Genomic DNA, 227,650 nt, shown 5'->3' with positions numbered 1-227,650 from the left:
GCCGGAAGGCCATGCCATCTCGCTGGAATTGATGGTGCCCAGCGGCATGGTGCGCATGGTGGTGTCGACCCAGAGCGAAGCGATGTTCGGTTTCGGCCTGCGCCGTGCCGAGCCGGCCGCGATCGCGCTGCCCGTGATCGGGCCGACCGCGGAGCCGGCAAGCGCACCTTCGGAATCGCTACCGTCGACGACGGACGACGCCGCGAAGCCCGCTTGAGAACTTTCGCCGGCCTGCTGGCCGGGGTTCAGTGCATCGACGCGCCGCGCCGCCGCCCCGCATGGCCGTTGCGCTGCAGCGGCTGCGGACGGCCGAGCAGATAGCCCTGGCCGAACTGACAGCCCTGTTCCACGAGGATGTCGCGCTGGCGATCGGTTTCGATGCCTTCCGCGATCGTGTCGATGCCGAGCGTGATCGCCATCGCCAGGATCGCGCGCACCAGCGCCAGGCTTTCGGTGCGCGCGTCGCCATCGAGGCCGCTGACGAAGCTGCGGTCGATCTTGAGCCCCTGGATCGGGAAGCGGTGCAGATACGACAGCGCCGAGAATCCGGTGCCGAAATCGTCGAGCAGCGCGGCGACCCCTTGGCTGCGCAGATCGCGCAGCACCCGCAGCGCGCGCGGCGCGTCCTCGATCAGCGCGACCTCGGTGATTTCGATCCGCAGCCGGCGCGGGTCCTGATCGGCTTCGTCGAGCATGCGCAGCAGGCGGTCGGCGAAGTTGTCGGACAGGAAATGCCGCGGTGAGACGTTGATGGAGACGTAGCGCTCCGGATATTCGCTCATCGAGGAGACGACGTGCGCGTACATCAGCCAGTCGACCTGTTCGATCAGCGAGCTGTCCTCGCCGACGCCGATGAACTCCGCCGGCATCAGCAGCCCGCGACGCTCGTGGTTCCAGCGGACCAGCGCCTCGTAACCGACCTGTTCGCCGTCCTGCAGGCGCATGATCGGCTGGAAATGCGGTTCGAAGGCGTCGTGCATGATCGCGCGGCGCAGGTCGGCCTCCAGGTCGAGCAGGCGCATCGCGTCGGCGCGCATTTCCTCATCGAACAGTTCGCTGCGATTGCGGCCGCGGCGCTTGGCGCGATACATCGCGGCGTCGGCGTCGCGCAGCAATTCCTCGTTCTTGCGGTAGCGCGGATGCCACAGCGCGATGCCGATGCTGGCCGAGGGAAACACTTCGCGGCCTTCGATCCACATCGACTGGCCCAGGGCGCGCAGGATCGCGGCGGCGTAGGTCTGGGCCTGTTCGGGGCCTTCGATGTCTTCGGCGAGCACCGCGAATTCGTCGCCGCCGAGGCGCGCGACCAGATCGTCGCGGCCGATCACCTGCGAGATGCGGCGGCTGGATTCGACCAGCATTTCGTCGCCGGCGACGTGGCCGACGCTGTCGTTGATGAGCTTGAACCGGTCGATGTCGAGGAACATCACCGCGAACGGTTTGCCGCCCGCGCTGGAACTGCGGGCGATGGCGTCGTCGAGCCGTTCCTGCAGCTGCGCGCGGTTGGGCAGTCCGGTCAGACTGTCGTGGCGCGCCTGATGGCGCAGCCGCTGTTCGGCGCGCACGCGCTCGGCGATCTGTTCGCGCAGTTCGCGGTTGGCGTCGGCCAGTTCCTGGGTGCGGGTCTGCACCCGCGTTTCCAGTTCGGCGTGCGCCGCGACCAGCCGGTCCTGCGCGCGCTTGCGCGCCAGCGCGGCGTCGATGTGATGGGCGACGAAGGTCAGCAGTTCCTGGTCGCGCTCGGTGAAGCCGATGCCGTGGGTATAGCTCTGCACGCCGATCACGCCGATCACCGCGTCGTCGCGGGTCAGCGGCACGCCCAGCCAGCAGTGCGCCAGCGGACCGAAACTGCGCACCCGTCCCTCGGCTTCCAGCGCCTGGATGCCGGCGCGATCGGAGAGCAGGGCGCGGCCGGTGTCGATCACGTACTCGGTCAAGCCCTTGGCGCGCGGCCGGTCGCGGATCTGGCGGGTGTCGATTTCGTCGGACACGTACGGGAATTCGATGAATCGACCGTCGGCCGAGACCAGCGCGATGTAGAAATTGCGCGCGTACAACAGCTCGCCGATGATCGAATGCAGGTCAGCATAGAAGCGTTCGAGACTGTCGGCGCTGACCGACAGCTCGGTGATCCGGAACAGCGCCTGCTGCAGTTTTTCCGCGCGCTGGCGTTCGACGACTTCGGCCTGCAGTTCGCTGTTCGCCAGTTGCAGCGCCTGCGTGCGCTCCTTCACGCGGCGCTCCAGCTCGACCCGCGCGGTCTTGCGGTCCAGCGCGGTGAGGATGTGCTGGGCGACGTATTCCAGCAGCGCGCGGTCCTCGATGTCGTAACGCTGTGCGCGTTCGTAGTCCTGCACCACGATCGCGCCGCAGACCTGGGCGTCGCGCAGCAGCGGCACGCCCAGCCAGTCCTCGCTCATCGGCCCGCCGGCGTATTCGTCGTCGGGAATGTGCAGCGTGTCGATGATCTCGCGCGGCGAACCGATCAACGGGCGGCCGTGGCGCAGCAGCGCCGCGGTCATGCTGTGCATGTTGTGGTCGATCGCGAATTCGGTGCCCGGATCCGGGTCGAAGGTGTCGCGGCTGTCGGCGAAATACAGGTAGCGGATGGTTTCGCGCTTGTCGTCGTAGTGGACGATGTAGAAATTCTCGGCCGGCATCAGCCCGCCGACGACCTGGTGGATCCGCGCCAGCATCTCGCGCATTTCCAGGCCCGAGCCGGCGAGGTCGGAGATCTCGTAAAGCGCGTGCTGCAGCCGTTTGGACTGTTCCAGCGTTTCGATTCTGGCGTCGGCTTCGGCCAGCCGCAGGGTGGCGCCGATCAGATCGCGGGCCATGGCCAGCCAGGCCTGACGGGCCCAATCGGCCGGTGGCGGCGAGGCGAACGACAGACCGAGCGAGGTGCGGTTGCCGTCTTCGCCCTCATGGCGGTCGAGGATCAGGTCGCCGGAGGGGCGGCTGTCGGCAGGCGTGCCGTCGTCAGGCATGCTCTCGGCAGGCATGTCGAGATGCGCGACGACCGCCAGCCGCAGCGATTCGTCGCCGTGGGCGGTTCGCACGCTGCCGAGACCGAGACGGGCGTGACGCCAGGCGATGGCGACCTGGGTGCCGTCGGGCAGCGTTCTGGACAGCGAGTCGATCGCTGTCCTGACCGCGGCCTCCGCAACCAGAGCCCCCCCGGCTCCGTCTTGAGTCCCGGCGTTCACGTCGTGGCTGCCGAGCATCATGACCCCAGCATATACCCGAACAATCGGTCATGACAGATGACGCGGAAAGTCGCGGCGATCGGCCGTTTCGCCGATTGACGATGTCAATGGCGGGGCGCGGGCCCTACTCGGCGGGCAGCAGATCGACCCAGACCGCATGGTGGTCGGACGCGGTCCCGAGCGCAGCGTCTGCGCTGTCGGGCGTGGGCCAGAACACGCCGGATGCGGCCACGCGCAGTCCGGTGGACGGCAGCACGTAGTCCAGCCGCAGGTTGCCGACCTGCGGACCGAAGTCGCCGGTGTCTTCGGCCGGGTCGCCGAGGTGCGCGGCGTTCGCGCCGCCCGCGGTGCGCGCCGCCGCGGCGCTGCCGTCACCGCGTGGCGCAGGATGCTGCAGCACGCGTGGGTGCGCGATCAGCGCGCGGATCGCATCGTGGCGGCCATCGCCGTCGACCGGATCGTTGTTGAGGTCGCCGGCGATGACGAAACGTGCTTCGGCAGGCAAACCGCCGCAGCGGCCGGCGTCGTCGCACAGCCAGGCGCGATCGGCCGGATCGTTGTCGAGGTATTCGCGCCACAGTCGCAGTTCGTCGGCGTTGCGCGCGCCGTTGCGGTCTTCGGGCCCGTCGAACACCGGCGGCGTCGGATGCGACACCAGAAAGTGCAGCGTGCCCTGCGGTGTCCGCACCGGCACGTCCCAGTGCGACTTCGACGACAACCGCAACGCCTGCCAGACCGGATCGGAATAGAACATCCGCCGCGCGCGCGGATCCACCGGCGCCGATGCGTCCGGCATCGCACTCCATCTCAAGAGCCTGAAGCTGCGCACGGCCGAGACGTCGATCGGATGGCGCGACAACACCAGCATGCCGTACTGGCCGGGGTGCAGGCCGAAGCCCCAGGCGTCGTTGCCGCGATCGCGGCCGCTGCCGCCGACGGTGCCGTTGCCGTCGAGATCCAGACCGCTGGGCACGCCGGTGTTCACCGGGGCGAAATACCGGTACGGATAGCGCAGCGCGTCGCCACCGCCGGCCTGCGGCACCGCGAGATAGTCGCGCTGGAACAGATCGGCCGCACGGCCGTCGGCGTCGTAATCGAATTCGTTGAGCAGCACCAGGTCCGGGCGCACGCGTTGCAGCACCGCGGCGATCTTCCGCGCGCCGGGATCGCCTGCTTCGAGTCGGCGAATCAGGCCGCCGTCGTTGTCGTCGTACAGCGAGGTGTTGTAGGTCGCCACGCGCAATGGCGCGGCCTCGGCGGGTGCACCGTGCAACCGCACGCGCAGGCAGCCCGCGCTCGAGGCGGCGAGTGCGCCGGCGCACAGCCACCCGGCGATGCGGAAAGTGAAGCGTGCGGTCATGGTCCGGTCTCTCCGGGACGTTCGGTCTGCGGCATCCGCGACCAGCCGTGTCCGTCGTAGGATTCGAGCGGCCGGTAGCGGCGTTTGTAGGCCATCTTGCGATGGCCGTCGATCCAGTATCCGAGATACAGATGACGTTTGCGGTCGCGCTGCGCCCAGGCGATCTGCTGCAGGATCGCGAACGTGCCGAGACCGCGGTCCGCGGCGTCGGGGTCGTAGAAGGTGTAGACCGCCGACAACGCGTCGTCGACCACGTCGGTCACCGCCACCGCCAGCAGGGTGCCGGTGGCGTGCGGCTGGCGCGTGCGGATTTCCAGAAAGCGGCCCTGGCCCCAGGCGCTGACCAGGAACTGATCGAACTCGGCGGTGCCGTGACCGTCCATGCCGCCGCCCGGATGACGCGCGGCGAGATAGCGCTGATACAGCGCGAAATGTTCTTCGGTGCGTTCGGCCGGGCACACCCGCGTTTCCAGATCGGCATTGCGGGCGAGGCAGCGGCGCTGGCTGCGGTCGGGGTGGAATTCCGCGACCGGAATCCGCACCGCGACGCAGGCCTGGCAGCTGCGGCAGTGCGGCCGATAGATCAGATTGCCCGAGCGGCGGAAACCCCAGCCCAGCGCGGTCGGATAGAGCGTCGCCAGGCGCGGATCGCCGGGATCGAACACGAGATCGCGTGCGCTGCGCTCCGGCCAGTAGCCGCAGGCATGCTCGGGCGTGTGGAACAGCCGGATCGGATCGTCGTCGGCCGGCGGATCGCGCATGACGTCGCTCATCCGCGCAGCGCCGCGAGCGCGGGCCAGTACAGCGTCGCCGCGATCAGCCCCGCGAGCCCGCCGGCGACCAGATCGCGCGGCCGGTGGCGCGACAGATGCAGGCGCGACCACGCCACCGCGACGGCGAAGATGAGGCCCACAGCGATCGCGATGCCGCCCAACGGCCACAGCAGACCTGCGGCGTAGATCGCGAACGCGAGATGCAGCGAGAGTTTGCAGACGCGCGCAGCGAGGATCGCGATCGCGACGATGCCCGCGGCGAGCAGCAGGGCGAGCGCGAGATCCGGTTGCGGCAGGCCGCGCCACGCCAACAGTGTCGCGACGAGCAGCATCGCCAGCAGCGTGCGGTTGAGACTGCGGCGTTCGTCGTGGCCGCTGGCGTCGACGTGCGCCCAGCGCCCGCGACGCACCTGCCACCACGACCAGCCGAGCACCAGCGCGGCGAAGACCGCGAAGCCCGTCGCCATCGACGACAGCGATTGCGGATCGCGCGCGCGGATCGCGGCCGGCAGCAGCAATGCCGCCGGCAGCACCAGCAGCGGGTGGCCGAGGATCGAAACGACGCGGGCGATGCGTTGCGGCATGCGCCAAGCATAACCGCTGCGGTCGCAGCGTCTGCGCCGCGAGACCCCCGATGCGGTATCGATCAGCGCATGCCGATCACGGCCGGCCGATCACAGCCGGCCGGACACGATCAGCCCCGCGATCAGGCCGCCGAAACCGAAGACGGCGCCGAGGATCGCGCCGACCCGGCACTGGATGCGCTCGCGCCGTCGACGCGCGGCCGCACGCACGGGATCGCGCTGCGCTTCCAGCGCACGGCGACGCGCCATCGCCCGCGGCTGCACCACCATGGATTGGTAGAAGATCGTGCCCATGAACGCGAGGCCGGCGATCAGCGGCCAGAGCCAGCCGCCGTCGAATCGCACGATCAACAGCATCGCGATCACGAAGCCCACGGTGGTCAGCGCATTGATCCCCGCACTGCGGGTGAGCGCGCGCCGCTCTTCGTCGTCGATCGCGTCCTTGAGTTGCCGGCGCAGGCCGAGCCAGATGCCGGCGAATCCGCCGAGCACGCCGATCGCGAGGCTGCCGGCCGAGCCTGCCACGATCTTGCCCAGCGTTTTCGCGCCCACTGCGGCACCGACGGTCAGGATGCCCTTGGCCGCCGCGGGCGGGCTGGCGATGGTCAGCGCGGAGGCGACGATGCTGGTGAAGGCCGCGCCGGGCGCGCTGTCCGCCGCGAATTCGCCGAAGCGCGCCAGCAGATCCTCGCGCAGGCTCTGGCGCGCGCGCGACAGCCGCTTGCGCACCGCGGCGTCTGACAAGCCCAGCAACAGCGCCACCTGCCGCGAACTCTGGCCTTCGCGATAGAACAGCAGCAGCGCTTCGCGACTCTCTTCCGGCAGCGCGGAAATCAGTTCGACTGCGGCGCGTTCGCGCTCGTCCTGCTCGTGCTGCTGCATCGGCGTGGGCGACGGATCGGCGGCGAGCTCGATCGCGATCTCGGCGCCTTCGCCGTCGAGCGGGCGATGGCGGCCTGCGCGCAGATGGTCGCGGGCGAGGTTGCGCGCGATCTGGCGCAGCCACGGCAGGAAGCTGGTCGGATTCTGCAGCCGCCGGAGGTGTTGCCACGCGGTGAGGAACGCCTCCTGGGCGATGTCCTCGCTCGCGCTCACGTCGCGGGTGATCGCCAGCGCTACCGCGGTGACGGTGTTCTGACAGGCCGCGACGATCCGGCCGAACGCGGCGCGGTCGCCGTCGCGTGCGGCCGGCAGCTCGACGGCGATCAGCGCATCCACGGCGGACACCGCGTTCATCCGAAGATCCGCGTCAGCAATATCCGCGTGGTCGCGGCGACGCCGTGCGGCCCGTAATGGAAGCTGGCGTAGAAGACCGCCATCGCGAAGACGTAGAGCACGCCCGAGTAGAACATCGCGACCGGGCCGTAGCTGTAGTCGTAGGCGCGATAACGACCTTTGGCGCCTGCCGGATCGCGCGCGCGGTCGCGGTCGATCATCGGCAGCAGTTCGCGTCGGATCGCGAGCAGCGTGTACAGCGAAGCGAATTCGGTGAACAGGGTCGCGCCCATCGTCGCCCAGAAGCTCGGCACCAGGAAGGCCACGAGGAAGGTCGCCAGCATCAGCGGCAGGGTCACGATCATGTAGACCCAGTAACGCCGCAGCAGCGCTTCGCGCTCTTCCAGCGTTTCGGCGTAGATCAGCACATGTTTGCGGGTGAGGTGCGCGGCGATCGCGCCGCCGACCAGCGAGCCGCCGATCACGCCACCCATGCCGACCACCGCGGCCAGCCCCTTGCCGGCCATGCTGCCGCCCACCGTGCCCGCGCCGACGGCGCCGGCCCCCATGGCGGTCGCGGCGGCGGCCGCCGCGGGTTTGGTGGCGATGCCCAGACCGGTGATGACCGCGGCGGTGAAGGCCGCCGACGGCGCCGAACTGCGCGCGAATTCGCCGAAGCGCTTGATCAGGTCGTCCCGCACCAGCTGTCGCGCGCGGGAGAGCCGCTTGCGCACCGCGGCATCGGTGATGCCCAGCAGCGCGGCGACCTGTTGCGAACTCTGGCCTTCGCGATAGAACAGCAGCAGGGTTTCGCGACTGTCTTCGGGCAGCGAGGCGATCAGCTCGGCGGCGGTGGCTTCGTGCTCGTCGGCCAGCAGTTTCTGCATCGGTTGCGGGCCGGGATCGGCGGCCATCGCCAGCGCGAGTTCGGCGTTGGGCCCGTCCAGCGGCTGGTCGCGGTATTTGCGCAGATGGTCGCGGGCGAGATTGCGGGCGATCTGACGCAGCCAGGGCAGGAAGCTGTCGGGGCTGTGCAGGCGTTCCAGATGCTGCCAGGCGTTGAGGAAAGCTTCCTGGGCGATGTCCTCGCTGGCGCTCACGTCGCGGGTGATCGCCAGCGCCACCGCGGTCACGGTGTTCTGGCAGGCGGCCACGATCCGGCCGTAGGCGGCGTGGTCGCCATCGCGGGCGGCGGGCAACTCCTGCAGGATCAGGGCGTCGACGGAGAGGACGGTGGCGTTCATGCGCGGCGGGCGACTCGGGGCGGACATGATGCCAAGACGCGCGGCGGCCGCGGATGTGACTGGCGCGGATCGACCGGCAGGGCCGTGAGCGGGCGTGTCAACCGTGGCCGTCCGCGGGCGTTGATGTTGGCATGCGGGCCGCCGGCCCGGCCCAACCCACCCATGAGGAGAATCCCATGACGGTATCCAGAAAGCCCATCGCACTGCTCGCGCTCGGTCTGGCCATCGCCGCCGCCACCCCGCTTCTGTTCGCCCAGACCCCGCCGTCCGGCGGCGGCCAGCCCGGCGCCCGACACGCCAAGGTCGACGCCAACGACGACGGCGCGATCGACCGCAGCGAAGCCGCCAAGGCGCCGCGTCTGGCCGAGAATTTCGACAGGCTCGACGCCAACAAGGACGGCAAGCTCAGCGCTGCCGAGCGTCCGCAGCGCGGTGCCCGCCAGGGCGGGCGCGGCGGTCCGGGCGGCCCGGGTGGCGCCATGGCCAAGCTGGACACCAACGGCGACGGCGCCATCGATCGCGGCGAAGCCGCCAATGCGCCGCGCATGGCCGAGAATTTCGACAGGCTCGATGCGAACAAGGACGGCAGGATCGGCGCCGACGAACGTCCGCAGCACGGTGGCCGTCAGGGCGGCATGCATGGTGGCAAGGGCCGCGGCGGCGAGCGCATGGCCCAGCTCGACAAGAACGGCGACGGCCGCTTCAGCCGCGACGAACTCGCCGGCCACGAACGCGCGCTGCAGAACTTCACCGCGATCGACGCCAACAAGGACGGTTTCCTGACCCGCGACGAGATGAAGGCCCATCACCAGGCCGCGCGCGCCGAGCGCAAGCCGAAGCCGTAAGGCGGCACTGCCGCTCGCGGATGTTCCGAAGCACGAAGGCCGCCCTTGGGGCGGCCTTCGTCGTGTCTGCATCTCGTTTCCGCAGGTCGTGTACGTCTCGCGATCGCGTCACATCACCACGCGCTTCACCTTCCACAGCACATCGTCGCGCTGCACTTCCAGGATGCGCGCCTGCGTCCTGCGGCGGCCATCGTCGCCGGTATCGGCGATCTCGACCCGCACCGTGCCCACGCCCGAGCCGTCGGTGCGGTATTCGCTCACCGCGACCGTCGCCGCGTCCGCCGCGCAGGAGGCCGCCGGGCGGATGCGCTCGCGATCCGCCGCCGGCATCTGCGCGAGCAGGGTGTCCGTCGGATCCGCGCCGTCGACAGAGACGCACAGCGTCGCCGCGCTCTGCGCGCGCAGTTCGGCGGCGATCAGCATCGCCGCGAGCGCGCTGGGCGTCGCCACCACGTAGGTCGCGTCGGCGACGACCGAAGTGTCCGGCGCGGCGCTTTGCGTGCTGGTGTCGGCGGGTGCGCTGGCGACCGCAATGGCGGGTGCGGTCGTCGATGCGACCGGCGCGGGTTTGCGCCAGGCCAGCAGGCCCATGCCCAGCGCGAACGCGATGCCGACCAGCAGCGCGGCCCGGATCCGGAACGCGCGCCGTTTCGCGGCATCGGCGGCACCGCCGTTGCCCAGCCGGTCTTCCTCGGGCGTCGGCAGATAGCTGGTCGGCGAGCGTCCGGAGTCCAGCAGGCCGATCGCGCGCAGCAGTTCGCGCGCCTTGGGCTGATCTTCCGATTTCACCACCCACACCGCCGGCTGCGGGCCTTCGTTGGCGGTGTCGCGATAGCTGAAATTGCCGCGGCGATTGCCGCGATACGAGCGGCCGTTGGTGATCCGCGCATCGACGCCGTGCTCCTTCAGCAGTTCGGCGACGCGCTCGACGTTTTCCAGCCGCGGGCTGGTGAAGACCTGGCGCATGTTTCAGCCCTCCGCGGCTTTGGCGGCATCGAGCACGCGGATCATGCCTTCCTGCGAGGTGCTCGCGACCAGATGTCCTGCGCGGTCGAAGATCTGGCCGCGCGCCAGCCCGCGCGCGCCCTGCGCGCTGGGGCTGTCGATCGAATACAGCAGCCAGTCGTCGGCGCGGAACGGTCGATGGAACCACATCGTGTGATCCAGCGAGGCCATCTGCACGTTCGGCTGGTAATAGCTGATGCCGTGCGGAAAGGTCGTGGTGCCCAGCAGATGGAAATCCGAGGCGTAGGCGAGCAGGGCGCGATGCAGCTCCGGCGCGTCGCCGACGCGTTCGCCGAGCTTGAACCACACCTGCTGGAACGGCGGGCGTTTCGGCGGATTCAGTTCGTCGCGCGGATAGATCGGGCGGAATTCGAACGGCCCCATCCGGTTCAGCCAGCGCTGCACCTTGCTGGGCAACTGCGCGAGTTTTTCAGGCGAGAGCTTCGGCGTCGGCTCGACGTCTTCGGGCATCGGCACGTTCGGCATCGGCAACTGGTGCTCGGCGCCGTCCTCGTGGATCTGGAACGAACACGCGCAGACGAAGATCGGCTGCCCGTGCTGGATCGCGGTCACCCGGCGCACCGAGAAACTGCCGCCGTCGCGGGTGCGGTCCACGTCGTAGACGATCGGATGTTCGATATCGCCGGCGCGCAGGAAATACGCGTGCAGCGAATGCGCGGTGCGCGGTCCCTTGGCCGGGTCGATGTCCAGCGTCGCCTGCGCGGCCGACAGCGCCTGTCCCAGCACCTGGCCGCCGAACACGTATTTCGTGCCGATGTCGCGGCTCTGGCCACGGAAGAGATTGTTTTCAAGCCGCTCCAGCGACAGCAGTTCGATCAGTTCCGAGACGGGCGAGGTCATGGCGGTGCCGGTAGGGGGTCGCGGCGATTATAGGCCGAGGGTCCTGGCGTCGCGACGCGACACGGAGCGTTGCGGCATTGCGGTCGTACCGCTCCGGGCGCCGTGCGACCCTGCGTGTCCGCCGCACTGGAGCCCGCCATGACCATCGTCGTTGCCCCCCGCGTTCATGATCTGGGCGGTTTCCAGGTGCGCCGCGCCGTGCCTTCGATCCAGGCCCGCAGCGTCGGCCCGTTCGTGTTCGTCGACCACATGGGCCCGGCCGTGTTCCAGCCGGGGCAGGGCATCGATGTCCGTCCGCATCCGCACATCGGGCTGGCCACGGTCACCTTCCTGTGGGCCGGCCGCATCGGCCATCGCGACACGCTGGGCACCATTCAGGACATCGGCCCCGGCGACGTGAACTGGATGACCGCCGGCCGCGGCATCGCCCATTCCGAACGCACCCCGGCCGCGCTGCGCGAGGGCGGCCAGCCGCTGCACGGCATGCAGACCTGGGTGGCGCTGCCGAAGTCCGTCGAGGAGATCGCGCCGGCCTTCCATCACCATCCCGCGGCCACGCTGCCGCGGATCGAGCGTCCGGGCGCGCTGCTGCGGGTCGTCGCCGGCCGCGGTTACGGCGAAGAATCGCCGGTGCATGTCTTCGCCGACACGCTCTACGTCGCCATCGATCTCGCGCCCGATGCGGAGATCGCACTCGACGCACGGCACCGGCAGCGCGCGCTGTACGTGCTCGACGGCGACGCGCAGCTCGATGGCGCCGACATCCCCGCGATGCATCTGGTCGTGCTCGACGACGGCGTATCCCATCGCCTGCGCGCGAAGACGCCGGTCAAGGCGATGCTGCTGGGCGGCGAACCGCTCGACGGCCCGCGTCATCTGTGGTGGAACTTCGTGTCCTCGTCGAAGGAGCGCATCGAACAGGCCAAGCACGACTGGCTGGTCGGCAACTTCGGCGATGTGCCCGGGGAGACGGAGTTCATTCCGCTGCCGGAGCGCTGAATTTCGTTCCGCCTATCGTCATCACAAGCGCGGCAAAGGGCCTGCTGTCGTGCATTCTCGGGTTACGGCTGCAGTCGTTCCCACGTCACCGACTGCATCACCCGGTCCCACGGAAACAACGGCCCCGGATCGCGTTTGCGCGGCACCTGCACGGTCGGGTCGTCGGCCGACGCTTCCATCTCGCGATCCAGATCCTCGTGGCCGGTGATGTATTTCACCGAGGGGAACTGTTGCTGTAATTGTCCGAGCAGCGCGATCAGAGCGACGATCTGCGCTTCGGGATAGGGTTCGTCCATCGCCTGGTGTTTCGAATCGCGCCAGTGCGGGTAGCGGCCGGTGTTGACCAGTTCGATGCCGATCGAACGCGGGTTGTAGCCGCGGACGTGGTGGGCGATGCGGTCCGGGCGCACGTAGAGCTGGATGCGGCCGTCGCGATCGATGTAGTAGTGGCCGCTGTTGCCGGTGCCGCTGCCTTCGTAGAGCACGCGCTCGCCGAAGTCGCGGGCCGACGCGAGCGTCGGCGTTTCGGTGCAGTGGATGACGATCAGGTCGATCTGCGACAGCGGCCGCGCGTCGAGTTTCAGCTCGTACGGCAGCGGGTCGATCTCGACCGGCGGGAGTGGCGGAAGGTCGGGCAGCATGGGCCGGATGCTAGCATTGCGCGATGCCTCTGCCGCCCCCCGATTCAGAACTCCACCGCCTCATGACGCGGTTCCCGCGTGCGGGAACGGTGCGCTGGATCGGTCTGCGCCCGGCCCGCGACGTGCCGATGCGCGCCGTGGAACTGGCCGAGGCCATCGCCGGCAAGGGGCTCCGCGGCGACCGCTACGGCTCCGGCAGCGGCAAGCGCGGCATCACCCTGATCCAGGCCGAACATCTGCCGGCGATCGCGGCGCTGGCCGGGCTGGACGCGCTGGAACCGTCGACGCTGCGCCGCAACGTCGTGATCGCGGGCCTGCCGCTGATCGCGCTGAAGGGCCGGCGCTTCCGCATCGGCGACGCGATCTGCGAGGGCACGTCGCCCTGCGACCCGTGTTCGCGGATGGAAGCCGCGCTCGGCCCGGGCGGTTACAACGCGATGCGCGGCCACGGCGGCCTGTGCGCACGCATTCTCGAAGGCGGCACGCTGCGGATCGGCGATGCGGTCGAATGGCTCGACGATTGAACACTCCGGAACCGACATCGCCCATGCGCGGACACTGCATTCTTTCCCACGGTTTCGAGAGCGGTCCCGATGCCACCAAGGTCACGGCGCTCGCCGACGTGGCCGAACGCTTCAGCTGGACCCACGAACGTCCGGACTACGCCGATCTCGATGCGAGACGCGAGATCAGCACGGTCGGCGACGTGCCGGCGCGGCTCGAACGCCTGCGCGCATTGGCCTTCGCGGCGGCGGCCCGCGGCCCGCTGGTGCTCGGCGGCTCCAGCCTCGGCGCGTACATTTCGGCGCGGATCGCGCTGGCGCTGTCGGCCGAGGGGCTGCCGGTGAAGGCGCTGTTCCTGATGGCGCCGCCGCTGACGATGGGGCCGCTGCCGGCGCTGGACGCACCACCGGTGCCGATCTCGATCCTGCACGGCTGGGACGATGAACTCATCCCGGCGATGGCGGTCGCCGAATGGGCGCAGGCGCGCCGCGCCCGCTTGCTGCTGGTCGACGACGGCCATCGCCTGTCCGCGAACGTGCGGACCTCGGCGGATGCCTTCGCCACCCTGCTGTCGGAGATCGCCGCATGAAATTCTTCGTCAGCTGCGCCAAAGGGCTCGAATATCTGCTCGTCGACGAACTGCTCGCGCTCGGCTGCAGCCACGCCACCGCGGCGCGCGCGGGCGCGAACGTCGAAGGCGATCTGGCGCACGCGCAGCGCGCGGTGCTGTGGTCGCGTCTCGCCAGCCGCGTGTTGTGGCCGATCGCCGAATACGACTGCCCCGACGAACGCGCGCTCTACGCCGGCGCCGCCGCCATCGACTGGTCGCAGCATCTGCGCGTGGGCATGAGCCTCGCGGTGGACGCGCACGTCTCCGGCGATGCCATCACCCACGCGCGCTACGCCGCGCAGCGGATCAAGGACGCCATCGTCGACACCCTGCGCGGGCCGGACGGCGAGCGGCCGAGCGTCGATCTCGACAACCCGGATCTGCGTCTGAGTCTGGTGGTCAAGGCCAACAAGGCCGGCGCATCGAAGGCGATCCTGTCGGTCGATCTCGGCGGTGGGCCGCTGCATCGTCGCGGTTGGCGCCAGACCCAGGGCGAAGCGCCGCTGAAGGAAACGCTCGCCGCCGCCGTGCTGATGCGCGGCGGCTGGCCGGCGCTGTATCACGAGGGTGGAGCGCTGCTCGACCCGATGTGCGGCAGCGGCACCCTGTTGATCGAAGGCGCGCTGATGGCCGCCGACGTGGCGCCCGGACTGATGCGCGACGGCGGTGCGATGCAGACGCCGTCGCGCTGGCGCGGATTCGACGTGATCGCCTGGCGCGCGCTGGTGGAAGAGGCCGAAACGCGCGCCGCGGCCGGCAACGCCGCGTTGCGCGGCGATTTCCGCGGCAGCGATCTCGACCCGCATGCGATCCGCGCGGCGCAGGAGAACGCCGCGCGCGCCGGCGTCGCCGAGTCCATCGCCTTCGACGTGCGCGACGTGGCGCAGCTGGCCGCGATCGAGACCGAGCGCGGTCTCGTGGTCTGCAATCCGCCGTACGATGCGCGCCTCGCCGCCGATCCGATGCTGTATCGCACGCTCGGCACGGCGCTGAAGCGCGCGGTGCCCGGCTGGAAGGCGAGCCTGCTTTGCGGCGATGCCGAACTGGCGCGCGCCACCGGCCTGCGTGCGGCGAAGAAATACCAGGTGTTCAACGGCGCGATCGAATGCGCGCTGATCGTCTGCGACCCGATCCTGCCGCCGCAGAAGGAACGTCCGGTCGAGGCCGAACCGCAGACGCTGAGCGAAGGCGCGCGGATGGTCGCCAATCGCATCCGCAAGAATCTCAGGGCGAGCAAAAGCTGGCGCTCGCGCGAAGGCGTGACCTGCCATCGCGTGTACGACGCGGATATTCCCGAGTACGCGGCGGCGGTCGATGTCTATATCGGCGATGCCACCGGCGAGCTGTGGCTGCATGTGCAGGAATACGCCGCGCCGGCCGAGATCCCGGAAGCGACCACCCGCAGGCGATTGCAGGAACTGCTCGCCGGCGCGCGCGATGCTTTCGCGGTGCCGCGCGAACGCGTCGCCGTGAAGACGCGCGCGAAAGGCAAGGGCGGCAGCAAGTACGCCGACAGCGGCGCGTTCAAGCGCGGCGAAACCCTCGATGTGCGCGAAGGCGCGGCGCTGCTGCGGGTGAACCTGTTCGATTATCTCGACACCGGCCTGTTCCTCGATCACCGGCCGATGCGGCTGCGCATCGCGCAGGAAGCGAAGAACGCGCGCTTCCTCAATCTCTTCGCGTACACCGGCGCCGCCACCGTGCACGCGGCGGTCGGCGGCGCGGCGCAGACCACGTCCGTGGACCTGTCCGCGACCTACCTGCAGTGGTGTTCCGACAACCTCCGGCTCAATGGCCTCGGCGGCGCGCGCCACCGGCTGGTGCAGGCGGACGTGCTGCAGTGGCTGCTGGCCGATCGCGGCGAGTACGACCTGATCTTCTGCGACCCGCCGACGTTCTCGAACTCGGCCCGCGCCGACGATTTCGACGTGCAGCGCGATCACGTGCGCCTGCTGCAGGCGGCGATGGCGCGGCTGGCCTTCGGCGGCACGCTCTATTTCTCGAACAACTACCGCCGCTTCCGTCTCGACGAGAACGCGATCGCCGCATTCGCGCACTGCGAGGACATCAGCCCGGAGACCATTCCGGCCGATTTCGCCCGCAATCCGCGCATCCATCGCGCCTGGCGACTGCGGGCCATCTGAGACTCGACCACCTGAGGCTCGGCCGCCAACGCGCATTCGACGCGTGGCGGCCGGCGAAGCTTCGTCCCATCGGAACTCACATCTCGCCGTAGACGATGTTGTTCCATGCGTTCCGGCGGCGTTCGGCGCCATCGTTCGGCAGGGGCGCCGCCGAGCGCAACCGGGCCCGCAGATCTTCCCTGGGATAGACGTTGGGGTTCTGGGCGATGGACTTGTCGATGAACGTCGTCGCCCGATTGTTGGCGTTGGCGTAGCTCAACGCGCTGCTGATCTTCGCGATGACCTCGGGTTCCATCAGGTAGCGGATGAAGCGGTGGGCGTTGTCGACGTTCTTCGCCTTGACCGGAATCGCGACGACATCGATCCAGCGCAATGCGCCTTCGCGCGGGATCACGTAGCGGATCGCCTGCGGCTTCGCGTGGGTCGCCTTGGCTTCGGCCTGCGCGATGCTGTTCGCCTTGTCCACATCGCCCGAGTACGTCAGCACGACGCACAGCCGACCTTCCCGCAGGTCTTTGGTCAATTCCGACGACGGGCTGAATTTGCGGATGTACGGGCGGATCGCGGCGTAGGCATCGCGCACCGCGAGCACCGACTTGTCGTCCGAGGCGTTGATGTCCAGTCCCTTCCAGAGCAGGGCCGCCGTGAATCCGTCGAGTTCCGCATCGACGATGCCGATGCCGCATGCGGACAGTTTCTTCGCCGTGACCGGATCGAAGATCAGGTCCCAGCTGTCCAGCGCCACGCCGGGCCCCACGGCCGCCTTGACCATCTCCTCGTTGATGCCGAGACCGGTCGTTCCCCACAGATAGGGCACGACGTGCGCATTGTCCGGGTCGATTTCGGCCAGATCGGCCATGATGTCGGCGTCGAAAGCGTCCAGTCCGCCGAGTCGCGGCTTGTCCAGCGTCGCCAGCAGGCCCTTCTCGATCATGCGGCCGGCATAGGGACGTGCGGAGGGGAAAATCACGTCGTGTTCGCCGTGCGCCGAGGCCAGCTGGCGCTCCAGCGCATCGTTGTTCGAGTAGGTCGTGTAGTTGACCTTGATGCCCGACGCCGCTTCGAATCTGCGGATCGTGTCTTCGCTGATGTAGTCGGGCCAGTTGTAGACGTTGAGGATTTGACGTTCGGTGGTCTGTGCGACCGTCGTGAAGGGAGGGGACTGTTCTTTGCCGCAACCTGCGATGCAGAGGGTGGAGACGATGAGGGCGAATACGATACTGCCGGCTTTCCGTGCCAAGGGCGATCTTCCTTTGATGTCGAGTGGGTCCACGTCATGGCCCGCAATCCCGCGGCGCCATGTTCCGATCGTGCAATATACAACCCGCCTCGAACGATGCGTTCCAGCGTCGTCGTTGTTTTGAGATACCGGTCACCTCACTTCATGGCATTCGAAAGCCCACGGGAGCGATCATGTCCGACCACCCCATCCATTTTTCGCGCATCGTCCGCACCGTGCGCGGCCTGCCGACCTCCGACGGCGCCGGCGTGAAGTTGCGCCGGGTGATCGGTACCGAGGCATTGCCCGATCTCGATCCCTTCCTGATGCTCGACGAATTCGGCACCGATCGCGCGGAGGATTACATCGCCGGGTTTCCCGATCATCCGCACCGCGGGTTCGAGACGGTGACCTACATGCTCGATGGGCGCATGCGCCATCGAGACAATCACGGCAACGAAGGCCTGTTGGAACCGGGCTCCGTGCAGTGGATGACCGCGGGTCGCGGGCTGGTGCATTCGGAGATGCCGGAGCAGCAGGCCGGCCGCATGCGCGGCTTCCAGCTGTGGGTGAACCTGCCGTCGGCGCTGAAGATGACGGCGCCGAAGTACCAGGAATTCGCGCCCGGGCGAATGCCGGTCGTGCGCCCCGCCGCAGGCGTCGAGGTGAAGCTGATCGCCGGCGAAGCGCCCGATGCCGACGGTCGCATGGTGCGCGGGCCGATCGAACAGCCGGCGACCTCGCCGCTGTATTTCGACATCGCGCTCGATGCCGGTGCGACCTGGGACGTCGCGTTGCCCGAGGGCCACAACGCCTTCGTATACGCCTACGAGGGCGCGGCGACGGTGGGCGAGAGCGATGCGGCACGTCTGCTGGAAACGCAGACGCTGGCGGTGCTCGGTGGCGGTGAATGCCTGCGCCTGGGCGCGGGGACGGAAGGCGCGCGCACGATCCTGGTCGCCGGTCGACCGTTGCGCGAACCGGTGGCGCGTTACGGCCCGTTCGTCATGAACACTCGCGAGGAATTGATGCAGGCGGTGGTCGATTACCAGGAAGGACGCTTCTGACCGTTGGCCTGCGTGCGGATCACATTTCGCCGAAGACGAATGCGTTCCAGGCCTGCTGCCTGCGCTCGGCATCCTCGTTCGAGGCCGAGCCCAGGCTCTGCAGCTTGGCCCGGACCGCAGGCGGCGGATAGATGCCCGCGTCGCCGGTCACGACCGGGTCGATCGATGCGGTCGAGGCTGCGTTCGCATTGGCGTAGCTGACGAAATTGCTGATGTCGGCGATCACCTTGGGTTCCAGCAGATAGTCGATGAAGCGATGCGCGGCCTCCGCGTTCGCCGACTTCTTCGGAATCGCCATCACGTCGACCCAGCGCACCGCGCCTTCGCGCGGGATCACGTAGCGGATCTCGGGCGGGTTCTCGGATTCCTCGGCCTGCGCGCGCGCCTGCAGCACGTCGCCGGAGAAGCTCAGTACCAGGCACAGGTCGCCTGCGGCGAGGTCGCGGATGAGCTCGGACGAACCGGTGATCTTGCGCACGTGCGGGCGGATCGCCAGCAGCGTGCGTTTGGTCGCCGCGGTCGTCTCGGGCGAATGGTCGTTGGCGCTGCGTCCCATCCAGATGTGGAGCGCCGAGGTGGTTTCCAGCATGTCGTCCAGCACGCCGATGCCGCAGGACGACAGCTTGGCTGCATTGGCGGGATCGAACAGCAGTCCCCAACTGTCGAGTGCGGCGCCGGCGCCCAGCGCGGCCCGGACCTTGGCGACGTTCATGCCGATGCCGGTGGTGCCCCACATGTAGGGCACGAGATGGGCGTTGCCGGGATCGATATCGGCCAGTTCGGCCAGGATCTCGGAGTCGATGTTGCGGAGATTGGGCAGCTTGCCCTTGTCCAGCGGCTGCAGGGCGCCTTCGCCGATCAACTGTTCGGCGTAGGGCCGGGCCGAGGGGAACACCACGTCGTAGCCGCCGGGGCTCGCCGCGAGTCGTTGCAGCAGCGTCTCGTTGTTGGAGTACACGTCGTAATTGACCCGCAGACCGCTGCGGGTCTGGAAATCCGCGACGGTGTTCTCGGCGATGTAATCGCTCCAGTTGTAGACATTGAGCGTGCCGGCGGCGCCGGCAGGTGCGGTTGCGGACGGATTCGGTGCGGCTGGAGGCGGCGCATCCTCGCCGCAGCCCGGGAGCATCAGGGCCGCGAACGCGAGCGCGCAGCCGAACACCAGCGAATTCCTTCTCATCCACCACTCCTTGCCGTGAACTGGCCCGCTGCGGCGTTTTCTGCCGCGGCGGGTCGGGGATCAACGGGCGGCGAACGCGCCTCCGTCGAATTGCAGGCTCTGGACGACGCCCTGATAGCGCCCTAGTGTCGCAGGGTCTTCGGTACGGATGAAGACATGGGCGACCTGGCCGTCGTCGAGCTTGACCAGGGTCTCGCGGACCAGTTCTTTCGGACGCCCGGCGATCTCGCCCCGATACCACCAGAATTTCCTGCCTTCGATCTGGCCCTGCTCTTCGCGCAGTTCGCTTTCCGGCCTGAACGGGGATTTTCGCGAGAGCGTCAGCGCGAACGCTTCCTGGCTGTTGTCGATCCGCATGGCACGGCACAGCAGGAGAGTGTCGGTGCGAAGGACGGTCCAGGTGAGGCCGGCGTCCGGTGGCATGGATGGGCAATCGGCCGCGGTCTGGGCGGTGGCGTTGGTGGCGGCGCCGGCGAGGAGCAGGCCGGCGAAGGCGGTGGACAGCAACGACGACAGCGGGGACTTCGATTTCATGGTGGACTCCGCGGCGATATGCAGGGTGGCCATCCTTGGGCCGGGGCTGTTTCCTGCCATGAAACGAAGCATCAACCGTGCCAGAGCGTGGTCCGGCGGAATGCGCCGGACCAAGGGCATCCGCCGGTCACTCGCGGGCCGCGCCCAGCCATTTGCCGATGACGCCGCCGATCAGCCCGCCGAGGATCGGCGCCAGCCAGAACAACCACAGTTGGCCGACCGCAGCGCTGCCGGCGAACAACGCCACGCCGGTGGACCGGGCGGGGTTCACCGAGGTGTTCGTCACCGGAATGCTGATGAGATGGATCAGGGTCAGGGCCAGTCCGATCGCGATCGGCGCGAAACCCGCCGGCGCGCTGCGGTGGGTGGCGCCCAGGATCACGACCACGAAGAACGCGGTCATGATCACCTCGCACAGGAAGGCAGAGGCCACGCTGTAGCCGCCCGGCGAGAGCGCGTCGTAACCGTTGCTGGCGAAAGCGCCGGCGGCGGTCGGGTCGATCGCGAAATCGGGCCGACCGCTGGCGATCTGGAAGAGCAGGAAACCGGCGGCGATGGCGCCGAGGGTCTGCGCGACGATGTAGGGCGCGAGGTCGCGGGCGGAGAAACGGCCGCCGGCCCAGAGCCCGAAGCTGACTGCCGGATTGAAATGCCCGCCGGACAGGTGGCCCAGCGCGTAGGCACCGGTGAGCACGGTCAGGCCGAAGGCCAGCGAGACGCCGAGCAGTCCGATCCCGAGCGGATTGCCGTCGCCGCCGAAATGCGCGGCGAGCACGGCGCTGCCGCACCCACCGAGAACCAGCCACAGGGTGCCGAGGAATTCGGCCGAGAGACGTTTGATCACGGTGCTTCTCCTTGACGAGGGCGAACGTATGCGCCGGCGCGGTACGCCGGCGGCGTTGCATCCCGCGGGGGAGAGGCGGGAATCAGTCTTCGTAGGCGGGGAAGGGCAGCGAAAGCACCGCCTGCTGTCGTTTCGCCAGCGTTTCGGGGTCGGTCGCGCGCAGGAAGACATGCACGACCTGCTCTTCGCCCACTTGGATCAGGGTTTCGCGGATGAGTCCGTTCTTGTCGTTCGGCACTTCGCCGCGGTACCACTGCAGCTCGCGGCCATTGAGCGTGCCGGTTTCGGCGCGATCGCCGCGGCGCGGCTTGAACGGCGATTCGGGGCTGATGGTGAGCGCGAAGGCTTCGCCGCCGCCTTCGGTCAGGATCGCGCGGCAGAGCAGGGTGTTCGGCACTCGCAGCACTTCCCAGCGCATCGATTCTGCGGCGTCCGCGGGGAATGCCGGGCAGTCCGCAAGCGGGGCCTGGGGCGTGTTCTGCGCGCTGGCGATGCCTGCCCAGAGAGCGACAAGCGGGAAAAGCCAGGTCCGAGCCATCGATTTCACAACGAAAATCCCCCGAGGTTGAGCGCGGTCGAGCGTCCATGCGGGCGGTGCAGTCGGGAGGGCATCCCGAGGCTGCAGATCATGAGTGAATGCGATCCAATGATGGAAAGTTAAGCCACGCGCGACCCGGATGCCATAGGTGGCCCGCTTTTTTTCCGATCGAAACGCTCGATCGGGCCGTTTTGCCCGGCCTGCACGCGCCTCAGCGCCGCTGCAACACCAGTTCCAGCACCAGATTGCTGCCGAAGAAGGCCAGAACGAGCAATGCCATCGCGGCGAGCGTCCAGCGGACCGCCTTGGCGCCGCGCCAGCCATAGCGCCAGCGACCGAGCAGCAGCGCGCCGAAGGTCAGCCAGGACAAGGCGCTCAGCAGGGTCTTGTGGGCCAGATGCTGGGCCAGGAGATCTTCGACGAACAGCACGCCGGTCAACAGGGTCGCGGTGAGCAGCACGAAACCGACTGTGATCGTGCGGAAGACCAGGGTTTCCAGTTCCACGAGCGGCGGCAGCGCGCGCAGCCATCCGTGCAGCCTGCGTCGCCGCAGCGCGCGTTCCTGGATCCAGAGCAGGATCGCCAGTACCGAGGCCAGGGCGAGCGTCGCGTAGGCCAGCAGCGCGCACCAGGCATGCAACTGCAGACGCCAGTCCAGCGGCTGGGGATCCTGGCGGCCGATCCAGGCGTACAGCGCGAGCGTCAACGCGGCGATCGGAAACACGATCACGCCCAGCGCCGCCATCCGGCCGCGCAGCCCGACCACCAGGGTCAGCGCCGCCATGCCCAGACCCACCAGCGACAGCGCGGAGAAGAAATGCAGATTGGCGCCGCCCGCATCGCTCCAAGCCAGCGCATGGGTCGCGCCATGCATCACCGCGGCCAGGGCCGGCGCCACCCACAGCGTCGCCGGCACACCGGGGCCGCCGTCCGCCAGCCGACGGGCGAGCAGACCTGCGGTGATCAGATACAGCGCCAGGGCGATGAGAACGAATGTCATCGTTTCAGTGTCGCATACGCCGGCGTCCCCGCGCACCGCCATGGGCCACAGTTATAATCGCGCTCTTTTCCGCAGCGGTCCGCGCCCATGTTCGAGTCCCTCACCCAGCGTCTGTCCGGCACCATCGAGCGCCTCCGCGGCCGTGGCCGGCTGACCGAGGAGAACATCCGCGAAGCCACGCGCGATGTCCGCGTGGCGCTGCTCGAAGCGGACGTGGCGCTGCCGGTGGTGCAGGCTCTGATCGAGCGCATCAAGGTGCGTGCGGTCGGCCAGGAAGTGCTGAAGTCGCTGACCCCGGGCCAGGCGCTGATCAAGGTGGTGCGCGACGAACTCGCCGCGGTGATGGGTTCCGCGGCGTCCGATCTCAATCTCAACGTGCCGGCGCCGGCGGTGATCCTGATGGCCGGCCTGCAGGGCGCGGGCAAGACCACCACGGTCGGCAAGCTCGCCAAGCACCTGAAGGAAAAGCGCAGGAAGAAGGTGATGGTGGTGTCGGCCGACGTGTATCGGCCGGCCGCGATCGAGCAGTTGAAGACGCTGGCGCAGCAGGTCGACGTGCTGTTCTTCCCGTCGGATCCGTCGCAGAAACCCGAGGCGATCGTCAGGGCCGCGATCGACGACGCGAAAAAATCCTATGTCGACGTGCTGATCGTCGACACCGCCGGCCGTCTCGCCATCGACGACGCGATGATGGCCGAGATCAAGGCGCTGCATGCGGCCGTCAATCCGGTGGAAACCCTGTTCGTGGTCGACGCCATGACCGGCCAGGACGCCGCGGCCACCGCCAAGGCCTTCAGCGAGGCGCTGCCGCTGACCGGCGTGGTGTTGACCAAGACCGACGGCGACGCCCGCGGCGGTGCCGCGCTGAGCGTGCGCTACATCACCGGCCGGCCGATCAAGTTCGTCGGCGTCGGCGAAAAGCCCGACGGTCTCGATGTGTTCCATCCGGACCGCGCCGCCGGCCGCATTCTCGACATGGGCGACGTGCTGTCGCTGGTCGAGCAGGTCGAGCAGCAGGTCGACAAGGACAAGGCGCAGAAACTCGCCGAGAAGGTCGCGAAGGGCAAGAAGTTCGACCTCAACGACATGAAGGACCAGCTCGAACAGATGCAGAACATGGGCGGCCTGCACGGGCTCATGGACAAGCTGCCGGGCATGGGCCAGATCCCCGATGCGGTGAAGAACCAGGTCACCGGCAAGGAAGTGCCGCGGATGGTGGCCATCATCAATTCGATGACCAAGAAGGAGCGTCGCAACCCGGCGCTGCTGAACGGCTCGCGCCGCGCCCGCATCGCCAGGGGCGCCGGCCTCACCCCGGCCGACGTGAACAAGCTGATGAAGCAGTATCAGCAGATGGAAAAGATGATGAGCAAGCTCAGCGCCGGCGGCATGAAGGGCCTGATGCGGGGCATGAAGGGCATGATGGGCGGACGCGGCGGCGGCATGCCGTTCCGGTGATCGGGCGGCGCCCGGTCGACCCGAATACGGGCGCCAGGTGCGAGCGGTCGTTCGTCGAGGGTTTCCCGACCCGAATCAGCGGGTTATACTTGCCGGCTTACCCTGCCATTCCGGCAGCCGGGCTCCACAGGAAACTCCGTCTCATGGTCAAGATCCGTCTCACCCGTGGCGGCGCAAAGAAGCGCCCCTTCTACCACATCATCGTCACCGACAGCCGCAGCTCGCGCGACGGCCGCAACATCGAGCGTCTGGGTTACTACAACCCGATCGCCGCCGGCAACGAGAAGCGCGTCGAACTCGACCTCGAGCGCACCAAGCACTGGATCGGCCATGGCGCCCAGATGACCGACAAGGTCGCCGATCTCTACAAGCAGGCCGCCAAGGCCGCCGCTTCGGCACCGGCTTCGGCCTGATGCCTCCGGCCGCGCGATGCGCGGCCGCATTCCGATTCTCCGTTCCGCAATGAACGACCCGACGCGCCGCATCCTGGTAGGCAGGATCCACGGCGCGTTCGGCGTGCGCGGCGAACTGAAACTCGAATCCCTGACCGAGCCGCCCGGCAATCTGCTGCGCTACCAGCCCTGGATCCTGCGCGATGCCCAGGGGCGCGAACGCGAAATCTCCGGTGCCAGGGCGCGTCCCGGCGGGAAAGGGCTGATCGGCACGATTCCCGGCGTCGAGGATCGCGACGTGGCCGAGGCCCTGCGCGGGGCCGAGTTGTACGTCACGCGCGGGGCGCTGCCGCCGCCGAAGGACGGCGAGTTCTACTGGATCGATCTCGAAGGCATGCGCGTCGCCAACCTCGAGGGCGTCGAGTTCGGGACCGTCGCCTACGTGTTCTCCAACGGCGCCAACGACGTGCTGGTGGTGCGCGGAGATCGGGAACGCATGATTCCCTTCGCGCGTCCGGACTACGTCCGCGAGCTCGATTTCGACAGCGGCCGCATCCTCGTCGACTGGGATGCGGATTTCTGATCCGCCGGCCGACGCCATGCGCATCGACATCATCAGTTTGTTTCCCGAATTCGTCGCCCAGGTCGCCGGCCATGGTGTCGTCGGGCGCGCGCAGGAGCGCGGGCTGTTGTCGATCCACGGCTGGAACCCGCGCGACCATGCCGAAGGCAACTACCGGCGGGTGGACGATCGTCCGTTCGGCGGCGGGCCGGGCATGGTGATGATGATCGAGCCCCTGCGGGCGACGCTTGCCGCCGCCCGCGCAGCGGACCCGCGGCCGGCGAGGGTGGTGTACATGAGCCCGCAGGGCGTACCGCTGACCCAGGCCAAGGCCCGCGAACTGGCTGGACAGCCGCGCCTGATCCTGCTCTGCGGCCGCTACGAAGGCGTCGACGAACGTCTGCTGCAGGCCGAGGTCGACGAGGAATTGTCGATCGGCGATTACGTCCTGTCCGGTGGGGAACTGGCCGCCGCGGTGGTCATCGACGCCACCGCCCGGCTGTTGCCCGGCGCCCTGAACGACGCCGAATCGGCCGCCCAGGACAGTTTCGAGGGCGAGGACGGGCTGCTCGACTGCCCGCATTACACCCGCCCGCTGGAACATCCGCTGGGAAGCGTCCCGCCGGTGCTGGTGTCCGGCAATCATGCCGAAATCGCGAAATGGCGCCGGAAACAGTCCCTCGGCCGGACTTGGTTGCGGCGGCCGGAGCTGATCGACCGGACCACCCTGTCGAAGGCCGACCGGGCCCTCCTGGACGCTTTCCTGGCCGAGCGGGCCGAGACCCCCGGCGAAACCGGCTGAGGCGCTGGCGCCGCGGCGAAAATCCCGTTTATAATGCGCGGCTTACCGTCGATTGGCGGTAATGACCAACCCATGCCATGACGCGGGTCCACGTGCACTCGCGCAACAACATGCCGCTCGACGGCACCAACAACAGGCCCTCCATGAACAAGCCCTCGCTCAACACGCTGCTGCAGCAGTTCGAAGCCGAACAGGTGCAGCGCCAGCTGCCGCAATTCGGTCCCGGCGACACCGTCATCGTCAACGTCAAGGTCAAGGAAGGCAATCGCGAACGCGTGCAGGCCTACGAAGGCGTCGTCATCGGCATCAAGAACGGCGGCCTGAACTCCGCGTTCACCGTGCGCAAGATCTCGCACGGCTACGGCGTCGAACGCGTGTTCCAGACCCACAGCGCGGCGATCGAGTCGGTGGTGGTGAAGCGTCGTGGTGCGGTGCGTGCGGGCAAGCTGTACTACCTGCGCAACCTCGAAGGCAAGAAGGCGCGCATCAAGGAAGATCTGTCGATGCACGCCAAGGCGAAGAGCGAAGCCAACGCCGGCTGATCCGCTCCGCGACCGAGTCATCGGGAAGCGCGTCATCCGAAAGGCCGCCCACTGGGCGGCCTTTCGTTTTTCTGCGGCTTCAACCGATCCGCGTACACTTTCCCCGTCCCGTCTCCGATCGCTCCGCATGCCCGAAGACATCGCCAGCGTCCGCCTCGATCTGTGGCTTTGGGCCGCACGCTTCTACAAGACCCGCAGCCTGGCCAAGCAGGCGATCGAAACCGGCAAGGTCGATGTCGGCGGCCAGCGCGCGAAACCCTCGCGCACCGTCCGGGTCGGCGACGCCATGCGCATCGCGCGCGGCGACGAAACGTTCGAGATCGAAGTGCTGGGGCTCAGCGATCAGCGCGGCGCGGCGAAGATCGCGCAGACGCTCTACGTCGAATCCGAAGTCTCGAAAGCGCGCCGACTGGAAACCCTTGCGACGCTGCGCGCGGCCCGTGCGGGCTATCAGGCGCCGGAGACGAAGCCCGACAAACGCGCACGCCGCCTGATCCGCGCGCTGGGCGATATCGATGCGATCTGAGCCGATGTGGTTTGAACCGTCGATGTCGCTGTGCGACGCGCTCAGAGCGGTACCGCCGGCGGCACCGCGATCTGGATCGTACGGCGCTTGATCGCCGCGGTGTCGCCGACGCGCTTGGCCCATTCTTCTTCGGTCGACATCCACGCCGGCGTGCCCGGTGGCAGGTCCATCATCGGGATGTCCGGCAGATCGTCGTCGGTGAAGGCGTTGCCGTAGAGCGGCGACGCGATGGCGTCGGTGGCCGTCAATACGCCGCGGATGCGGCCGATCGCGGCGTTGTACTTCGCCAGCATCGTCGCGGTGGCCGCAGCGGCCTGCGCATCGCTCGCGCCGCCCGCGGTCGGCGAGGTGGGGTGCGGCAGCGCTTCGAAATGCAACGCAGGCCGACCCACGGCGGCGGGCGAATCCAGCCACGCCTCCCAGGCTTTGCGCGCCAGTCCGCCGAATGCGACCACCGCTTCGATCGGGCTCTTGTCGAGCACGCCGGCGATCCAGAGATTGCGGTAGGCGGCGATCTGCGCGTCGCCGATGTGCGCATTGCCGGCCTGTTGGCCGAACACGCTGTAGATGTAGGTGTTGATGATGACGTATCGCTTGCGGATGCCGACCTTGTGCAGGAAGCCCTGCACGCGCTTGCCGGCATTGCCGACGAGGATGCGGCGCACCACCGCTTCCGACTGCGCCGGATCCTGGCCGATCACCAGCACCCGCGCGGTGCCGTTGAGCCGGCCGCGGTGGAAGATCGGGCCCCACTCGGTGCGAAAGTCGGCGCTCGGATACACGTCCGCGCCGGGATAGTTGCGCGCCAGCGTCTTGAATGGGCTGCCGGTATAGCCGGGGCAGAAGTCGATGGGCATGACGGTTCCTCGTCGTGATCGTCCGATATCTTCCTTCAACGCGGTCGTCGTCCGCGGGCGGTCATGCATGCAAGGTCATGGGTGTTGCGTTCGGTCCGGATCGCCGTTCCGGAACGAAAAAGCCGGCGCATCGCGCGCCGGCTTTCCGGAAGTCGATCCTGCGTTGCTTCACGCCAGATCGAAGCGATCGTTCTCCATCACCTTGGCCCAGGCCGCCGCGAAATCGTGCACGAACTTCGCTTCGGCATCGCTGGCGGCATAGACCTCGGCGAGCGAGCGCAAATGCGAGTTCGAGCCGAACACGAGATCGGCGACGGTGCCGGTCCACTTCAATTCGCCGCTCTTGCGGTCGCGGCCTTCCAGCACGTGCCTGTCGGCGGCGGAGCGCTTCCACGCGGTGTTCATATCGAGCAGATTCACGAAGAAGTCGTTGCTCAATGTGCCCGGGCGTCGGGTGAACACGCCGTGTTTCACGCCGCCGGCGTTCGCGTCGAGGACGCGCAGGCCGCCGATCAACGCGGTCATCTCCGGCGACGTGAGGTTCAGCAACTGCGCCTTGTCGATCAGCAGTTCGGCCTGCACGTCTTCAAGCCCCGCCTTCACGTAGTTGCGGAAGCCGTCGGCCTGCGGTTCGAGCACCGCGAACGATTCGACATCGGTCTGGTCCTGCCGCGCATCGGTGCGGCCCGGCGAGAACCGCACGACGATGTCGTGGCCGGCCTGTTTCGCCGCGGCTTCGACCGCCGCGTTGCCGGCGAGCACGATCAGGTCGGCGAGCGAAATCTTCTTGCCGCCGGACTGCGCGGCGTTGAACGCGGACTGAATCGATTCGAGCGTCGCCAGCACCTTCGCCAGTTCGGCCGGCTGATTGACCGCCCAATCCTTCTGCGGCGCGAGCCTGATGCGCGCGCCGTTGGCGCCGCCGCGCTTGTCGCTGCCGCGGAAGGTGGATGCGGACGCCCAGGCGGTGTTCACCAGTTGCGGAATGGAGAGGCCGGAGGCCAATACCTTCGCCTTCAGTGCCGCGATGTCGTTCGCATCGACCAGCGGATGGTCGACCGTCGGCACCGGGTCCTGCCAGATCAGCACTTCCGACGGCACCAGCTTGCCGAGGTAGCGGGCGCGCGGGCCCATGTCGCGGTGGGTGAGCTTGAACCAGGCGCGGGCGAACGCATCGGCGAAGGCCTGCGGGTCGGCGTGGAAACGCCGCGAGATCTTTTCGTAGGCCGGGTCGAAGCGCAGCGACAGATCGGCCGTGGTCATCATCGGCGGATGCCGCTTCGACGGATCGTGCGCGTCGAGAATCATCTGTTCCGGTTTCGGATCCTTCGGCGTCCACTGATGCGCGCCGGCGGGGCTCTTGGTCAGCACCCATTCGTTGCCGAAGAGCACGTCGAAGTAGCCGTTGTCCCAGGTCGTCGGGTTGGGTTTCCACGCGCCTTCGATGCCGCTGGTGGTGGTGTGGACGCCGCGGCCGCTCTCGAACGCGTTGATCCAGCCGAAGCCCTGGTCCTCCAGCGCGCCGCCTTCCGGTTCCGCGCCGACCAGCTTGGGATCGCCCGCGCCGTGTGCCTTGCCGAAGGTGTGGCCGCCGGCGACGAGGGCGACGGTTTCCTCGTCGTCCATCGCCATGCGGGCGAAGGTTTCGCGCACATCGCGGCCGGAGGCCACCGGGTCGGGGTTGCCGTCCGGGCCTTCGGGGTTCACGTAGATCAGGCCCATCTGCACCGCACCCAGCGGGTTCGCCAGCTGGCGTTCGCCGGAGTAGCGGCTGTTGGCCTTGTCGCTGGTCGCCAGCCATTCGGCTTCGGGGCCCCAATTGATGTCTTTCTCGGGCTCCCAGATATCCGGGCGGCCGCCGGCGAAACCGAAGGTCTTGAAGCCCATCGATTCCAGCGCGACGTTGCCGGCCAGGATCATCAGATCGGCCCAGCTGAGCTTGCGCCCGTATTTCCGCTTGATCGGCCACAGCAGCCGGCGGGCCTTGTCGAGGTTGCCGTTGTCCGGCCAGCTGTTCAGCGGCGCGAAGCGCTGCGAACCGTTGCCGCTGCCGCCGCGACCGTCGGCGATGCGGTAGGTGCCGGCCGAGTGCCAGGCCATGCGGATGAAGAGTCCGCCGTAATGCCCCCAGTCGGCGGGCCACCAGTCCTGCGAATCGGTCATCAGCGCGGTCAGGTCGGCGACCACGGCGTCGAGGTCGAGGGTCTTGAATTCAGCGGCGTAGTCGAAGTCAGCGCCCATCGGATCGGACTTCTCGGAACGCTGGTGCAGGATGTCCAGATTCAGCTGGTTGGGCCACCAGTCGCGGTTCCCACGACCGCCGCCCCCGGCCATGGTGTGGTGCGCGGCGCCATGCGGAAACGGGCATTTGGATTCGGTCGACATGCGAAGCTCCTTGGGGGCGCGACGGCCCGATCGTGGAAAGTGCAGCCAACGTACGCCCGGGGCCGGGCGATGAGAATTCGATTGTTTGGACGCTTTTGATAGTTAAAAACTATCGATTATCCGAGTTCGATCGTATAAATCAGTCGGAACGGGTTTTTGGGGAGCTGGCTTGAGGTGTTTCGTCGGGCTGTGCTGAGGGGGACATTGCCAAAATCGCTTTCAGCCGCCGCATTCGGAGAGGATGCTTTGGGCTGCGGCCACATCGGGATGTCCAAGGCGCGTCAAAATGTCCACGGCCCGTCGGGCGTGGGAGAGGGCTTCGGTGGCTTTTCCTTGACGCACAAGGGCGTGCGCGAGACGGTGGTTATTGCACGCAATCAAGTCCTGGCGGTGGATGGTTTCGGATAAGGATAGTGCTTCTCGCGCGAGAGTCTCGGCAGTCGGCCAGTCTTTGCGATCAAGAGCAAAACTTATTTGATTGCATCTGACATAAGCCTCGCCCTCGATGTAGTCGATCGCGCGGGCCATGTGCCAGGCTTCTTGGTAATGAGCCTCGGCAGAGTCGTAGTCGCCTGAGTAGTACTCTGCGTTGGCGAGATCGTTCAAGACCATGGCCACGTCGATAGTCTCGCTGTTGATGCTGCGCAGCAGGGCAAGTGTCTCCTGGTAAGCGACGATCGCCTCGGGATAATCGCGCATTAGTTGATGCCCGATGCCGCGTAGGCGAATCGTAGAAGCCCTTTCCAGCGCACTAATGCGCGTCGCGTCCAAGTAAGCGGCGGCGCGATTGGCACAGGCGAGCACGTCATCGGCTTGCTGACGCAAAGCGTGAATGAAGCCGGCATGATTGGCTCGCCAGAAGGCGCTGACGTGATCGGTGGCGGCTACAGCCCGAGCTTCGGCTTTCTCGCCGAGGGCGAGCCTTTCATCCCAGTGCCCTTGGAATTCGAGGAATGTCGTGAGCGCATCACATACGGTTTGCAGGCGATGATTGTCGCCTACCAGAAACAGTGACAGAGCAGGGGCGATGCCATGCCAAGCTGCTTCGAGCGTAGGGAAACGGTCGTAGCTTTGATAGCCGTTTTCAATGATCAGCGCATAGGCGCGCTGTTCCAGCCGCTCGCCGGTTTCCGCCACCATTTCCGGTTTTTTCCTGCGCAGGAACTCCGCGACCATGGGCACAAGGGTGAAGGCCGTCAACTCATCGTTCGGCACGGCGAGTGAGCGATTGACGAGGCTGCGCAGGGCACAGTCGGTGTCCGGTTCCGACAGCCCGGCGATGGCGGCGACATGCTCGACCTTCGTTGGCAGGGTGTAGTAGGTCAGCGCGCACAGCGCCTTGGTTTCGCCCTCGCTGAAATCGTCCACCAGATCGCCGAAGATGAATTCCAGCGGGTCGTTGCCCGGCGGGCAGGACCGCAGAAAATCGAGCGCATCGGTAAACGTGAGGCAGTGGCCGCGACCGAGTTGGCCGGCGGTCCAGCGCAGCAACAGCGGTTTGCCGCTAGTCTCGCGATAGAGCACGAGGCGCTCGGCTTCGCTGGTTCTGGCGAGGTGCGGATTGTGGGTGGCGAGTTCGGCGAGGGTGTCGAGTGCAGCCTGTTCGTCGAGTTTTTCGAGGATCAGTTCCTCGGCGCCGGAGCCGATGCGCCCGCGGCTGGTCAGGATGGCCTTGCAGCCGGCCGGGAGTTTTTTGACGAAGGTGAAGAGGATGTCGCGCTCGGGTTTGAGCAGGCTTTCGAGATTGTCGAGGACCAGGAGGGTCCGTGTGCCGCGCAGGGCGTCGAGCAGCAGGCGCGGGCGCTGGTCTTCCGCGACCTTGACGATGTCGTCGCGGCCCAGTTCGCGGGCGAGCTCGCCGAACAGCTCGACCAGACCGCTGATCAGAAAGCCGCTGAGGTCGCGCAGACCATCGTCGTCCAGCTCGCGGCTCTTGAGCGAGATGAAGACGATCTTGTCGAAGACGTCCGGCGGGGCCTCGTAGGCAGCGCGGACCGCGAGCGAGGTCTTGCCCATCCCGCCTGGACCATCGATCAGCGCGCCCCAGGTGCGCGACTCCGGGTCGAGGGCGTCGGCGATCTTCCTCAGTTCGTCCTCGCGGCCGAAGAACGGCTGCAATCGGGGCAGGTTGTGGGGGATGGACGTTCTTGGCGCGGATGCAACAACGACGGCCGGCTTCGTGTAGTGGTCCTTCGGGTGGCCTTCGTTGAGAGCGAGGCGTTCGAGGATCAGGGCGACGAATGCGTCGGGAGTTTTGTGGTCGAGTTCAATGAAGCCGGCAAGACCATGCAGCCCTTTGCCATCCACATGTTCAAAGCGGGAAAGCATGATCTGCCTGCTGCCGCCTTCCTTGATAATCGAGAAGATGGCCCGCCATTCCAGGCCGCACCATTCCTTCTTGTCGTAATCCGCGCAGAAGACCGCAATGATCAGGTCGGACGCGTCTTTGTAGAGCGATGGCAGATCGAAAGCGAGATCTGCATTCGCAAATTCCGCTTCGTGATATTTGTCGTAGAGGATTTTGCCTTGCCCGAATCGCACGGCAAGCAGATCGGCGGCCTGTTTCACGAAGTCGCGCTTTTCCCCCGCGAAGGAAAATGCGATGCGGAAGCGTTTCGTGCTCACGGGAGAATCCATTGCTCCGTTCGATCGTCATGAAACCCCGGGCCGGGGTGTTGAACGGATTCTGTGCGCGTGGGCCGAAAACCGTCAATGCGACGGTTGCGATGGCGGTGCCCGGATGTGCGAGGCCCGGCGGCCGGCGTCTGCGCACCGTCCCAAAGTCCCGGACAGGATGCGTCGGCGCTCCCCGCCCGGCAGGCCGCCGCCAGGTTTCAGCCTATCGCTCCGGTCGACATCGCCGTCCCTGATCAGCTTGGCCTCCGTCAGCCGGTTGCCGAGACGGGATGACGCGGAGGATCTGAACGCTCTGTCCGTCGAGCGCCCGCTTTTCCGTTGGGTTGTCGTGGGGCGCCATGCGGTGCTTCAAGGAGATCCTTCGGCAAGGGCGCCAAAGGGCAGGGGACATAGTCGTACCCATTCACCATCGCGACTGCGGCCAGTCGATCGCGGGCGCCAACCTGGGGGACAGATCGAGATGAGATTTTTCATGACGACCGCGGTGGTTCTGATCGCGACCCTTTTCGCAGGCGGCGCGCTCGCCGGCGACGGAATCCGGGAGCGGGGGGCGCCGGCGCTCGCGACGCCGACGCAACTTTCCGCGAAGCAGCGTGCCGACATCGCTCGCACGCTTGTTCGCCGATGGGCGGCCGATGCGCGCGAGCATGGGGGCGATGTCGACCAGTGGGCGGTAAAACTGGGGCGTTTCATCGGCACGGCCGATGCCGTCAATGTCCTGCGGGCGACCACCATGCCCACTTACAACACGATGATGGGGGTGCTGCAGGGACAACCGGCGGACAGCACAAGCATCCGCAAGGCGCTGTCGCAGGCCGCGACGACCGGCAAGAGCCTCGGCAGCACCATCGCCGACACCACGTATACGCCGTTGCCGAACGGGCGCTGCCGGGTCGCCGATTCGCGCGTGATCGCCTCGCCCATCGCCGCGGCCACGTCGCGCGGCATCGACACCGAAGATCTCGGCAGCTATGCCATCCAGGGCGGCAACGGCACCTTCGCCAACGGCGACGGTTCCACCAACTGCGGCATTCCCAGTTTCGCGACGGCGCTCGCGGTCAGCGTGACCGTGCTCAGTACCGGCAGCGAAGGATTCTTCAAGATCTACGAGAACGGCAAGGCCTACCAGACCGGAAGTACCGTCTATTTCACGGGAACGGTCAGTGCGTCCAACGACGTCGTCGTGACCTCGTGTCAGGCTTGTGCGGTGGAATTGTCGGTGTATTCGAGCGCTACCGCCCATTACGTCATCGACGTGGTCGGCTATTTCATGCCGCCGCAGGCGACACAGTTCGATTGCGTGAATACGAGCGTCGCCAGTTTCACCATCGCGGCGAACAGCACCAATTTCTTCAACAACCCGAATTGCCCGACCGGATACCAGCCGGTCACGCCATATTGCTGGACGGCCTCCAGCGGGGTGTACAGCCAGGGAAGCGGCTACAACGCCAACGTCGCGGGCAACGCGACCTTCTGTGCCTGGAACAACACGACAGCGTCGTCGCAGACGACGTTCGGGGGCAATGTCTGTTGCCGGGTTCCCGGTCGCTGAAACGGGCGCGCTTCGATCGCGTCGAAAACGGAACGGCCGCCGGTTGGCGGCCGTCCGATCACGGGTTCAGGCGCGGGGGCGGGCGGAGCCTGCGACCTGCGTCGATTTCAGGTCGATAGGTTGAGGCTCAACGCCTGTCGCCGAGCAGGCCGCCGCCGAGTTTCAGCATGTCGCTCAGATCGACATCGCCATCGCCGTCCTTGTCGAGCACCGCGCCGAGCAGGCCGCCGGCCAGGCCTCCCTGCTGGCGCACCTGTTGCCGCTCCTGTCCGAGTACGGCGCCCAGGATGTCAGCCGTCGGGTTGCCGCCGCCGAGGCCGGCGGTCTGGCCGCTGCCGCCGTCATTGCCGGAGAACATGCGCTTGGCGAGATAGGCCATCACGATCGGGGCGAGGATCTTCATCAGCTGGCCGGCGCGGTCGCCACCCAGGCCGGTGGCTTCGCCCAGATGCTGTTCGGCGCGGCCCTGCTGGCCGCCGAAGATGTGGCCGAGCATGCCGGCGCCGTCGGTCTGCCGGCTCTGCGCACCGCCGAGCACCGCGCCGAGCAGGTCGCCGATGCCGCCGCTTCCGGCGTGGTCTTTCTGCAGCGCGCCGAACAGCGCTTCCGCGCCCTGCGGCTGGCTGGCGTTCCTGCCCAGCGCGCCCATCAGCAGCGGCAACGCCGCGCCGACGGCGCCGGCCGCCTGGCTCTGGTCGATGCCGAGCTGGCGCGAGATCTGTTGCAGCGGGGCACCCTGGAGTTGGGCGAGGAGGTCGTTGGTCAGTTGGGTCATGGTGGTCTCCGTGAAGACGGGCGGTTTGCGGCCACTGTAGCCCTGGCGACCGCGTCATGCGGGCGCGGAACGGGCTTTTTTCGATCCCACGAGCGCGGGCGCCGTGGCCGGCGTCAGTCGTCCGCGACGATCGCGTCGAACTCGCCCGCCAGCACGCGGTCGAGCCGGCCGGTGCGCCAGCCGCGCACGCCGTCGCGGACCAGCGGCGAGGGCGCGGCGCGATAGCGGCGGCAAACGCGCAGTTCTTCGTCGACGTCCAGACGTTTCGGACGTGCGCGCCCGGCGTGATCGGGCGCGATGCGCACGGATGCGGCGACGCGGCGGGTGCCGCCGTCTTCCGCTTCGTATTCGAGCGCGTGCAAGCCGTGTTCGGCATCGAGCAGGGCGAGCGCGCCGAAGCCGCTCACCGCGAGTCGCGCGCGGCATTCGCCCGCGTTCTGTTCCAACACTTCTACGCGCATGTTGCGACGCTCGGCCCACGCCATGTACATCGCCAGCAACTGCTGCCACCACAGCCGGGTCTGGGCTGGATCGCGCTTGAGATCGCTCTCGCCCGCGCTCAGCCACAGCAGCGCATCCTGCGGCCGATGGTGCGAAACGGCGTCCATCGCATGTTCCAGCAGCCACAGCAATTGCGCGTGGCGGGCGACGAAGCCCGCGTCGGCGCCGTCGCGCGCCAGACGCGCGTCGAGACGCTGCGCGGTGTCGAGCGCGCTCTCGATGCGATCGCGACGCTCGATCCGGTCGAGCACGTCGAAACGTTCGGGGCGCGACCAGAAATCGCGTTCGCCCATCGTCGCGTATTCCGCCGTGCGCGCGTCCGACCAGGCCGGCGAGGCCAGCCGCTCGACGAGCCGCGCGTAGGCGCCGTGCAGGGTCGCGATGGCGGCCGGAGACGCCTCCGGCGCGTACACCAGCGTGCGCAGATCGCCGGCACCGACGGCGGCGAGGGTGGTCGACGCCGGGAGCGACGGATTCGGGTCGATGAATTCCACTTCCAGCCGTTCGCCGGCGCTGCGCACGAACAGGAACTGATCGCCCTGCGGCGTGCGGTGCTCGACGATGCTGCGCGCCAGCGGTGCGAGCAGATGCTGTTCGATCGCGCGGCGCAGCGGACGCGCGCCGAGATCGGGCGTGAAGCCGCGGTCGAGCAGGAATTCGACAGCCGAGGGTTCCCATTCCACCGCCCAGTCACGGTTCCTGAGGCCGCGCCGGCCCATCGCGCGCTGCAGTTCCTTGTGCAGGATGTCGCGCATCAGATTGCGGTCGAGCGGGTTGAACAGCACGATGCGATCGAGGCGATTGAGGAATTCGCGGCGGAAGGTTTCGAACAGCGCCTTCTCGACGCCGCCGCGCGAATAGCCGCCCGCAGACGAGGTGAACCCCGGTCCCGCGCTGCGCGACAGGGTCGATCCCGCGTTGCTGGTGAGGATGATGATGCTGTGGCGGAAGTCGGCGACGTTGCCGTTGCGGTCGCTCAGGCGACCATCGTCGAACACCTGCAGGAACAGGTCCCACACCCGCGGATGCGCCTTCTCGAATTCGTCGAGCAGCACGACCGAGAAGGGCTGTTCGCGGATGCGCGCGACCAGCGAGCGCGCGCTGCCGTCGCGCGAGACTTCGGTCAGCCGCCAGGCCGAGTCGTCGGACTGGAATTCGCTCATGTCCAGCCGCAGCAGGCGTTCGTCGCTGCCGAACAGCAGCTCGCCGAGGGTCTTCGCCAGTTCGGTCTTGCCGGTGCCGGTGGGCCCGGCGAACAGGAACACGCCGATCGGCCGGCCGGTGTCGACCAAGCCGGCCTTGAGCATTGCGATGCGGTCGACGAGGCATTCCACCGCTTCGTCCTGGCCGATGACGCGCTTGCGGAAGAACGCGCGCAGCGCGTCGAGATCGAGACTTTGGCGATCGTCGATCACGTCCAGCGGCAGACCGCTGCGTCGTGAGATCGCCCGCAGCAGCGCGTCCGCGCCCAGCGGCAGCGCATGCGGCTGCGCGCTGGTCTCCGCCTGCAGGGTTTCCTCCAGCAGCCGCAGCGTCCGTCCGGGCTCGTGCTGTTCCGGAAAATACTGCGCTGCCATGCGCTGCGCTTCGTCGAGCGCGCGCGTATCGGCTACCGTCGTACCGAACCGCGCTTCGCGCGCCGTGCGCCAGCGTTCGAGCAGGTCGCGCATGGCCGCCGTCGATGGCGACGACAGGGTCACGGTCTTCACCAGATGGCGCAGCGTCGGCCGTGCGATCAGCAATTGCGCGAGCTGCGCCGGCGACAGTTCGCCGATCATCCGCAATTGGCCGCGTTCCATCGCCGGCAGCAGCAGATCGAGAATGCCGCGCGGGTCCTGGCTGTGGCCGCCCTTGTGCAGCAGATCGTGGAAATCCTGTACCCGCCACAGCGCGCGCTCGCGATCGAGCGTGGCCAGGAGTTCGCGGATCCGTTCTTCGAGTTCGCCGATGTAGCTCTGGCCGGCCAGCACCTCCGCGGCCGAGGCCTCGAACAGCAGCCAGCCTTCGGCATGCAGTCGCGCGAACAGCCGATCCACCAGCACGGTCTTGCCGGTGCCGTGTTCGCCCGCGACCAGCACCGACACCGCCGGCGTCGCGTGCAGCAGCGCATGGACCTTGTCGACCTGCAGGTCGAGTTCGGGATGATCGACGATGGCGGCCGCGCCCGACGCTGCGTCGACCGCCGGCGCCCACAGCCGGCCGATGCCGCCGAGCGTGCGGCGTTCGCGCCGCTGCGCGAGTTCGGCCTTGGCCTGCGCGACGAACGGCTCCAGCACCGGCGTGCGGAACGATTGCAGGCCTTCCGCGAGCTGTTCCAGCTCCCAGTCCTTCAGCGTCTCCAGCGTCATCGCCGCATGGCCGGGCGCATGCGCCTCCGACCAAGACAGGTATTCGCGCAGCCGCTGGCGCAGCGGCGGTTGTTCGTACCACCACTCGCGCAGATGCCGCAGCAGCCCGGGCAGGGCGGAGGCATCGGCCTGCGCCTGCAGATAGTCCAGCATGAATTTGATCTGGAAGCGCCCCGGCGATGAGGTCGCGGCCAGCGCTGCATGGGCGTCGACATCGCCGCGTTCGCGCATTGCGGCGTAGAGCATGCAGCCCAGCGCGTAGCTGTCGTTCTCGAGCAGATCGAGCAGCTCCTTCGGCGCGAACGCCGGGCCCGTCAGCAGCGCCACGCCTTCCCTGAACTGCGGCAGCCGCAGCAGATCCTCGGGACTCTGGATACGGTCGTCGTCGCTCTCGATCTCGCGACGGAGGCGATAGAGTTTGTCGGCCGGGGGTTCTTCCGAGGCGGCCGTGTCCTTCGCCGGCTCGTCGGCCGGTGCTGGCAGTGCGACGACGGCAGAGTCGCCTGCCCTGTCGGTGGACGAATCCGCAGCGTGCCCGCTCGGCTGCGGCCACTGCGGCGACGGTGAACGCCGCAGCCAGACCGCCAGCACGACGCCGAACAAGACACCCGCGATGAAGATTCCGATGGCCACGCGCGATTCTCCGTTGATCGCGCAAGTGTACCGGCGTCGGGTCCCACGGGCTGCGATGGGGGCGAGCTGCCTGATTTCCCGAAAGCAGCGGCCTGAAGGCTGCTCTACCGGGATTATTCCAGCGCCTTCAGGCGATACAGCGCTTCGAGCGCCTGCTTCGGCGTGAGCTCGTCCGGGTCGATGGCCGCAAGCGCGTCGAGGGCGGCAGAAGACGGCGTGAACAGGCCGAACTGCTGCGGGGTGTCGAGGGTCTGCGGCGTCAGCACCGGTGCAGGATCGTCGCGGCGCTGTTCGAGTTCGGCCAAGCGGCCGCGGGCTTCGCGGACCACCGACTTCGGCAGGCCGGCGAGGGCGGCGACCTGCAGCCCGAAGCTGCGATCGGCAGGGCCGTCCTTCACCGCGTGCATGAACACCAGTGCGTCGCCATGCTCGACCGCGTCGAGATGCACGTTGGCGATGCCGCTGCCGGACTGGGCGAGCGTCGTCAGTTCGAAATAATGCGTGGCGAACAGGGTGTAGCAGCGATTGGTCGTCGCCAGATGGCGCGCGCAGGCTTCGGCGAGGGCGAGGCCGTCGTAGGTCGACGTGCCGCGGCCGATCTCGTCCATCAGCACCAGCGACTGCGCGGTGGCGTGATGGAGGATGTAGCTGGTTTCGCTCATTTCGACCATGAAGGTCGATTGCCCGCGGGCGAGGTCGTCGCCGGCGCCGATGCGGGTGAGGATGCGGTCGATCGGCCCGAGCTCCGCCTTCGCCGCCGGCACGAAACTGCCGATGTGCGCGAGCAGTACGATCAGCGCGTTCTGGCGCATGTAGGTCGATTTGCCGCCCATGTTCGGGCCGGTGATCACCAGCATGCGGCGGTCGGCGTGCAGGTCGATGTCGTTCGGCTCGAACGGTTCGTCGCGGACCGCTTCGACGACCGGGTGGCGGCCGCGTTCGATCCGCAGCACCGCATCGGCGACCAGCCGCGGGCGCGACCAGTCGAGTTCGCGCGCGCGTTCGGCGAAACAGGCCAGCACGTCGAGTTCGCTCAGCGCGGCGGCGCAGCGCTTCAGCGGTTCGAGATCGCGGTTCAGTTCGTCCAGCACGCCTTCGTACAGCAGCTTCTCGCGCGCCAGCGCGCGTTCGCGCGCCGACAGCACCTTGTCCTCGAACTGCTTCAGCTCTTCGGTGATGTATCGCTCGGCGCCGGTCAGGGTCTGGCGCCGGGTGTAATGCACCGGCGCCTTGTCGGCCTGGCCTTTGCTGATCTCGATGAAATAGCCGTGGACGCGGTTGTAGCCGACCTTCAGCGTCGGGATGCCGCTGCTTTCGCGTTCGCGGGCTTCGAGGTCGATCAGGAACTGATCGGCATTGGTGCTGAGCTGGCGCAGCTCGTCCAGTTCGGCGTCGTAACCTTCGGCGATCACGCCGCCGTCGCGCGCCAGCACCGGTGGTTGTTGCACGATCGCGCGCGCCATCCACGCAGCCTGGGCACCGTGTTCGCCGAGTTCGGCGGCCAGCGCCTGCAGCCGCGGGGAGTCGATGCCGGCAAGTGCGTTGCGCGCTGTCGGCAGCAGTTGCAGCGCATCGCGCAGGGTCGAGAGGTCGCGCGGGCGCGCGCTGCGCAGGGCGACCCGCGACAGGATGCGTTCGATGTCGCCGAGGCCGCGGAAGGCGTCGCGCACATCGCCATCGGCGCGCGCGTCCAGCAGGCGTTCCACCGCATCGTGACGTTCGCTCACGATGCCGCGGTCGCGCAGCGGACGATGCAGCCAGCGTCGCAGCAGGCGGCCGCCCATCGGCGTCACCGTGCTGTCGAGAATGCCGAGCAGAGTGTGGCGGGTATCGCCGTCGACGCGGGTGTCGAGTTCGAGATGGCGGCGCGTCGCCGCGTTCATCGCGATCGCGCCGTCGCTGGTTTCCACGCGGATCGCGGTGAGATGCGGCAGCCGCTGTTTCTGGGTTTCCTCGACGTAGCCGAGCAGCGCGCCGGCCGCCGCGATCGCCAGCGCCTTGTCTTCGATGCCGAAGCCGGACAGATCGTGCAGATCGAAGAAACGGAGCAGTTGACGGCGACCGCTGTCGGCATCGAACAGCCACGGCGCGCGGCGACGGAGTCCGTGGCGCGTCGACAGCGCTGTCGGCCAGCCTTCCTCGTCCGGCATCAGCAGTTCCGCGGGATCGAGGCGCGCGAGCTCGGCCTCGAGCATGTCGTCGCTGGCGACCTCGTTGACCAGGAAACGGCCGCCGGCGAGGTCGGCCCACGCGAGCCCATAGCCGGCCTTGCCGCGCGCCACCGCCATCAACAGGGTGTCGCGGCGATCCTGCAGCAGAGCTTCGTCGGTGACGGTGCCGGGCGTCACGATGCGCACGACCTTGCGTTCGACCAGGCCCTTGGCCAGCGCCGGATCGCCGATCTGTTCGCAGATCGCGACCGACTCGCCCAGCGCGACCAGACGGGCGAGGTAGCCCTCGTAGGCGTGCACGGGTACGCCGGCCATCGGAATGGGTTGGCCGGCGGAATTGCCGCGCTGCGTCAACGTGATGTCCAGCAGCCGCGCGGCCTTGCGCGCATCGTCGTAGAACAGCTCGTAGAAATCGCCCATGCGGAAGAACAGCAGCACGTCGGGGTGCTCCGCCTTCGCGGCGAAGAACTGGCGCATGAGCGGTGTGTGCTGGTCGCTGGGGGCGCGGGAGGGCGATGCGGAATCGGACACGGCGGGGGCATTCGAGGGGGCGCGCCGGGTGCCGTGCAGCACACCCGGAAAGGGCGGCAAAGACTAGCATGCCGGCCCCTCCCGGGCGGTTCCGGTCATGCGCACAGTCGATGAATCCTGTGCTACCGTCGCGACGCGGTTGTCATTCGCATCCAGACGAGGGGTCGGACCCATGCCACGCGGTCTTCCTCCAGGGTCTACGGCCTACGGATGCGGCGACGCGACATGACGCCAGGATGCGTACCGCCGATGATCGAACAACGACCACGTAACGATACGAAAACACAAAAACATATGGCGAGGAGGGGGGTAATGAAAGATCGTGCACTGCAACATTCGACCTTGGCCCGTGCGCTGGTGATCGCGCTGGTGGGCCTGGTCCAGGCACCGCTGGTGCTGGCCCAGGACAGCGGCAGCGGCGAGGAAGAAGCCGGAACGCTCGACAAGATCATCGTCACCGCGCAAAAACGCGAAGAAGCCCTGCAGGACGTTCCCGTGGTGGTCACCGCATTGTCGGAAGCCATGCTCGAAGACAACGGCGTCCGCGACATCAAGGATCTGCAGCAACTGGTGCCGGGCCTCACCGTCACCAGCACCCAGAGCGAGTCGCTGACCACGGCGCGCATCCGCGGCATCGGTACGGTCGGCGACAACGCCGGTCTCGAGTCGTCGGTCGGCGTGGTGATCGACGGCGTCTACCGCCCGCGCAACGGCGTGGGCTTCGGCGATCTCGGCGAACTCGAACGCATCGAAGTACTGAAGGGCCCGCAGGGAACGCTGTTCGGCAAGAACACGTCGGCCGGCGTGATCAACGTGGTCACCAAGCGGCCGAGCTACCAGCAGAGCGCGGAAGCCGAGTTCACCGTCGGCAACTATGGTGCGATCGGCGTCGCCGGCTCCTACAGCGATTCGTTCAACGACATGGCGGCGTTCCGCCTGTATGCCGCGAAGCGCAAGCGCAACGGCTATCTCGACGTGAGCACCGGCAGCGGTCCGCGCGTCGATACCGAAGACCAGGACCAGAATTTCCACACCTTCCGCGGCCAGTTGCTGTTCGAACCCACGGATACGCTCGATATCCTGCTGACCGGCGACTTCACCAACCGCGACGAGAACTGCTGCGCCAGCACCACGATCATCCGCGGCCCGACCGCGGCGATCCTCGACGCGCTGTCCGTGGATACCGGCGTGGCGCCCGTGGCCGATCCCTTCGCCCGCCGGGCGTGGGCGAACCGCAGCTCCGCGCAGTACATGAAGGACAAGGGCGTCAGCGGCCAGGTCGACTGGGAAACGCCGTGGCTCAACGGCGCCACCTTCACCTCGGTGACCGCACGCCGCGAATGGCAGTCCACCAACGGCATCGATTTCGACTACAGCACGGCCGACCTGCTGTACCGCAATCCGCAGGAATCGGACAACTTCACCCGGTTCAACACCTTCAGCCAGGAGTTCCGCCTGACCGGCAGCACCGACAAGCTGGACTGGCTGGTCGGCGCGTTCTACGCCGACGAGAACCTGCGCCGCAACGAGGCGTATCGGGTCGGCAGCGCGTACGAACCGTATCTGTCGATCGCGCTGTTGTCGCGGATCAATCCGCTGCTGGCCACGAGCCCCACCGCGGCCCTGTTCCTGTCCCAGGCGTCGGGCCGTCCCTTCGGCACCGTGTTCGCCGGCCACGCCGCCGCCGACCGCTACGAGCAGGACTCCAAGAGTCTCGGCCTGTTCACCAACAACACCTGGCATGTCACCGACGCGCTCGACCTGACCCTCGGCCTGCGTTACACCCGCGAGAAGAAGGATCTGGCGTCGCGTTACAGCAACCCGAACGGCGGCCTCGGCTGCGGCGCGATGCTGGCCAATCCGGCCCAGGTGGTCGCGGCGCTGGTCGCACGCGGCCTGACCGTCGCCCAGGCTTCGGCCGCGGCGCCGTCGGTGGTCGGGTTCGCCTGTCTGCCGTGGACCAACATCCAGCACAACGGCCGCAGTACCGACCAGAGCCGCGAAGAGAAGGAATGGTCCGGCACGTTCAAGGCCGCGTACCGTTTCAACGAACACGCGATGGCCTATTTCTCGGCCGCGCGCGGCTACAAGGCCGGTGGTTTCAACCTCGATCGCGTGCAGTCGAACAACGGTCTGTCCAGTGGCACCGCAGGCATCGTGCCGGTGAACGACACCTCGTTCGACGGCGAGTTCGTTGACAGCTTCGAACTGGGCACCAAGACCACCTGGCTCGGCGGCAACCTGCTGCTCAACGCCACGTTGTTCCATCAGGAATACTCGGACTTCCAGCTCAACAGCTTCCTCGGCACCAGCTTCGTGGTCCGTTCGATCCCGAAGGTGACCTCGCAGGGTCTCGATGCCGAACTGCTGTGGCAGACCGGCGGCTGGATGGTGCAGAGCGGCCTGACCTACGCCGACACCAAGTACGGCGACGATCCGTTGCCGGATGCCGATCTGGTGCTGCTGCCCGGCAGCCGCGCCAGCTTCGCGCCGAAGTGGTCGGTGACCGGCTCGGTCGGCTACGAATGGGATCTGGGCAGCAATCTCGAAGCCAGCGCCCATCTCGGCGGCAAGTACATGTCGGACTACAACACCGGCTCCGATCTCGACCCGCAGAAGGAACAGGACGCCTACTCGGTGTTCAACGCGCGGTTCGTGATCGGGCGTCGCGACGGTCGCTGGGATGTCGAGCTGTGGTCGCAGAACCTCACCGATGCCGACTACTACCAGGTCGCCTTCGACGCGCCGCTGCAGACCGGCACCTGGAACGCCTTCCTCGGCGCTCCGCGCACCTACGGCGTGACGTTCCGCGTGAAGTACTGAGTTTCCGTTCCGCCGCGTCATCCGGACGGCCCGCTTCGGCGGGCCGTTCTTTTTCGCGGGCGTTGTGCATTGCGGATTGCGGCCGGCCGCCGGCAGGCGCATGCTCGGCCCCGGGGAAACACGCCATCATCGATGCATCGCCGGAGCCGGTCCGTACCGTCGCATCCGGTCCGCAGGAATCCGGACTTCGGCGGCCGCCACATGCGCGCCGCACGACGTTCGAGGGGAACGGAATTCCCGCCCGCCGGGATTCCGCAGACATGGGTCATACGCCAAGGAGAATGTTCGATGTCCACGCCGTCGTTCACGCAGTCGTCCGTCGTCCGCAACACCCGCATGCGTCACGCGCCGCATGCGCTCGCCGCCACGATCGCCATCGCGCTCGCACTGTCCGGCTGCGGCCAGAAGCCGGAAGCGGCCGCGCCCAAGCCCGAAGTCGCCGCCGCGACGCCGGTGACGCCACCGTCGGTCTGCCAGGCCAGCAGCAGCTGGATCACCAGTCCCAATCCGCCATCCGAAATCGCCAGCGCGGAAACCTTCTGCGACTTCTACCAGTTCTCGTGGCAGTGGTTCCTGGCGCAGGTGTCGCCGTCGACGACCGCGCCCGGCGAGCGCGTCTTCGAAAGCAATCGTCTGCGCGACCCGAGCGGCGGCAGCGGCCAGTGCGGCAAGCCGAAGGTCAGCGGGCGCGCGAACGCGATCAAACTGTTGAGCATTCGCGACGTCAAACCGGTCGACTTCGAGGAAGAGCAGGCCGACACCAGCGCCCTCTACGATCAGAACGGCAACGTGCTGTATTACTCGGTCTGGTATTCGGATGCGGAATGCACCTCCACCGGCGCCAGTTTCGCCGAAGGCACGATGGAACTGAAGGTCGCCTGGAAAATCCTGCCGAAGGCCGATCCGACCTATTTCATGATGGATGCCGAAGTGCCCATGGCCAGCGGCAACGACGAACTGGCGCCGACGAAGGTGATCCTGGGCCTGGTCGGTTTCCACATCGTGAACTGGACGAAGAATCATCCGGAAATGATCTGGGCCTCGTTCGAACACAAGACCAATGCGCCGCTGTGCGACGGCTCCAGCCCGATGCCGGCCTCCGGCTGGGCGCTGGCCAGCAACGAAGCCGCGCAATGCCTCACCGCGAATCCCAATCCGAATCCCGGCCCGCCGAACGCCGCCTGCGCCGCGTTCAATTTCAACACGCCGACGGTGCAGGGCAATCCGCCGCCGCCGCCCACCGGCACGCCGAACAACATCTGCCGGCAGTATCCCAACGGCAATGCGCCCGGCGACATGACCGGCCCCAACGACAACAAGGCGAATCTCGCGGCGATCAGGGAACTCAACGCGCAACTGGTCGGTGCCGACGGCCTGCTGACCAAGCTCGGCGACGACGATCCGATGGCGATCTGGAAGAACTACGAGATGATCGGCGCGCTGTGGACCAAGAACGGCCAGGACAGCGGCGTCCAGACCAACCAGCGCGGCTCGCTTTATCTCGCCAACATGACGATGGAAAGCTTCTTCGAATCGAACACGCAGAACTGCTTCACCTGCCACAACTTCAGCACCACCGACCAGCCGGACGTCAGCCACATCTGCGGCGACCTGTTCACCGTCGACAAGGCAGGCAATTGCCAGTTGCCGCCGCCGGCCGCGGCGGCCCCCGCCAAGCCGTAAGCCATCTGCCGTTCCGCGTTTCGACGACGGCCCGCCACGTGCGGGCCGTCGTGTCTTCGCCTGCGTGCGTTGGCCACGCTTGACGCTATCATCCCTGCGAACGGTCGCCGCCGCGTTCTGGACCCCTGCATGACTCTCCATACCGATGCCGAACTGCGCGAACACGCCGAGACTCTGGGCGTACGTTTCCGCAATGCCCGGCACACGCTGGTCACCGCCGAAAGCTGCACCGGCGGCTGGATCGCCAAGACCGTCACCGACATCGCCGGCTCGTCCGACTGGTTCGACTGCGGCATGGTCGCCTACAGCTACGAAGCCAAGCAGGCGATGCTCGGCGTCCGCCCGGAAACCCTCGAACATCAGGGCGCGGTCAGCCGCGAGACCGTGATCGAGATGGTCTCCGGCGCGCTGGTGCATTCCGGCGCCAGCATCGCGGTCGCAGTGACCGGCATCGCCGGCCCCGGCGGCGGCTCGCCGGACAAGCCCGTCGGCACCGTCTGGATCGGCTGGAAACGCCGCGGCGGCTACGCCCATGCCCAACTGTTCCATTTCGACGGCGACCGCGATGCCGTGCGCCGGCAGACCGTCGGTGCGGCCCTGCGCGGGCTGGAGACGCTGATCGGCACACCCTGAGCGAGCGCTTTGCACGGTAGTGTCTCAGTTTGAAATCCCCGGTCCTTGAGCAGTCAGCCGCCCCGGGGGACAATCGGGGCATGACGACCCCGAAGCGCCCGAGAGACGCGAACCAGCTGGCTAAGCTGGTTTTGGACATTGCGACCGGCGAAGAGCCGGAGGCGATGCCTGAGGAGGCTGAGCCGAAGTTGGAGGCGGCGGTGGCCCGGGGCCGGAAGGGCGGGAAGGCCCGGGCGAAGGCGTTGACTGAGGAAGAGCGGGCCGAGATTGCCCGGAAGGCCGCTGAGGCGCGCTGGGGTAAGAAGGGCTGACCAGCCGCTTGCTTTCGCCCCGAGGCTTTGCCACTGTCCCCTGAGACTACGGACAGTTGGGGAAGCGCATGGTCAGGTGGCTACGGGAGTGGTGGGATGGCAAGGATGTCCGTGTCGATCCGGATGCAGAGGACACAACGGGCGGGATGGGCAACATCCACGAGTACCGAAACGAGAAGCACTGGACCTCAGTGCGAGCCCATCAATTCGCCGAATGGCACGCGAGGAACTGGTCCCCACTGTGGACCCTCGCCATCGCGGCCCTTAGCCTTCTTGTGTCATTGGCCGGCTTCCTCGTCTCAGTCGCCGGGCTGCTTATCTCCTACGTTGCCCTGTCCAGAACCGGAGGCTAGACCGGCCTTGTAGCCGGCTTGGCGCCCCGTCTGGTACGCCAAGTCAGCCGTCGCAAGAAGAACCGCCACGAAGGAAAGCAGCACCCCGAGCAGGGCAAGAAGGAAGGCGATGATTGCGAGGGTCACGGGTCGGTCCGGCTTGGGATGGTCCTAAGCTACCCAGCCCCCTCAGCCGCCCGCCGTCCCGGTTTCCGAACCGCCCCGTTCAGGCCCGGGATTCAAACTGAGACACTACCCTTTGCACGGGATCGTTGACGGGGTTGGTTGTTAGTAGTAATACTACTAACCATGGACCTGACCGATACCCAGCAAGCCATCCTCGCCCTCATCTCCGAGCGCATCGCCGCCGACGGCGTGCCCCCCTCGCAGACCGAGATCGCCCATGCCATGGGCTTCAAGGGCGTCCGTGCCGCCCAGTACCACCTCGAAGCCCTGGAGCAGGCCGGCGTCATCCGCCGGGTGCCGGGGCAGGCGAGGGGCATCCGCTTGGTCCACGAGGCCGCGAACGACGCCTTCGACGCCCCGCCGGCCCCGATTCTCCCCGACAATGCCCTGCAACTGCCGGTGCTGGGTCGTGTGGCCGCCGGCCTGCCCATCGGCGCCGACCTGCGCTCCGACGATTACGTCCTGCTCGATCGCGCACTGTTCTCGCCCGCGCCGAATTACCTGCTGAAGGTGCAGGGCGATTCGATGGTCGACGAGGGTATCTTCGAAGGCGATCTCATCGGCGTCTACCGCACCAGCGAAGCGCGCTCCGGCCAGATCGTGGTCGCGCGCATCGACGACGAAATCACGGTCAAGCTGCTGAAGATCGGCAAGGACCGCATCCGCCTGATGCCGCGCAACCCCAGCTACGCCCCGATCGATGTGCTGCCCGACCAGGACTTCAGCATCGAAGGGTTGTATTGCGGTCTTGTGCGCCCGAGTCGTTGAGCAGCACGGGGTCGAAGCGCGTGATGCGGGAAATCCCTACACGTCGCCGCGCGCTCTCCCGATGCTTCGCCGATACGGCCGCAATTAGATTTCAGGGCGTCGCAGGTTTTGCGACGGGTGCCCCCTAACCTGCGCCCACTCCAAGCATTCACCCAATCACTGACGAGGATTCCACGATGGACGAGAACAAGAAGCGCGCCCTTTCCGCCGCACTGAGCCAGATCGACAAACAGTTCGGCAAGGGTTCGGTCATGCGCATGGGCGACCGCCCGGTCGAAGCGGTCGAAGTCATCGGCACCGGCTCGCTGATGCTCGACATCGCGCTGGGCATCGGCGGCCTGCCCAAGGGGCGCGTCGTCGAAATCTACGGCCCGGAATCCTCGGGCAAGACCACTCTCACCCTGCAGACCATCGCCGAATGCCAGAAGGCCGGCGGCACCGCCGCGTTCATCGACGCCGAGCACGCGCTCGACCCGATCTACGCGCAGAAGCTCGGCGTCAACATCGACGAACTGCTGCTGTCGCAGCCCGATACCGGCGAACAGGCGCTGGAAATCGCCGACATGCTCGTGCGTTCCAACGCCGTCGACATCGTGGTCATCGACTCGGTCGCCGCGCTCACGCCGAAGGCCGAAATCGAAGGCGAGATGGGCGACCAGCTCCCCGGCCTGCAGGCCCGCCTGATGAGCCAGGCGCTGCGCAAGCTGACCGGCAACATCAAGCGCAGCAACTGCATGGTCGTCTTCATCAACCAGCTGCGCATGAAGATCGGCGTGATGATGCCGGGCCAGAGCCCGGAAGTGACCACCGGCGGCAACGCGCTGAAGTTCTATGCCTCGATCCGCCTCGACATCCGCCGCATCGGCAGCATCAAGAAGGGCGAGGAAATCATCGGCAACCAGACCAAGATCAAGGTCGTCAAGAACAAGCTCGCCCCGCCGTTCAAACAGATCGTCACCGAAATCCTCTATGGCGAAGGCATCAGCCGCGAGGGCGAGCTGATCGACATGGGCGTCGAAGCCAAGCTGGTCGAGAAGTCGGGCGCCTGGTACAGCTGCGATGGCGAACGCATCGGGCAGGGCAAGGAGAACGCCCGTCAGTACCTCAAGGAGAATCCGGCCATCGCCACCAAGCTCGAAACCGCGCTGCGCTCGCAGTTCGTCGCCGCCGACGCGCCCCGCGACGCCGGCAACGACGACGATCAGGACGATTGATCGGTTCGGGCCGCCCGTTCACGGGGAACGGGTGGCGTGCTGTTCCCTGCGGCGGGTCGCATTCGCGACCCGCCGCTTCCGGAGCGGTGCGCATCGGAGAACACCCCGGATTTCATCCCAAGGACTCGAGACATGATTCGGAAGACGATGGTTTCACTGATCCTGATGTGCGCTTCTTTCGCCGCCAACGCCTGCAACACCACCCTGTCGTCCGGCGCGAATCTGCACACTGCGGTCGCGACCTATGCAGGGCAGACGATCTGCCTGAACGCCGGCACCTACAACCTGGGCACCACGACGCTGGACATTCCGGCCGGCACGACGATCGAGGGTCTCGCGGCCAGCCGTGATTCGGTCGTGATCAATTCCAGCGCGGTGCGGGCGATGGCGCCCGGCAACAGCGTGATGCTGAAGAATTTCCTCCTCAATGGCCCGGGGCCGGCCGGCGAATTCGGCATCCTCAGTTATCAGCGGTCCGGACTCATCCTCTGGGGGCTCCGGATCCAGAACTTCCTGATCAGCATCGGCGTGAACGGCAGTTCCAACGTCGATATCTGGGATACGTTCATGCGTTACAACGGGAACGTATCGAACGGCATCGCCGACCCGAACGTGTGGATCAACGACGCCAATGATGTCGTCATCCTTTACGGCGAGGTGATCGGCCGCGCCAACGGTCCAGGTGGCGATGGCGAAATCGCCTCCTACAACTCCACCGGTGTCGTGATCGACGGCACGCATACGGTCGATGTCGGCGCCAGCGCCATGTACATGGTCAATTGCGACTACTGCCGGATCTCCAACACCGTCACGCACCGTCCGGGCGAATGGGGCATCGATGTGGTCAGCGGTTCCGATCATTTCCAGGCGAACAACAACAGCGTTTCCTGGGCCAAGTTCGGTGGCGCCGTGTTCGACGAAGCCGGCTCGATCGGCGGCACGTTCACCGGCAACAGTTTCAACAACAACCGGCAGATGGGCGTCGGTGCCTGCAACGGCATCAACGTGATCGGCAATGTCGCCGGCGTGACCCAGAGCGGCAACACGTCGACACCCTCCGGCGTCATCTGCAAGTTCAATTAACCGCGCCTGGAGGCGGGCCGGCCTACCTCGTCAGTGGATGGCTCGCCTCCAGCGCATCTTTTCTGTTGGTACACGGCGCGTGATGGATCGCATGCCGGTGGCCCGGGGCCCCAAACCCGGACCGCACCGCGGCACCGCTCGCCGGCGGGGTCGCTCGCCGGGAAATCCCAGGGATGGGGTTTCCCGGCGTTTTCCGTTTGCGATTCGCGCGCCACGCTGCCGCCGGTCATCCGTCAGGAGACACTCATGCTCCAACTGCGCCCCAACTGCGAATGCTGCGACAGGGATCTGCCGCCGGACGCCACCGATGCGGTGATCTGCAGTTTCGAATGCACGTTCTGCAAGTCCTGCGCCGATGGCGTGCTGCATGGTCGCTGTCCGAACTGCGGCGGTGGTTTCAGCCCGCGCCCGCTGCGGCCGCCACAGCTGCTGGCGAAGTATCCGGCCTCCGCCGAACGGGTATCGAATCAGCAGGGATGTCGGACAGCGGCCTGAGCGCCTGCTGACATGTCCTGTCAATGGCCGTCGCCACAATGGGCCCTGTCCCCCGGATCGGATCGATCGACATGAACGACGAAAGCCTCACGAAATACGCGGGCGGTTGCCTTTGCGGTGCGGTGCGTTACGCGCCGACGGCGCCGCCGCTGATGGAAGGCAACTGCCACTGCCGCGATTGCAGGCGAGTCTCGGGCGGCCCGTACGCGCCCACGCTGTTCTTCGCGCTCGAAAGCGTGAACATCCGCGGCGACGTGAAGTACTACGAAAGCATCGGCGGCAGCGGCCAGCCGATCCGTCGCGGGTTCTGCCCGCACTGCGGATCGCAGTTGTTCGGCCGGCCTTCGATGCGGCCGGGCATGATCGGCATCCGCGCCGGTACACTCGACGATCCCGCGGCATTCCAGCCCCAGGTCGACATCTTCGCGTCGCATGCGGCGCCCTGGGACCGTATGCTCGACACGACCGCCAAGTTCGATACCTCGCCGCCGGCGCCGTGATGGATGCCGTGCGGCGCCAGATCCTCGTTGCCGGCCTCGGCGCGACGTTCGTCGCCGCGCTTCCCGCCTGCGCCACATTCAACGGAGTTCCTTCGATGCATGGTCTGATCGGCAAGATGAAAGCCGCACCCGGGCAGCGCGACGCGCTGATCGCGATTCTTCTCGAAGGCATCAGCGGGATGCCCGGCTGCCTCAGCTATGTCGTCGCGCGCGACCCGGCGGATGCCGATGCGGTGTGGATCACCGAAGTCTGGGACAGCGTCGAACACCACAAGGCCTCGTTGTCGCTGCCGCAGGTGCAGGCGGCGATCGCGAAGGCCCGGCCGATCATCGCCGGCTTCGATACCCACATCGTGACCGAGCCGGTGGGCGGGCACGGTCTGTCGGTCTGACCGCGGTCGGGCTACGATGCTCCGACTTCACGCCGGACATCGCTCATGCGCCGCATCCCGAGTCTTCTTCTTGCCTCGATGGTCTGTTTCGCTGCGCAGGGGGCCGAACCGACCGCCGCGAACATCAACCTCACGCCCGGCGCCGCGCCGGCATCGTCGGAACTGATCGCCACGCTGGCGGAGAAGGACCGGCAGCTCTTCGAAGCGGTGTTCGGCTGCAAGCTGGATCTGCTCGCCTCGCTGATCGCCGACGATTTCGAGTTCGTCCACGACAAGTGGGGCCAGACCGCCGATTCCGGCGCGAAGTTCATGCAGGGCATGCGCGACAACTGCAAGGCGCAGGAGACCGGACAGAATTTTCGCGCGCGTCGGGAACTGGTCGAAGGCAGCATGACCGTGCATGTGCTGAATCATTACGGTGCGATGCAGATGGGCGAACACCGCTTCTTCGCGCTGCAGCCCGGCCAGCCCGACAAACTCACCGAGAGCGGCAAGTTCATCGATGTGTGGCGGCAGATCGACGGCGAATGGAAGCTCGCGCGGGTGATCAGCTACGACCATCAACTCGCCGAATGAAGCCATGCCTGCCGGCGCGGCGGGGGCTCACACCGAGAACACCACCGTCCGCTGACCGTTGAGCAGCAGGCGGTCGTCCAGCCAGCAGCGCAGCGCCTGCGCCAGCACCCGGCGTTCGATGTCGCGACCGATGCGGATCAGGTCTGCGGGCGTGTCGTGGTGGCTGACGCGCTGGGTGTCCTGTTCGATGATCGGGCCTTCGTCGAGGTCGGCGGTGACGAAGTGCGCGGTCGCGCCGATCAGCTTGACGCCGCGCGCGTGCGCGCTGTGGTACGGCCGCGCGCCCTTGAAACTGGGCAGGAACGAGTGGTGAATGTTGATGCAGCGGCCGGCGAGTCGTTCGGTCAGTGCGTTCGACAGCACCTGCATGTAGCGCGCCAGCACCACGAGCTCGGTCCGGGTGTCTTCGATCAGTGTCCACAGCTGCGCTTCCTGCTCGGCCTTGTGCCCGGGCGTCACCGGCAGGTGATGGAAGGGAATGCCTTCGAAATCGAGATGACGATAGGTGTCGCGCGGGTGATTGGAGACGATCGCCACGATCTCCATCGGCAACTCGCCGATGCGCCATCGATAGAGCACGTCGGCGAGGCAGTGGTCGAATTTCGACGCCATCAGCAGCACGCGACGGCGATCGCCGCGGTCGCGCATGGTCCACTGCATGGCGAAGCGTCCGGCGGGCACCGCGAACGTCTCGCGCAGGGCCTCGAACGACGCGCCCGATTCCACCAGGGCGAATACCGTGCGCATGAAGAAGCGCTCGGTTTCCGGGTCGCTGTACTGCTGCGATTCGAGGATGTTGGCGCCGTGCCCGAACAGGTGACCGGAGACCGCGTTGACGATGCCTGGCTTGTCCGGGCAGGAGAAGGTGAGGACGTACTGACGGGACGGCATGTGCGGGACTGGCGAGGTGGGGTTCGGCGACTTTACACGCCAATGCCGACCGCGTGCGGCGCGGGCCGTTCGCTGTCGGGTTGTGCGGCCGGCCGCGATCAGTCCCCGTCCACCGCTCGCCGGCCCAGCGCCGGGTCGTCGGTGAAGAATGCGTCGATGCCGAGCGCCAGATGGTCGCGGATCTGCCGGATCGAACCCGCGTCGTGTCTTGCGGCGGGGCCGCCGTCGCGGGCATGGTCGCCGAGGAAATGGTTCTCGGGCCGGAAGGTATAGACGATCACCGCGAGTCCTGCGGCGTGGGCTTCGTCGACCAGCCGGCTGCGCCCGTGCGCCGGGTCGAGGTCTCGGAACGCCGGGCCGATGGCATCGGCGTACGACGCGACCTCGCGCAGCCCATCGGCCTGCATGAGGTCGCCGTAGGTCGTCTGCGCGCCGGTCCCGACCGTGTCGTAGGGCCGTTCGCCCGGGCTGCCCAGCAATTGCAGCAACTGGAGGTTGCCGCCGCGCTCGATGCGTCCGCGCAGCGCGCGCAGGTTCGCGATCTCGAACGACTGGATCACCACCGGCGCCGACCGCGTGTGCGGATGCGCGCGCAGCGCCGCCAGCAAGCGATCTTCCATCACCAGCCCGATGCCCGCGAAGTAGGTCGGATGCTTGATCTCAGGCGCCAGGCCGATGAGGCGTCCGCGCTTCGCCGATTCGTCCGCGGCGAGGGCGACGATCTCGTCCAGCGTCGGAATCGCGAAGCGGCCGTCATGGGCGGTCCCGCGCAACTGCGGAAGACGTTCGCGGGCGCGCAGCGTCTTCAGTTCCGCAAGCGTGAAATCCTCGGTGAACCAGCCTGTCGTGCGTTCGCCGTCGATGGTCTTCGTCGTTCTGCGCGCGGCGAATTCGGGGCGATCGGCGACATCGGTCGTGCCCGAGATCTCGTTCTCGTGCCGCGCCACCAACACGCCGTCGCGGGTGCTGACCAGGTCGGGCTCGATCAGATCGGCGCCGTCCTCGATCGCCTTGCGATAGGCCTCCAGCGTGTGCTCCGGGCGCAGCGCGCTGGCGCCGCGATGGCCGATCACCAGGGCAGGGCGGAGAGGGATGGACATCGCGGTGCGTTCCGGTACGGAAGGAGGCGATGCGCATCCTGACACGATCAATGCGGCGACGAACGGGAGGACGAGGGATCGGGCGGTGCGGCGGAGGCGGAAAGGCATGTTGCGGGGTCCGGAGTCGTGTCCTGAAGGTCCGAGCATGCCGCGATCGCGCGACAAAGCGATGGCAGCGATCGCGCCGCCCTCTTGGTGCAATCGCAGCGCAGCGGAGCCGGCCCGCGACATCGGACCCGCGAAGCCGGACCTGCCGAATCAGAGCAGCGTCGCGCCGGGCCTTCGCGACGCGAGGGCATCGGCCTGACGCGTGGGCTCCGGCAGGCGATAACGACCGACCTGGCGCATCGTCATCTCGACGGCGGTTTCCATCGATACGCGATGGCCCGGCGAGACCACCAGCGGCAGGCAGCGGGGCTTGCTGCGCAGCAGCCAGCCCACCTGTTCGCCGCGATGCCGCAGCGGCACCCGCGCGCCGCGAACGTCGGGCAATTCGCCATCGGGCGTTCCGGCCAGGATCTTCTTCGCCACGCCGATGCAAGGCAGGCCCGCGACCACGCCGAAGTGCGCGGCGATGCCCAGGCGACGCGGATGGGCGATGCCCTGGCCATCGACGAACGCCAGATCCGGCCTCAGCGGCAGTTGCGCCAGCGCTTCGAGCAGCGCCGGCAATTCGCGGAACGACAGCAGGCCGGGCACGTAGGGCATCGAAGTCGGCAGACGCGCGATCCGCGCATGCAGGACCTGGCCGCTGTCGGCATCCAGCAGGACTGCCGCGGCGCGCGTGGTCTCGCCGCCGTCCTCGAAGCCCACGTCGAAGCCGGCGATCACGCGCGGCGGCGAGGCGGCATCGTCCTGCAGCGACACCCGGGCGGACAGCCTCGCCTGCAGCGCGCGCGCGCCGGCGATGCTGCCGTCCCAGCCTTCGAAGGCTGCTGCGGGCGGTGTCGCGAGGCTCGCGTGTCCGGATCGTTCTTCCATGTCCCATTGTGCCTGTCGACTCGCGCGGAACCGCATCGGGCGCACCCGCCGTTCCGCTGCGGTTCCGTCGACGGCGCGCGCGTGCACTTCGCGTGGATCGGTGTCGCGGAGCACGCGGCGCAGCGCGATCACTGGCGGCATTGCGCACGATGCGCGAGCGCATCCGGCGGCGGGTGGATTCAGCGCCGTACGGGCGCCGGCGCGCGCATGCGCGCTTCGACCTCCGCCACCTTGTTCGCCGTCCAGGCGTCATCGGGGTCGAGTGCCGCGGCGGCGCGGAAATCGCGCAGCGCGCGTTCGAACTTGCCGTCCCATTCCCACAGCAGGCCGCGACGGATGCGGGCGTCCTTCGGGAAGCGGTGGAAGCGGATGTCCTGGCTCAGATACATGATCTTTTCGGCGTAATACTCCAGCTCCGACGCGGTGAACCCGGCGTTGAGCAGGGTTTCGCGTTCGGGGCCGTGCGCCAGTGCGGCGCGATACGCCCACAGGGCCCTGCGATCGCGATGATGTTCGGAGTGGCGATCGGCGATCTCGCGGCCGGCGTGGGTCGCCAACAGGGCGAGGCGGGGATTGCGTTCGAGCTGCGACCCCGCACCGAGCGCGAAGCCGTACAGTTGTTGCGGCGATCCGCCCCAGCGGCCGTGCAGATATTGGGCGGCCTGCTCGCGGACGTGGAAACTGGCCGGCGATTGCCGCAGCGCGGCCTGCAGCGTGTTGGGGATCGCCTCCCGGCGCCCCTGCAGCACGTGCGTATCGATCAGATAGAGATACGCGGTCATCAGCCGCGGTTCCGCGGCGATGGCCTTGCGGAGATGCACCTCGGCGCGATCCGCATGGGCGCGCACCTGGTCTTCGGAGGCGTCATCCCCGCGCGCCTTCCAGGCCATGTTCGTCAACGCGGCGCCGCGCTCGGTGTTGGCGAACGGATCGTCCGGCACCGCGGAGACCCAGCGTCGGGTGTAATCGTCCATTTCTTCGGAACTCTTCCAACTGTGCAGGAAGAACACCCGGTAGAGCAGCAGTTCCGGGTCCTCCCCGGAATGGTGTCGCTGCAGGTAGCCGGCATACCGGTCGTGCAGCGCCTGCCATTCGCCGCGATCGATCATGGCCTTGACCTCATCCACCTGCATGATCGGCGTCTGGTGGTCGGCGCAGAGCGCTTCGATCAACCGCGGCGGCCATGCGATATGCGGCAACGACGGATACTCGAGGCAGCGCCGCACCGGATCCGCGATGGCCTCCACGCGGTCGATCTCGGCGAAGATCTTCTCGTAACGACTGCGCTGCCAGAGCTCGGGCACGGGCGGCGGCATGCGGCCGCAGGCGGCGGACAGTGCGGCGATGGCAACGACCAATGCCGCCCGCAGTCGCAGTCGGGCCTTCGCGCGCGATGTCCGGTGCAGGGCGGGCCGGTGAGCTGCGGCTGACGGTCGATGATGGTGATGCATGGCCGATTCTGTCATCGGACGTCGCGTCTTTTCAAACGCAAGCGCGTCGCCCGCCACCGTGCAGGGCGCCGGACGGCCGCCCGGCGTTGCACGAAGGCAGCCGCGTCGGCATTTCGGGAAAGCGAGCGCACCGTCGATCGTGCCGGACCGTTCGTCGCCATGCCGCATGTGGCCTCGCAACCCCGAGTATGCGTTCCACTTCGCTATCATCGCGGCATGCTCCGTCCACAAGGGTCGATCCGATGTCGTACGTGCGTTGCCTGCGAGGCTTGGGTTCAGGCATCGAGTATTCCGCCGATGTGCCGATGAATCTCGATCCCGTCGATGGCCGGCCGGTCGAGATGGTGTTGGATCTCGATCGCCTTGCGGCCGAAAAGCCGGAGGCTGCGTGGTACGACCCGTCGCGACGCGATCTCTGGCGGTTCGGCGCGCTGATGGCGCTGGACATCGCGAATCCCGAGGACGCGCGCCACATCGTCGCGCTCGGCGAAGGACACACGCCGCTGCTGGACTATGCCGATCACGCCGCCGCGCATGCGGGCGGGCTGCGGCTGCAGGTGAAGGAAGAGGGCAAGGCGCATCCCGGCTACGGCGCCAACCCGACCCAGAGCTTCAAGGATCGCGGCATGGCGATGGTGGTCGCGCAGGCGCGCCGCCTCGGACTGACGAAGCTCGCGGTGCCCACGCAGGGCAATGCCGGCGATTCGCTGACGCGCTATGCGGTTGCTGCCGGGCTGTCGGTGGTGGTGGCGATGCCCGACGACACGCCGGCGCCGATCCTGGGCAACGTCGCGGCCGCTGCCTTGCGCGATCCGGATCGCGTCAAACTCGAATTGATCGGACCGACCATCCGCGAAGCCGGCGCGTATCTGAAGGAACATTACGTCCCGCAGGGTTTTTTTTCGGTCGCGACCTTCCAGGAGCCTGGGTGGCGCATCGAGGGCAAGAAATCGCTGGGCCTGGAGCTGGCAGAGCCCGCGCCGGGGCACACGCGTTGGTCGTTGCCCGACGCGGTGATCTATCCGACCGGCGGCGGTACCGGCGTGCTGGGCATGTGGAAAGCCTGGGACGAACTGGAAGCGTTGGGTCTGATCGACAGCCGTCGTCCGCGCATGCTGTGCGTGCAGAGCGAGGTCACGCCGCCGTTGGTGAACGCATTCGACGCGGGGGTGGACGACACCTCCGTCGTGCGGGCGGGCAATACGATCAGTTTCGGTCTGAACGTGCCCGGCGGTGTCGGCCATTTCAAGGTGCTGAAGATCATTCGCGAAAGCGGTGGCGCGGCCATCGCCGTGAGCGAAGCCGACACCGCCGCCGAACTGCAGCGCGTATGGCGCGACAAGCGCTGGTGGATTTCGCCCGAAGGTGCCGCCTGTCTGGCGGCGATTCCGCAGTTGCTCGATCGCCGGCTGCTGAACCGCGGCGAGCGGGTGGTGGCGGTGAATACCGGGTCGGCGGAGAAATATCTGCCGGCATTGCGGCATCTGATGTGATCGAACGAAAGCGCAGCCGGATCGGTCAACCCGGATGGTTCCATCCGGGCGGCAAGAAAATGGCTGAGCATCGAATCCACCCGGAACAACAATCGCGATGCCGCTCGACGCAATTCCTCGCTGCCAGCGACAGCGTCGATGCCGGGCAGCATCGGCTGCCCGGCGTCGTGTGAGTTCCGGAAGCGTGCGCCTCAGTATTTCGGGAAGGCGAGCACGCCGTTGATCGCGCCCGACTGTTCGCTGCCGTGCCACATGTGGTTTTGCACCAGCGTATCCCAGGTCCAGAACAGCGATCCCGCGAATCCCATCGCGTAGGCACTGTCGCGATGCGCGCCCATCGCGTTCGCGGCCGGGATGATCGACGGGAACTGCGATTTGAACGCGCCGAATTCGCCCATGAACAGGGGGCGAGTGGTCTTGTTCATCGCCGCGAATTCAGAGGTGTTGAGATCCGCCGAAAGGGTGTAGCCCGAGCCCAGCGGATAGGTGTGGATATCGGTGTAGTCGAGCGTGCTGTACAGACGCAGGGTGATCGGACGCGCCGGGTAGTACGGCAGGTCCGGATTGCCGCCGGGCTGCACGCCGTTGGGCCCGGTGCGGCCCACCGCGGCGAAGGTGAAGACGCTGGCGGCGACCATGGCCTGCGGGTCGACCTGCCGGATCGCGGCCGCGGACTGGTTCGCCCAGTTCACGACGTTGGCGTCCACCGCCTGCTGGCGCTGCGCGGGGATGGCCATGTCGTAGGACAGCGTGTCTGCGGTCTGCACGATGCCGCTGGTCAGCGAGAAGGGCTTTTTCTGCCACAGCACGAAGACTTCGTTCTCCAGTTCCCAGGCGAAGATCGCGCTCAGCAGTTCGCCGCCCGAATACGCGGACAGCGCCTGGACGAAGTCTCGCGCATAGGTGGCCTTGGCCTGCACGAAGCCCGGCGACATGAAATAGGCGTTGAGGTCTTCGATGTTCGGCAGCGTGTTCGCGTTGGCGATGCCGATGTATTTCGCGTTCTGCGGCAGGAAGCTGAGGACCGGGATCACGTAGATGCCGCGCGCCTTGGCCCGCGAGACGAAATCGGCGAAATTCGCCACGTAGGGCGCGTACAGCGAGGTCGAAGTCTTCGGCCCGGCGATGCCATACTTCCCGGTGGACTGCTGGCAGTTCGCGCCGTAATAGTCGTCGCCCGGATTGATGAAGACCCGTACGACGTTGTAGCCGTCGTACTGCATCTGCGCCAGGAACGATTCCGCGGCGCTGGCGTTGTAGAGATTGACGTTGAAGGTGGCGTGCTGCTGCGTGCAGGTGGCGATGTCGACGAGCTTGATGTAGTTGTAACCGTGCGGCACGAAGCGCGCATTGGTGCTCGCCTTGTAGAACTCGCCTGCGGGCGAAGCGCTGCGGGCCTTGATGCGCGGCAACGGCGCCCCGGATGCGGCGAACGATGCCGAGAGGGCGATGGCGGCCGCGAATGCCAGCGGTCGGGAAATGCGAGGTGTCATGAGGTCGTCCCTGAGTGCGCACGAATCGGAAGATGGGCGTCCATGCCCGTCCGCGCGATCCGGGGCAGGCCACCGTCCCGGCATCGGGCCGGGATGTCGCGGATCATGCGGGATCGCACCCGCGCCGTCATGTTGCGAAGCGATGGCCGGCGGCTGTTCCGTCTCCAGCGCAACGGCCGCTCTACACGCCGTAGAAGCCGCGATACCACTCGACGAAATGCTTAACGCCGACGTCCACCGGCGTGGTCGGCTGGTAGCCGGTGTCGCGGGTGAGCGCGCTGACGTCGGCGTAGGTGTCGGGCACATCGCCGGGCTGCAGCGGCAGCAGGCGCTTTTCGGCCTTGCGGCCGAGGCAGTCTTCCAGCACTTCGATATAGCGCAGCAGTTCCACCGGGTTGTTGTTGCCGATGTTGTAGACGCGGTACGGCGCAGAAGAGCTGGCAGGTGTCGGGTTGAGCGGGTCGTAGGCCGGGTCGGGACCCGGTACTCGATCGAGGGTGCGGATCACGCCTTCGACGATGTCGTCGATGTAGGTGAAATCGCGAGTGTGTTTGCCGTGGTTGAACACGTCGATGGGTTCGCCGGCGAGGATCTTCTTCGTGAACAGGAACAGCGCCATGTCCGGGCGGCCCCAGGGGCCGTAGACGGTGAAGAAGCGCAGGCCGGTGGTCGGCAGCCCGAACAGATGGCTGTAGGTATGCGCCATCAGTTCGTTCGTCTTCTTGCTGGTGGCATAGAGGCTGACCGGATGGTCGACGCTGTCCTCGACCGAGAACGGCAGTTTGCGGTTGGCGCCGTAGACCGAACTGGACGATGCGTAAACGAGATGCTCGATGCCGCGATGGCGGCAGGCTTCGAGGATATTGAGGAAACCGACGATGTTGCTGTCGATGTAGGCGCGCGGGTTCTCCAGCGAATAGCGCACGCCGGCCTGCGCCGCGAGATTGACCACGCGGTCGGGCTTGAAGCTGTCGAACGCGGCTTCAAGCGCGTCGCGGTCTTCCAGCGAGGCCTTCACGAACGAGAACCCCGGCAGCGGCGTCAGCCGCGCCAGGCGGGCGTCCTTCAGCGTCGGGTCGTAGTAGTCGTTGAGGTTGTCGTAGCCCAGCACTTCGTCGCCGCGGGCGATCAGGCGCTCGGTGAGCTTGGAGCCGATGAAGCCGGCGGCGCCGGTGACGAGTACGCGCATGGGAGGTCGCCTGTCGGGATGCGTGAGCAGAGGGGTATTGTCACGCTGTCGGTGCGGCGAATCCAGCCGATCAGGTGCCGGATGAGGTGATGGTGCCGCGCGCCCGTTCCACGCGCACCCAGATGTCGGGCGGCGTGCGGTTCTGCCAGACGTCGAGCAGTATTTCGCGGAACAGGTGGTTTTCGCGGGCTTCGGACTCGATCCGATCGATAAAGGCCACTCCACGCAGAGCGATCAGATCCTCGAGAGGTCCGACTGCAAGCATCTCGAGCGTCCATTCCGGTGGGTGGCGCGCGATGACCTTCAGGATGAAACGCCAGACCGCCTCTTCGTGGCCGTGATGGATGGCGAACAGGTCAGGGTCGGAGAGCAGGGCCTCGATCTCGTCTGCGCTGGGGGCTTCGGTCTCGGCATTCGATTGCGCCTGTAAACAGGCATCAATGTCCTCGGGATCTTCCGGTGGCCGTTCCTTGTGCCGCTCGATGAATCGCTCGACCCATTCGTCGAGCTGCGACTCGTTGTCGAACGGCCAGGCCAACGCGCTTCAGAGCCTGCCGTCGACGGCTTCGCGCGGCAGCAGCGCCTTCACGTCGAACAGCACCGCGCCGGGTTTGCCGAAGCGGCGGATGCCTTCGGCGCCGAGGGCGGCGAATTCGCGATGGGCCACGGCCAGGATCACCGCGTCGTAGACGCCCTCGGCCGGCGCGTCGGTCATCCGCAGGCCGTATTCCTCGTGCGCGAGATGCGCGTCCACCCAGGGGTCGTGCACGTCGACTTCCACGTGGTAGCTGCGCAGTTCGTCGAGGATGTCGACCACGCGGGTGTTGCGCAGATCCGGACAGTTTTCCTTGAACGCCAGGCCCAGCACCAGGATCTTCGCGTTGGCCGTCGGCAGGCCGCGGCGGGTCATTTCCTTGATCGTGCACTGGGCGACATGCTGGCCCATGCCGTCGTTGATGCGACGGCCGGCGAGGATCACGTCGGGGTGATAACCGATCTGCTGCGCCTTGTGGGTGAGGTAATAGGGATCGACGCCGATGCAGTGGCCACCGACCAGACCGGGCTTGAACGGCAGGAAGTTCCACTTGGTGCCCGACGCCGCCAGCACTTCGTGGGTGTCGATGCCGAGGCGGTGGAAGATCAGCGCCAGTTCGTTGATCAGCGCGATGTTCACGTCGCGCTGGATGTTCTCGATGACCTTCGCCGATTCGGCGACGCGGATGCTGGAGGTCTTGTGGGTGCCGGCGGTGATGATGCTGGCGTACAGGGCATCGACGAAATCGGCGACCTCGGGCGTTGAGCCGGAAGTGACCTTCATGATCGTTTCGAGACGGTGCTGGTGATCGCCGGGGTTGATGCGTTCGGGGCTGTAGCCGGCGTAGAAATCGACGTTGAAGGTCAGGCCCGATTCGCGCTCGACGATCGGCACGCAGACTTCCTCGGTGGCGCCGGGATACACGGTGGATTCGTAGATCGCGACGCCGCCCTTGCGGATCGCGCGGCCGACGGTGCGGCTGGCGGATTCCAGCGGACGCAGGTCGGGGCGCTTGTAGGCGTCGATCGGCGTCGGCACCGTCACGATGAACACGTTGCAGCCGTCGAGATCGGCGGGATCGCAGCTGAAGCTCAGGCCGGTGGCGGCGCGCAGTTCGGCTTCGCTGGCTTCGAGCGTGCGGTCGTGGAAGCGCTTGAGTTCGTCCACGCGCTGCGCGTCGATGTCGAAGCCGACGACGCGATAACGCTTGCCGAACGATGCCGCCAGCGGCAGACCGACATAGCCCAGTCCGATGATGGCGATGCGGACCTGGTCGGGAGGCATCGGATCGGAACGGTGGTCGTCGAGGGCGGGAAGTGCGGCCTGCATCGTGCGGAATTCCGGGGTGCGTGAAAGGGGCGAAGTTTATCAGCCGGTCTGGCGGCCGTTCCGGCGGTCGGTCCGGAGGCGTGTGCGAAGGGATGAAGTAGCATGGCGGCCCGCGCGCGGCGGGCGCCCGATCCCCCCGGTCGGCGTCGGTAGTGTTGACGCGGAAAGCGCGATGTTCCGGCCATCCGGGTCACGGTTGCCGCTGTCGGCCGCATTCCGCGTTGTGCTATCGCGACGCCATTCCTTCGCACTGTCCTGAGGTTTCATGCGCATTCTCGTCTGCGGCGGCGCCGGTTACATCGGAAGCCATACCTGTGTGGTGCTCGCCGAACGCGGCCACGAGGTGGTGATCGCCGACAATTTCTCCAACAGCGCACCGGCGGTGCTCGATCGCATCGCCCGCCTGATCGGTCGCGCGCCGGAAGCGCACCGCATCGACGTGCGCGATGCGGACGCGCTCGCGCGGCTGTTCGCCGCCGATCGGAGCGATGCCGCAAGCTTCGACGCCGTCATCCACTTCGCCGCGCTCAAGTCCGTCGGGGAGTCCTGCGTGCGGCCGCTCGAATATTTCGACAACAACGTCTCCGGCACGATCGCGCTGCTGCGGGCGATGCGCGCGGCCGGCGTCGGCCGGCTGGTGTTCAGTTCCTCGGCGACCGTCTATGGTGCGCCGTCGTCGCTGCCGATCGACGAATCGGCGCCGCTGTCGGTCACCAATCCCTACGGCCGGACCAAACTGATCGTCGAACAGATCCTGGAAGACGCCTGCGCCGCCGATCCGGGATGGCGTGCGATCAGCCTGCGCTATTTCAATCCGGTCGGCGCGCACCCCTCGGGCCTGATCGGCGAAGCGCCCAGCGGCGTGCCGAACAATCTGATGCCCTACATCTGCCAGGTCGCGGTGGGTCTGCGCGAACGGCTGCAGGTATATGGCGGCGACTGGCCGACCGTCGACGGCACCGGCGTGCGCGACTACATCCACGTCATGGACCTCGCGCATGCGCATGCGCATGCGATCGAAGCGCTGGGGCGCATCTCCGATCCGCTGCATGGCCACCGGACGATCAATCTCGGCGTGGGCCGCGGCATCAGCGTGCTCGAACTCGTGCGTGCGTTCGAAGCCGCGAGCGGCCGCGCGATTCCGTACGAGATCGTCGGGCGACGTCCCGGCGATGTCGCCGAGGTCTACGCCGATCCGCGGCTCGCGGACACGCTGCTCGGCTGGCGCGCGGAGCGCGATGTCGATGCGATGTGCCGCGATGCCTGGCGCTGGCAGTCGATGAATCCCGCCGGTTACGCCGCAGGCTGAAGCCCGGCGGCCAACGCGGCGGCCACCGCGTCCGGACGTTTCATCCACGCGAAATGATCGGCGCGGGTGCCGAGCCGGTCCGCATCCAGTATCCCGCAGCGCACCGCCGTGGGGCGCATCTTCGCGAGCAGCCAGTCGAGCGACGATCGCGGCGCGAGCCAGTCGTCGGCGAACAGCAGCGCATCCATGTCGACGCGCACGTCGGCGAGCGCGGCTTCCAGGTCGCGATCCATGCCGGCACCGGCGTAGCGGCCGCTGAGCCCGGTCCGGGCCCAGTCGCGCATCACGCCGCGGGCTTCGTTGCCGCCGAATCCGAGCGTGCGGCCGGGCAGGGCGCCACGCACGTCCGCGGCCCACGGCAAGAAGCGATAGGCCAGCGGCAGCAGCCATGCGCGCGGCCCCGGAAACGCGCGCCAGTACGGCGCGCCGCTGGCGACGATCCACAGCCGCTGGGCGGTGTCGGGCCGCAGCGCGAGCAGGCAGGCGGCCAACTGCGCGCCGAGGCTGTGTCCGCCGACGATGGCGGGCAGGCGCGGGACGCATGCGCGGATGGCGGCGACACTGGCCGGCAGGTCGGTCTGCAGCAGTGCGCGATAGCCCCAGTCGCTGTCGCGCCCCGCGCGCAGCGTGCTGCTGCCGTGGCCGCGCCATTCGTGCACGAACACCGCGACGCCGCGCGCGGTCAGCGCTTCGGCGAAGGGCAGGTAATGGCGCGCGGCGACGCCGAGCGCGGGCAGCCACAGCAGGCTCGCGACCGGTGCGGCCGGTGCGCGCAGCAGCAGGCGGAAGCCATGGCCGTCGGCGACGACGACGGGCAGACCGTCGTCCTCGGCGGGCGATTCGCGGTCGTCGCGGCCCCGATCGCGATCCTCGGCCGCCGTCACCGCGCTGCGGCGCCGAAGTGATCGAGCACGAGGATGTCGCTGCGCCCCGGGCGGCTGCCCAGCCGCAGCGCGCGATGCACGTAGTCCGACGCTTCGCGGCAGGCGTCGATCAGCGGCGCGCCCAGCGCGAGCTGTGCGGCGATCGCCGCGGCGAGGGTGCAACCGGTGCCGTGCGCGTTCACCGCGAGGCGCGGGTGGCGGATCTCGCGATGCATGCGCCCGCCGCTTTCGCGACGCACCGCGAACAGATCGACGATCTCGTCGCCGCCCGCCAGATGGCCGCCCTTGAGCAGCACGGCGCCGGCGCCGAGATCCAGCAGGTCGTCGCAGGCGATGCGCATCGCGTCGAGATCGGGAATCGGACGGCCGAGCAGGAATTCCGCCTCGGGCAGGTTGGGCGTGATCACGGTGGCCATCGGCAGCAGGCGCTTGCGCAGCACGTCGATCGCGGTGTTCGCCAGCAACTGTGCGCCGGAGGTGGCGATCATCACCGGGTCGACGACGATGTAGGGCGGGCAGTGTTGATCGAGCGACTTCACCACCGCCTGGATCATGTCGGCGTTGGCGAGCATGCCGATCTTCACCGCGCCGATGTCGAAGTCGTCGAAGCACGTGTCGATCTGCGCGCGCAGGAACGCCGGCGGCGGCACTTCCACGGCGTCGACGCCGCGGGTGTGCTGTGCGGTCAGTGCGGCGATCGCGCTGAGACCGTGCACGCGATGCGCGGCGAAGGTCTTGAGGTCGGCCTGGATGCCGGCACCGCCGCCGGAATCCGAGCCGGCGATGGTGAGTGCGGAAATGGGTCGGGGGAGATTGGCCATGCGTCGATTCTGACCGAAGACGCGTCGCGGTCAAGGCGGCGGCACATCGTCCAAACGTCGATATGCCGATAGGCGATGCATATCGAATCGCGATCTTGTCGCGATCGAATCGTGATGGCGTGACGCCGAGCTACGAGGTCCGGTCCTGGGTCGCGGTGCCCGCGATCAGGTCGTCGGCCAGACGCAGCGCGCTGTCGAAATCCGGAACGATGTGCAGTGCGCCTTCGCGCGGATGCAGCCGCATCTGCGCGAGCACGCGTCGCGGCTGCGGCTGCAGCCCGGACACGACCAGCGTGATGCCGCGGCGTTGGCAGCGTTCCAGCAGGCCTTCCAGCGCATGCACGCCGCTGGCGTCGATCACCGGCACCAGACGCATGCGCAGGATGAAGACCTTGGGCGGCACGCGGAACTGATCGAGCAGGTCGTCCAGACGACTGGCGGCGCCGAAGAACAGCGGTCCGCTGATCTGGAACGCTTCGACGCCCGCGGGCAATCGCGCGCGCTGGGTCGGGTCCGCTCCGCTGTCGTCGTCGCTTTCGATCATGCGCACGCCGGACTGCACTTCCACCGCTTCGGCCATGCGGAACATGAAGACGAACGCCGCCACCACCACACCGACCTCGATCGCCAGCGTGAGGTCGAAGAACACGGTGAGGAAGAAGGTCAGCAGCAGCACCAGGCGATCGCCCTTCGGCGCCGACAAGGTATGGCGGAAGGCTTCGACCTCGCTGATGTTCCAGGCCACGATCAGCAGGATCGCGGCCAGCCCGGCGAGCGGCACGTAGCGCATCAGCGGCGCGAGCAGCAGCATGAACGCCAGCAGGAACGCGGCGTGCAGCATGCCGGACACCGGCGTGCGCCCGCCGGCGCGGATATTGGTGGCGGTGCGCGCGATCGCGCCGGTGGCGGGCAGCCCGCCGAACAGCGCCGACGCGGCGTTCGCCACGCCTTGGGCGACCAGCTCCATGTTGGAGCGATGGCGCCCGCCGGTCATGCCATCGGCGACCACCGCGGACAGCAGCGATTCGACGCCGGCGAGGAAGGCGATGGTGAAGGCGCTGGGCAGCAGTTCGCGCGTGCGTTCGAAGGGAATATGAGGGAAATCGAACGACGGCAGCGCCGACGGCAGCCCGCCGAACTTGCTGCCGATGGTTTCCGCGGGCAGCGCGAAACCGGCGCTGACCAGCGTGCACAGCAACAGCGCGATGAGGAAGCCCGGCCAGGCCGGACGCCAGCGGCGCAGCGCGAGGATCGTGAACAGGCCGAGCAGGGTCAGCGCCACCGCCGCCGGCTGGGTGGTCGCGATGTGCTTCGCGTAGGCCGCCCAGCGCGGGATGAATTCCGCCGGCACCTGTCCCATCCGCAGGCCGAGCGCATCCTTGATCTGGCTGGAAAAGATGCTGACCGCGATGCCGGCGGTGAAGCCGGTCACCACCGGCTGCGGGATGTATTTCATCAGCGTGCCGAGCCGCAGCAGCCCGGCGGCGATCAGCATCAACCCGGCCATCAGCGTGCACAGGATCAGACCGCCGTAGCCGAACTTCTCGATGACCGCGAACACCACCGGAATGAACGCCGCGGTCGGCCCGCCGATCTGCACCTTCGAGCCGCCGAGGAAGGAGATCAGGAAGCCGGCGATGATCGCGGTATGCAGGCCTTTCTCCGGCGTGGTGCCGCTGGCGATCGCCAGCGCCATCGCCAGCGGCAGCGCGATGATCGCGACCGTCAGCCCGGCGACCGCATCGGCGCGCAGGTCGGCGAGGCCGTATCCGGCACGGAAGACCGCGATGGTTTTCGGCTCGAATTCGCGCAACCGTTTCGACGGCGGGTGGGCGCTCACGATCCGACCTCTTTCAGGCGCACCCCGCGCCCGCGGGCCTGGCTGATCTGTTCGTTGCCGATCAGCTCGACGCCGGCGGCATCCAGCGCGTCCACGATCTTGATCAGCGAAGAGACCACGCCGCGGACGTTGCCTTCGCTGGCCTCCATCCGCTGGATCGTGGGCAGGGACACGCCTGACAGCGCGGCCAGTTGTTTCTGGTCGATCCCGAGCAGGGCGCGCGCGGCCCGCATCTGGTGGCTGGTGATCATGATCGCCTCCTGACGGATACGGCGATTATCATGCAGTGCGCATGTAAAATAAACTAAATTGCGTGTTTTTTGATGTTTGAAACATCAATTCGGCCAACGCCCAACCCGCAGATGACCATCGTAACCGGCGCTCAGCAGGCGGCCATCCGCAAAGCCGAGCAGGTCGGTCGCGAAATTCGCATGACATGTCGCCTCGTGCCATCCGCCACCTTCGGGATCGTCGATCACCACGCGGCCGTCTTCGCCGGCGCTGCCCAGACGACCGTCGGGCAGCCAGCGCAGCGCGCGGATCGCCGCGCGATGGCGGTGGCGAACGCCGTGACGCTGCCAATCGTGCCCATCCGCGCTGCGCCACACATGGCCGTATCCCTGCATGTCACCGCAGACGAGGGTGATGCCGTCGCTGTCGCCGCGAATCGCCAGCGCGCGCAGCGGCGATGCATGCGGCAGCGCGGCGATCGGCGTCAGAGCGTCGCGCTGCCACAGCCGCGCGAAGCCGTCTTCGCCGGCGCTGACCACAACGCTGCCATGCAGCGCGAGGTCCCAGATCCATCCGGCATGCGCGGCTTCGCGCTGCGCGACCACGGCCATGTCGCGCCAGCGGCGCAGTGCGCCATCGGCGCCGGCGCTGATGAGGCATTCGTCGGCATCGCCCGCGAGCGCGAGGCCTGCGCCGCCGTGCGCGACGGTGCGACCGGTTTCGACCCGCCGCTGCAGATCCCAGCGCCGCAGCGTGCGATCGCGCGACAGCGTGAATAGAGTGTCGGCCGAGGTCTGCGCCATCGCCAGCACCGATTGTGCATGGCCGGCCAACGTGCCGCGGAGCGTGCCTTGGGACGACCACAGGCGCACCACGGCATCGCGTCCCGCGCTGGCCACGCCGCCGTCGCGCAGGCGCGCGAGTTTCCAGACGTAACCGTGGTGACCCGGGGAGAACGCCGTCGTGCCGGAGGCATCGTTTTCGATGTCGGTCCCGATCTCGTCCGCGACATCGATGCCGGTGTCGTGGCTCGCGAACATCAGATCGCTGCGCAGCACGTGCTTGACCCCGGACAGCACTTCGGCGCCGTCGTGCCAGAGGGCATGATCGAACACGATCAGACTGCCGCGCGGCGGCCGCAGCGACAGCAGCAGGGGATTCGCACCATCGGCATCGCCCTGCGGGCCATGCGCGAAGAACCGGGTCGCGCCGCCTTCGAAGTGCGCCGGGTCGTCGAGATAGATCATGAAGGTCAGGAACGAACGCTGTCCGTGCGGCTCGTGGCGAACGCCGTCCTGATGCAGATGGAAGGCCTCGCCTGGCTCGTAGCGGCAATAGCGCAGCCGCGGGTTGATGCCGGTGGGGCGCCAGCGACGACCCTGCGCGTCGTGCAGAAGGGATTCCAGTGCAACCCGTTCGCGCAATCGCGCATACAGGGCATCGGCACGTGCGGCATCGTCGCGCACCAGCCGGCGATTGTTGCGGTAGCTCGGCGGGAAATCGGCGTCGGCGCGGACGAAGCCGCAGGCCTGCGCCGCGGCGATTTCGGCGTCGCATTCGGCCGGATCGAGAAAACCCGGCAGCAGCCAGCAGGTCGATGCGCGACCGGGCAGCAACGCGATCGCGCCGCCGCCCGGAGACCACGCCGCGTTCACCTCACAGCACTTCCGACGCGAAATCCGCCAGTCGCGAACGTTCGCCGCGTTTCAGCGTGATGTGCGCGCTGTGCGCCCAGCCCTTGAAACGATCGACGGCGTAAGTCAGGCCGGAGGTGGTTTCGGTGAGGTAGGGCGTGTCGATCTGTTCGACGTTGCCCAGGCAGACGATCTTGGTACCCGGGCCGGCGCGGGTGATCAGCGTCTTCATCTGCTTCGGCGTGAGGTTCTGGGCCTCGTCGAGGATCAGCCAGCGGGTGAGGAACGTGCGGCCGCGCATGAAGTTCAGCGAGCGGATCTTGATCCGCGACGCCAGCAGGTCGTTGGTCGCCGCGCGGCCCCAGCTGCCGCCGTCCTGGGTGTTCGGCATCAGCACTTCGAGGTTGTCGGTCAGCGCGCCCATCCACGGCGTCATCTTTTCCTCTTCGGTGCCGGGCAGGAAGCCGATGTCCTCGCCCACGCTCACGGTCGCGCGGGTCATGATGATCTCGCGGTAGCGCTGCTGGTCCATCGTCTGCGCCAGGCCCGCGGCGAGCGCGAGCAGGGTCTTGCCGGTGCCGGCGGTGCCGAGCAGGGTGACGAAATCGATGTCCGGGTCCATCAGCGCGTTGAGCGCGAAATTCTGCTCGCGGTTGCGTGCGGCGATACCCCACACGGCGTGCTGGTGGCTGCGGTAATCGTCGACGATCTGCAGGGTGATGCGGTCGCCGTCGACGCGCGCGACGCGCATCTCCGCCTCTTCGTCGCCGGGCAGGTAGAGGTACTGGTTCGGGTACCACTCCTCGTCGTCGCCGCGCTTGAGTTCGTAGAAGGTGCGGCCCTTCTCGGTCCACGATTTGAGGTCGGCGCCGTGGCGTTGCCAGAAATCCTCCGGGAGCGCGGAGACGCCGGTGTAGAGCAGGCTGAAATCGTCGAGCGCGCGGTCGTTCTCGTAGTCTTCCGAGGCGATCCCGGCGATCGAGGCCTTGATCCGCAGGTTGATGTCCTTCGACACGAACACCACCGGCACCGCCGGCTCCTGTTCGCGCAGATGCAGGATCGCGCCGAGGATCTGGTTGTCCGGCATCACCGCGCCGAAGCGCTTGGCCGAGTCGAAGCTGCCGGTCTGGAACCGCAGCTTGCCGATGCTCTCGGCGGCGCGCAGTTGCAGGCCCTTCGGCCGGCTGAGCGTGAGTCCGGACGCGATCCGGTCGGTGCCGTTGCTTTCGATCAGCTCGTTGAGGAAGCGGCTGACCTGGCGCGCGTTGCGGCTGGCTTCGGACGTGCCCTTCTTGGCGTTGTCGAGTTCCTCGATCACCTGCATCGGCAGGTAGACATCGTGCTCCTCGAATTTGAACAGCGCGGTCGGATCGTGCATCAGCACGTTGGTGTCGAGGACGTAGATGCGCTTGCCTTTGGTCATCATGCGGTCGGCTTACCGATGCGGGGGAAAGGAGGTTGTATCCGGAGGGAGGGCGTCTCGGCGCGTCCCGCCGCGGAGAACATCGCGGAGAACATCGCGCGACACGGAACCACCGCGGCCCGCGGAGCGGGGCGGTGACCTGCGGTGTCGCGCAGGAAGGTCACTGACCTTGGGCCGCCTTCAGCGCATCGAGCACGGCCTGGGCGTGTCCGGGCACCTTCACGCCGCGCCATTCGGCGGCGAGTCTGCCCTTGGGGTCGATCAGGAAGGTGCTGCGGACGATGCCCAGCACCTTCTTGCCGTACATGTTCTTCTCGTGGATGACATCGAAGGCGCGGCACAGTGCCTCGTCGCCGTCGCTTACCAGCAGAAAATCGAAGCCCTGTTTGGCGCAGAAGTTCTGGTGCGACTTGACCGAATCGCGCGAGACGCCGAACACTTCGGCGCCGAGTTTCGCGAATTTCGGCAGCAACGCGTTGAATTCGAGGCCTTCGGTGGTGCAGCCCGGGGTCGAATCCTTCGGATAGAAGTACAGCACCAGCCATGCGCCGGCGTGGGCGGAGAGCGTGGTCGTGCTGCCGTCGGACAGCGCGAGCGGCAGGGCGAGCGTGGTCTTGGGAAGCGCCTTGCCAACGATCGGAGGATTCGCGTCGGTCATCGTCAGAACTTCATCGGGTCCATGATGGCGTCGAGGTTCAGATGGTCGCAGAACTCGAGGAAATCGTCGCGCAGCGCGGCGATGTGCATGTCGGAGGGCACGCCGATGGTGACCTGGGCCGAGAACATGTCGGCGCCGGTCTGCATCGCGCGGTAGCGCGCGCAGTGCAGGCTTTCGATGGTGATGCCCTGGCGATCGAAGAAATCCGCGAGCTGGTAGAGGATCCCCGGCTTGTCGGCGGCGACCACTTCAACCACGTACGGCAGCAGGTTCGACTGCAATGCCTTGGGGCCGGTGCGGTACCAGATGAGCTTCAGCCCTTCCTCGCGCTCCAGCCGGGTGAGCATGGCTTCGAGTTTGGCGATGGCGTCCCACGGGCCCACCGCCAGCGCGGTGACCGAGACGTCGCGACCGACGGTGGAGAGACGCGAGTCGACGAGATTGCAGCCGCTGTCGGCGATCCGCCGGGTCACCGACAACAGCGGCGACTGCGGATGCGTCGTATAGGCGTTGATCAGCAGGTAGTTCTCGTTCGGCGCAGGCCGTGCGGCGGTGGAAGAATCGGTCAAGGTGGCGTCCGCGGCGGGAAAATGTTGCGAAAGGATGATGCGCAGGTCCGTCGTGCGTTGCGCGCCGGGGACTCCATGCCAGCATACTGGCCTGCGGTTTCGGCCCGCAAGGTGAACGGACCTGTCTTCGATGGGGGCGTCCCGGTCGTTCCGCAAGTGGTTGATTCGCATGATTCCGGTGGCTGCCTGTGCGGGGCGGCCCGACCGCGCATCCGGGCCGCCGCGCGGATGCGGCGCTTGTGCGGAGGATGGAGTGTTCAGACCTTCCCAAGTAACATCCGGCACTCCGGCGCGCTGCAGACCGCATCGGCCACCCAGAACCTCCAGGCACTCCCAAGGCATCCGCGTGCACCTGTCCGGCAGCATCACCGCGTTGGCCACGCCGTTCACGGCGTCCGGCGACATCGATTTCTCCGCGTGGGATCGTCTGCTGCAATCGCAGATCGATGCCGGCACCCAGGGCGTGGTGGTGGCTGGCTCGACCGGCGAGGCCAATGCCCTGACCGACGACGAATACGAGGCGTTGCTGCGCCGCGCCGCGGGGCTGGTCGCGAAACGCATCCCGGTGCTGGCCGGCACCGGCCTGTCGAACACCGCCAAGACCATCGAACTCACCCGCAGCGCCGCCGCCTGGGGTGCCGATGCCGCGCTGGTGGTGACCCCGCCCTACGTCCGCCCCACCCAGACCGGCCTGATCGCGCACTATCGCGCGGTCGCCGACGACGGTGCGCTGCCGGTGGTCCTCTACAACGTGCCCGGCCGCACTGGCTGCGATCTGCTGCCGGCGACGGTCGCCGAGCTGGCGCCGCATCCGCGGATCGTGGCGATCAAGGAAGCCCGGCCCGAACCCGAGCGCATGGCCGATCTGCTCGCATTGCGCGGCGCCGGCTTCGCCGTGCTGTCCGGCGACGATCCCACCGCGGCCCGCGCAATGCTCGCCGGTGCCGACGGCGTGATCTCGGTGGCGTCCAACGCGCTGCCGGTCGCCATGCGCCGCTTTTGCGACCTTGCCCGCGCCGGTCGCCGCGCCGAGGCCGAGGCCTTGGACGCCGAACTTCAGCCGATCTTCGATTTCATGGGGATCGAGCCGAATCCGATTCCGGTGAAGGCGATCCTCGCCCGTCAGGGCATCGGTCAGGGGCTGCGCCTGCCGCTGACCACGCTTTCCGCGACTCACGCCGCCACCGCCGATGCGATGGCGGCGCGGATCGCCGCCATCGAAGGCGAAACCGCGGTCGCCGCGGCCTGAGTCCGCCGCACCGCCGCCTACAGAACCGCTTTCCGGGTCCGTCGCCCGCACCGTTTTTTCCAGGAGTCCCCATGTCCCCGAGCCGCCAGAACGTCCGTCATGCCCTGTCCCGCGCCGCGATGGTCGCGACCCTCGTCGCGATGTCCGTCGCCGTGCTCGGCACCTCGGGCTGCAGTTGGTTCCGCAAGAAGAATTACTACGCTGCGGAAGAGAGCCAGCGCCCGCTGGAGTTCCCGCCGGCGTTCGACCCGGCCGAGGCCGAGCGTGCGCTCGCCACCACCGCCAGCGGTTCGGTCAGCCGGTCCGCGTTGCCCGGCGGCAATCCGGCCGCCCGCAGCCTCGGTTTCAGCGTGGCCGGCGACCGCGCCAGCGTGTTCGCGCGCGTCGGCGAGGCCCTGGCGGCGACGCAAGGGCTGAGTATCGCCAGCCGCGCCGAAGTGCTGGGTGCCTACGATGTCGATTACGCGGGCTACAAGTTCCTGATCCGCATCACCGAAGCCGACGGTCGCAGCACGGTGTCGGCGGTCGATCCGCGCGGCCTGCCGGCCGACAACGACGGTGCGTCCAAGCTGATCGCTTCGCTGAAGGCGTCGCTCGGCGGCAATTGAGATCGACGGGTCTCCGGGATCGAGGCCGGCATCCGCCGGCGTCTGTCCCGGAAGGTCTGTCCGGAAAACGAAAACGGGCGCCTCGGCGCCCGTTTTCGTTGCATGTTCCCGCGCAGAAGCGGCGTGGACGCGCGGTCAGCGTTCCAGCAGCGGAAGTTTGTCCGGCTTGCCTTCCCAGTCCTTGGCGTCGGCCAGCGGATCCTTGCGGATCGTGATCACCGGCCAGACCTCCGAAAGCTCCTTGTTCAACGCGACGAAACGTTCCTGCCCGGCAGGCACATCGTCTTCAGGGTAGATCGCGTTGATCGGGCACTCGGGCTCGCAGAGGGTGCAGTCGATGCACTCGTCCGGATCGATCACCAGGAAGTTAGGACCTTCGTGGAAGCAATCGACCGGGCAGACTTCGACGCAGTCGGTGTATTTGCACTTGATGCAGTTTTCGGTGACGACGAAAGGCATTGGCGCGACCAGGCAGGGACGGTGGGAGGGAACTGCAGGAACATCAGTGTATGACGGCGGCGGGCCAAGGCGAAGGCCATCGGCGCGAAATTCCGGACCTCGTCGAGGGTCTCCGGCGCTCCGGGCGGACATGTCGAACCCGGTTCGAACCCTGCGGCAGCGCGAAAAGAACGAAGCCCGCGTCTTGCGACGCGGGCTTCGGAGATGGCGCTCCCTACGGGATTCGAACCCGTGTTTTAGCCTTGAGAGGGCCACGTCCTGGGCCTCTAGACGAAGGGAGCATTGAAGCGTTCGGGACTTGCGAACGGTGTCGACAGCGGGTGGTTCGAGGCCGGAACGGCCTGAGTCGAACGGTCGATGGCGACATGCCTGCTAGTATAGCGGGTCACCTGCTGTCTTGAACAACGTCCGATCCGATCGCGCCTCCCCAGACTCCGTACTCGATGACCGAACCCACGCCCCAGCACGCCGCGCCGCGGACCATCCCCCGGGATCAGCATGCGATTTCGCGCAAGGACATCAGTCCCAGCGCGCTCCGGGTGTTGTATCGGCTGCACGAAGCCGGCTACGGCGCTTATCTGGTGGGCGGCGCGGTGCGCGACCTGCTGCTGGGCGAACATCCCAAGGATTTCGACGTGGCCACCGACGCCACGCCGGAGCAGGTGAAGCACCTGTTCCGCAACTGCCGGCTCATCGGTCGCCGGTTCCGGCTCGCCCACGTGGTCTACGGTCGCGAGATCATCGAAGTCGCCACCTTCCGCGCCAACAGCGACGACGGCAGCGGCGACCGCGAGACCGACGAGGACGGCCGCGTGCTGCGCGACAACGTCTACGGCACGATTGAAGACGATGCCATCCGCCGCGACTTCACCGCGAACGCGCTGTATTACGCGATCGCCGATTTCTCGGTGCGCGATTACACCGGCGGTTTCGACGATGTCGGCAATCGCGTGCTGAAACTGATCGGCGATCCCGACACCCGCTACCGCGAGGATCCGGTGCGCATGCTGCGCGCGATCCGGCTGGCGGCGAAGCTGCGCTTCTCGATCGATGCCGCCAGCGCCGACCCCATTCCGCGGCTCGCGCCGCTGCTGCAGGAAGCGTCGCCCGCGCGCCTGTTCGAGGAATGCCTGAAGCTGTTCCTCGCCGGCCATGCCGAAGCCAGTTTCCTGCGGCTCGAAGCGCATGGCCTGCTGGCGGCGCTGATGCCGGAAACCGCGGCTGCGCTGGCGTCCAACCGCAGCGGTGCCCTGCGCCGGATGTTGCTGGAGGGCCTGCGCGCCACCGATGCGCGCATCGCCGCCGACGAACCGGTGTCGCCGGCGTTCCTGTTCGCGCTGCTGCTGTGGCCGGCGTACTGCCGCACGCTGGCGATGCTGCAGGCGCAGGGCGTGCACGCGGCGGAGGCCGAACGCCGCGCCGCCGACCGCGTCACGCTGCATCAGGTCGCGACCGTGGCGCTTCCGCGCCGGTTCTCGCTCCCGATGCAGGAAATCTGGCTGTTGCAGACGCGTTTCTCGCAGCGTCAGCGCAAGCGCGTGGTGCGCCTGCTGGCGCAGCCGCGCTTCCGCGCCGCCTACGATTTCCTGCTGCTGCGCCAGACCGCGTCCGATAGTCACGCCGCGGACATCGCGTTCTGGGCCGAGGCGCAGCGCGATCCCGATCACGCGCTCGCGGTCGCCGCCCTGCGTCCTTCCCTGGACGAAGAGGACGGTGCGGCGGAAGGCGGAGAATCCCGCGGCCCGCGTCGCCGTCGGCGGCGTCGACCTGCGGCGGTCGGACATTGAATACCGCAGCGGAGGGGCTCGGCGAAGTGCGTCGCAGCGGTCCGGTCCTCGCCTTCGTCGGCCTGGGCGGCAATGTCGGCGACAGCGTCGCGATGCTGCGGTCGGCGGTACACCGTCTGATGACCGTGCCGCGCAGCCGTTTTCTCGGCGTTTCGCGCTTCTACCGCACGCAGGCCTGGGGCCAGAAGGACCAGGCCGATTTCGTCAATGCGGTGGCCGTGGTCGAAACCGCGCTTCCGCCGCTCACGCTGCTGGATGAGTTGCTGGGCATCGAACGCGATTTCGGTCGCCGCCGGGCCGCCGACGGCAGCGATCGCTGGGGGCCGCGCACGCTCGATCTCGACATCCTGCTGTACGGGGATGCGGCGATCGACCTGCCGGGCCTGCGGATCCCGCATCCGCGCCTGCACGAGCGCGCCTTCGCGCTGGTCCCGCTGCTCGACCTGGTGGACGACATCGACATCCCGGGCCACGGCGCCGCCCGGCAGGCGCTGTCCCGGGTCGAGCGGGGCGGGATCGCCCCGATTCCGGAACGCTGAAACGCCTGAAACGTCGCGGGTCGACCTGTTAGGCTAGGCGCCCTCCGGCCTCTTCCTCTCCGGCCACCTTCTGGACGCTCATGGCCATTCAAGAAGACAAGCCCTGGACCGTGCCCGCTCTGGCCGACGCCAAGCGCGAAGGTCGCCGGCTGGCGATGCTCACGGCCTACGATGCGGTGTTCGCGCGCGTGTTCGATCGCAACGGCGTCGATCTGATCCTGGTCGGCGATTCGCTGGGCATGGTGGTGAAAGGCGAGGGCTCGACCCTGCCGGTCACGGTCGACGACATCGCCTATCACACCGCCGCGGTCGCCTCGCACCTGACCCGCGCGCTGCTGGTCGCGGATCTGCCGTTCCAGGCCGACGCCACGCCCGAGCGCGCGCTCGATGCCGCCACCCGGCTGTTGCAGGCTGGCGCGCAGATGGTGAAGCTCGAAGGCGCGGCCGCGCACAAGCTCGACGTCATCCGTTTCCTGGTCGAACGCGAAATTCCGGTCTCGGCGCATCTGGGCCTCACGCCGCAGTCGGTGCTGCGCTTCGGTGGTTTCAAGGTGCAGGGGCGCGAGGAGCGCGCGGCGTCGAAGCTGCGCGAGGATGCGCGTGCGGTCGCCGATGCCGGCGCATCGCTGCTGGTGCTGGAATGCGTGCCGACCGCGCTGGCGCAGGCGATCACCGCCGCCAGCGCGATCCCGACCATCGGCATCGGCGCCGGCCCGCACTGCGACGGTCAGGTGCTGGTGCTGCACGACATGCTCGGTCTCGACGGCGGTCATCGCCGGCCGAAGTTCGTGAAGGATTTCCTTGTCGAAGGCGGTTCGATCGCCGGCGCCGTGCAGGCGTACTGCGCGGCGGTGCGCGACGGCAGCTTTCCCGACGCGGCGCACGCCTACCAATGAGCCGCGCGTGCACCCTCCGGAAGCATGTCGTCGTCGCGGCGATGCTGGTCGCATGCGCGGCCGCGGCCGCGCGGCGCGATATGCCGGTGATCGTCGGCCAGGAAGCATCGCTCGACGCCTGCGGCAGTTGGGCCGAAGTGTCCGGGCTGAATCCGGCGGGCGACGGATTCCTCGCCGTGCGCGGCGGCCCGGGCGCGGATTACGCCATGCGCGACCGCCTGCGCGAAGGCGATGCCTTCTACGTCTGCGGGATGTCCCCCGACGGGAAGTGGATGGCCATCGTCTATCCGCGTGCGGGTCAGACCTCGGACGCATGCGGCGTCTCCGGCGCGCTCCCGAAGGCCCATGCGTATCGTGGTCCCTGCGCGTCCGGCTGGGTCCATGCCGCATGGGTCCGCATCCTGGCCGGCTGATACGCCGCACTCTCCAACATCGAAGACGCCCATGATCGAAACCATCACCGAACTGCGCGGCCTGCGCGAGCGGATCCTCGGCTGGCGCCGCGAGGGCCTGCGCATCGGCTTCGTGCCGACCATGGGCAATCTGCATGCCGGACATTATTCGCTGGTCGCGCTGGCGCGGCAGCATGCGGACCGGATCATTTCCAGCGTGTTCGTGAATCCGACCCAGTTCGGGCCGAACGAGGATTTCACCCGTTATCCGCGCACGCCGGAAGCCGACACCAGCGGCCTCGAAGCCGCCGGCTGCGATGCGCTGTGGCTGCCGACGGTGGAGGGCATGTATCCCTTCGGCGTCGATCTTGCGGTGCGCATGCGCGTGCCCGGCGTGGCCGACGTGCTGGAAGGCGCGCATCGGCCGGGCCATTTCGACGGCGTGTGCACGGTGGTGGCGCGTCTGTTCAACCAAGTGCAGCCGGACGTGGCCGCGTTCGGCAAGAAGGATTTCCAGCAGCTCGCGGTGATCCAGCAGATGGTCACCGATCTGGCCTATCCGCTGACGCTGTTGCGCGGCGAGATCGTGCGCGAGGCCGACGGCCTGGCGATGAGTTCGCGCAATCAGTACCTCTCCGCCGAAGACCGCGTGATCGCCGCGGAGATCCATCGCACGCTGCAGGACATGCGCGCGCAATTGCTGGCCGGCGCTTCGCGCACCTCGGTCGAGGCCGGCGCCGCGCTGCGCCTGGAGGACGTCGGGTTCTCGGTGGATTACGCCGCGATCCGCACGCCGGATCTGGCCGAACCCGACATCTCGCCCGCCGGTTACGCGGTGCCGGGCCCGCGGGTGGCATTGATCGCGGCGCGCCTGGGCCGGACCCGGTTGATCGACAACCTCGAATTCGCGCTGGGCTGAGCCGCGGCGACCGCGGCGCTGGTTTCGTTTGCACCCCGGGCGATGCCCGCACGCAGGCCGCATCTGGCAAGATGCGGCCTTGCCACCGCATGCCCCCGCAACGAGTCCCGCCATGCCGCATTCCGACTTCGATACGCTGCATCCGCACGCCGATCGTCTTCGCAGCACGCCGATCGCCCGCCTGATCGCCGAAGACCTGCATCGCCCGCGCGACTTCGCGCTGCGCGTCGGCCCGCTGTACGCCAGCTTCGCCCGCCAGCATTACGATCGCGCCGCGGTCGACGCGCTGTTCGCGCTGGGCGAACGCGCGGATCTGCCGGAGGCGGTGCGACGGCTGTTCGACGGTCATCCGGTCAACGTCACCGAGGGCCGTGCCGCGTTGCATACCGCGCTGCGCGGCGATCTCTCAGACAGCGCGATCGCCCGCGACGCGTCCGCGCAGGCGCGCGCCGCGCGCGCGCGGATGGCGACGCTGGTCGACAGCATCCGCGCGTCCGGCGTCACCGACGTGGTCAGCGTCGGTATCGGCGGTTCCGATCTGGGGCCGCGCCTCGTCGCCGATGCGCTGGCCGACGGCGACGCCGGGCTGCGCGTGCATTTCGTGTCCAACGTCGACGGCAATGCGGTGCGCCGCACGCTGGAATCGCTGGATCCCGCGCGCACCGCCGCGATCCTGATCTCGAAGACCTTCGGCACCCAGGAAACCCTGCTCAACGGCACCGTGGTGCGCGATTGGCTCGGCGGCCATGCGGGCCGCGACGGCGGCCGCATCTACGCGGTCAGCGCCAACGTGGCGCGCGCCGCGGCCTTCGGCATCGAAGAAAACCGGATCCTGCCGATGTGGGACTGGGTCGGCGGTCGTTATTCGCTATGGTCGGCGGTCGGTTTCCCGATCGCGCTGGCGATCGGCATGGATGGTTTCGAACGGCTGCTCGCGGGCGCCGCGGAGATGGACGCGCATGTGCTGTCCGCGCCGCTGCGCGGCAATCTCGCGGTCTGCCATGCGCTCACCGCGATCTGGAACCGCAACGCACTGCACGCGGCGGCGCAGGCGGTGCTGCCCTACGACGAGCGTCTGCGCCTGTTGCCGAACTATCTGCAGCAACTGGTGATGGAAAGCCTCGGCAAATCCGTGCGACTCGACGGCGGCGCGCTGGCCGGCCACACCGTGCCGGTGTGGTGGGGCGGGGCGGGCACCGACACCCAGCACAGTTTCTTCCAGGCTCTGCATCAGGGCACGCAGATCGTGCCCGCGGATTTCATCGGCGTGATCCGCGCCGATCACGCGCACGAGGACAATCACGCCGCGCTGCTCGCGAATCTGCTGGCGCAGACCGAGGCCTTCGCGAACGGACAGGCCAGCGACGACCCGCATCGCGCCTACGCCGGCAATCGCCCGAGCACGCTGTTGCTGCTCGATGCACTGACGCCGGAATCGCTGGGCGCGCTGATCGCGATGTACGAACACAGCGTCTATCTGCAGTCCGTGCTGTGGGGCATCAACGCCTTCGACCAGTTCGGCGTCGAACTCGGCAAACAGGTCGCCAACAAGCTGTTGCCGGCGCTGCAGGGCGATGCCGAGGTTGACGATCCGGTGACGCGGGCGTTGCTGGCGGAGATCCGCGATCGCGCTTGGGGATGATGCTGTTTTTGTCTTAAGGCGATGGGTCGACATGAGCAAGCATCAAACCGAACAAGCTGCGCGCGGTTATCTGATGTACCGACTCGCATTGCTTGGTTATACTGTTCAGTTCACCGATAGTCGATTTCCGAAAGAAGATCTATTGGTCGTGAGTCCGGGCGGCAAGCATTTTGGAATAGACGTCAAAGGGCAAAGTACTGCTAATTTCTGGCAATACAGTGAAAAGCCTGTAAGTCCAGAATTGTTCTTGGCTTTTGTTTATATTCCGAGCGATAAGCATCCTCGATGCTTTATCGTTCCTAGTGACGACGCGATGCGTCTTTGGCGGGCTCATAAGCATAGAGCCGAAGGCAGAGGTGCTTCGCATCAGCGTTGGGGTATCAATTGGACGACCCCTCATGCTTATGAGGATAAATTTGATCTCTTGCCGAAATAGCAAAATTCTCTTGTTTCAAGAGCTTTCGGTATGATTTTTTAGTGCCCATTGAACATGTTCGCGCACCATCGCATCGTCGATGTCGCGACGCGATGCCAGCGCGGCGACGACGTCCGGCGTGGTCGGCGCATTGCCCAGGGCGATCGCGAGATTGCGCAGCCAGCGCGCGTAACCGCTGCGTCGGATCGGCGAGCCTTCGGTGCGCTGCAGGAATTCGTCTTCGCGCCATGCGAACAGCTCGGCCAGAGTCGCCTGATCCAGGTTGTTGCGCACCCGGAAATCCGGCTCGTCGGTGCGCTGCGCGAACTTGTTCCAGGGGCAGACGAGCTGGCAGTCGTCGCAGCCGAAGATGCGGTTGCCGATCAGCGGCCGCAGATCTTCATCGATGGCGCCTTCGTGTTCGATGGTGAGATAGGCGATGCAGCGCCGCGCGTCGAGCCGGTACGGCGCGACGATCGCCTGCGTCGGACAGATCTCGATGCAGCGCGTGCAGGTGCCGCAGTGCGCGGTCGCGGGCGGGTCGATGGGCAGCGCGAGGTCGACGTACAACTCGCCGAGAAAGAACCACGAGCCGCCGTCGCTGTCGATCAGGCAGGTGTGTTTGCCGATCCAGCCGAGCCCGGCGTTGCGCGCCAGCGCGCGCTCCAGCACCGGCGCGGAGTCCACGAACACGCGATGCCCGAACGGGCCGATCTCCGCGGCGATGCGATCGGCGAGTTTCTGCAGCCGGTTGCGCATCAGCTTGTGGTAATCGCGACCCAGCGCGTAGCGCGCGACGTAGGCGCGTTCGCCGTCGTCCAGCGTCGCCCAGGCCTCGTCGGGATCGCGGCCGTAATCCAGGCCTACCGAGATCACCCGCAGGGTGCCCGGCACCAGATCGGCCGGACGGCTGCGCTTGTCGCCGTGCTCGGCCATCCAGCGCATCGAACCATGCAGCCCCTGCGCCAGCCAGTCGCGCAGATGGGTTTCGTCCTCGCCCAGCGCGATATCGGCGATCCCGCAGCGCTGGAAACCGAATCCGGCCGCCAGCGTCTTCACCCGGCGGGCGAGCGCATTGAGATCGATGTCGGAGCGGGCATTCACCGGGGAAGTATAGAATCCGGGCATGCGCAACGGCTTCCTCCACGATCTGCCGAAGGTCCATCGCAGCGCCGCGGTGCGCGTCGCCGAACAGGTGGCCATGTCCCGCGTCGGTCTGGACGAGGACGACCTGATGGCCCGCGCCGGTCTGGCCGCGTGGCGACTGCTGCTGGATCGCTGGCCCGAGGCCCAGCGCATCGGCGTGGTCTGCGGGCCCGGCAACAACGGCGGCGACGGTTACGTGCTGGCTGAGCTGGCGCGCAGTTCCGGACGCCACGTGTTCGTGCTGCGCCTGGGCGATGAGGTGAAGGCGGGCGCGGCGCGCCGCGCCGCGGAGGCCTATCTGCTGGCCGGCGGCGAAGCGGCGACCTTCGTCGTCGACGACGGGCTGCCGCAGGTCGATGTCTGGGTCGACGCGCTGTTCGGCATCGGCCTGCATCGCGCGCTCGAAGGCGCCGCCGCGGATCTGGTCGCCGCGCTCGATCACGACAACGCGGCGCCGATCCTCGCGCTCGACATTCCCTCGGGCGTCGATGCCGACAGCGGCCATCACGATGGCGTCGCGGTGCGCGCCGACGTGACGCTGGCGTTCATCGCCGGCAAGCCCGGTCTCTACACCGGTCGCGGCCGCGTCGCGGCGGGCGAGGTGGTGATCGACACCCTGGGGTTGGCCGATCACGTCTTCGACGATCTCGAGCCCGCCGCGTGCATCGCGCGCATCGCCGCGTTGCCGCGTTGGTTTCCGCCGCGCGCGCGCGATGCGCACAAGGGGCGGTTCGGGCATGTGCTGTGCATCGGGGGCGATCGCGGTTACGGCGGCGCGCTTGCGCTCTGCGCCGAAGCCGCATTGCGCACCGGGGCGGGCCTGGTCAGCGCGGCGACCCGCGCCGAACACGTGCCCGCGCTGCTGGCACGGCGCCCCGAATGCATGACGCGCGCGGTGGATGACGCGAGCGAACTGCAGCCGCTGCTCGACGCCGCCAGCGTGATCGCGATCGGCCCTGGCCTGGGCGACGGCGAATGGGGCGCCGCGATGCTCGACGCCGCACTCGCGACCGATCTGCCGCGCGTGCTCGACGCCGATGCGCTGAACGCGATCGCGCGTCGCGATGCCCGGACCCTCGGCGATGCGGTGATCACGCCGCATCCGGGCGAAGCGGCGCGACTGCTGGGCGAGACCGTGGCCGAGGTCGAACGCGATCGCGTGCAGGCCGCACGCAGGCTTGCGGGACGCTACGCGTGCACGGTCGTGTTGAAGGGCGCAGGCAGCGTGATCGCGGCGCCCGGCGAGATTCCGGCGATCGTCGATGCGGGCAATCCCGGCATGGCCACCGGCGGCATGGGCGATGTGCTGACCGGCACGATCGCGGCGCTGCTCGCACAGGGGCGTCCGCAGGGGCTTTCGTGTTTCGAGGCTGCGGTCTGCGGCGCGCTGCTGCATGCCGCGGCCGGCGATGCCGCCGCGCGCGATGGCGGCGAGCGCGGGCTGCTGCCGTCGGATCTCTTCCCGCAGCTGCGTCGTCTCGCGAATCCCGTGGCGCGCGCATGACCGCATCGATGGTGCTGCAGCTTGCCGACGCCGACGCCACCGAACGACTCGCGCGGGGGCTGGCGCAGACCGCGCCGCGGCCGGCCGTCGTGTTGTTGCAGGGCGATCTCGGCGCCGGCAAATCCACGCTGGCGCGCGGCTGGCTGCGTGCGCTGGGGGTGAGCGGTGCGATCCGCAGCCCGACCTACACCCTCGTCGAACGCTATCCGCTCGCCGCGGGCGGCGAAGCCCTGCATCTGGACCTGTACCGGATCGGCGATGGCGCCGAGCTGGAATTCCTCGGGCTGGACGATGCCGATGCGGCGCTGTGGCTGGTCGAATGGCCGGAGCGCGGCGGCGATGCGCTGCCCACGCCCGACCTGCACGTGGCGCTGGCGATCGAGGGCCAAGGGCGTCGCTGCGCGCTCACGCCGCTGAGCCCGGCGGGCCGCGTCTGGCTGGAACGACTTGCGGCCGGGCAGGGGCTTGCGGCCCCTTGCTGAACCCACGGGGCAGAAAGTCGCGCCAGGTTGCGGATTATCAAGGGAAAAGTGCTTGAAAAAATCCGCGGCTGGTGTTTGACTACCGGCCATGCGCGTCAAGGGGACCACCGTACAGCAGATCATCCTGGGCCTGGCCTTGCTGGCGGCCCTGTGCTGGAACCTTGCGCAGGCCAATGAAATCAAGGATCTGCAGCTGAGCGACGGCGCCACCGGCACGCGCGCGGAACTGCATCTGCAGGCCGACGTCGCCTTCCGCACGCTGCGCCTCGCCAACCCCGACCGCTTCGTGGTCGATCTCCCCGACACCAATGCCGCCCGCACCCTGCAATTGCCGGCGCCTGTCGGCGTGATCAAGGCGGTGCGCCGCGGGCAGCCCGCACCGGGCACCACCCGCATCGTGTTCGATCTGGCCACGCCGGTCACGCCGCTCAAGCCGCGCCTGGAGCGCGCTGCCGACGGCAGCGCACGGCTCGTGCTGGAATGGCCCGGCGACGGCAACAAGCCGGTCGCGGCCGTGCCCCCGGCGACCCATGCGGCGGCTCAGCAGCCGTCCGCGCCGCATCCCTCGGCCGCGAATCCGGCCGTCGCGAATGCGGGCGCGCCGAATCCGACAGGATCCACACCGACAGCATCCGCACCGACAGCGTCCGCACCGACGGTTCTCGCGCCGGCGGCCGTCAAGCCGGCGGCCACGGTCGCATCGCAGTCCGCCGCGTCGACGATCCCGCCTTCGGCGATGCAGACGCCCGCGCAAATTCTCGCGGGCGGCACCGCGGCGGTTCCGGCCGCAACGTCATCTTCTGGCGCACTTTCCGGCACAGGCACAGCCACAGGCACGACCGCGCCACCGCCGGCAGTGGCCACCGCCGAGCCGCCTGCGCCGGCCGGCGGCAAGACCCTGCGCGACCTGCGTGCGGGCACGCGGCCGCTGATCGTCGCGATCGATCCCGGTCATGGTGGCCAGGATCCCGGTGCGATCGGTCCGACCGGCAAGCGCGAAAAAGACGTGACCCTCGCGATCGCCCGCGAGCTCGCGCGCCAGATCAACGCGACGCCGGGGCTGAAGGCGGTGCTGACCCGCGACAGCGACATGTTCCTGCCGCTGCCGCGCCGCACCCAACTGGCCCGTCAGGCCAAGGCCGACATCTTCATCTCGATCCACGCCGACGCCGCCGAAAACCGCGCCGCGAAGGGGTCGTCGGTCTACGTGCTGTCGCTGCGCGGCGCCTCCTCGCAGCGTGCGCGCTGGCTCGCCGACAAGGAAAACGCCGCCGACCTGATCGGCGGGGCGGGCGTGAGAAAGCCGGACAACACGCTGGCGACGGTGCTGCTCGATCTGACCCAGAGCGGGCAGATGAAAGCATCGGAAGACGCCGCCGGCCACGTGCTCTCGGGCCTGAAGAGCATCGGCTTCAACCACAAGCCGAACATCGAACGCGCGAATTTCTCGGTGCTGCGCACGTCCGACATGCCGGCCATGCTGGTCGAGACCGCGTTCATCTCCAATCCCGACGAGGAGCGCCGGCTCATCGATCCCGCCTACCAGCGGACATTGGCCAAGGCCGTGCTGCAGGGCGTCGATGCGTATTTCACCCGCCAGCCGCCGCCGGGCACGCTGTACGCCGCGCGCGCCAAGGCCCAGGAAGCGACGGTGGTGGCCAGCGCCGCGGCGCCGAAGGTCATCTCCACCGGCGGCAGTCCCTGATCGCATCGCGGCGTCGGCATGCCGCCCCACGTCTTCGTCGTGGGCGAATCCGTGTACAGGATCCCTGCGGCGCATGCGCATGCGGATTATGATCGCGTCTGTTCCCGCGAACGCCGCACGCCGGCGCCATCCTCCGACGTGACCATCCGCCAGCTCCCCGACACCCTCGTCAACCAGATCGCGGCCGGCGAAGTCATCGAACGCCCGGCCTCGGTGGTGAAGGAGCTGGTCGAGAACGCGATCGACGCCGGCGCGCGGCGCATCGACATTGATCTGGAAGAGGGCGGCGTGCGCCTGATCCGCGTGCGCGACGACGGCGGCGGCATCGCGCCCGAGGAACTGGCGCTCGCGGTGCAGCGCCACGCCACCAGCAAAATTTCATCGCTCGACGACCTCGAAGCCGTGGCCACGCTCGGTTTCCGTGGCGAAGCGCTGCCGTCGATCGCATCGGTCAGTCGCTTCATCATCGCCTCGCGCCGCGGCGACGACGACCATGGCATCGCGCTCGCCGTGGACGGCGGCCGGGTCGGCGAACCGGCACCGAAACAGCAGCCCGCCGGCACCACGGTCGAAGTGCGCGATCTGTTCTACAACGTGCCGGCGCGGCGCAAATTCCTGCGCGCCGAGCGCACCGAGCTCGGCCATATCGAGGAATGGTTGCGCCAGCTCGCGCTGGCCCGGCCCGACGTGGAACTGCGCGTGAGCCACAACGGCAAGCCGCTCCGCCGCTACAAAGGCGACGGCGGCGCGCTGTTCTCGGGCGAACGCCTGGCCGAGACGCTGAGCGAGGAATTCCTCGCCAATGCGCTGCAGGTCGACCACGCCGCGCCGCTGTCCACCGACAGCGGCAGCCTGATGCGGCTCAGCGGCTGGATCGCGCAGCCGGCGTATTCGCGCGCCAGCACCGATCAGCAGTATCTGTTCGTCAACGGCCGCGCGGTGCGCGATCGCAGCATCGCGCATGCGGTGAAGCAGGCCTACGCCGACGTGCTGTTCCATGGCCGCCAGCCGGCGTATGTCCTGTTCCTCGAAGTCGATCCGCGCCGGGTCGACGTGAACGTGCATCCGGCGAAACACGAAGTCCGCTTCCGCGACGGTCGCGCGATCCACGACTTCGTCTACCGCACGCTGCAGGCCGCGCTGGCCGAGACCCGTGCGGGCGCGCCCGCCGGCGTGTCCGCCGGAATGCCGGGGGAAGTCGCATCGCCGTCGTCGTTTCCGTCATCGATGGACCTCGGCGCATCGTCATCGACGCCATCGCCCTACGCGCAGGCGTGGAACCGGCCGATGCCACAGACCGGTCTGGGCCTGCGCGTCGACGACGCCCGCGCCGCTTACGCCGCGCTGTACGCCGCGCCGTCCTCGCAGCCGCAGCCGGCGGTGCGCCCGCTGCCCGAGACGCAGGACGGCGAGGTGCCGCCGCTGGGCTACGCGATCGCGCAATTGCACGGCATCTACATCCTCAGCGAGACCGCCGACGGCCTGATCGTGGTCGACATGCACGCCGCGCACGAGCGCATCGGCTACGAAAAGCTGAAGACCGCGCACGACAGCGTCGGCCTGCGCATGCAGCCGCTGCTGGTGCCGCAGACCGTCGCGGTGTCGGAGCGCGAAGCCGAGACCGCCGAACGCGAAGCCGCGACCCTGGCCGCGCTGGGGTTCGAGATCACCCGCAGCGGCCCGCAGAGCATCGCGCTGCGCGGCGTGCCGGCGCTGCTGGCCGAAGGCGAGGTGGAAGCCTTGTTCCGCGACGTGATCGCCGATCTGGTCGAGCATGGCGCGTCACGACGCGTGGCCTCCGCGCGCGACGAGCTGCTGGCGACCATGGCCTGCCACGGCGCGGTGCGCGCGAATCGCCGCCTGAGTCTCCCGGAAATGAACGCGCTGCTGCGCGAGATGGAAGCCACGGAACGTTCCGGGCAATGCAATCATGGCCGCCCGACCTGGGCGAAATTCACGTTGGGCGAGATCGATCGCTGGTTCCTGAGGGGGCGTTGAGCATGAAGACGAAAATGCACGCGGAGATGAGTATCGCGAAGGCGACGGTCGGCGCTCTGATTCTGGCGCTGTTGGCCTTGGTCGGCTGCAGCGAGAAGAAGACGCCCGCCGAGGACGCGGCGATGAGCGCGGCCGAGGCGCAGTATCTGTCCGACGAGAATCTCTGGCGGATCCAGCGCCAGGAAGATCTGACCGCGCCGGACGGCTGGTCCAGCCTGATCGGACTGCACTGGCTGACGCTCAAATCGCATTACGTGGGCAGCAGCGCGCGCAGCGGCATCCGCCTGGCGATGGGCCCGGAATCGCTGGGCATGTTCACCCGCGACGGCAACCGCGTGTTCTTCACGCCCGAGCCCGGCGTGCCGCTCACGCTCGACGGTGAGCCGCTGAAGGGTCGGGTGGAATTGAAGGACGACAGTACCGGCGCGCCGAGCGTCGTCGGTTTCGACGAGGGCAAGGGCAAGCTCACCGTGATCGAACGCGCCGGCAATCGCGCGCTGCGGGTCAAGCACGCCGATGCGCCGACGCGACTGCAGTTCAAGGGCCTGGAATATTGGCCGCCGAACCGCGACTGGCGCGTCGAGGCCACTTTCGTGCCGCATCCGGCCGGCACCGTGCTGCCGATCGCCACGATCATCGGCACCACCGAGAACACACCGAATCCCGGCGCGCTGGAGTTCCAGCGCGACGGCAAGACCTTCCGCATCGAAGCGCTGGATCCGGGCGGCGACACGCTGTCGCTGATCATCGCCGACCGCACCAGCGGCCACGAAACCTACGGCGCCGGCCGCTATCTCGACGTGCCCCGCCCCGATGCGAAAGGCAAGGTCATGATCGATTTCAACCGCGCCTACAATCCACCCTGCGCGTTCACCCCGTTCGCCACCTGTCCGCTGCCGCCGAACGAGAACCGGCTCGATCTCGCGATCACCGCCGGCGAGAAGCGCTACGGCGTCAAGCACTGATCGTTTTTCCGATCGTTTTCTCCACGCATCCCGCCCCCAGGATCGCCATGCGCCTTCGTTCCGCCTTCGTCGCACTGTCCCTGATCGCCGTGTCCATCGCCGCCGCCGTCTCGGTGGCCGCCGTCGCCGCCGATCGCGCGCAGCCCGCTGCAGCGGCCCTCGCCGACGCCCCGTCGCCGGTGCCGTTGCTGTGGAAAGTTTCGGACGCCGACAACGAGATCTATCTGCTCGGCTCGTTCCACATGCTGAAGCCGAGCGACTATCCGCTGTCGAAGGACGTCGACGGCGCGTTCGACGATGCCGAGACGGTGGTGTTCGAACTGTCGCCGGAGGAAATGTCGTCGCCGGCGCTGGGCATGGCGATGGGGCAGGCCGCGTTGCGCCGGGACGGCACGACGCTCGACAGCGAACTGCCGGCGCCGGTGGCCGAAAAGCTGCGGGCCTGGAACGAGGCCAACGCCGCGTCGCTGCAGAAGATCGGCCTGGCGCCGCAGGTGTTCCAGATGTTCGAGCCCTGGTTCGTCGGCCTCACCATTTCCATCGTCGAGATGAACAAGCTGGGTCTCGACCCCGCGATCGGTCTCGACATGCATCTGAGCGATCGCGCCCGCAAGGCGTCGAAGCCGACGCTCGGGCTCGAACAAGGCAGCGAACAGATCGCGGTGTTCGACGGCATGGGCAAGGACGAACAACTGCAGTTCCTCGAAGAGTCGCTGAACGAAGCCGACGACGCGACGGTCGAGATCGAGAAACTGCACGGCGCCTGGCGACGCGGCGACGCGACCGCGCTGTGGAACGGCATGGCCGCGGAGATGCGCACCCAATACCCGGCGCTGTATCGGCGGATCAACGTGGCGCGCAACGATGCGTGGGTGCCGAAGCTGCAGCGCATGCTCGATGGCGAGACCCGCGACGACACCCTGGTGGTGGTCGGCGCCCTGCATCTGCTCGGCGATGATGGCGTGGTCGAGAAGCTGCGTGCCAAGGGGTATACGGTCGAGCGCATCTGTTCGGCCTGCGCCGCAGACTGACGGCCCGCCCGGATCGGCGCACGGATGTGCGCACGGTCACGTTGTGCGATCATGCCGCCCCGATTCCGGGGCGGAGCGGGACCAGCGCCTGCCCGGGACCGCGGATCTTCCCCTGTTCGATCAACCACTCCTGCTCGATCCGATCCGCATGACCACATCCACCGCAGAGACGCCGCAGGCTGCGCACGACCCCACGCCCGAAGAAAAGCTCCGCGCGATGGTGGAGGCCTTCAAGACCACGCTCACCCGCCACGGCGGCGGCAATGAAGATGCGGCGAAGAATTTCGAGGCCATGCTCGATCGTTCGCCGTATCTCAAGGCATTGATGGTGCAGGCCGTCCGCGACGGGCAACTCGCCGGTTTCGAGATCAACCACAACGGTTTCTCGGGCGGCAATTACGATCCCAACGATCGCGTTCTGCGCATGAATTACGGCGAACTCGCGATCGGTCATCAGGATCCGCAGTGGATGGGGCAGAACATCTATCTGGCGGCGCACGAGACCCGGCATGCGCTCGAGCCTGCCGCCGACAAGCGGCAGTTCCTCGAATTCGAGGCGGCCGCCTCGAAGGAAATGCATCGCTTCGTCATTCCCGGCAACGGCCAGGCGCCGGGGGCGGTGTCCCAGCCGCCGCACGACTACACCCGCGCGCTGTCCGGTTATGTCGAGGCCAGTCGACGCAGCGAAGCGGTGGCCGAAATCGCGGGTTTCAATGCGGTGGTTTCCATGATCCGCGCCGAAGGGCGCACGCCCGATCTGGCGACCATCCACGAAGCCGCGCCGGAACGCACCGGCGAGTACATCCATCGCAGCGGCGAAGCGCCGAATTACCGCTATGCGCTGCAGCCGGGCGTGGTGCTCAATGCCGACTTCACGATGCCGGAGAACGCCGCGAACCGGCGGGCCGTGGGGCGGGAATACTTCAACGACCCGGCTTCCGACACCATGTTCGGCGCGCGCAAGGATCAGGACTACACCAATCACGTCGCCGTGCGCGCCCTCCAGCACATCATTTCGATCGAGGCGCAATTGCCCGAGCTGTACGCCAGCTATGGCATGCGTCCGTCGCAGGTCCACATCAACATGAAGGCGATCGGCCTCGACGAAAAGCAGCTGGAACCTTATCTGAAGCTGCCCGGGGGCAAGCCCTTCGTCTACTACGACACCAGCACCGGCGTACCGGTGAAGAAGACCTTCGATCCGGTGGTCGACAACATCCAGGACAAGCAGGAGCAACCGGCAAGGTCGACCGCCCCGGGGAAGGTCGAGCCCGGCAAGACCGGGAAGCCGGGCAAGGGGCCCGACGCCGACGGCTATGGCGCCGACGGCGTCGGCGCGCTCGAACCGCTCGAACGCCTCGGCGGGCGTCGCCGCACCGACTTCGACACGATCGCCGCCACGGTGTCGCGCGACGGTCGCTGGGACGGCGAGGCCACCCGCAACATCGCCGCTGCGCTCCTGCGCGAAGTCGATCGCGACCCGAGCGTGCGCCAGGTCGATCATGTGCTGGTCTCGGATCAGGGGAGCGGTGGACCCCGGGTGTTCGCGATGTACACGCCGAACCAGGATCGCGAACCGTATTTCCATGCCTCGGTCGACGCCACGGTGGCCGCGCGGCAGCCGCTGACGCAGAACCTGGATGCGGTGATCGCCCGACAGGCCGCGGCGGAGGGCGTGCAGCCACAGCAGCAGGACAACGCCGAAGCCTCGCGCGGGCCGCGCCTGGCCTGAAGCCTCAGCGCGCGTCGGCGACAGTGGCGCCGCGCATCCGCAGATTGTCGAGGATCACGATCTTCTGCCAGATGTTCGACGACAGCCCGGTGGTCAGCCCCTGGATGTCGTTCACAGCGCCGAGCACCTCGGGATCGTCGAGGTCCTGCGCGTGCAGGGCCGCGAGTTTGCTGAGAATGGCCAGCATCTCGGTGCAGTAATCGAGGTAACGCCCCAGTTCGAAAGCGTTGAGCGCACGCTGCGGCGACGATGGCGTGCTGCACGCCGGCGAGACCAACTGTTCCGGGTCCTTGGTCAGCTGATGCATGTCGATGACATGCGCGAGGCTGCGCAACTGGTGCAGCGCGCGCAGCGATTTGCGGCGCTTCAGGCGGGTTTCCAGGGTCGACAGGAAGAACACCGCGATCCCGAGAAAGATCACGTCGTTCACCGCCGATTCCACCACCTGCAGCAGCGGGAACAGTTCCAGTCCGGTCTTCGGCATCGATGCCGACATCGCCAGCGCGAACAGCAGCGCCACCACGATCAGCACCGCCAAGGCGCTCGCACCGCGGATCCACCAGTTGGGAAGGCGGATCTCGGTGATCCGATCAGTGGTCTCGCGCGAGACCGCGAGAACCTCCTTCGCGACCTTCGACAGGCCAGAGTCGCGGAAACGCTCGTCGATGCGCGCGTTCAGCCGCGCGCAGGTGGCGATGATCGCGTCGGCGTCGAGCGCGCGATAGGTCATGGCGCCCCTTCGGCCGCGGATGCGAGCGGCGGTTCCAGCACGATGCAGTCGACCGGACAGGCCGGGATGCACAGTTCGCAGCCGGTGCACAGCGGTTCGATCACCGTATGCATGTGTTTGGCGGCGCCGAGGATCGCGTCGACCGGGCAGGCCTGGATGCATTTGGTGCAACCGATGCAGTCGGCTTCCACGATCACCGCGACCTGCGCCGCCTTGTGTTCGCCGCGCGTGCGGTCGTAGGGCTGCGTGGGCACGCCCAGCGCATGCGCCAACGCGCGCGCGCCGGCATCGCCGCCGGGCGGGCAGTGATCGATACCGGCCTCGCCCTGCGCCATCGCTTCGGCGTACGGCCGGCAGCCGGCGTAGCCGCATTGGCCGCACTGGGTCTGCGGCAACAGGCGGTCGAGGCGTTCGACGAGCGGCGGTGTCTCGGGTCCGGCGGCACGCATCGGAATGGCGCGATTCAACCGGCCGGCTGCGCCGCGGCCGCGTCGCAATGCCGCGCGAAGCCCTCGGCGGTGTTGTCGAAGCCGGCGTCCTTCGCCAGTTCCCACGGACGCACGCAGCGCTTTTCGCGTTCGCACCAGGCATAGCCGGCCGCGGGCAGGCAGCCGTGGGCGTCGCGGTCGCCGCCGATCGGGCGCGGAGACGGTGCGGGAACGTCGCTCGCGTTGTCGACGGCCGGCTTGCCCGCGCAGGCGCCTAGGCCGAGCATCAACGCGATCAGCGCCAGTGCGGTGCGGAACGAAGAGTTCGATGTCATGGCGCGGCTCCGGTCGGGGGCGGTGGGATGAAGCGATGCTCGGGACGATGCGTCAGCGCACCGGCATTCCCGGTTCGGCGCCGCTGTCGGCGTCGAGCAGCGCCAGCGCGCCGCCGTCGAACCCGGCGGAGAGGATCATGCCTTCGCTCATGCCGAAGCGCATCTTGCGCGGCGCGAGATTGGCGATGAACACGACGCTGCGGCCGACCAGCTTGTCCGGCTCGCCGTAGCTGCCGCGGATGCCGGAGAAGATCTGGCGCTTGCCGAGTTCGCCCGCGTCCAGTTCGAAGCGCAGCAGCTTGTCCGAACCTTCGACGAATTCGCAGGCCAGCACCTTGCCGATGCGCAGGTCGAGTTTGGCGAAATCGTCGATGCCGATGTATTCGCTTTTCGCCGCCTCGTTCTTCGTAGGAGCGGCTTCAGCCGCGAGCTTTTTCTCGGGAGAAGGAGCGTTCTTGGCGGCGGCGGCTTCAGCAGCTGGCTTTTTCTCACCGGAAGAAGATCTCGGGGCTGAAGCCCCTCCTACGGGTGCTGCGGTTGGCGTCATCGTGTCTTTGGAGGCTTCGGTCATGGCGTCGATCTGTTTCGGGTCGATCCGGGTGAAGAGCGGGGTGTAGGGCTGGATCGCATGCCCCAGCAGCGGTGCGTCGAGATCGCTCCAGCGCGCGACCGGCGCCGCGAGGAAAGTCTCGGCCTGCGTCGCCACGTTCGGCAGCACCGGCTTGAGACAGGCGCTGAGCACGCGGAACAGATTGAGTGCGGTGGTGCAGACCGCATGCAGGCGTTCGCCGGTGCCCGGCTGATCGAGCTGCTTCGCGAGTTGCCACGGCGCGCTGTCCGCGACGTAGGCGTTGGCTTCGTCGCAGGCCTCCATGATGGCGCGCAGCGCCGCGGCGGCGTTGTTGGCTTCGTAGGCGGCGGCGATGGCATCGCGGCGGGCGAGCGTGGCGGCGTAGAGATCGGCGCCGCGGCCGGACTCGAGCGCGTCGCCGAGCTTGCCGTCGAAGTGCTTGCCGATGAACCCCGCGCAGCGACTGGCGATGTTGACGAATTTGCCGACGAGATCGCTGTTCACCCGCGCGACGAAGTCGGTGAGATTCAGATCGAGATCGTCGACACCGCCCGACGACTTCGCCGCGTAGTAATAGCGCAGCGCTTCCGGCGGCAGGCCGGCGTCGACATAGGTCTTCGCCATCACGAAGGTGCCGCGCGACTTCGACATCTTCGCGCCGTCGACGGTCAGATAGCCGTTGACGTGCAGACGTGTCGGCGTGCGGAAGCCCGAACCCTGCAGCACCGCCGGCCAGAACAGACCGTGGAAATTCACGATGTCCTTGCCGATGAAGTGGTGCATCTCGGCGTCGCTGCCGGCCCGGGTGAAGGCGTCGAAGTCGTGGCCCTTCGCGTCGCACAGCGCCTTGAAGCTGCTGAGGTAGCCGATCGGCGCATCGAGCCAGACGTAGAAATACTTGCCGGGCTGGCCGGGAATCTCGAAACCGAAGTAGGGCGCATCGCGGGAGATGTCCCAGGGGCGCAGGCCGCCGTCGGCATCCAGCCATTCCTGCAGTTTCGCCTTCATGCCCGGCACCATCGTGTCGGCAGCCAGCCATCCGCGCAGGAAATCGCTGAACTGGCCCAGTTCGAAGAAGAAGTGCTCGGACTCGCGCATTTCCGGCGTGGCGCCGCTGATGACCGAACGCGGGTCCTTCAGGTCGGTGGGCGCGTAGGTGGCGCCGCAATTCTCGCAGTTGTCGCCGTACTGATCGGGCGTGCCGCAGTTCGGGCAGATGCCCTTGATGTAGCGGTCGGGCAGGAACATGCCCTTGGCCGGATCGTAGAACTGCTGCACCGAACGCCGGCCGATGTGGCCGTTGGCGTCGAGCCTGGCGTAGATCGCCTCGGTCAGCGCGCGATTGCCGGCGGAGTGGGTGGAATCGTAGTGATCGAAGGCGACGCCGAAGGCGGCGAAATCGCGCTCATGCGCGGCCTGGACTTCGGCGATGAAGGCTTCCGGTGTGGTGCCGGCCTTCTCGGCCGCCAGCATGATCGGTGTGCCGTGGGTGTCGTCGGCGCAGACGAAGTGCACGGTGCCGCCGGCCATGCGCCGCGCGCGCACCCAGATGTCGGCCTGGATGTAGCCCACCAGATGGCCGAGATGGATCTGGCCGTTGGCGTAGGGCAGCGCGTTGGTGACGAGGGCGGGACGGGGCGGCATGGGCACGGGCACGGGGAGGACGGCCGAAGATTATGGCATGCGTCCCGGACCGCTCCCCGAGGCGGCCGTCGCGGCTATTCGCGCAGCCAGACCTGGGTGCGACCGAGCAGCGCGACGCCGAGAAAACCGCGGACTTCCAGCTTCCTGCCGCCGGCGATCGGCGTCATCTTCACCGAATATTCCTTGCCGTTCTCGGGGTCGAGGATGCGGCCGCCGGCCCAGACCTTGCCCTGGGGCTTCAGGCCCCAGGCGATGGTCATGCCGAGGATCGGTTTGTTGTGCCGGGCGCCGGTGCAGTCGTCGCACAGCGGGTTCGGGCCGTCCTTGGTGTCGAGAATCTGCACGATCTTCGCCGACAGCGTGCCGTTGCCGGTCTCGGCAATCTCGATCACCGCCTTGGGTTTGCCGCTGGCGTCGTCGATGCTGCGCCAGCGGCCGAGCGGCGAGTTCTGCGCCGGTGTGTTCTGGGCGAAGGCGGAGACGGGCAGCAGGCAGAGCAGGGCCAGCCAGACGAGAACGGTGCGGCGCATGGGAACTCCGTGGACGGAAAAGGAAACGGCCCGTGCGTCGTTGCCGGACACGGGCCGTGGATTCAATGGATCGCGTCAGGACGGATCGCGAAGAGAATCCGCCGGATCAGTTCTCGCGGGTCCAGGTCTGATGCTTGCAGATCGGGCCGAGGCAGCCGGAGACTTCGAACTTGTTGCCCGGCAGCAGTCGCGCCTTGGACTTGTATTCCTTGCCGTTCGACAGCTTCAGGATGGTGCCGCCTTCGAAGCTGCCGTCGCCGACCGGCTTCTGGCTCCACATGATGACCATGCCCTTGATCGGCTTGCCCTTCTTGTCGCCCTTGCAATCCGTGCAGACGGCGTTCGGCGCGAACAGGGTATCGATGACCTTGGCGGCGTAGGTGCCGCCCTTCGCTTCGTAGACTTCGACGATCAGGCGCGGCTTGCCGGTGTCTTCGTCGTAGGTCTTCCAGCGGCCGACCGGCGACGCGTTCTGGGCCGAAGCGATGAACGCCGCGGCCAGCATCGGCAGCGCGAGCAGGGTGATGAAGGATTTGATGCGCATGTGTCCCCTCCCAGGGCGATGGATCTATGGTCTTGGCCCGGTTCGCGGAACCCGCCCCGGGGCAGGCCTTTATACCGCATCCGGCGGGGTATGGAAGCGGCATGGCGACGATATTCAGCGGTGGTCCGGACACTCCGTGCGCAAAGAAAGAGCCCGGCTTTCGCCGGGCTCCTTCGTGTCGCGGTGACGCTGGATCAGTTGAACTTGTAGCTCAGTTCAAGACCGATTTCGCGGCCGATCGGGCTGTAGCCCTGCCAGAAGTACGGGTAGGAGTTGAAGGTCTGATCGCGCGGCGCGATCCGATCGAACACGTTGTTGATGTTCGCGCGGACGTACAGCGCATCGGTGATCTTCTTGCCGACCGTCATGTTCCAGGTGATCTGCGGGCCGACGCGGCTGTCGATCTGGCCGCTGGTGAAGTTGGTGTTCGACGGGCTCCAGAGCGGGAAGCTGCCGATGCGGTTCATCAGCACCGTCGCGTCCCAGTCGCCCTTGCGCCAGTTGGTGCTCCAGCGGACGCGGCTACGATAGTCGGAGTTGGTGTTGAAGTCGCGGTAGCTGAGGATCGGATCGCCCTGCGACGCGCGCTGGGTCTGCTCGAGCACATGCGACCAGCTCAGCGAGGTGCTGAAGCTGCCGAAGCGATCGGTGGTCAGCGAGTAACGGGCGGTCGCGTCGATGCCCTTCGTGCCCTGCGAAGCCAGATTGATCGGGCCGCTGCGGATCTCGGTGATCGCACCGGTGTTCGGATCGCGATCGATACGCGACAGAGTCTCGGCGCAGAACGCGGAACCAGGCGCGAACGGGAACGGCGTACCGTTCGGGTAGGTGCCGGTACCGGAGAGGCAGCCGTATTCGGCGTTGAGGATCGCGCCGCCGGCCTGCACGGTCACCACGTCTTCGAGGTCGATTTCGTAGTAGTCGGCCGAGACGGACAGCGTGTCGGTGATGTCCCACACGACGCCTGCGGTCCAGGACTTGCCGGTTTCTTCGCGCAGACCGGGCTGGCCTTCGGAGGTGGTGAACGCCGAGTAGTTGTAGGTGCCGCCGGAGCCGCCGCACGCGGTCGCGGCGATACCGTTGACGAAGCAGCGGTAGAAGTCGGTGATGGTGCCGAAGCTGCCGCTGCGCTCGGAGAACACGTAGTGCATGTCCGGGGCCTTGAAGCTGGTGGCGTAGTTGCCGCGGATCAGCAGGTTGTCGAACGGACGGAACTCAAGGCCGACGCCCCAGGTCTTCGCATCGTCCACATCGGTGATGTCGTCGTACTTGTCGAGACGACCCGCCAGGCTGACGTTGAGCATGCTGAACACGGGGATGTTGACTTCGGCGCCGATCGCGTAGCGATTGCGCTTGCCGCCGCCGCCGGTGCCGGTCAGGTTGTAGATCTCGCGGACGCTCGGGAAGATCCGGGCGTCGCTTTCGAGATCGTAGGACTGGCGGTTGGCTTCCAGCACGGTGGCGAAGCCCACCGGGCCGGCCGGCAGTTCGAACAGGTCGCCACTGACCACCAGGCTGGTGGCGGCGTTTTCGGACTTGCCGTTGTAGTGGACCATGGTCGACATCGACGCGTAGTCGGCGGCCGAGATCGGGCCGTAGAAGCGGTCGAGATTGAGGTTGTAGACCGGCAGGCCGTTCGGAATGCCGGCCAGACCGGTGTACGGACCCACGCCGGTGGTCCCGAGACGGGTGCCGAGGAAGTAGTTGGTGGCACCGCTCACGGTCATGCGCGGACGGTCACGGATGGCCTGGTACTTGGCGCCGCCGATGGTCCAATCCCAGTCGAAGCGGTCGAAGATCGTGCCGCGCAGACCGAAGGCCAAGTCGTAGGAGTTCTCTTCGAACTTCTGGTAGGTGCCTTCGCTGCCGCCGTAGGATTCCGGCGTGAGTGCGCGGATCGGCAGCGCGCGGATGCCGAGGTTCGGCGCGTAGAAGGTGGCGTTCGGCTGCGGACCGCCGAACCACTGTTCGACGCCGCCGCTCAGGCGCGAGCGCGAGTTGTAGGCCATGACGCTGGCCCAGCCTTCGAGGTTGTCGGTGAAGTTGTAGGTGCCGTAGATGTAACCGGACAGATCGTTGTTGCCGTTGGCGACGGTCTGCTCGGCGGGGTAACGGTCGTAGCCGCAGCCCGGGCCCAGGGTGGCGCCGGTGGCGCTGCTGGTGTAGGTGTGCGGGCGATAGAGTTCGCTGGCGTTGCAGTTGCGGCCAGCCGGCTGGACGTAGCCGAGCGTGCCGCCAGTGGCGCTGATGCGGCGGATCTGGATGCCGATCGGCGGCTGATAGCCACCGAAGCCCGGTGCGCCGTTCACGCCCGGAGGCGAGGGGTTGTCGGCGGCCGAATCCATGAAGTCGCGCTGATAGCCGAACAGCGGTTCCGCGTTGTACGACTCGAACGCGTAGGTCACGCTCCAGTTGTCGCCGGTCTTGCCGCCGACCCACTGCAGGTCGCCGACATCGCGGCCGCCCTGGGTGCTGGTCTGGCCCTTGATCTTGAGCAGGTTGCCTTCGTAGTTGGTCTTCAGCACGACGTTGATCACGCCCGCGACCGCGTCGGAACCGTAAATGGCCGACGCGCCGCCGGCCAGGATTTCGATGCGCTGCACCGCGGCGGCCGGAATGCTGTTGAAGTTCTGGAAGTTGCTGCGGCCGTTGTACGGGAACGGATAGTCGTTCGCGCGGCGACCGTTGACGAGCAGCAGGGTGCGGCCCGGGCCCAGGCCGCGGAGGTTGATCACGCTCGCGTTCGGCGTGAAGCCGCCGGCGGCGTTGAAATCGTTCTGGCCGAAGCCGGTGTTCTGGCTGATGGTTTCCAGCGCGTCGTAAACGGTGTTGAAGCCTTCACGTTCGATCTGCTCGGACGTGATGATGGTGACCGGCGACGGACCTTCGACTTCGGCGCGCTTGATGCGGCTGCCGACGACTTCGATCTTGTCGAGGTTCTGCGACTGTTGGGTCGTGGTCTGGTTGTCGTCCTGATCGTCTTCCGTGTTGCCGCTGGTGTCCTGGGCGAACGCCATGCCGGAGACCAGGAAGGTCGCCAGGATGGCGGAGGTGAGCTGGCAGCGTCGCAGGCGACGCGGATTGCGTGAAGTCATGGAAATCCCCGGTATGCAAGTCGTGAACGAAAGCGAGACGGCAGATGTACCCCCTGTCGCCTACCACCGGAACTTAACATGGCTTTAACGGGCTTGTCATGTGAGTGTGGATGTCTTCGGGGCATCCGGGGCCGTCCGGGCAGATGCGGCAAAACCATCCGTGGCCGTACGCGGGCCGGGCCCCGGGGGCACACCCCGGAACCGGGCTGGCCGCGCCCCTGCCGGGCGGCGACAATGGCGGCATGACAACCCAGAACCCGACCCGACTGTCCCCGCACGCCGTCCAGCCGACCCTCTCCCCGCTGCCGCGGGTACGCAACATCATCGCGATCGGCTCCGGCAAGGGCGGCGTCGGCAAATCCACCACCGCCGTCAATCTGGCGGTGGCCCTGGCCGGCCAGGGGCTCCGCGTCGGGCTGCTCGACGCCGACATCTACGGCCCGAGCATCCCGACCATGCTCGGGCTGTCCGGTCGCCCGGACAGCCCGGACGGCAAATCCATCGTGCCGATGCGCGCCCACGGCGTGCAGACCATGTCGATCGGTTTCCTGGTGGAAGAGGACACGCCGATGATCTGGCGCGGGCCGATGGCGACTTCGGCCCTGACCCAGTTGCTGAACGACACCCGCTGGGGCGACGGCGACGATGGCCTCGACCTGCTGGTGATCGATCTGCCGCCCGGCACCGGCGACATCCAGCTGACGCTGGCGCAGAAGATTCCGGTCGCCGGCGCGGTCATCGTGACCACGCCGCAGGACGTGGCCACGCTCGACGCCCGCAAGGCGCTGAAGATGTTCGAGAAGGTCCAGGTGCCGGTGCTCGGCCTGATCGAGAACATGGCCCAGCACGTGTGTTCGAACTGCGGCCACGTCGAACATCTGTTCGGCAACGGCGGCGGCGAGCGCATGGCGACGCAGTACGGCGTACCGCTGCTCGGCTCGCTGCCGCTGGCGTTATCGATCCGCGAGCAGGGCGATGCCGGCACGCCGGTAGTGCTGTCCGCGCCGGACTCCGCGGCGGCCGAGGCCTACCGCCAGGTCGCCCTCCGGCTTCTGGAGGAACTGGACAAGCGCCCGCGCGTCCGCGCGGAAATCGGCGCCAGCCTGGTCTGAGCCGGCCCAACGGTTTTCGCTGCAATCATCCCGGCCACGTCGGCGGGCGGGGATCGGCCATCCCGTAGAATGGCGGGCTTCCGACCGTCGAGACGGGCCCCGGGCCCGGGAACAGAACCGCATGAGCATCAAGAGCGACCGCTGGATCCGCCAAATGTCCGAACAGCACGGCATGATCGAGCCGTTCGAGCCCGGGCAGGTCAAGCATGCCGCCGACGGCCACCGCATCGTCAGCTACGGCACGTCCAGCTACGGCTACGACGTGCGCTGCGCCCGCGAATTCAAGATCTTCACCAACATCAACTCGACGATCGTCGATCCGAAGCGTTTCGACAGCGGCAGCTTCGTCGACATCACCGCCGACGAATGCATCATTCCGCCGAATTCCTTCGCGCTGGCGCGCACGGTCGAATACTTCCGCATCCCGCGCGACGTGCTGGTGGTCTGCCTCGGCAAGAGCACCTACGCCCGCTGCGGCATCATCGTCAACGTGACCCCGCTGGAACCCGAATGGGAAGGGCACGTCACCCTCGAATTCAGCAACACCACGCCGCTGCCGGCGCGCATCTACGCCAACGAAGGCGTGGCGCAGATGCTGTTCTTCCAGTCCGACGAAATCTGCGAGACCTCGTACAGGGACCGCGGCGGCAAGTACCAGGGCCAGACCGGCGTGACCCTGCCGCGGACTTGAGTCCCGGAGGGCCGCCGCGCATGGACACCGTCGCCGCCGCACTCCCGCGCCTGTACGACCTGCTGCGGCAGTCGCGCCTGCTGGAGGCGGAGCTGGCGCTGGCCGCGCTGCTGCGCGATGCGCCGCAGGTGCCGGCCGTGCATCGCGCCCGCGCCGCGGTCGCGCAGAGCGCGGGACGCCTCGATCAGGCCGTGGATGCCATGCGCACGGCGGTCGCGCTGGCGCCGGGCGATGCCGCGCTGCAACTGGAACTGGGGCAGGTACTCGGTGCGTCCGGGCGGATCGACGAGGCCATCGCCGCATTCCGCGGGGCCGCGGCGGCGAAGCCGGACCTGGTCGATGCCTGGTACCTGCTCGGCATGACGCTCTACGGCGCGCGCCGCGATGCCGACGCGCTGCCGCCGCTGCAGCGCGCGCTGGCGCTGGCGCCGACCCATCCGCAGCTGATGCGCGCGGTGGCCGAAACCGAATATGCGCTGGAGCATCACGCCGAAGCGCTGGCCTTGTACGAACGACTCGCGACGACGCCTGAAGCGACCGACGCCGCGCTGTGCCTGCGTCTGTCGCAGTGCCGGCGCCGGCTGGGCGCGCCCGCGGACGCGCTGGCCGTCGTGCAGGCGGCGGTCGTGCGGTTTCCCGACGACGCGCCGCTGTGGCTGGAACTCGGCTGGGTGCAGGAAGACCTCGGCGACGCGACGCAGGCGCAGCAGGCCTATGCGCGCGCGCATGCGCTGCGGCCCGACTGGGGCGACCCGATCGGTGCGGCCATCGCGCTCGCCCGCGCCGCGACCCCGGACGATATCGTGCACAGAGCGCAGGCAATGGCCGATGCCGCTGCCGTGCCGGAACCGCAGCGGGCTTATCTGCATCACGTGCTCGGCAAGCGCAGCGACAGTCTCGGCGAATATTCTGCGGCGGCACGCCACTGGACCGAAGCCAATCGGCTGCGCCGCGCGCAGGATGGCGGCTTCGAGCGCGACGTGTTCGCCGCGCAGATCGATGCCGCGATCGCGACGTTCACGCCCGAGTTGTCGCGGTCGCTGCACGCGAAGGCGATGCGCGACGAACGCCCGCTGTTCGTCGTCGGGATGCCGCGCAGCGGGACCACGCTGGTCGAACAGATCCTGTCCGCGCATCCGCAGGGCCACGGCTGCGGCGAGCTCACCGGCATCGTCGGGATCGCGCATGAGATCGCCGCCGGCATTCCCGCGCAGACCGGCCTGCGCTGGCCGCAGGACGCGGCGCAGGTCGACGGCGCCTGGCTGCGCGAACGCGCGCAGAAGTATCTCTCCGTCGCGCTTCGCGGCGCACCGGCCGATGCGCGGCGGCTGGTCGACAAGCAGCCCTACAATTTTCTGCACGTCGGCCTGATCGCGATGCTGTTCGTCGATGCGCGCATCGTCTGGTGCCGACGCGATCCGCGCGACATCGCACTGTCGATCTTCAGCGAGAGTTTCGCGCCGTCCGCCACCTACGCCACCGACCGCGACGACATCGCCTTCGTGATCGTGCAGCAGGAACGGCTGATGCGCCACTGGCAGGCGGTCTCGCCGCTGCCGATCCTCGAATTCGAGTACGAGCGCGTCGTCGCCGACACCGAGGCGCAGATCCGGCGGCTGGTCGATTTCGCCGGGCTGACCTGGGACGCGCGTTGTCTCGATTTCCACGCCAGCGGCCGTTCGGTGCAGACGCTCAGCCGCTGGCAGGTGCGTCAGCCGATGCATGCGCGTTCGGTCGGGCGCTGGCGCAATTATCCGGCGTGGTTCGCGGAAGGCTGATCGCTGCAGCAAACGTCTGAGCCGTCGTCGATATCCAACATCCTGTCGCCCCGGCGAAGGCCGGGGCCCCGCGTTGATCGAATCGGCATCGTCACGATGGTCGACTGCGCATGATTGAGGGTGCAGCAGCGGGGTCCCGGCCTTCGCCGGGACGACAGATTTTTGTATCGCCGGAAGACGGTGGTCGCGCGAGCGGTCGCGACGCTCAATGCGTCTCGCCACCGGCGGTGCGCAGATCGCGCTTCGTGCGCAGGGCGGTGCCGATCGCGGTCCGCAGGCCGACGACGATCGTGTCGAGCGGCATCGATGGCGTTCCTGGTCGTGTGTCGACCTGTTCCGGAAGGAAGGGCACATGCACGAAACCGCCGCGCGGGCGCGGCGCCGGCATTCGCGCCAGCGCGCGCATCAGCGCGTAGAACACCTGATTGCACACGAACGTGCCGGCGGTCTGCGAAATCTCGGCCGGGATGCCGGCCGCGAGCAGCGCCGCGCGCAGCGACTTGATCGGCAGGGTCGAGAAGTACGCGGCCGGACCGCCCTTCGCGACCGGCGCATCCACCGGTTGCGCGCCGTCGTTGTCGGGAATGCGGGCGTCGATCACGTTGATCGCCACGCGTTCGAACGAGATCGCCGATCGGCCGCCGGCCTGGCCGATGCACAGCACCAGGGCGGGGCGATGGCGACGGATCGCAGCGCGCAGCGCCTGCGGCGCGCGTTCGAAGGCGGTCGGCAATTGCGCGGTCTCGACGCGATGTCCGGCGAGGATCTCGCCGCGCAGGCGCTCGACCGCGAGCCAACTCGGATTGACCGCGTCGCCGCCGAACGCATCGAATCCGGTGAGCAGCACGGTGCGGATCGGCGTTCTCTGCATCGTCGGTCTCAGCGGAACACGATGACGTACATCAGCACGATGTTGCACGCGAGCAGCAGCGCGCCGGTGCGCCACTGCGCGCGGATCACGCCGTACGGGTCCTTCAGTTCCAGCAGCGCCGCGGGCACGAGGTTGAAGTTCGCGGCCATCGGCGTCATCAGCGTGCCGCAGTAGCCGGAGAGCATGCCGATCGCGGCCATCGACGCCGCATCGGCGCCGTGCATCTCCACCAGCAGCGGCAGGCCGATGCCCGCGGTCATCACCGGGAACGCGGCGAAGGCGTTGCCCATCACGATCGTGAACGCGGCCATGCCCAGCGCATACGCCACGACCACGAACAGCGCGTTGTCGACCGGGATCGCGGCGCGCACGACGCCGGAGACCGCCTGGCCGACGCCCGCGGCCTCGAACACGCTGCCCAGCGTCGCCAGCAGCAGCGGCAGCAGCGCGGCCCAGCCGATGGCGTCGACCAGCCGCCGCGATTGTTCGATCGCGGTCCACGGCGTTTGCCGCAACTGCGCGCAGGCCATCGCCAGCGCGATCAGGCAGGCGATGGCCAGCGAGATCAGGGTGGCGGTGTTGGCGTTCTCGAACAGCGGCCGGCCGTCGATCGCGATGTGCTTGAGCGTGAGCGTGCCGACCAGGGTGATCGCGGGAATCGCCAGCGCCGGCAGGAACAGCCGGTGCCCGAGTCGCGCGGCATCCCTGCGTTTGTCCTCGGCGCTGCTGTCGCGATAGCGGCCCGTGCGCAGGCCGCCGAAGCCGGCCAGCAGCACCAGCACGACCACGCAGAGGCCGACCGCGCGCACCGGCATGCGTTCGGCGGCGAACAGCAGCAGCGCGAGCAGCGCCCAGAACAGCGCCGTCGTATGGCGGCGTGGATTGCCGTCGTCGCGCCAGCCGCGCCAGGCCAGCATCGCGAAATACGCGCCGAGCAGCCAATACACCGCCTGCAGCGTGATCATGCGTCGCCGCCTTCCGCGCGCGGCGCTTCGTCCGCGCTCGTGCCGGCCCGCTCGCGCATGCGCGCGGCCAGCGCGCGTTCGAAACGGCGCAGCCGCCAGGCGTGGATGACGAAGGCGCAGACGGCGGTCGGAATGCCCCAGAGCGCGATGTGCAGCGGATCGAGCTGGCGCCCGTGATCGGCGAAGAACGCCTGGATCAGCAGCACCGCGCCGAAGGCGATGAAGATGTCCTCGCCGAAGAACAGGCCGACGTTGTCGGTGCCCGCCGCCATCGCGCGAATGCGTTCGCGTTCGTCCTGCGGCAGATCGCCGTGCGCCGCTTCGGCCGCGCCTTCGGCCATCGGCGCGACCAGCGGCCGCACGGTCTGCGGATGTCCGCCGACGCTGGTCAGCCCCAGCGCCGACAGCACTTGCCGCAGCAGCAGGTAGAGGGTCAGCAGGCGGCTCATGGTCGCGCCGCGCAGGCGCGCGATCCATGCCTGGGTGTGTTCCTTCAGGCCATGGCGCTCCAGCAGCCCGATCACCGGCAGGGTGATCAGGAACAGCAGCAGGAAGCGTTTCTCGGTGAAGGCCTTGCCGATCAGATCCAGCACGTCGAGCGGCGAAATGCCCGCGGTGAGGCCGGTGATGAAGCCGGCGCCGACCACCACCAGCGCCGGATTCAGGCGCAGCGCGAAGCCGAGCACGACGGCGAGCACGCCGATCAGGGGCCAGTAGTTGATCGCGTCGGCGAGGGTCGGGGTCATCGTCTGCGCTTCACCGGGATTCGAGCGATCGGATGCGCACGCCGGCCGCGGTAAGCGCGGCGTGCAGGGTACGGGCGAGGTCCGCGGCATCGTCGCGATCGCCGTGCAGGCAGAGGGTGTCCGCCTGCAGGCGCAGCGTGCCGCCGGCCTCGCTTCCGCGGTACGCGACTTCGCCGCGCTGGGCGAACGTCAACGCCTGATCGATGGCGGCCTCGGCATCGAGCACCGCGCCCGGCACGCCGCGCGGCAGCAGGCAGCCGTCGGCGCCGTAGCCGCGTTCGGCGAAGACTTCGTGCGCGGTGCGCAGGCCGGCGGCGTCCGCGGCGAGGATCGACTGCGTGCCCGACATGCCGACCAACCGCAGCGACGGATCGTGGCCGTGCACGGCCTCGGCGATGGCGGCGGCGATGTCCGGATCGCGCGCGGATTGGTTGTAGAGCGCGCCGTGCGGTTTGACGTGACGCAGCGTCAGGCCCTGTTCGCGCGCGAACGCAGCCATGCGCGCGATCTGTTCGCGCACCAGCGCGATCAGTTCGTGATGCGGTAGCGACATCTCGCGGCGGCCGAAGTGCGCGCGGTCGGCGTAGCCCGGATGCGCGCCCACGGTCACGCCGTGTTCGCGGCAGAAGCGCAGGGTCTCGCGGATCGTGGCGTCGTCGCCGGCGTGCGCGCCGCAGGCGATGTTGGCCGAGGTGATCCACGGCATGATCGCGGCGTCGTCGCCGCAGCCTTCGCCGAGATCGCAGTTGAAGTCGATGCGCGATGCCATGCGGCGTCAGGATTCCGGTCGGTCGCCAAGGGCCAGGTCGATGGCCCAGTGTAGCCGCGCGAGCTCGCCGCGCCGTCGCGCCATCGCGGCGCGGGCCGCGGCGGCATCGATCGCGAGGAAACGCAGCGGGTCGCCGGGCCTCCGCTGCGCCAGGCGCGGCAGATCGGCGGCGATCACGTGGCCGAGGCGCGGGTAACCGCCGACCGTCTGCGCATCCGCCAGCAGCACGATCGGGCGACCGTCCGGCGGCAGTTGGATCGTGCCGGGCGCGACCGGCGCCGATACTTGTTCGGGCAGCGTTGTCGACAGCGCATCGCCTGCGCAGCGCAGACCTTGGCGGTCGCTGCGCGGGTCGACCGTCCACGCATGCGCGGCGAGCGCAGCGGCGATGGCGAGCGTCGAGGGCACGTAGCGGATCGGCGCGGTGTGCGCGTCCTGCGCGTCGAGCGCGAACCAGTGCGCGGCGAACACGGGCGCGACCACGTCCGGCGCGATCACATCCTGCAGGTCGTGCGCACCGATCGGCAGATCGTCGCCCGCGCGCAGCGCGCGGCCGTCGAGACCGCCGAATCCGCCGCGCAGATCGGTGCTGCGGCTGCCCAGCACCGGCGCCGTGGCGATGCCGCCCGCCACCGCGAGCCAGGCGCGCAGGCCGTTGCGCAGCGTGCCGATGCGCAGGCGGCCCGCGGGCAGATCGATCCGTCGCCCGCCGGGGATCGCATGCGTGCGGCCGCTGCGGTCTTCGAAGCGCATGCCGGCCTCCGCGCCGCACAGCGCGATCCGCGCCGGTGCGGGCAGCGACAGCGTGGGTCCGCCCAGCGCGATTTCCAGCACCGCCGCATCGTCCGGATTGCCGACGAGACGGTTGGCCAGCGCCGCCTGCGCGGGATCGAGCGCACCGGCGCGGGCAACGCCGAGGTGGCGCCAGCCATCGCGACCGAGGTCCTGCACCGTGGTCTGCGCACCCGGGCTTTCGACGCGCCAGCGCAGGTCGTTCATGGCGCGCGCACCAGCCGTGCGAACGCGTCGTCGTCGATGGCGACGAAGCGCACGCGGTCGCCGGGGGCGAGCAGCGACGGCGACGCGCGCTGCGGGTCGAACAGGGTCAGCGGCGTGCGCCCGATCACGCGCCAGCCGCCGGGGCTTTCGCGCGGATAAATCCCGGTCTGCGCGCCGCCGATGCCGACGCTGCCCGCGGGCACGCGGGTGCGCGGCGTGGCCAGCCGCGGCAGCGCCAGCCCGGGGTCGAGTCCGCCCAGATACGGAAAGCCCGGTGCGAAACCGATCATCGCGACGGTGTAAAGCGGTGCGCGATGACGCGCCGCCAGCGTGTCCGGCGTCAGGCCGAGTTCCGCCGCGGCGGCATCGAGGTCTTCGCCGAACGCACCGCCGTAACGCACCGGAATCTCGACGATGCGCGACGACGATCCCGGCGCTTCGCGGTCCTCGCCTGCGTCCTGCGCGGCGATCCACGCGCGCGCGTCCTCGGCGTCGATGCGTTCGGGATCGAAGAACACCGCCAGGCTGGTCCAGGCGGGCACCAGATCGCGCAGCCATGCCGGCGCGGCGCTGCGCAGGCGCGCGGCGAAGCGATGCACCGCGATGGTTGCGTTGATGTCGGCCGCGGCGGCATCGTCGACGCCCGCCGGATGGATCAACCAGGCATCGTCGGCGAGCGCTTCGAAACGCGGCTCCGATGCGTCCGGACTCATGCCGACAGCGCGGCGTCCAGCAGCGCCACGCGCTCGACCAGCTGCTCGGGCGAGTAGGGCTGCGCGGTGGCGGTGCCCCACACCGGCCGCGGCCAGGCGATGTCGTCGCGATAGCGTGCGATCACGTGCACATGCAGTTGCGGCACGACGTTGCCCAGCGCGGCGACGTTGAGCTTGTGCGGCTTCACCGCGGCCTGCAGCGCGCGCGCGGCGCGATCGATCTCCCGCATCAACGTCGCCTGCTGCGCGGCATCGAGATCGGTAATGTCCACCGCATCCTCCACCCGCGGCACCAGGATCAGCCACGGATGATGCGCGTCGTCCATCAGCCGCACCTCGCACAGCGGCCAGTGCGCCAGCGGATGGGTGTCGTCTGCCAGCTGCGGATGCAGATGCCAGCCGGGCGGGGCGGGATGCGCGTGTCGGCTCATCGCAGGTGCTCCGTGAGGAAAGCGGTCGTGCGCGACCACGCCAGCGTCGCGCTGTCGGCGTCGAAATCGGCGCGTTCGTCGCAGTTGAAGCCGTGACCCGCCGGATAGACGTGGACGGTCGCGTCGGGATGATGGATGCGGTGCTTCTCGACGTCTTCGGGCGGAATCAACCGGTCGCGTTCGCCGAAATGGAACAGCATCGGCGCCAGTGCGGGCTCGCCGAGGAAGGGCACGCTGCGGCCGCCGTAATAGGTCACCGAAGGCAGGTGCAAACGGGTGTTGGCGAGCATCGCCAGCGTTCCGCCCCAGCAGAAACCGACCGCGCCCACGCGATGCCCCGATTCGCGCAGCCAGCGCGCGGCGGCGCTGACGATCTTCAGTGCGCGCTCGAAGCCGAGGTCGGCGGCGTAGTCGCGGCCGCGGCTGACGCCGGCGTCGTCGTAACGCAGTTCGGTGCCGGGGCGGATCGGATCGAACAGGGCCGGCGCCATCGCGGTGAAGCCGGCCTCGGCGAAGCGGTCGGTCACCGCGCGGATATGCGGGTTCACGCCGAAGATCTCCTGGATCACCACCACCGCCCCCAGCGGGGCCGTCACCGGCCGGGCCAGCCAGGCCTGCACCGGGCCTTCCGGGGTCGTCAGGGGAAGCCACTCGCCCATGGTCGTGCTCGCTTGCCGAAGACCGTCATCCTAACGCCGCGGACCTCCCCCGGGCAGATCGGGGCGGAACGGTATACTGCCCGCCCCGGATTTCCTGCCCGGAGCCTAACCGCGGCTCCCCATCGCGCCCATGCCCCTTCCCGATTCCACGTCCGCCGGCCGCAAGGTCGGCTTCGTCAGCCTCGGCTGCCCCAAGGCCCTGGTCGATTCCGAACGCATCCTCACCCAGCTCAGGGTCGAGGGCTACGACATCGTCCAGACCTACGACGACGCCGACGTGGTGGTGGTCAACACCTGCGGCTTCATCGATTCGGCGGTGACCGAGTCGCTGGATGCCATCGGCGAGGCGATGGCCGAGAACGGCAAGGTCATCGTCACCGGCTGCCTCGGCAAGCGCCCGGAGCAGATCCGCGAAGCGCATCCGGACGTGCTCGCGATCACCGGCCCGCAGGATTACCGGAGCGTGATGAACGCGGTGTACGCGGCGCTGCCGCCGACGCACGATCCGTTCGTCGACCTGGTGCCGCGCCGCTTCGAAGAGAACGATATCGGCATCAAGCTCACGCCGAAGCACTACGCCTATCTCAAGATATCCGAAGGCTGCAACCACCGCTGCAGTTTCTGCATCATTCCGTCGATGCGCGGCGATCTGGTGTCGCGCCCGGTCGACGAAGTGCTGCGCGAGGCCGAGAAGCTCGCGATGGGCGGCGTGAAGGAACTGCTGGTGATCTCGCAGGACACGAGTGCCTACGGTGTGGACGTGAAGTACGCGGAGCGCACTTGGCGCGGCAAGGCCTACCAGACGCGGATGAAGGCGCTGTGCGAAGGCCTGTCCGAACTCGGAATCTGGACCCGCCTGCATTACGTGTATCCGTATCCGCACGTCGACGACATCATTCCGCTGATGGCCGAGCGCAACGCCGACGGCCTGCCGAAACTGCTGCCGTATCTCGATATTCCGTTCCAGCACGCCAGTCCGCGCGTGCTAAAGCTGATGAAGCGTCCGGGCGCGGTCGACAAGACGCTGGAACGCATCCAGCGCTGGCGCGACATTTGCCCGGACATCACCCTCCGCAGCACCTTCATCGTCGGCTTCCCCGGCGAGACCGAGGCCGAGTTCGAGGAACTGCTGGATTTCCTCGACGAGGCGCAGCTCGACCGCGTCGGCGCCTTCGCCTACTCGCCGGTGGAGGGCGCGGCCGCCAATGCGCTGCCCGATCCGGTGCCGGAAGATGTGAAACAGGAACGTCTGGCGCGCTTCATGGCGCGTCAGGCCGAGATCTCCGAAGCCAAGCTCGCCGACAAGGTCGGCAGCGTGCAGCGCTGTCTGGTCGATGCGATCGACGGCGAACTCGCGATCGCGCGGTCGATGGCCGACGCGCCGGAGATCGACGGCCTGGTGCAGATCCAGAACGGGTTCGAAGCCGGCCTGAAGCCGGGCGATTTCGTCGATGTCGAGATCATGGGCAGCGACGAGCACGACCTGTACGGCGAAGTGCCGTTCGACGACTGATCCGACCGCGGCGATGGCGAAGCGGCGCTTCATCGCCCCGTCGCGCGACGCGGTCGATCCGCGCGTCTTCGATCATCCGATCTTCGCCGGTTTCGATGCGTATCGGGACTGGTGTCTTTCGCCGCACTGGCCCGCCATCGAAACGCTGAATTCGACGATGCCGGTCGCCGACCGGCGCTTCGTCGCGCAGGATGCGGCGCTGCTCGCCGACGGCCTGCATTACGAGGTGCGGATCGCGGAACGCGGCGGGATCGCCACCCGCGGCGAGAACTGGCACGACCTCTTCAACGCGATGATCTGGTGCCGCCATCCGGCGATCAAGCGCGCGCTCAACGCGCGCCAGATCGCGCACATCGCCACGATGGGGCCCTCGCAGCGCAACCGCGCGCAGTACGCGCTGACCCAGTTCGACGAGGCCGGCGCGATCGTGCGGGTGCGCGATGCGGCGCTGCTGGCGCTGTGGGATCGGCACGACTGGTCGACGCTGTTCTTCGATCGTGCCGATGCGTGGCGCCGTGGCGACATCGCCATCGTCGCGGTGATCGGTCACGCACTGCTGGAAATGGCGCTGGTGCCGGCATTGTTTCCGGTCGCCAAATGTCTGGTCGTGCGGGGCGACGCCGACGATGCGGACTGCGTGGCGCGCGTCGCCGACGCCATCGCCGCGGGCCGCGTCCTCGACGATCCGCAGGAACTGCGGCCGCTGCCGCTGGCCGGCATTCCCGGATGGCGCGCCGGGCAGGACGCGGACTTCTACGCGAGCGCCGGCTGCTTCCAGCCCGTGCGCGCGGGGCGCAGTTATCCGCCGCCGCTGGAAGAACAGGCGTGACGCACTGCACCGACGCATGGCTGTCCTCCGATGGGCGCATCCGACGTACCATCGGACGAGCCCAATGACCCGCGTCGAGCGTGCCGCCATGTCCTCCAGAACATCATCAGTCCTGTTGTCGTCGCTGCTCGCCGCGGCGATGTGCGCGTCCGCCGCCGATCGCATCCAGCCGCCGAAGCCGACCGAGGAAGAGCTGTCGGCCTACATGCCCGACGGCGCGAAGATCGAAACCCGGCTGGATGCCGACGTCACCGGGGACGGCATGGCCGACGTGGTGTTCGTCGCCGCCAACGACGAGGTTCGCGTGCTCAGGGTGATGATCGCCTACGTCGACGAGTTCAACACCGGTCACGAGCCCATCGGCGAGGCCGCGATGGAACCCTATCCGCTCGGCTCGGCATCGCTGAGCGTGAAGAAGGGCGTGCTGCTGGTCGAGGATCTCACCGGCGGCACCACCGCGATCCAGTCGCTGTACCGCTACCGCTTCGACCCAAAGGCGCGGCGCATGCGCCTGATCGGCGACGACGTGACCCTCTACAGCCGCACCAACGCCCACGATTCCACGGCGATCAGCACCAACCGCCTGACCGGCGCGCAGACCGTGACCCGCAGCGTGGTCGGCGAGGACGGTTACACCGACCAGCCGCCGCAGAAGAAGACGGTCCCGACGAAACCGCTGTACATGGAAGACGCGCCGATGCCGGCGAAGACGCTCGACTGGGGCGATTGAGCGTCGTCGCGGCGTTTCGCGGGACCTGCCGCCGATCGTCTACACCCATTCCCGCGACGGCATGACGATGCGCCGCTGCGGCCGGCCGATCAGGTCGAGGAAATTCTCGAACATGGGCTCGGCCTGCCGTTGCATCGGCAGGGCCAGCGACGCACTGAGGGCGCGGATGCTGGCGTCGTCCTGGGGCACGCCGGCCGTGGCCAGTTCGTCGCCGTAGTCGGGATTGCGCAGCCAGCGTTCGATCAGCGGCTGGTTCACTTCGGGATGGAACTGCACGCCGTAGGCGGTCTCGCCATAGCGGAACGCCTGTTGTTCGCAGGTGCTCGTGCGCGCCAGCTGGACGGTGCCTTCGGGCAGGGCGTAGCTGCGCGTGTGCCACTGGAAGACGGTGGTCGACGCGCCCAGCGGCGCCATCACCCTGTCGGCCTGGCCGGCCTCGGTGAGTTCGAGCGGATACCAGCCGATCTCGGCCTGATCGTGCTTCCGCACCGGCGCACCCAGCACATGCGCCAGCAACTGCGCGCCGAGACAGATGCCCAGCACCGGTTTGTTTTCCCTGAGCGCCTGCTCGATGACCCGCAGTTCCGTGCGCAGATGCGGCCGCTCCGCCTGATCCTCGACATTCATCGGCCCGCCCAGCACCACCAGGCCGCGATAGCGTTCGAGCTTCGGCTGCGCATCCGGATGGCGTTCGAAGTTGACGAAGCGGATGCGATGGCCGCGCCGCCGGATCAACGGGTCCAGCGTGCCCAGGGGCTCGGCGGCGACGTGCTGGAAGACGAGGATGCGGGGCATGGCGGAAGACGATGATGTGTCCGGTTCCTAGCACACCGCATTGCGCCGGCAAGATCAAGCCGCTTCCGTGCAGGTGACGGGCCACGCCGGTGACGGCGAGGCCCGCCGGGTTTCAGCGCGGCGGGTCGACGAGTTCGTTCGGTTCGATCGTGACCCGCTTCAGATGCAGGTTGGCGACGTGCGCGGCGGGCTTGCCGTCCTGCCAGAAGCGCCACTGCGTGCGCAGCTCGTCGGGACCGAGCAGGGTGAAGTCGGCGTCGTGCATGTGCCCGGCCGTGGCCGGATCGAAGTTCACCGCGCCGTCGAAGGCGAAGACGATGCGGCCGTCGTGTTCCTCGCGGGCGCGCATCTTCGGATGGTTGCCGCTGGCGCAGAAATGCACCAGCACCACGTCGTCGCCGTCGCGCACGTAGAGCGTGCGCATCTCGTGCGGGGTGCCCGGGAACAGCAGTTCCTCCACCGCGTTGCCGCCCGCGGTGACGGTGTAGTTCACGTGGGTGTCGGGCATCGAATTGCCGTCGAGGCCTTCGCCGCTCCAGTCGCCGGCGAGGGCCTTGAAGCGATCGAGCAGATGCGGTGTCGCGGTCGGTGCGGTCGTGGTGTCCGCGGCGGACAGCGGCAAGGCGAGGACGACGAGCAGGACGGCGAGGGCGATGCGGCGCATGGCGGTGCTCCGGGAGGCTTGCGTGGCCTGATCGTACGCCGATTGCGGGCGCGCGGATTGACGGCAAAGGGTGGTTGAGGGCGATCGCCGATGGCCTGCGGGAGCGCGGCCTTCGCGGCCTATCAAAAAGTGCATAACACGCTCTAGTCCGCCGGTCGGGGCAACGCGGCGATGTCCCGGACCAGGCCGATGCCGATCGCTGCCGAACGCAGGCTGGCCGGATGGGCGGTACTCGCGCCATCGCTGCCGAGCGGGCTCAGGCTGAGTTGTCCCGCGCAGTTCTGCGAGACCTGGGCCGTCGCGCCGCGTCCGCCGAAGACCTCGCGGACCTTGCCCAGCCCACGGCGCACCGCATTGGGCCGGTGCACGGTGCGCACGGTCCTGCAATCCCGACTCCAGACCCGGATGACGGGGCCTTCGTTGGCCAGTCCCCGGTCGCCGGCCACCGCCCACTCGGCGACGCTGGGCAGGCGATAGCGCTGGCCGCTCTGTTCGCTGAACCAGCGCGCGAAATCCTTGGCGTCGGCATGGGTCACGCATCGCGCGACGGTGGCCGTCGCGGCATCGCCTTCGCAGTCGGCGGGCTTGCGTCCCGTCGCCTTGGCGTAGCGCGCATACAGCGCGGCGCTGACCGGCGCCACGCCGACCGCCATGCCCTTGTCGGTGTAGGTCGGCGCCTCGACCACGCCGAGTCGGGGGCCGCCGGCGTCGATGATCCCGTCGGCGCGGCGGGGGATCTGCCGCAGCAGGTCCCGCCGTCCGGTCAATCCGGCGCTCGGCTGCTCGATCAGCGGCAACAGCGGCAGCGCCGGCTCGGCGACGCTGCGATCGTAGGCCGCGATCGCCGCATCGAATTGCGCGCGAAGCGCGCCGTCGAGATGCTTCGCCACCACCGCCCGCGTCGTCGGCGCGCTGCCCAGGCGCACGCTGGCGTCGCGCCAACCGGTGTAATGGCGCTCGACATCGCTCCAGCGCCGCGCGTCGATCGCCGCGAGCGCCCGCCGCCGCAAGGCGTCTTCCAGCCGGGTGCGAAGCCGGTCGAATTCAGCCTGTTTCGGCGCCGCGATCAAACCGTCCAGCGCATTCGGACGGGCCGGCGGCAGCAGGCGATCGGCGGCGATCAGTCGGTCGATCTCGGCCGCGCTCATCTTGTTGGCGCCGGGCCACAGCGCCCACGCCGCCAGCCCGAACGCCAGCGCGCCGGCCGCCACCGCGGCCGCAAGCGTGCGGTTCGCGATCAGCGGCGGTGTCTCCGGAATTCGGGCGAGTGCCGTCGCCATCTCCATCGCGGTCTGGAAGCGCTGTGCCGGTTGGCGGGCCAGCGCCTTGTCGATGAAGCCCTGCCAATGCGCGCGATCCTTCGGCAGGCGCGGCACCTTCTGCTCCATCTGGGCGATCGCGATCTCCACCGCGTCGGCCCCGCGGAACGGCAGATTGCCGGTCAGCAGTTCGTGGGCGAGCACGCCCACGCTGTACAGATCCGAGCGCGCATCCACCGGCATCCCGCGCGCCTGCTCGGGGCTCATGTAGCCGGTCGAACCGACCGTCAGGCCCACCTGCGTCAGGCGTTCGCTGTTCACGGTGCGGAGGGCGACGCCGAAATCGGCCAGCTGCGGCGTGCCGTGCTCGTCGAAGAGCACGTTCGCGGGCTTGATGTCGCGGTGCACGATGCCCTTGCCGTGCGCATAGCGCAGCGCATCGAGCAGTGCGGCCAGCAGCCTGCGGATTTCCGCCGGGGGACGCGGCGAGGGCTTCGCGGTCAGATCGCCACCGGGCAGGAAGGGCATCGCGTAATACAGGGCGCCGTCGCTGCTGCGGCCGACGTCGTGGATGCCGACGATGTTCGGATGACTCAGTTCGGCGATCAGGCGGGTTTCCTGCTCGAAGCGCTCGACCGCATCCGCGCCGCCGGCCTCGGCCATGCGCAGGATCTTCAGCGCGACCGGCCGCTGCAGCGCGATCTGCTCGGCCACGAAGACTTCCGCCATGCCGCCGCGCGCAAGGTGGCGGATGATCGTATAGCCGGGAACGTGGGGCGTGGCGGGCGGCGTGGCGGTCATGGCCGAATTGTACGCATACCGCCGCAGCGACAACTCGGTCGCCTCTTCCCCGTTCACGCGCGTTACGGCCGATCCGTCTCCGTTCACTGGATGGCGCGTAAGCCACCGCCGCGATGAAGCTCGCAGGGTGCGCTCATCCCACCCTGTGGGCTAACCCATCCGGGCGATACCGCGGCCGCGGATCGTTCCCGACAATGGCGGAAGGTCATTCCGGAGCGATCGCCATGCGCGACTTCAATGCCGACCGTCACGACGACATCGACGCCATGATCGACGATGCCATCGATCGTTTCTTCGACGACATCGACGAGTATTTCGATATCGATTCTGCCGACGATGTCGAAGTCAATCGTCCGGGCGACTGCGCCTGGCCGCGCTATTTCCAATTGCGCGGATCGGTGGTGCGTCATTGCAAGCACGGATTGACCACGAACTGCGACCGCAACACGTCGTGTCATGTCGTCAACGGCAGGCTGCTGTCCAACCAGCGCTGCCAGGCGGCACGCGCGAATCTCAATCGCGAATGTTTCCGCGGCGGCGATCCGGGCCACATCCGCGCCGAAAACGATTACCGTCGCGCCGTCGGCAATTGCACGGCGCGCCTGCAGGCCTGCAGGCGTCAGCGCGGCGAAGGCCGTCGTCGCCGTCAGGCCAGATGGAACCGGTTCGAGGATTGAAGCGGGTGCTCAGCCGCCGTATTCCACCCCGACGATGAAAAACCGCTGCGCGCCGCCGGGCAGCAGCGCTTCGAATTCGTCGTCGATGCGTTTCTTCAGCATTGCCCGCGCCAGCGGCGAATCGATGCTGATCCAGCCGAGCTTCGCGTCGGTTTCGTCGGGGCCGACGATGCGGTAGCGGCTGGCTTCGCCGCTGACCGCGTGCTCCAGTTCGACCGAGGCGCCGAAGAACACCGCGTCCGGGTCGCTGGGCACGGTATCGACGACTTTCAGCGATTCCAGTCGCTTCGTCAGGTAGCGCACGCGGCGGTCGATCTCGCCGAGCTGCTTCTTGCGATAGGTGTACTCGGCGTTTTCCGAGCGATCGCCCTCGGCCGCGGCCGCGGCGAGGGCTTTCACCACTTCGGGGCGACGCACCCGCCAGAGGTCGTCGAGTTCGGCCTTCAGCCGCGCATGGCCCTCACGGGTGATGAGGGCCGTGCTTTTCTCGGGAGGCGGGCGCCAGCGCGACATCCTGCGGGCGGTTACTGCTTGTCGGCGACGCGCTTGAGGACGGTGCCGGCCAGTTTCACGCTGTCGGCGGAGACCACTTCGAGCTGGCGATCGCTTTCGCTCTTGCTGTCGGGGTCCAGCGTGACGGTCTTGCCGTTCGCCTGCAGTGTCCAGGTGCCGTCGATGGCGTTGCCGCCGAGGGTCAGGGCGAACATGCCGTCGGCGGTGATTTCCAGCGCGGTGTCGCCGGCGGCGTAACGGCCGGCGAAGGCCTTGGCGTCGAATGTCGGCGCGGCGGCGACCGGGGTGGAGTGGTCTTCGACGATCGCGGCGTCGGTGCCCGGCACCGGGACCGGCGGCGGAGGCGGTTCGACGGCCTTGGTCTCGACGGCGGGTGCGGGTTCGGCGGTGGCGGCCGCAGCGTCGGTGGCCGACGCTTCTTCGGCTTCGCGGGCGGCGTCCTGCTGGCAGCCGCTGGCGAACAGCGCGAGCAGCAGGGCGGAGCAGAGCAGGGAAGCGGTCGTCTTGCGTGATGTCATCGGGATGCTCTCGGTGGACGTGTGAAATGGATGGATGAAATGGAGAGATCTGGAGTGTGCGGGGGATGTATGGCCGGCGTATCGGGCGTCAGCGTTTGCCGCCGAAAATACCGCCGAGCAGGCCGCGCAGGATCTGCTTGCCGATCTGGTTGCCGACGGTGCGCGCGGTCTGTTTGGCCATGGTCTCGACCATGCCCTGGCGGCGCTTGGTACCGAACACGGCGTCCTTCACCGACTGGCCGAAACCGCCTTCCTCGGCGTCGTCCTGCGCGCGGGTGCGGGCTGGCGGGGCCTTGGCCTGTTCCGGTGCGGCTTCGACCTTCTTCGCCAGCAGCTCCGCCGCCGATTCGCGGTCGATGCGGGTGTCGTACTTGCCGCCGACCGGGCTGCCGGCGCGCACCTGGGCGCGTTCGGCGTCGGTGATCGCGCCCATCCTGCAGCGCGGCGGCGCGATCAGGGTGCGCTCGACCGGCATCGGGATGCCTTTGTCCTGCAGCGTCGACACCAGCGCTTCGCCGGTGCCGAGTTCGCCGATCGCCTTGGCGACATCCAGCGCGGGATTGGCGACGAAGGTCTGCGCCGCGGTCTTCACCGCCTTCTGGTCGCGCGGCGTGAAGGCGCGCAGCGCGTGCTGGAAGCGGTTGCCGAGCTGGCCGAGGATGTCGTCGGGCACGTCGTCGGGGAATTGCGAACAGAAGTACACGCCGACGCCCTTGGAACGGATGATGCGCACCACCTGCTCGATCCGCTGCTGCAGCGCGGGCGGTGCGTCCTCGAACAACAGATGCGCTTCGTCGAACACGAACACCAGCTTGGGTTTGTCGAGATCGCCGACTTCCGGCAGGGTTTCGAACAGCTCCGACAGCAGCCACAGCAGGAAACTCGAATAGAGCTTGGGTTTGAGGATCAACTGGTCGGCGGCGAGCACGTTGACCACGCCGCGGCCGTCGGGCGTGGTGCGCATCAGGTCGCCGAGTTCCAGCGCGGGTTCGCCGAAGAACATCTCCGCGCCTTCCTGCTCCAATCGCAGCAGTGCGCGCTGGATCGCGCCGATCGACTGGGTGCTGACCAGGCCATAGCTGGTCGAGATGTCCTTGCGCTCTTCGGCCACCAGGCCGAGCAGGGCGCGCAGATCTTCGAGATCGAGCAGCAGCAGGCCGCGGTCGTCGGCCAGCTTGAACACGATGTCGAGCACGCCGCTCTGGGTGTCGTTCAGTTCGAGGATGCGGCCGAGCAGGGTCGGGCCCATCTCGCTGACCGTGGTCCGCACCGGATGGCCACGCTTGCCGTAGAGGTCCCAGAACACCGTGGGACTGGCTTCGTTGCGGTAATCGGGATTGCCCATCAGCGCGAGGCGCTGCTGGATCTTCTCGTTCATGGTGCCGGCGGCGGCCAGGCCGGCCACGTCGCCCTTCACATCGGCCAGGAACACCGGAACGCCGATCCGCGAAAAGCCTTCGGTCAGGGTCATCAGGGTCACGGTCTTGCCGGTGCCGGTGGCGCCGGCGATCAGGCCGTGTCGATTGCCGAACTTCGGCAGCAGATGCACGTTGCCGCCGGTATCGGTGGTGATGGCCTTGCCGACCAGAATGGGGTCCATGAACGGTCCTCGGAGTGGATCGTCGAATTCTATTCGGGATCGGGCGGCCGCGGGCCGGTGCGAGCGGTCATTGCGGACTGGCAGCGCGCCGCGGAGGGCCGGCCCGCGACATGCATGCCTCCTGAGCGGCATGACCTTTCGGCGGTTGCCGGTCCCGGGCGCCGGGGCTACCCTGCAATGCCCTGCCGTTCGCCGTGCTGTTCATGTCCCCATTCGCTGTATTTCTTCGCGGGCGCTGCGCCCGCCCGCGCGCGATGCCGCGCCTGCTGCCGGTCCTCGCGCTGCTCGCGATCGCCGTGTTCCCGCACTCCGAGGCCGAGGCCCAGTCGCGCCGCGACCGCGAGCTGGAGGCGCTGAAGGCGCGGATGACCGTCGCCGAGGCCCGCTACCGCGATGCGGTGGTGAAGGTCGGCAACAACGACCCCGCCGGCATGACCGAAAGCAATGCCGCGCTGGAGGACATGGAAGACGTCATCACCGACTGCATGAAATTGAAGGGCTGCCCGATCTCGCAGCTGCTGACGACCTACAAGCGCCTGCTCAAGGCCGATGTCGACGCCCGCACCGCGGGCGACGCGGCGGTGGGCGAGGACGTCCAGGGCCTGATCGACACCGAGATCGCGACCGCGGACGTGCCGGCCTCCGCCGAAGCGGCCGCGCTGCTGAGCGCCGACGGCCAGCGCTTCGTCAACATGGTGCGGATGAATCCCGCGGTGCAGGCCGGCATCCGCCGCTGGCTCACCGACATGCGCGTGTCGCTGATCCAAAGCCACGAGAATTACCAGTATCTGCGCCACCAGATGTCGCCGTCGTTCCAGCGCAGCGGCCTGCCGGAAGCGCTGCTGTTCGGGATCATGGCCAAGGAATCCACCGGCCGCGTGCACATCGGTTCGCGCGCCGGCGCGGTGGGCCTGCTGCAGTTCATGCCCGCCACCGGTCGCCGCTTCGGTCTCGGCCCCGACGGCACCGGCTTCGACACCCGCTACGACCCGCGGATGTCGGCCGACGCCGCCGCGGCGTATCTCAACGAGCGTTACGCCGAGTTCGGCAACAACATCGAACTGTGGTTGGCCGCGTACAACGGCGGCGAAGGCCGCGCGCTGCGCGTGCACCGCGCCACCGGCGGCCGCAGCTTCTGGGACGAGGACGTCTACAACCAGTTTCCGGCCGAGACCAGGGACTACGTGCCGATGGTGATCGCCGCGGCCTGGCTCTACCTGCATCCGAAGGAATACGGCCTGAGCTTCCCGAAGGTCGACGCCAAGCCGGCGACGTTCCGGCTGGTGCGCCCGGCGTCGATCTACGAATTGACGATCTGTCTCGGCAACGGCGGCACCCGCGACGGTTTCATGCGCGCGCTGCGCAACCTCAACCCGCGCTACGAGGCCGACGGCTGGATTCCCGCGGGCACCACGCTCAACGGCACGGTGAAGATCGCCGGCCTCTACAACCGCTACTGCATCCAGGGCGAACGCGCCGAGCTGGCGAAACAGCTGGTGTCCAGCGATCCGAATTCGGCGATCGTGCGCGTGGGTGCGATCGAGACCGTGGTCGCGACCGCCACCGGCGAGGACGGCACCGCGGTGCCGGCGCAGTCGCCCGTGCAGGAAACGCCCAAACCCCAGGACAAGCCGAAATCCCAAGAAAAGCCGAAACTGAAGCCGGTGCGCCAGCATCAGGTCGCGCGCGGCGACACCCTGATGTCGATCGCGCGGAAATACGACTGCCAGCTGGGCGAACTGGCGAAGGCCAATGCGCTCAAGGCGCCGCGCTACACGGTGAAGCCGGGACAGCGCATCAAGCTGCAGGGCTGCGAAGAAGGCTGATCGGGGCCGCGAACCGCGCGCTCACTCCGGCAGCGGCGGCAACCGCACCGCCGACAGCTTCCACCACAACAGCCGGTGGCGCTTGAAGACCAGCGTCGCCGGCAGCGCTGGATCGTCGTTGAGGTCGAAGCGCACCGTGAAGGTGGACAGGTCGGCGTAACCCATCGCGGGGTTCCAGCGCGGCCGCGCCGCGTCGTTTCCCGAGGCGCTTTGCGGCGTTCTCGCCGGCGCCGCGGCCGGCTGCGCGATCAGTCTGCCGCGGGCCATGTCGCGGCCCGCGAACAGCAGCATCAGCGATTCCTCCGAGACCAGGGCATCGATCGCCGGCGCCGCGGCCGCGGTCGCCAGCGCGGCGCCGAAATCGCGCCAGCCGCCGCTGCCGTCGCCGCCGATGCGGTCCGAGGCCGCGGCGGAGAACTGCGCCTTCAGATCCTCGCGCACGGCGGGGAAGTCGACGTGCGCGGCCAGCGCCCCGGCATCGCCGCGTTCGGCCGCGAGCCGCATCGCGCGCATGGTCAGGTGCGGCGCGAAATACGCCCACACCACGAAGGCGAGGGCGGACACGACCAGCAGGCTGCGGAGAATGCGTGACATGCGGGGCTCCTGCGTCGCGGGATCGACGCAGGAGTGTAGCGCCGCGGGTTCAACCGTCGAGCGTGCCCATCGATGCTTCCGGGTAGCGCGTCCCTGCGACCGCATGGGCGGCCAGGGCCGCGTCGATCGCCGTGCGCTCGCCGGCGCTCAGCGCGATCCGCGCCGCCGCCGCGTTCTCGTCGAGCCGTGCGATGCGGCGGGTGCCGGGGATCGGCACGATGTCCTCGCCGCGATCCAGCAGCCACGCCAGCGCGAGTTGCGCCGGCGTGCAGTCGCGCGCCAGGGCGATCGCGGACAGCGCGTCGACCAGGGCGCGGTTGCGGTCGGCGTTGTCGCCCTGGAAGCGCGGGTTGCTCCGGCGCCAGTCGTTCTCCGCCAGGGCGCCGCTGCCGGCGAAGGCGCCGGTGAGGAAGCCGCGGCCCAGCGGGCTGTAGGCGACGAAGCCGATGCCCAGTTCCCGGCACGTCGGCAGGATCTCCGCCTCCACGTCGCGGGTCCACAGCGAATATTCGGTCTGCAGCGCGGCGATCGGATGGACCGCCGCGGCCCGGCGCAGGGTCGCCGCCGATGCTTCGGACAGGCCGAGATGCCGCACCTTGCCGGCCTCCACGAGTCGCGCCATCGCGCCCACGGTGTCCTCGATCGGCACCGTGCGGTCGACGCGATGCTGGTAGTACAGGTCGATGTGGTCCACGCCGAGCCGGCGCAGGCTGGCGTCGCAGGCGGCCGCGACGTATTCGGGGCGGCCGTCCACGCCGATGAACGCACCATCGGCGCCGCGGACATTGCCGAACTTGGTCGCGAGCACGACCTCGTCGCGGCGTGTGCGCAGCACCTCGGCCAGCAGGCGTTCGTTCTCGCCCATGCCCTCGGCGCCGACGCCGTACATGTCGGCGGTGTCGAGGAAATTCACGCCGATGTCCAGCGCGTGATGGAGGACGGCGAGATTGGTCGATGTTTCGCTGGGGCCGTAGAAATCGGACATGCCCATGCAGCCGAGGCCGAGTGCGGAAACGACGGGGCCATGGCGGCCCAGAGTACGGCGGGGAAGAGCGGTGTTCATGCGGAAACTCCGGTGCGCGGGGGATGCGATCACCTTACTGCGCGGTTCCCTGCAGCGTTGGCGCGAATCTCGCCGATCCTTGCCCGATCCTCCGCGCCGCACCCCGGCTGTCCCGCGTGCGAACCGCGATGCGCATAATGCGGACCATCGCGCTTTGTCCGGGAATCGCCATGCCATCCATCGCTTCCATCGCCGCTCCGGAGTTCCGCGACCGCGCTCCCGCGCTCGCGGAACTGGCGGCGAGGCTTGCCCGAATCGGCGGCGGAGACGGGGTTCACGACACGCCCGTGGCCGGCGCCGCCGTGATCCGCGCGAGCGCGCCCTCGCAACCCTTGCCGGCGGTCTATGACCCGTCGGTCTGCATCGTCGTGCAGGGGCGCAAGCATGCGCTGTTCGACGGCGCGACCTACGTCTACGATCCCATGCACTGTCTGATCGTGTCGACCAGTCTGCCGATCACCGGTCGCATCATCGAAGCCTCATCCGCGCGGCCCTATCTCTGCCTGCGCATCGATCTGGATCCACGGATCGTCGAAGCGCTGTCGTCGCAGGTCGAGGAGGATGCGCCCGGGGACTCCGCGCCGGGTCGGGCGCTGCTGGTCGCCGAGACGTCGCCGGCGCTGCTGGATGCCGCGCTGCGTCTGGTCCGGCTGGCCGATGAACCCGATGCCGCGCCGGTGCTGGCGCCGCTGGCCATGCGCGAGATCCATTTCCGCCTGCTGACCGGTGCGCTGGGCCCGCAGTTGCGCGCGCTGTGCCGCAGCGACGGACAGGCACGGCGCGTGGGGCGTGCGATCGCGCTGTTGCGCGAACGTTATGCCGAGCCCCTGCGGATCGAAGCGCTCGCGGAAGCCGCGCACATGAGCGCATCGTCGCTGTACGAGCGCTTCCGCGAAGTCACCGCGATGTCGCCGCTGCAGTTCCAGAAGCGGTTGCGGCTGCAGGAGGCGCGGCGGCTGATGCTCTCGGACGGCCTCGAAGCCGCGGCCGCCGCGCATCGCGTGGGCTACGAGAGCCCGTCGCATTTCAGTCGCGAATACCGCCGGCTGTTCGGCGCGCCGCCGCGACGCGACGCGGCCACGGCGCGCGCGCCGGACTGAACGTGCCCGGCTGAACGCGCCGGGTTCAGGCGGCGGATCCCGATGGCTCAGCCCGGGAACTGCAGCCGCATCGCTTTTTCACCGACGTAATGGTTCTGCACGAACACGTCGCAGTCGCTGCCCTTGCTTTCGTTGCGGTACGTCTCGAAGCCGAGGCCTTCGTCGTTGTCCCAGCCGATGGTGTCGCCGACCTGCACCGTCCAGTTCGGGTCGATTTCGACGACGGTGTACTCGCCTTCGGCGGTGCGGATCGCGACCGCGCATTGTTCGAGGTCGATGACGGCGATCTTGCCAGTACGGCTCATGCTGCGCTCCCTGTCTGTGCGCTCCGCATCCGGAGCATGCCGTTCGCGGCGTGCGCCGCGGTCCTTGGCGGCATCGCATGGCGATGCCTGCGATCAACTTACGTGATGCCGCGCCGCGGGATCAATGCCGCCGCGGCTGTCACAACTGACAGGGTTGTGCGCAACCCGCGCACACGATCACACACGGGCGTCGCGATGTGCGACTCAGTTCACGCCCGCGAGTCGCTGACCGAGGCGCACGGGCAGTTCCGGTCGCAGGTCGGACGACAGCGCCGCCGCATGCTTCGGCAACAGCACGATCACGGTGGAGCCGTAATTGAAGCGCGCCATCTCGGCGAAGCGGTCGAGGGCGATGCCCTGGCCGCGATAGTCCTTGCGCGCGATGCGGTCGCCGTAGGCGGGAATCTCCACGCCGCTCCACACCGTTTCGACGCCGGACACCAGCAGCGCGCCGACCATCACCAGGCACATCGGGCCGAAGTCGGTGTCGAAATGGCAGACCAGGCGTTCGTTGCGCGCGAACAGCCCCGGCACCGAGGCGACGGCGTCGGTGCCGACGCTGAAGAGCCGCCCGGGCACATGCACGGTTTCGCGCAGGGTGCCGGCCCAGGGCATGTGCACGCGGTGGTAGTCGCGCGGCGAGAGATAGACCGTCGCGAACAGGCCGTCGGCGAACGGCGCCGCGGCGTCCGCGTCGCCCAGCAGCTCGGCGGCGGTGAAGGACTGGCCCTTGGCCTGGAAGATGCGGCCGTCGCCGTTGCCCAGGGGCTCGATCGGCCCGCACTGGCTGATGTGGCCGTCGGCCGGCATCAGCAGACTGCGCGGGTCGGGGTCGGGCAGGCGGGCATCCGGCTTCAGCGCGCGGGTGAAGAAGGCGTTGAAGGTGGGGTAGGCGCGCGGATCGGGTTCCGCGGCCTCGGACAGGTCCACCCCGAATTTGCGGGTCACGATATCGATCAGCCATTGCTTCACCGCGCGATTGCGCGAATAGGCGAGGCGACGGGCCAGCGACGACAGCAGGCGGTGCGGCAGCACGTAGGTGAGGGTGGTGACGAGTCCCATCATTTGCCTGCCGTGGTGAGGGCGATCAGGTCCTCGGCGATGGCCCTGGGTCTCAGCGGCGGCTGGATGATGCCCGCCATGCGCCCCTGCGGGTCGAGCACGATCAGGGTGGCGGAATGGTCCATGGTGTACTGGTCGGCCGGGGCGTCGTCGCCCAGCGGCACCTTGGCGAAGACCAGCGACAGCGATTTGGCGAACGCCTCCAGCGACGGGATGTCGGCGGTGGCGGCCAGGGTGTCCTTGTGGAAGCCGTGGGCGTATTCGCCGAGCTTCTCGATGGTGTCGCGCTCCGGATCGATCGAGACGAACAGCACCCGCGGGCGGGTGGTTTCCGGCAGCGTTTCCCACTGTTTCTGGGCCTGCGCCATCTCGGACAGGGTGGTCGGGCAGACATCCGGGCAGAACGTGAAACCGATGAAGACCACGGTCCAGTGCCCGCGCAGTTCGCCGGGCACCAGCGGGGTGCGGTCGGACTGCTGCAGGGTAAATGCCGGCAGTTCCCGCGGGGTCGAGAGCCGGCGCACCGTCTGCAGCTCGGGGCCCGCGGCTGACCGGCGATTGAAGACGTATTCGGCCGTGAGCAGGCCGGCGCCGGTCGCCAGCGCGACCAGGAGGATCAGAAGGGTGGTGCGGTTGAACATCGCGGTCGGTTCGCAGGAGATCCCTCAAGGTGCGGCCATGATAACCGCGCGACCGCTATACTTCGCGGTCACCCCCACACACGCCGGCCCGCTGGCCGGCCCGGCACCCGGACCCGTACCCCGCCATGACCGACGAGTTGCAGACGATCATCGACCTGATCCGGTACGGGGCCAGCCGTTTCAACGCCGCCGGGCTGACCTTCGGCCACAGTTACGACAACGCCCTCGACGAGGCGACCCAACTGGTCCTCCACGCCCTGCATCTGCCGCACGATCTGCCGCCGGTCTACGGCCAGTCGCGGGTCACGCTGGCGGAGAAGGAAGACGTGCTGAAGCTGTTCCTGCGCCGGATCGAGGAACGCATGCCCGCCGCCTACCTCACCGGCGAGGCCTGGTTCGCCGGCCTGAGCTTCAAGACCGACGCCCGCGCCCTGGTGCCGCGTTCGCCGATCGCCGAGCTGATCGAATCCGGCTTCGAGCCGTGGCTGGGCGGCCGCCAAGTCCGCCGCGCGCTCGATCTGTGCACCGGCTCGGGCTGCATTGCGATCGCGATGGGCCACCACAATCCCGACTGGCACGTCGACGGTGTCGACATCAGCGACGACGCATTGGCGCTCTCGGCCGAGAACAAGGCCCGCCTGCATGCCGAGAACGTCCGCTTCCTGAAATCGGATCTGTTCGGCGGCCTGCAGGGCGAGCATTACGATCTGATCGTCACCAATCCGCCCTACGTCACCAATGACGAGACCGACGCGCTGCCGAAGGAATATTCCTACGAGCCCGAACTCGGCCTGCGCGCCGGCGACGACGGCCTGGATCTGGCGCTGCGGATTCTCCGCGACGCCCCGCTGCACCTGACCGAGGACGGTCTGCTGATCTGCGAAGTCGGCGAGTCCGAGCGCGCGCTCAACCACCTGCTGCCGGAACTGCCGCTGGCCTGGGTCGAGTTCAAGGTCGGCCAGATGGGGGTTTTCGTGGTCGAACGCCGCGATCTGATGACTTGCCACGCCCGCATCCGCCAACTCGCCGATGCCCGCGACCCCGCGCTGCGTGGCGCCGAGGCGGCATCCACGTCCGCGCCGGCTGCCGCCGGCTTGTTCTGAGGCCCGGCGCGTGAGCAACAGTTTCGGCCATCTGCTCCGCGTCACCACGTTCGGCGAATCGCACGGACCGGCGATCGGTTGCGTGATCGACGGTTGCCCGCCGGGGCTGGCGATTTCCGAAGACGAATTCGCCCAGGATCTCGAACGTCGCGCCACCGGGCGCAGCCGACACACTTCGCAGCGACACGAGACCGACGCGGTCGAGATCCTCAGCGGTGTGTACGAAGGCTGCACCACCGGCACGCCGATCGCGCTGCTGATCCGCAACACCGACGCGCGCAGCAAGGACTACAACAAGATCGCCGCGCAGTTCCGCCCGGCGCACGCCGATTACACCTACTGGCAGAAGTACGGCCATCGCGATCCGCGCGGCGGCGGGCGCAGCAGCGCGCGCGAAACCACGATGCGCGTGGCCGCGGCGGTGATCGCGAAGAAATGGCTGGCCGAGCGTTACGGCGTGACCGTGCGCGGCCATCTGTCGCAGCTCGGCGAACTGCGTCCTGATGAACATCTTGGTGCGTTCGACTGGAACGCCGTCGAGGGCAATCCGTTCTTCTGGCCGATCGAAGCCCAGGTCCCGGCGCTCGAAACCTACATGGACGCGCTGCGCAAGTCCGGCGATTCGGTCGGCGCACGCGTCACCGTGGTCGCCGACGGCGTGCCGCCGGGTTGGGGCGAACCGATCTACGGCAAGCTCGACGGCGATCTCGCCGCGGCGATGATGTCGATCAACGCCGTGAAGGGCGTGGAGATCGGCGACGGTTTCGCCTCGGTCGCGCAGAAGGGCTCGTTCCATCGCGACGAGATGACCCGCGACGGGTTCCTGTCGAACCACGCCGGCGGCATCCTCGGCGGCATCAGCAGCGGCCAGCAGGTCGTGTGCTCGGTCGCGTTCAAGCCGACGTCCAGCCTGCGCCTGCCCGGGCGCGGTCTGAACGTGCTGGGCGAGGAAGTAGAAGTCGTCACCACCGGCCGCCACGACCCCTGCGTCGGCATCCGCGCCACGCCCATCTGCGAGGCGATGATGGCGCTGGTGCTGATGGACCAGGCGCTGCGCCATCGCGCGCAGTGCGGCGATGTCGGCGAGGTTTCGCCGCGAATTCCCGCGACCACCGACAAAGACGCGAAACGATAGCGGCCCGTCGCCGGTTTCGCCCCCACAGGCAGCGACGCGCCGCACCGAAAGCATCCATCATTCTCGTAGGAGCGCCGGAAGGCGCGACCGGATCCCGACCGGTTGTCGCGCCTTCCGGCGCTCCTACAACAGACAAGGGCATTCGAAATGAGCAGGCAATTCAAGGTGGCGGTGGTCGGCGCGACGGGCGCCGTGGGCGAGGTGATGCTGTCGATCCTCGCCGAGCGCAAATTCCCGGTGGGCGAGATCGTGGCGCTGGCGAGCGAACGTTCGGCCGGCGAGTACGTGAAGTTCGGCGACGACGAAGTGATGGTGCGCGATCTGGCCACGTTCGATCCGGCCGGCGTGGACATCGCGCTGTTCTCGGCCGGCGGTTCGATCTCGAAGGAATACGCGCCGAAATTCGCCGCCGCCGGTGCGGTGGTGATCGACAACTCCTCGGCTTTCCGTTACGACGACGACGTGCCGCTGGTGGTCAGCGAAGTGAACCCGGAGGCGGCGAAGCAGCGGCCGCGCGGCATCATCGCCAATCCGAACTGTTCGACCATGCAGATGGTGGTCGCGCTGGGCCCGATCCACCGCAAGGCCGGGATCGAGCGCATCAACGTCGCGACCTATCAGTCGGTCTCCGGCGCCGGCCGTTCCGGTCTCGAAGAACTCGGCCGGCAGACCGCGGCGCTGCTGAATTTCCAGGATATCGAGCCGCAGCGCTTCCAGGCGCAGATCGCGTTCAACCTGATCCCGCACATCGACGATTTCCTCGACAACGGTTTCACCAAGGAAGAGATGAAGCTGGTCTGGGAGACACGCAAGATCCTCGGCGACCAGAACATCCAGGTGAATCCGACCGCAGTCCGGGTGCCGGTGTTCTACGGCCATTCCGAGGCGGTGAACGTCGAGACCCGCGAGAAGATCACCGCCGACGAGGTCCGCACGCTGCTGTCGACCGCGCCGGGCGTGGAGATCGTGGATGAGCGCAGGGCGGGCGGGTATCCGACCCCGGTCAGCCACGCCTCGGGCCGCGATCCGGTCTACGTGGGCCGTATCCGCGACGATTTCTCGCATCCGCGGGCGATCAATCTGTGGATCGTCTCCGACAACATTCGCAAGGGCGCCGCGCTCAACGCGGTGCAGATCGCCGAACTCGTAGCGGCCGAGGGCTGAGGCCGACCGTTGCGAACCCGGGGACAGATGGCTAGAGTCTCCGGGTTGGCTCTGGGGACAAGCGTGATCAAACACTTGCGGATCACAGTTAGCGCGTTACTGGCAGTGGTGGCCTTGTTGTCGCCGCTGTCGGCGTGGGCGCTCGGGCTGGGCCAGATCCGGGTGCTGTCCCAACGCGACCAGCCGCTGCTGGCGGAAATCCCGGTCATTTCCAACGATCCGGCCGAACTGGAGATGCTGCAGGCACGGCTGGCCTCGCCCGAAACCTTCGCCCGCGTCGGCTTGTCGGCCCCACAGGGCATCGTCTCCAATCTGCAGTTCGCGGTCGCTCTCGACGCCCGCGGCCGCCCGGTCATCCGGGTTACCAGCGCCGCGCCGGTCGAGCAGCCCCTGCTCACCTTCCTGCTGGAAGTCGACTGGGGCCAGGGTCGACTGGTTCGCGAGTATTCGGCCCTGCTGGACACGCCGCAGACCGCCGCGGCGCCGGCGCAGCCGCCCATCCAGGAAGCGACGGTCGATCCCGGCAACACCGTGGTCCGTTTGCCGGACCCGCCGCCGGCCAATCCCCTCGAAGCCCCGGCGCCGACACCGGTTCCGCTGCGGCCGGGCGAGCAGACCGCATCGACGCCGACCGACCCCCTGTCGTCGCCAGCGCCGATGCCCATCCCGCTGCCGCCGGAGTCCGTGGTGCCTGAACCGGCCGTGCCGGTGGCCGCGACCGCGGCGCCGATCGACATCCTGCCCGGCGGCGAGACCCGCACCGTCCGTCCGGGCGAAACCCTGGGCAGCATCGCCGCCGACCTGGATCGTGGTTTCAGCCTCGACCAGACCATCCTCGCGCTGCTGCGCGCGAATCCCGAAGCCTTCATCGGCGGCAACGCCAACCGGCTCAAGGCCGGCGCGGTGCTGCGCATTCCCGACGCGAACGTCATCGGCAGCTACACGCCCGACGAAGCCGCGGTGGTGGTGCGCGAACAGGCCGCCCAGTGGCGCGGCGCCGGCCGCGCGCTGCCGCAGCCGCCGGCGGTGGTCGGTACGCCGGCCGGCGATGCCGCCGCGACGCCTGCCGCCACGACTGCCGCCACGACTGCGGGCGGTCCGCGCAACGCCCGCGCGACCGCGCAGGCGCGACTTGAAATTGTGCCGCCCTCCGCGAACGACGCGAAGCGGGCGGGCACGCGATCCGGCGTGAGCGCCGGCGGTGAGGGCGACATGTTGCGACAACAGGAACTCCAGCAGAGCAAAGAAACGCTGGCCGCGCGGGAAGCCGAAGTGCAGGAGCTGAAGGCGCGCGTCGCCGAGCTGGAACAACTGCAGCAGAAGCAGAACGAACTGCTGTCGATGAAGGACAGCGAATTGGCCGCGGCGCAGCAGAAGCTGGCGACCAGCCAGGCCGCGACGCCGCCGGCCGCGACCGTGTCCGGCCTCGGCCCGTGGATCGGGATCGCGGCCGGTCTGGTGCTGGTGGCGCTGCTCGCGGTGTGGTGGTTGCGGCGTCGCGCAGCGCCCGTCGTGACGGTCGTGCCTCCGCGCGATACCGAACGTCTCGCCGCGGCCGTCCCGAAAATCCAGGACGCTGCCGGGACGGACAACGCCGACGCGGCCGAAGCGCCCGCATTCGTCGATGACATTCCGGGCGAACCGGCGGAGCCGGCGTGGAACCGGCTTGCGAAACCGGCCGAGCCGGAGGCGCCGAAGCCCGCGCCTCCGTCCCGCGGCGTGCCCACCTGGCATGCCGGTGGCGTCGACGTGGCGCCGCTGAACGCCTCGCCGCCCGGACAGGGACGGCTGGATCTGGCCAAGGCCTATCTCGACATGGGCGACCGCGACACCGCGCGCAGCCTGCTGCAGGAAGTGGCCACCCGCGGCGACAGCGTCGACGTGCGCCGCGAAGCGGAGCGGCTGCTGCAGGATCTCGGCTGACGCCGGCGACGGCGCGGGACCACGGGATGCGTTACGCCCTCGGCGTCGAATACGACGGCAGCGAATTCCACGGCTGGCAGCGCCTCACCGCGCACGGCGAATCCGGTGGCCCGGCCACGCTGCAGGCGACGCTGGAAGAGGCACTGAGCGGCGTCGCCGCGCATCCGGTCGAAACCATCTGCGCCGGCCGGACCGATGCCGGTGTCCACGCCGAATGCCAGGTCGTGCATTTCGACAGCGATGCGTCGCGCACGCCACGCGCCTGGGTGCTCGGCACCACCTCGCGGTTGCCGCCGTCGATGCGCATCCGCTGGTGCGCACCGGTCGACGACGATTTCAGCGCGCGGTTTTCCGCACGCGCGCGGCGCTATCGCTATCGCCTGCTCAATCATCAGGTGCGTCCGGCGCTGGGTCGCCAGTGGCTGGCCTGGGAGCGCCGCCCGCTGGACGTGGACGCCATGCATCGCGCTGCGCAGCAGTTGCTGGGCGAGCGCGATTTCGAAGCGTTCCGCACCGTGCATTGCCAAGCCGCGCACGCGCGGCGGGAACTGCAGCGGCTGGACGTGACGCGCGATGGCGACATCGTGAGTTTCACCGTGCAGGCCAATGCGTTCCTGCATCACCAGGTCCGCAACATGGTCGGTTCGCTGCTGGAAGTGGGCGCGGGCGAGCGGCCGGAAGCGTGGATCGTCGATGTGCTGGAAGGCCGCGATCGCACGCTCGCCGGGCCGACCGCGCCGGCGCAGGGACTGGTATTCGTCGGCCCGCGCTATCCCCGCGACTGGCCGTTGCCGGACGAGGTGCGGTTCGATGTCTGACGTGAACCGCTTGCCGCGCCGCACGCGCATCAAGTTCTGCGGATTGACCCGTATCGAAGACGTGGCCGTCGCCTGCGCGCTCGGCGTCGATGCCGTTGGCTTCGTGTTCGCCGAGCGCAGCAAGCGCCGCGTCTCGCCCGCGCAGGTCGCGCCGCTGCGCGAAGCGCTAGATCCCTTCGTCGCCAGCGTTGCGCTGTTCATGGACAACGATGCGGCGACCGTGCGCGAGGTGATCGACACCGTGCGCCCGACGATCCTGCAGTTCCACGGCGACGAGGACGACGCGTTCTGCGCATCGTTCGGCCTGCCGTACCTCAAGGCCGTCGCGATGGGCGGCGAGGGCGCCCGCGCCGACGACCTCGGCGCGCGCTACGCGCGTGCGACCGGTTTCCTGTTCGACAGTCACGCGGCAGGGCAGGTCGGCGGCAGCGGCCACGCCTTCGACTGGACGCGGATTCCGCGCGACTGCCCGCGCCCTTGGCTGCTCGCCGGCGGCCTGCACCCGGACAACGTGTTCGAAGCGATCCGCGCAACGTACTGCTGGGGCGTGGATGTCTCCAGCGGGATTGAATCCGCGCCGGGCGAGAAGGATGCTGCGAAGATGCACCGCTTCGTGGAAGCCGTGCGACGTGCGGATGCCGCCGTCGGAACAATCGCGACGCACGACGCTTTGTAGGAGGGCCTTCAGGCCCGAGCTTTCGCTTTCGCGCGCAGCGTTATGACGTACCTTGGCTTCAGGCCAAAAGCTCGCGGCTAAAGCCGCTCCTGCGAAGAGCCCAGCGCCTGCCGCAGCCAGTCCGCGAGTTGCCCGATCTTGGGGCTCGCGCTGCGTTTCGGCGCGCACAGTACCCACTGCGCGTCGGTTTCGACGAAGCCCCACGGCGCCAGCAGCCGTCCGGTGGCGATGTCGTCCGCGACCAGTGGTTCCGGCGCGATGGCGATGCCCAGGCCCGCGACCGCGGCTTCCAGCAGGTAGTAGAGATGATCGAAACCGGTGCCCATGCGCAGGCCCTCGGCCTCCAGCCCGACGCGCACGGCCCAGTCGCGCCAGGCCTGCGGCCGCGAGGCGGTGTGCAGCAGCGCATGGGCTGCGAGCGCCTGCGGCGGCGCGCCGTGCAGCGATTCGGCTCCGGGCCAGCGCGGGCCGACGACCGGGCCGATCCGTTCCGGGGCGAGGACATGCACCTGCCAGTCCTGCGGCCACGGCGGCGACGCTATCATCAGCGCGGCGTCCAGGCCGCCGAGTCGCGCGTCGGGCGCGCTTTCGCTGGCGGACAGATGCAGTTGCAGCTCCGGTCGCTCGCGCGCCAACCGGTCCAGCCGCGGGATCATCCATCGCGCCAGCACGCTGCCCGGGCAGCCCAGCACCAGCGGCGCCTGCTGTGGCCCGCGGCGCAGTTCGGTCCAGGCCGCGCGCAAGGGGTCGAAAGCGGCCGCGGCCGCGCCGTGCAGGCGGTGGCCGAGCGGGGTCAACGCCACCCCGCGGCCTTGGCGGACGAACAGCGCTGCGCCCACGGCGTCTTCCAGCGCCCGCAGCTGCCGGCTGACCGCGCCGTGGGTGACGTGCAGTTCGTCGGCGGCGCGGCTGACGCTTTCGAGCCGGGCCACGGCCTCGAAGGCGCGCAGGGCGTTCAGCGGCGGCAGGCTTCGGCTCATGACCTGTGAGTTTTGGTAACGGATTCGATTGATTTTATATCAGTTGTGCGCTGCAGCCCTGCGATAAACTGAAGCATCGCCGCCGCTCGACCACGCCAACGCCGCCATGCTCGATCACACGCCCGACTCCCGGACCGATTTCAACGCCTTTCCGAATGCCGAGGGGCACTTCGACCGCTTCGGCGGCCGTTTCGTCGCCGAGACCCTGATCGGCCCGCTGCAGGAACTGGCCGCGGCCTACGATGCCGCCCGCGTCGATCCGGCGTTCATCGCCGAATTCGATCGCGATCTGAAGCATTACGTCGGCCGCCCGAGTCCGATCTATCACGCCGAGCGGTTGAGCGCCCATGTTGGCGGCGCGCGCATCCTGCTCAAGCGCGAAGACCTGAACCATACCGGCGCGCACAAGATCAACAACACCATCGGTCAGGCGCTGCTCGCCAGCCGCATGGGCAAGCCGCGGATCATCGCCGAGACCGGCGCCGGCCAGCACGGCGTGGCCAGCGCCACGGTCGCCGCGCGGCTCGGGCTGGAATGCGTCGTGTACATGGGCGCGACCGACATCGAGCGCCAGAAGATCAACGTCTACCGGATGAAGCTGCTCGGCGCGAAGGTCGTGCCGGTCACCAGCGGTTCGGCCACGCTGAAGGATGCGTTGAACGAAGCGATGCGCGACTGGGTGACGAACGTGCACGACACGTTCTACATCATCGGCACCGTCGCCGGTCCCGACCCGTATCCGCGCATGGTCCGCGACTTCAACGCCGTCGTCGGCCGCGAAGCGCGCGCGCAGATGCTGGCCGATTACGGTCGTCTGCCGGACGTGATCACCGCCTGCGTCGGCGGCGGCAGCAACGCCATCGGCATTTTCCACGCCTTTCTCAACGATGCCGGCGTGCGCCTGGTCGGCGCCGAAGCGGCGGGCGAGGGCATCGCCAGCGGCCACCACGCGGCGTCGCTGGCCGCCGGCCGTCCGGGCGTGCTGCACGGCAACCGCACGTACGTGCTGTGCGACGACGACGGCCAGATCATCGAGACCCACTCGATTTCCGCGGGTCTCGATTACCCCGGCGTCGGCCCCGAGCACGCGTTCCTGAAGGATCGCGGCCGCGCCGATTATCTCGGCATCACCGACGCCGAGGCGATGGAGGCCTTCCATCTGCTCGCGCGCACCGAGGGCATCCTGCCGGCGCTGGAATCCGCGCACGCCGTCGCCCAGGCGATGAAGCTGGCGCGCGAACTGCCGAAGGATGGCCTGGTGCTGTGCAATCTGTCCGGCCGTGGCGACAAGGACGTGCATACCGTCGCCGCGCGCGAAGGCATCGTGTTTTGAGTGATTCCATGGGATGCATTTCGGCGCACCGATGAATCCGGATCTCATACCAAACGCGGTGCGCCAGGGCGCACCCTATTCGAAGAACGCATGAACCGCATCGACACCCGTTTCGCGCAACTGAAATCCGCCGGCCGCAAGGCGCTGGTGCCCTTCGTCACCGCCGGCGATCCTTCGCGGGAGGCCACCGTGCCGGTGATGCGCGCGCTGGTCGCCGCCGGTGCCGACGTGATCGAACTCGGCGTCCCGTTCTCCGATCCGATGGCCGATGGCCCGACCATCCAGCGCAGCTCGGAGCGCGCGTTGGCCCGCGGCGCCGGACTGACCTTCGTGCTGCAGGCCGTGCGCGAGTTCCGGGCGGACGACGCCGAGACGCCGGTCGTGCTGATGGGGTATCTCAACCCGGTCGAGATCCGCGGTTATGCGCGCTTCGCCGAAGAAGCGGCGGCGGCCGGCGTCGACGGTCTGCTGCTGGTCGACCTGCCGCCGGAAGAGGCCGACGACCTGCGCATCGCGATGCGGGCGCATGGGCTGTCGCTGATCCTGCTGGCATCGCCGACCACTCCGGACGCGCGCCTCGACCGTCTGTGCGCCGATGCCGAGGGCTATCTCTATTACGTCAGCTATGCCGGGGTCACCGGTGCCGATCGGCTCGATACCGGCGACGCCAGCGGGCATCTGGCCACGATCCGCGCCCGTGCCGGGGTGCCGGTGGTGGCCGGTTTCGGGATCAAGGACGCCGCCAGTGCGGCCGCGATGGCGCGCTCGGCCGAGGGCGTGGTGGTCGGCAGCGCCCTGGTCGCGGCATTGGCCGAGGCGGCGGACACCGGCGACGCCGCGGCCCGGGCCTCGGCCTTCCTGGCCCCGCTGCGGGCGGCGCTGGACGCGGGATGAGCCCGTCCCGGGGCGGGCCGGCATACGCCACTGGACGGCCCTCGCCATGGAGTCTTGCTAGACTCGTACTTGCGGCCATCCGGCCGAACGACGACGAAGACACCCGAACGCATGTCCTGGCTGAAAAAACTGATGCCCGTTCGCATCCGCACGGAAAGCGGAGCCGCCCGTAAACGCAGCGTTCCCGAAGGTCTGTGGGAGAAGTGCGACGGGTGTGGTGGGGTGTTGTACCGGCAGGAGCTGGAGGACAACCTCGAGGTCTGTCCGAAATGCGCGTTCCACAGGCCGATCCGCGCCCGCGCCCGTCTCCGCGCCTTTCTCGACGAGGGCACCGGCATCGAAATCGCGCCGGAGCTGGGGCCGACCGACGTCCTGAAGTTCAAGGACCAGAAGAAATACTCCGATCGCATCAAGGCCGCGCAGAAGTCCACCGGCGAGCGCGACGCACTGGTCGTCCTGGAAGGCGCGCTGCGCACCCGTCCGATCGTCGCCGGTGCCTTCGATTTCGCCTTCATGGGCGGTTCGATGGGTTCGGTGGTGGGCGAGCGCTTCGCCCGCGGCGTCGAGCGCGCGCGCGATCTCGGCGCGCCCTTCGTGTGCTTCTCCGCCAGCGGCGGTGCGCGCATGCACGAGAGCCTGTTCTCGCTGATGCAGATGGCCAAGACCTCCGCGGCGCTGGGGCGCCTGCGCGCCGCCGGTCTGCCGTACATCTCGGTGATGACCCATCCGACCACCGGTGGCGTGTCCGCCTCCTTCGCGATGCTCGGCGACATCAACATGGCCGAGCCCGGCGCGCTGATCGGTTTCGCGGGTCCGCGCGTGATCGAGCAGACTGTGCGCGAAACGCTTCCGGAAGGCTTCCAGCGCCCCGAGTTCCTGCTCGAACATGGCGTGATCGACCAGATCTGCGACCGCCGCGAACTGCGCGAACGCATCGCGCATCTGGTCGCGCTGCTGATGCGCCAGCCGCAGCCGGAAGACGATGCCGTGGTGGAAAGCTGAAACAGCCCGACGCGCGTTGCCTGATCTTCCCGGGCCAAGCCCGGGTCGCCGGAACCCGATTCCGCGCGGGTACGCCGCGCGGAATCCTTTCACGCATCCTTTCGCGGAGATCCGCGGTTGCGGACGAACGCCGGGCTTTTCCCGTGCCCGCGCCATGGGATCCCTTCCGCGACGAACGAGCCCGCCGATGTGCAGGAAGACCGTGTTGATCGCGAGCGCGGTGGCTTCGGTGATTCCGCATTCTCGTTCGAGCGGCTCGCGCGACGATGCGCGAACCGTCGTTCCGCGCATTGCGACTGCATTCGATACATGAGGTCGGATGTTTCCGCCTGTGGCCAGTGACATGAGTTTTTTCCGTTATGGCGATGCAGCGGACCCGGCCGCGAAATGTGTGAAATGGTTTTTACAGAAGGCCCCCGACGGCCCGGCACGAGGAAACAGAAAAGAATGACACGCAGATATTTCGGTACCGACGGCATCCGGGGGCGCGTGGGCGAAGGCCCGATTTCCGCGGACTTCGTGCTGCGTCTGGGCAACGCCTACGGCCATGCGCTGCACGCGGCGGGCGGGCATCCGGATCCGGCGCGCGGCGGGCAGTGGCGCAAGCCGCTGGTGGTGATCGGCAAGGACACCCGGATCTCGAACTACATGTTCGAAGCCGCGCTGGAAGCCGGACTGGTCGCGGCCGGCGTCGACGTGCAGTTGATGGGGCCGATGCCGACACCGGCGGTCTCTCACCTCACGCGTTCGCTCGGCGCCGACGGCGGGATCGTCATCAGCGCGTCGCACAACCCGCATTACGACAACGGCATCAAGTTCTTCTCGGCCGAAGGCGAGAAGCTCGACGACGCCACCGAGCTGGCGATCGAGGCCGCGCTGGACCAACCTTTCAGCACGGTGCCCTCGGATCAGCTGGGCAAGGCGGTGCGCACGCGCGACGCCATCGGTCGATACGTGGAAGCCTGCAAGGGATCGGTCGCGCGCCGCTTCGATCTCGGCGGCATGCGCATCGTGGTCGACTGCGCGCACGGCGCGACCTATCAGATCGGCCCGCTGGTGCTGCGCGAGTTGGGTGCCCGGGTCGAGGCCATCGGCGTCGATCCGAACGGCGTCAACATCAACGACGGCGTCGGCTCCACCCATCCCGAAGCCCTGGTGGCCCGCGTCCGCGAGACCGGCGCCGACCTCGGCATCGCCTTCGACGGCGACGGCGATCGGGTGATGTTCGTCGACAGCGATGGCCAGGTGCGCGACGGCGACGATCTGCTCTACGTCCTCGCCACCGACTGGCAGCTCGATGGCCGTCTGCGCGGCCCGGTGGTCGGCACGCTGATGACCAATTACGGACTGGAGCGCGCCTTCGCCGAGCGCGGCATCGAATTCCTGCGGACCAGGGTCGGCGACCGCTACGTGCATCAGGCGCTGCTGGAGCACGGCGGTACGCTCGGCGGCGAGACCTCGGGGCATCTGCTGTGCCTGGATCGGGTGAGTTCCGGCGACGGCATCATCAGTGCCCTGCAGGTGCTGGAAGTGCTGCGTCGACGCGGTTTGCGCCTGCAGCAGGTGCTGGCCGGGTTCGCCAAGGTGCCGCAGAAGACAATCAACGTGAAGGTCGCCGCCGGCAGTCGTCCGGCCGAAGCGGACAGCGTGAAGGCTGCGTTGGCCGAGGCGCAGGCGGCGGTGCAGGGCAGGGGCCGTGCGTTCCTGCGGCCCTCGGGGACCGAGCCCGTGGTGCGGGTGACCGTGGAAGCCGACGATGCGGCCCTGATGCAGACCACCCTCGACCGGCTCGCTGCGGCGGTCCGCGCCGCGGTCTGAGCGCGAATCGATTGATCGCGATCAAGACCTCAGCCAACGCCGCCTTCGAGAATATCGCAGAACGTCGACCGCGGTGCCCGCGGTCGGTGCCTCGGGCGCTGCCCGCAATCGGTGCCCTTCGGCGATAATCGCCGGGCCCACACTCGACCCATTCCAGACGACACGTTTCCAGGACGACAGACGACATGAGCACGCAGCCCAATATTCCGACCCTCGACATCCAGCGTTTCGACACGGATCGCGATGCCTTCGTCGCCGAACTCGGTGCGGCTTACCGCGAATGGGGATTCGCCGGCATTCGCGGTCACGGCATTTCCCAGGATCTGATCGACGGTGCGTACGACGCCTTCGTCCGTTTCTTCGCTCTGCCCGATGACGTGAAGAAGCGTTATCACATCCCCGGCGGCGGCGGCGCCCGCGGCTATACCCCGTTCGGGGTGGAGACCGCGAAGGACTCGAAGCATTTCGATCTCAAGGAGTTCTGGCACGTCGGCCGTGAAGTCCGCGATCCGAAATACGCCGATGTGATGCCTGCGAACGTGTGGCCGGAGGAAGTGCCCGAATTCCGCGAACGCGCGCTCGCGCTGTATGACGCGCTCGATGCGCTGGGCTCCCGCGTGCTGTCGGCGCTGGCGCTGCACATCGGCCTGCCCGAGCGCTATTTCGCGGACAAGACCGACAACGGCAACTCCATCCTGCGCCCGATCCACTATCCGCCGATCACCGCCGACGACATTCCGAACGTCCGCGCCGGCGCGCACGAAGACATCAACCTGATCACGCTGCTGGTCGGCGCCAGCGCCGCCGGTCTGGAAGTGAAATCGAAGCAGGGCGAATGGGTGCCGTTCACCTCCCACGCCGACACCATCGTGGTCAACATCGGCGACATGCTGCAGCGGCTCACCAATCATGTGTATCCGTCGACCACCCATCGCGTGGTCAACCCGCCGGGCGAGCAGGCACGGAAGCCGCGCTATTCCACGCCGTTCTTCCTGCACCCGAATCCCGATTTCCTGATCGACGTGCTGCCGGGCTGCGTGACCGCGGACAACCCGAGCCGTTACCCCGAGCCGATCACGGCCCAGGGCTATCTCGAGGAACGGCTGCGCGAAATCAAGCTCATCTGATCTTGGGCGATCTCTCCGGGCGATCTCTCCGGGTGATCTCATCCGGATGATCGCCCCGGGATTCGATCGCCATGTCCGAAGGCCGCCGTGAGGCGGCTTTCGTGCGTACGGGAGACGGATGAACCGGGATGTCCGTGAGCGTTCATCGCGCCATCCATCGATGCGGCCGGCATGATCGGGCCGGCACGATCGGGCGAACCATGCCACAGTGGGTCTCCCCCGCCGAGTCGCTCCCATGCACAAACCTGTCTATCGGACCCGCGACGCGGCGCCGGTGCGTTCCTTCGTCCTCGCGATCGCGGCGGTCAGTACGGTCGCGGTGCTCATTCCCTATGCCGCACGGATCGATCTGGGGCACGAACTGCCCGGCGCGCTCTACGGCATCGGCCTGTGGATCGTGGGTTTCGCGGCGATGATCGCGCGCTGGCGGTTGCGCCTCGGCATCTTCGCGGCCACCTTCGCGGCGGGCGCCGGCGTGCCCGCCGCGGTACTCGGCAAGCTGCTCTGGGACATCGCCGTCGATCCGACGTCGCACAATCTATGGCCTTTCGAACTCGGGATCGCGGTCGCCGTCGGCGCGGTCGCGGCCCTGTCGGGCGCGCTGGTCGGCTGGGTCATGTCCGTGCTGGCGCCGCCAGGGAAAGCCTGATCGTCGGGTCGTCCCGGGCCCCGGAGTTCAGTCCGCGTCGCGGAACTCCTTGCTGCGGCTGGCCACCAGCGCCCGCGCCAGCCCGTCGGGAAGATATTTCGACAGGACGGCGATGAAACGGTTGGCGCCGCCGGTGATGCATCGCGTCCGGCCGCGTTCCACCGCGTCCAGACCGATGCGGGCGACCTGATCCGCGTCCAGCCACAGCAGCTTCGGCAGCTTCGAAACCCGTTCGCGCATGCCGTTGACGTCGTGGAATTCGGTGTAGGTGAAGCCCGGACACAGCGCGCAGACATGCACGCCGCGTTCCGCCACTTCCAGCGCCAGCGATTCCGAGAAACGGATCAGGAAACTCTTCGCCGCCCCGTACAGTGTGTGTCCCGCAGAAGCCGGCACCAGCCCGGCGAGCGAGGCCACGTTGACGATCCGGCCATGGCCCGCGGCCTCCATTGCCGGCAGGAAACGATGGGTCAGTTCGCAGACGGCGGCGACCATCACCTGCAGGAACTCGGCATGGGTGCGCCAGTCGGACGACAGGTAGCGGCCCGGCACGCCGTAGCCGGCATTGTTCACCAGGTGCGCCACGTGCAGCCCGCGTGCCACGATCTCCGCGTGCAGCGCCGCCGGCGCCCCCGGGTCGGCCAGATCGGCCGCCAGCACCACCACATCGACTTTCGTCCCGAGCTCGATCGCCAGCGATTCCAGCCGTTCGATCCGTCGCGCGGTCAGGATCAGCGGTACGCCGCGGTTGGCGTATTCGCGCGCGATCGCGGCACCGATGCCGCTGGAAGCGCCGGTCACCAGCGCATATCCCGATGTTTTCGGCGATGTCTCAGGCGATGTCTTCGGAGTCATTCCGTGCTCTCGTGTCCGGGGCCGCCAGCATACCCGCAGGCCGGCTTCGCCCGGTTCGGCCCGGCCCGTCATCGGCTATCCTGTTGCGGATTCGTCCTGGAGTGCGTCATGCGTCGCAAGATCGTCGCCGGTAACTGGAAACTGCACGGCACCCGTGCCTTCGCCACCGATCTGGTGGGCGCCATCGCCGCGGGCCTTGCGCCCGGCGGCCCCGATGTGGTGGTGCTCCCGCCGCTGCCGTACCTCGGCGAGCTGGTCGAGGCCTTCCACGGCCGCGGCATCGGTTTCGGCGCCCAGGACGTCAGCGCCAACGAGAAGGGCGCCTACACCGGAGAAGTCTCGGCCGGCATGCTGGTCGATATCGGCGCCCGCTACGGGCTGGTCGGCCATTCCGAGCGCCGCCAGTACCACGCCGAATCCGACGCGCTCGTCGCCCGCAAGTTCGTCGCGGCCAAGCACGCCGGCCTGGTGCCGATCCTGTGCGTGGGCGAGTCGCTGCACGAGCGCGAGGCCGGCCAGACCGAATACCGGATCGAAACCCAGCTCGCCGCGGTCTTCGAACATGCCGGCCCGCAGGCGTTCGCCGGGGCGGTGATCGCCTACGAACCGGTCTGGGCCATCGGCACCGGCAAGACCGCCACCCCCGCCCAGGCCCAGGCCGTGCACGCCTTCATTCGTGGCGAAGTCGCCGCGCGCGATGCTACAATCGCCGGCTCGCTGCCCCTCCTGTACGGGGGCAGTTGCAAGCCGGACAACGCGGCCGAGCTGTTCGCACAGCCGGACGTGGATGGCGGGTTGATCGGCGGCGCCTCGCTGGTGGCGGCCGATTTCCTTGCGATCGTCGCGGCCGCCCGGGCCTGATCGCCGCGATTTTCGCGCGATTCCTGTCGTCGGGACGGACGCTCCGGCGGACCTGACTTCCTTACGGGCGCCAACGATGCTGTTGATCCTCAATGTGATTTACGTGCTGGTCGCGATCGCCATGATCGCGCTGATCCTGATGCAACGCGGCGCCGGTGCGCAGGCGGGCTCCGGTTTCGGCGCGGGTGCGTCGGCCACGGTGTTCGGCTCCCGCGGGGCCTCCAACTTCCTGACCAAGTCGACGAAATGGCTCGCCATCGTCTTCTTCGGCATCAGCCTGTTCATGGCGTGGTACGCCACCCACGGCGGCAAGCCGAAGGCGGCTTCCGAGCAGGATCTCGGCGTGATGTCGCAGACCGCGACGCCGAAGAAGAACGAAGTGCCGAAGGCGCCGGTGGTGCCCACGGCGCCGGCCGCGCAGCCCATTCCGCAGGCTACGCCTCAGTCGGGTTCGCAGACGGCCCCGGCCGCCGCGCCGGCGGCACCCGCGGCGACCCCGGAAAAGCAGCCGGCGCCGCAGGGAGGCTGATCGGTTTCCGGACGCGGCCCGGCCGCGTCCGATGCGCAGGAACGCAGGATGATCGGCGTTCCTGCAAACGATGGACATCGGTATCGCCATTCCGATTTTCGTCGAATAAGGGTGCGACTTTTCTTCAGCATCCTTTACAATAGTTGGGCTTCGCGTCCACAACGGTGCGAAGCCGTGATATTGCCCAGGTGGCGGAATTGGTAGACGCACTACCTTGAGGTGGTAGCGACGTAAGTCGTGGGGGTTCGAGTCCCCCCTTGGGCACCAGATCACGGCAACGAGACAGCGGCACCGGATCCGTCGCACGCCAGCAGGCGAAAGCGACGACTCCGCATCATCCGCCTGCACCCGCGAGTCCCCGCATGTCGTATGCGGTCGCCTCCGGAAACGGGAACCGGAGGCGCGGCGACACGGGGACGCGTCTTCCGTCGACACAACCCAACGCCGAGAGAACACACGAGTGCTGGCCGAATATCTGCCGACCCTGCTGTTTCTGATCGTTGCCACCGGCATCGGTATCGCGCTGATCGTCATCGGCAATTTCCTCGGCCCGAAGCGGTTCGATCCTCAGAAACTTTCGCCCTACGAATGCGGGTTCAACGCATTCGAGGACGCGCGCATGCGTTTCGACGTGCGCTACTACCTGATCGCGATCCTGTTCATCGTCTTCGACCTGGAAATCGCCTTCGTCTATCCGTGGGCGCTGGTGTTCCGCGAACTCGGCGTGTTCGGCCTGATCGAAATGGGCATCTTCCTGGGCCTGTTGCTGATCGGTTTCATCTACGTGTGGAAGAAAGGGGCGCTGGAATGGGAGTGATCAATACCATCCAGAAGGTCGCGGATTTCGCGAACAATCCGATCCCGGAAGGCCGGGTCGACGACATCCTGCGGCCGGAGAGTCTGCTCTCCACCGAGGGCAACCCGCTGCTGGAGCAGGGCTTCGTCACCACCAGTTTCGACGTGCTGTGGAACTGGGCGCGCACCGGTTCGATGTGGCCCATGACCTTCGGTCTGGCCTGCTGCGCGGTGGAGATGATGCATGCCGGCGCCGCACGCCTCGACCTCGACCGCTACGGCGTGGTGTTCCGCCCGTCGCCGCGACAGTCGGACGTGATGATCGTCGCCGGCACCCTGGTCAACAAGATGGCGCCGGCGCTGCGCAAGGTCTACGACCAGATGCCCAACCCCAAGTGGGTGATCTCGATGGGCAGCTGCGCCAACGGCGGCGGTTACTACCACTATTCCTACGCGGTGGTCCGCGGCTGCGATCGCGTGGTGCCGGTGGACGTCTACGTCCCGGGTTGTCCGCCGAGCGCCGAGGCGCTGGTCTACGGCATCCTGCAATTGCAGAAGAAGATCCGTCGCGGCACCAACTTCGGCGACAACCCGCAGGGTGTGGTCTGACATGAGCGGCTCCGACATGGCATCCCCCGCAAACGCTTTCGCCGATCGCCTGCGCGCGCGCTTTCCCGCGGCCACCGTCGTCGTGAGCGAACCGCGCGGCGAAGTGGGTATCGAGTTTCCCGACGGCGACTGGCACGCCGGCTGCCTCGCGCTGCGGGATGAATTCGGTTTCGAATCGCTGGTCGACCTCTGCGGCGTCGATTACCTCGGCTACGGCAGCGACGAGTGGGACACCGACGTCTCCTCCGAAGGTTTCAGCCGCGGCGTCGAGGGTCGTGGCGTCGGCCGTTTCAAGTACGGCGAAACGACCAGCCGCGAGGCCGATGCGTTCGAAGACCAGGCGATCGCGTCGATCGCGCATCGCCGCTATGCCGCGGTCGCGCAACTGCTGTCGGTCCAGCACAATCGCCGCGTGCGCGTGAAGGCATTCGCGCAGAACGACGATCTACCGATCGTCGCGTCGCTGACCGGCATCTGGCCGATCGCCAACTGGTTCGAGCGCGAAGCGTTCGATCTGTTCGGCATCGTCTTCGAAGGCCATCCCGACCTGCGCCGGATCCTGACCGACTACGGTTTCGTCGGCCATCCGTTCCGCAAGGATTTCCCGCTGATCGGCAACGTCGAAGTCCGCTACGACGAAGAGAAGAAGCGCGTGATCTACGAACCCGTGACTTCGGTCGAACCGCGCGTGGGCGTGCCGCGCGTGATCCGCGACGATGCCCGTTTCGCGACGGCTTCGGCCGAGCAGATGGCGCGCAAGGCGGAGGCGTCCAAGTGAGCACCGTGCAGCCCGCCAGCGAAGCCTTCGCCAGCAATCCCGCCGAAGCCCGGCAGGAAATCCGCAACTACACGCTCAACTTCGGCCCGCAGCATCCGGCCGCGCACGGCGTGTTGCGCCTGATTCTCGAAATGGACGGCGAAATCGTCCAGCGCGCGGACCCGCACGTGGGCCTGCTGCATCGCGGTACCGAGAAACTGGCCGAATCCAAGCCGTTCAACCAGTCGATCGGTTACATGGACCGCCTCGACTACGTGTCGATGATGTGCAACGAGCACGCCTACGTGCGCGCGATCGAGACCCTGATGGGGATCGAGGCGCCGGAGCGCGCGCAGTGGATCCGCACGATGTTCGACGAGATCACGCGCATCCTGAACCACCTGATGTGGGTCGGTTCGAACGCGCTCGACCTCGGCGCGATGGCGGTGTTCCTGTACGCCTTCCGTGAGCGCGAAGAGCTGATGGACGTGTACGAGGCGGTCTCGGGTGCGCGCATGCACGCGACCTACTACCGTCCCGGCGGCGTCTACCGCGATCTTCCCGACCGCATGCCGCAGTACCGCGAATCGCCGTGGCGCAAGGGCGGCAAGCTCAAGCGCTTCAACGAATGGCGCGAAGGCTCGATGCTCGACTATCTCGAAGCGTTCGCCAACGATTTCCCGAGCCGCGTCGACGAGTACGAGACCCTGCTCACCGACAACCGCATCTGGAAACAGCGCACGGTCGGCATCGGTGTGATTCCGCCGGAACAGGCCTTGGCCTGGGGCATGACCGGCCCGATGATCCGCGGTTCCGGCATCGCCTGGGATCTGCGCAAGAAGCAGCCCTACGCGAAGTACGCTGAAGTCGATTTCGACATTCCCGTGGGCGTGCAGGGCGACTGCTACGACCGTTACCTGGTCCGCATCGCCGAGATGCGGCAGTCCACCCGCATCATCCAGCAGTGCGTGAAGTGGCTGAAGGCGAATCCCGGCCCGGTGATGATCGACAACTACAAGGTCGCGCCGCCCAGCCGCGAGTCCATGAAGGACGACATGGAAGCGCTGATCCACCACTTCAAGCTGTTCAGCGAAGGCTATTGCGTGCCGGCCGGCGAGACCTACAGCGCGGTCGAGGCGCCGAAGGGCGAGTTCGGCTGCTATCTGGTTTCCGACGGCGCGAACAAACCGTTCCGCGTGCATCTGCGCGCGCCGGGCTTCGCGCATCTGTCGTCGATGGACGCGATCGTCAAGGGCCACATGCTGGCCGACGTGGTCGCGATGATCGGCACCTACGACATCGTGTTCGGCGAAATCGATCGCTGAGGCGCAGACAAGAATGAAAGCGACTGGAAATTTCGAAGCCTGCCGCAACGTCGACCCGATGGTCGCGTTGAGCGACAAGACGCGGGCGCACATCGAGCACTGGCTGGCCAAGTTCCCGCCGGATCGCAAGCGTTCGGCGGTGCTGCAGGGCCTGCACGCCGCGCAGGAGCAGAACGGCGGCTGGCTGAGCGACGAACTGATCGCCGCGGTCGCGAAATATCTCGACCTGCCGCCGGTGTGGGCGTACGAAGTCGCGACCTTCTATTCGATGTTCGAGACCGAGCAGGTCGGCCGCAACAACGTCGCGTTCTGCACCAACATCAGCTGCTGGCTCAACGGCGCCGAGGATCTGGTGGCGCATGCCGAGAAGAAGCTGGGCTGCAAGCTCGGCGAATCCTCGGCCGACGGCCGCGTGTTCCTCAAGCGCGAGGAAGAATGCCTGGCCGCGTGCTGCGGCGCGCCGATGATGGTGATCAACGGTCATTACCACGAGCACCTCACCACCCAGAAGGTGGATGAACTGCTCGACGGTCTGAAGTGAGGCTGGACGACGAGATGGCACATCACGATTCCAATCCGCACGGCCACGCCACCGGTCCCGTCGGCCCCGCGCCGAAGGAACACCAGGTCGTTTACACCACGCTGCATTTCGACAAACCGTGGTCGTACGAAAACTACCTGAAAACCGGCGGTTACAGCGCCCTGCGCCGGATCCTCGAAGAGAAGATCCCGCCGGAACAGGTCATCGAGATGGTGAAGGGTTCCGGGCTGCGCGGCCGCGGCGGCGCGGGCTTCCCGACCGGCCTGAAGTGGAGCTTCATGCCCAAGGGCACCGGCATGCAGAAGTACATCCTCTGCAATTCCGACGAATCCGAGCCGGGCACCTGCAAGGATCGCGACATCCTGCGCTTCAATCCGCACGCCGTGATCGAAGGCATGGCCATCGCCTGCTACGCGACCGGTTCGACCGTCGCCTACAACTATCTGCGCGGCGAGTTCCACCATGAGCCGTTCGAGCATCTGGAAGAAGCCACCGCCGAAGCCTACAAGCACGGCTGGCTGGGCCGGAACGTGCTCGGCAGCGGCGTCGACATCGACATCCATAACGCGCTCGGCGCCGGCGCCTACATCTGCGGCGAAGAGACCGCGCTGATGGAATCGCTGGAAGGCAAGAAGGGCCAGCCGCGCTTCAAGCCGCCGTTCCCGGCGAATTTCGGCCTGTACGGCCGTCCGACCACGATCAACAACACCGAGACCTACGCCTCGGTGCCGGCGATCATCCGCAACGGCGCCGAGTGGTTCCTCAACCTCGGCAAGCCGAACAACGGCGGCCCGAAGATCTTCTCGGTCTCCGGTCACGTCGCCAGGCCGGGCAATTACGAGATTCGCCTCGGCACGCCGTTCTCCGAGCTGCTGGCGATGGCCGGCGGCCTGCGCGAGGGCCGCACGCTGAAGGCGGTGATTCCGGGCGGTTCGTCGATGCCGGTGCTGCCGGCGGAAACGATGATGGCCTGCACGATGGACTACGACTCGATCCAGAAGGCCGGTTCCGGCCTCGGCTCGGGCGCGGTGATCGTGATGGACGACACCGCCTGCATGGTGCGCGCCTGCCAGCGCATCGCGCGTTTCTACTTCAAGGAAAGCTGCGGCCAGTGCACCCCGTGCCGCGAAGGCACCGGCTGGATGTACCGCATGCTCACCCGCATCGTCGAGAAGCAGGCCACGCTCGACGATCTGAACATGCTCCGCGCCGCCGCCGGCCAGATCGAAGGTCACACCATCTGCGCCTTCGGCGAAGCCGCGGCGTGGCCGGTGCAGGGCTTCCTGCGGCATTTCTGGAACGAATTCGAATACGCGATCGTGAACAAGCGCTTCCTGGTCGACGACCAGCGCGCCGGCACGGTCGTCGAGAAGGTGGCCGCATGAGCGCCGAAACCGTGACCACTCCCGCCGCACCGGTCGTGCCCGAGGGCCATGTCGCCATCGAGATCGACGGACAGGCGCTGTTCGCGCCGAAGGGCTCGATGATCATCCATGCCGCCGACAAGGCCGGCATTCCGATCCCGCGCTTCTGCTATCACGAGAAGCTGCCGATCGCCGCGAACTGCCGCATGTGCCTGGTCGACGCCGAAATGGGCGGCCGTCCGATGCCCAAGCCGCAGCCGGCCTGCGCCACGCCGGTCGCCGATGGCATGAAGGTCTTCACGCGCAACGACAAGGCGCTCAAGGCGCAGCGCAACGTGATGGAGTTCCTGCTGATCAACCATCCGCTCGACTGTCCGATCTGCGATCAGGGCGGCGAGTGCGAACTGCAGGATCTGTCGCTGGGTTACGGGCGCTCGGTCAGCCGTTTCGCCGAACGCAAGCGCGTCGTCGCCGACGAAGACATGGGGCCGCTGGTCGCCACCGAGATGACCCGTTGCATCCAGTGCACGCGCTGCGTGCGCTTCACCGCGGACGTCGCCGGCACCTACGAACTGGGCGGCATGCAGCGCGGCGAGAATCTGCAGATCGGCACCTACGACGGCAAGCCGCTGACCACCGAACTGTCCGGCAACGTCATCGATGTCTGCCCGGTCGGCGCGCTGACCAACAAGGTCTTCCGCTTCCGCGCTCGCCCGTGGGAACTGGTCGCCCGCGAATCGCTGGGCTATCACGATGCCCTCGGCAGCAATCTGTTCCTGCACGTGCGCCGCGGCGACGTGCTGCGCACGGTGCCGCGCGACAACGAAGCGGTCAACGAGTGCTGGCTGTCCGATCGCGACCGCTATGCGCATCAGGGCCTGTACGCCGAAGATCGCGCAACGAAGCCCCTCATCAAGGATGGCGACGACTTCCGCGAGGCGTCCTGGGAAGAAGCCATCGCCAAGGCTGCCGAAATCCTGGGTGCGCACCGCGGCGACGATCTCGGCCTGCTCGTGCATCCCGCGACCTCGAACGAGGAGGGCGCGCTGCTGGCCCGTCTCGCCGGCGCGCTCGGCACCGGGCATCTCGATCACCGCATCGCCCAGCACGATCTCTCCGACGGCGCGGCCGCCGAAGCGTTCGGCATCGCGGTCGCCGAGATCGAGACCGCCGACGCCATCGTGCTCGTCGGTTCGAATCTGCGCCATGAAGTCCCGCTGCTGCATCAGCGCCTGCACAAGGCGGCGAAGCGCGGCGCGAAGATCCATGTCGTCAATCCGGTCGATTTCGATTTCACCTTCAAGGCCGCGTCGACGCTGATCGTGCAGCCCTCGCTGCTGGCCACCATGATCGGTGAAGTCGCGCTCGGCCAGGCTTCGCGCACGGTCGTGATCCTTGGTGCGGTCGCCGAGAATTCGATCCACGCCGCCGCGATCCGCAAGGCCGCCGCCGCGTTCGCCGCCGCCAACAACGCCGCGCTGTGCCGCATCCCGCAGGGCGCGAACGCGCTGGGCCTGTCGCGCATGGGCGTGCTGCCGACCGGTCGCGACGCGCAGGCGATGCTCGCCGCGCCGCGCAAGGCGTATGCGATCTACGGCATCGAGCCCGGTCTCGATTTCGCGGACCAGGCGCGCGCGCTCAAGGCGCTCGGCGATGCGAAGGTCGTGGCCTTCAGCCAGTTCGCCTGCCGCTCGACCCGCGCCGTCGCCGACGTGATCCTGCCGATCGGCGCGCTGCCCGAAATCGACGCCACCCTGACCAATCTCGAAGGTCGCGACCAGCGTGCGATCGCCGGCGGCAAGCTGCCGGGCGAGGCGCGTCCGGGCTGGCGCGTGCTGCGCGCGCTCGGTGCGGCGCTGTCCGCCGATGGTTTCGACTTCACCGATCTCGCGGGTCTGCGCGCCGGTCTCGCGCCGCGCGCTGTCGCGGTCGCCGCGTCGCCGGTGCAGGTCGCGACGGGCGAGGGGCTTGAGCTGGCGATCTCGCAGGCGATCTATCGCGTCGACGGCGTCACCCGCCGCGCCGCTGCGCTGCAGTCGCATCCGCTCAACGCCGGCCCGCGTCTGGCGCTGCATCCGGACGATGCCGCCGCCGCATCGCTCGCCGATGGCGCGATGGCCAAGGTCGACAACGGCCTCGGCACCGCCACGCTGCAGGTCGCGATCGACGGTCGCGTCGCCCGCGGTGCGGCCTGGGTCGAATCCGGTTACGGTCCCACCGCCGCGCTCGGCGCCGGCCGCGTGCGCGTGACGGGGGTGCAGTAATGGAGATGTTGTTCGACGGTTTCCGCGATTGGCTGCTCGCCTACGGCACCGCCGGCGCGCTGGCGTGGATCGTGCTGAAGATCTTGGCCATCGCCGTGCCGGTGATCGTCAGCGTGGCCTTCTACGTGGTGTGGGAACGCAAGCTGATCGGCTGGATGCACGTGCGCCACGGGCCGATGTATGTGGGTTGGGGCATCCTGCAGGCCTTCGCCGACGTGTTCAAACTGCTGTTCAAGGAAGTCATCCAGCCGTCCAGCGCGCAGAAATCGCTGTTCATCCTGGCGCCGATGATCGCGCTGGTTCCGGCCTTCGCCGCGTGGGCGGTGGTGCCGTTCGACGCCCGCCTGGTGCTGTCGAACGCCAACGCCGGCCTGCTGTATCTGCTGGCGATGACCTCGCTCGGCGTCTACGGCATCATCCTCGCCGGCTGGGCTTCGAACTCGAAGTACGCCTTCCTCGGCGCGATGCGCGCGGCCTCGCAGGTCGTGTCCTACGAAATCGCGATGGGCTTCGCCCTGGTCGGCGTGCTGATGGCGTCGGGCAGCCTCAACATCACCGATATTGTGACTGCGCAGTCCGGTGACGCCGGGTTCTTCGAATGGTTCTGGCTGCCGCTGCTGCCGCTGTTCGTCGTGTATTTCGTGTCCGGCGTGGCCGAGACCAACCGCGCGCCGTTCGACGTGGTCGAGGGCGAATCGGAAATCGTCGCCGGCCACATGGTCGAGTATTCGGGCTCGCAGTTCTCGCTGTTCTTCCTGGCCGAATACGCCAACATGATCCTGGTGAGTTTCCTCACCGCGCTGTTCTTCCTCGGCGGCTGGCTCAGCCCGCTGCAGGGCTGGATCACCGCCGACGTGTCGCCGTGGGTCGACTGGATCTGGAAGGGCGGCTGGCCGTGGCTGCTGATGAAGGTGTTCCTGTTCGCCAGCCTGTTCATCTGGTTCCGCGCGTCGTTCCCGCGCTATCGCTACGACCAGATCATGCGTCTTGGCTGGAAGGTCTTCATTCCGATCACCATCGCGTGGATGTTCGCCACCGCGCTGCTGGTGTATTTCGGCGCGTTCGAGGCGGGGCAGTGATGGGCAAGATCGTTTCCTACCTGAAGAGCCTGTTGCTGCTGGAGCTGTTCCAGGGCATGGCGCTGACGTTCAAATATCTCTTCCGTCCGAAGTACACGCTGATGTACCCGATGGAGAAGACGCCGCAGTCGCCGCGCTTCCGCGGCCTGCACGCGCTGCGCCGCTATCCCAACGGCGAAGAGCGCTGCATCGCCTGCAAGCTGTGCGAAGCGGTGTGCCCGGCGCTGGCCATCACCATCGATTCCGAACAGCGCGCCGACGGCACCCGCCGCACCACGCGCTACGACATCGATCTGTTCAAGTGCATCTTCTGCGGATTCTGCGAGGAATCCTGCCCGGTCGACTCGATCGTGGAGACCCATCTCCACGAGTACCACTTCGAGAAGCGGGGCGAGAACGTCGTCACCAAGCCGCAACTGCTGGCCATCGGTGACCGCCTCGAGAAGGAAATCGCCGAACGTCGCGCCGCCGACGCGGCCTATCGATAAACGTTGAGGACAGCCGTGGACTTCGCCACTCTCGCATTCCTGGTCTTCGCCGCGATCGCCGTGATCTCGGCGGGCGGCGTGATCACCGTGCGCAACCCGGTGCACGCCGCGCTGTGCCTCGTGCTCACGTTCTTCACCGTCGCCTGCACCTGGATCCTCGCCGGCGCCGAGTTCCTGGGCGTGGCCCTGATCCTCGTCTACGTCGGCGCGGTGATGGTGCTGTTTCTGTTCGTGGTGATGATGCTCGACATCGACGTCGCCCCGTTGCGCGAAGGTTTCGTCCGTTACCTGCCGCTGGGCCTGCTGGTCGCGGTGGTCATGCTGGTCGAAATGCTGACCCTGATCGGCGTGAAGGCCGAACTCGCGACCGCGTTCGGCGAAGATCCCGCCGCCGCGCAGGGCCTGTCCAACACCGAATGGATCGCGCGCGCGCTGTTCACCGAATTCATGCTGCCGTTCGAGGTCGCCGCGGTGATCCTCACCATCGCCGTGGTTGCGGCGGTGATGCTGACCCTGCGCCGCCGTTCCGGCGTGAAGCAGCAGGATCCGGCCGCGCAGTCCCGCGTCCGCGCCCAGGACCGCATCCGCATGATCAGCATGCCCGCGGAGGGCCGCGCGCCCGCCGCCGGCGATGCCGCCGAGGAGGTCAAATCGTGATCGGTCCGCTCGCCCTCGGGCATTACCTGGCGCTCGGCGCCGCGCTGTTCTGCATCAGCCTGGCCGGCATCTTCCTGAACCGGAAGAACGTGATCATCCTGCTGATGTCGATCGAGCTGATGCTGCTCAGCGTCAACATCAACTTCGTCGCGTTCTCGCGCCATCTCGGCGATGCGTCGGGCCAGATCTTCGTGTTCTTCATCCTGACTGTGGCTGCCGCCGAGGCCGCCATCGGCCTGGCGATCCTGGTCACCCTGTTCCGCAACCGGCGCACGATCAACGTGACCGAAATCGACTCCTTGAAGGGCTGATCCGCAGGCATGGAACACGTCATCACCAAGCCCATCCTCCTTGCCGTGGTGCTCGCGCCGCTGCTCGGCGCGATCCTGGCCGGCCTGTTCGGCCGCCGCATCGGTCGCGCCGGCGCGCACAGCGTCACCATCCTCGGCGTTGCCGTCAGCTGCGCGCTGTCGATGTACACCCTGTGGCAGTTGCTGCAGGGCGCGACCCCGTTCAACGAGAACGTCTACACCTTCTTCCAGGTCGCCGGTTACGACGCCCATGTCGGTTTCATGATCGACAAGCTGACCGCGATGATGATGGTGGTCGTCACCTTCGTCTCGCTGCTGGTGCACGTCTACACCATCGGTTACATGGCCGAAGATCCCGGCTACCAGCGCTTCTTCAGCTACATCAGCCTGTTCACGTTCTCGATGCTGATGCTGGTGATGAGCAACAACTTCATGCAGCTGTTCTTCGGCTGGGAAGCGGTGGGCCTGGTCTCCTACCTGCTGATCGGTTTCTGGTTCAAGCGTCCCAGCGCGATCTTCGCGAACCTCAAGGCCTTCCTGGTCAACCGCGTCGGCGACTTCGGCTTCCTGCTCGGCATCGCCGGCGTGCTGATGTACTTCGACACGCTGGACTACGCCACGGTGTTCGCCAACGCGTCCAACACCCTGGGCGGCGCGACGATCGCGGTCTTCGAGGGCCACGAGTGGTCGGTCGCGACCATGATCTGCATCTGCCTGTTCATCGGCGCGATGGGCAAGTCGGCGCAGGTGCCGCTGCACGTGTGGCTGCCCGATTCGATGGAAGGCCCGACCCCGATCTCGGCGCTGATCCACGCGGCGACGATGGTCACCGCGGGCATCTTCATGGTCGCGCGCATGTCGCCGCTGTTCGAACTGTCGGAAACCGCGCTGAACTTCGTGCTGTTCATCGGCGCGACCACCGCGTTCTTCACCGGCCTGATCGGCATCGTCCAGAACGACATCAAGCGCGTGGTCGCGTACTCCACGCTGTCGCAGCTCGGCTACATGACCGTGGCCCTGGGCGTCTCGGCGTATTCCGCCGCGGTCTACCACCTGATGACCCACGCCTTCTTCAAGGCGCTGCTGTTCCTCGCCGCGGGTTCGGTGATCATCGGCATGCACCACGAGCAGGACATGCGGAAGATGGGTGGCCTGCGCAAGTACATGCCGATCACCTTCTGGACCAGCCTCATCGGTACCCTGGCGCTGGTCGGCACGCCGTTCCTCAGCGGCTTCTACTCGAAGGACAGCATCATCGAGGCCGCCGCCCACCATGCCCACGAATCGCACGGCTGGATCGCGACCTACGGTTACTGGGCGGTGCTGCTGGGTGCGTTCGTGACCTCGTTCTACAGCTTCCGCCTGCTGTATCTCACGTACTTCGGCGAAGAGCGTTTCCGCCATGCGCACGATGGCCACGCCCATCACGATGCGCATGAGGGGCATGCGCACGAGGATGGCCATCACGCCGACGACCACCACGGCGATGCGCATGGCGACGACCATGGACATCACGGCCCGCACGAGCCGCACGAATCGCCGTGGGTGGTCACGCTGCCGCTGATCCTGCTGGCCATCCCGTCGATCGCCATCGGCTTCATGACCGTCGGCCCGATGCTCTTCGGCACCGACATGCTCGGCCACGAGAAGCAGTTGCCGTTCTTCCTCGGCGCGATCGACGTGCTGAAGGAAAACGATGTCATGGCGGCGCTGGCCGAAGAGTTCCACGGCCCGGTCGCGTTCGCGCTGCACGGCTTCATGGCGCCCGCGTTCTGGCTCGCGTTCGGCGGCTTCGCGCTGGCGACGCTGATGTACCTCGTGAAGCCGGAGCTGCCGGCCAGGGCCGCTGCGTTCCCGCCGTTCGCGCTGATCGCGCGCGTGCTCAACAACAAGTACGGCATGGACGACCTCTGGATCGGCGGCTTCGCCAGAGGCGGCGTGCTGCTCGGCAAGGTCTCGCGCAAGCACGACGAGAAGGTCATCGACGGGTTGTTCGTGAACGGCAGCGCCCGGATCGTCGACCTGGTCGCCGGCCTGCTGCGCAGGACCCAGTCCGGCTATCTCTACCATTACGCCTTCGCGATGATCCTCGGCCTGATCGCTCTGCTGGCCGTGCTGATCAAGTTCTGGCGCTAACCGACACGAACCGACGGATACCGAATCGCGATGCAACACTGGCCCCTTCTCAGCATCCTGGTCTGGCTGCCCATCGTCGGCGGTGCGCTGGCGCTGATGCTCGGCAACCACCGCGCGCAGGCCGCGCGCTGGCTCGCGCTCACGGTGGCGGTCGCCACCTTCGCGCTCAGCCTTCCCCTGCTCACCGGCTTCGACTACTTCACCTCCGGGATGCAGTTCGTCGAACAGCGCGAGTGGATCCCCGCCTACGACATCCAGTACCACCTCGGCGCGGACGGCATCTCGGTGGCGCTGATCGTGCTGACCACGCTGACCACCGCCCTGGTCCTCATCGGTGCCTGGGGCTCGATCGACAAGCGCGTGAACCAGTACGTCGCCGCGTTCCTGTTCCTCGAAGGGCTGATGATCGGCGTGTTCGCCGCCGTCGACGCCATGCTGTTCTACGTGTTCTTCGAGGGCATGCTGATTCCGATGTTCATCATCATCGGCGTCTGGGGCGGTCCGCGTCGCGTCTACGCGTCGGTGAAGTTCTTCCTCTACACCTTCCTCGGCTCGGTGTTCATGCTGGTCGGGCTGATCTACCTGTACCTCAAGGCCGGCAGCTGGCAGTTGCCGGACCTCTACGCGGTGCCCTTGAACGCCAGCGAACAGATGTGGCTGTTCTTCGCCTTCCTGGTCGCGTTCGCGGTCAAGGTGCCGATGTTCCCGGTGCACACCTGGCTGCCGGACGCCCACGTCGAGGCGCCGACCGGCGGTTCCGTGATCCTGGCCGCGATTATGCTGAAGATCGGCGGTTACGGCTTCCTGCGCTTCAACCTGCCGATCGTGCCCGACGCCAGCCACGAGTTCGGCATGCTGGTCATCGTCCTCAGCCTGATCGCGGTGGTCTACATCGGCCTCGTCGCGCTGGTGCAGGAGGACATGAAGAAGCTGATCGCGTATTCGTCGATCTCGCACATGGGTTTCGTCACCCTCGGCACGTTCATCGCCTTCATGCTGGTGCGCGACCAGGGCGAACCCGATGCCGCGCGCCTCGGCCTGCAGGGCGCGATGGTGCAGATGGTCTCGCACGGTTTCATCTCCGGCGCGATGTTCTCCTGCGTCGGCGTGCTTTACGACCGCATGCACAGCCGCATGATCAAGGATTACGGCGGCGTGGCCAACGTCATGCCGTGGTTCGCGATGTTCTTCGTGCTGTTCGGCATGGCCAACTCGGGCCTGCCGGGTACCTCGGGCTTCGTCGGCGAATTCATGGTGATCCTGGCCGCGTTCCGCGCCCACCCGATGCTGGCCTTCTTCGCCGCCATCACCCTGATCATCGGCGCCGCCTACACGCTCTGGCTGGTCAAGCGCGTGCTGTTCGGCGAGATCGGCAACGCGCACGTGGCCGAGCTCGAGGACATCAATCCGCGCGAATGGATCGTGTTGTCGGTGTTCGCCGCCGGCACGCTGTTCATCGGCGTGTATCCGAAGTTCCTGACCGACCTGATGGAACCGGCCATCGCCCAACTCGCCAGCCAACTGGCGATCAGCAAGCTCTGAGAACGACACAGGCCCCAGGAACATCATGATCCAGACCAACGTCACCGCCGCCGACCTGTTGCCGCTCCTGCCGGAGCTGGTGCTCGTGGGCGCCGCGTTCGCGCTGCTGCTGCTCGACCTGTTCATCTCCGAGCGCCAGCGCGGCATCGTCCACGCGCTCGCCATCGCCAGCCTGATCGCGGTCGCCGGTCTGCTCGCGCTGGACGTGGGCGGGCAGGGCGCTTCGCTCAACGGCAGTTATCTGAACGGCATGTTCGTCCGCGACGACATGGCCGACGTGCTGAAGTGGGTGGTCTGCATCGTCAGCGCCGCCGCGCTGGTCTACGCCTGGTCCTTCCTCCGCGAACGCGGCCTGTACAAGGGCGAGATCGCGGTGCTGATGCTGTTCTCGGTCGCCGGCATGATGCTGCTGATCTCGGCCGGCAATCTGGTGATGGTCTATCTCGGCCTCGAACTGCTGGCGCTGTGTTCCTACGCGCTGGTGGCGATCGACCGCGACAGCCCGCTGGCTTCGGAAGCGGCCATGAAGTACTTCGTGCTCGGTTCGCTGGCCTCCGGCATGCTGCTGTTCGGCATGTCGCTGGTCTACGGTGCGACCGGCAGCCTCGACCTCGCCGCGATTCATGGCGCCGCCACGTCGACGCCGCTGCTGCTCACCGGCATGGCGTTCCTGGTCGCGGGCATCGCCTTCAAGTTCGGCGCCGCACCGTTCCACATGTGGCTGCCGGACGTCTATCACGGCGCGCCGACCCCGATCACCCTGTTCATCGGCGCCGCGCCCAAGCTGGCCGCGTTCGCGATGGCCTACCGTCTGCTCGAAGCCGGCGTCGGCCCGCTCGACGAACAGTGGCGGACGTTGTTGTCCGGCATCGCCGCGCTGTCGCTGGTGGTCGGCAACCTGATCGCGCTCGCGCAGAGCAACCTCAAGCGCATGCTCGCCTACTCCACGGTCTCGCACGTCGGCTTCCTGCTGATGGGCATGGCCGGCGGCGGCGCGGTCGGCTACGCCGCGTCGATGTTCTACGCGATCAGCTATGCGGTGATGTCGGCCGCGGCCTTCGGCGCGATCGTGGTGCTGTCGCGCCGCGGCTTCGAAGCCGATCGGATCAACGACTACAAGGGCCTGAACGCGCGCAGCCCGTGGATGGCCGGGCTGGTGCTGTGCGTGATGGCATCGCTCGCCGGCGTGCCGCCGTTCCTCGGCTTCTGGTCCAAGCTCGCCGTGCTGCGCGCGGCCTGGGAAGGCGGCCAGATCTGGCTGACGATCGTGGGCATCGTGTTCGCGGTGATCGGCGCGTTCTACTATCTGCGCGTGATCCGTGCGATGTATTTCGACGAACCCGAATCCACCGCCGGCCGCGAGCCGATGGGGCAGCGCGAAGACCTGCCGCTGCGCGTGGTGTTCGCGGTGAACGCGCTGGCGCTGCTGGTGCTGGGTCTCGCCTGGAACCCGATCATGGCCTGGTGCCAGCAGGCGTTCGCCTGATTCGTTCGTGCGGAGCCGCGCGGTGGGCTCCGCAGGATCTGCAGGATTGATCTGCGGGATTGATCGGCGGGACCTGCAAGATTCGATTCGTTGTCGATTCCGGCTTGCAATTCCGAAGCCGAATCACCATAATTCCGCTTCTGATGCGGGGTGGAGCAGTCTGGCAGCTCGTCGGGCTCATAACCCGAAGGTCGCAGGTTCAAATCCTGCCCCCGCTACCACGATTGTCTGCATTCGCGATACGGCCCCAAGGCCGCCGCGAATGAGATGACGGGGCATGTCGAAGCGATTGCTTCCGCTTCGACGCCGAAATCCAGCGGTATCGGACAAGGGGCCCCCGAGGGCCCCTTTTCCTTTTTGCCGGAACGTTTCTTCGCTGGAGCGTTCTTCGCCGGAATGATCGTCGAGTCCACCATGACGGACAAAGCCACCGACATCGCGAATCTGCTCTCGCCGACCGTGCGGGCCCTCGGCCTGGAACTGCTCGGCATCGAGTATCTGCCCTCGCCGGGCGGCGCGTTGTTGCGGTTGTACATCGATGTGACCGCCGAGGATGCGGCCGCGGAGCCGCCGCGGATGGTCGGCATCGAGGACTGCGAATCGGTCAGCCGCGAAGTATCCGCGCTGCTCGACGTCGAAGACCCGATCAGCGGCCATTACACGCTGGAAGTCTCGTCGCCGGGCGTGGACCGTCCGCTGTTCTCGCCGGAGCAGTTCGCGCGTTTCCTCGGCGAGCAGGTCAAGATCGTCCTGCAGTTGCCGCAGGACGGTCGACGCAGGCTGCAGGGTCGGATCGCGGCGGTCGAGGGCGACCGCATCGGCCTCGACGTCGATGCGAAATCGGAAGCGCAGCGGGTCGAGGTCGCGTTCGACAACATCGAAAAGGCAAGGTTGGTTCCGGACTGGGCGGCGCTGGGCTTCGCGCCGGAGAAGCCCGGAAAGAAGCCGGGCGGCAACGCGACGAAAAAACCCGGCGCCAGGCCTGCGGGCAAGCGACCGGCGAAACACTGACACCGGGCCACGGGCCCACCCGACACGCGGCATCCGCTTGCCGGTCACACACGAACATTCGAACTCAAAGTTTCAGAGGCGTAAGAAATGAGTAAGGAACTCCTGCTGGTCGTCGACGCAGTCGCCAACGAAAAAGGCGTGCCGGAGTCGGTGATCATCGAAGCTCTCGAAGCGGCGCTGGCCACGGCGGCCAAGAAGCGTTACCAGGACCAGGATGTGCTGACCCGCGTGTCCATCAACCCGAAGGACGGCAGCTACGAGACGTTCCGCCGCTGGGAAGTGGTGGCCGACGACGTGGTGATGGAATCGCCGGATCGCCAGATCCGCATGATGGACGCGGTCGACGAAGTCGAAGGCGTCGAGATCGGCGACTACATCGAAGAGCAGATCGAGAATCCCGAATTCGGCCGCATCGGCGCACAGGCCGCCAAACAGGTCATCGTGCAGCGTGTGCGCGAGGCCGAGCGCAACCAGGTGGTCGATGCGTGGAAGGATCGCGTCGGCGAACTGGTGACCGGCGTCGTCAAGCGCGTGGAGCGCGGCAACGTCTACGTCGATCTCGGCGGCAACGCCGAAGCCTTCATCCCGAAGGACAAGGCCATTCCGCGCGACGTCGTCCGCGCCGGCGACCGCGTCCGCGGTTTCCTGTTCGACGTGCGCAGCGAGCCCCGCGGCCCGCAGCTGTTCATCAGCCGCGCCGCCCCCGAATTCATGATGGAGCTGTTCAAGCTCGAAGTGCCGGAAGTCGGCCAGGGCCTGGTCGAGATCAAGGCCTGCGCCCGCGACCCGGGCGACCGCGCCAAGATCGCGGTGCTGGCCTACGACAAGCGCACCGATCCGATCGGCGCCTGCATCGGCATGCGCGGTTCGCGCGTCCAGGCGGTGTCGAACGAACTCAACGGCGAACGCGTCGACATCGTGCTGTGGTCGGACGAGCCGGCGCAGTTCGTGATCAACGCGATGGCGCCCGCCGAAGTGCAGTCGATCATCGTCGATGAAGACAAGCATTCGATGGACATCGCCGTCGCCGAAGATCGCCTGGCCCAGGCCATCGGCAAGGGTGGCCAGAACGTGCGCCTCGCCAGCCGTCTGACCGGTTGGCAGCTGAACGTGATGACCGCCGATCAGGTCCGCGCCAAGACCGAGTCCGAGCAGATCGCCGCCCGCCAGCTGTTCATGGACAAGCTCGAGGTCGATGAGGAAATCGCCGGCATCCTCGTGGCCGAGGGCTTCAACTCGGTCGAGGAAATCGCCTACGTGCCGGTCGGCGAGCTGCTCGCGGTGGAAGGCTTCGACGAGGACATCGTCGAGGAACTCCGCTCGCGTGCCCGCGACGCGCTGCTGAACGAGGCGCTGGCGGTCGAGGAAGAGCTGGACGAGCATCAGCCGGCCGACGACCTGCTGAATCTCGAGGGCATGGACAGCGAGACCGCTTACGCGCTGGCCGCCCACGGCGTGCAGACCGTCGAGGACCTCGGCGAACTGGCCGCGGACGAAGTGGCGGAATTCGGCATCGACGGCCTGGACGAGGCGCGCGCCGCCGCGCTCATCCTGGCCGCCCGCGCCGAAGAGATCGCGCGCCTGGAGCGCGAAGCCTGACCCCGGCGGGATTAGAATTCCCGCCATCGCAAGCATTTCTCCCGAGCGGAGCCGGTCCTGCCGGCCCGCAATTCAGGAAACGGATACCGAATGTCGCAGCAAACCACCATCCGCAAGCTGGCCGAACTGGTGAACACGCCGGTCGAGAAGTTGCTGGAGCAGCTGGCCGAGGCCGGCATGACCTTCAGCGGCCCCGACCAGACCGTGACCAGCGCCGAGAAGCTGAAGCTGCTCGGATTCCTGAAGCGCTCCCACGGCAAGAGCGACACCGTTTCCGAGGAAACGACCGCGCCGAAGAAGATCACGCTGAACCGGAACCGCAAGCAGGAAATCACCGTCGGCGGCGGCAAGAACAGGACCACCGTCGATGTGGTGGTGCGCAAGAAGGTGACGCTGGTCAAGCAGCAGGACGGCTCCGGCGATGCCGGTGGCGACGACGAGCGCTCCGAAATCCTGCGCAAGCTGGAGGAATCCCGCCAGCGCAATCTCGAAGAACAGCAGCGTCTGGCCGAGGAAGACCGCAAGCGTGCGGAAGAGCTCGCCGCGCGCAAGCGCGAGGCCGATGAGATCGCGGCCCGCGCCGCCGCCGAGGCGGCCGCTGCGGCGGCGGCTTCCGGCGAAGGCGCGACTGCGGGCGAAGGCGATGCCGCGGCCCGTCCGAAGACCCCCGGTCACGGTCATCCCAAGCCCGCGCGTCCGGAACCGGCCCGCGTCGATGATCGCAACGCGCACAAGCACAAGCCGAACCGCGGTTCGCACGCGATGGTCTCCGATGTCGAGGACGACGATGCCACCGCGCGTTTCGCCGGTCAGCTGCATCTGGCCCCGGCCGATCGCGAGCGCCGTTCCAGCGCCCGCGCCAAGCCGAAGCAGCGTCGTCAGATCGAGCAGAGCCGCAGCGGCGGCGGCCAGCACGGCTTCACCCGCCCGACCGAGAAGGTCGTGCGCGAGGTCGCCATCGGCGACGCCATCACCGTGTCCGATCTCGCGCAGAAGCTCGCGCTGAAGGGCGGCGACGTGGTGAAGGCGCTGTTCAAGATGGGCGTGATGGCCACCATCACCCAGACCATCGATCACGACACCGCGGTGCTGGTGGTCGAGGAACTCGGCCACAAGGCGATGCGCGCCGAGAGCGACGACGCCGAGACCGAACTGCTGGCGCACATCGAGGACAAGCAGGGCGAGAAGGCCCCGCGTCCGCCGGTGGTCACGATCATGGGTCACGTCGACCACGGCAAGACCTCGCTGCTCGACTACATCCGCCGCACCAAGGTCGCCTCCGGCGAAGCGGGCGGCATCACTCAGCACATCGGTGCGTACCACGTCGACACGCCGAAGGGCGTGATCAGCTTCCTCGATACCCCGGGCCACGCCGCGTTCACCGCGATGCGCGCCCGCGGCGCCAAGCTCACCGACATCGTGATCCTGGTGGTCGCGGCCGACGACGGCGTCATGCCGCAGACGGTGGAAGCGGTGCAGCATGCGAAATCCGCCGGCGTGCAGCTGGTGGTGGCGGTCAACAAGATCGACAAGTCCGGCGCCGACCCGCTGCGGGTCAAGAACGATCTGCTCGCGCATGGCATCGTCGCGGAGGAATTCGGCGGCGACACCCAGTTCATCGAGGTTTCGGCCAAGACCGGCCAGGGCGTGGACGACCTGCTCGACGCGATCCTGCTGCAGGCCGAAGTGCTCGAACTGAAGGCGGTGTCCGAAGGTCGCGCCACCGGCGTGGTCATCGAATCCGCGCTCGACAAGGGCCGTGGCCCGGTCGCCACCGTGCTGGTGCAGGAAGGTCTGCTGCAGAAGGGCGATTACCTGGTCTGCGGCGTGCAGTACGGCCGCGTGCGCGCCCTGTTCGACGAAACCGGCACCCAGGTGCAGAGCGCGGGTCCGTCGATTCCGGTGCAGGTGCTCGGTCTGTCCGGCGTGCCGGATGCGGGCGACGACTTCGTGGTCGTGGCCGACGAGCGGCTGGCGAAGGAAGTCGCGCAGCAGCGCGACACCAAGCGCCGCGAATCGCGCCTGGTCGCCCAGGCCGGCAACCGCATGGAAGACATCATGGCCCAGATGGGCCAGGGCGGCAGCCAGCTCAGCCTGAACCTGGTGGTGAAGGCGGACGTGCAGGGTTCGGCGGAAGCGCTGCGCCAGGCGCTGGTCGGCCTGTCCAACGATCAGATCCGCATCAACATGATCGTTTCGGGCGTGGGCGGCATCACCGAGTCCGACGCGAATTCGGCGCTGGCGGCGAAGGCCACCATCATCGGCTTCAACGTCCGCGCCGACGCTTCGGCGCGCAAGGTGATCGACGCCAACGGTCTCGACCTGCGCTATTTCTCGATCATCTACGACGTGATCGACCAGGTGAAGCAGGTCGCTTCGGGTCTGCTGGGCAAGGAGATCCGCGAAGAGATCATCGGCATCGCCGAGGTCCGCGACGTGTTCCGCAGCTCGAAGTTCGGCGCGATCGCCGGTTCGATGGTCGTCGAGGGCGTGGTCAAGCGCAATAAGCCGATCCGCGTGCTGCGCGACAACACCGTCATCTTCGAAGGCGAGCTGGAATCCCTGCGCCGCTTCAAGGAGAACGTCGACGAGGTCCGCAACGGCACCGAATGCGGTATCGGCGTGAAGGCCTACAACGACGTGAAGCCGGGCGACCAGATCGAATGCTTCGAGCGCATCGAGGTCCAGCGCACGCTCTGACGCGTGCGCCGCGACGCGAATCCCACGATGCCGAAGAAATCCTTCCACCGCACCGACCGCGTCTCCGCCCAGCTCCGCAGGGAGCTGGGCACGATCGTGCACGCGATCGTGCGCGAACACGGCCTGCCGTCGGTCAGCGTGTCCGACGTCGAAGTCACCCGCGACATGGCGCACGCCAAGGTGTTCTTCACCGCGCTGCAGGGCGAGCGCGCGAAGGAAGCCCTGAAGGGGCTGAAGGAACTCGCGCCGGAGATCCGCCACGAACTGTCGCGCGCGGTGAAGCTGCGGCACACGCCGGAATTGCATTTCCAGTACGACGATTCGGTGGATCGCGGCGAGCGCATCGACAATCTGCTGCGCGATCTCGACCTCGACCCGTAGGTTCGCAGGGCGGGTCTTGATCCGCCATCGCGACTGATCCACGGATGGCCGCAATCGTCGTGTTGTCGACGCCGACCATCGTCCGAGCGAACGCCAGTGCCTTGCCGGTGGGTCGATGCCCGCCTTACAGAACCCGTCGCATAAGGCATATGATCCTCCGATGGCCCAGGCCCCCAAGAAAACCTTCCGCAAACTCGACGGCATCCTGCTGCTCGACAAGCCGCAGGGGCTGAGCTCGAACCAGGCGCTGCAGCGCGCGCGCCATCTGTTCCGCGCCGACAAGGCGGGACACACCGGCAGTCTCGATCCGCTCGCCACCGGTCTGCTGCCGATCTGTTTCGGCGAGGCGACCAAGATCGCCGGCAATCTGCTCGGCTCGCGCAAGGCCTACGACACCGTCGCGCGGCTGGGGATCGTCACCGATACCGACGATGCCGAAGGCCAGCCGCTGCGCGAGCGCCCGGTCGGCCGTTACGACATCGCCACGCTCGATGCCGCACTGCGCCGTTTGACCGGTCGCATCCAGCAGGTGCCGCCGATCTATTCGGCGCTCAAGCGCGGCGGCGAACCGCTGTACGCCAAGGCCCGCCGCGGCGAGACCATCGAGATCGAAGCGCGCCAGGTCGATGTCCATGCCTTCGAACTGCTGTCCGAGCAGGACCTGCTCGATGGCGATGCGCCGCAATTGCGCCTGCATGTGGAATGCGGCTCCGGCACTTACGTGCGCAGTCTCGTCCGCGATCTCGGCGAACTGCTCGGCTGCGGCGCGCATGTCGCCGAACTGCGCCGGCTCTGGGTGGACCCGTTCCGCGATCCGCGGATGTGGACGCTGGAATCGCTGCAGGCGCTGGCCGAACGCGATCCGCATTGCCTCGACGCCTGCCTGTTGCCTCTGGAAGTCGGGCTGGTCGGTTATCGCCGGATCGATCTGACCGAGGACGCCATGCGCCGTTTCGAACACGGCCAGCGTCTGAATCTGAACGATGAATCCCCCGGCGAGTGCGCGGTGTTCGATCCGCGCGGCCGCGCCCGCGGTCTGGGACGCATCGACGACGTCGGCAGTCTGTCGCCGCAGCGCGTGTTCCAGCGTCATGGCGACGCCGAGCCATGATGCCGCCACCCTCAAGGAGATCCGCCGTCATGCCGTCGAACCGCACGCACCCGCAGCGCACATGTCCGCACCGTCCGTGTCGCGTCATGACCGGTCTGCTGGTGTTGCTCTTCGCCGGCCCGCTGGCCGCCGCCGACCTGACCCCCGAGATGTCGGCGGAGCAGGTCGCGGCCGAATCCTACGCGCGGATGCGCGCCGGCGACTGGCAGGCGGCTGCGGAGACCTTCGATCCGGCGGCGTTGAAGCAGTTCCGCGACATGATGGCGCCGATGCTCGAAGGGCCGGTCGGCGAAGCGATGGCGGGCATGTTCTTCGGCGAGGGCCAGCGCGGCGGGGATCTCGCGAAGATGAGCGATGGCGCGTTCTTCGCCGGCTTCATGCGGAACGTGTCGGGTGGTGTCGGCGCCCGCCTGGAAGGGCAGCAGATCCTGGGCGCCGTGCCCGAAGGCCCGGACCGCCAGCATCTGGTGACCCGGGCGACGGCCGAAGCGATGGGCGTGCGCATGACCCAGATGGAGGTCGTCACCCTGAACCGCACGTCGCAGGGATGGCGGCTCGCGCTCAGCGGCGAACTCGAAGGCATGGCCCAGGCCCTGCGCCGGGCGAGCGGCGCCGCGCCGAAGCCTCCTGCCTCGGGTCCCTGATCGCCCGACCCGTGGGCCGCCTCGACGCTTGTCCCGATGGGGGCAGGGGGCTACAATTCCGCTGCTGTCCGGGCCGGTTTTCGTGAATGCCCCGGACAGTTTCGTTTTTCCCTTTCATCCAGGCGGATGCCGCGGTGCGCGAAGGCCCAAGGGGCCCCGGCGACGTTCCTGCGGCTCACGCGTCAGAGGTCATCATGTCCATCGATTCCACCCCGATCATCGAAGCGCACAAGCGCAGCGCCAACGACACCGGTTCGCCGGAAGTCCAGGTCGCCCTGCTCTCGGCGCGCATCTCGCAGCTCACCGAACACTTCAAGGCGCACAAGCAGGACCACCACAGCCGTCGCGGCCTGCTGAAGATGGTCAATCGCCGTCGCAGCCTGCTCGACTACCTGCACCGGAAGGATGCCGAGCGTTACAAGGCCCTGATCGAGAAGCTCGGTCTGCGCCGCTAAGCTTCAGACCCTCCGCGGCGCAGCAATGCGCCGCGGTTGCGTTTGGGGGACGCGAATCCCGTCCGCGACGACGGTTCCGCCCCGCGAACGCAGAACGCATCGCTCCACGCAATCGCAATCCGCAACACCCCGCTTCACGGCCGCACCGCGCGGCCACCCGTCCGGGGCAGGGGCCCCGACCGGTTCAACGTCTAGTTTTTCCGAGGACATTCCAACGTGGCAAAAGTGACCAAGCGTTTCCAGTACGGCAAGCACACCGTGGTGCTCGAAACCGGTGAAATCGCCCGCCAGGCCGGCGGCGCTGTGATGGTATCGGCCGAAGGCACCATGGTGCTGGTGACCGCCGTCGCCGCGAAGACCGCACGCGAGGGGCAGGATTTCTTCCCGCTCACCGTCGACTACCAGGAGAAGTTCTACGCCGGCGGCCGCATCCCGGGCGGCTTCTTCAAGCGCGAAGGACGTGCGACCGAAAAGGAAACCCTCACCTCGCGCCTGATCGATCGTCCGATCCGTCCGCTGTTCCCGGAAGATTTCAAGAACGAAGTCCAGATCATCGCGACGGTGATGTCGCTGAATCCGGAAGTCGACGGCGACATCCTCGCCCTGATCGGCGCCTCCGCCGCGGTGGCCCTCACCGGCGCGCCCTTCGACGGCCCGATCGGCGCCGCGAAAGTCGGTTACAAGAACGGCCAGTACCTCCTCAATCCGACCACGACCGAACTGCTCGACAGCGACCTGGAACTGGTCGTCGCCGGCACCAAGCAGGCGGTGCTGATGGTCGAATCGGAAGCGAAGGAACTGTCGGAAGACGTCATGCTCGGCGCGGTTGTCTTCGGCCACCAGCAGATGCAGGTCGCGATCGACGCGATCAACGAACTGGTCGCCGAAGCCGGCAAGCCGAAGTGGGACTGGCAGCCGCCGGCGAAGAACGCCGCCCTGATCGACGCGCTCAAGGCCGCCATCGGCGACCGCCTGGGCAGCGCCTTCCAGATCCGCGACAAGCTGGAGCGTCGCGACGCGATCTCCGCGCTGAAGAAGGACGTGATGGCCTCGCTGGCCGCGCAGATCGAAGCCAACGGCTGGAACGCCGCCGAAGCCTCGAAGGAATTCGGCGAACTCGAATACCAGACCATGCGCAACTCGGTGCTCAGCACCAAGGTCCGCATCGACGGCCGCGCGCTCGACACCGTCCGCCCGATCACCTCGAAGGTCACGGTGCTGCCGCGCGTCCACGGCTCGTCGCTGTTCACCCGCGGCGAAACCCAGGCGATCGTCGCGGTCACGCTGGGCACCGCCCGCGACGGCCAGGTGATCGACGCGGTCGCCGGCGAGTACAAGGAACACTTCCTGTTCCATTACAATTTCCCGCCCTATTCGGTGGGTGAAGCCGGCCGCATGATGGGTCCGAAGCGTCGCGAAATCGGCCACGGCCGTCTCGCCAAGCGCGGCGTGCTCGCGGTCATGCCGACGATGGAAGCGTTCCCGTACACCATCCGCGTGGTTTCGGAAATCACCGAGTCGAACGGTTCCTCCTCGATGGCGTCGGTCTGCGGCAGCTCGCTGGCGCTGATGGATGCCGGCGTGCCGATCAAGGCGCCGGTCGCGGGCATCGCGATGGGCCTGGTGAAGGAAGGCGACGACTTCGTCGTGCTGTCCGACATCCTCGGCGACGAAGACCATCTCGGCGACATGGACTTCAAGGTCGCCGGCACCGACAAGGGCGTGTCCGCCCTGCAGATGGACATCAAGATCCAGGGCATCACCGAAGAGATCATGAAGGTCGCGCTGGCGCAGGCCAAGCAGGGCCGTCTGCACATCCTCGGCGAGATGGCCCACGCGCTGACCGCGCCGCGCGCCGAGCTGTCCGAGTTCGCGCCGCGTCTGATCACCATCAAGATCCACCCCGACAAGATCCGCGAAGTGATCGGCAAGGGCGGTTCGGTGATCCAGGCGATCACCAAGGAAACCGGCACCCAGATCGACATCCAGGACGACGGCACGATCACCATCGCGTCGGTCAGCGCCGCCGCGGGTCAGGCCGCCAAGTCGCGGATCGAGCAGATCACTTCCGACGTCGAGCCGGGCCGCATCTACGAGGGCAAGGTCGCCAAGCTGATGGACTTCGGTGCGTTCGTCACCATCTCCCCCGGCAAGGACGGTCTGGTCCACGTGTCGCAGATCTCCAACGATCGCGTCGAGAAGGTCAGCGACGTGCTGAAGGAAGGCGATATCGTCAAGGTCAAGGTGCTCGAAGTCGACAAGCAGGGCCGCATCCGCCTGTCGATGAAGGCGGTCGAGGAAGGCGAAGGCTGATCCCCGCCGGCGCGCGTCCCCTGCGGACGCCGCGTGCGACATCCGATGCCCGCCATGCGAATGGCGGGCATCGTCGTTTCCGGGTCATGGAATCCAGACCATGGAATCCGGACAGGCTGCATCCGCGCAGGCGGCATACATGCCGACGGCAGCCATGCGAACAGCATCCGCGGCCGCGCGTCGCGATCGCGCCCCGTGTGACAATCCACCGCATGCGCACCTGTCTGCTCACGCTGGCCTGCCTGTTCGCGATGCATGCGCAGGCGCAGGTGCGTTCCGATGCCGGCGATGAAGCGAACGCGGGCGATGCGCGCGCGGCCGATGCGCGCGAACTCGACACCATCCGCGTCGCCGGCCAGCCGCGCGCGCCGGAGGCGCTGCCCGGTTCCGCCACGGTGCTGCGCGGCGATGTCCTGCGCGATGGCCAGCGCCAGGTGAATCTTTCCGAAGCGCTGCAGCGCGTGCCTGGCTTCACCGCCTTCGATCGACAGAATTACGCGCAGGACCTGCAGATCCAGTCGCGCGGCTTCGGCGCGCGTTCGACCTTCGGCATCCGCGGCATCCGTCTGATCGTCGACGGCATTCCCGCCAGCGCCGCGGACGGGCAGGGCCAGGCCGCGGCGTTTCCGCTGTCGTCGCTCGATCGCATCGAGGTGCTGCGTGGGCCGATGGCGCTGCAGTACGGCAACGCCGCCGGTGGCGCGATCGTCGGCGAGAGCGTGCTCGATGCGCCGCCGGGTGTCGGGTTCGATCTCTGGGCCGGGAACGACGACAGCCGCCGGATCGGTCTGCGCGTCGATGGCGGCCAGAACGAAGACGCCTGGCGCTGGCGCGCGTCGGCGAGCGCGTTCGCGACCGCCGGCGCGCGCGCGCACGGCGCCGCGCGCCGACGGCAGTTCAATGCGATCGGCGAATGGTCGCCGCGCGCCGACCAGCGCCTGCGCGTGATCTACAACGGCCTGCGCCAGCCGCTGGCCGAAGATCCGCTCGGCCTGACCCGCGCGGCGTTCGAGCGAGACGCCGGCGGCACCGATCCGGTCGCCCTGCAGTTCGATACCCGCAAGACCGTCGAGGAGGATCAGCTCGGCGCGAGCTGGCGCCGCGACGATGCGCGCGGCGAATGGTGGGTCTCGGCGTATCGCACGCGGCGCGGGATCGAGCAATTTCTCGCCGTGCCGGTGGCCGCGCAATCGGCGCCCGGCAGCGCCGGGGGCGTCGTCGATCTGCATCGCGATTCGGACGGCATCGACATCGGGCGGCGCTGGCGCGGCGCGCGCGGCGGTTTCGCGATCGGGATCGAAGCGACGCGACTGGGCGAAATCCGCCGCGGTTACGAAAACTTCGTCGGCCTCGCGCTCGGCGTGCGCGGCCGGCTGCGTCGCGACGAGCGCAACCTCCTCGACAGCCTCGATCTCGCGCTCTCCGGTGACCTGCGGTTCGCGCAGGACTGGTCGCTGCTGGCCGGCGCGCGACATTCGCGTCTGCGCTTCGACAGCGACGACCGCTTCCTCGCCAACGGCGACGACAGCGGTGGACGCCGCGACGCGGCGTCCGCGTGGTCGCTCGGCACGGTGCGCAGCTTCGCGCGCGGCGAAGCCTACGCCAGCCTCGGCGGCGGCTTCGAAACGCCGACGCTCAACGAGATGGCGTATCGCCCCGACGGCAGCGCCGGTTTCAACCGCGCACTGCGCGCATCGCGCACGCAGTCGTTCGAGCTGGGCGCACGTTGGCGCGGTGCGTGGGGCGAAACCTCGATCGCGGCCTATCGCATCGACGGCCGCGACGAAATCGTGCCGGCGCTCAACCGCGGCGGTCGCGCCAGTTTCGCGAACGCCGGAGAGACCCGGCGCGAGGGTGTCGAATTCGGCGCCTCCGGCGCGCTGGGCGCGCGCTGGCGCTATGCCGTCGCCGCGAGCTGGATCGATGCGCGTTTCGCCGACGGCTTCGCGTTCGTGGTCCAGAACGAACGTCGCGAGGTCGAGGCCGGCAACCGCGTGCCGGGCATTCCGCGCGGCGATCTGTTCGCGAAACTCGAATGGCGCTCGGGCGACGGACGCTGGTCCAGCGCGCTGGAATCGCGCGCGGTCGGCGACATCGCGGTGGACGACCGCAACACCGATGCCGCCGGCGGAAATACGCGCTTCGCCTGGCGCGCACGCTGGCGCGCGCGCGAAGGCGGTTGGCATGCCTTCGTGCGCATCGACAATCTGTTCGACCGCCGCCATGCGGGCTCGGTGATCGTCAACGAAGGCAACGGCCGCTTCTTCGAACCCGGGGCTGGGCGCGGATTCACGCTCGGTTTGGGATGGACGGGCGCGCGGTAAGCGCGCCGTCCGCCGCTCAGTTCAGCCCCAGCGCCGCCAGCATCCGCAGGAACCAGTGGTCGCGATCGCGTTCGCGGGCGCGGATCGCGCGCGAACTTTCCAGCGAACTGCCGTAGGCCGGCTGCGGGTTCGCGGGCAGGCGCGCGGTCATCGGCGATGGCGCGGCCGCGGTGTACTGCGGGACGAGATCGCTGCCCTGGAAAATGCCCATCGGGCTGTAGCCGGCATAGCCCGGGAACACGGTGCCGAGCTTGTTGTTGCCCATGCGCCGGATCGACAGTTCCGAGAACACGCGCCGGAAATCGGTGGTGACCGGTATGTCGCCGAAATACGGCGACAGCACCTGCGGATCGAGGCCCAGCCACTGGCCGTAGAAACGCCGGCCGTTGACCGGGCCGCCGAAGACCAGCAGCGGATTGCCGTAGCCGTGATCGGTGCCGCCGCTGCCGTTCTGGCGCACGCGGCGACCGAATTCCGACTGCACGATCACGGTCACGCGGCCCATTTCGCCGGTGGCGTTGAGCTCGTTGTAGAACGCGGTGAGCGCCTGCGACAGTTCCGCGATCTTGTTCTGGAACAGGTGGTAGCCGCTGCCTGCGGTGCCCTGGCCGTCGTGGCTGTCCCAGCCGCCCAGGTCGAGCGTGGCGAAGCGCAGGCCGAGGTTGAAACGGATCGACTGCGCGACCGTCCACAGCTGGCGCGCGAAGTTGGTGGTCGGCCAGGCGGCGGGCAGGGTCGAGGTGTAGCCCTGCGCACCGATGACCCGCAGCGCGTTGTCGGCGCGCAGGCCGCCCAGCTCGATGCCGGTCTGGCCGTTCCACAGGCCGGTCAGGGTTTCGTTCAAGCCCTTGGTGCCGGCCGGCATGCCGCTGCGGAACTGCTGCCATTGCCAGGCGCCGCTGTTGAGCGAGAAGTCGGTGGGGCTGGGCATCGCCAGCGATTGTGTCGCGCCGAGCAGGTTCGCCGGTTGCCGGTTGGAGACCGCCAGCAGCGGCATGGTCTCGGTGCCGGTGATGCCGGGCTGCGTGGCCCAGGCGCGGGTCATCCAGCCGGTGCCGGCGCCCTGATTGCCGGGCGTGCCGAGGTCGAGGAACAGCTGGGCGTCGAAATGGCTGCGGGTGACCACCGTCGGCATGCCGCAGCTGTGGACGATGGCGAGTTTGCCGGCGTCCCAGATGTCGCGCAGACCGGTGGCCGAGGGATGCAGGCCGAAGCCGGTGGCGGTGCCGTTGGCGAGCGTCAGTGGCAGCGCGCCGTAGGCGCCGCTGGCGGCGATGTTCAGCGATGGCCGCGCTTCTTCGTAATGCCCGCGATCGTTGCCCGCGAGCGGCGGCACCAGGTTCAGCCCGTCCATGCCGCCGCGCAGGAACACCAGCACCACGGTGTCGTAACTGTTCACCGCGGCCTGCGCTTCCTGCGAGAACAGCAGGCTGGGTCCGGCCGCGCCGATGGCGGCGGTGGCGCAGCAGCCCTTGAGGAATTCGCGCCGATCGAGTCTGGAATGGGTCATGGCGGTGTCCTCAGCGACTCATGAATTCGGGCGACATCAGGATCAGCGAGACCAGGCTGCGCAGTCGCTGCTGGTTGTAGTGCCGCTTCGGATCGCTCGCGGCCCAGGTGTCGGTGTCGGTGATGACGTAAGTGGCCGGATCGCCGTTCTGCGCCATGAACGCCACCAGCGTCTGCCGACGCGACGCCGCGGGCAGATAGCCGAGGATGCGCTGGCACCAGAAGTCGACGAGATTGTTGGCGGTCCAATTGGTCACGCCGCTGCGCGTGGTCGCGAGGATCGGCGCCATCGGCGTCGTGCCGTCGGCGGTTTCGGTGATCCAGTTCAGCAGTTTCCAGGTCATGGCGTAACTGTTCGATCCGGACCAGGCGAGGCCCACGTCCGGATAGCCGTTCGGTGACGGCCATTCGTAGGGCATGTGTCCGGTGAAACTCATGCGCCAGAACATCTCGTCGCTCTTGGCGTCGCCGACCCGCGGCGTCCAGTCCGAATCCATGCTGCGCAGCGCCGCGGCGGCGAGTTCGAACGGCCGGCGGTTCTTGGTGCCCCAACTGTGGATGAAGGCGGTCGACAACAGGATGTGGCGCAGGGTCAGCGCGATCTGGTTCGGCTGCTGCCAGTTGGCGCGGAAGATCGCGGCGGCGCTGTCGATCAGCGACTGCGGCGGCGTATCCGACACGAAGCGGCGGATGAGTTTCTTGCAGATGAACTTGGCCACGCGCGGATGGCTGGCGACGCGGTCGAGGATGTCGCGGCCGTCCTTCATCGCCGGCTGTTCCGGATTGAGGAATTTGCCGAGCACGAATTTCGGGCCGGCATCGTGCCAGGCCTGGCGATAGACGAAGGTGCCGTCGTCCTCGGTCGGGAACTGCCAGTGGCCGTCGCGGATCGACCAGCCGGTGAACGCGGCGGCGGTTTCGTAGACATCCACATCGGTGTAGCCGAGCGGATAGCTCGGGTCCTCCGGACATGGCGGCACCTGGAACGGGTCCATGAAGCCCAGATAGTTCTCGGCGCCGAAGGTGTGCAGTTCCAGCAGCTCGCGCGCGAAGTTCTCGTTCGGTCCCGAACGCGTGTTGGAGGCGTTGTCGAGGTAATACATCATCGCCGCGCTCTGGGCGACGGCTTCCAGCATCGTGCGGAAATTGCCCAGCGCGTTCGCGCGGATCACGTCGCGGTGGTAATGCACGTAGACCGGACCGGCGGAATAGTCGCTCACGGTCACGTTGAAGTGGTTGTGCCAGTGCCCGACCATCACTTCCTGCAGCTGGCGCTTCGAATGCACCGCGCGCGCGAGCGCGCCGCGCTGCACTTCCCAGGCCGGGCGCATGCGTACGTCGTAGGCGGGATCCGGGGCGACGTGATCGGCCCACAGCTGGGTCAGGCTTTTGCCGAGGGTGGTGTAACCGGCGCTGGCGAGGCGGGCATCGAGCGCGCTGTCGTCGATGGCGGCGGGATTGAGCTGCTGGTCGACGAAGGCCGTGAGCCGCGCGGAGTCATTCGCGCCCAGGGCGTTGAACTGCGCGATCAGCGCCGGGGTCGCACCGAAGGTCAGATGGTTGAGCGCCCGCACCGCGAACGGCGCGCGCTGCAGCGTGAGCAGCGCCCCGCGCGAGAGCCGCGAAGTGCCGGGCGCCGTGATCGATGGTAAGCCGGTTGCGATGTCATCCGGCACCGCTTCTTCCGGCGCGCGCGGCGGCGCGGACTGGAAGCGCAGCGCGCCGCGGATGCCATGACGCTTCGCGATGGTGGCGTAGACGGTCTTGCGGAGACCACGGAGAGGCTTCGAGATCGGTCTGGGCATGGGGGCTCCAAGTCGCGACGGGTCCAGTGCGGATCAGCGCACCGGAAGTGCGATTCCGCAGACGCAGGCCCGCGGAACCGGTTGCGAACCGCGATACATGGCGCGATCCGCGATGATGGCGATGCCTCTGCGGCGTCTGCGCGTTTCCGCACGTTCGCCGAAGGCCTCAGGATAGTCCCAGCGCCGCCAACAGGCGCCGGATCCAGTGCTGCCGGTCGCGTTCGCGGGCGCGGAGCGCCCGCGAGGTTTCCAGCGAACTGCCGTAGGCGGGCTGCGGGTGATCGGGCAGGCGCGCGGTCATCGGCTGCGATGCGGTCGCTACGTACTGCGGCACCAAATCGCTGCCCTGGAACACACCCAGCGGCGAATATCCGGTGTAGCCCGGGAACACGTCGCCAAGCCGGTTGTTGCCCATGCGCCGGATGACCAGCTCGCTGAAGACACGGCGGAAATCGGTGGTCACCGGGATATCGCCGAAATAGGGCGACAGGGTTTCCGGATTCAGGCCGAGCCACTGGCCGTAGAGCCGGCGTCCGTTGACCGGGCCGCCCATCACCAGCAGCGGATTGCCGTAACCGTGGTCGGTGCCGCCGCTGCCGTTCTGGCGCACGCGGCGACCGAATTCCGACTGCACGATCACGGTCACGCGGCCCATCTCGCCGGTGGCGTTCAATTCGTTGAAGAACGCGGCGAGTCCCTGCGAGAGTTCGGTGATCTTGTTCGAGTAGAAACTGGTGCCGGTGGTGCCCTGGTTTTCGTGGGTGTCCCAGCCGCCGAGGTCGATCGCGGCGTAACGCAGGCCGAGGTTGAATCGGATCGATTGCGCCACGGTCCACAGCTGGCGCGCGAAGGTGCTGGTCGGCCAGGCCACCGGTGCCGTGGGCAGGGTGCTGGTGTAGCCCTGCTGCGCGATCAGCTGCATCGACGCGTCGGCGCGCAGCCCGGCGATTTCGACGCCGCTCTGGCCGGCCCACAGGCTGGCCATGGTTTCGGTGACCCCCCGGGTGCCGACCGGCATGCCGCTGCGATAGGCCCGCCATTGCGGTGCGCCCGAGCTGAGCGAGAAATCGCCCGGGCTGGGCATCGACAGCGCTTCGGTGGAGCCGCGCAGATTGGCGGGCTGCCGGCTGGCCACCGCCAGCAGCGGCATCGTGCCGCCGATGCCGCCGGCGGGCCGGGTGTCCCACGCGCGCGTCATCCATCCGGTCGCGACGTTGAGGTTGCCCGGCGTGCCGAGGTCGAGATAGGCCTGCGCATCGAAATGGCTGCGCGTGACCACGGTGGGCATGCCGCAGCACTGCACGATCGCCAGCTTGCCGAGATTCCAGATCTCGTGCAGGCCGACCGCCGACGGATGCAGGCCGAAGCCGGTGGCGGTGCCGTTGGCGAGCGTGAGCGGCAGTGCGCTGGGATCGCCGCTGACCGGAATGCGCAGGGTCGGCCGCGCCTCCTCGTAGAAGCCGCGATCGTTGCCGGAGACCGGCGGCACCAGGTTCAGACCGTCGATGCCGCCGCGCAGGAACACGACGACCACGGTGTCGAAGGGATTTTCGGCGGCATGCGCTTCCTGCGAGAACAGCAGGGTCGGGCCGGCCGCGGCGATCGCCGCACCCGCGCCGCAGCCCTTGAGGAATTCGCGCCGATCGAGGCCGTGCCCATTCGAGTCAGAGGTCTTCATGGGATCTCCTCAGCGGCTCATGAATTCGGGGGACATCAGGATCATCGACACCAGGCTGCGCAGACGCTGCTGGTTGTAATGACGTTTCAGATCGGTGGTGGCCGAAGTGTCGGTATCGGTGATCACGTAGGTCGCGGGGTCGCCGTTCTGGGCCATGAACGCCACCAGCACCTGCCGCCGCGATGCGACCGGGAGGTAGCCCAGGATCCGCCGGCACCAGTAATCGACCAGATTGTTCGCGGTCCACACCGGCACTTCGGCGCGGCTGAGCGCGAGGATCGGCAGCAGCGGCGTGAGCGCGGTATCCGTATCCTGCGCTTCTGTCAGCCAGCTGAGCATCCGCCACGTGCTGACCATGTTGTTCGAACCCGACCAGGTGACGCCGACATCCGGATATCCGTTCGGCGCGGCCCAGTCGTAGGGCGCATGGCCGGTGGTGCCGAGCCGGCTCATGAAATCGTTGCTGCGGCTCTCGCTGATGCCCTTGATCGTCCAGTCGCTGCCGCAGACGCGCAGCGCGGCGGCCATCAGCTCGAACGGACGCCGGTTCTTCATGCCCCAGCCGTGGATGAAGGCATCCGACAGCAGGATGTGACGCAGGGTCAGCGCGATCTGGTTCGGCTGCTGCCAGTTGCTGCGGAAGATCGCGGCGGCGCTGTCGATCAGCGATTGCGGCGGCGTATCCGAGACGAAACGGCGGATCAGTTTCTTGCAGATGTACTTGGCTACACGCGGATGCGTGGCGAGGCGGTCGAGAATGTCGCGGCCGTCCTTCATCGCCGGCTGTTCCGGATTGATGTACATGCCCAGCGCCAGTTTGGGCCCGGCATCGTGCATCGCCTGCCGATAGGCGAAGGTGCCGTCGTTCTCGGCCGGGAAGCCGTTGCCGCCGTTCTTCACCGTCCATCCGGTGAACGCTGCAGCGGTGTCGTACACGTCGAGGTCGGTGTAGCCGATCGGATAGTTCGGATCTTCGGGGCAGGGCGGCACCTGGAACGGATTCACGAACCCGAGATAGTTCTCGGCGCCGAACGTGTGCAGTTCCAGCAGTTCGCGAGCGTAGTTCTCGTTGGGGCCGGAGCGCGAATTGCTGGCGTTGTTGAGGTAGTAGAGCATCGCCGTGCTCTGCGCCACCGCTTCGAGCATCGTGCGGAAATTGCCGAAGACGTTCGCGCGGATCACGTCGCGGTTGTAGTGCGCGTACACCGGCTGCGCGGACGAATTGGAAATCGCGACGTTGAAGTGGTTCTGCCAGAAATCGACCATCGTTTCCTGCAGTTGCCGGCGCGAATGCACCGCGCGCACCAGCGCCGCGCGCTGGGTTTCGCGCGCGGGCGCGGAACTGTCGGTGGTGACGAGGCGGTGATCGGCCCACAGCTGGGTCAGGGATTTGTCCAGCGTGGTGTAGCCGGCGCCGTTGAGCCGCGCGGTCAGCGCGCTGTCGTCGATGGCGGTGGGGTTGAGCTGGCGGTCGACGAAGGCGGTCAGCCGCGCGAGGTCGTTCGCGCCGAGCGCGTTGAATTCGGCGACCGAAGCGGTCGTGGCGCCGGTCGTGAGATGGTTCAGCACCCGGACCGCGAACGGCGCGCGCTGCAGTGTCAGCAGGCGCGGACGCGAGATCTGCGCGGTGCCGGGGCCGGCCATGATCGGCGTGCGCGCGGTGCCGGTCGGCGCCTGCTCGACGACCTCCGCGATTTCGGGGGCCGGTTCGGGCTGCAGCAATCGCAGCGGCTGGAAACGGAGACGGCCGACGATGCCGTTGCGGCGGGCGATCTCCGCGAACAGCTTGCGGCGTCGGGACACGGTAAGCGTCGGTCTGGGCATGGCGATGACTCCGGAGCGTGGCTGGCCGGCAGGCGCGAAGATGAAGCGATTCCGAATCCCCGAGCCAGCTTGCCACAGCAGCCGACGCGATCCATGACGGCGAATGCGGAGGCGCGAATCCTGTCACGGTTGTGATTTGCGCGATTCGGATGAATCACGAATTTTTAACGTGGCAGTGCGTGCGCGAAGCGTTTCTCCACGTGGATATGCGTGAATGCGCGCGGTGTGGCGGCGCCAAGCCGCTTACTGCGCGGTCCAGCCGCCGTCGATCGGAAACGAGGCGCCGGTGACGTTGTGCGCTTCGCGGCGGCACAGCCACAGCACCATCGAGGCGATGTCTTCGGGCAGGGACATGCGCAGGCTCGGCTGCTTTTCCGACAACAGCGCGCGCACGCCGTCGTCGCGGGTGGCGCCGGGGTTGCCGAGCGCGTGCCGGCGGGCTTCGATCTGCGGCTCGATCAGCGCCGTCTCCACCCAGCCCGGGCAGATGCAGTTGACCGTGATGCCGCCGCTGTCGCGGGTGCCGGCGGCGGCGTATTCCAGCGCCGCGACCTTGCTCAGGCCGACGATGCCGAATTTGCTCGCCACGTACGGCGCCTTGTTGACCGACGCCACCAGCCCGTGCACCGACGCGATGTTGACCACCCGGCCGTAGCCGCGCGCGGCCATGCCCGGCATCGCCAGACGCATGCTGTGGAACGCCGAGCTGAGATTGATCGCGAGGATGTCGTTCCACTTCTGCGTCGGCATCTCGGCCAGCGGCACCGCATGCTGGATGCCGGCGTTGTTCACCAGCACGTCGAGCGGCGACCACGCGTCGATCGCGGCCATCATCGCTTCGATCTGCTCCGGGTCGCGCAGGTCGGCGCCGAAGTGGCGCACGTCGGCGGCCCCGGCGTCGCGCACGGCCTGCAGTGCGGCGTCGATCTGCTCCGGGGAGCCGAGACCGTTGATCGCAATCTTCGCGCCCGCGGCGGCCAGACCGCAGGCGATGGCCAGACCGATGCCGGAGGTGCTGCCGGTGACGAGGGCGGTGCGGGACGCGAGGAAACGGTCGGCCATGGCGTAGTGTCCGGGAAGTGGGGGCGGATGCTGGAAATTATGCGGGGTGGCGCTGCCCGGTGAGGCATCCTCCCGTAGGAGGGCCTTCAGGCCCGAGCTCTTGGGCTTTTCAGATCGAAAAAAGGCTCGGGCCTGAAGGCCCTCCTACATGGGGTGCCGGCATGGGGTGCCGGGGCTCACACCAGCCCGGTCGCGTAGAACGCGCCGATGATCACGAACACCGCGGCGGTCTTGATCAGGGTGATGGCGAAGATGTCCTTGTAGGCCTGGCGATGGGTCAGGCCGGTGACCGCGAGCAGGGTGATCACCGCGCCGTTGTGCGGCAGCGTGTCCATGCCGCCCGACGCCATCGACGCCACCCGGTGCAGCACGTCCATCGGAATGTTCGCGGCGTTGGCGTTCGCGATGAAAGTCTCGGCCATCGCCGCGAGCGCGATGCTCATGCCGCCGGAGGCCGAACCGGTGATGCCGGCCAGCGAGGTCACGGTGATCGCTTCGTTGATCAGCGGATTGGGGATCGAGCCGAGCGCGTTCGCGACGACCAGGAAGCCGGGCAGGGCGGCGATGACCGCGCCAAAACCATACTCCGAAGCGGTGTTCATCGCCGCCAGCATCGCGCCGCCGATGGCGTTCTTCGCGCCTTCGGCGAACTGCGCGGTCACCGGCTTCCACGCCAGCGCGAGCACGCTGGCGATGCCGACCAGCAGCGCGCCCTGCACCGCCCAGATCGCCGCGACCTTGGAGACTTCCTGCACCACCGGCGCGGCCTTGCCGATCACCGCCGGCACGAATTCGTGGCTGGTGCCGTAGACCACCGGAATCCACAGCGTCAGCAATTTGTTGACCACGCCCACCAGCACCAGCGGGGTCAGCGCCAGCAGCGGATGCGCGAGCCGGCTCTCGGCGAACGCGGCCGGCTCGTTGAGCAGGGTCGCGGGGTCGCCGTAGCCTTCGCCGTTGCGCTTCGCCGCGCGCCTGCGCCATTCCAGATAGGTGATGCCCACGATCAGGATGAACACCGCGCCGATCGTGCCGAGCCAGGGCGCGGCCCAGGTGGTGGTGCCGAAGAACGAGGTCGGGATGATGTTCTGGATCTGCGGTGTGCCCGGCAGCGCGTCCATGGTGAAGGTGAACGCGCCGAGCGCGATGGTGCCCGGGATCAGTCGCTTGGGGATGTCGCCCTGGCGGAAGAGTTCCGCGGCGAAGGGGTAGACCGCGAACACCACCACGAACAGCGACACGCCGCCGTAGGTCAGCACCGCGCAGACCGCGACGATCGACAGCATCGCGCGTTCGGTGCCGAGCAATCCGATCACCGCCTTGACGATCGATTTGGAGAAACCCGACAGCTCGATCAGCTTGCCGAAGATCGCGCCGAGCAGGAATACCGGGAAATACAGCTTCAGGAACCCGACCATCTTGTCCATGAACAGGCCGGTGAACATCGGCGCCACCAGCGACGGATCGGTCAGCAACACCGCGCCGAGCGCGGCGATCGGGGCGAAGAGAATGACGCTGTAGCCGCGGTAGGCCACGAACATCAGGAAGCAGAGCGCGGCCAGGACGATCAGAAAGGACATGGAGGGACGCCGGAAAGTGCATGGGGCGGGCATACGCATGCCCGCGAAGCCGGACGCAGCGGCGTGCGACCCGTGGCCGGCAGTGTCCGCAGCCGTCGCGTCCGGGCCCATTGTCCGAAGGTACAAGTGCCCGCGCAGGTCGCGCTGCCTAGGCTTGCCGCAACGTGGCCTTCGCCTGCCGGTCGCCGAGCGCCGAGCTGCCTTGCCGTCGCGCAACACCCCAATCCGAGCTTCATCCCCGAGCTTCATCCTTCCGAGGACCCGATCGATGCGTCGCACCCATACCGCCTCCATTCTCCTTCCCTCCGCGTTCCGTCGCGCCGCCGTGAAGCACAGCAGTCTCAGCCTGGCGATCGCGCTCGGCCTGTGCGCACCGGCGGCCTACGCCCAGGACGCGTCCGGCGGTGCCGAGGCGGATCAGGGCGCACTCGAAACGATCACGGTCACCGCCCGCAAGCGCGAGGAAACCATCCAGGACGTGCCGGTCGCGGTCACCGCCTTCACGCCGGACGCGCTGGACAAGCTCAATGTCGAGGATCTGAGCGATCTCGACGGCCAGGTGCCGAACCTCACCATCTACGCCGCGCGCGGCTCCAGCAGCACCGTCACCGCCTACATCCGCGGCGTCGGCCAGTCCGATCCGCTGTGGGGCGTGGACCCGGGCGTGGGCATCTATCTCGACGACGTGTACATCGCCCGTCCGCAGGGCGCGCTGCTCGACGTGTTCGACGTCGGCCGGGTCGAAGTGCTGCGCGGCCCGCAGGGCACGCTGTACGGCAAGAACACCATCGGCGGCGCCATCAAGTACGTCTCCAAGCCGCTGCCGGAAACCATCGACGGCTTCGCCTCGGTGACCGTCGGCAACTACAACCAGCTCGACGTGAAGGCCGCGATCGGCGGCTCGCTGTTCGGCGAGGACAGCGGCCTGCGCGGTCGCATCGCGGTAGCCAGCCTCAATCGCGATGGTTTCGGCGAGAACATCAACACCGACCAGCAGGTCAGCGACAAGGAAATCAACGCGGTGCGCCTGAATCTCGGCGCCTATTCGCAGGACGACTTCGACGTGCAGTTCGCGTTCGACTGGGTCGACGACAAGTCCGGCGTGCGCGCGGCGCAGATGCTGGCGCCGAACCGCTTCGCCCCGGGCGTGCAGCCGCTGTCCGACCGCTACGACGTGCGCAACGGCATGCCCAATATCAACAATACCGAGTTGAAGGGCGTGTCGGCCACGGTCAACTGGCGCCCGAACGACAGCTGGGCGTTCAAGTACGTGGTCGCGCGGCGCGAATCCGACACCGAAACCAACATCGACTTCGATACCCTGCCGAACAAGATCGCCGACGTGAAGGCGTTCTACAGCGACCAGCAGACCTCGCACGAAGTCCAGGCCAACTACGACGGCGGCGGTCGCGCCCGCGGCGTGTTCGGCGTGTACAAGTTCGACGGTCGCGCCGGCGGCCAGGTGCTGAACAACTTCTTCAACCTGCTGTTCGGCGACACCCAGGGCGATGTCTTCACCGAAAGCGTCGCGGTCTACGCCGACTGGACCTTCGACCTGACCGATCGCCTCAAGCTCGACGTCGGCGCGCGCTACACCGACGAAGACAAGCATGCGGTGGTGCTGAACCGCTTCTACACCGACGCCACCTACACCACGCTGCGCCCGGTCGCCCCGATCGCCGCGAACTTCGACAAGACCATCAACTTCAAGAACAGCTCGCCGAAGGTCTCGCTGGACTATCAGGTCAACGACGACATCATGGTCTACGGTCTTGCCACCCGCGGCTTCAAGTCGGGCGGCTACAACATCCGCGCCCAGGCCGTGGCGGTGCCGCGCTCCGCAGAGCCCTTCGACGACGAGCAGGTCGACAGCTTCGAGGTCGGCACCAAGATGTCGCTGCTCGATCAGCGCCTGTTCCTGAACGTGTCCGCGTTCCACAACAAGTACAAGGACATCCAGCTGTCGGTGTTCACCGCCTACGACAGCAACGGCGACGGCACCGACGACGCGTTCTTCGGCGATTTCACCAACGCCGGTCAGGGCACGGTCAACGGCCTCGAAGTCGAGTACCAGTGGCTGCCGACCGCGAACTGGCTGGTCAGCGGCAACCTGGCGTGGCTGGATGCGAAGTACGACGAGTACATGTTCAAGAACGTCGACATTTCCGACCAGCAGGAATTCACCAACGCGCCGGAATTCTCGGGCGCGGTGAACGTCGAATACCGCACCGATCTGGGCGCCATGGGCAGCCTCTCGGCGCGTCTGGGCTACACCTACCAGAGCGACGTGGTCGCGACCACCGAAGTGGTCCGCGATCCGGTCACCGGTGCGACCGCCACCCCGATCACCCAGGACGGTTACGGTCTGGTCAACGCCGGCGTCATCTGGAAGTACAACGATGCCTGGACCTTCTCGCTGCAGGGCAGCAACCTCACCGACAAGGAATACCTGACCACCGGCTACAACCTGGTGTCGGCGCTCGGCGTGTTCACCGGTTTCTACGGCGCGCCGCGCCAGATCTCGCTCAGCGCGCGCTACGACTTCTGACGAGACACGTCCCGGCGGGATGCATCATGGCGGCGGACGCGAGTCCGCCGCTTTTTTTTGCGGGAGCGCCCGGGCCTCGTCGGCATCCGGTGCGTTATGCTCCGCCGTCATCCCGAGCGATCTTCAGAGTGACGTGACAGCCGCGAACGCACCGAGGGCTTCCGCGCCATGCTGACGGCAGGCGGCGTCCTGCTGGCCGCGTTGCTGTGGCTCGGCGTCATGTTCGCGGTCGCGGTCTACGGCGAACGCCGACCGCAGACCTTCGCCCGCCGCTGGCCCGAGATCTACGCGTTGTCGCTCGCGGTCTACTGCACCTCGTGGACCTTCTTCGGCACCGTCACCCAGGCCGCGCGCTATGGTTGGCCGCTGCCGCCGACCTTCGTCGGCACCATCCTGCTCTACGTCTTCGGCATCGGTCTGCTCATGCGCCTGGTGCGTCAGGTGCGCGAAAGCAACAGCACCTCCATCGCCGACTACGTGGCCAGCCGGCTCGGCCAGGACGGCTGGCTGGCCGCGGCCATTACCTTCGTCGCCGTGCTCGGCATCGTCCCGTACATCGCGCTGCAGCTGAAGGCGGTGGCGATGAGCTTCGCGCTGCTGGTGCGCGGCGATGCCGGGCAGGTGCCGGCCTGGCAGGACAGCGCGCTCTACGTCGCGCTGGCGATGGCGGCGTTCGCGATGCTGTTCGGCACCCGCAGCGCCAGCGCCGCGGAACACAACCGCGGCCTGATCCTGGCGATGGCCTTCGAGGCGCTGCTGAAACTCGGCGCGATGCTCGCGATCGGGCTGTTCGCGTTCTCGCTGCCGTCGGCGCCGTCGGCGGCGGAACTGCTGCGCCCGCAGGCCGGCGACCTGTCCGGGTTCGCGCCGCTGGTGTTGCTCGGTGTGCTGGCGATGTTCACGCTGCCGCACCAGTTCCACGTCGGCGCGGTCGAATGCCGCGACGAGCGACACGTGCTGCGCGCGCGCTGGCTGTTTCCGGTATATCTGCTGCTGATCGCGCTGCCGGTGTTGCCGTTGGCGCGCGCGGGCGATGCGCTGCTCGGTGCGCAGGGCGTGCCTTCGGATCTGTACGTGCTGGCGCTGCCGCTGTCGCAGGGGCAGGAAGGTCTGGCGCTGCTCGCGTTCCTCGGCGGGCTCAGCGCGGGCACCGGCATGGTCATCGTCAGTACGCTCACGCTGAGTCTGATGATCGGCAATCACTGGCTCACGCCGCTGTGGTTGCGCGGCGTGTGGGCACCGCGACGACCGACGCCCGCCACCGCGTCCGAGCAGCCTGACCTGCGCCGCGCGGTGCTGATGCAGCGGCGCATCGGCATCCTCGCGATCGTGCTGCTGGCCTGGGGTTACAGCCGGTTGATCGCCGGCAACGATGCTCTGGCCGATGTCGGCGCGCTGTCGTTCTCGGCGCTGGCCGCGCTGGCGCCGGCGCTGGGCTTCGCGCTGTGGCGCCCGCAGACGCCGCCGCGCGCGGTGCTGCTGGGCATCGCCGCCGCGGTGGGCCTGTGGATGTGGCTGCTGCTGGTCCCGGCGCTGGTGGAGGCGCGTGGTCTCGACACGCGCTGGCTGCGCGAAGGTCCCGGTGGCTGGTCGCTGTTCGCGCCGGATGCGTTCTTCGGCCTGACCGGCTGGAGCCGGCTGGGCCGCGCGGTGGTGATGAGCCTGTTCGCCGGCGTGGTCACCACCTGGATCGTCTCCAGCTGGGGCGCGGCCTGGTGGCAGGCGGGGCCGCGTCGCGCCGGTGCGCGCGGGCTGGCGCTCGATACGCTGCGCGAAGCCGGTCGCCGCTTCCTGCCGCGCGAGACGGTCGAAGCCGCGCTGCTCGGCGCGCCGGCTTCCGGCGCCGTGCCCGCGCTGCAGGAAGCCCGGTTGGAGCGCGAACTCGCGGCGGTGCTGGGATCGGCCTCGGCGCGATTGCTGCTCGATGCCGCGCGCCGCGAGGCCGGCCGCGATTTCGACACCGTGGCCGCGATCGTCGGCGAAGCCTCGCAGGATCTGCGCTTCAACCAGCGCCTGCTGGAGGCCGCGCTGGAGAACATGAGCCAGGGCATCAGCGTCGTCGACCGCGAACTGCGGCTGGTGGCCTGGAACCGGCGCTATGCCGAATTGTTCGGCTATCCCGAATCGCTGCTGCGCGTCGGCGTGCCGGTCGCGGATCTGGTGCGCTACAACCTGCGCCAGGGCTGGAACGCGTATTCGATCGAGGAAGAAGTCGACAAGCGCGTGCGCCACATGCAGGCCGGCACGCCCTACGTCAGCGAACGCATCTTTCCCGATCAGGCGGTGGTCGAAATCCGCGGCAACCCGATGCCCGGTGGCGGATTCGTCGCCACCTTCACCGACGTCACCGCGTTCCGCCGGGCCGAGGCCGAACTCATCCGCAGCAACGAGACCCTGGAGCAGCGCGTTGCGGACCGCACCGCGCGACTGGATCAGGCGCGCGCCGACGCCGAACGCGCCAACGACGCCAAGAGCCGCTTTCTCGCCGCCATCGGCCACGATCTGCTGCAGCCGCTGCACGCGGCGCAGTTGTTCACCGATGCGCTGATCGAGCAACTGCCGGCCGACGCGCAGCGCGGCACCGCGCAGCAGATCCGCGGCGCGCTCGATTCCACCGGCGATCTGCTCGCCGGCCTGCTCGACATGTCGCGGCTCGAAGCCGGCGGTCTGGTGCCGCAGCCGCGCGCGTTTCCGCTGGCCGACGTGCTGGAGCCGCTGGCGTCGGAGTTCCGCGCGCTCGCCGCCGAGCGCGGCCTGCGCTTCCGCCACCGCGCCACCCGCGCCTGGGTGCATACCGATCCGCAATTGTTGCGCCGGGTGTTGCAGAACTTCCTCGCCAACGCGGTGCGCTACACCGAACGCGGCGGCGTGCTGATCGGCGTGCGCCATGCGGCCGGGCAGTTGCGGATCGAAGTGCACGACACCGGGCCGGGCATCCCGGTGTCGCAGCAGCGCGCGATCTTCGAGGAATTCCGCCGCGGCGAAGGCGTCGCGGGGCAGGGGCTGGGCCTCGGTCTGGCGATCGCCGACCGCATCGCGCGTCTGCTCGACGCGCCGTTGCGACTGCGCAGCCGCATGGGGCGCGGCACCGCGTTCGCGCTGACCCTGCCACGGGTCGCGCCGTCGCGGCAGGACAGCGTGCCCGCCGCGGCCGGTGGGCTCGACGGTCTGCGCGTGCTGATCGTCGACAACGACCCGCAAGCGCTGGCCGCGCTGCGCGGCATTCTCGAAGGCTGGCAGTGCCGGGTCGATGCGTTCGCGGATGGCGCCGCCGCCGAAGCGCTGCTCGCCGGCGGCGCGACACCGGCGCTGTGGTTGTTCGATTACCACCTGGACGATGGCGACACCGGCGTGGCATTGCAGGCGCGGCTGGCGGCGCGTTTCGGCGCGCGACCGACGCTCATCCTCAGCGCCGACGACAGCGGCGACGTGCGCCGCATCGCGTTCGAACACGGGCTCGGCCTGTTGCCGAAGCCGGTGAAGGCGCTTGCGCTGAAGTCGATGCTGCGACGGTTGTCGACGGCGCGGGCGGCCTGAGCGCCGCGAACCGGTGCGCCGGGGCACAGCCTATAATCCCGGCTTCGCACAGGATGTCGTCATGCCCTATACCCCCATCGTCGCCACGCTCGGCTACGTGCTGTCGCCCGATCGCGAACAGGTGCTGCTGATCCACCGCAATGCGCGCCAGGACGATCAGCACCTGGGCAAATACAACGGTCTCGGCGGCAAGATCGAACCCGACGAAGACGTGGTCACCGGCATGCGCCGCGAGATCTTCGAGGAGGCCGGCATCGAATGCGATGAACTCGCGCTGCGCGGCACCATCAGCTGGCCCGGCTTCGGCAAGCACGGCGAGGACTGGCTGGGATTCGTGTTCCTGATCACGCGTTTCCGCGGCGTGCCGTTCGCGACCAATCCCGAGGGCACGCTGGAATGGGTGCCGGTCTCGCGCATCCTCGAGTTGCCGCTGTGGGACGGCGACCGCCACTTCCTGCCGCTGGTGTTCGACGACGATCCGCGCGGCTTCCACGGCGTGATGCCGTACCGCGACGGTCGCATGGTGTCGTGGACCTGCTCGCGGATCTGAGCGAACGGTCCGCTGTCGGCGGTGCAGGATGGAATCGACTATCCTCGTGCAGGCGCTGCGCCCTCTCTCACTGACGAAACCTTTCGCATGAAACAGTTCGCCCTGACGCTCGTCGCCGTCCTCGTCGGCGGTTTTCTGGCCCTGCTGGGTTACGACCAGTTCGTGGTCAAGCCGCGCGAAGCCGAGGCGGCGCGGGTGGATGCCGCCGAGCGCGACGCCGACCGCGTCAAGGTCGCACCCGATCTGGCGCAGGCGCGCGGCGAGGCGCAGAGCATCGCCGCGGAAGTCGAGGCATCGCTGCAGCGCAGCGTGGACAAGGCGCGCAGCGGGATGGACGCGCAGGCGCGCGAGATGGACCGCCGCGCGCTGCTCACCGATGCCGTGCAGCGGGCGACGATGTTCCGCGTATCGCTGACCGAGTACTACCAGACCAATGGCCGCTGGCCGCAGAGCGCCGACGAAGCCGGCCTGCCGCTGCCGGCAGAGATGCGCGGAGGTGCGGTGCGTTCGGTGACGATCGGCGCGCAGGGGCAGGTGATCATCGTGCTGGACGATGCCTTCGCCGCCGGCAGCGAGATCCGCCTGAAGCCGCAGGTGAACGGCGATGCGGGCATCGTCGATTGGCGCTGCGAAGTGAAGGGCGACCCGGCGCTGAAGCAGGCGCTGCCGCGCTGTCAGGGCTGAGCGGCGCCGGATTCGAAGCGGTGTGATCGTGCCCGCGCAGGGTGTGCGGGCCCCGCGCCGATTTCAGTGCCGGCGCACCAGCACCACGGTGATGTTGTCCGAGCCGCCGCCGTCGAGCGCCGCGGCGACCAGTCCGTCCACGCACTCCTGGGCGCTGCATTCGGTGTGGCCCAGCACCTGCGAGATGTTGCCGTCGTCCACTTCCTCGGTCAGCCCGTCGCTGCACAGCAGCAGTTGCATGCCTGGCCGCAGTTCGCCCGCCAGGGTTTCGACGTTGAGGTTCTGCGGGTCGGTCACGCCCAGCGCCTGGGTCACCACGTTGCGGTGCGGATGGGTGCGGGCCTGGTCCACGGTGATCGCGCCCTGCGAGATCAGTTCCTGCACGTAGCTGTGATCGTGCGACAACTGCGCGAGATTGCCGTCGCGCCACAGATAGGCGCGGCTGTCGCCGACCCAGGCCACTTCGAAACGATTGCCGAGGATGCGCAGCGCCACCACGGTGGTGCCCATCGGCAGGGCGTCGCTGCGCTGGCGCGACGCGCGGATGATCTCTTCGTCGGCGGTGCGGATCGCCTGCGCCAGCGACACGCCCTGGCGGATCTCGCGGACGATGGTCTCGCGGGCGAGGGCGCTGGCGACCTCGCCGTATTCGTGACCGCCCATGCCGTCGGCCACCAGCCACAGCCCGAGATCGCTGTCGCCGTAATAGGTGTCCTCGTTCAGCTCGCGACGGAGCCCGGCGTGGGTCAGGTGACCGAATTCGATCATGCAGCGGCCATGGGGGAGAGAGTCAGCCATATTTGAAGTGAGGATACGCAATTCGATGATGAAACCGGACGCGGCTTGCGAAAGCAAATGGTTTGCCGGTTTTCTGCCGTGCAATCGAACGCATGAGACGGGGGCCGTTCGCGAAAGCCGATGCGCGACCACGGCGAACGACGCGATACCCACGATCGGCCCCGCATCTTTTGATGCTTCTCCGCCAGATACGCAAAACGCCCCGCGAGGGGGCGTTTTGCGTATCTGGCGGAGAGGGGGGGATTCGAACCCCCGGTACGCTCACACGTACGCCTGATTTCGAGTCAGGTACATTCAACCGCTCTGCCACCTCTCCGAAGGGGCTTGCTGCGTCGGGCTCGCGCCCAGCGCTGCGGGGGCGCCATCATAAGGGGCAGGGCGCCTGCCGACAAGGCGCGTACACTGGGCGCCTGTCTTCCTGCCGCCGTCACGCCATGTCCGAAATCCTCGCGCCCGTCTCCTTCGGCGAACTGCTCGACAAGATCGCCATCCTCCAGATCAAGTCCGAGCGGATGACCGACCCGGCCAAGCTGGCCAATGTCCGCAACGAGCTGACCGCGCTGGAGGCGACCTGGGGTGCGCACCCGGCGGCGGCGCACGACATCAGCGGCCTGCGCGCCGGATTGAAGGCCGTGAACGAGCGGCTCTGGGTGATCGAGGACGACATCCGGCTCAAGGAAAAGGCGCAGGCCTTCGACGACGAGTTCATCCGTCTCGCCCGCGCCGTATATTTCGAGAACGACGAGCGCGCGCGGATCAAGAAGGACATCAACCTCGCGCTGGGTTCGGCCTACGTCGAGGAAAAGTCCTACCAGGATTACCGCGCCGGCCACGCCGCGCCCTGACGGACTGTCGGGAACGGACTGTCGGGAAATGCCGTCGCAGGCGTTTCCCGAATCGCGGGTCGTGCGTTTTCCGACTCGCCCTGCCGGCGCATCGATTGCGTGCGTCGGCGTCATCGCGGCAGCGTCTTCGGCTGCAACGGCCGTCCGGCTCCCGGCGGTTTCCGCTTGCACGCCGTACCGGTCGTGTCATGAGACGCCAAAACCCGATGCCTCACGACCGATACGACCCCCTTTCCACCGGGCGCGTCGGCGTTCAGCGAGTCGGATTCGGAATGTGATGGTTGGCGCTTTTTTGATGCACTGATCAATTGGCTATTGATATTCACCCGGACAGCGATATTCACATCAGACAGTTCACTATCGGTGGCCGGTTGTGAACTCCTTTGCGAAATCGCCGGTGTTTTTGATGTGTCGCTACCAATAGTAGCCGGATTCACGATGGCGGCTGTCTTCCCTTCGTCATCAAAGAGGCTTACGTTTGCCCTGCACGAAATGGAACGCAGTGTTGGCCCGCAAGGGCCTCTGCGAACCCGAAGCGCCCGGTTCGCCGGAACACTTCGCAGGCACAGGGACGTGCCGCGTGCGTTCGCCCCACAAGGGGCGCGCGGTTCCCGGGACGGGAATCGCGTCCGTTCGGTGCAGGATGCACGGAACCGCCTGGAAGGAACCGCCATCGGATGGATGCGATGGGCAGAACACTGGTCGATGTGCGTGCACCACGGAGGGGGCCCGCATCGACTCCACAGGCTTCGAACAGGCCCTCGCCGCGTGCCGCGCGGCGGGGGCTTTTTTCATGGGCGCCCGTGTCGGAGGCGATCCCTCGACGCCGCGATCATCGGCCGGCCGATGCCCGCCACGTGCAGAAGCGCTCGAAGGCGGCGATGCCGTCCTCCACCGTCGCCAGATCCATCACACCGTCGTGCTCGATCTTGGTTCCCCATTTCAGCGCGGTGGCGGGCTTGCCGCAGTACCTGCGCGCGGCGTCGTCATAGCGGTCGACGCAGAAACGCACGTCGGAATACGGGCCGCTGCGTCGCGGATTGCTCGCCGCGTGCAGGCCAAGGACCTTGGTGCCCATCGCGTTGGCGATGTGCATCGGACCGGAATCGGGGGTCATCAGCAGGTCGGCGCGTTCCAGCAGCGCCGGCAACTGCTTCAGGGTGTCCTTGCCGACGAGATCCAGCACGTCGTCGGCGTGCGACGACGGCCGCATCGCGGCGAGGATCGCGTCGGCGGTCTCGCGTTCCAGTGCGCTGCGCCCGCCCAGCAGCGCCACCCGCCAGCCGCGCGAACGCGCGTGCTCGGCGACCGCGGCGTAGCGTTCGCTGCGCCAGTTGCGCAGGACATGGCTGGAACACGGCGAAATCGCGAGCGTCGGGGTGCCGTCGTCGGGCCATTGCGCGCGTGCCCAGGCGCGGGCTTCGTCGGGCACCGGCATGTCCCAGGCGACGTCGGTCTGGCGCAGGCCCAGCGGCTCGCAGAAGCTGCCGATGGCGTCGAGGACATGGATGCCGGGCCGGTCGGGAATGCGTTCGTTGATGAACAGCCCGTGCAGATCCTTCGAGCGCGACCGGTCGTAGCCGATCCGCCGCGTCGCCGGCAGGAATGCCGACAACAGATTGGCCCGGGCCGCGACCTGCATCTGCAGCAGGGCGTCGAAGCGTCGTCCGCGCAGTTCGCGCTTCAGCGCGCGCATGCCGGCCAGCCCGCTCTTCTTGTCGTAGACGAGGAATTCGACGCCCGGCAGGCCGTCCAGCAGTTTCTGTTCGCCCTTGCCGATCACCCAGGTCACGGCGACCTCGGGCCAGGCTTGGCGCAGGGTCCGCAGCAGCGGCAGGACGTGGGTCACATCTCCCAGCGCGGACAGCCGCAGCAGGCAGATCGAACGAAGACTTGTCTTGTGCAATTGATAGACTCGGGAAATGGTCGCCTTCGACGCCAGCGAAAGCCTGATGCCCTTCCGCGATGCGGGCGGAACGGGGGCGGGTGGCGCGATTCTGTTCGACGCCGCGCGTCTGCGGCAAGCCGGACCCGCGGTGGTGACCCCGGGCTGGTTCGATCCGGCCTGGTGGGGCGAGCGCGCGCAGCGGGTCGGCAGCGGTGGACGCGGCGGCGCCTGGTTCGTCGAGGGCGGCGCGGCCGAAGGCGGTTTCGGGCCCGCGGTGCTGCGGCATTATCTGCGCGGCGGTTTCGCCGCCCGATTCAGCCGCGAGAAGCACGTCTGGCGCGGGGCGTCGAAGATCCGCAGCTTCGAGGAGTTCCGGCTGCTGCGCGAACTGATCCGCCGCAGCCTGCCGGTACCGCGACCGATCGCCGCCATCTATTGGCGCCAGGGATTCTGGTACCGCGCCGGCATCCTGCTGGAACGCCTGCAGGACGTGAAATCGCTGGCCGACCGCGCCGCCGCGGACGGCAGCGCCGCACCGTGGGCGCAGGCGGGGCAACTGATCGCGCGCCTGCACCGCGCAGGCCTCGATCACGCCGATCTCAACGCCCACAACCTGCTGTTCGACGATGCCGGCAAGGGCTGGGCGATCGATCTGGACCGCAGCGGCCTGCGGATTCCGGCCACCGGCTGGCGCGAGAAGAATCTCGCGCGCCTGCAGCGTTCGCTGCACAAGCTGCGCGGCGCGCGCAGCGTCGCCGAGGTCGACAGGGATTACGCCACGCTCCGCAGCGCGTACGATGCGCGCTGGCAACGCGGCACGTAGGCGATCGACGATGGGTTGGGCTTTGCGGTTTCACGGCGTCGGCAATGCGTCGGCGGTCGAACTGGGGTCGGCGATGGCGACCATCGAGCGCCAAGGCCGGCCGTGGCTGACCATCGACTGCGGTGCGGAAGGTCTCACCGCGTATCTCGCGCACTACGGCGAAGCGCCGCGCGCGCTGTTCGTCACCCACACCCATCTCGATCACGTCGCCGGTTTCGAGCGGCTGTTCGTCGACGGCATGTTCGGCGGTCGTGCCGAGTCCACGCGGCTGTACGTGCCGGCGCACCTCGTGCCGCTGCTGCATCAGCGGGTCGGCGACTATCCGAACGTGCTCGCCGAGGGCGGCGCGAATTTCTGGGACGCCTTCCGGGTGATCCCGGTCGGCGACGCCTTCTGGCACGACGGCGTGCGACTGGAAACGTTCGAAACCCGCCATCACTGGCCGCGCACCGCCTACGGCCTGCGCCTGCGCGGCAGTCTGGTGTGGACCGGCGACACCCGGCCGATTCCGGAAACGCTGGCGAAGATGGCCGATGCCTGCGAAGTCGTCGCCCACGACTGCGCGCTGCGCGGCAACCCCTCGCACAGCGGCATCGAGGACCTGGAGCGAGAATATCCCGACGACCTGCTGGCGCGCTGCGTGCTGTACCACTATGTCGGCGTCGTCGAAGGCCAGACGCTGAAGGCGCGCGGCTACCGGGTGGCCGATCCGGGCGAATGCCTCGCGCTGGCCGAGCCCACCGCCGCGCGTGCCATCCCGTTCGACGCAACCGATTCCGCGCCGGACGCCTCCTTTCCGGCGTGACCCGCGTACTCTTGCGATGATGAACGCCGTGCCCCGACCTTCCGACCTGCCGCGCGACCGCCTCGGCCGTGCGCTGCACGACCTGCGGCTGTCGGTGATCGAAGCCTGCAACTTCCGCTGCCCCTACTGCATGCCGGCGGAGCGCGTTCCCGACGACTACGGACTCGACGCCGCGTCGCGGCTGTCGTTCGACGAGATCGAACGCCTGGTGCGCGGATTCGTGCGCGTCGGCGTACGCAAGCTGCGCATCACCGGCGGCGAACCGCTGCTGCGCAAACGTCTGCCGGAGCTGATCGCGCGGCTCGCGGCCATCGAGGGTCTCGACGACATCGCGCTGACCACCAACGGCAGCCTGCTCGCCGCGCAGGCGCGCGCGCTGCACGAGGCCGGCCTCCATCGGGTCACGGTCAGTCTGGATACGCTCGATCCGGCGCAGTTCGCGGCGCTCTCCGGCGGTCGCGGCGATCTCGCCGAGGTGCTGCGCGGCATCGACGCCGCGCGTGCGGCGGGCTTCGCGAAGATCAAGCTCAACTGCGTCGTGCAGCGCGGCATCAACGACGATCAGGCGCTGCCGCTGACGGCGTTCGCGCGCACCCACGGCCACACCCTGCGTTTCATCGAATACATGGATGTCGGCACCTGCAATGACTGGGACGCCACGCGGGTGGTGCCGTCGGCCGAGCTGCGCGACATCCTCCATGCGCGCTGGCCGCTGCATCCGCTCGGACCGCAGTATCGCGGCGAGGTCGCCGCCCGCCACGCGTTCGATGACGGCGGCGGCGAAGTCGGCTTCGTCAGTTCGATCTCCGCGCCGTTCTGCGGCGACTGCCATCGCGCCCGCGTCTCCGCCGACGGACGGTTGTACACCTGCCTGTTCGCGGGCGAGGGCACCGATCTGCGTCCGTGGCTCGGCGACGACGCATTCGACGCGCGGCTGGCGGCGCTGTGGCGCGGGCGCGGCGATCGCTACAGCGAACTGCGCAGCGGCCACGTCGCGCCGCGCAAGCGCGTCGAGATGTTCCTCGTCGGTGGTTGAGCGCATGTCGCATCCGACCCTCGCCGACGACGGCTGGCTGCGCGTGCCGTCCGGCCTTCCGCGCGCGACGCTGGCGTCGCTGCCGATCGACGCCGCGCTGGATGCGGGCGATGCGGGTTCGCGCAATCTGCTCACCCGTGCGTGGTGCGCGGCATTGGTCGCACCGATTCGCGACCGGCTGCAGGCGGCAGGCTTGTTGCCCGAGGATTCCGTGGCGGTGCAATGCACGCTGTTCCGCAAGGCGCCCGACTGCAACTGGAAGGTGCCGTACCACCAGGATCTTTCGATTCCGGTCGATGCGCCCGTCGAGCATCCGGCGCTGTCCGGCTGGTCGATGAAAGAGGATGGACATTACGTCCAGCCGCCGGTCGATCTGCTCGATGCGCTGCTCGCGGTGCGGCTGCATCTCGATGCCTGTGACGACGATACGGGCGCGCTGCGCGTGGTGCCGGGGTCGCATCATCTGGGACGACTGAGTCCGGCGCGGATCGCGGCGATGGACAAACGCAGGGACGAGATCGTATGTGCGGCCGATGCCGGCGATCTGCTGCTGATGCGACCGTTGCTGCTGCATGCGTCATCGAAGGCCGGACGCCCGAACGGGCGCCGCGTATTGCATTTCCTGTTCGCGCCGCGGGATCCGGGCTGCGGACTGCAGTGGAGGATCGCGGTGTGAACAGGCGGACAGGATTGACCCATCTCGACGCCGATGGTCGCCCGGCCATGGTCGACGTGTCCGCGAAGGCGGTGACCGCGCGCGCCGCCACCGCCGAATGCCGGGTGAAGTTCCCGGCGGCGGTCGCCGCGCAATTGCGGAAAAACGGCCTGAAAAGCGCGAAGGGCGGCGTGGTCGATACCGCGATCGTCGCCGGAACGCTGGCGGTGAAGCGCACGCACGAACTCATTCCGTTCTGCCATCCGTTGCCGATCGACGGCATCCGCTTCGTCGTCGACTGGCGCGGCGAACGCGAGTTGGAGATCGTCTGCACCGTCACCGTCACCCATCGCACCGGCGTCGAGATGGAGGCGCTGACCGGCGCCACCGTCGCCGCGCTCACTGTCTACGACATGTGCAAGGCGCTGTCGCACGCGATCGTGCTGGGCCCGGCGAAGCTGCGCGGCAAGCGCGGCGGCAAGCGCGATTTCGGCGATATCGCGGGGAAAGCGTGATGGCGACGTTGCGCGTGCTGTACTTCGCGAGCCTGCGCGACGTCGCCGGCGTCGAGAGCGAAACCGTCGATCACGACGGCGATCTGCGCGCGCTGTATCTCGCGCTGCAGGCGAAACATGGGTTCGCCCTGCCGGTCGATCGCTTGCGGGTGGCGGCGAACGGCGCGTTCGCGCGCTGGGACGATGTGGCGGGCGAGGGCGCCGAGGTCGCGTTCATTCCACCGGTTTCGGGCGGCTGACATGACGGACCGTTTCTCGATCGCGGATGCTCGCTTCGACATCGCTCCGCTGCGCGCGCGCCTGCTCCGAGCGGACGCGGGCGCCTACGCGAGTTTCGAGGGCTGGGTGCGCGATCACAACGATGGCCGCGCCGCGCTCGGGTTGCGCTACGAAGCCTATGTCGCATTGGCCGAAGCCGAAGGCGCGAAGATCGTCGAGGAAGCGCTGGCGAAGTTCGCCGTCGCCGATGCCGCCTGCGTGCATCGCGTCGGCGATCTCGCGGTGGGCGATCTCGCGGTGTGGGTCGGGGTCAGCGCCGCACATCGCGACGCCGCGTTCGCGGCCTGCCGCTGGATCATCGATGAAGTGAAAGCGCGCGTGCCGATCTGGAAGCACGAGCGCTACGCCGAAGGCGATGCCGCGTGGCTGCATCCAGAGCAGGCGACGCTTTCCGATTGAATCCGGCCTCTGGTCGCGACATGCGTTGCGCTGTCCAGCGAGCGTCGGTGGAGCCCGTCGATCGGCCGTGGCAGTATCGTCGCGTCTATGCCCGTCGTCGCATCGATTCCCACCGCCCAACAAGGAGTCCAGGCCATGATCTTCCGTTCCATCGCGCTCGCCGTCGCGCTGGCATCCGTTCCCACCGCTGAAGCCGCGGCTGCCGTCCCCGGTCAGTTCATCGCCAAGATGTACACCGAAGCGCTCGGCCGCGCGCCCGATCCGGGCGGCTGGCAGAGCGCGGTCGGCTATTACCAGCAGCACGGCTGCGACCAGACCCTGCTGCGACTGTGGGGCGCCTCGGTGTTCACCTCTGCCGAATACACCGCCCTGGGATACGACAACGCCGCCCACGTGCTGCTGATGTATCGCGCCATCCTCAATCGCGAGCCCGATGCCGCCGGTTACAACCATTGGCGGTCCACGCTCGACAACGGCACGATGACCGTGTCCTCGCTCGCCAACGCCTTCTTCACCTCGACCGAATTCGGCCAGCTGGTCGGCGACATCTGCAATGGCGGCACCTATTCCTTCGACACCCTCGGCAACAGCGTCGCCATCCGCATTCCGACCTCGGGCAGCGGCGGCTACGAGAACATCACCGCACAGCAGTTGCAGGCGGTCATCGATGCCGCGCCGTCCTACAGCACGGTCTATCTCAAGCAGAAATCGGTGGTGTATCTGGATCGGCCGATCGATCTGGACCGCGGCATCACCCTGGCGACCTGGGGGCTGCCGAACCCGCGCCGCCACGGCCTGATGGCGCGCCTGGTGCGCAATGGAGACTTCGCGCAGGCGATGATCAGGATCAACGTGGCCGACACCAACGGTTCCGGCACGGTGCGCAACCTGTGGATCGACGGCGCGCGCCGCCAGTCCAGCGGGTTCATCCTGCCGGCGATCAACGTCGAGATCTTCGGCGGTGCCTCGGCGCTGGTGCACGAGAATTTCATGGGCAATTCCCGCGGCTGGAGCAACGTTCATTCCTTCGGCGCGCTGGACGGGCGCCCCTGCGCGTCGAACACCGTCACCAGCAACGTGATCACGGCCTATTCCAGCGGGCATTTCAACCAGACCTGGACCGACGGCTTGAGCCTCGGCTGCGAGAACACGGTCGCGCGCTACAACGAAATCATCGATGCGACCGATGTCGGCATCGTATTGTTCACCGCGCATCCGGCGGTGCAGCGCTCGACCGTCGAATACAACACCGTGATCAACGCCGGCAATTCCGCGTTCGGCGGGCTGGCGTTCGATCCGTTGTACGGGCGCAGCGGCGATCCGGACTTCAGCGGGGCGTCGCTCAGCAACAACACGCTCTGGAGCGCGCCGGATACCCATTTCATCATCGGGCTTTCGGTGGGCTCGCGGCCGTGGTTCGGAAACGGACACATCGGCACCGGCGGCACCGCCAACGGCAACACGACCGCCGGGATCGCGACCCGCTTCGGCGCCGGCATCGTCGTTTCCGGGATGCGCAGCGCGACGGTGCAGGGCAATGTTTTCGCCCGCACCGCGATCCCGCAGTCGTGGACGCTGTGCCCGACCGGCAATGTGCTGGCGTCGGTGTCCGCCGGCCTCGCCAGCGGCAACATCCAGTCGTACCAGAACGTCACCGTGAACGGCTGCATGAGCGATTACTCGCCGCCGCAGTGATCCCGGGCCCGGTGCTCTGAGAACGTCGTCGTGTCGTCTTCAGGAGCGAATGGCGGAGGGATCAAGCAGCTCCCTCGCCGTGCTCGGGATGACCGCGAAGCGCTGTGCTCCGCTTTCGCCGAATCGCTAGCGTCAGCGAAGCTGACTTGGCACGAATGCCCGGCCATGGATGGTCGGGCCGGATCATCCGGAGAGCGGTGTCCCATCGCCATGGATGGCATCGGATGAACCCGGGCCCAAGGTTCGCTTTGCGAACCTTGGGATTCATGGGCGCAGCCCATGAATGGCGATGGCCCCGCCGGCTGACCTCGGCACCCACATCGACCGATATCGTTGCTGCCTTCCGGCCCTGGCGGGGGTGAGTGGCCACGCTTGCGCGGCATTGCCGCGCGTGGCCGCGAACGCCCGGCCATGGATGGCCGGGCCGGATCATCCGGAGAGCGGTGTCCCATCGCCATGGATGGCACGGATGCGTTTTTGTCTCCGCATTCGCCTGCATACGTGCTGGAGCGGAGCCCCCTTGGCAAGGGGGCGCGGCGAAGCCGCGGGGATCGGAGATACTAGCTTGGGGCCCAAGGTTCGCTTTGCGAACCTTGGGATTCATGGGCGCAGCCCATGAATGGCGATGGCCCCGCCGGCTGACCTCGGCACCCGCATCGACCGATACCGTTGCTGCCTTCCGGCCCTGGCGGGGTTTTCGATCTAGCGTCGCGAGGGGCCGACGGGGCCACCATAGACGTGCGTCAACGACGCTGGTGTGGAACTGCGAAACGAAAGTGCATACCCCGCGAGGGGGATTCACTCGGTACATCCATGTACCTCGCCCTGCGGGCGGCTTCGCCGTGCGGATCGGCAATCCTGCCGATCCGTCGAACCCGCGGGGGTTCTCACCCCCCTCTCCATCGCTTCGCCTGATGCCGGCGCTGCTTCGAAGATCGCGAATTCCTGAAACTGGCGGAGAGAGGGGGATTCGAACCCCCGAAGCGCGGTTTAGACGCTTACACACTTTCCAGGCGTGCTCCTTCAACCACTCGGACACCTCTCCGGATACTGCTCCCGCGACGCGATCCCTCGCGTTCAGGACCGCCAATTCTAGCCGGCCGGCCCCGCGCGGACAAGGAAGATCCGCACGAGGCTCGCCGGAGCCGCGGCCGCGGTGCCGCGCGTGGCAGAATGTGGGCATGTCCTACCTCGTCCTCGCCCGCAAGTGGCGCCCCAAGCGTTTCGCCGAACTGGTCGGGCAGGAGCACGTCGTCCGCGCGCTCACCAATGCCCTCGATACCGGCCGGGTGCACCACGCCTTCCTGTTCACCGGTACCCGCGGGGTGGGCAAGACCACCATCGCCCGGATCTTCGCGAAATCGCTGAACTGCGAACGCGGCACCTCGGCCGAACCGTGCGGCGAGTGCAACGCCTGCCGCGACATCGACGCCGGGCGGTTCATCGATCTGCTGGAAATCGACGCCGCCAGCAACACCGGTGTGGACGATGTCCGCGAGGTGATCGACAACGCCCAGTACATGCCCTCGCGCGGCCGGGTGAAGGTCTACCTGATCGACGAAGTGCACATGCTGTCGAAGTCGGCATTCAACGCGCTGCTGAAGACGCTGGAAGAGCCGCCGGGTCACGTGAAATTCCTGCTCGCGACCACCGACCCGCAGAAACTGCCGGTGACCGTGCTGTCGCGCTGCCTGCAGTTCAATCTCAAGCGGCTGGAAGAGCCCCAGATCCAGGGGCAGATGACGAAGATCCTGGCGGCCGAGGGCATTCCCGTCGAGCCCGGCGCGATCCGCCAGCTCGCCAGGGCTGCCGACGGCAGCCTGCGCGACGGGCTGTCGCTGCTCGACCAGGCCATCGCCTACACCGGCGCCAGCAGCACCCTCGACGGCGGCGCGGGCGCGTCGCTCACCGATGCCGGCGTCGCCACCATGCTCGGTACGGTCGATCGCATGCGCGTCGGCGCGGTGCTGGACGCGTTGGCGGATGGCGATGGCGCGGCGCTGCTGGCCGAGATCGCCGCGCTGGCCGATTTTTCGCCGGACTGGGGCGGGGTGCTCGACGCCCTGGCCGAGGCGCTGCATCGGATCCAGGTGCGGCAACTGGTGCCGTCGGCGGAGATCGAAGCCGATGGCGTCGACATCGATGCGCTGGCTGGCCGGCTGCGGCCGGAAGTCGTGCAGCTCTGGTACCAGATGGCCTTGCACGGTCGTCGCGACATCGGGCTCGCGCCGAGCACCCGCGGCGGTTTCGAGATGACCGCGCTGCGGATGCTGGCGTTCCGTCCCGCGGAGGGCGGGGCGACGACGGTCGATGCGCCCGCCGCGAGCGGTGCGCGCGGTCCGGACGCGGCCCGCGCCGCGCTCGCCGGCGCACCCGCGAAACCGGCGCCGTCGATGTCTCGGCCCCTGCCCGCGGCCGCGATGGACAATCCCGCCGCACCGGAACCGCGACCGGTCGCGACGCCTTCGCCGCGGATCGAAGTATCGGCGCCGCCCGCCGTGGCCACCCCCGCGGTGTCCGCGGCGCCGCCGTCGGTGGACATCGACAACGACCGCTGGCTGGATCTGGTCGCGCACAGCGGCCTGCGCGGCCCCGCGCGCGAACTCGCCGCGCACGCCGCGTTCATCGCCTACGAACAGGGCACGATGCGGTTGTCGCTGTCGCCCGACGACGATCACCTGCGCGCGCCCGGCCTGATCAAGGCACTGACCGATACGCTGTCGACCCAGCTCGGTGGCCCGGTGCAGCTGAAATTCGAGACCGGCAAACCCGCGAACGTCGAAACCCTGCACCAGCGCGTCGAGCGTCAGCGCGACGCGAAGCAGAACGCCGCAGAAGAACAGTTCATGGCCCATCCCGACGTGCAGCGGTTGATGGGCCAGCAGGGCGCGAAACTCGTGCCCGATTCCATCCGTCCATTCGAAGACTGACCGAGAGACCGCCCTCATGCGTGGAAATATCGCCCAATTGATGCAGCAGGCGCAGAAGATGCAGGAAAACCTGCAGCGCGCCCAGGAAGAACTGGCCCAGCTCGAAGTCACCGGCAGCGCCGGCGGCGGCATGGTCAGCGTGACCCTGACCGGTCGCATGGAGTGCCGCGGCGTGAAGATCGATCCGAGCGTGCTCTCGGATGCCGAGATGACCGAAGACCTGGTGGTCGCCGCGATCAACGATGCGGTGAACAAGGTCAACGCCGAATCGCAGTCGCGGATGTCGGGCGCCACCGCCGGCATGCCGATTCCGCCGGGCATGAAAATTCCCGGTTTGTTCTGAGCCCATGCGGATGACGGGGCATCCTGCCGCCGCATCCGCAACGCCGGCGAACAACGGCGTTTTCGCCGGCGTTCGGGCCACACCATCCTCATGGCCCGGGCGCACGTCCCTGTGCGCGTTCAATCCTCGGATCGCATGACCGCTTCCCTTCTCGAACAACTCATCGACGCCTTCCGCATCCTGCCGGGCGTGGGTCAGAAAACCGCGCAGCGGATGGCCTACCACGTGCTGGAACGCGATCGCGACGGCGGCCAGCGTCTCGCCGACGCGCTGGCCTCGGCGGTGGAGCGCATCGGTCATTGCGCGCGCTGTCGCGACTTCAGCGAAACCGAGATCTGCGCCACCTGCGCCAACGGCTCGCGCGACGTGCATCTGCTGTGCGCGGTGGAATCGCCGGCGGACCGGCTGGTGATCGAGCAGGCCACCGGCTACCGCGGCTATTACTTCGTGCTGCAGGGACGGCTCAGCCCGCTCGACGGCATCGGCCCGCGCGAACTCGGGCTGGAAAAGCTCGCCGCGCGCCTGGCCGAGGGCGAGGTGCAGGAACTGGTGATCGCCACCAATCCCACCGTCGAAGGCGAAGCGACCGCGCACTATCTCGCGCAGCTCGCGCGCCAGCACCGCGTCAAGCCGACCCGTCTCGCCCACGGCGTACCGCTGGGCGGCGAACTCGAATACGTCGATCGCGGCACTCTGTCGCACGCCTTCGGCAGTCGCAGCGAAATGCCGCTGTGAACGTGCCCGGGCGGCGCATGACGGCCGCCCGGGATTATCGACAAGGATCGATAGACGGGTTTACGGACTCGCCAGATCGCGCGCAGCGGCCACCGCGGCGTGGGCGTCGAGCAGGCCGGGACCGCAATCCGGGCCGCACAGCGGCATCGGCCGCGCCGTTCTCTGCAGGATCGACGCGATCTGCGCAGGCGTCAGCGACGGATTCACCGAGCGCATCAGACCGACCGTGCCGGACACGTGCGGTGCCGCCATCGAGGTGCCGGACAGATAGCGGTAGCAGTGCGTGATCCGGGCGACGCCGTTTTCGGTGTACGGCACGCTCCACGTCGAGAACGCGCCGAAGTGGTTGGGATTGAAGACCTGGCCGTTCACGGCCGGGCATTGCGGATGGCCCGCGGTGTTGCCGTAGATCGTCGATGCCGCGGTGTCGACCCGGCCATCCGGCAGGAACACGAGATCGCCGCCACCACCGGGCGCGGTGATGCCGGTGGACGGACCACCGTTGCTGTAGGGAGACAGCCACTTCGCATCGCGATCGGTCGCGGCGACCGAGATCGCCCCCGGGCAGGATGCCGGCGAGGTGTTGTCCACCATCGAGCGGCCGTTGCCGGCGGCCGCCACGACCACGATGCCGTCCGCGGTCGCGCGGGCGATCGCATCGCGCAGCGCGGGCATCCGCAGTTGCGTGCAGGGCTCGGCGAATTCGAAACTCATGTTCATCACGTCGGCATCGTTGGCGATGGCCCAGTCGATGCCGGCGATGACGTTGTCGAGGGGGATCCGATTGCGCGCGTCGGTGACCTTGACGTTGAGCAGCATGCAGTCGTGGCAGGTGCCGGCGATGCCGGTGCCGTTGCCGGAACTCGCGGCCGCGATGCCGGCGACGTGGGTGCCGTGCGAGAACTTCGATCGGTCGGTGGCGTTGTAGCCGGGTTCTTCGGCGTTGTACTCGTTCGGCAGCCATTTCGCCGCGAGTTCCGGATGATAATTGCGACCCGTGTCCAGGATCGCGATCCTGACCGACGCGTTGCCGCGGGTGATGTCCCAGGCGGAGGGCAGGCCGACCATCGGATAGTGCCATTGCTGCGGATACAGCAGGTCGTTCGGCGTGTGGGACAGGGAGAACAGATAGTTCGGTTGCGCGTACGCCACATCGGGCAGCCGGCGGACGCGTTCGAGCAACTGCAGGGTGGCCGCGCGCGCTTCGGCCTTGCCGAAGCCGGCCGCACCCGCGGGCGCCAGACGCGCGAGATGAAGCGTCCGCGATCGGGTTTCGACCGCCAGCCCCGGGATGCGTGCCGCGACTTCCGCGGCGCGTGCGCCGGGTTTGAACCGGACCAGGATTTCGTGCGGCACCAGATCGAGGTCGCCACCGTCGTCGATGGGCGGTGTGGACGGGAATGCGGTCTGCGCGGGCGCGAGCAGACACAGGGCAAGCAAGGGAAGCGTGCGCTTCATGCGTCATCCTTGTGTGGTTGGCCGGCGCGATCGCCGGCGACCTTCAGCCTGGACGCGATCGGATGCCGCGGCCATGCCCGGTTTGGCCGGAAGATGTCGCGCATGCGGTCTCTCGATCACGAAGAAGCCCGCGGCACGGGCTGCGTCGATGCGGCGCAGTGGTTAGAATCGGGCGGATTCCGGGCGCGCGGCGTGCGTCGTTTCCCGGCTCGACATCCGATGACCACAGGAGCGCAGCGATGAGCGGAGACACCATTTTCCACAGGATCATCCGCCGCGAGATCCCGGCGAACATCGTCCACGAAGACGAGCACATCATCGCCTTCCGCGACATCGCACCGCAGGCGCCGATCCACATCCTGTTCGTGCCGAAAACGACCATTCCCACGCTCAACGACGTGCAGCCCGACCAGGCCGAGATCATCGGCCGCCTCGCCGTCGCCGCCGCGAACTACGCGAAGGCACAGGGCTTCGCCGAGGACGGTTATCGCATCGTCATGAACTGCAACGACCACGGCGGCCAGACGGTGTTCCAGATCCACCTCCATCTGCTGGCGGGGGCACCGCTGGGGCGGTTCGGCACGCCGTGAGCGGCAATCGCGGTGCCCGCGAGCGTCTCGCGCAGGAAACCTTGCGCATCCTCGACGCTCGTCGCTACGAGACGCAGGCTGGCCGTGCGGTCGATCTCGATGGGCCGCTGTCGCGTTGTCTGACGGGCACGCGTCTCCACGAGGCGGACGAGATTGCCCGAATGATCGTCGCGATGCGCGAGGTGCAGGGCGCTCACGACGCGCGTATCGAGGTCGTCAACGAAACCACGCTCGTCGGCCTGTCCGCGTTGCTGCGCGAAAGCGACGAACCGGTCGCCGTCCTCAATTTCGCTTCGGCGAAGAATCCCGGTGGCGGGTTTCTCGGCGGCAGCCAGGCACAGGAAGAGTCGCTCGCACGCAGTTCAGCGCTTTACGCTTCGCTTTCGCGCTGCGACGCGTTCTACGCGAAGCATCGTGCGTCGTCGTCGTTGCTCTACTCCGATGCCATGATTCTTTCGCCGGCTTGCCCGGTGTTCCGCGACGATCATGGCGCATTGCTCGAAGCGCCGATGCATGCGGGCTTCATCACCAGCGCAGCGCCCAATGCCGGTGCGATCGCGCAGACGCGCCCCGACGAATGGCCGCTGATCGAATCGACCTTCGTGCGCAGGGCGGAGGGCGTGCTTGCGCTGGCGGCGCAGCATGGTTATCGAAACCTGGTGCTGGGGGCGTGGGGCTGCGGCGTGTTCCGCAACGATCCCGCGATGGTCGCGCGCGTATTTGCCGATCATCTGCTGCGCGGTCCGTGGCGCCATCATTTCGAGCGCGTCCGCTTCTCCGTGCTGGACAACACCGGGGATGGCGCGACATTCGCGGCCTTCCGGCACGCGCTGTACGTCGATTGAGCGGCCCGCGCCCTGGCCGACCTCACCAGCGGATCGTGCCCTCGACCACCGAACACACCCGTCCGCCCGACCACACGTCGCCGGCGTCGTCGACGGTGAGTTCGATGATCGCGTCGTGGCCGACTTCGCGGCCCTGGCTGATGCGATAGAAGCCGCTGTCGCCGGGCAGGGCGTCCTGCGAAGCCAGCCAGGCGGCGAGGGTGGCGTTGGCGGCGCCGGAGGCCGCGTCCTCGAACTGCGCGGGCGCGCCGACCCACGCGCGGACGGCGAGGTAGTAGACGGGATCGTCGCTGCGCGCGTACACGCACAGGCCCATGCTCTCGGTCGATTGCGCCAGGATGCCGATGGCCTCCCACGGCGGCGTCGCGGCGCGCAGCGCGGCTTCGCTTTCGAGTTCGGCCAACCACCAGCGGCGGCCGCCGTCCATCAGCGCGGGCGGCAGTTCGCCCAGGGGCAGGGTGCGCAGCACGTCGCGCAGGCGCGGGTCGTCGCGATGCGCGATTTCGCGCACGCTGGCGCGCGGGGTGCGCACCGCGATCGTGCGGGTGTGGCCGTCGCCGGTCACGCGCAGCGGCAGTTTGCCGGCGATCCCGTCCTGGATCAGCAGATTGCCCAGCAGGCCGTCGCGCGGCGTCGCCAGTCCCGCTTCCAGCACCGCATGCGCGGTACCGACGCTGGGATGACCGGCGAACGGTACTTCGCGGCGCGGGCTGAACATGCGGATGCGATAGCTGGCGTCGTCGCCGGTCGCCGGCAGCACGAAGGTGGTTTCCGGCAGCCGCGTCCACTTCGCGATGGCCTGCATCTCGTCGTCGCGCAGGCCCTCGGCGTCCAGCACCACCGCCAGCGGATTGCCGGCCCCGGGGCGATCGGCGAAGACATCGACTTGCACGTAACGGCGGCGGTTCATCGGCGGGGCGGTCCTGCGGTGGGGGTGCGAAGCGTAGCAGCGCGCAGACGTCCCGGATGCGTCGCGGGCCCTTTCCGCGCTCTCACCAGTGCACGGTGCCGCGGATCACCGGTTGCACCGCGCCGCCGATCCACACCTCGCCTTCGCCGTCCACGCAGACCCGCACCAGCCCGTCGCGGCCCAGCTCGCGGCCCTGGCTGCCGACATAGCGACCGTCGCGACCGGGCAGGCGGCCGGCGGCGGCCAGACGCGCCGCGATCGACGCCTGCGCGCTGCCGGTGACCGGGTCTTCGGGAATATTGTCCGCGGGACAGAACGCGCGCACCGCGAGGTCGTGACCGTGCTGGCCATCGATGGCGTGGACCGCCAGTCCCACCGCGCCGGTGGCGTGGGTGAGCGCGGCGATCGCGGGCAGATCGGGCTGCAGATGACGCACGGCGTCGGCATCGGCCAGCTCCAGCAGCCACCAGCGCGGGCCGTTGTCCCACAGCGCGTGTTCGAGCGTGCCGGTCCGCATGGTCCGGGTGACCGCTTCGAGCAGGGCCGGCGCCAGTTCCGGGCCGCCGATGCGTTTCGCCCGCGGCGCGCGCACGTTCGGAAACCTGATGTCGCCGATGTGATCCACGCGCACCGGCAGCAGGCCCGCAGCGCATTCCTGCACGAGCTGGGTCCGGTCGGGCGCGACCAGCCCGCCGTCCAGCGCGGCCCAGGCGGCGCCGACGCTCGGGTGCCCGGCGAAGGGCAGTTCCTGCCGCGGCGTGAAGATGCGCACGCGATAGTCCGCCGCGCTCGTGGTCGGCGGCAGCAGGAAGATGGTTTCGGAGAGATTGGTCCAGGCGGCGAAGGCCTGCATCCGGGCGGCATCGAAGCGCTCGCCGTCGAGTACGGCGCCCAGCGGATTGCCGGCGCCCGGGTGATCGGCGAACACATCCATCTGCAGATAGCGAAGCGGCATCATGGGGGCGGTCCTGGTCGAATAGAATGCGATGTCCCGGCCCCCTGCCGGCGTCCCCCAGTCTACCAAGTCCATTCCTCCCGATGCCCGATACGCACTCCGCCGGCCCCGCCTGGGTCGTGCTCAAATTCGGCGGCACCTCCGTGTCGCGCCGCCACCGCTGGAACACCATCGGCCGGCTGGCGAAAAAACGGATGGAGGAAGGCGATGCGCGCGCGGCGACCACCCGCGTGCTGGTGGTGGTGTCGGCGCTGTCGGGCGTCACCAACGAATTGACCGCCATTGCCGACGGCCGCGATATCGCCGCGCGCATCGAGGCGCTGGTCGAACGCCATCGCGCGTTCTGCGCCGAACTCGATCTCGATCCCGATGCGGTTCTCAACGAGCGTCTCGCGATCCTGCGCGCGCTCGGCAGCGACGCCCGCGCGGCGGCCCGCGCGCTCGACTGGCAGGCCGATGTGCTGGCCCAGGGCGAACTGCTCTCGTCCACGCTCGGCGCCGCGTATCTGCGCGCGCAGGGCCTCGACTTCGGCTGGTGCGACGCGCGCGACTGGCTGTCGGCGGTCTCGCTGCCCAACGCCAGCGCCTGGGCGCAGCGGCTGTCGGTGAATTGCCGCTACCTCGGCGAAGACGGCTTCCGCGAACGTTTCGCGGCGCAGCCGGCGCGCATGCTGATCTCGCAGGGCTTCATCGCCCGTCACGACGACGGCGGCACCGCGATCCTCGGCCGCGGCGGCTCCGATACTTCGGCGGCGTATTTCGGCGCGCTGCTGAAGGCGAAGCGGGTCGAGATCTGGACCGATGTCCCCGGCATGTTCAGCGCGAATCCGCGCGAAGTGCCGGACGCGCGCCTGCTCGCGCGGCTGGATTACGCCGAAGCGCAGGAAATCGCCACCACCGGCGCGAAAGTGCTGCATCCGCGCTCGATCGCGCCCTGCCGCGATGCCGGCGTGCCGATGGCGATCCTCGACACCGAGCGCCCGGACCTCCCGGGCACGCGCATCGACGGTAGTGCCGCCACCGTGCCGGGCGTGAAGGCGATCAGCCGCCGCAACGGCATCGTGCTGGTGTCGATGGAAACCGTGGGCATGTGGCAGCAGGTCGGCTTCCTCGCCGACGTGTTCGAGCGCTTCAAGCGCCACGGCCTGTCGATCGACCTGATCGGTTCGTCCGAAACCAACGTCACCGTGTCGCTGGATCCCAGCGAAAACCTGGTCAGCAGCGACGTGCTCGCCGAGTTGTCCGCGGACCTCGCCGAAGTCTGCCGGGTGAAGGTGATCGCGCCGTGCGCGGCGATCACCCTGGTCGGCCGCGGCATGCGTTCGCTGCTGCACAAGCTGTCCGATGTGTGGGCCACCTTCGGCCGCGAACGCGTGCATCTGATCTCGCAGTCGTCGAACGATCTCAATCTCACCTTCGTGATCGACGAGGTCGACGCCGACGGCCTGCTGAACGAACTGCACGGCGAACTGATCCGCGGCGGCGCCATGCCGGTGCAGGACGCCTCGGTGTTCGGTCCGAGCTGGACCGAGATCGCGCACGGCAAGCCCGAACGCGAGGCCGCATGGTGGCGGTCGCGCGCCGGCGATCTGATCGCGCGCGCCGCGGCCGGCACGCCGCGCTACGTCTATCACCTGCCGACCGTGCGCGAACGCGCGCGCATGCTGCGCGAGACTGCGGCCATCGACCGCCGTTTCTACGCGCTGAAGGCCAACGCGCATCCGGACATCCTGCGCCTGCTCGAAGTCGAGGGCTTCGGCTTCGAGTGCGTGTCGCTGGCGGAAGTCGAACATGTGCTGGCGACCCTGCCCGTGCTCGATCCCGCGCGCGTGCTGTTCACGCCCAGCTTCGCGCCGCGCGACGAATACCGGGTCGCGTTCGATCGCGGCGTCAACGTCACCGTCGACAGCGTCGAAGCGCTGCAGCGCTGGCCCGAGGTTTTCCAGGGTCGCGCGCTCTGGCTGCGGCTCGATCTCGGCCGCGGCGATGGTCATCACGAGAAGGTCCGCACCGGCGGCGCCGAAGCCAAGTTCGGCCTGCCGCTGGCGAAGGTCGATGCCTTCGTCGCCGAAGCGCGCAGGCTCGACGCGAAGATCGTCGCGCTGCATGCGCATCTGGGCAGCGGCATCGACAATCCGGCGCACTGGCGCGAGGTCTACGCCGATCTCGCCAGCCTCGCCGAACAGATCGGCACCGTCGACACGCTCGACATCGGCGGCGGCCTGCCGGTGCCGTACACGCCCGAATCGCGTCCGTTCGATGTCGCGGCGTGGCGCAGCGGCCTCGACGAGATCAAGGCCGCGTATCCCGGGTTCCGCCTCGCGGTGGAGCCGGGTCGCTATCTGGTCGCCGAAGCCGGCGCGCTGCTGGTGCGCGTCACCCAGGTGATCGAGAAGGACGGCCTGCGCCGGATCGGCGTGGACGGCGGCATGAACGCGCTGGTGCGCCCGGCGATGTACGACGCTTGGCACGACATCCACAACCTGTCGCGCCTCGACGACGATACGGTGGCCGCGTTCGACGTGGTCGGCCCGATCTGCGAGAGCAGCGACGTCTTCGGCCGCGCGCGCATGCTGCCCGCGTCCACCGCCGAAGGCGATGTCGTGCTGATCGCCGATGCCGGCGCCTACGGCATGGCGATGGCCAACACCTACAACCTGCGGGCGTTGCCGGCAGAGGAAATTCTTGATGTCTGATGTTCCGAAACCCGAGTGGTCGTTCCAGCGCGACGCGATCCGCGCCTTCCGCTTCGTCCGCTGCAGCTTCGACGCTAAGACCGGTGTCGCCCAGCTCGTCTACGCCTTCGACGACGGCCCGGAGCTGATCGAGACCGTCACCGTGCCCGGTGCGCCGTTCGACCTTGACGATGCCCGCGCCGCTGCGGCCGAAGAGGCGCTGCGCCTGCTGCATCTGATCGCCGGCGTGAGCTACTACAAGGCCGCGGTGCCGCCGGAGATCCGCATCGAAGGCTACGCCATCGACGCCGACACCGCGGCGCTGCTGGAAAGCATCTACGTCCACGGTCTCGGCGAATTCGCGTATCGCAACGGGCTGAACCTGCACGGCAAGATCGCGTTTCCCGTAGCCCGGGTAGAGCGCAGCGAAACCCGGGGCTCTTCATTGGATGCGTCGGAAGCCCCGGGTTTCGCCTACGGCTCTACCCGGGCTACGGATGGGGAGAACGCCGTTGCGCTCGGTCTGCGCGAACACGCGCTGGTCGCGATCGGCGGCGGCAAGGATTCGCTGGTCAGCATCGAGGCGCTCCGCGGCGCCGGCGTCGACCAGACCGTGACCTGGATCGGCGGTTCGCAGTTGATCAAGGCCTGCGCCGAGCGCACCGGCCTGCCGACGCTCAACCTCGGCCGTCAGCTCGCGCCGGAACTGTTCGAGTACAACCGCCAAGGCGCGTGGAACGGCCACATCCCGGTGACCGCGGTGAATTCGGCGATCCTGGTGTTCGCGGCGATCCTGACCGGTGCCGACCAGGTAGTGTTCTCGAACGAGCGTTCGGCCAGTTACGGCAGTCTGATCGAAGGGACCGGCGAGGTGAATCACCAGTGGTCGAAGGGCTGGGCGTTCGAGCGCGACTTCGGCGACCACGTGCAGCGACGCATCGCCGCCGATCTCAAGTACTACTCGCTGCTGCGTCCGCTCAGCGAGCTGGCGGTGGCGCGGCAGTTCGCGAAGAGCGACCGCTACGACGCGCATTTCTCCAGCTGCAACCGCAATTTCCACATCCTCGGCGAGCGCCCGGTGAACCGCTGGTGCGGCGTCTGTCCGAAATGCCATTTCGTGTTCCTCGCGCTGGCGCCGTTCATGCCGAAGCCGCGGCTGGTCGGTATCTTCGGCCGCAATCTGCTCGACGACGCCGGCCAGATCGGCGGCTACGACGCGCTGCTGGAATACCAGGACCACAAGCCTTTCGAATGCGTCGGCGAAGGCCGCGAATCGCGCGCGGCGATGGCCGCGTTGAGCGAACGTCCGGAGTGGCGCGAGGACGAGATCGTCGAGCGTTTCGCGCGCGAGATCCGGCCGCAGCTCGATGCCTCGGAACTCGGGATCGCGCCGCTGCTCGTCCTCGACGACGAACATCGCGTGCCGGCCGCATTGTGGCAGCGCCTGCGCGCGCGATTCGACGCCTGAGATCGCCATGCCCGGCATCGAACGGTTCGACATCGCAAGCCTCTACATCGCACGCCTCGACGGCCGGCGCGTCGCGCTGTGGGGCTGGGGGCGCGAAGGCCGCGCGGCGCACCGCGCGCTGCGTCGCCGCCTGCCCGGCCTGCCGCTGACCCTGTTCTGCGCGCCGGGCGAAGTCGACGATGCGCGCGCGCTCGGCGATGCGTTGCTGACGATCGAGACTGATGTCGATGCAGAACGTCTGTCCGCGTTCGCGCTGGTGATCAAATCTCCCGGCATCAGCCCGTACGCGCCCGAGGCGTCGGCGGCGGCCGAACGCGGCACGCGCTTCATCGGCGGCACCGCGCTGTGGTTCGGCGAACATCCGCAGGCGCGCACGATCTGCGTCACCGGCACCAAGGGCAAGAGCACGACGACCGCGCTGCTCGCGCATCTGCTGCGCGCGGGCGGACATCGCACCGCGCTGTGCGGCAACATCGGCCTGCCGCTGCTGGAACTGCTGGACGTGAACGATCCGCCCGAATTCTGGGCGATCGAACTGTCGAGCTATCAGACCCGCGATGTCGCCGCCTCCGGCGTGCGTCCCGGCATCGCGGTCGCGACCAATGTGTTCCCCGAACATCTCGACTGGCACGGCAGCGAAGCGCGCTACGTCGAGGACAAGCTCGCGCTGTTCACCGCGGCGAAACCGCGGATCGCGATCCTCAACGGCGCCGACCGCACCCTGGCGGCGCTGAATCTGCCCGACAGCGAAGTGCGCCTTTACGGCGTCGATGCCGGCTGGCATCTGCGCGGCGATGTCGTGCATCGCGGCGAACGCGCGGTGTTCGATACCCGCGACGTGCCGCTGCCGGGCCGGCACAACCGCGGCAATCTCTGCGCGGTGCTTGCGGCGATCGAAGCGCTGGGTCTCGATGCCGAAGCGCTCGCGCACCACGCGGCCACGTTCCAGCCGCTGCCGCATCGGCTGCAGACGCTGGGCGTGCGCGACGGCATCGTCTGGGTCAACGATTCGATCAGCACCACGCCGCACGCCACGCTCGCGGCGCTCGACTGTTTCCGCTCGCGTCGCGTCGCGCTGCTGGCCGGCGGCCACGACCGCGGCATCGACTGGTCCGATTTCGCCGAGGCCATGCGCCTGCACGCGCCCGCGGCCATCGTCACGCTCGGCCAGAACGGCCCGAAGATCCAGGCCCGCCTGGCGCCGGTGGCGGCGGACGCGGGGTTCGCGCTGGCCGAAGCCGCCGACCTGGTCGAGGCCGTCGCCCGCGCCCGCGCGCTGCTGGGCTGCGAGGGCGTGGTGCTGTTGTCGCCGGGTGCGCCCAGTTTCGGCGCGTATCGCGATTACACCGAACGCGGCCGCCATTTCGCGCGTCTGGCCGGATTCGATCCCGAAGCCATTGCCGCAATTCCCGGGCTGGGCATCGGCTGAAGCGGCGGGCGTGACGGGCGGTCTCGCTGCGTCGTCCCTGTAACCGATTGATTCCGCGAATACGGGTGTCGCAATGCGCCGGATCGGCAGCATGCCGTGATGCAGGATGCACGGTTTCCGCTGTGCCGCCGGGCGGTGTGCCCGGGCCGATGACCGTGCGTCCGCAGGCGGCAACCGTCGCGATTTCCGGGTAGGCTGACCGTCCCCCCGGAAAGGAGTACCACCCCATGCGTTCGATGCGTTGGGCGGCCATGTTCGCCCTGTTGTGTCTGTCCCTGCTGGCGTCGGTGCCGGCGTTCGCCGCGATGCAGGCCAAGCCGCTCGAATGGACCGTCGGCAAACAGCGTTTCAGCGGTTTCCTGGTCTACAACGATGCCACCTCGGTCAAGCGTCCCGGTCTGCTGATGGTGCCGGACTGGAAGGGCGTGACGCCGGCGTCGGTGGAGAAGGCGAAGCAGATCGCAGCCGCCGGTTACGTCGTGCTGGTCGCGGATGTCTACGGCAAGGGCGTGCGTCCGAAGGACGACAAGGCCGCCGGCGCGCAGGTCGCGAAGATGTACCAGGATCTGCCCGGTCTGCGCGTCCGCGCGACCGCGGCGCTCAACGCCCTGCGCGCGCAGGCGGCGAAGGCGCCGATCGACACCGACCGCATCGGTGCGCTCGGTTACTGTTTCGGTGGCAAGACCGTGCTGGAACTCGCGCGCAGCGGCGCCGAGATCGCCGGTGTGGTCACGTTCCACGGCGGCCTCGACACGACCCTGCCGGCCGAACCCGGCGCGCTGAAAGCCGCCGTGCTGGTGCTCAACGGCGCCGACGATACCTACGTGCCTGCCGAGCAGATCCAGGGCTTCGAACGCGAGATGAATGCGGCCGGCGCCGACTGGCAGTTCGTCAACTTCAGCGGTGCCGTGCATTGCTTCGCGCTGGAGAGCGCCAAGAGCCCGCCCGGTTGCGTCTACAACGAACGCGCCGCCAAGCGCGCGTTTTCAATGATGAATCTGTTCTTTCACGAGCGCTTCGGCGACTGATGCGCGGCTGCGGCGGCGATCGCTCCGGCGATCGCCGCGCGCGCCTGCGGACTGTTCTTCCAGCAGGTCGTCCCGAGCATCGCGGCGACCTGTTTCACGATGCCGTCGACGCTGGCGGTCGCCAGCGCGTCCAGCGAATCGAATCCGATCTGCTCCAGCCGGTCGACGACCGTCGCGCCAACGCCCTTCACCGTGAGCAGCACCGCGCGTTCGCCGGCGGAGAACGCCATCGCCGTCAGTGGTCGCGACGCACCGCGTAGCGGGCGAGGCCGCGCAGCGCGGCCACCGCGTCGTTGTCGTTCAAGCCGTCCAGCGCCCGCTCCGCGGCATCCGCGTAATCCTCCGCGCGCGCGCGGCTGTAGGCGATGCCGCCGGTCGCGGCGATGGCGGCGAGCACCTCCGGCATCGCACCGACATCGCCGTGTTCGACGATCGTGCGCAGTCGCGCGCGGGTGTCGGCGTCGCTGTGGCGGATCGCATGGATCAGCGGCAGCGTGGCCTTGCCTTCGGCCAGGTCGTCGCCGAGATGTTTGCCCAGCGCGGTCTCGTCGGCGCTGTAGTCCAGCACGTCGTCGGCGATCTGGAAGGCGTAGCCCAGGGCCATGCCGTAGTCGTGCAGCCGCTGCTGCGTCGCCGCGTCCGCGCCGGCGAGCAGTGCGCCAGATCGGGTGGCGGCGGCGAACAGCACCGCGGTCTTGCGTTCGATCACCTTGAGGTAGGCGGGCTCGTCGGTGTCCGGATTGCGCACGTGCAACAGCTGCAGCACCTCGCCCTCGGCGATCGCGTTGGTGGTGTCGGCGAGGATCTTCATCACCGGCATGCGTTCCAGTTCCACCATCAGCTGGAAGCTGCGCGAATAGAGAAAATCGCCGACCAGCACGCTGGCGGCGTTGCCGAACAGGGCGTTGGCGGTCTTGCGTCCGCGGCGCAGGTCGGATTCGTCGACCACGTCGTCGTGCAGCAGGGTGGCGGTATGGATGAACTCGATCACGGCCGCCAGTTGGTGGGCGTCGGCGCCGCCGTGGCCCAGGGCCCGGGCCGCCAGCAGCAGCAGCATCGGGCGCAGGCGCTTGCCGCCGGCGGCGATGATGTGCTCGGCCACCTGGTTGACCAGGACCACGTCCGAAGCGAGGCGGCGGCGAATGAGGGCGTCGACCGCGGCCATGTCGGGGGCGGCGAGGGCCTGGATGGCGGGCAGGTCGAGCGTGGCGGGCGCCGGTGTCGCTTCCATGGGGGGTCCAGACGGGCAGGACCCTCATTATAGGTGGCCGGGCATGGGCCCGGGCCGGCATGGATTCGGGGAATTCCCACCCGGAGACGGGGAGAAGCCCGATGGCGAGGGGCCGGCTATAATCGGATATTCGTCGCCACCATCGGCGACTCAGCAGGAACTGTTCATGGCACGCGGCGTCAACAAGGTGATCCTGGTCGGCAACCTCGGCAACGATCCCGAAACCAAGTACACCCAGGGCGGCATGGCCGTCACCAAAATCAGCCTCGCGACCACCTCGGTCCGCAAGGACAAGGAAGGCAATACCCAGGAGCGCACCGAGTGGCACCGGGTGACCTTCTTCGGCAAGCTCGGCGAGATCGCCGGCGAATACCTGCGCAAGGGTTCGCAGGTCTACGTCGAAGGCTCGATCCGTTACGACAAGTACACCGGCCAGGACGGCACCGAACGCTACTTCACCGACATCATCGCCGACGAGATGCAGATGCTCGGCGGCCGCTCGGAAGGCGGCGGCGGTGGCGGTGGCAGCGAGCGTCCGGCGCGCGCACCGCGGCAGGAAGGCGGCGGTGGCGGCTATGGTGGCGGTGGTCGCAGCGGTGGCGGTGGCGGCTACGGCGGTGGCGGTGGTCAGCGCCAGCAGCCGGCATCCAGCAGCCCGCCGCCGATGGACGATTTCTCGGACGACGACATTCCGTTCTAAGACCTATCGGCGACCCCTCCGTCGCATCGCATCGGAAAACCCGCTCGCCCGAGCGGGTTTTCCGTTTCCGGCGCGGTCATGGCCCGATCCTGTCGCTTGCGGCCACCGCGATGGTCGTTCGCATCGATGTGTGCGGTAATGCTTGTGGCCGCCTCACGGTCCCGCCGGTTCGTCCCATTGGCACAGATGCAGCAGGACGCCCGTCGGGTCGTGAACGAAGGTCACGCTGGCGCCGTATGCCTGCCTGACCGGGGGTTGCACGCGCGCGTCCGGGAAGTCGCCGTCGCGAAGGACCGAGGCCGCATGCCGATACCAGGCGTGCGCGTCTTCGACGGTGATGTGAAGCATGGTGTTTTCGGCGACATCCTTCAGGTAGTAGTCCTGGATGTAGAAATGCTGCCGTTCGCCGAGCCGGACGAGCGCGATGCCCGGGCCGACATCGTGAGTGTCCCAGCCGAGTGCGGCGTAGAAGCGTTTCGAGACCGAGAAGTCCTTCGCGGGAATGAAGGTGCGGACGTCGGACACGTTCAGATCGGACATGGTCGTCTCCTCGACGCATCGGAAGGGAGCGCCCATCGCGGCGGACGCATCGGCCGGGTGGTGTGGGTGCGCGGCAGGTGCGGTCGACAGTACGCGCGGAGTCCTGGGAACACAAGGCGGTGAAATCGCCGAACACACAGAAAGTGAGTCGGGCGCTCGCCCTCGTCGGCCAGGCCTGGAAAACGACTTCCGATCGCGGGGGCGGATCCGGCAGGACGAACGGGTGCCGATCCGCAGTTTGCCCCAATCGCGTGCGGAACGTCTCTTGGGTCGTTTTGCGACGATGGGTTCCGCCTGCGCGGAACCCATCGCACCGTCCTGCAGCGACGTGCATGTCGGACACGCGCTTCAGCCGAGTACGGTCGAGGTCCAGATTTCGTTCTCCTGACCCTTGTCCCAGGGCCACAGGCCGACCTTGGTGCCCGGCGGCCACGAACTGCCGAACGCATTCATGTTCAGATCGGTGTCGCGCGCGGACTGCACCGCCGCACCCTTGGCGCCGAGCACGTTGAAGGTCTGCGCATCGTTGTACTGCGACTCTACGGCGCTCAGGATGATCGCCGCGCCCTTGTCGACCGATTTCGGCGCAGCGTACAGATTGCGGCCGGGGTTGTAGAGGATCGAGGCGTTCGACGCCGGGTTGAATACCCAGGTCCACTGCTGATCGGGGTCGGCGGCATTGGCGGTCATCACGATCAATTGACCGCCCGGCCCGAGGTTGTTCTTGTCGATGGCCAGGGCAAGGCCGTTGCCCATCGTGATCTGGAAGAGAATGCTGCTCATGTGGACTCCGTTCCGCGTGAAGGTACGCGTGACTGGCGCCGGGATGGCGACCGGGCCGAACGCTATCATCGGAAGTCGCGCGATCAAGCGGGTTCCGCGCCCATGGCGGACGCCGAACGAACGCGCATTCTGTCGACATCCGGCGGCGAAGGCGCTCCGGCCGCTCTTCGCGACAGCTTCGCATTTCCCTTGTTTTCAGGGCGAATGCGGATCCATGGCGATTCCTCGGCGATGCGGTCCCGCTTGCGTGCGATCCGGAACGGCGTGAGTTTTTTTCGTCTGCACGGCCCCGATCGCGCACCGCAGAGACACCGGAACGACCGCTCGCATCGCCACGGTTTCGTCGCGTCGAGGTCGATTCTGCGCGATTGCAAGATCGCATGCGACCGTGCCGGGGACTCGTGCCGGGGACGCATCGCGCGCATGCGCGCGAAGGCGCACGGTGGCCGACCTGCGTCGGATGGCGATCCGAACGGCGATGCCTCGAACGACGATGACCCGAACGACGACGGGCTCAGCGCACGCCGGCCTGATCGAGATAGGCGTCAAGGCGGTCCAGGTCGTCGCGCTTCTGCGCTGCGCTGGCGAAACTCGCGTTGAAGCTGTTGCGCGCCAGGGTCGCCGCGTGGCTGGCATCGAGCCCCAGCGCGTCGAATGTCTCCAGGAAGTTCTGGTTCAGATAACCGCCGAAGTAGGCGGGGTCGTCGGAATTCACCGTCGCGATGAGCCCGGCATCGAGCAGCGCGCGCAGGTTGTGTTCGGCCAGGGTCTTGAACACGCACAGTTTGATGTTGGACAAAGGGCAGACCGTCAGCGGCACGCCTTCTTCGGCCAACCGCTTGACCAGCGCGGGATCCCTCAGCGCCTGCACGCCATGGTCGATGCGTTCGGCCTTCAGCACGTCCAGCGCGCTCCAGATGTAGGCCGGAGGACCTTCCTCGCCGGCATGCGCGACCGCCCGCAGACCATCCTTTCGCGCCTGGGCGAAGACTCGCGCGAATTTCTCCGGTGGATGGCCAACTTCGCTGGAATCGAGGCCCACGCCGATGAACTTGCCCCGATGCGGGCGCGCTTCTTCGTACGTGGCCAGCGCGTCTTCTTCGGACAGATGGCGCAGAAAACACAGGATCAGTTCCGCGCGCACGCCCAGCTCGATCTGCGCGCGATCGCAGGCCCGGCGCAGGCCGTCGATCACCGTGGCCATCGGCACGCCGCGCGCGGTGTGCGTCTGCGGGTCGAAGAACAGTTCGCTGTGCAGGATGTTGTCGGCCTTCGCGCGCAGGAAGTAGGCCCAGGCCATGTCGAAGAAATCCGCCTCGGTCAGCAGCACGCTGGCGCCGGCGTAATAGATGTCGAGAAAGCTCTGCAGGTCGCTGAAGGCATAGGCCGCGCGCAGCGACGCGACATCCGGATAGGCGAGGGCGACCTGGTTGCGTTCGGCCATCGCGAAGATCAATTCCGGTTCCAGCGAACCCTCGATGTGGATATGCAACTCCGCCTTCGGCAGGCCGCGCAGGAAATCGGGGAGTCGTTCGGCGGAGACGGCCATGCGGAGTTCCTTGTCTGGATGACGCGAGTCTGCCCGAAGCGCGGGCGGACGCCTAGCCGCGGGCCGAAAAAATCTCCCCTCTCGGAGCCTCTTCGAAATCTCCGGCGCGCACATCGGTCGATACCGTCTCGATCACGCACGGCGCAAGTCCACGCGTCCGCCTGCGATCGTGCTCTCTGCGAGCGGTCCTGGATGAAGTCGGTGAAGCCCTTGTGGGAGCGACGGAAGTCGCGACGCTTTTCCGGGGAGATGGCCCCGCCATTCGGGTGTTGGCATCCCGCAGCCCGTCGCGACTTCCGTCGCTCCCACAGGGGTTGCGATGGACATGGCTGGCAGGCCACCTGTTCCGCCTCGCCGCCGAGATCCGCATTGACCATGCGTGGGCCCGCCATGGAACTCGCTCTTGCCAGGACGTAACATTCGGCCATGACGACTTCCAATACCTTTCGCCTGAACGGCGAAACCCGGTCGCTCACGGAGAGCGATCCCCGCGAGTCCCTGCTGCGCTGGCTCAAGCGGCAGCGTCAAACCGGCACCAAGGAGGGCTGCGCCGACGGCGATTGCGGCGCCTGCACGGTGGCGTTGATCGAGGCCGATGGCGTCGGCGGGTCGCGCTATGTGGCGGTCAACAGTTGTCTGCTGCCCGTCGGTGTCCTGCCGGGGCGCGAGGTGCTGACCGTGGAGGCCTTGGCCGAAGGCGAGACCCTGCATCCGGTGCAACAGGCGCTGGTCGATGGCGCCGGCTCGCAATGCGGCTACTGCACGCCGGGATTCGTCATGAGTCTGTTCGTCGGGCTGCACGAAGATGCGCTCGATGATCACGCGATCGCCGGCAATCTGTGCCGTTGCACGGGCTACGGGCCGATCCGCCAGGCGGCGCGACGGCTGGCGACCGACGCGCCCGCCGATCCGCGCTTTGCCGCACTGCGCGCGCAACCCAGATCTGCGCTGCCGGCCGCGGACCTGCAGCATTTTTTCAGTCCCGCCACCATCGACGACGCGCTCGCGCTCAAGGCCGAACATCCGCAGTCGGAATGGTTCGCCGGCGGGACCGATCTCGGCGTGCATCTGAGTCATGGCCAGTCGATCGCGCCAGTGCTGATCGTGCTGGACCGGATCGGCGAATTGCAGCATCTGAACATCGAAGACGATCGCGTCCGGATCGGTGCCGGCGTGCCCTTGAGCCGGTTGCAGTCGGCACTGCAGGGCCTCTTCCCGGCCATCGATGACATGCTGCCGTGGTTCGCCGGCCTGCAGGTGCGCAATCGCGCGACCCTGGGCGGCAACATCGGCAGCGCATCGCCGATCGGCGATCTGTTGCCGGTGCTGCTCGCGCTGGATGCGGTGATCCATCTGCACGGTCCCGATGGCGCGCGCGATATCGAAGCGGCCGACTATTTCGTCGCTTATCGCAAGACCGTGCGCCGCCCCGACGAACTCATCGTCGCGGTCACGTTGCCGCGTCGCGCCGACCTGCGTTCCGGCTGCGCCAAGGTGGCCAAGCGGCAGACCGACGACATCAGCATCGTCGCGGCCGCGTTCGCGCTCGGGTTCGACGACCGCAACAGGGTCAGCCATGCGCGCCTGGCCTACGGCGGCGTCGCCGCCATGCCCGTGCGGGCACGGAAGACCGAAGCGCTGCTGACCGGGCGAACGCTCGACGATGAAACCCTCGCCGCAGCGGCGGCGCAGTTGCGCACGGAGTTCGAGCCGCTCAGCGATCATCGCGCCGGCAGCGAATACCGTCGCGCGCTCAGCGCCAATCTGTTCCTGCGCTTCGTCGCGGAGCTGCAGCCATGAGCGCGTCGCCCGCCTCCTTGCGCCACGAGAGCGCCGTCGGCCACGTCACCGGCCGCGCGATCTATACCGACGAGCAGCGCCCACCCAGCGGCATGCTGAGCGTGTACCCGGTGCAAGCGCCGCACGCGCATGCGCGGATTCTCGCCATCGATACGACGGTCGCGCTGGCCATGCCGGGTGTGCACGCCGTGTTGACCGCGAGCGACGTGCCGGGCGAGAACGACACCGGCCCGATCTTCCACGACGAGCCCCTGATGCCGTCCGACACCGTGATGTTCCACGGTCAGGCCGTGGCCTGGGTGGTGGCCGACGACGAGGCCCTGGCGCGCGCCGCGGCACAGCGGGTGTCGGTGACCTGCGAAGCGCTGCCGGCGCTGCTGAGCATCGAGCAGGCGATGGCCGCGCAGGCGTTTCATCTGCCGCCGGCGCGGGTCGCGCGCGGCGATGCCGGCGCGGCGATGGCGCGCGCGCCGCTGCGGTTGTCCGGGCAACTCCAGATCGGCGGTCAGGATCATTTCTATCTCGAGACCCAGGCCAGTTGGGTCGAGATCGATTCCGAAGGCACGGTGCAGATCGTCTCTTCGACACAACATCCCACCGAAACCCAGATCATCGTCGCCCGCGTGCTCGGGCTGCCGGCGCATCGGGTCGTCTGCCGCAGTCTGCGCATGGGCGGCGGCTTCGGCGGCAAGGAAACCCAGGCCAATCCCTATGCCGCGATCGCCGCCTTGGCCGCGTACAGGACCGGTCGCCCGGTGCGGATCAAACTGAGCCGTGGCCTCGACATGCAGATGACCGGCAAACGGCATCCGTTCCTCGGTCGTTACGAGGTCGGTTTCGACGAACGCGGCCATCTGCTGGCGCTGAAGGTCGAGCTGATCGCCGATGGCGGCTGGAGCTGCGACCTGTCGCCGCCGGTGCTGATGCGCGCGATGGTGCATGTCGACAACGCCTACTTCGTGCCGGATATCGAGATCACCGGCCTGATCGCGCGCACGCATCTGGCTTCCAACACCGCCTTTCGCGGATTCGGCGGCCCGCAGGGCATGCTGGTCGGCGAAGAAGTGCTGGAACGCGTCGCGCGGCATCTCGGACTGCCGGCGCACGAAGTCCGCGAGCGCAATTTCTACCGTCCTGCCGCCGATGGGCAATTCGATCGCAATCAGACCCACTACGGGCAACCGGTGGTCGACAATCATCTGCCGGCGCTGTGGACGCAGTTGCTGCGCGACAGTGCGTTCCTGGCGCGCCGCGAAGCGATCGAGGCCTTCAACGCCGGCAGCCCGCAGCGCAAGCGCGGGATCGCGATCACGCCGGTGAAGTTCGGGATTTCGTTCAACAAGACCGAATACAACCAGGCCGGTGCGCTGGTGCACATCTACAGCGATGGCAGCGTGCAGCTGAATCACGGCGGCACCGAGATGGGGCAGGGCCTGCACACCAAGATGCTGGCGGTGGCCAGCCGCGTGCTGGGCGTCGCCATGGCGCGCATCCGGATCATGCCGACCAGCACCGACAAGGTGCCGAACACCTCGGCGACCGCGGCCAGCAGCGGCACCGATCTCAATGGCCAGGCGGTCAAGGCCGCCTGCGAGACCCTGATCGCACGCCTGCGCCCGGTCGCCGCCGAACTGCTCGGCACGACGCCCGAACAGGTCCGCTTCGCCGACGATGCGGTGTTCGCCGACGACGGCAACGGCAAGCGCCTGCGTTTCGAGGCCGTGGTCGCCGCCGCGTACAGCGCACGCATCAGTCTGTCCTCCACCGGCTTCTACCGCACGCCGGGGCTCAGCTGGAACCCGCAGACCGGCCAGGGGCATCCGTTCTACTACTTCGCGTTCGGCGCGGCGGTCAGCGAAGTCGAAGTGTGCGGATACACCGGCGTGCACACGCTGCGCCGCGTCGATCTCCTGCACGACGTCGGCGACTCGCTGGCCATCGCGATCGATCGCGGCCAGATCGAGGGCGGTTTTGTACAAGGCCTGGGCTGGCTGACCTGCGAGGAACTGCGCTGGAACGAGGCCGGCAGGCTGCTCACCGACGCGCCCAGCACCTACAAGATCCCGACCGTGTGCGAAGTGCCGGAAGATTTCCGGTTGACGCTGTTCCAGCGCAGCGAGCCACCGACCACGCAGGTGATCTTCGGCAGCAAGGCGGTCGGCGAACCGCCCTTCATGCTGGCGATGAGCGTGCGCGAGGCACTGCGCGAAGCGGTCGCCGCGTTCGGCGACGCTGGCGAAATCAGCGAAGTCCCTCTCGGCGCGCCGGCCACGCCGGAAGCGATCCTGACCGCCATCGAGCGCGTCCGCGGGGGCGTCGGCCCTTGAACGAACGCCTGTTCGCGCGCCTGCAGGTCCGGCTGGCGACGGAGCCGGTGGTGCTGGCCAGCGTGCTGGAGACCCGCGGCGCGACGCCGCGCAAGGGCGGCAGCCGGATGTTGATCGGCGCCGGCGGAAGCGAGGGCAGCATCGGCGGCGGCATGGCCGAGGCGCAGGTGATCGCGGCCGCCAACGCCCTGCTGCAGGAGGCGGGGCGCAGTGCGGTGGTCGAGATCGATCTGACCGGCCGCCAGGGCGCCGCCGGCATCTGCGGCGGGCACATGCGCATCGGCCTGCGACGCTGGCAGGGCGCCGACGATCGCCTGCGGGTGGCGTCGATCGCCGAAACGCTGGCGATTGGCAACAGTTTCATGCTGGAACGCGACGACCTCGGTGGCGGTGAGCCGCAGACGATCGAGCCGCAGACGATCGAGCCGCAGACGATCGAGCCGCAGACGATCGAGCCGCAAAGGATCTGGCCCGATCCTCGTCTGCTGATCGTCGGTGCCGGTCACTGCGGGCTTGCGCTGCACGATCTCGCCAACACGCTCGATTTCGATGTGTGGGTCCACGACGAGCGAAGCGATGAGCTCGCGAAGTTCGATCGCGCCACCCGCCTGTCCGGTCCGTTCGATCTGCTGCGCGACGCGTTGGACACGCCGCGCGAGGTGTTCGCCGTGCTGTTGAACCGCGATTTCCGATGCGATGTCGACGCGCTGCGCACCTTGTGCCAGCGGCCACCGCGCTACATCGGCATGATGGGCAGCGCCCGACGGATCGGCGAGGTGCGCGCCGCGCTGCCCGAACACGCCGCGGCGTTGGCCGCACTGCGCGCACCGGTGGGCCTCGACATCGGCGCCCAGACGCCGCACGAGATCGCGATCAGTATCCTCGCCGAGTTGATCCAGCTGCGGTCTGCGTCGGATCGCTGAGTGGGCCCGGCCGCCTCCGCGGCCACGGGAAGCGGCTAGGCAAACGAGGGGGTTCCGGTCTTCGCGGTGGAAATCGCGAAGCCCGGCACATACGATCGGATGCGGGGGCTGATCTTGCCGAACGGAGCATGCCGAACAGAGCATGCCGAACGCGGCGGGCAGCGCATCCGCGAACCGGGGGGATGACGACACGCGATCGGATTCGCAGGCGCATGCCGTTGCGTCCGGCATCGGCATGTTCCGTGGGCACGCGGCCACGGCATGGCCGCGCGCGAAGCGTCTCGCCGGTCTTTCGAACATGGACTTCAAGACAAGGAACTTCGCATGAATCACGACGATACTTCGCACGCCGCGCAGACTCAGGCGCAAGGCGCGGACACCGGCTGGGACTTCGCCAGCCTCTACGGCTTCGATCCGAACTCGTCACTGGGCAACACGCCGAAGGGCTGCCTGGTCGCGGACGTTTTCGGCAATCTGTACGGCGTCACCAACGTCGGCGGGTTGACCGACGGCGACCCCTCGGGGCACGGCGTGGTGTTCCGGCTTGCGCCCAGCGAGAACTCGCCCATCTGCACCACGTATACCTATTCCGTGCTGCACCATTTCAACGGCGCGGACGGCGCACGCCCGGTCGGTGGCCTGTTGGCGACCGACGGCGGTCGGACCTTCTACGGAACGACGGCCGGCGGCGGCGTCACCGGGAACGGTGTGGTTTTCCGGCTGTCGCTGTCGGGCGACGGCAGCGTCCACTATCTCCCTCTCTACAATTTCCAGGCGATGCATCTGCCGCCGAGCACGCCGGCGACGAATCCCGACGGCGCGGCCCCGACCGCCCGTCTGGCCATCGATGCGAGGGGCGTGCTCTACGGCACCACCAGCGCCGGCGGCGCGAACGGCGGCGGGACGGCCTTCATGCTCACCCCCGACAAGAGCGCTTTCGTCTTCACGAAACTGCACGATTTCTCGGCCCCCACCGGGTACGACGACAATACCGGCGCGCTCACGCTGGATCCGGAGGGAAACCTCTACGGGCTGAAGCAGTTGGGTGGCGCGAACGCGGCCGGCGAGTTGTTCGCGCTGTTCCGGTCTCCGCTGGGCGGTTACGTCTACGACACGCTCTACAGCTTCCCGATGAGCATGCAGACGGCCGCGATGCCCACGGGCGATCTCGCGATCGATGCGCGGGGTCGCCTCTACGGCACCACCTATTCCGGAGGTTCGAACTGGTCCGGCTCCGTCTTCATGGTGGATTTGTCGTCCTCGCCGCCGCAGTTCGACACGCTGCACGATTTCGACATCGCCGCGTCCGGCGTCGCCTGTCCGCTTGCCGGCGTGGTCCTCGATGCCGATGGCAACGTGTACGGCACCGCCAGCGATTCCGACGCCAACGGCGCGGTGTTCATGCTGAAGAACAACGGCGACGGCAGCTACACGTATTCGACGCTCTTCGATTTCGTCGACAGCAACACGCAGGGCAATTCGCCAGAGAACAATCTGATCTTCGATGGCAACGGCAATCTCTGCGGTACCACCGTCGAAGGCGGCGGGAGCGACGGTGGGACCGTGTTCAAGCTCATCGACATCAGGACCGCGAAGGGCGCCGCGGTGTGGGAGGATGGCGTCATCCTGGGCGTGACCATGATCATCGGCGGGCAGGGCTACACCTCGGCGCCGAGCGTGCGGTTCGACGCGCCGGGCATCGGCATGACCGCGCAGGGCGTGGCCGTTCTCACCGATGGCGTGGTCACCGCCGTGCAGATGACGAACAACGGCAGCGGCTACACGTTCGCGCCGCAGGTGCATTTCTCGTCGCCGTGATTCTGTCGCCGCGACGCGGCGTTCGCGCCGTCCGGGACGCGGCTTCCGCGTCCCGGTCCGGATGAAGTCGACCATTGCGGGCGATCACGCGCACCGCACGCCAGGCGAATGGTCAGTATTCCCGCGGAAACAGTGGGTGTCCCGAGCTTACTGTCCCGTCTCCGATCTTTCCGCCGCCATGCCCGACATCGACAGTCGGTAGAGCGCGCCGGGGAAGTCGGTCAGCGCGACCTGGGTCGAGTTGGTGTTGGTGCCCACCGTTTCCCACAGGCCGGTATTGAAGTTCAGCCGTTCGACCCGGGACCACCACTTGTTGAAACTGACCGTCGACGATGCCGGCTGATCGATGCTGCGCCGCGCGAAGAACACCATGGCGCTGCTGTCCGCATTGAGCCCGTACTCCCCGGCGACGATCTGGTTCGTGGGCAGCCAACCGATCAGTTCGCCCGTCGGGACCGACAGGAACGGCGCCACGAAGCGATGATGGGTCCGCGATCCGAGCTGCGCCTGGATCTGTCGGGTGTAGGCGTGCGTATTCAGCGCATCGACCGCAATGTCGCGGCTGTCGTTGCTCGCGGTCAGCATGCCGTGATGCATGGCGCCGGAGATGGTGTCGTCGTCGTGGCTCAGGAAGTTGGCGAACTGGCGTCCGCCGAACACGAAGAACCAACTGGTGTACCAGCGGTGATGGTGGAAGTTGGTGGGATGGAACGAATAGGGCGGCGCCGCGGTGCGGAAATTCTGCAGGTAGGCGACCGGTTTCAGGCCGCGGGCGCGGGCGACGTTGGACACGGCGCTCATGCCTTCGGTCATCACGAACTCCCGGCCTGCGGGGCATTGGGCCAGATGAAGATCGAACACATAGATGTTGGTCGCCAGGAAATCGGGGCGGATGCTGTCCGCCGCGGCGACCACATAGGCGAGGTGATTCGACGCCACCGTCTGCGCTGCGGTCGGGTTGGTGATGCCGCCGGCCGCGCAGCTCACGCCATACTGCGCCGGCGCCATCGCGTCCGGTACCGCCGCCGGGCCGCCGGGCTGCATCTGATTGGAATAGATCGGCAGCAGATTGACGAAGATCTTCATGCCGGCGGTGCGCGGATCGTTCCGCAGACAAGTGGCCTGCGCGCCGAGATTGGCCAGATCGCGCTGCAGCGGCTCGTCGGTGAAATGCAGGCCGGCATAGGCGTTCGGGAAACGTTTGCGCAGCGGGGCGATCTCGGCATCGATGCGATCATGGGTGTAGGCGCCGCAATCGAACGTTCCCCCGGGGTACTGCGGGCGCACGGCACCGATGAATTCCCAGTGCTCGTACGTGTAGAACTTCAGCCCGGCGTCGTCGATCGCCTGGGCGATCACCATCATCTCGTCCAGGGTCGCGGACGGAATCAGGACATTGCGCGCGCCGGCATCGCGCAAGGCGGCGACCGCCTTCGCCGCGGCGACCGGATTGGTCAGATAGCAGTGCGGTTGATGTTTGGCCGGCGGGCAGGACAGTTGCGAGGACATGAACACGAATGTGTCGTCCTGCGACTGCGCCCGTACTTGTCCGGACAGCCCCGACCACGCCAACGCCAGGGCGCATGCGGGCAACGTCAAGTGTCTGAATCGCATTCCTTGTCTCCATCGTGGGCAACGCGCCCGGTTCGGGCGCAACCGTTCCTGCGGAAAAAGCGGCGGGACAGGATCATCTTGCCGCAACAAGGAGGTCGGATCGAGCCGGCGACTTTTCAAGCGAATTCGTACGCGCATCGATTTCGCGGCGGACGCGATTTCGCCCGTGGGCGACCCGCATCGTCGTGATGTGTTCCGTCCGTCCGGCCTCGATCGCGCACCGCTGAGACACCGCAACGACCGCCCGGATCGCCCGGATGTCGTCGCGCCGCGGCCGATTCCGCGCGCACGCGGGAAGCGGTCGATGTCCCATCCCGTACGTGCTTCGTCGACCGGAGGACTTGCTACGATGCCTTCTCCGTTCTTCAGACCGCTTCCGATGGATGACGCGCTCATCGCCTTCGCCGCCAACGCCATTCGCGAATACCTGCGCCAACGCCCGGAGAGCGCGGACACGCTCGAAGGCGTTCACGATTGGTGGATCCGCTGGCCCGGCATACCGGAATCGCCCGCGTTGACCGGGATCGCCCTCGAACGGCTCGAAGCCTCGGGTGAAGTCGAGCGGGTCCAGATCGGAAATCGCGTGCTCTGGCGTCGACGGCAGGTCGCGGACGCCTGATCTCGTCCCGCCTATCGGGGCATTCAGTCGCGACGAGCGTGAGCCCGCCCCGAGGCGCCGGGAAGCCGCATGCAGGCTGCCCGATCCATCGGGCGTGCGGCATCGTCGCCGCAACGATGCCGGCGACGGTCGCTCCGGCCGCATGCGCGTTTTCCCGGGAAAATCCGGCGATCCGACCAAGCCTTCATGCTGGCATGGCTCTTGCGGCCGACTCCATGGATGCCTTCGCATCCGTCATGACAGGAGACCGCAATGACCACGCCCCAAGACCTCGAACGCGCGCTTTGGAAAGGGATCGAGAGCGATCGCACGCTGATGCTCGGCCTCGACGGCCACGACGACGACCACATGCGGCCGATGACCGCGCTGATCGAGGACGGCAAAGGCCCGATCTGGATCTTCACCTCCGCCGACAACGGCATGGTCGTGCGCCTCGGAGGCGGTTCGGCCAGGGCAAGGGCCTGCTATGCGGCGAAAGGGCACGGACTGTTCGCCTGCATCGATGGGCCGATCGAGGTGGACAACGATCGCGAGATCATCGATCGACTCTGGAACCCCTTCGTCGCCGCCTGGTACGAAGGCGGCAAAAGCGATCCGTCACTGCGCCTGCTGCGTTTCGACGCCGAGCACGCCCACGTCTGGCAGAACGAATCCACGCTGATGGCCGGGATCCACCTGCTGTTCGGCCGCGATCCCAAGAAGACCTACGCCGACAAGACCGCGGAAGTCGATCTGCGCTGACGCGGAAGACTCCGCGGATGAACGATCCAGGGCACGCGGAGCGCGGTCTCCGCGTGCTCAGTCTCCGATCGGTACCGTGAATTCGCAGATCGTCGCCGGTCTCGCGATCATCCGCGGGTCGTCCGACGAAAACGTCGCGTCGCCGCTGGGATAGTCGTCGCCCGCATTCTCCGGCGGGCACAGGGTCAGGCTGGCGCGCGGCGCGTCTCCGGGATCGAGCCGGCCGCCATGGAAATCGCTGACCGCGCCGCCGTAATCCCATTCGAACCCGTAGAACGCGAAGGGCTTGCCGTTCATGGCCTGCAATTCCGTGCTGCCCAGCCCGATCCGGATGCCGTCCGCGCGGGTCCAGAGGCTTTTCGGCGCGCGGATGCGCAGCATCGTCGGATGCGCATTGGCCTCGTCGAGAAACACGTCCGCCGTTCGCGTCGGATCGTCCGGATACACCACCCAGCCCGCTAGGGTTTCGCCTTCGGCACCGTCCAGCGCCTGTTCGCGCACGTTGTTCGCACCGAGGCGCGCCTGCGCGGTCGCGAGCGTGTCGTCCGCCGCGAGCAGCGCGTCGATGCCGGGCGGCTTCGTCGCGGCGGGTGTCGATGCGGGTTCGGGGGCGGATGCCGATGCGGATGCCGCACCGGTCTGCGATGCGGAGGGCGTTGCCGGCGCCGTGGGTTCGGTCGATGGGCCGCCGCAGGCGGACAATGCGGCAGCGAAGATCAACAGGGGCAGGGGACGGGTCACGTGGAACGCTCCGGAGGCGACGTTGGTGAAGGGCTAGCGTGCTTTCGCAAGCGTACGCGATGCCGGGCGTGTTCGTTGCACGGCGCTTCCGGCGTCGGGTTCAACTCCGTCCCATGTGTTCTTGACCTGCGTACGGATTTTGTAGCCACTCAAGCGGTGAGTCCTGTGGTGATGGTATCGGG

Annotated in this window: 203 protein-coding genes, 5 tRNA genes, 1 other RNA gene and 2 pseudogenes (1 of these 211 cut by a window edge); 121 read left to right on the top strand and 90 right to left on the bottom strand. The window is 67.8% G+C overall.

Annotated features, from left to right (window positions below; all coding sequences use genetic code 11):
- A protein-coding gene (locus ABD974_RS01055; RefSeq protein ID WP_345301414.1) for a hypothetical protein crosses the window boundary here: on the top strand, positions 1-217 show its 3' portion. It extends 167 nt beyond the left edge of the window; only the last 217 of its 384 coding nucleotides appear in the window; its start codon lies off the left edge, out of view; the stop codon is at positions 215-217.
- A 28-nt stretch (positions 218-245) separates the two neighbouring features.
- Here ABD974_RS01055 and ABD974_RS01050 read toward each other — a convergent pair whose 3' ends face one another.
- The 6 genes from ABD974_RS01050 to ABD974_RS01025 all read right to left on the bottom strand — a co-directional run bounded on the left by ABD974_RS01050 (position 246) and on the right by ABD974_RS01025 (position 8,382).
- A complete protein-coding gene (locus ABD974_RS01050; protein ID WP_345301413.1) occupies positions 246-3,227 on the bottom strand; it encodes an EAL domain-containing protein in 2,982 nt (993 codons plus the stop codon).
- Positions 3,228-3,330: 103 nt separating this feature from the next.
- A complete protein-coding gene (locus ABD974_RS01045) occupies positions 3,331-4,566 on the bottom strand; it encodes an endonuclease/exonuclease/phosphatase family protein (RefSeq protein WP_345301412.1) in 1,236 nt (411 codons plus the stop codon).
- The gene (locus ABD974_RS01040) at positions 4,563-5,327 is read right to left on the bottom strand and encodes an arginyltransferase (RefSeq protein WP_345301411.1); all 765 of its coding nucleotides are present in this window, start codon (positions 5,325-5,327) and stop codon (positions 4,563-4,565) included. Before ABD974_RS01040 ends, ABD974_RS01045 begins: the two co-directional genes overlap by 4 nt.
- An 8-nt stretch (positions 5,328-5,335) precedes the next feature.
- Entirely contained in the window at positions 5,336-5,923 is a 588-nt protein-coding gene (locus ABD974_RS01035; RefSeq protein ID WP_345301410.1) for a phosphatase PAP2 family protein, read from the bottom strand.
- Positions 5,924-6,013: 90 nt separating this feature from the next.
- On the bottom strand, positions 6,014-7,159 hold the full coding sequence (locus ABD974_RS01030) for an RNA polymerase sigma factor (RefSeq protein ID WP_345301409.1): 1,146 nt from the start codon (positions 7,157-7,159) through the stop codon (positions 6,014-6,016).
- Positions 7,156-8,382, bottom strand: coding sequence for an RNA polymerase sigma factor (locus tag ABD974_RS01025; RefSeq protein WP_345301408.1), 1,227 nt, complete (start codon positions 8,380-8,382; stop codon positions 7,156-7,158). The genes ABD974_RS01030 and ABD974_RS01025 overlap by 4 nt, the downstream gene beginning before the upstream one ends.
- Before the next feature lie 176 nt (positions 8,383-8,558).
- Between ABD974_RS01025 and ABD974_RS01020 the strand changes: the two genes are divergently transcribed.
- Positions 8,559-9,227 (top strand): EF-hand domain-containing protein, encoded by a 669-nt coding sequence (locus ABD974_RS01020; RefSeq protein WP_345301407.1) that lies wholly within the window; start codon positions 8,559-8,561, stop codon positions 9,225-9,227.
- A gap of 108 nt (positions 9,228-9,335) precedes the next feature.
- Here the strand turns inward: ABD974_RS01020 and ABD974_RS01015 are convergent, their stop codons facing one another.
- Together ABD974_RS01015 and ABD974_RS01010 are read right to left on the bottom strand one after the other, a co-directional pair.
- Positions 9,336-10,193, bottom strand: coding sequence for a RodZ family helix-turn-helix domain-containing protein (locus tag ABD974_RS01015; RefSeq protein WP_345301406.1), 858 nt, complete (start codon positions 10,191-10,193; stop codon positions 9,336-9,338).
- Between the two features lie 3 nt (positions 10,194-10,196).
- On the bottom strand, positions 10,197-11,093 hold the full coding sequence (locus tag ABD974_RS01010) for an acyl-CoA thioesterase (protein ID WP_345301405.1): 897 nt from the start codon (positions 11,091-11,093) through the stop codon (positions 10,197-10,199).
- Between the two features lie 138 nt (positions 11,094-11,231).
- Between ABD974_RS01010 and ABD974_RS01005 the strand changes: the two genes are divergently transcribed.
- Entirely contained in the window at positions 11,232-12,092 is an 861-nt protein-coding gene (locus ABD974_RS01005) for a pirin family protein (protein ID WP_345301404.1), read from the top strand.
- Positions 12,093-12,154: 62 nt separating this feature from the next.
- Here the strand turns inward: ABD974_RS01005 and ABD974_RS01000 are convergent, their stop codons facing one another.
- Positions 12,155-12,733, bottom strand: coding sequence for an N-acetylmuramoyl-L-alanine amidase (locus ABD974_RS01000; protein ID WP_345301403.1), 579 nt, complete (start codon positions 12,731-12,733; stop codon positions 12,155-12,157).
- A 23-nt stretch (positions 12,734-12,756) separates the two neighbouring features.
- On the opposite strand from ABD974_RS01000, the gene ABD974_RS00995 reads away from it, so the two are divergent.
- Genes ABD974_RS00995 through rlmKL form a run of 3 tightly spaced genes read left to right on the top strand, consistent with a single transcriptional unit; the run spans position 12,757 to position 15,991 of the window.
- On the top strand, positions 12,757-13,257 hold the full coding sequence (locus tag ABD974_RS00995; RefSeq protein WP_345301402.1) for an MOSC domain-containing protein: 501 nt from the start codon (positions 12,757-12,759) through the stop codon (positions 13,255-13,257).
- 23 nt (positions 13,258-13,280) lie between these two features.
- Positions 13,281-13,826 (top strand): hypothetical protein, encoded by a 546-nt coding sequence (locus tag ABD974_RS00990; RefSeq protein WP_345301401.1) that lies wholly within the window; start codon positions 13,281-13,283, stop codon positions 13,824-13,826.
- Positions 13,823-15,991, top strand: a complete 2,169-nt coding sequence (gene rlmKL, locus ABD974_RS00985; RefSeq protein WP_345301400.1) for a bifunctional 23S rRNA (guanine(2069)-N(7))-methyltransferase RlmK/23S rRNA (guanine(2445)-N(2))-methyltransferase RlmL — start codon at positions 13,823-13,825, stop codon at positions 15,989-15,991. The genes ABD974_RS00990 and rlmKL overlap by 4 nt, the downstream gene beginning before the upstream one ends.
- Before the next feature lie 76 nt (positions 15,992-16,067).
- On the opposite strand, the gene ABD974_RS00980 is transcribed toward rlmKL, so the two are convergent.
- Positions 16,068-17,231, bottom strand: a complete 1,164-nt coding sequence (locus ABD974_RS00980) for an extracellular solute-binding protein (RefSeq protein ID WP_345301399.1) — start codon at positions 17,229-17,231, stop codon at positions 16,068-16,070.
- A gap of 173 nt (positions 17,232-17,404) precedes the next feature.
- Between ABD974_RS00980 and ABD974_RS00975 the strand changes: the two genes are divergently transcribed.
- Positions 17,405-18,277, top strand: coding sequence for a pirin family protein (locus ABD974_RS00975; protein ID WP_345301398.1), 873 nt, complete (start codon positions 17,405-17,407; stop codon positions 18,275-18,277).
- Between the two features lie 19 nt (positions 18,278-18,296).
- On the opposite strand, the gene ABD974_RS00970 is transcribed toward ABD974_RS00975, so the two are convergent.
- The 5 genes from ABD974_RS00970 to ABD974_RS00950 all read right to left on the bottom strand — a co-directional run bounded on the left by ABD974_RS00970 (position 18,297) and on the right by ABD974_RS00950 (position 22,373).
- Positions 18,297-19,457: an extracellular solute-binding protein gene (locus ABD974_RS00970; protein ID WP_345301397.1), complete on the bottom strand. Its 1,161-nt coding sequence runs from the start codon at positions 19,455-19,457 to the stop codon at positions 18,297-18,299.
- Between the two features lie 60 nt (positions 19,458-19,517).
- Positions 19,518-19,991 carry an SH2 domain-containing protein gene (locus ABD974_RS00965; protein WP_345301396.1) on the bottom strand — a complete coding sequence of 158 codons (474 nt, stop codon included), beginning with the start codon at positions 19,989-19,991 and terminating at the stop codon, positions 19,518-19,520.
- A 127-nt stretch (positions 19,992-20,118) separates the two neighbouring features.
- Complete coding sequence (gene aqpZ / locus ABD974_RS00960; RefSeq protein WP_345301395.1) at positions 20,119-20,835, bottom strand: aquaporin Z; 717 nt, start codon at positions 20,833-20,835, stop codon at positions 20,119-20,121.
- Positions 20,836-20,917: 82 nt separating this feature from the next.
- Positions 20,918-21,253 carry a hypothetical protein gene (locus tag ABD974_RS00955; RefSeq protein WP_345301394.1) on the bottom strand — a complete coding sequence of 112 codons (336 nt, stop codon included), beginning with the start codon at positions 21,251-21,253 and terminating at the stop codon, positions 20,918-20,920.
- Between the two features lie 331 nt (positions 21,254-21,584).
- Positions 21,585-22,373 carry a cytochrome C assembly family protein gene (locus tag ABD974_RS00950; protein ID WP_345301393.1) on the bottom strand — a complete coding sequence of 263 codons (789 nt, stop codon included), beginning with the start codon at positions 22,371-22,373 and terminating at the stop codon, positions 21,585-21,587.
- Positions 22,374-22,460: 87 nt separating this feature from the next.
- On the opposite strand from ABD974_RS00950, the gene ffh reads away from it, so the two are divergent.
- From ffh to ABD974_RS00920, 6 genes are all read left to right on the top strand, one after another.
- Positions 22,461-23,831 (top strand): signal recognition particle protein, encoded by a 1,371-nt coding sequence (gene ffh, locus ABD974_RS00945; protein WP_345301392.1) that lies wholly within the window; start codon positions 22,461-22,463, stop codon positions 23,829-23,831.
- Between the two features lie 143 nt (positions 23,832-23,974).
- Positions 23,975-24,244, top strand: a complete 270-nt coding sequence (gene rpsP, locus ABD974_RS00940) for a 30S ribosomal protein S16 (RefSeq protein ID WP_345301391.1) — start codon at positions 23,975-23,977, stop codon at positions 24,242-24,244.
- A gap of 49 nt (positions 24,245-24,293) precedes the next feature.
- Positions 24,294-24,806, top strand: coding sequence for a ribosome maturation factor RimM (gene rimM, locus ABD974_RS00935; RefSeq protein WP_345301390.1), 513 nt, complete (start codon positions 24,294-24,296; stop codon positions 24,804-24,806).
- A gap of 16 nt (positions 24,807-24,822) precedes the next feature.
- Complete coding sequence (gene trmD / locus ABD974_RS00930) at positions 24,823-25,587, top strand: tRNA (guanosine(37)-N1)-methyltransferase TrmD (protein WP_345301389.1); 765 nt, start codon at positions 24,823-24,825, stop codon at positions 25,585-25,587.
- 143 nt (positions 25,588-25,730) lie between these two features.
- Positions 25,731-26,129 (top strand): 50S ribosomal protein L19, encoded by a 399-nt coding sequence (gene rplS, locus ABD974_RS00925; RefSeq protein WP_345301933.1) that lies wholly within the window; start codon positions 25,731-25,733, stop codon positions 26,127-26,129.
- Positions 26,130-26,256: 127 nt separating this feature from the next.
- On the top strand, positions 26,257-26,655 hold the full coding sequence (locus tag ABD974_RS00920; RefSeq protein WP_345301388.1) for an RNA-binding S4 domain-containing protein: 399 nt from the start codon (positions 26,257-26,259) through the stop codon (positions 26,653-26,655).
- Positions 26,656-26,696: 41 nt separating this feature from the next.
- Here the strand turns inward: ABD974_RS00920 and ABD974_RS00915 are convergent, their stop codons facing one another.
- The 3 genes from ABD974_RS00915 to ABD974_RS00905 form a co-directional block, all read right to left on the bottom strand.
- Positions 26,697-27,512 carry a uracil-DNA glycosylase family protein gene (locus ABD974_RS00915; RefSeq protein WP_345301387.1) on the bottom strand — a complete coding sequence of 272 codons (816 nt, stop codon included), beginning with the start codon at positions 27,510-27,512 and terminating at the stop codon, positions 26,697-26,699.
- Between the two features lie 168 nt (positions 27,513-27,680).
- On the bottom strand, positions 27,681-29,897 hold the full coding sequence (gene katG, locus ABD974_RS00910) for a catalase/peroxidase HPI (protein ID WP_345301386.1): 2,217 nt from the start codon (positions 29,895-29,897) through the stop codon (positions 27,681-27,683).
- A 219-nt stretch (positions 29,898-30,116) separates the two neighbouring features.
- Positions 30,117-32,522 (bottom strand): tetratricopeptide repeat protein, encoded by a 2,406-nt coding sequence (locus ABD974_RS00905; RefSeq protein ID WP_345301385.1) that lies wholly within the window; start codon positions 32,520-32,522, stop codon positions 30,117-30,119.
- A 484-nt stretch (positions 32,523-33,006) separates the two neighbouring features.
- On the opposite strand from ABD974_RS00905, the gene ABD974_RS00900 reads away from it, so the two are divergent.
- Positions 33,007-34,086 (top strand): hypothetical protein, encoded by a 1,080-nt coding sequence (locus ABD974_RS00900; RefSeq protein ID WP_345301384.1) that lies wholly within the window; start codon positions 33,007-33,009, stop codon positions 34,084-34,086.
- Between the two features lie 127 nt (positions 34,087-34,213).
- Here the strand turns inward: ABD974_RS00900 and ABD974_RS00895 are convergent, their stop codons facing one another.
- From ABD974_RS00895 to mutS, 3 genes are all read right to left on the bottom strand, one after another.
- Positions 34,214-34,861, bottom strand: a complete 648-nt coding sequence (locus tag ABD974_RS00895; protein WP_345301383.1) for a DUF937 domain-containing protein — start codon at positions 34,859-34,861, stop codon at positions 34,214-34,216.
- Positions 34,862-34,974: 113 nt separating this feature from the next.
- The gene (locus tag ABD974_RS00890) at positions 34,975-38,343 is read right to left on the bottom strand and encodes an AAA family ATPase (RefSeq protein WP_345301382.1); all 3,369 of its coding nucleotides are present in this window, start codon (positions 38,341-38,343) and stop codon (positions 34,975-34,977) included.
- A 113-nt stretch (positions 38,344-38,456) separates the two neighbouring features.
- Entirely contained in the window at positions 38,457-40,991 is a 2,535-nt protein-coding gene (gene mutS / locus ABD974_RS00885; RefSeq protein WP_345301381.1) for a DNA mismatch repair protein MutS, read from the bottom strand.
- 366 nt (positions 40,992-41,357) lie between these two features.
- Here mutS and ABD974_RS00880 point away from each other — a divergent pair, with 366 nt between their 5' ends.
- The 4 genes from ABD974_RS00880 to ABD974_RS00865 all read left to right on the top strand — a co-directional run bounded on the left by ABD974_RS00880 (position 41,358) and on the right by ABD974_RS00865 (position 46,495).
- Positions 41,358-43,868, top strand: a complete 2,511-nt coding sequence (locus tag ABD974_RS00880; RefSeq protein ID WP_345301380.1) for a TonB-dependent receptor — start codon at positions 41,358-41,360, stop codon at positions 43,866-43,868.
- Positions 43,869-44,156: 288 nt separating this feature from the next.
- The gene (locus tag ABD974_RS00875) at positions 44,157-45,551 is read left to right on the top strand and encodes a hypothetical protein (protein ID WP_345301379.1); all 1,395 of its coding nucleotides are present in this window, start codon (positions 44,157-44,159) and stop codon (positions 45,549-45,551) included.
- 129 nt (positions 45,552-45,680) lie between these two features.
- On the top strand, positions 45,681-46,184 hold the full coding sequence (locus ABD974_RS00870; protein WP_345301378.1) for a CinA family protein: 504 nt from the start codon (positions 45,681-45,683) through the stop codon (positions 46,182-46,184).
- An 80-nt stretch (positions 46,185-46,264) separates the two neighbouring features.
- Positions 46,265-46,495, top strand: a complete 231-nt coding sequence (locus tag ABD974_RS00865) for a hypothetical protein (protein ID WP_345301377.1) — start codon at positions 46,265-46,267, stop codon at positions 46,493-46,495.
- Between the two features lie 299 nt (positions 46,496-46,794).
- Here ABD974_RS00865 and ABD974_RS00860 read toward each other — a convergent pair whose 3' ends face one another.
- The gene (locus ABD974_RS00860) at positions 46,795-46,974 is read right to left on the bottom strand and encodes a hypothetical protein (protein WP_345301376.1); all 180 of its coding nucleotides are present in this window, start codon (positions 46,972-46,974) and stop codon (positions 46,795-46,797) included.
- 162 nt (positions 46,975-47,136) lie between these two features.
- On the opposite strand from ABD974_RS00860, the gene lexA reads away from it, so the two are divergent.
- From lexA to ABD974_RS00825, 7 genes are all read left to right on the top strand, one after another.
- Positions 47,137-47,781: a transcriptional repressor LexA gene (gene lexA / locus ABD974_RS00855; RefSeq protein ID WP_345301375.1), complete on the top strand. Its 645-nt coding sequence runs from the start codon at positions 47,137-47,139 to the stop codon at positions 47,779-47,781.
- Between the two features lie 176 nt (positions 47,782-47,957).
- Positions 47,958-48,995 carry a recombinase RecA gene (gene recA, locus ABD974_RS00850; protein ID WP_345301374.1) on the top strand — a complete coding sequence of 346 codons (1,038 nt, stop codon included), beginning with the start codon at positions 47,958-47,960 and terminating at the stop codon, positions 48,993-48,995.
- Positions 48,996-49,142: 147 nt separating this feature from the next.
- Entirely contained in the window at positions 49,143-50,078 is a 936-nt protein-coding gene (locus tag ABD974_RS00845) for a hypothetical protein (protein WP_345301373.1), read from the top strand.
- Between the two features lie 246 nt (positions 50,079-50,324).
- Positions 50,325-50,573: a DUF1272 domain-containing protein gene (locus ABD974_RS00840; protein ID WP_345301372.1), complete on the top strand. Its 249-nt coding sequence runs from the start codon at positions 50,325-50,327 to the stop codon at positions 50,571-50,573.
- Between the two features lie 71 nt (positions 50,574-50,644).
- Positions 50,645-51,073: a GFA family protein gene (locus ABD974_RS00835; protein ID WP_345301371.1), complete on the top strand. Its 429-nt coding sequence runs from the start codon at positions 50,645-50,647 to the stop codon at positions 51,071-51,073.
- 95 nt (positions 51,074-51,168) lie between these two features.
- Positions 51,169-51,465, top strand: a complete 297-nt coding sequence (locus ABD974_RS00830) for a putative quinol monooxygenase (protein WP_345301370.1) — start codon at positions 51,169-51,171, stop codon at positions 51,463-51,465.
- Between the two features lie 45 nt (positions 51,466-51,510).
- On the top strand, positions 51,511-52,041 hold the full coding sequence (locus ABD974_RS00825; RefSeq protein WP_345301369.1) for a nuclear transport factor 2 family protein: 531 nt from the start codon (positions 51,511-51,513) through the stop codon (positions 52,039-52,041).
- Between the two features lie 27 nt (positions 52,042-52,068).
- Here ABD974_RS00825 and purU read toward each other — a convergent pair whose 3' ends face one another.
- The 4 genes from purU to ABD974_RS00805 form a co-directional block, all read right to left on the bottom strand.
- Entirely contained in the window at positions 52,069-52,932 is an 864-nt protein-coding gene (gene purU / locus ABD974_RS00820; RefSeq protein WP_345301368.1) for a formyltetrahydrofolate deformylase, read from the bottom strand.
- Positions 52,933-53,030: 98 nt separating this feature from the next.
- A complete protein-coding gene (locus ABD974_RS00815) occupies positions 53,031-54,032 on the bottom strand; it encodes a glycerophosphodiester phosphodiesterase family protein (protein WP_345301367.1) in 1,002 nt (333 codons plus the stop codon).
- Positions 54,033-54,290: 258 nt separating this feature from the next.
- Positions 54,291-55,013, bottom strand: coding sequence for a deoxyribonuclease V (gene nfi / locus ABD974_RS00810; RefSeq protein ID WP_345301366.1), 723 nt, complete (start codon positions 55,011-55,013; stop codon positions 54,291-54,293).
- Between the two features lie 179 nt (positions 55,014-55,192).
- A complete protein-coding gene (locus ABD974_RS00805; protein WP_345301970.1) occupies positions 55,193-56,317 on the bottom strand; it encodes a tetratricopeptide repeat protein in 1,125 nt (374 codons plus the stop codon).
- A 53-nt stretch (positions 56,318-56,370) separates the two neighbouring features.
- On the opposite strand from ABD974_RS00805, the gene ABD974_RS00800 reads away from it, so the two are divergent.
- Together ABD974_RS00800 and ABD974_RS00795 are read left to right on the top strand one after the other, a co-directional pair.
- Positions 56,371-57,957, top strand: coding sequence for a threonine synthase (locus ABD974_RS00800; RefSeq protein WP_345301932.1), 1,587 nt, complete (start codon positions 56,371-56,373; stop codon positions 57,955-57,957).
- On the top strand, positions 57,954-58,130 hold the full coding sequence (locus ABD974_RS00795; protein WP_345301365.1) for a hypothetical protein: 177 nt from the start codon (positions 57,954-57,956) through the stop codon (positions 58,128-58,130). Before ABD974_RS00800 ends, ABD974_RS00795 begins: the two co-directional genes overlap by 4 nt.
- Positions 58,131-58,148: 18 nt before the next feature.
- On the opposite strand, the gene ABD974_RS00790 is transcribed toward ABD974_RS00795, so the two are convergent.
- The 4 genes from ABD974_RS00790 to ABD974_RS00775 form a co-directional block, all read right to left on the bottom strand.
- On the bottom strand, positions 58,149-59,450 hold the full coding sequence (locus ABD974_RS00790; protein ID WP_345301364.1) for a glycoside hydrolase 5 family protein: 1,302 nt from the start codon (positions 59,448-59,450) through the stop codon (positions 58,149-58,151).
- A gap of 181 nt (positions 59,451-59,631) precedes the next feature.
- Positions 59,632-60,639, bottom strand: a complete 1,008-nt coding sequence (locus ABD974_RS00785; protein ID WP_345301363.1) for an NAD-dependent epimerase — start codon at positions 60,637-60,639, stop codon at positions 59,632-59,634.
- 70 nt (positions 60,640-60,709) lie between these two features.
- Positions 60,710-61,177 (bottom strand): DUF6869 domain-containing protein, encoded by a 468-nt coding sequence (locus ABD974_RS00780; protein ID WP_345301362.1) that lies wholly within the window; start codon positions 61,175-61,177, stop codon positions 60,710-60,712.
- Between the two features lie 6 nt (positions 61,178-61,183).
- Positions 61,184-62,458: a nucleotide sugar dehydrogenase gene (locus ABD974_RS00775; RefSeq protein WP_345301931.1), complete on the bottom strand. Its 1,275-nt coding sequence runs from the start codon at positions 62,456-62,458 to the stop codon at positions 61,184-61,186.
- Positions 62,459-62,768: 310 nt separating this feature from the next.
- Here ABD974_RS00775 and galE point away from each other — a divergent pair, with 310 nt between their 5' ends.
- The gene (gene galE / locus ABD974_RS00770) at positions 62,769-63,812 is read left to right on the top strand and encodes a UDP-glucose 4-epimerase GalE (protein ID WP_345301361.1); all 1,044 of its coding nucleotides are present in this window, start codon (positions 62,769-62,771) and stop codon (positions 63,810-63,812) included.
- Here galE and ABD974_RS00765 read toward each other — a convergent pair.
- The 8 genes from ABD974_RS00765 to ABD974_RS00730 form a co-directional block, all read right to left on the bottom strand.
- Positions 63,797-64,630 (bottom strand): alpha/beta hydrolase family protein, encoded by an 834-nt coding sequence (locus ABD974_RS00765; RefSeq protein ID WP_425562624.1) that lies wholly within the window; start codon positions 64,628-64,630, stop codon positions 63,797-63,799. The genes galE and ABD974_RS00765 overlap by 16 nt on opposite strands.
- A gap of 62 nt (positions 64,631-64,692) precedes the next feature.
- Complete coding sequence (gene thiD, locus ABD974_RS00760) at positions 64,693-65,517, bottom strand: bifunctional hydroxymethylpyrimidine kinase/phosphomethylpyrimidine kinase (protein WP_345301359.1); 825 nt, start codon at positions 65,515-65,517, stop codon at positions 64,693-64,695.
- A gap of 130 nt (positions 65,518-65,647) precedes the next feature.
- Entirely contained in the window at positions 65,648-67,357 is a 1,710-nt protein-coding gene (locus ABD974_RS00755; protein ID WP_345301358.1) for a SulP family inorganic anion transporter, read from the bottom strand.
- Positions 67,354-67,608, bottom strand: a complete 255-nt coding sequence (locus tag ABD974_RS00750) for a helix-turn-helix domain-containing protein (protein WP_345301357.1) — start codon at positions 67,606-67,608, stop codon at positions 67,354-67,356. Before ABD974_RS00750 ends, ABD974_RS00755 begins: the two co-directional genes overlap by 4 nt.
- Positions 67,609-67,692: 84 nt before the next feature.
- The gene (locus ABD974_RS00745; RefSeq protein ID WP_345301356.1) at positions 67,693-69,243 is read right to left on the bottom strand and encodes a 2OG-Fe(II) oxygenase; all 1,551 of its coding nucleotides are present in this window, start codon (positions 69,241-69,243) and stop codon (positions 67,693-67,695) included.
- A 1-nt stretch (position 69,244) separates the two neighbouring features.
- Positions 69,245-70,645, bottom strand: coding sequence for a PhoH family protein (locus ABD974_RS00740; protein ID WP_345301355.1), 1,401 nt, complete (start codon positions 70,643-70,645; stop codon positions 69,245-69,247).
- Positions 70,646-70,805: 160 nt separating this feature from the next.
- Positions 70,806-71,303, bottom strand: coding sequence for a peroxiredoxin (locus ABD974_RS00735; protein WP_345301354.1), 498 nt, complete (start codon positions 71,301-71,303; stop codon positions 70,806-70,808).
- Positions 71,304-71,305: 2 nt separating this feature from the next.
- Complete coding sequence (locus ABD974_RS00730) at positions 71,306-71,872, bottom strand: glycine cleavage system transcriptional repressor (protein ID WP_345301353.1); 567 nt, start codon at positions 71,870-71,872, stop codon at positions 71,306-71,308.
- A gap of 346 nt (positions 71,873-72,218) precedes the next feature.
- On the opposite strand from ABD974_RS00730, the gene dapA reads away from it, so the two are divergent.
- Together dapA and ABD974_RS00720 are read left to right on the top strand one after the other, a co-directional pair.
- Positions 72,219-73,121: a 4-hydroxy-tetrahydrodipicolinate synthase gene (gene dapA / locus ABD974_RS00725; protein WP_345301352.1), complete on the top strand. Its 903-nt coding sequence runs from the start codon at positions 72,219-72,221 to the stop codon at positions 73,119-73,121.
- 71 nt (positions 73,122-73,192) lie between these two features.
- Complete coding sequence (locus ABD974_RS00720; RefSeq protein ID WP_345301351.1) at positions 73,193-73,729, top strand: hypothetical protein; 537 nt, start codon at positions 73,193-73,195, stop codon at positions 73,727-73,729.
- A 135-nt stretch (positions 73,730-73,864) separates the two neighbouring features.
- Here ABD974_RS00720 and fdxA read toward each other — a convergent pair whose 3' ends face one another.
- Positions 73,865-74,188, bottom strand: a complete 324-nt coding sequence (fdxA, locus tag ABD974_RS00715) for a ferredoxin FdxA (RefSeq protein WP_345301350.1) — start codon at positions 74,186-74,188, stop codon at positions 73,865-73,867.
- Between the two features lie 205 nt (positions 74,189-74,393).
- Positions 74,394-74,469, bottom strand: a tRNA-Glu gene (locus ABD974_RS00710).
- A gap of 195 nt (positions 74,470-74,664) precedes the next feature.
- Between ABD974_RS00710 and pcnB the strand changes: the two are divergent.
- From pcnB to ABD974_RS00675, 7 genes and pseudogenes are all read left to right on the top strand, one after another.
- Positions 74,665-75,975: pseudogene (gene pcnB, locus ABD974_RS00705) on the top strand (polynucleotide adenylyltransferase PcnB); the annotation flags it as partial.
- Positions 75,972-76,514 (top strand): 2-amino-4-hydroxy-6-hydroxymethyldihydropteridine diphosphokinase, encoded by a 543-nt coding sequence (gene folK, locus ABD974_RS00700; protein ID WP_345301348.1) that lies wholly within the window; start codon positions 75,972-75,974, stop codon positions 76,512-76,514. The pseudogene pcnB and the gene folK, both read left to right, overlap by 4 nt.
- Before the next feature lie 80 nt (positions 76,515-76,594).
- Positions 76,595-77,410 (top strand): 3-methyl-2-oxobutanoate hydroxymethyltransferase, encoded by an 816-nt coding sequence (gene panB, locus ABD974_RS00695; protein ID WP_345301347.1) that lies wholly within the window; start codon positions 76,595-76,597, stop codon positions 77,408-77,410.
- Complete coding sequence (locus ABD974_RS00690) at positions 77,407-77,823, top strand: hypothetical protein (RefSeq protein WP_345301346.1); 417 nt, start codon at positions 77,407-77,409, stop codon at positions 77,821-77,823. Before panB ends, ABD974_RS00690 begins: the two co-directional genes overlap by 4 nt.
- Before the next feature lie 31 nt (positions 77,824-77,854).
- Positions 77,855-78,721: a pantoate--beta-alanine ligase gene (gene panC, locus ABD974_RS00685; RefSeq protein ID WP_345301345.1), complete on the top strand. Its 867-nt coding sequence runs from the start codon at positions 77,855-77,857 to the stop codon at positions 78,719-78,721.
- 112 nt (positions 78,722-78,833) lie between these two features.
- Positions 78,834-80,363 (top strand): glucose-6-phosphate isomerase, encoded by a 1,530-nt coding sequence (pgi, locus tag ABD974_RS00680; protein ID WP_345301344.1) that lies wholly within the window; start codon positions 78,834-78,836, stop codon positions 80,361-80,363.
- Positions 80,364-80,394: 31 nt separating this feature from the next.
- Positions 80,395-80,799, top strand: a complete 405-nt coding sequence (locus ABD974_RS00675; RefSeq protein ID WP_345301343.1) for a hypothetical protein — start codon at positions 80,395-80,397, stop codon at positions 80,797-80,799.
- Positions 80,800-80,814: 15 nt separating this feature from the next.
- On the opposite strand, the gene queG is transcribed toward ABD974_RS00675, so the two are convergent.
- A complete protein-coding gene (gene queG / locus ABD974_RS00670) occupies positions 80,815-81,906 on the bottom strand; it encodes a tRNA epoxyqueuosine(34) reductase QueG (protein ID WP_345301342.1) in 1,092 nt (363 codons plus the stop codon).
- On the opposite strand from queG, the gene ABD974_RS00665 reads away from it, so the two are divergent.
- The 7 genes from ABD974_RS00665 (at position 81,905) to ABD974_RS00635 (ending at position 91,341) form a co-directional block, all read left to right on the top strand.
- Positions 81,905-83,428 carry an NAD(P)H-hydrate dehydratase gene (locus ABD974_RS00665; RefSeq protein ID WP_345301341.1) on the top strand — a complete coding sequence of 508 codons (1,524 nt, stop codon included), beginning with the start codon at positions 81,905-81,907 and terminating at the stop codon, positions 83,426-83,428. The genes queG and ABD974_RS00665 overlap by 2 nt on opposite strands.
- Complete coding sequence (gene tsaE, locus ABD974_RS00660; protein ID WP_345301340.1) at positions 83,425-83,910, top strand: tRNA (adenosine(37)-N6)-threonylcarbamoyltransferase complex ATPase subunit type 1 TsaE; 486 nt, start codon at positions 83,425-83,427, stop codon at positions 83,908-83,910. The genes ABD974_RS00665 and tsaE overlap by 4 nt, the downstream gene beginning before the upstream one ends.
- An 88-nt stretch (positions 83,911-83,998) precedes the next feature.
- Positions 83,999-85,615 (top strand): N-acetylmuramoyl-L-alanine amidase, encoded by a 1,617-nt coding sequence (locus tag ABD974_RS00655; protein ID WP_345301339.1) that lies wholly within the window; start codon positions 83,999-84,001, stop codon positions 85,613-85,615.
- 138 nt (positions 85,616-85,753) lie between these two features.
- On the top strand, positions 85,754-87,613 hold the full coding sequence (gene mutL / locus ABD974_RS00650; protein ID WP_345301930.1) for a DNA mismatch repair endonuclease MutL: 1,860 nt from the start codon (positions 85,754-85,756) through the stop codon (positions 87,611-87,613).
- A gap of 2 nt (positions 87,614-87,615) precedes the next feature.
- Complete coding sequence (locus ABD974_RS00645) at positions 87,616-88,578, top strand: DUF1684 domain-containing protein (protein WP_425562604.1); 963 nt, start codon at positions 87,616-87,618, stop codon at positions 88,576-88,578.
- Positions 88,579-88,625: 47 nt separating this feature from the next.
- Positions 88,626-89,609 (top strand): TraB/GumN family protein, encoded by a 984-nt coding sequence (locus ABD974_RS00640; RefSeq protein ID WP_345301338.1) that lies wholly within the window; start codon positions 88,626-88,628, stop codon positions 89,607-89,609.
- Positions 89,610-89,757: 148 nt separating this feature from the next.
- Entirely contained in the window at positions 89,758-91,341 is a 1,584-nt protein-coding gene (locus tag ABD974_RS00635) for an XVIPCD domain-containing protein (RefSeq protein ID WP_345301337.1), read from the top strand.
- A gap of 4 nt (positions 91,342-91,345) precedes the next feature.
- Here ABD974_RS00635 and ABD974_RS00630 read toward each other — a convergent pair whose 3' ends face one another.
- The 7 genes from ABD974_RS00630 to ABD974_RS00600 form a co-directional block, all read right to left on the bottom strand.
- Complete coding sequence (locus tag ABD974_RS00630) at positions 91,346-92,071, bottom strand: hypothetical protein (RefSeq protein ID WP_345301336.1); 726 nt, start codon at positions 92,069-92,071, stop codon at positions 91,346-91,348.
- Positions 92,068-92,520: an Rnf electron transport complex subunit RnfB gene (gene rnfB / locus ABD974_RS00625; RefSeq protein ID WP_345301335.1), complete on the bottom strand. Its 453-nt coding sequence runs from the start codon at positions 92,518-92,520 to the stop codon at positions 92,068-92,070. Before rnfB ends, ABD974_RS00630 begins: the two co-directional genes overlap by 4 nt.
- Before the next feature lie 14 nt (positions 92,521-92,534).
- Positions 92,535-92,834, bottom strand: coding sequence for a hypothetical protein (locus tag ABD974_RS00620; RefSeq protein WP_345301334.1), 300 nt, complete (start codon positions 92,832-92,834; stop codon positions 92,535-92,537).
- Between the two features lie 52 nt (positions 92,835-92,886).
- Positions 92,887-95,049, bottom strand: a complete 2,163-nt coding sequence (gene metG / locus ABD974_RS00615) for a methionine--tRNA ligase (RefSeq protein ID WP_345301333.1) — start codon at positions 95,047-95,049, stop codon at positions 92,887-92,889.
- 74 nt (positions 95,050-95,123) lie between these two features.
- Positions 95,124-95,579, bottom strand: a complete 456-nt coding sequence (locus ABD974_RS00610) for a DUF2147 domain-containing protein (RefSeq protein WP_345301332.1) — start codon at positions 95,577-95,579, stop codon at positions 95,124-95,126.
- A 106-nt stretch (positions 95,580-95,685) separates the two neighbouring features.
- Positions 95,686-96,123, bottom strand: a complete 438-nt coding sequence (locus ABD974_RS00605) for a DUF2147 domain-containing protein (protein WP_345301331.1) — start codon at positions 96,121-96,123, stop codon at positions 95,686-95,688.
- 194 nt (positions 96,124-96,317) lie between these two features.
- Entirely contained in the window at positions 96,318-99,218 is a 2,901-nt protein-coding gene (locus ABD974_RS00600) for a TonB-dependent receptor domain-containing protein (RefSeq protein ID WP_345301330.1), read from the bottom strand.
- Positions 99,219-99,460: 242 nt separating this feature from the next.
- On the opposite strand from ABD974_RS00600, the gene apbC reads away from it, so the two are divergent.
- The 3 genes from apbC (at position 99,461) to ABD974_RS00585 (ending at position 102,799) form a co-directional block, all read left to right on the top strand.
- On the top strand, positions 99,461-100,330 hold the full coding sequence (gene apbC, locus ABD974_RS00595) for an iron-sulfur cluster carrier protein ApbC (protein ID WP_345301329.1): 870 nt from the start codon (positions 99,461-99,463) through the stop codon (positions 100,328-100,330).
- 121 nt (positions 100,331-100,451) lie between these two features.
- Positions 100,452-101,021 carry a dCTP deaminase gene (dcd, locus tag ABD974_RS00590; protein ID WP_345301328.1) on the top strand — a complete coding sequence of 190 codons (570 nt, stop codon included), beginning with the start codon at positions 100,452-100,454 and terminating at the stop codon, positions 101,019-101,021.
- Between the two features lie 20 nt (positions 101,022-101,041).
- Positions 101,042-102,799, top strand: coding sequence for a tetratricopeptide repeat-containing sulfotransferase family protein (locus ABD974_RS00585; protein WP_345301327.1), 1,758 nt, complete (start codon positions 101,042-101,044; stop codon positions 102,797-102,799).
- Positions 102,800-103,004: 205 nt separating this feature from the next.
- Here the strand turns inward: ABD974_RS00585 and pcp are convergent, their stop codons facing one another.
- Genes pcp through ABD974_RS00545 form a run of 8 tightly spaced genes read right to left on the bottom strand, consistent with a single transcriptional unit; the run spans position 103,005 to position 108,952 of the window.
- Entirely contained in the window at positions 103,005-103,670 is a 666-nt protein-coding gene (gene pcp, locus ABD974_RS00580; RefSeq protein WP_345301326.1) for a pyroglutamyl-peptidase I, read from the bottom strand.
- An 8-nt stretch (positions 103,671-103,678) separates the two neighbouring features.
- Positions 103,679-104,635, bottom strand: coding sequence for a DUF979 domain-containing protein (locus ABD974_RS00575; protein ID WP_345301325.1), 957 nt, complete (start codon positions 104,633-104,635; stop codon positions 103,679-103,681).
- The gene (locus ABD974_RS00570; protein ID WP_345301324.1) at positions 104,632-105,381 is read right to left on the bottom strand and encodes a DUF969 domain-containing protein; all 750 of its coding nucleotides are present in this window, start codon (positions 105,379-105,381) and stop codon (positions 104,632-104,634) included. The genes ABD974_RS00575 and ABD974_RS00570 overlap by 4 nt, the downstream gene beginning before the upstream one ends.
- A gap of 10 nt (positions 105,382-105,391) precedes the next feature.
- Entirely contained in the window at positions 105,392-106,150 is a 759-nt protein-coding gene (locus tag ABD974_RS00565; protein WP_345301323.1) for a LamB/YcsF family protein, read from the bottom strand.
- A 6-nt stretch (positions 106,151-106,156) separates the two neighbouring features.
- Positions 106,157-107,149 (bottom strand): 5-oxoprolinase subunit C family protein, encoded by a 993-nt coding sequence (locus ABD974_RS00560; protein ID WP_345301322.1) that lies wholly within the window; start codon positions 107,147-107,149, stop codon positions 106,157-106,159.
- Positions 107,146-107,862, bottom strand: coding sequence for a 5-oxoprolinase subunit PxpB (gene pxpB / locus ABD974_RS00555; RefSeq protein ID WP_345301321.1), 717 nt, complete (start codon positions 107,860-107,862; stop codon positions 107,146-107,148). Before pxpB ends, ABD974_RS00560 begins: the two co-directional genes overlap by 4 nt.
- Positions 107,859-108,293 (bottom strand): HIT domain-containing protein, encoded by a 435-nt coding sequence (locus ABD974_RS00550; RefSeq protein WP_345301320.1) that lies wholly within the window; start codon positions 108,291-108,293, stop codon positions 107,859-107,861. The genes pxpB and ABD974_RS00550 overlap by 4 nt, the downstream gene beginning before the upstream one ends.
- Positions 108,290-108,952 carry a dienelactone hydrolase family protein gene (locus ABD974_RS00545; protein ID WP_345301319.1) on the bottom strand — a complete coding sequence of 221 codons (663 nt, stop codon included), beginning with the start codon at positions 108,950-108,952 and terminating at the stop codon, positions 108,290-108,292. Before ABD974_RS00545 ends, ABD974_RS00550 begins: the two co-directional genes overlap by 4 nt.
- A gap of 130 nt (positions 108,953-109,082) precedes the next feature.
- Here ABD974_RS00545 and rimO point away from each other — a divergent pair, with 130 nt between their 5' ends.
- The 3 genes from rimO (at position 109,083) to ABD974_RS00530 (ending at position 112,024) form a co-directional block, all read left to right on the top strand.
- On the top strand, positions 109,083-110,465 hold the full coding sequence (gene rimO, locus ABD974_RS00540; RefSeq protein ID WP_345301318.1) for a 30S ribosomal protein S12 methylthiotransferase RimO: 1,383 nt from the start codon (positions 109,083-109,085) through the stop codon (positions 110,463-110,465).
- Positions 110,466-110,478: 13 nt separating this feature from the next.
- On the top strand, positions 110,479-111,294 hold the full coding sequence (locus ABD974_RS00535) for a DUF3025 domain-containing protein (RefSeq protein ID WP_345301317.1): 816 nt from the start codon (positions 110,479-110,481) through the stop codon (positions 111,292-111,294).
- 88 nt (positions 111,295-111,382) lie between these two features.
- Positions 111,383-112,024: a hypothetical protein gene (locus ABD974_RS00530; protein ID WP_345301316.1), complete on the top strand. Its 642-nt coding sequence runs from the start codon at positions 111,383-111,385 to the stop codon at positions 112,022-112,024.
- A gap of 39 nt (positions 112,025-112,063) precedes the next feature.
- Here ABD974_RS00530 and ABD974_RS00525 read toward each other — a convergent pair whose 3' ends face one another.
- The 3 genes from ABD974_RS00525 to ABD974_RS00515 all read right to left on the bottom strand — a co-directional run bounded on the left by ABD974_RS00525 (position 112,064) and on the right by ABD974_RS00515 (position 115,543).
- Positions 112,064-112,819, bottom strand: a complete 756-nt coding sequence (locus ABD974_RS00525; RefSeq protein ID WP_345301315.1) for a type 1 glutamine amidotransferase — start codon at positions 112,817-112,819, stop codon at positions 112,064-112,066.
- Between the two features lie 112 nt (positions 112,820-112,931).
- On the bottom strand, positions 112,932-113,483 hold the full coding sequence (locus tag ABD974_RS00520) for a hypothetical protein (RefSeq protein WP_345301314.1): 552 nt from the start codon (positions 113,481-113,483) through the stop codon (positions 112,932-112,934).
- Between the two features lie 143 nt (positions 113,484-113,626).
- Positions 113,627-115,543 carry a bifunctional serine/threonine-protein kinase/formylglycine-generating enzyme family protein gene (locus tag ABD974_RS00515; protein ID WP_345301313.1) on the bottom strand — a complete coding sequence of 639 codons (1,917 nt, stop codon included), beginning with the start codon at positions 115,541-115,543 and terminating at the stop codon, positions 113,627-113,629.
- 224 nt (positions 115,544-115,767) lie between these two features.
- Between ABD974_RS00515 and ABD974_RS00510 the strand changes: the two genes are divergently transcribed.
- On the top strand, positions 115,768-116,220 hold the full coding sequence (locus tag ABD974_RS00510; RefSeq protein WP_345301312.1) for a hypothetical protein: 453 nt from the start codon (positions 115,768-115,770) through the stop codon (positions 116,218-116,220).
- Positions 116,221-116,229: 9 nt separating this feature from the next.
- Here the strand turns inward: ABD974_RS00510 and greB are convergent, their stop codons facing one another.
- The 3 genes from greB to ABD974_RS00495 form a co-directional block, all read right to left on the bottom strand.
- On the bottom strand, positions 116,230-116,733 hold the full coding sequence (greB, locus tag ABD974_RS00505) for a transcription elongation factor GreB (RefSeq protein WP_345301311.1): 504 nt from the start codon (positions 116,731-116,733) through the stop codon (positions 116,230-116,232).
- Between the two features lie 11 nt (positions 116,734-116,744).
- Positions 116,745-117,251 (bottom strand): hypothetical protein, encoded by a 507-nt coding sequence (locus ABD974_RS00500; RefSeq protein WP_345301310.1) that lies wholly within the window; start codon positions 117,249-117,251, stop codon positions 116,745-116,747.
- 88 nt (positions 117,252-117,339) lie between these two features.
- Entirely contained in the window at positions 117,340-118,851 is a 1,512-nt protein-coding gene (locus tag ABD974_RS00495) for a helicase HerA-like domain-containing protein (protein ID WP_345301309.1), read from the bottom strand.
- A gap of 254 nt (positions 118,852-119,105) precedes the next feature.
- Between ABD974_RS00495 and ABD974_RS00490 the strand changes: the two genes are divergently transcribed.
- Positions 119,106-120,677 carry a transglycosylase SLT domain-containing protein gene (locus ABD974_RS00490; RefSeq protein WP_345301928.1) on the top strand — a complete coding sequence of 524 codons (1,572 nt, stop codon included), beginning with the start codon at positions 119,106-119,108 and terminating at the stop codon, positions 120,675-120,677.
- A 21-nt stretch (positions 120,678-120,698) separates the two neighbouring features.
- On the opposite strand, the gene ABD974_RS00485 is transcribed toward ABD974_RS00490, so the two are convergent.
- Positions 120,699-121,271, bottom strand: coding sequence for a DUF2939 domain-containing protein (locus ABD974_RS00485; protein ID WP_345301308.1), 573 nt, complete (start codon positions 121,269-121,271; stop codon positions 120,699-120,701).
- A 49-nt stretch (positions 121,272-121,320) separates the two neighbouring features.
- On the bottom strand, positions 121,321-122,334 hold the full coding sequence (locus ABD974_RS00480) for an aldo/keto reductase (protein WP_345301307.1): 1,014 nt from the start codon (positions 122,332-122,334) through the stop codon (positions 121,321-121,323).
- Positions 122,335-122,504: 170 nt separating this feature from the next.
- On the opposite strand from ABD974_RS00480, the gene ABD974_RS00475 reads away from it, so the two are divergent.
- Positions 122,505-123,434, top strand: a complete 930-nt coding sequence (locus ABD974_RS00475) for an AraC family transcriptional regulator (protein ID WP_345301306.1) — start codon at positions 122,505-122,507, stop codon at positions 123,432-123,434.
- 47 nt (positions 123,435-123,481) lie between these two features.
- On the opposite strand, the gene ABD974_RS00470 is transcribed toward ABD974_RS00475, so the two are convergent.
- The 3 genes from ABD974_RS00470 to ABD974_RS00460 form a co-directional block, all read right to left on the bottom strand.
- Positions 123,482-123,739, bottom strand: a complete 258-nt coding sequence (locus tag ABD974_RS00470) for a hypothetical protein (RefSeq protein WP_345301305.1) — start codon at positions 123,737-123,739, stop codon at positions 123,482-123,484.
- Positions 123,740-123,943: 204 nt separating this feature from the next.
- On the bottom strand, positions 123,944-124,801 hold the full coding sequence (gene asd, locus ABD974_RS00465; RefSeq protein WP_345301927.1) for an archaetidylserine decarboxylase: 858 nt from the start codon (positions 124,799-124,801) through the stop codon (positions 123,944-123,946).
- Positions 124,801-125,442 (bottom strand): SCO family protein, encoded by a 642-nt coding sequence (locus tag ABD974_RS00460; protein ID WP_345301304.1) that lies wholly within the window; start codon positions 125,440-125,442, stop codon positions 124,801-124,803. Before ABD974_RS00460 ends, asd begins: the two co-directional genes overlap by 1 nt.
- 125 nt (positions 125,443-125,567) lie before the next feature.
- On the opposite strand from ABD974_RS00460, the pseudogene prmB reads away from it, so the two are divergent.
- The 6 genes and pseudogenes from prmB to ABD974_RS00430 form a co-directional block, all read left to right on the top strand.
- Positions 125,568-126,479: pseudogene (prmB, locus tag ABD974_RS00455) on the top strand (50S ribosomal protein L3 N(5)-glutamine methyltransferase); the annotation flags it as partial.
- 76 nt (positions 126,480-126,555) lie between these two features.
- Positions 126,556-127,680 carry a chorismate synthase gene (gene aroC / locus ABD974_RS00450; RefSeq protein WP_345301303.1) on the top strand — a complete coding sequence of 375 codons (1,125 nt, stop codon included), beginning with the start codon at positions 126,556-126,558 and terminating at the stop codon, positions 127,678-127,680.
- A 147-nt stretch (positions 127,681-127,827) separates the two neighbouring features.
- Positions 127,828-128,844 (top strand): aspartate-semialdehyde dehydrogenase, encoded by a 1,017-nt coding sequence (locus ABD974_RS00445; RefSeq protein WP_345301302.1) that lies wholly within the window; start codon positions 127,828-127,830, stop codon positions 128,842-128,844.
- Positions 128,845-128,952: 108 nt separating this feature from the next.
- Positions 128,953-130,767 carry a type IV pilus assembly protein FimV gene (locus ABD974_RS00440; RefSeq protein ID WP_425562603.1) on the top strand — a complete coding sequence of 605 codons (1,815 nt, stop codon included), beginning with the start codon at positions 128,953-128,955 and terminating at the stop codon, positions 130,765-130,767.
- A gap of 26 nt (positions 130,768-130,793) precedes the next feature.
- On the top strand, positions 130,794-131,585 hold the full coding sequence (gene truA, locus ABD974_RS00435) for a tRNA pseudouridine(38-40) synthase TruA (protein WP_345301300.1): 792 nt from the start codon (positions 130,794-130,796) through the stop codon (positions 131,583-131,585).
- 1 nt (position 131,586) lies between these two features.
- A complete protein-coding gene (locus tag ABD974_RS00430) occupies positions 131,587-132,261 on the top strand; it encodes a phosphoribosylanthranilate isomerase (RefSeq protein ID WP_345301926.1) in 675 nt (224 codons plus the stop codon).
- Positions 132,262-132,338: 77 nt separating this feature from the next.
- Here ABD974_RS00430 and ABD974_RS00425 read toward each other — a convergent pair whose 3' ends face one another.
- A complete protein-coding gene (locus ABD974_RS00425) occupies positions 132,339-133,241 on the bottom strand; it encodes a LysR family transcriptional regulator (protein ID WP_345301299.1) in 903 nt (300 codons plus the stop codon).
- A 106-nt stretch (positions 133,242-133,347) separates the two neighbouring features.
- On the opposite strand from ABD974_RS00425, the gene trpB reads away from it, so the two are divergent.
- The 6 genes from trpB (at position 133,348) to ABD974_RS00395 (ending at position 140,064) form a co-directional block, all read left to right on the top strand.
- Positions 133,348-134,574, top strand: coding sequence for a tryptophan synthase subunit beta (trpB, locus tag ABD974_RS00420; RefSeq protein ID WP_345301298.1), 1,227 nt, complete (start codon positions 133,348-133,350; stop codon positions 134,572-134,574).
- A gap of 90 nt (positions 134,575-134,664) precedes the next feature.
- The gene (trpA, locus tag ABD974_RS00415; RefSeq protein WP_345301297.1) at positions 134,665-135,468 is read left to right on the top strand and encodes a tryptophan synthase subunit alpha; all 804 of its coding nucleotides are present in this window, start codon (positions 134,665-134,667) and stop codon (positions 135,466-135,468) included.
- A gap of 111 nt (positions 135,469-135,579) precedes the next feature.
- Entirely contained in the window at positions 135,580-136,470 is an 891-nt protein-coding gene (accD, locus tag ABD974_RS00410) for an acetyl-CoA carboxylase, carboxyltransferase subunit beta (RefSeq protein WP_345301296.1), read from the top strand.
- A 447-nt stretch (positions 136,471-136,917) separates the two neighbouring features.
- Positions 136,918-138,288, top strand: coding sequence for a phosphoglucosamine mutase (glmM, locus tag ABD974_RS00405; protein ID WP_345301295.1), 1,371 nt, complete (start codon positions 136,918-136,920; stop codon positions 138,286-138,288).
- A 185-nt stretch (positions 138,289-138,473) separates the two neighbouring features.
- Positions 138,474-139,415 carry an isopenicillin N synthase family dioxygenase gene (locus tag ABD974_RS00400; RefSeq protein ID WP_345301294.1) on the top strand — a complete coding sequence of 314 codons (942 nt, stop codon included), beginning with the start codon at positions 138,474-138,476 and terminating at the stop codon, positions 139,413-139,415.
- Positions 139,416-139,650: 235 nt separating this feature from the next.
- On the top strand, positions 139,651-140,064 hold the full coding sequence (locus tag ABD974_RS00395) for a hypothetical protein (RefSeq protein ID WP_345301293.1): 414 nt from the start codon (positions 139,651-139,653) through the stop codon (positions 140,062-140,064).
- 27 nt (positions 140,065-140,091) lie between these two features.
- Here ABD974_RS00395 and ABD974_RS00390 read toward each other — a convergent pair whose 3' ends face one another.
- A complete protein-coding gene (locus tag ABD974_RS00390) occupies positions 140,092-140,919 on the bottom strand; it encodes an SDR family NAD(P)-dependent oxidoreductase (RefSeq protein ID WP_345301292.1) in 828 nt (275 codons plus the stop codon).
- 108 nt (positions 140,920-141,027) lie between these two features.
- On the opposite strand from ABD974_RS00390, the gene tpiA reads away from it, so the two are divergent.
- The 27 genes from tpiA (at position 141,028) to ABD974_RS00255 (ending at position 170,201) form a co-directional block, all read left to right on the top strand.
- Positions 141,028-141,780, top strand: a complete 753-nt coding sequence (gene tpiA / locus ABD974_RS00385; protein ID WP_345301291.1) for a triose-phosphate isomerase — start codon at positions 141,028-141,030, stop codon at positions 141,778-141,780.
- Between the two features lie 76 nt (positions 141,781-141,856).
- On the top strand, positions 141,857-142,309 hold the full coding sequence (gene secG / locus ABD974_RS00380; protein ID WP_345301290.1) for a preprotein translocase subunit SecG: 453 nt from the start codon (positions 141,857-141,859) through the stop codon (positions 142,307-142,309).
- A 182-nt stretch (positions 142,310-142,491) separates the two neighbouring features.
- Positions 142,492-142,576 (top strand) — tRNA-Leu (locus tag ABD974_RS00375).
- Positions 142,577-142,769: 193 nt separating this feature from the next.
- On the top strand, positions 142,770-143,126 hold the full coding sequence (locus tag ABD974_RS00370; protein WP_345301289.1) for an NADH-quinone oxidoreductase subunit A: 357 nt from the start codon (positions 142,770-142,772) through the stop codon (positions 143,124-143,126).
- A complete protein-coding gene (locus ABD974_RS00365) occupies positions 143,117-143,713 on the top strand; it encodes a NuoB/complex I 20 kDa subunit family protein (RefSeq protein WP_345301288.1) in 597 nt (198 codons plus the stop codon). Before ABD974_RS00370 ends, ABD974_RS00365 begins: the two co-directional genes overlap by 10 nt.
- Positions 143,714-143,729: 16 nt before the next feature.
- A complete protein-coding gene (locus ABD974_RS00360) occupies positions 143,730-144,491 on the top strand; it encodes an NADH-quinone oxidoreductase subunit C (protein WP_345301287.1) in 762 nt (253 codons plus the stop codon).
- Positions 144,488-145,795 (top strand): NADH-quinone oxidoreductase subunit D, encoded by a 1,308-nt coding sequence (locus ABD974_RS00355; RefSeq protein WP_345301286.1) that lies wholly within the window; start codon positions 144,488-144,490, stop codon positions 145,793-145,795. Before ABD974_RS00360 ends, ABD974_RS00355 begins: the two co-directional genes overlap by 4 nt.
- A gap of 13 nt (positions 145,796-145,808) precedes the next feature.
- Complete coding sequence (gene nuoE / locus ABD974_RS00350) at positions 145,809-146,336, top strand: NADH-quinone oxidoreductase subunit NuoE (RefSeq protein WP_345301285.1); 528 nt, start codon at positions 145,809-145,811, stop codon at positions 146,334-146,336.
- Positions 146,337-146,350: 14 nt separating this feature from the next.
- Complete coding sequence (nuoF, locus tag ABD974_RS00345; RefSeq protein WP_345301284.1) at positions 146,351-147,721, top strand: NADH-quinone oxidoreductase subunit NuoF; 1,371 nt, start codon at positions 146,351-146,353, stop codon at positions 147,719-147,721.
- On the top strand, positions 147,718-149,964 hold the full coding sequence (gene nuoG / locus ABD974_RS00340) for an NADH-quinone oxidoreductase subunit NuoG (protein ID WP_345301283.1): 2,247 nt from the start codon (positions 147,718-147,720) through the stop codon (positions 149,962-149,964). The genes nuoF and nuoG overlap by 4 nt, the downstream gene beginning before the upstream one ends.
- A 5-nt stretch (positions 149,965-149,969) precedes the next feature.
- Positions 149,970-151,043: an NADH-quinone oxidoreductase subunit NuoH gene (nuoH, locus tag ABD974_RS00335; RefSeq protein ID WP_345301925.1), complete on the top strand. Its 1,074-nt coding sequence runs from the start codon at positions 149,970-149,972 to the stop codon at positions 151,041-151,043.
- Entirely contained in the window at positions 151,043-151,531 is a 489-nt protein-coding gene (nuoI, locus tag ABD974_RS00330) for an NADH-quinone oxidoreductase subunit NuoI (RefSeq protein WP_345301282.1), read from the top strand. Before nuoH ends, nuoI begins: the two co-directional genes overlap by 1 nt.
- A gap of 15 nt (positions 151,532-151,546) precedes the next feature.
- Positions 151,547-152,188, top strand: coding sequence for an NADH-quinone oxidoreductase subunit J (locus ABD974_RS00325; RefSeq protein ID WP_345301281.1), 642 nt, complete (start codon positions 151,547-151,549; stop codon positions 152,186-152,188).
- The gene (nuoK, locus tag ABD974_RS00320) at positions 152,188-152,499 is read left to right on the top strand and encodes an NADH-quinone oxidoreductase subunit NuoK (RefSeq protein WP_345301924.1); all 312 of its coding nucleotides are present in this window, start codon (positions 152,188-152,190) and stop codon (positions 152,497-152,499) included. Before ABD974_RS00325 ends, nuoK begins: the two co-directional genes overlap by 1 nt.
- A 9-nt stretch (positions 152,500-152,508) precedes the next feature.
- Positions 152,509-154,635 (top strand): NADH-quinone oxidoreductase subunit L, encoded by a 2,127-nt coding sequence (gene nuoL, locus ABD974_RS00315; RefSeq protein ID WP_345301280.1) that lies wholly within the window; start codon positions 152,509-152,511, stop codon positions 154,633-154,635.
- 30 nt (positions 154,636-154,665) lie between these two features.
- A complete protein-coding gene (locus ABD974_RS00310) occupies positions 154,666-156,177 on the top strand; it encodes an NADH-quinone oxidoreductase subunit M (RefSeq protein WP_345301279.1) in 1,512 nt (503 codons plus the stop codon).
- Positions 156,178-156,202: 25 nt separating this feature from the next.
- Entirely contained in the window at positions 156,203-157,663 is a 1,461-nt protein-coding gene (nuoN, locus tag ABD974_RS00305) for an NADH-quinone oxidoreductase subunit NuoN (protein WP_345301278.1), read from the top strand.
- A 144-nt stretch (positions 157,664-157,807) separates the two neighbouring features.
- Positions 157,808-157,884, top strand: a tRNA-Met gene (locus tag ABD974_RS00300).
- A gap of 193 nt (positions 157,885-158,077) precedes the next feature.
- Complete coding sequence (gene rimP, locus ABD974_RS00295) at positions 158,078-158,674, top strand: ribosome maturation factor RimP (protein WP_345301277.1); 597 nt, start codon at positions 158,078-158,080, stop codon at positions 158,672-158,674.
- Positions 158,675-158,761: 87 nt separating this feature from the next.
- Positions 158,762-160,273, top strand: a complete 1,512-nt coding sequence (gene nusA, locus ABD974_RS00290; RefSeq protein ID WP_345301276.1) for a transcription termination factor NusA — start codon at positions 158,762-158,764, stop codon at positions 160,271-160,273.
- 90 nt (positions 160,274-160,363) lie between these two features.
- A complete protein-coding gene (infB, locus tag ABD974_RS00285) occupies positions 160,364-162,973 on the top strand; it encodes a translation initiation factor IF-2 (RefSeq protein WP_345301275.1) in 2,610 nt (869 codons plus the stop codon).
- Positions 162,974-163,000: 27 nt separating this feature from the next.
- Entirely contained in the window at positions 163,001-163,354 is a 354-nt protein-coding gene (rbfA, locus tag ABD974_RS00280) for a 30S ribosome-binding factor RbfA (RefSeq protein ID WP_345301274.1), read from the top strand.
- Positions 163,355-163,514: 160 nt separating this feature from the next.
- Positions 163,515-164,465, top strand: a complete 951-nt coding sequence (gene truB / locus ABD974_RS00275; RefSeq protein WP_345301273.1) for a tRNA pseudouridine(55) synthase TruB — start codon at positions 163,515-163,517, stop codon at positions 164,463-164,465.
- Positions 164,466-164,551: 86 nt separating this feature from the next.
- Positions 164,552-165,109: a hypothetical protein gene (locus ABD974_RS00270; protein WP_345301272.1), complete on the top strand. Its 558-nt coding sequence runs from the start codon at positions 164,552-164,554 to the stop codon at positions 165,107-165,109.
- 194 nt (positions 165,110-165,303) lie between these two features.
- Complete coding sequence (gene rpsO / locus ABD974_RS00265; protein WP_345301271.1) at positions 165,304-165,564, top strand: 30S ribosomal protein S15; 261 nt, start codon at positions 165,304-165,306, stop codon at positions 165,562-165,564.
- Positions 165,565-165,780: 216 nt separating this feature from the next.
- Positions 165,781-167,877, top strand: a complete 2,097-nt coding sequence (pnp, locus tag ABD974_RS00260; RefSeq protein WP_345301270.1) for a polyribonucleotide nucleotidyltransferase — start codon at positions 165,781-165,783, stop codon at positions 167,875-167,877.
- Positions 167,878-168,089: 212 nt separating this feature from the next.
- Complete coding sequence (locus ABD974_RS00255; RefSeq protein ID WP_345301269.1) at positions 168,090-170,201, top strand: TonB-dependent receptor family protein; 2,112 nt, start codon at positions 168,090-168,092, stop codon at positions 170,199-170,201.
- Positions 170,202-170,217: 16 nt separating this feature from the next.
- Here the strand turns inward: ABD974_RS00255 and ABD974_RS00250 are convergent, their stop codons facing one another.
- From ABD974_RS00250 to ABD974_RS00225, 6 genes are all read right to left on the bottom strand, one after another.
- Positions 170,218-171,711, bottom strand: coding sequence for a DUF1501 domain-containing protein (locus tag ABD974_RS00250; protein ID WP_345301268.1), 1,494 nt, complete (start codon positions 171,709-171,711; stop codon positions 170,218-170,220).
- Positions 171,712-171,721: 10 nt separating this feature from the next.
- Entirely contained in the window at positions 171,722-173,515 is a 1,794-nt protein-coding gene (locus tag ABD974_RS00245; RefSeq protein WP_345301267.1) for a DUF1800 domain-containing protein, read from the bottom strand.
- A 166-nt stretch (positions 173,516-173,681) separates the two neighbouring features.
- Positions 173,682-175,193 (bottom strand): DUF1501 domain-containing protein, encoded by a 1,512-nt coding sequence (locus tag ABD974_RS00240; RefSeq protein WP_345301266.1) that lies wholly within the window; start codon positions 175,191-175,193, stop codon positions 173,682-173,684.
- A gap of 9 nt (positions 175,194-175,202) precedes the next feature.
- On the bottom strand, positions 175,203-177,017 hold the full coding sequence (locus ABD974_RS00235; RefSeq protein ID WP_345301265.1) for a DUF1800 domain-containing protein: 1,815 nt from the start codon (positions 177,015-177,017) through the stop codon (positions 175,203-175,205).
- Positions 177,018-177,260: 243 nt separating this feature from the next.
- On the bottom strand, positions 177,261-178,079 hold the full coding sequence (locus tag ABD974_RS00230) for a 3-hydroxybutyrate dehydrogenase (RefSeq protein ID WP_345301264.1): 819 nt from the start codon (positions 178,077-178,079) through the stop codon (positions 177,261-177,263).
- A gap of 176 nt (positions 178,080-178,255) precedes the next feature.
- Positions 178,256-179,659: a GntP family permease gene (locus ABD974_RS00225; RefSeq protein WP_345301263.1), complete on the bottom strand. Its 1,404-nt coding sequence runs from the start codon at positions 179,657-179,659 to the stop codon at positions 178,256-178,258.
- Between the two features lie 268 nt (positions 179,660-179,927).
- Between ABD974_RS00225 and ABD974_RS00220 the strand changes: the two genes are divergently transcribed.
- From ABD974_RS00220 to ABD974_RS00205, 4 genes are all read left to right on the top strand, one after another.
- Positions 179,928-182,207, top strand: a complete 2,280-nt coding sequence (locus tag ABD974_RS00220; protein ID WP_345301262.1) for a TonB-dependent receptor — start codon at positions 179,928-179,930, stop codon at positions 182,205-182,207.
- Between the two features lie 168 nt (positions 182,208-182,375).
- Positions 182,376-185,744, top strand: a complete 3,369-nt coding sequence (locus ABD974_RS00215) for a hybrid sensor histidine kinase/response regulator (protein ID WP_345301261.1) — start codon at positions 182,376-182,378, stop codon at positions 185,742-185,744.
- Positions 185,745-185,805: 61 nt separating this feature from the next.
- Positions 185,806-186,294 carry an NUDIX hydrolase gene (locus ABD974_RS00210; protein ID WP_345301260.1) on the top strand — a complete coding sequence of 163 codons (489 nt, stop codon included), beginning with the start codon at positions 185,806-185,808 and terminating at the stop codon, positions 186,292-186,294.
- Between the two features lie 87 nt (positions 186,295-186,381).
- Positions 186,382-186,978: a pilin gene (locus ABD974_RS00205; protein WP_345301259.1), complete on the top strand. Its 597-nt coding sequence runs from the start codon at positions 186,382-186,384 to the stop codon at positions 186,976-186,978.
- 63 nt (positions 186,979-187,041) lie between these two features.
- Here ABD974_RS00205 and ABD974_RS00200 read toward each other — a convergent pair whose 3' ends face one another.
- Both ABD974_RS00200 and ABD974_RS00195 read right to left on the bottom strand, forming a co-directional pair.
- A complete protein-coding gene (locus ABD974_RS00200) occupies positions 187,042-187,746 on the bottom strand; it encodes a PP2C family protein-serine/threonine phosphatase (RefSeq protein ID WP_345301923.1) in 705 nt (234 codons plus the stop codon).
- Between the two features lie 256 nt (positions 187,747-188,002).
- Positions 188,003-188,092 (bottom strand) — tRNA-Ser (locus ABD974_RS00195).
- A gap of 118 nt (positions 188,093-188,210) precedes the next feature.
- Between ABD974_RS00195 and ABD974_RS00190 the strand changes: the two genes are divergently transcribed.
- Positions 188,211-188,621, top strand: a complete 411-nt coding sequence (locus ABD974_RS00190) for a DUF6165 family protein (protein ID WP_345301258.1) — start codon at positions 188,211-188,213, stop codon at positions 188,619-188,621.
- Positions 188,622-189,453: 832 nt separating this feature from the next.
- Here the strand turns inward: ABD974_RS00190 and ABD974_RS00185 are convergent.
- Positions 189,454-190,527: a glycosyltransferase family 9 protein gene (locus ABD974_RS00185; protein ID WP_345301257.1), complete on the bottom strand. Its 1,074-nt coding sequence runs from the start codon at positions 190,525-190,527 to the stop codon at positions 189,454-189,456.
- A gap of 16 nt (positions 190,528-190,543) precedes the next feature.
- Between ABD974_RS00185 and ABD974_RS00180 the strand changes: the two genes are divergently transcribed.
- The 8 genes from ABD974_RS00180 to ABD974_RS00145 all read left to right on the top strand — a co-directional run bounded on the left by ABD974_RS00180 (position 190,544) and on the right by ABD974_RS00145 (position 196,716).
- Entirely contained in the window at positions 190,544-191,332 is a 789-nt protein-coding gene (locus tag ABD974_RS00180; RefSeq protein WP_345301256.1) for a 3-deoxy-D-manno-octulosonic acid kinase, read from the top strand.
- Between the two features lie 10 nt (positions 191,333-191,342).
- Positions 191,343-192,137: an MBL fold metallo-hydrolase gene (locus tag ABD974_RS00175; RefSeq protein ID WP_345301255.1), complete on the top strand. Its 795-nt coding sequence runs from the start codon at positions 191,343-191,345 to the stop codon at positions 192,135-192,137.
- A gap of 19 nt (positions 192,138-192,156) precedes the next feature.
- Positions 192,157-193,173, top strand: coding sequence for a GTP 3',8-cyclase MoaA (gene moaA / locus ABD974_RS00170; protein WP_345301254.1), 1,017 nt, complete (start codon positions 192,157-192,159; stop codon positions 193,171-193,173).
- A 4-nt stretch (positions 193,174-193,177) separates the two neighbouring features.
- Positions 193,178-193,849 carry a phytanoyl-CoA dioxygenase family protein gene (locus tag ABD974_RS00165; protein ID WP_345301253.1) on the top strand — a complete coding sequence of 224 codons (672 nt, stop codon included), beginning with the start codon at positions 193,178-193,180 and terminating at the stop codon, positions 193,847-193,849.
- The gene (gene moaC, locus ABD974_RS00160) at positions 193,846-194,343 is read left to right on the top strand and encodes a cyclic pyranopterin monophosphate synthase MoaC (protein WP_345301252.1); all 498 of its coding nucleotides are present in this window, start codon (positions 193,846-193,848) and stop codon (positions 194,341-194,343) included. The genes ABD974_RS00165 and moaC overlap by 4 nt, the downstream gene beginning before the upstream one ends.
- Positions 194,343-194,582 (top strand): MoaD/ThiS family protein, encoded by a 240-nt coding sequence (locus ABD974_RS00155; RefSeq protein WP_425562602.1) that lies wholly within the window; start codon positions 194,343-194,345, stop codon positions 194,580-194,582. The genes moaC and ABD974_RS00155 overlap by 1 nt, the downstream gene beginning before the upstream one ends.
- A 1-nt stretch (position 194,583) precedes the next feature.
- Entirely contained in the window at positions 194,584-195,021 is a 438-nt protein-coding gene (locus ABD974_RS00150) for a molybdenum cofactor biosynthesis protein MoaE (RefSeq protein WP_345301250.1), read from the top strand.
- A gap of 135 nt (positions 195,022-195,156) precedes the next feature.
- Positions 195,157-196,716 carry a DUF4214 domain-containing protein gene (locus ABD974_RS00145; protein ID WP_345301249.1) on the top strand — a complete coding sequence of 520 codons (1,560 nt, stop codon included), beginning with the start codon at positions 195,157-195,159 and terminating at the stop codon, positions 196,714-196,716.
- Between the two features lie 628 nt (positions 196,717-197,344).
- Here ABD974_RS00145 and ffs read toward each other — a convergent pair.
- Together ffs and ABD974_RS00135 are read right to left on the bottom strand one after the other, a co-directional pair.
- Positions 197,345-197,441: signal recognition particle sRNA small type (gene ffs / locus ABD974_RS00140), an RNA gene on the bottom strand.
- Positions 197,442-197,668: 227 nt separating this feature from the next.
- Positions 197,669-197,761 (bottom strand) — tRNA-Ser (locus tag ABD974_RS00135).
- A gap of 136 nt (positions 197,762-197,897) precedes the next feature.
- Between ABD974_RS00135 and dnaX the strand changes: the two genes are divergently transcribed.
- The 3 genes from dnaX (at position 197,898) to recR (ending at position 200,724) form a co-directional block, all read left to right on the top strand.
- The gene (gene dnaX / locus ABD974_RS00130; protein ID WP_345301248.1) at positions 197,898-199,646 is read left to right on the top strand and encodes a DNA polymerase III subunit gamma/tau; all 1,749 of its coding nucleotides are present in this window, start codon (positions 197,898-197,900) and stop codon (positions 199,644-199,646) included.
- Between the two features lie 16 nt (positions 199,647-199,662).
- On the top strand, positions 199,663-199,989 hold the full coding sequence (locus tag ABD974_RS00125; RefSeq protein WP_345301247.1) for a YbaB/EbfC family nucleoid-associated protein: 327 nt from the start codon (positions 199,663-199,665) through the stop codon (positions 199,987-199,989).
- Between the two features lie 135 nt (positions 199,990-200,124).
- Entirely contained in the window at positions 200,125-200,724 is a 600-nt protein-coding gene (gene recR / locus ABD974_RS00120) for a recombination mediator RecR (protein ID WP_345301246.1), read from the top strand.
- A gap of 60 nt (positions 200,725-200,784) precedes the next feature.
- Here recR and ABD974_RS00115 read toward each other — a convergent pair whose 3' ends face one another.
- A complete protein-coding gene (locus ABD974_RS00115; RefSeq protein ID WP_345301245.1) occupies positions 200,785-202,182 on the bottom strand; it encodes a S8 family serine peptidase in 1,398 nt (465 codons plus the stop codon).
- 239 nt (positions 202,183-202,421) lie between these two features.
- On the opposite strand from ABD974_RS00115, the gene ABD974_RS00110 reads away from it, so the two are divergent.
- Both ABD974_RS00110 and ABD974_RS00105 read left to right on the top strand, forming a co-directional pair.
- Positions 202,422-202,772, top strand: a complete 351-nt coding sequence (locus ABD974_RS00110) for a histidine triad nucleotide-binding protein (protein ID WP_345301244.1) — start codon at positions 202,422-202,424, stop codon at positions 202,770-202,772.
- Positions 202,769-203,617: a TIGR02452 family protein gene (locus tag ABD974_RS00105; RefSeq protein ID WP_345301243.1), complete on the top strand. Its 849-nt coding sequence runs from the start codon at positions 202,769-202,771 to the stop codon at positions 203,615-203,617. The genes ABD974_RS00110 and ABD974_RS00105 overlap by 4 nt, the downstream gene beginning before the upstream one ends.
- 22 nt (positions 203,618-203,639) lie before the next feature.
- On the opposite strand, the gene ABD974_RS00100 is transcribed toward ABD974_RS00105, so the two are convergent.
- Both ABD974_RS00100 and ABD974_RS00095 read right to left on the bottom strand, forming a co-directional pair.
- A complete protein-coding gene (locus ABD974_RS00100) occupies positions 203,640-204,527 on the bottom strand; it encodes a PhzF family phenazine biosynthesis protein (protein WP_345301242.1) in 888 nt (295 codons plus the stop codon).
- An 82-nt stretch (positions 204,528-204,609) separates the two neighbouring features.
- Positions 204,610-205,485, bottom strand: a complete 876-nt coding sequence (locus ABD974_RS00095; RefSeq protein ID WP_345301241.1) for a PhzF family phenazine biosynthesis protein — start codon at positions 205,483-205,485, stop codon at positions 204,610-204,612.
- Positions 205,486-205,565: 80 nt separating this feature from the next.
- On the opposite strand from ABD974_RS00095, the gene ABD974_RS00090 reads away from it, so the two are divergent.
- The 4 genes from ABD974_RS00090 (at position 205,566) to ABD974_RS00075 (ending at position 212,082) form a co-directional block, all read left to right on the top strand.
- Positions 205,566-208,178, top strand: a complete 2,613-nt coding sequence (locus ABD974_RS00090; RefSeq protein WP_345301240.1) for a bifunctional aspartate kinase/diaminopimelate decarboxylase — start codon at positions 205,566-205,568, stop codon at positions 208,176-208,178.
- Positions 208,171-209,625: a UDP-N-acetyl-alpha-D-muramoyl-L-alanyl-L-glutamate epimerase gene (gene murL, locus ABD974_RS00085; RefSeq protein ID WP_345301239.1), complete on the top strand. Its 1,455-nt coding sequence runs from the start codon at positions 208,171-208,173 to the stop codon at positions 209,623-209,625. Before ABD974_RS00090 ends, murL begins: the two co-directional genes overlap by 8 nt.
- 7 nt (positions 209,626-209,632) lie before the next feature.
- On the top strand, positions 209,633-211,054 hold the full coding sequence (gene murD, locus ABD974_RS00080; protein ID WP_345301238.1) for a UDP-N-acetylmuramoyl-L-alanine--D-glutamate ligase: 1,422 nt from the start codon (positions 209,633-209,635) through the stop codon (positions 211,052-211,054).
- A 227-nt stretch (positions 211,055-211,281) separates the two neighbouring features.
- Entirely contained in the window at positions 211,282-212,082 is an 801-nt protein-coding gene (locus ABD974_RS00075) for a dienelactone hydrolase family protein (protein ID WP_345301237.1), read from the top strand.
- Here the strand turns inward: ABD974_RS00075 and ABD974_RS00070 are convergent.
- Together ABD974_RS00070 and ABD974_RS00065 are read right to left on the bottom strand one after the other, a co-directional pair.
- Positions 212,061-212,312 carry a helix-hairpin-helix domain-containing protein gene (locus ABD974_RS00070; RefSeq protein ID WP_345301236.1) on the bottom strand — a complete coding sequence of 84 codons (252 nt, stop codon included), beginning with the start codon at positions 212,310-212,312 and terminating at the stop codon, positions 212,061-212,063. The two genes, ABD974_RS00075 and ABD974_RS00070, sit on opposite strands and share 22 nt — an antisense overlap.
- 5 nt (positions 212,313-212,317) lie before the next feature.
- Positions 212,318-213,313 carry a polyprenyl synthetase family protein gene (locus ABD974_RS00065; protein ID WP_345301235.1) on the bottom strand — a complete coding sequence of 332 codons (996 nt, stop codon included), beginning with the start codon at positions 213,311-213,313 and terminating at the stop codon, positions 212,318-212,320.
- 166 nt (positions 213,314-213,479) lie between these two features.
- Between ABD974_RS00065 and ABD974_RS00060 the strand changes: the two genes are divergently transcribed.
- Positions 213,480-214,013: a single-stranded DNA-binding protein gene (locus ABD974_RS00060; RefSeq protein WP_345301234.1), complete on the top strand. Its 534-nt coding sequence runs from the start codon at positions 213,480-213,482 to the stop codon at positions 214,011-214,013.
- Positions 214,014-214,166: 153 nt separating this feature from the next.
- Here the strand turns inward: ABD974_RS00060 and ABD974_RS00055 are convergent, their stop codons facing one another.
- The 3 genes from ABD974_RS00055 to ABD974_RS00045 all read right to left on the bottom strand — a co-directional run bounded on the left by ABD974_RS00055 (position 214,167) and on the right by ABD974_RS00045 (position 216,885).
- Positions 214,167-214,553, bottom strand: a complete 387-nt coding sequence (locus ABD974_RS00055) for a VOC family protein (protein ID WP_345301233.1) — start codon at positions 214,551-214,553, stop codon at positions 214,167-214,169.
- A gap of 348 nt (positions 214,554-214,901) precedes the next feature.
- Complete coding sequence (locus ABD974_RS00050; protein WP_345301232.1) at positions 214,902-215,336, bottom strand: RICIN domain-containing protein; 435 nt, start codon at positions 215,334-215,336, stop codon at positions 214,902-214,904.
- Between the two features lie 514 nt (positions 215,337-215,850).
- On the bottom strand, positions 215,851-216,885 hold the full coding sequence (locus tag ABD974_RS00045; RefSeq protein WP_345301231.1) for an adenosine deaminase: 1,035 nt from the start codon (positions 216,883-216,885) through the stop codon (positions 215,851-215,853).
- Between the two features lie 426 nt (positions 216,886-217,311).
- Here ABD974_RS00045 and ABD974_RS00040 point away from each other — a divergent pair, with 426 nt between their 5' ends.
- The 4 genes from ABD974_RS00040 (at position 217,312) to ABD974_RS00025 (ending at position 223,753) form a co-directional block, all read left to right on the top strand.
- Positions 217,312-218,685: a xanthine dehydrogenase small subunit gene (locus ABD974_RS00040; protein WP_345301230.1), complete on the top strand. Its 1,374-nt coding sequence runs from the start codon at positions 217,312-217,314 to the stop codon at positions 218,683-218,685.
- On the top strand, positions 218,682-221,012 hold the full coding sequence (gene xdhB, locus ABD974_RS00035; RefSeq protein ID WP_345301229.1) for a xanthine dehydrogenase molybdopterin binding subunit: 2,331 nt from the start codon (positions 218,682-218,684) through the stop codon (positions 221,010-221,012). The genes ABD974_RS00040 and xdhB overlap by 4 nt, the downstream gene beginning before the upstream one ends.
- Positions 221,009-221,935, top strand: coding sequence for an XdhC family protein (locus tag ABD974_RS00030; RefSeq protein ID WP_345301228.1), 927 nt, complete (start codon positions 221,009-221,011; stop codon positions 221,933-221,935). The genes xdhB and ABD974_RS00030 overlap by 4 nt, the downstream gene beginning before the upstream one ends.
- Before the next feature lie 324 nt (positions 221,936-222,259).
- A complete protein-coding gene (locus tag ABD974_RS00025; RefSeq protein WP_345301227.1) occupies positions 222,260-223,753 on the top strand; it encodes a choice-of-anchor tandem repeat GloVer-containing protein in 1,494 nt (497 codons plus the stop codon).
- 147 nt (positions 223,754-223,900) lie between these two features.
- Here the strand turns inward: ABD974_RS00025 and ABD974_RS00020 are convergent, their stop codons facing one another.
- A complete protein-coding gene (locus ABD974_RS00020; protein WP_345301226.1) occupies positions 223,901-225,262 on the bottom strand; it encodes a hypothetical protein in 1,362 nt (453 codons plus the stop codon).
- On the opposite strand from ABD974_RS00020, the gene ABD974_RS00015 reads away from it, so the two are divergent.
- Complete coding sequence (locus tag ABD974_RS00015) at positions 225,261-225,986, top strand: hypothetical protein (RefSeq protein WP_345301225.1); 726 nt, start codon at positions 225,261-225,263, stop codon at positions 225,984-225,986. The genes ABD974_RS00020 and ABD974_RS00015 overlap by 2 nt on opposite strands.
- A gap of 252 nt (positions 225,987-226,238) precedes the next feature.
- Positions 226,239-226,727: a pyridoxamine 5'-phosphate oxidase family protein gene (locus ABD974_RS00010; RefSeq protein ID WP_345301224.1), complete on the top strand. Its 489-nt coding sequence runs from the start codon at positions 226,239-226,241 to the stop codon at positions 226,725-226,727.
- A 57-nt stretch (positions 226,728-226,784) separates the two neighbouring features.
- Here the strand turns inward: ABD974_RS00010 and ABD974_RS00005 are convergent, their stop codons facing one another.
- A complete protein-coding gene (locus ABD974_RS00005) occupies positions 226,785-227,468 on the bottom strand; it encodes a hypothetical protein (RefSeq protein WP_345301223.1) in 684 nt (227 codons plus the stop codon).
- Positions 227,469-227,650 lie beyond the last annotated feature (182 nt).

This window comes from Lysobacter hankyongensis, assembly GCF_039543145.1.
In the GTDB taxonomy this organism is placed as follows: Bacteria; Pseudomonadota; Gammaproteobacteria; order Xanthomonadales; family Xanthomonadaceae; genus Lysobacter_I; species Lysobacter_I hankyongensis.
Note: the sequence above shows the minus strand (reverse complement) of the source record. Positions and strands in the feature narration are given on the sequence as shown.

Bases quoted from the DNA above. Each gene is read 5' to 3' on its own strand.
- ABD974_RS01050 (WP_345301413.1), bottom strand. From the start codon at position 3,227: ATGATGCTCGGCAGCCACGACGTGAACGCCGGGACTCAAGACGGAGCC.
- ABD974_RS01045 (WP_345301412.1), bottom strand. From the start codon at position 4,566: ATGACCGCACGCTTCACTTTCCGCATCGCCGGGTGGCTGTGCGCCGGC.
- ABD974_RS01040 (WP_345301411.1), bottom strand. From the start codon at position 5,327: ATGCGCGATCCGCCGGCCGACGACGATCCGATCCGGCTGTTCCACACG.
- ABD974_RS01035 (WP_345301410.1), bottom strand. From the start codon at position 5,923: ATGCCGCAACGCATCGCCCGCGTCGTTTCGATCCTCGGCCACCCGCTG.
- ABD974_RS01030 (WP_345301409.1), bottom strand. From the start codon at position 7,159: ATGAACGCGGTGTCCGCCGTGGATGCGCTGATCGCCGTCGAGCTGCCG.
- ABD974_RS01025 (WP_345301408.1), bottom strand. From the start codon at position 8,382: ATGAACGCCACCGTCCTCTCCGTCGACGCCCTGATCCTGCAGGAGTTG.
- ABD974_RS01020 (WP_345301407.1), top strand. From the start codon at position 8,559: ATGACGGTATCCAGAAAGCCCATCGCACTGCTCGCGCTCGGTCTGGCC.
- ABD974_RS01015 (WP_345301406.1), bottom strand. From the start codon at position 10,193: ATGCGCCAGGTCTTCACCAGCCCGCGGCTGGAAAACGTCGAGCGCGTC.
- ABD974_RS01010 (WP_345301405.1), bottom strand. From the start codon at position 11,093: ATGACCTCGCCCGTCTCGGAACTGATCGAACTGCTGTCGCTGGAGCGG.
- ABD974_RS01005 (WP_345301404.1), top strand. From the start codon at position 11,232: ATGACCATCGTCGTTGCCCCCCGCGTTCATGATCTGGGCGGTTTCCAG.
- ABD974_RS01000 (WP_345301403.1), bottom strand. From the start codon at position 12,733: ATGCTGCCCGACCTTCCGCCACTCCCGCCGGTCGAGATCGACCCGCTG.
- ABD974_RS00995 (WP_345301402.1), top strand. From the start codon at position 12,757: ATGCCTCTGCCGCCCCCCGATTCAGAACTCCACCGCCTCATGACGCGG.
- ABD974_RS00990 (WP_345301401.1), top strand. From the start codon at position 13,281: ATGCGCGGACACTGCATTCTTTCCCACGGTTTCGAGAGCGGTCCCGAT.
- rlmKL (WP_345301400.1), top strand. From the start codon at position 13,823: ATGAAATTCTTCGTCAGCTGCGCCAAAGGGCTCGAATATCTGCTCGTC.
- ABD974_RS00975 (WP_345301398.1), top strand. From the start codon at position 17,405: ATGTCCGACCACCCCATCCATTTTTCGCGCATCGTCCGCACCGTGCGC.
- ABD974_RS00970 (WP_345301397.1), bottom strand. From the start codon at position 19,457: ATGAGAAGGAATTCGCTGGTGTTCGGCTGCGCGCTCGCGTTCGCGGCC.
- ABD974_RS00965 (WP_345301396.1), bottom strand. From the start codon at position 19,991: ATGAAATCGAAGTCCCCGCTGTCGTCGTTGCTGTCCACCGCCTTCGCC.
- ABD974_RS00955 (WP_345301394.1), bottom strand. From the start codon at position 21,253: ATGCGCTGGGAAGTGCTGCGAGTGCCGAACACCCTGCTCTGCCGCGCG.
- ABD974_RS00950 (WP_345301393.1), bottom strand. From the start codon at position 22,373: ATGACATTCGTTCTCATCGCCCTGGCGCTGTATCTGATCACCGCAGGT.
- ffh (WP_345301392.1), top strand. From the start codon at position 22,461: ATGTTCGAGTCCCTCACCCAGCGTCTGTCCGGCACCATCGAGCGCCTC.
- rpsP (WP_345301391.1), top strand. From the start codon at position 23,975: ATGGTCAAGATCCGTCTCACCCGTGGCGGCGCAAAGAAGCGCCCCTTC.
- rimM (WP_345301390.1), top strand. From the start codon at position 24,294: ATGAACGACCCGACGCGCCGCATCCTGGTAGGCAGGATCCACGGCGCG.
- trmD (WP_345301389.1), top strand. From the start codon at position 24,823: ATGCGCATCGACATCATCAGTTTGTTTCCCGAATTCGTCGCCCAGGTC.
- rplS (WP_345301933.1), top strand. From the start codon at position 25,731: ATGAACAAGCCCTCGCTCAACACGCTGCTGCAGCAGTTCGAAGCCGAA.
- ABD974_RS00920 (WP_345301388.1), top strand. From the start codon at position 26,257: ATGCCCGAAGACATCGCCAGCGTCCGCCTCGATCTGTGGCTTTGGGCC.
- ABD974_RS00915 (WP_345301387.1), bottom strand. From the start codon at position 27,512: ATGCCCATCGACTTCTGCCCCGGCTATACCGGCAGCCCATTCAAGACG.
- katG (WP_345301386.1), bottom strand. From the start codon at position 29,897: ATGTCGACCGAATCCAAATGCCCGTTTCCGCATGGCGCCGCGCACCAC.
- ABD974_RS00900 (WP_345301384.1), top strand. From the start codon at position 33,007: ATGACGACCGCGGTGGTTCTGATCGCGACCCTTTTCGCAGGCGGCGCG.
- ABD974_RS00895 (WP_345301383.1), bottom strand. From the start codon at position 34,861: ATGACCCAACTGACCAACGACCTCCTCGCCCAACTCCAGGGTGCCCCG.
- mutS (WP_345301381.1), bottom strand. From the start codon at position 40,991: ATGCGCCAGTTCTTCGCCGCGAAGGCGGAGCACCCCGACGTGCTGCTG.
- ABD974_RS00880 (WP_345301380.1), top strand. From the start codon at position 41,358: ATGAAAGATCGTGCACTGCAACATTCGACCTTGGCCCGTGCGCTGGTG.
- ABD974_RS00875 (WP_345301379.1), top strand. From the start codon at position 44,157: ATGTCCACGCCGTCGTTCACGCAGTCGTCCGTCGTCCGCAACACCCGC.
- ABD974_RS00870 (WP_345301378.1), top strand. From the start codon at position 45,681: ATGACTCTCCATACCGATGCCGAACTGCGCGAACACGCCGAGACTCTG.
- ABD974_RS00865 (WP_345301377.1), top strand. From the start codon at position 46,265: ATGACGACCCCGAAGCGCCCGAGAGACGCGAACCAGCTGGCTAAGCTG.
- lexA (WP_345301375.1), top strand. From the start codon at position 47,137: ATGGACCTGACCGATACCCAGCAAGCCATCCTCGCCCTCATCTCCGAG.
- recA (WP_345301374.1), top strand. From the start codon at position 47,958: ATGGACGAGAACAAGAAGCGCGCCCTTTCCGCCGCACTGAGCCAGATC.
- ABD974_RS00845 (WP_345301373.1), top strand. From the start codon at position 49,143: ATGGTTTCACTGATCCTGATGTGCGCTTCTTTCGCCGCCAACGCCTGC.
- ABD974_RS00840 (WP_345301372.1), top strand. From the start codon at position 50,325: ATGCTCCAACTGCGCCCCAACTGCGAATGCTGCGACAGGGATCTGCCG.
- ABD974_RS00835 (WP_345301371.1), top strand. From the start codon at position 50,645: ATGAACGACGAAAGCCTCACGAAATACGCGGGCGGTTGCCTTTGCGGT.
- ABD974_RS00830 (WP_345301370.1), top strand. From the start codon at position 51,169: ATGCATGGTCTGATCGGCAAGATGAAAGCCGCACCCGGGCAGCGCGAC.
- ABD974_RS00825 (WP_345301369.1), top strand. From the start codon at position 51,511: ATGCGCCGCATCCCGAGTCTTCTTCTTGCCTCGATGGTCTGTTTCGCT.
- purU (WP_345301368.1), bottom strand. From the start codon at position 52,932: ATGCCGTCCCGTCAGTACGTCCTCACCTTCTCCTGCCCGGACAAGCCA.
- ABD974_RS00815 (WP_345301367.1), bottom strand. From the start codon at position 54,032: ATGTCCATCCCTCTCCGCCCTGCCCTGGTGATCGGCCATCGCGGCGCC.
- nfi (WP_345301366.1), bottom strand. From the start codon at position 55,013: ATGGAAGAACGATCCGGACACGCGAGCCTCGCGACACCGCCCGCAGCA.
- ABD974_RS00800 (WP_345301932.1), top strand. From the start codon at position 56,371: ATGCCGCCCGCAGTCGCAGTCGGGCCTTCGCGCGCGATGTCCGGTGCA.
- ABD974_RS00790 (WP_345301364.1), bottom strand. From the start codon at position 59,450: ATGACACCTCGCATTTCCCGACCGCTGGCATTCGCGGCCGCCATCGCC.
- ABD974_RS00785 (WP_345301363.1), bottom strand. From the start codon at position 60,639: ATGCGCGTACTCGTCACCGGCGCCGCCGGCTTCATCGGCTCCAAGCTC.
- ABD974_RS00775 (WP_345301931.1), bottom strand. From the start codon at position 62,458: ATGCCTCCCGACCAGGTCCGCATCGCCATCATCGGACTGGGCTATGTC.
- galE (WP_345301361.1), top strand. From the start codon at position 62,769: ATGCGCATTCTCGTCTGCGGCGGCGCCGGTTACATCGGAAGCCATACC.
- thiD (WP_345301359.1), bottom strand. From the start codon at position 65,517: ATGGCCAATCTCCCCCGACCCATTTCCGCACTCACCATCGCCGGCTCG.
- ABD974_RS00750 (WP_345301357.1), bottom strand. From the start codon at position 67,608: ATGATCACCAGCCACCAGATGCGGGCCGCGCGCGCCCTGCTCGGGATC.
- ABD974_RS00740 (WP_345301355.1), bottom strand. From the start codon at position 70,645: ATGACCAAAGGCAAGCGCATCTACGTCCTCGACACCAACGTGCTGATG.
- ABD974_RS00735 (WP_345301354.1), bottom strand. From the start codon at position 71,303: ATGACCGACGCGAATCCTCCGATCGTTGGCAAGGCGCTTCCCAAGACC.
- ABD974_RS00720 (WP_345301351.1), top strand. From the start codon at position 73,193: ATGTCCCCGAGCCGCCAGAACGTCCGTCATGCCCTGTCCCGCGCCGCG.
- fdxA (WP_345301350.1), bottom strand. From the start codon at position 74,188: ATGCCTTTCGTCGTCACCGAAAACTGCATCAAGTGCAAATACACCGAC.
- panB (WP_345301347.1), top strand. From the start codon at position 76,595: ATGGCCATTCAAGAAGACAAGCCCTGGACCGTGCCCGCTCTGGCCGAC.
- ABD974_RS00690 (WP_345301346.1), top strand. From the start codon at position 77,407: ATGAGCCGCGCGTGCACCCTCCGGAAGCATGTCGTCGTCGCGGCGATG.
- panC (WP_345301345.1), top strand. From the start codon at position 77,855: ATGATCGAAACCATCACCGAACTGCGCGGCCTGCGCGAGCGGATCCTC.
- pgi (WP_345301344.1), top strand. From the start codon at position 78,834: ATGCCGCATTCCGACTTCGATACGCTGCATCCGCACGCCGATCGTCTT.
- ABD974_RS00675 (WP_345301343.1), top strand. From the start codon at position 80,395: ATGAGCAAGCATCAAACCGAACAAGCTGCGCGCGGTTATCTGATGTAC.
- ABD974_RS00665 (WP_345301341.1), top strand. From the start codon at position 81,905: ATGCGCAACGGCTTCCTCCACGATCTGCCGAAGGTCCATCGCAGCGCC.
- queG (WP_345301342.1), bottom strand. From the start codon at position 81,906: ATGCCCGGATTCTATACTTCCCCGGTGAATGCCCGCTCCGACATCGAT.
- tsaE (WP_345301340.1), top strand. From the start codon at position 83,425: ATGACCGCATCGATGGTGCTGCAGCTTGCCGACGCCGACGCCACCGAA.
- ABD974_RS00655 (WP_345301339.1), top strand. From the start codon at position 83,999: ATGCGCGTCAAGGGGACCACCGTACAGCAGATCATCCTGGGCCTGGCC.
- ABD974_RS00645 (WP_425562604.1), top strand. From the start codon at position 87,616: ATGAAGACGAAAATGCACGCGGAGATGAGTATCGCGAAGGCGACGGTC.
- ABD974_RS00640 (WP_345301338.1), top strand. From the start codon at position 88,626: ATGCGCCTTCGTTCCGCCTTCGTCGCACTGTCCCTGATCGCCGTGTCC.
- ABD974_RS00635 (WP_345301337.1), top strand. From the start codon at position 89,758: ATGACCACATCCACCGCAGAGACGCCGCAGGCTGCGCACGACCCCACG.
- ABD974_RS00630 (WP_345301336.1), bottom strand. From the start codon at position 92,071: ATGACCTATCGCGCGCTCGACGCCGACGCGATCATCGCCACCTGCGCG.
- rnfB (WP_345301335.1), bottom strand. From the start codon at position 92,520: ATGCGTGCCGCCGGACCCGAGACACCGCCGCTCGTCGAACGCCTCGAC.
- ABD974_RS00620 (WP_345301334.1), bottom strand. From the start codon at position 92,834: ATGACATCGAACTCTTCGTTCCGCACCGCACTGGCGCTGATCGCGTTG.
- metG (WP_345301333.1), bottom strand. From the start codon at position 95,049: ATGCCGCCCCGTCCCGCCCTCGTCACCAACGCGCTGCCCTACGCCAAC.
- ABD974_RS00610 (WP_345301332.1), bottom strand. From the start codon at position 95,579: ATGCGCCGCACCGTTCTCGTCTGGCTGGCCCTGCTCTGCCTGCTGCCC.
- ABD974_RS00605 (WP_345301331.1), bottom strand. From the start codon at position 96,123: ATGCGCATCAAATCCTTCATCACCCTGCTCGCGCTGCCGATGCTGGCC.
- ABD974_RS00600 (WP_345301330.1), bottom strand. From the start codon at position 99,218: ATGACTTCACGCAATCCGCGTCGCCTGCGACGCTGCCAGCTCACCTCC.
- apbC (WP_345301329.1), top strand. From the start codon at position 99,461: ATGACAACCCAGAACCCGACCCGACTGTCCCCGCACGCCGTCCAGCCG.
- dcd (WP_345301328.1), top strand. From the start codon at position 100,452: ATGAGCATCAAGAGCGACCGCTGGATCCGCCAAATGTCCGAACAGCAC.
- ABD974_RS00585 (WP_345301327.1), top strand. From the start codon at position 101,042: ATGGACACCGTCGCCGCCGCACTCCCGCGCCTGTACGACCTGCTGCGG.
- pcp (WP_345301326.1), bottom strand. From the start codon at position 103,670: ATGCAGAGAACGCCGATCCGCACCGTGCTGCTCACCGGATTCGATGCG.
- ABD974_RS00575 (WP_345301325.1), bottom strand. From the start codon at position 104,635: ATGATCACGCTGCAGGCGGTGTATTGGCTGCTCGGCGCGTATTTCGCG.
- ABD974_RS00570 (WP_345301324.1), bottom strand. From the start codon at position 105,381: ATGACCCCGACCCTCGCCGACGCGATCAACTACTGGCCCCTGATCGGC.
- ABD974_RS00565 (WP_345301323.1), bottom strand. From the start codon at position 106,150: ATGGCATCGCGCATCGACTTCAACTGCGATCTCGGCGAAGGCTGCGGC.
- ABD974_RS00560 (WP_345301322.1), bottom strand. From the start codon at position 107,149: ATGAACGACCTGCGCTGGCGCGTCGAAAGCCCGGGTGCGCAGACCACG.
- pxpB (WP_345301321.1), bottom strand. From the start codon at position 107,862: ATGAGTCCGGACGCATCGGAGCCGCGTTTCGAAGCGCTCGCCGACGAT.
- ABD974_RS00550 (WP_345301320.1), bottom strand. From the start codon at position 108,293: ATGAGCCGACACGCGCATCCCGCCCCGCCCGGCTGGCATCTGCATCCG.
- ABD974_RS00545 (WP_345301319.1), bottom strand. From the start codon at position 108,952: ATGGGCGAGTGGCTTCCCCTGACGACCCCGGAAGGCCCGGTGCAGGCC.
- rimO (WP_345301318.1), top strand. From the start codon at position 109,083: ATGCCCCTTCCCGATTCCACGTCCGCCGGCCGCAAGGTCGGCTTCGTC.
- ABD974_RS00535 (WP_345301317.1), top strand. From the start codon at position 110,479: ATGGCGAAGCGGCGCTTCATCGCCCCGTCGCGCGACGCGGTCGATCCG.
- ABD974_RS00530 (WP_345301316.1), top strand. From the start codon at position 111,383: ATGTCCTCCAGAACATCATCAGTCCTGTTGTCGTCGCTGCTCGCCGCG.
- ABD974_RS00525 (WP_345301315.1), bottom strand. From the start codon at position 112,819: ATGCCCCGCATCCTCGTCTTCCAGCACGTCGCCGCCGAGCCCCTGGGC.
- ABD974_RS00520 (WP_345301314.1), bottom strand. From the start codon at position 113,483: ATGCGCCGCATCGCCCTCGCCGTCCTGCTCGTCGTCCTCGCCTTGCCG.
- ABD974_RS00515 (WP_345301313.1), bottom strand. From the start codon at position 115,543: ATGACCGCCACGCCGCCCGCCACGCCCCACGTTCCCGGCTATACGATC.
- ABD974_RS00510 (WP_345301312.1), top strand. From the start codon at position 115,768: ATGCGCGACTTCAATGCCGACCGTCACGACGACATCGACGCCATGATC.
- greB (WP_345301311.1), bottom strand. From the start codon at position 116,733: ATGTCGCGCTGGCGCCCGCCTCCCGAGAAAAGCACGGCCCTCATCACC.
- ABD974_RS00500 (WP_345301310.1), bottom strand. From the start codon at position 117,251: ATGACATCACGCAAGACGACCGCTTCCCTGCTCTGCTCCGCCCTGCTG.
- ABD974_RS00495 (WP_345301309.1), bottom strand. From the start codon at position 118,851: ATGGACCCCATTCTGGTCGGCAAGGCCATCACCACCGATACCGGCGGC.
- ABD974_RS00490 (WP_345301928.1), top strand. From the start codon at position 119,106: ATGCCGCGCCTGCTGCCGGTCCTCGCGCTGCTCGCGATCGCCGTGTTC.
- ABD974_RS00485 (WP_345301308.1), bottom strand. From the start codon at position 121,271: ATGTCACGCATTCTCCGCAGCCTGCTGGTCGTGTCCGCCCTCGCCTTC.
- ABD974_RS00480 (WP_345301307.1), bottom strand. From the start codon at position 122,334: ATGAACACCGCTCTTCCCCGCCGTACTCTGGGCCGCCATGGCCCCGTC.
- ABD974_RS00475 (WP_345301306.1), top strand. From the start codon at position 122,505: ATGCCATCCATCGCTTCCATCGCCGCTCCGGAGTTCCGCGACCGCGCT.
- ABD974_RS00470 (WP_345301305.1), bottom strand. From the start codon at position 123,739: ATGAGCCGTACTGGCAAGATCGCCGTCATCGACCTCGAACAATGCGCG.
- asd (WP_345301927.1), bottom strand. From the start codon at position 124,801: ATGGGACTCGTCACCACCCTCACCTACGTGCTGCCGCACCGCCTGCTG.
- ABD974_RS00460 (WP_345301304.1), bottom strand. From the start codon at position 125,442: ATGTTCAACCGCACCACCCTTCTGATCCTCCTGGTCGCGCTGGCGACC.
- ABD974_RS00445 (WP_345301302.1), top strand. From the start codon at position 127,828: ATGAGCAGGCAATTCAAGGTGGCGGTGGTCGGCGCGACGGGCGCCGTG.
- truA (WP_345301300.1), top strand. From the start codon at position 130,794: ATGCGTTACGCCCTCGGCGTCGAATACGACGGCAGCGAATTCCACGGC.
- ABD974_RS00425 (WP_345301299.1), bottom strand. From the start codon at position 133,241: ATGAGCCGAAGCCTGCCGCCGCTGAACGCCCTGCGCGCCTTCGAGGCC.
- trpB (WP_345301298.1), top strand. From the start codon at position 133,348: ATGCTCGATCACACGCCCGACTCCCGGACCGATTTCAACGCCTTTCCG.
- trpA (WP_345301297.1), top strand. From the start codon at position 134,665: ATGAACCGCATCGACACCCGTTTCGCGCAACTGAAATCCGCCGGCCGC.
- accD (WP_345301296.1), top strand. From the start codon at position 135,580: ATGTCCTGGCTGAAAAAACTGATGCCCGTTCGCATCCGCACGGAAAGC.
- glmM (WP_345301295.1), top strand. From the start codon at position 136,918: ATGACACGCAGATATTTCGGTACCGACGGCATCCGGGGGCGCGTGGGC.
- ABD974_RS00400 (WP_345301294.1), top strand. From the start codon at position 138,474: ATGAGCACGCAGCCCAATATTCCGACCCTCGACATCCAGCGTTTCGAC.
- ABD974_RS00395 (WP_345301293.1), top strand. From the start codon at position 139,651: ATGCACAAACCTGTCTATCGGACCCGCGACGCGGCGCCGGTGCGTTCC.
- ABD974_RS00390 (WP_345301292.1), bottom strand. From the start codon at position 140,919: ATGACTCCGAAGACATCGCCTGAGACATCGCCGAAAACATCGGGATAT.
- tpiA (WP_345301291.1), top strand. From the start codon at position 141,028: ATGCGTCGCAAGATCGTCGCCGGTAACTGGAAACTGCACGGCACCCGT.
- secG (WP_345301290.1), top strand. From the start codon at position 141,857: ATGCTGTTGATCCTCAATGTGATTTACGTGCTGGTCGCGATCGCCATG.
- ABD974_RS00365 (WP_345301288.1), top strand. From the start codon at position 143,117: ATGGGAGTGATCAATACCATCCAGAAGGTCGCGGATTTCGCGAACAAT.
- ABD974_RS00360 (WP_345301287.1), top strand. From the start codon at position 143,730: ATGGCATCCCCCGCAAACGCTTTCGCCGATCGCCTGCGCGCGCGCTTT.
- nuoE (WP_345301285.1), top strand. From the start codon at position 145,809: ATGAAAGCGACTGGAAATTTCGAAGCCTGCCGCAACGTCGACCCGATG.
- nuoF (WP_345301284.1), top strand. From the start codon at position 146,351: ATGGCACATCACGATTCCAATCCGCACGGCCACGCCACCGGTCCCGTC.
- nuoG (WP_345301283.1), top strand. From the start codon at position 147,718: ATGAGCGCCGAAACCGTGACCACTCCCGCCGCACCGGTCGTGCCCGAG.
- nuoH (WP_345301925.1), top strand. From the start codon at position 149,970: ATGTTGTTCGACGGTTTCCGCGATTGGCTGCTCGCCTACGGCACCGCC.
- nuoI (WP_345301282.1), top strand. From the start codon at position 151,043: ATGGGCAAGATCGTTTCCTACCTGAAGAGCCTGTTGCTGCTGGAGCTG.
- nuoL (WP_345301280.1), top strand. From the start codon at position 152,509: ATGGAACACGTCATCACCAAGCCCATCCTCCTTGCCGTGGTGCTCGCG.
- ABD974_RS00310 (WP_345301279.1), top strand. From the start codon at position 154,666: ATGCAACACTGGCCCCTTCTCAGCATCCTGGTCTGGCTGCCCATCGTC.
- nuoN (WP_345301278.1), top strand. From the start codon at position 156,203: ATGATCCAGACCAACGTCACCGCCGCCGACCTGTTGCCGCTCCTGCCG.
- rimP (WP_345301277.1), top strand. From the start codon at position 158,078: ATGACGGACAAAGCCACCGACATCGCGAATCTGCTCTCGCCGACCGTG.
- nusA (WP_345301276.1), top strand. From the start codon at position 158,762: ATGAGTAAGGAACTCCTGCTGGTCGTCGACGCAGTCGCCAACGAAAAA.
- infB (WP_345301275.1), top strand. From the start codon at position 160,364: ATGTCGCAGCAAACCACCATCCGCAAGCTGGCCGAACTGGTGAACACG.
- rbfA (WP_345301274.1), top strand. From the start codon at position 163,001: ATGCCGAAGAAATCCTTCCACCGCACCGACCGCGTCTCCGCCCAGCTC.
- truB (WP_345301273.1), top strand. From the start codon at position 163,515: ATGGCCCAGGCCCCCAAGAAAACCTTCCGCAAACTCGACGGCATCCTG.
- ABD974_RS00270 (WP_345301272.1), top strand. From the start codon at position 164,552: ATGACCGGTCTGCTGGTGTTGCTCTTCGCCGGCCCGCTGGCCGCCGCC.
- rpsO (WP_345301271.1), top strand. From the start codon at position 165,304: ATGTCCATCGATTCCACCCCGATCATCGAAGCGCACAAGCGCAGCGCC.
- ABD974_RS00255 (WP_345301269.1), top strand. From the start codon at position 168,090: ATGCGCACCTGTCTGCTCACGCTGGCCTGCCTGTTCGCGATGCATGCG.
- ABD974_RS00250 (WP_345301268.1), bottom strand. From the start codon at position 171,711: ATGACCCATTCCAGACTCGATCGGCGCGAATTCCTCAAGGGCTGCTGC.
- ABD974_RS00245 (WP_345301267.1), bottom strand. From the start codon at position 173,515: ATGCCCAGACCGATCTCGAAGCCTCTCCGTGGTCTCCGCAAGACCGTC.
- ABD974_RS00240 (WP_345301266.1), bottom strand. From the start codon at position 175,193: ATGAAGACCTCTGACTCGAATGGGCACGGCCTCGATCGGCGCGAATTC.
- ABD974_RS00235 (WP_345301265.1), bottom strand. From the start codon at position 177,017: ATGCCCAGACCGACGCTTACCGTGTCCCGACGCCGCAAGCTGTTCGCG.
- ABD974_RS00230 (WP_345301264.1), bottom strand. From the start codon at position 178,079: ATGGCCGACCGTTTCCTCGCGTCCCGCACCGCCCTCGTCACCGGCAGC.
- ABD974_RS00225 (WP_345301263.1), bottom strand. From the start codon at position 179,659: ATGTCCTTTCTGATCGTCCTGGCCGCGCTCTGCTTCCTGATGTTCGTG.
- ABD974_RS00220 (WP_345301262.1), top strand. From the start codon at position 179,928: ATGCGTCGCACCCATACCGCCTCCATTCTCCTTCCCTCCGCGTTCCGT.
- ABD974_RS00215 (WP_345301261.1), top strand. From the start codon at position 182,376: ATGCTGACGGCAGGCGGCGTCCTGCTGGCCGCGTTGCTGTGGCTCGGC.
- ABD974_RS00210 (WP_345301260.1), top strand. From the start codon at position 185,806: ATGCCCTATACCCCCATCGTCGCCACGCTCGGCTACGTGCTGTCGCCC.
- ABD974_RS00205 (WP_345301259.1), top strand. From the start codon at position 186,382: ATGAAACAGTTCGCCCTGACGCTCGTCGCCGTCCTCGTCGGCGGTTTT.
- ABD974_RS00200 (WP_345301923.1), bottom strand. From the start codon at position 187,746: ATGATCGAATTCGGTCACCTGACCCACGCCGGGCTCCGTCGCGAGCTG.
- ABD974_RS00190 (WP_345301258.1), top strand. From the start codon at position 188,211: ATGTCCGAAATCCTCGCGCCCGTCTCCTTCGGCGAACTGCTCGACAAG.
- ABD974_RS00180 (WP_345301256.1), top strand. From the start codon at position 190,544: ATGGTCGCCTTCGACGCCAGCGAAAGCCTGATGCCCTTCCGCGATGCG.
- ABD974_RS00175 (WP_345301255.1), top strand. From the start codon at position 191,343: ATGGGTTGGGCTTTGCGGTTTCACGGCGTCGGCAATGCGTCGGCGGTC.
- moaA (WP_345301254.1), top strand. From the start codon at position 192,157: ATGAACGCCGTGCCCCGACCTTCCGACCTGCCGCGCGACCGCCTCGGC.
- ABD974_RS00165 (WP_345301253.1), top strand. From the start codon at position 193,178: ATGTCGCATCCGACCCTCGCCGACGACGGCTGGCTGCGCGTGCCGTCC.
- ABD974_RS00155 (WP_425562602.1), top strand. From the start codon at position 194,343: ATGGCGACGTTGCGCGTGCTGTACTTCGCGAGCCTGCGCGACGTCGCC.
- ABD974_RS00150 (WP_345301250.1), top strand. From the start codon at position 194,584: ATGACGGACCGTTTCTCGATCGCGGATGCTCGCTTCGACATCGCTCCG.
- ABD974_RS00145 (WP_345301249.1), top strand. From the start codon at position 195,157: ATGATCTTCCGTTCCATCGCGCTCGCCGTCGCGCTGGCATCCGTTCCC.
- dnaX (WP_345301248.1), top strand. From the start codon at position 197,898: ATGTCCTACCTCGTCCTCGCCCGCAAGTGGCGCCCCAAGCGTTTCGCC.
- ABD974_RS00125 (WP_345301247.1), top strand. From the start codon at position 199,663: ATGCGTGGAAATATCGCCCAATTGATGCAGCAGGCGCAGAAGATGCAG.
- recR (WP_345301246.1), top strand. From the start codon at position 200,125: ATGACCGCTTCCCTTCTCGAACAACTCATCGACGCCTTCCGCATCCTG.
- ABD974_RS00115 (WP_345301245.1), bottom strand. From the start codon at position 202,182: ATGAAGCGCACGCTTCCCTTGCTTGCCCTGTGTCTGCTCGCGCCCGCG.
- ABD974_RS00110 (WP_345301244.1), top strand. From the start codon at position 202,422: ATGAGCGGAGACACCATTTTCCACAGGATCATCCGCCGCGAGATCCCG.
- ABD974_RS00100 (WP_345301242.1), bottom strand. From the start codon at position 204,527: ATGAACCGCCGCCGTTACGTGCAAGTCGATGTCTTCGCCGATCGCCCC.
- ABD974_RS00095 (WP_345301241.1), bottom strand. From the start codon at position 205,485: ATGATGCCGCTTCGCTATCTGCAGATGGATGTGTTCGCCGATCACCCG.
- ABD974_RS00090 (WP_345301240.1), top strand. From the start codon at position 205,566: ATGCCCGATACGCACTCCGCCGGCCCCGCCTGGGTCGTGCTCAAATTC.
- murL (WP_345301239.1), top strand. From the start codon at position 208,171: ATGTCTGATGTTCCGAAACCCGAGTGGTCGTTCCAGCGCGACGCGATC.
- murD (WP_345301238.1), top strand. From the start codon at position 209,633: ATGCCCGGCATCGAACGGTTCGACATCGCAAGCCTCTACATCGCACGC.
- ABD974_RS00075 (WP_345301237.1), top strand. From the start codon at position 211,282: ATGCGTTCGATGCGTTGGGCGGCCATGTTCGCCCTGTTGTGTCTGTCC.
- ABD974_RS00070 (WP_345301236.1), bottom strand. From the start codon at position 212,312: ATGGCGTTCTCCGCCGGCGAACGCGCGGTGCTGCTCACGGTGAAGGGC.
- ABD974_RS00065 (WP_345301235.1), bottom strand. From the start codon at position 213,313: ATGGAAGCGACACCGGCGCCCGCCACGCTCGACCTGCCCGCCATCCAG.
- ABD974_RS00060 (WP_345301234.1), top strand. From the start codon at position 213,480: ATGGCACGCGGCGTCAACAAGGTGATCCTGGTCGGCAACCTCGGCAAC.
- ABD974_RS00055 (WP_345301233.1), bottom strand. From the start codon at position 214,553: ATGTCCGATCTGAACGTGTCCGACGTCCGCACCTTCATTCCCGCGAAG.
- ABD974_RS00050 (WP_345301232.1), bottom strand. From the start codon at position 215,336: ATGAGCAGCATTCTCTTCCAGATCACGATGGGCAACGGCCTTGCCCTG.
- ABD974_RS00045 (WP_345301231.1), bottom strand. From the start codon at position 216,885: ATGGCCGTCTCCGCCGAACGACTCCCCGATTTCCTGCGCGGCCTGCCG.
- ABD974_RS00040 (WP_345301230.1), top strand. From the start codon at position 217,312: ATGACGACTTCCAATACCTTTCGCCTGAACGGCGAAACCCGGTCGCTC.
- xdhB (WP_345301229.1), top strand. From the start codon at position 218,682: ATGAGCGCGTCGCCCGCCTCCTTGCGCCACGAGAGCGCCGTCGGCCAC.
- ABD974_RS00025 (WP_345301227.1), top strand. From the start codon at position 222,260: ATGAATCACGACGATACTTCGCACGCCGCGCAGACTCAGGCGCAAGGC.
- ABD974_RS00015 (WP_345301225.1), top strand. From the start codon at position 225,261: ATGAACACGAATGTGTCGTCCTGCGACTGCGCCCGTACTTGTCCGGAC.
- ABD974_RS00020 (WP_345301226.1), bottom strand. From the start codon at position 225,262: ATGTCCTCGCAACTGTCCTGCCCGCCGGCCAAACATCAACCGCACTGC.
- ABD974_RS00010 (WP_345301224.1), top strand. From the start codon at position 226,239: ATGACCACGCCCCAAGACCTCGAACGCGCGCTTTGGAAAGGGATCGAG.